The sequence below is a fragment of the Halioglobus sp. D3-4 genome (assembly GCF_055809315.1).
Window position 1 is genome coordinate 3,690,977 of record NZ_CM147907.1, and the last position, 228,012, is coordinate 3,918,988.

At 56.8% G+C, this 228,012-nt stretch carries 226 protein-coding genes and 1 other RNA gene (2 of these 227 only partly in view); 113 read left to right on the forward strand and 114 right to left on the reverse strand.

From position 1 onward, the window contains the following. The 3 genes from pyk to cspE form a co-directional block, all read left to right on the forward strand. A protein-coding gene (gene pyk, locus AC0L6S_RS16090) for a pyruvate kinase (protein WP_473425126.1) crosses the window boundary here: on the forward strand, positions 1–191 show its end. The gene continues 1,258 nt to the left of window position 1, outside the view; only the last 191 of its 1,449 coding nucleotides appear in the window; its start codon lies off the left edge, out of view; it ends in the stop codon at positions 189–191. A 9-nt stretch (positions 192–200) separates the two neighbouring features. Beyond that, complete coding sequence (locus AC0L6S_RS16095; RefSeq protein WP_473425127.1) at positions 201–1,166, forward strand: glucokinase; 966 nt, start codon at positions 201–203, stop codon at positions 1,164–1,166. Between the two features lie 253 nt (positions 1,167–1,419). Continuing rightward, complete coding sequence (cspE, locus tag AC0L6S_RS16100; protein WP_159170421.1) at positions 1,420–1,626, forward strand: transcription antiterminator/RNA stability regulator CspE; 207 nt, start codon at positions 1,420–1,422, stop codon at positions 1,624–1,626. A gap of 90 nt (positions 1,627–1,716) precedes the next feature. Here the strand turns inward: cspE and AC0L6S_RS16105 are convergent, their stop codons facing one another. The 10 genes from AC0L6S_RS16105 to lgt all read right to left on the reverse strand — a co-directional run bounded on the left by AC0L6S_RS16105 (position 1,717) and on the right by lgt (position 9,852). Then, positions 1,717–3,258 (reverse strand): tetratricopeptide repeat protein, encoded by a 1,542-nt coding sequence (locus AC0L6S_RS16105; protein ID WP_473425128.1) that lies wholly within the window; start codon positions 3,256–3,258, stop codon positions 1,717–1,719. Between the two features lie 14 nt (positions 3,259–3,272). Further along, positions 3,273–3,878, reverse strand: coding sequence for an energy transducer TonB (locus tag AC0L6S_RS16110; protein ID WP_473425129.1), 606 nt, complete (start codon positions 3,876–3,878; stop codon positions 3,273–3,275). A gap of 5 nt (positions 3,879–3,883) precedes the next feature. Beyond that, positions 3,884–4,297 carry an ExbD/TolR family protein gene (locus AC0L6S_RS16115; RefSeq protein WP_473425130.1) on the reverse strand — a complete coding sequence of 138 codons (414 nt, stop codon included), beginning with the start codon at positions 4,295–4,297 and terminating at the stop codon, positions 3,884–3,886. A gap of 14 nt (positions 4,298–4,311) precedes the next feature. After that, positions 4,312–4,722, reverse strand: a complete 411-nt coding sequence (locus AC0L6S_RS16120; protein WP_473425131.1) for an ExbD/TolR family protein — start codon at positions 4,720–4,722, stop codon at positions 4,312–4,314. Between the two features lie 13 nt (positions 4,723–4,735). After that, a complete protein-coding gene (locus AC0L6S_RS16125) occupies positions 4,736–5,254 on the reverse strand; it encodes a MotA/TolQ/ExbB proton channel family protein (protein WP_473425132.1) in 519 nt (172 codons plus the stop codon). Between the two features lies 1 nt (position 5,255). Next, the gene (locus AC0L6S_RS16130) at positions 5,256–6,641 is read right to left on the reverse strand and encodes a MotA/TolQ/ExbB proton channel family protein (RefSeq protein ID WP_473425133.1); all 1,386 of its coding nucleotides are present in this window, start codon (positions 6,639–6,641) and stop codon (positions 5,256–5,258) included. Further along, positions 6,641–7,426, reverse strand: coding sequence for a DUF3450 domain-containing protein (locus AC0L6S_RS16135; protein WP_473425134.1), 786 nt, complete (start codon positions 7,424–7,426; stop codon positions 6,641–6,643). The genes AC0L6S_RS16130 and AC0L6S_RS16135 overlap by 1 nt, the downstream gene beginning before the upstream one ends. A gap of 248 nt (positions 7,427–7,674) precedes the next feature. After that, the gene (locus AC0L6S_RS16140) at positions 7,675–8,187 is read right to left on the reverse strand and encodes a dihydrofolate reductase (protein WP_473425135.1); all 513 of its coding nucleotides are present in this window, start codon (positions 8,185–8,187) and stop codon (positions 7,675–7,677) included. A gap of 16 nt (positions 8,188–8,203) precedes the next feature. Then, complete coding sequence (locus AC0L6S_RS16145) at positions 8,204–9,037, reverse strand: thymidylate synthase (protein WP_473425136.1); 834 nt, start codon at positions 9,035–9,037, stop codon at positions 8,204–8,206. Next, positions 9,034–9,852 (reverse strand): prolipoprotein diacylglyceryl transferase, encoded by an 819-nt coding sequence (gene lgt / locus AC0L6S_RS16150; protein WP_473425137.1) that lies wholly within the window; start codon positions 9,850–9,852, stop codon positions 9,034–9,036. The genes AC0L6S_RS16145 and lgt overlap by 4 nt, the downstream gene beginning before the upstream one ends. Before the next feature lie 133 nt (positions 9,853–9,985). Here lgt and AC0L6S_RS16155 point away from each other — a divergent pair, with 133 nt between their 5' ends. Then, complete coding sequence (locus tag AC0L6S_RS16155) at positions 9,986–10,759, forward strand: NRDE family protein (RefSeq protein ID WP_473425138.1); 774 nt, start codon at positions 9,986–9,988, stop codon at positions 10,757–10,759. An 11-nt stretch (positions 10,760–10,770) separates the two neighbouring features. Here the strand turns inward: AC0L6S_RS16155 and ptsP are convergent, their stop codons facing one another. Both ptsP and AC0L6S_RS16165 read right to left on the reverse strand, forming a co-directional pair. After that, positions 10,771–13,035, reverse strand: a complete 2,265-nt coding sequence (ptsP, locus tag AC0L6S_RS16160; RefSeq protein WP_473425139.1) for a phosphoenolpyruvate--protein phosphotransferase — start codon at positions 13,033–13,035, stop codon at positions 10,771–10,773. 6 nt (positions 13,036–13,041) lie between these two features. Further along, a complete protein-coding gene (locus AC0L6S_RS16165; protein ID WP_473428624.1) occupies positions 13,042–13,542 on the reverse strand; it encodes an RNA pyrophosphohydrolase in 501 nt (166 codons plus the stop codon). 118 nt (positions 13,543–13,660) lie between these two features. Between AC0L6S_RS16165 and AC0L6S_RS16170 the strand changes: the two genes are divergently transcribed. After that, positions 13,661–14,314, forward strand: a complete 654-nt coding sequence (locus tag AC0L6S_RS16170) for a histidinol-phosphatase (RefSeq protein WP_473425140.1) — start codon at positions 13,661–13,663, stop codon at positions 14,312–14,314. Between the two features lie 559 nt (positions 14,315–14,873). Here AC0L6S_RS16170 and AC0L6S_RS16175 read toward each other — a convergent pair. From AC0L6S_RS16175 to AC0L6S_RS16200, 6 genes are all read right to left on the reverse strand, one after another. Next, a complete protein-coding gene (locus AC0L6S_RS16175) occupies positions 14,874–16,055 on the reverse strand; it encodes a class I SAM-dependent rRNA methyltransferase (protein WP_473425141.1) in 1,182 nt (393 codons plus the stop codon). Between the two features lie 25 nt (positions 16,056–16,080). Further along, the gene (gene gcvH, locus AC0L6S_RS16180) at positions 16,081–16,470 is read right to left on the reverse strand and encodes a glycine cleavage system protein GcvH (RefSeq protein WP_473425142.1); all 390 of its coding nucleotides are present in this window, start codon (positions 16,468–16,470) and stop codon (positions 16,081–16,083) included. A gap of 135 nt (positions 16,471–16,605) precedes the next feature. Continuing rightward, entirely contained in the window at positions 16,606–17,823 is a 1,218-nt protein-coding gene (locus AC0L6S_RS16185) for a UbiH/UbiF/VisC/COQ6 family ubiquinone biosynthesis hydroxylase (RefSeq protein WP_473425143.1), read from the reverse strand. Further along, complete coding sequence (gene ubiH, locus AC0L6S_RS16190) at positions 17,816–19,063, reverse strand: 2-octaprenyl-6-methoxyphenyl hydroxylase (protein ID WP_473425144.1); 1,248 nt, start codon at positions 19,061–19,063, stop codon at positions 17,816–17,818. The genes AC0L6S_RS16185 and ubiH overlap by 8 nt, the downstream gene beginning before the upstream one ends. A 3-nt stretch (positions 19,064–19,066) precedes the next feature. Then, entirely contained in the window at positions 19,067–20,380 is a 1,314-nt protein-coding gene (pepP, locus tag AC0L6S_RS16195; RefSeq protein WP_473425145.1) for a Xaa-Pro aminopeptidase, read from the reverse strand. Between the two features lie 84 nt (positions 20,381–20,464). After that, entirely contained in the window at positions 20,465–21,070 is a 606-nt protein-coding gene (locus tag AC0L6S_RS16200) for a UPF0149 family protein (protein ID WP_473425146.1), read from the reverse strand. 141 nt (positions 21,071–21,211) lie between these two features. On the opposite strand from AC0L6S_RS16200, the gene AC0L6S_RS16205 reads away from it, so the two are divergent. The 4 genes from AC0L6S_RS16205 to AC0L6S_RS16220 all read left to right on the forward strand — a co-directional run bounded on the left by AC0L6S_RS16205 (position 21,212) and on the right by AC0L6S_RS16220 (position 22,582). Then, the gene (locus tag AC0L6S_RS16205) at positions 21,212–21,412 is read left to right on the forward strand and encodes a TIGR02449 family protein (RefSeq protein ID WP_473425147.1); all 201 of its coding nucleotides are present in this window, start codon (positions 21,212–21,214) and stop codon (positions 21,410–21,412) included. 5 nt (positions 21,413–21,417) lie between these two features. Then, the gene (locus AC0L6S_RS16210) at positions 21,418–21,732 is read left to right on the forward strand and encodes a cell division protein ZapA (RefSeq protein ID WP_473425148.1); all 315 of its coding nucleotides are present in this window, start codon (positions 21,418–21,420) and stop codon (positions 21,730–21,732) included. Between the two features lie 83 nt (positions 21,733–21,815). Continuing rightward, positions 21,816–21,994, forward strand: a non-coding RNA gene (gene ssrS, locus AC0L6S_RS16215) — 6S RNA. 9 nt (positions 21,995–22,003) lie between these two features. Then, positions 22,004–22,582 (forward strand): 5-formyltetrahydrofolate cyclo-ligase, encoded by a 579-nt coding sequence (locus AC0L6S_RS16220; RefSeq protein ID WP_473425149.1) that lies wholly within the window; start codon positions 22,004–22,006, stop codon positions 22,580–22,582. Here AC0L6S_RS16220 and AC0L6S_RS16225 read toward each other — a convergent pair. Beyond that, positions 22,579–22,728: a hypothetical protein gene (locus AC0L6S_RS16225; RefSeq protein ID WP_473425150.1), complete on the reverse strand. Its 150-nt coding sequence runs from the start codon at positions 22,726–22,728 to the stop codon at positions 22,579–22,581. The genes AC0L6S_RS16220 and AC0L6S_RS16225 overlap by 4 nt on opposite strands. 157 nt (positions 22,729–22,885) lie before the next feature. Continuing rightward, on the reverse strand, positions 22,886–24,421 hold the full coding sequence (gene ilvA / locus AC0L6S_RS16230) for a threonine ammonia-lyase, biosynthetic (protein ID WP_473425151.1): 1,536 nt from the start codon (positions 24,419–24,421) through the stop codon (positions 22,886–22,888). 164 nt (positions 24,422–24,585) lie between these two features. Here ilvA and rpiA point away from each other — a divergent pair, with 164 nt between their 5' ends. Together rpiA and AC0L6S_RS16240 are read left to right on the forward strand one after the other, a co-directional pair. Further along, on the forward strand, positions 24,586–25,260 hold the full coding sequence (gene rpiA / locus AC0L6S_RS16235) for a ribose-5-phosphate isomerase RpiA (RefSeq protein ID WP_473425152.1): 675 nt from the start codon (positions 24,586–24,588) through the stop codon (positions 25,258–25,260). Between the two features lie 51 nt (positions 25,261–25,311). Next, the gene (locus AC0L6S_RS16240) at positions 25,312–25,578 is read left to right on the forward strand and encodes a DUF167 domain-containing protein (RefSeq protein ID WP_473425153.1); all 267 of its coding nucleotides are present in this window, start codon (positions 25,312–25,314) and stop codon (positions 25,576–25,578) included. Between the two features lie 34 nt (positions 25,579–25,612). Here AC0L6S_RS16240 and AC0L6S_RS16245 read toward each other — a convergent pair whose 3' ends face one another. After that, complete coding sequence (locus AC0L6S_RS16245) at positions 25,613–27,010, reverse strand: FAD-binding oxidoreductase (protein WP_473425154.1); 1,398 nt, start codon at positions 27,008–27,010, stop codon at positions 25,613–25,615. 128 nt (positions 27,011–27,138) lie between these two features. On the opposite strand from AC0L6S_RS16245, the gene serA reads away from it, so the two are divergent. From serA to AC0L6S_RS16260, 3 genes are all read left to right on the forward strand, one after another. Further along, positions 27,139–28,368, forward strand: a complete 1,230-nt coding sequence (gene serA / locus AC0L6S_RS16250; RefSeq protein ID WP_473425155.1) for a phosphoglycerate dehydrogenase — start codon at positions 27,139–27,141, stop codon at positions 28,366–28,368. A gap of 276 nt (positions 28,369–28,644) precedes the next feature. Continuing rightward, a complete protein-coding gene (locus AC0L6S_RS16255) occupies positions 28,645–30,954 on the forward strand; it encodes a TonB-dependent receptor (protein WP_473425156.1) in 2,310 nt (769 codons plus the stop codon). A 121-nt stretch (positions 30,955–31,075) separates the two neighbouring features. Then, positions 31,076–32,698, forward strand: coding sequence for a tetratricopeptide repeat-containing sulfotransferase family protein (locus AC0L6S_RS16260; RefSeq protein ID WP_473425157.1), 1,623 nt, complete (start codon positions 31,076–31,078; stop codon positions 32,696–32,698). Here the strand turns inward: AC0L6S_RS16260 and AC0L6S_RS16265 are convergent. From AC0L6S_RS16265 to tkt, 5 genes are read right to left on the reverse strand one after another with little or no spacing between them, the layout of a single operon-like run. Next, entirely contained in the window at positions 32,689–33,651 is a 963-nt protein-coding gene (locus AC0L6S_RS16265) for an alpha/beta hydrolase (RefSeq protein ID WP_473425158.1), read from the reverse strand. The genes AC0L6S_RS16260 and AC0L6S_RS16265 overlap by 10 nt on opposite strands. Positions 33,652–33,659: 8 nt before the next feature. After that, positions 33,660–34,724 carry a class II fructose-bisphosphate aldolase gene (fba, locus tag AC0L6S_RS16270; protein WP_473425159.1) on the reverse strand — a complete coding sequence of 355 codons (1,065 nt, stop codon included), beginning with the start codon at positions 34,722–34,724 and terminating at the stop codon, positions 33,660–33,662. Positions 34,725–34,779: 55 nt separating this feature from the next. Next, positions 34,780–35,952: a phosphoglycerate kinase gene (locus tag AC0L6S_RS16275; RefSeq protein WP_473425160.1), complete on the reverse strand. Its 1,173-nt coding sequence runs from the start codon at positions 35,950–35,952 to the stop codon at positions 34,780–34,782. A gap of 36 nt (positions 35,953–35,988) precedes the next feature. Next, entirely contained in the window at positions 35,989–37,005 is a 1,017-nt protein-coding gene (locus AC0L6S_RS16280) for a glyceraldehyde 3-phosphate dehydrogenase NAD-binding domain-containing protein (protein ID WP_473425161.1), read from the reverse strand. A gap of 11 nt (positions 37,006–37,016) precedes the next feature. Next, positions 37,017–39,017, reverse strand: a complete 2,001-nt coding sequence (tkt, locus tag AC0L6S_RS16285; protein ID WP_473425162.1) for a transketolase — start codon at positions 39,015–39,017, stop codon at positions 37,017–37,019. A gap of 189 nt (positions 39,018–39,206) precedes the next feature. On the opposite strand from tkt, the gene AC0L6S_RS16290 reads away from it, so the two are divergent. The 5 genes from AC0L6S_RS16290 to AC0L6S_RS16310 all read left to right on the forward strand — a co-directional run bounded on the left by AC0L6S_RS16290 (position 39,207) and on the right by AC0L6S_RS16310 (position 44,534). After that, positions 39,207–40,217 (forward strand): ArsR/SmtB family transcription factor, encoded by a 1,011-nt coding sequence (locus AC0L6S_RS16290; protein WP_473425163.1) that lies wholly within the window; start codon positions 39,207–39,209, stop codon positions 40,215–40,217. Positions 40,218–40,246: 29 nt separating this feature from the next. After that, the gene (gene metK / locus AC0L6S_RS16295; protein WP_473425164.1) at positions 40,247–41,404 is read left to right on the forward strand and encodes a methionine adenosyltransferase; all 1,158 of its coding nucleotides are present in this window, start codon (positions 40,247–40,249) and stop codon (positions 41,402–41,404) included. Positions 41,405–41,525: 121 nt separating this feature from the next. After that, positions 41,526–42,917 (forward strand): adenosylhomocysteinase, encoded by a 1,392-nt coding sequence (gene ahcY / locus AC0L6S_RS16300; protein WP_473425165.1) that lies wholly within the window; start codon positions 41,526–41,528, stop codon positions 42,915–42,917. 12 nt (positions 42,918–42,929) lie between these two features. Then, positions 42,930–43,769, forward strand: a complete 840-nt coding sequence (metF, locus tag AC0L6S_RS16305) for a methylenetetrahydrofolate reductase [NAD(P)H] (protein ID WP_473425166.1) — start codon at positions 42,930–42,932, stop codon at positions 43,767–43,769. Positions 43,770–43,799: 30 nt separating this feature from the next. After that, positions 43,800–44,534, forward strand: a complete 735-nt coding sequence (locus AC0L6S_RS16310; protein WP_473425167.1) for a 16S rRNA (uracil(1498)-N(3))-methyltransferase — start codon at positions 43,800–43,802, stop codon at positions 44,532–44,534. A gap of 6 nt (positions 44,535–44,540) precedes the next feature. Here the strand turns inward: AC0L6S_RS16310 and AC0L6S_RS16315 are convergent, their stop codons facing one another. Continuing rightward, positions 44,541–45,788, reverse strand: coding sequence for an alpha/beta hydrolase fold domain-containing protein (locus AC0L6S_RS16315; protein ID WP_473425168.1), 1,248 nt, complete (start codon positions 45,786–45,788; stop codon positions 44,541–44,543). A gap of 175 nt (positions 45,789–45,963) precedes the next feature. On the opposite strand from AC0L6S_RS16315, the gene AC0L6S_RS16320 reads away from it, so the two are divergent. Together AC0L6S_RS16320 and AC0L6S_RS16325 are read left to right on the forward strand one after the other, a co-directional pair. Continuing rightward, the gene (locus AC0L6S_RS16320; RefSeq protein WP_473425169.1) at positions 45,964–46,290 is read left to right on the forward strand and encodes a YMGG-like glycine zipper-containing protein; all 327 of its coding nucleotides are present in this window, start codon (positions 45,964–45,966) and stop codon (positions 46,288–46,290) included. 63 nt (positions 46,291–46,353) lie between these two features. Then, complete coding sequence (locus AC0L6S_RS16325) at positions 46,354–46,752, forward strand: Rap1a/Tai family immunity protein (RefSeq protein ID WP_473425170.1); 399 nt, start codon at positions 46,354–46,356, stop codon at positions 46,750–46,752. Here AC0L6S_RS16325 and AC0L6S_RS16330 read toward each other — a convergent pair. From AC0L6S_RS16330 to AC0L6S_RS16345, 4 genes are all read right to left on the reverse strand, one after another. Further along, the gene (locus AC0L6S_RS16330; RefSeq protein WP_473425171.1) at positions 46,749–47,501 is read right to left on the reverse strand and encodes a Coq4 family protein; all 753 of its coding nucleotides are present in this window, start codon (positions 47,499–47,501) and stop codon (positions 46,749–46,751) included. The two genes, AC0L6S_RS16325 and AC0L6S_RS16330, sit on opposite strands and share 4 nt — an antisense overlap. Positions 47,502–47,737: 236 nt before the next feature. Then, complete coding sequence (locus AC0L6S_RS16335; protein ID WP_473425172.1) at positions 47,738–47,992, reverse strand: hypothetical protein; 255 nt, start codon at positions 47,990–47,992, stop codon at positions 47,738–47,740. Next, positions 47,968–48,297: a hypothetical protein gene (locus tag AC0L6S_RS16340; RefSeq protein WP_473425173.1), complete on the reverse strand. Its 330-nt coding sequence runs from the start codon at positions 48,295–48,297 to the stop codon at positions 47,968–47,970. The genes AC0L6S_RS16335 and AC0L6S_RS16340 overlap by 25 nt, the downstream gene beginning before the upstream one ends. A gap of 82 nt (positions 48,298–48,379) precedes the next feature. Continuing rightward, positions 48,380–49,459 carry a GGDEF domain-containing protein gene (locus AC0L6S_RS16345; protein WP_473425174.1) on the reverse strand — a complete coding sequence of 360 codons (1,080 nt, stop codon included), beginning with the start codon at positions 49,457–49,459 and terminating at the stop codon, positions 48,380–48,382. 434 nt (positions 49,460–49,893) lie between these two features. Between AC0L6S_RS16345 and gshB the strand changes: the two genes are divergently transcribed. The 5 genes from gshB to AC0L6S_RS16370 all read left to right on the forward strand — a co-directional run bounded on the left by gshB (position 49,894) and on the right by AC0L6S_RS16370 (position 54,027). Further along, positions 49,894–50,850: a glutathione synthase gene (gene gshB / locus AC0L6S_RS16350; RefSeq protein ID WP_473425175.1), complete on the forward strand. Its 957-nt coding sequence runs from the start codon at positions 49,894–49,896 to the stop codon at positions 50,848–50,850. A gap of 9 nt (positions 50,851–50,859) precedes the next feature. After that, a complete protein-coding gene (locus AC0L6S_RS16355) occupies positions 50,860–51,726 on the forward strand; it encodes an energy transducer TonB (protein ID WP_473425176.1) in 867 nt (288 codons plus the stop codon). A 53-nt stretch (positions 51,727–51,779) separates the two neighbouring features. Next, positions 51,780–52,370, forward strand: a complete 591-nt coding sequence (locus AC0L6S_RS16360) for a YqgE/AlgH family protein (RefSeq protein WP_473425177.1) — start codon at positions 51,780–51,782, stop codon at positions 52,368–52,370. Further along, entirely contained in the window at positions 52,371–52,793 is a 423-nt protein-coding gene (ruvX, locus tag AC0L6S_RS16365; RefSeq protein WP_473425178.1) for a Holliday junction resolvase RuvX, read from the forward strand. A gap of 202 nt (positions 52,794–52,995) precedes the next feature. Then, on the forward strand, positions 52,996–54,027 hold the full coding sequence (locus AC0L6S_RS16370; protein ID WP_473425179.1) for a phytanoyl-CoA dioxygenase family protein: 1,032 nt from the start codon (positions 52,996–52,998) through the stop codon (positions 54,025–54,027). 61 nt (positions 54,028–54,088) lie between these two features. Here the strand turns inward: AC0L6S_RS16370 and AC0L6S_RS16375 are convergent, their stop codons facing one another. Both AC0L6S_RS16375 and AC0L6S_RS16380 read right to left on the reverse strand, forming a co-directional pair. Then, positions 54,089–55,228 (reverse strand): PilT/PilU family type 4a pilus ATPase, encoded by a 1,140-nt coding sequence (locus tag AC0L6S_RS16375; protein ID WP_473425180.1) that lies wholly within the window; start codon positions 55,226–55,228, stop codon positions 54,089–54,091. Positions 55,229–55,269: 41 nt separating this feature from the next. Continuing rightward, on the reverse strand, positions 55,270–56,304 hold the full coding sequence (locus AC0L6S_RS16380) for a type IV pilus twitching motility protein PilT (RefSeq protein WP_473425181.1): 1,035 nt from the start codon (positions 56,302–56,304) through the stop codon (positions 55,270–55,272). A 132-nt stretch (positions 56,305–56,436) separates the two neighbouring features. Here AC0L6S_RS16380 and AC0L6S_RS16385 point away from each other — a divergent pair, with 132 nt between their 5' ends. The 9 genes from AC0L6S_RS16385 (at position 56,437) to AC0L6S_RS16425 (ending at position 64,438) form a co-directional block, all read left to right on the forward strand. Beyond that, positions 56,437–57,129: a YggS family pyridoxal phosphate-dependent enzyme gene (locus AC0L6S_RS16385; RefSeq protein ID WP_473425182.1), complete on the forward strand. Its 693-nt coding sequence runs from the start codon at positions 56,437–56,439 to the stop codon at positions 57,127–57,129. 54 nt (positions 57,130–57,183) lie between these two features. Further along, complete coding sequence (gene proC / locus AC0L6S_RS16390; RefSeq protein ID WP_473425183.1) at positions 57,184–58,020, forward strand: pyrroline-5-carboxylate reductase; 837 nt, start codon at positions 57,184–57,186, stop codon at positions 58,018–58,020. A gap of 5 nt (positions 58,021–58,025) precedes the next feature. Continuing rightward, positions 58,026–58,613, forward strand: a complete 588-nt coding sequence (locus AC0L6S_RS16395; protein ID WP_473425184.1) for a YggT family protein — start codon at positions 58,026–58,028, stop codon at positions 58,611–58,613. Positions 58,614–58,630: 17 nt separating this feature from the next. Beyond that, entirely contained in the window at positions 58,631–59,770 is a 1,140-nt protein-coding gene (metX, locus tag AC0L6S_RS16400) for a homoserine O-succinyltransferase MetX (RefSeq protein WP_473425185.1), read from the forward strand. Next, positions 59,770–60,360, forward strand: a complete 591-nt coding sequence (gene metW / locus AC0L6S_RS16405) for a methionine biosynthesis protein MetW (protein WP_473425186.1) — start codon at positions 59,770–59,772, stop codon at positions 60,358–60,360. Before metX ends, metW begins: the two co-directional genes overlap by 1 nt. Position 60,361: 1 nt before the next feature. Further along, the gene (locus AC0L6S_RS16410; RefSeq protein ID WP_473425187.1) at positions 60,362–60,802 is read left to right on the forward strand and encodes a DUF4426 domain-containing protein; all 441 of its coding nucleotides are present in this window, start codon (positions 60,362–60,364) and stop codon (positions 60,800–60,802) included. Continuing rightward, positions 60,802–61,407: an RdgB/HAM1 family non-canonical purine NTP pyrophosphatase gene (gene rdgB, locus AC0L6S_RS16415; protein WP_473425188.1), complete on the forward strand. Its 606-nt coding sequence runs from the start codon at positions 60,802–60,804 to the stop codon at positions 61,405–61,407. Before AC0L6S_RS16410 ends, rdgB begins: the two co-directional genes overlap by 1 nt. Continuing rightward, positions 61,407–62,552, forward strand: a complete 1,146-nt coding sequence (gene hemW / locus AC0L6S_RS16420) for a radical SAM family heme chaperone HemW (protein WP_473425189.1) — start codon at positions 61,407–61,409, stop codon at positions 62,550–62,552. Before rdgB ends, hemW begins: the two co-directional genes overlap by 1 nt. Before the next feature lie 368 nt (positions 62,553–62,920). Beyond that, positions 62,921–64,438, forward strand: a complete 1,518-nt coding sequence (locus AC0L6S_RS16425) for a sulfatase family protein (protein WP_473425190.1) — start codon at positions 62,921–62,923, stop codon at positions 64,436–64,438. A 13-nt stretch (positions 64,439–64,451) separates the two neighbouring features. On the opposite strand, the gene trmB is transcribed toward AC0L6S_RS16425, so the two are convergent. The 6 genes from trmB to ftsY all read right to left on the reverse strand — a co-directional run bounded on the left by trmB (position 64,452) and on the right by ftsY (position 69,341). After that, the gene (gene trmB, locus AC0L6S_RS16430; protein WP_473425191.1) at positions 64,452–65,138 is read right to left on the reverse strand and encodes a tRNA (guanosine(46)-N7)-methyltransferase TrmB; all 687 of its coding nucleotides are present in this window, start codon (positions 65,136–65,138) and stop codon (positions 64,452–64,454) included. Positions 65,139–65,153: 15 nt separating this feature from the next. Beyond that, positions 65,154–65,531, reverse strand: coding sequence for a DUF423 domain-containing protein (locus AC0L6S_RS16435; RefSeq protein ID WP_473425192.1), 378 nt, complete (start codon positions 65,529–65,531; stop codon positions 65,154–65,156). A 49-nt stretch (positions 65,532–65,580) separates the two neighbouring features. Further along, the gene (rpoH, locus tag AC0L6S_RS16440; protein WP_473425193.1) at positions 65,581–66,435 is read right to left on the reverse strand and encodes an RNA polymerase sigma factor RpoH; all 855 of its coding nucleotides are present in this window, start codon (positions 66,433–66,435) and stop codon (positions 65,581–65,583) included. A gap of 148 nt (positions 66,436–66,583) precedes the next feature. Further along, entirely contained in the window at positions 66,584–67,567 is a 984-nt protein-coding gene (gene ftsX, locus AC0L6S_RS16445) for a permease-like cell division protein FtsX (RefSeq protein WP_473425194.1), read from the reverse strand. Further along, the gene (gene ftsE, locus AC0L6S_RS16450; RefSeq protein WP_473425195.1) at positions 67,564–68,229 is read right to left on the reverse strand and encodes a cell division ATP-binding protein FtsE; all 666 of its coding nucleotides are present in this window, start codon (positions 68,227–68,229) and stop codon (positions 67,564–67,566) included. The genes ftsX and ftsE overlap by 4 nt, the downstream gene beginning before the upstream one ends. Beyond that, positions 68,226–69,341, reverse strand: coding sequence for a signal recognition particle-docking protein FtsY (gene ftsY, locus AC0L6S_RS16455; RefSeq protein ID WP_473428626.1), 1,116 nt, complete (start codon positions 69,339–69,341; stop codon positions 68,226–68,228). Before ftsY ends, ftsE begins: the two co-directional genes overlap by 4 nt. A 534-nt stretch (positions 69,342–69,875) precedes the next feature. On the opposite strand from ftsY, the gene rsmD reads away from it, so the two are divergent. Continuing rightward, positions 69,876–70,475: a 16S rRNA (guanine(966)-N(2))-methyltransferase RsmD gene (gene rsmD / locus AC0L6S_RS16460; protein WP_473425196.1), complete on the forward strand. Its 600-nt coding sequence runs from the start codon at positions 69,876–69,878 to the stop codon at positions 70,473–70,475. Positions 70,476–70,562: 87 nt separating this feature from the next. After that, on the forward strand, positions 70,563–71,051 hold the full coding sequence (gene coaD, locus AC0L6S_RS16465; RefSeq protein ID WP_473425197.1) for a pantetheine-phosphate adenylyltransferase: 489 nt from the start codon (positions 70,563–70,565) through the stop codon (positions 71,049–71,051). A 28-nt stretch (positions 71,052–71,079) separates the two neighbouring features. Here the strand turns inward: coaD and AC0L6S_RS16470 are convergent, their stop codons facing one another. From AC0L6S_RS16470 to radC, 5 genes are all read right to left on the reverse strand, one after another. Then, positions 71,080–71,451, reverse strand: a complete 372-nt coding sequence (locus AC0L6S_RS16470) for a hypothetical protein (protein ID WP_473425198.1) — start codon at positions 71,449–71,451, stop codon at positions 71,080–71,082. Positions 71,452–71,502: 51 nt separating this feature from the next. Further along, complete coding sequence (mutM, locus tag AC0L6S_RS16475; RefSeq protein ID WP_473425199.1) at positions 71,503–72,315, reverse strand: bifunctional DNA-formamidopyrimidine glycosylase/DNA-(apurinic or apyrimidinic site) lyase; 813 nt, start codon at positions 72,313–72,315, stop codon at positions 71,503–71,505. 106 nt (positions 72,316–72,421) lie between these two features. Further along, positions 72,422–72,577, reverse strand: a complete 156-nt coding sequence (gene rpmG, locus AC0L6S_RS16480) for a 50S ribosomal protein L33 (protein ID WP_040481754.1) — start codon at positions 72,575–72,577, stop codon at positions 72,422–72,424. A gap of 12 nt (positions 72,578–72,589) precedes the next feature. Continuing rightward, on the reverse strand, positions 72,590–72,826 hold the full coding sequence (rpmB, locus tag AC0L6S_RS16485) for a 50S ribosomal protein L28 (protein ID WP_473425200.1): 237 nt from the start codon (positions 72,824–72,826) through the stop codon (positions 72,590–72,592). A gap of 305 nt (positions 72,827–73,131) precedes the next feature. After that, positions 73,132–73,806, reverse strand: coding sequence for a RadC family protein (radC, locus tag AC0L6S_RS16490; protein WP_473425201.1), 675 nt, complete (start codon positions 73,804–73,806; stop codon positions 73,132–73,134). Positions 73,807–73,898: 92 nt separating this feature from the next. On the opposite strand from radC, the gene coaBC reads away from it, so the two are divergent. The 4 genes from coaBC (at position 73,899) to slmA (ending at position 79,547) form a co-directional block, all read left to right on the forward strand. Next, positions 73,899–75,089: a bifunctional phosphopantothenoylcysteine decarboxylase/phosphopantothenate--cysteine ligase CoaBC gene (gene coaBC / locus AC0L6S_RS16495; RefSeq protein WP_473425202.1), complete on the forward strand. Its 1,191-nt coding sequence runs from the start codon at positions 73,899–73,901 to the stop codon at positions 75,087–75,089. 153 nt (positions 75,090–75,242) lie between these two features. Further along, positions 75,243–77,861 carry a phosphomannomutase/phosphoglucomutase gene (locus tag AC0L6S_RS16500; RefSeq protein WP_473425203.1) on the forward strand — a complete coding sequence of 873 codons (2,619 nt, stop codon included), beginning with the start codon at positions 75,243–75,245 and terminating at the stop codon, positions 77,859–77,861. Between the two features lie 46 nt (positions 77,862–77,907). Beyond that, on the forward strand, positions 77,908–78,810 hold the full coding sequence (argB, locus tag AC0L6S_RS16505; protein WP_473425204.1) for an acetylglutamate kinase: 903 nt from the start codon (positions 77,908–77,910) through the stop codon (positions 78,808–78,810). Between the two features lie 101 nt (positions 78,811–78,911). Further along, positions 78,912–79,547 (forward strand): nucleoid occlusion factor SlmA, encoded by a 636-nt coding sequence (slmA, locus tag AC0L6S_RS16510; protein ID WP_473425205.1) that lies wholly within the window; start codon positions 78,912–78,914, stop codon positions 79,545–79,547. A 75-nt stretch (positions 79,548–79,622) separates the two neighbouring features. Here slmA and AC0L6S_RS16515 read toward each other — a convergent pair whose 3' ends face one another. Continuing rightward, complete coding sequence (locus tag AC0L6S_RS16515) at positions 79,623–80,282, reverse strand: hypothetical protein (RefSeq protein ID WP_473425206.1); 660 nt, start codon at positions 80,280–80,282, stop codon at positions 79,623–79,625. Positions 80,283–80,318: 36 nt separating this feature from the next. After that, the gene (gene pyrE / locus AC0L6S_RS16520; RefSeq protein ID WP_473425207.1) at positions 80,319–80,954 is read right to left on the reverse strand and encodes an orotate phosphoribosyltransferase; all 636 of its coding nucleotides are present in this window, start codon (positions 80,952–80,954) and stop codon (positions 80,319–80,321) included. 262 nt (positions 80,955–81,216) lie between these two features. On the opposite strand from pyrE, the gene AC0L6S_RS16525 reads away from it, so the two are divergent. Then, positions 81,217–81,981: an exodeoxyribonuclease III gene (locus tag AC0L6S_RS16525; protein ID WP_473425208.1), complete on the forward strand. Its 765-nt coding sequence runs from the start codon at positions 81,217–81,219 to the stop codon at positions 81,979–81,981. Between the two features lie 19 nt (positions 81,982–82,000). Here the strand turns inward: AC0L6S_RS16525 and rph are convergent, their stop codons facing one another. Next, positions 82,001–82,720 (reverse strand): ribonuclease PH, encoded by a 720-nt coding sequence (rph, locus tag AC0L6S_RS16530; RefSeq protein ID WP_473425209.1) that lies wholly within the window; start codon positions 82,718–82,720, stop codon positions 82,001–82,003. Between the two features lie 218 nt (positions 82,721–82,938). On the opposite strand from rph, the gene AC0L6S_RS16535 reads away from it, so the two are divergent. The 6 genes from AC0L6S_RS16535 (at position 82,939) to AC0L6S_RS16560 (ending at position 88,627) form a co-directional block, all read left to right on the forward strand. Then, positions 82,939–83,793, forward strand: coding sequence for a YicC/YloC family endoribonuclease (locus AC0L6S_RS16535; protein WP_473425210.1), 855 nt, complete (start codon positions 82,939–82,941; stop codon positions 83,791–83,793). 12 nt (positions 83,794–83,805) lie between these two features. Further along, positions 83,806–84,423: a guanylate kinase gene (gmk, locus tag AC0L6S_RS16540; RefSeq protein WP_473425211.1), complete on the forward strand. Its 618-nt coding sequence runs from the start codon at positions 83,806–83,808 to the stop codon at positions 84,421–84,423. A 211-nt stretch (positions 84,424–84,634) separates the two neighbouring features. Further along, entirely contained in the window at positions 84,635–84,895 is a 261-nt protein-coding gene (gene rpoZ, locus AC0L6S_RS16545) for a DNA-directed RNA polymerase subunit omega (RefSeq protein WP_473425212.1), read from the forward strand. A 53-nt stretch (positions 84,896–84,948) separates the two neighbouring features. Beyond that, entirely contained in the window at positions 84,949–87,066 is a 2,118-nt protein-coding gene (locus AC0L6S_RS16550; RefSeq protein ID WP_473425213.1) for a RelA/SpoT family protein, read from the forward strand. Positions 87,067–87,082: 16 nt separating this feature from the next. After that, the gene (locus tag AC0L6S_RS16555; protein WP_473425214.1) at positions 87,083–87,466 is read left to right on the forward strand and encodes a RidA family protein; all 384 of its coding nucleotides are present in this window, start codon (positions 87,083–87,085) and stop codon (positions 87,464–87,466) included. Between the two features lie 21 nt (positions 87,467–87,487). Continuing rightward, entirely contained in the window at positions 87,488–88,627 is a 1,140-nt protein-coding gene (locus AC0L6S_RS16560) for a class I SAM-dependent methyltransferase (RefSeq protein ID WP_473425215.1), read from the forward strand. 23 nt (positions 88,628–88,650) lie between these two features. Here AC0L6S_RS16560 and AC0L6S_RS16565 read toward each other — a convergent pair whose 3' ends face one another. Continuing rightward, a complete protein-coding gene (locus tag AC0L6S_RS16565; protein ID WP_473425216.1) occupies positions 88,651–89,517 on the reverse strand; it encodes an NAD-dependent epimerase/dehydratase family protein in 867 nt (288 codons plus the stop codon). A 55-nt stretch (positions 89,518–89,572) separates the two neighbouring features. On the opposite strand from AC0L6S_RS16565, the gene AC0L6S_RS16570 reads away from it, so the two are divergent. Then, positions 89,573–90,475, forward strand: coding sequence for a LysR substrate-binding domain-containing protein (locus AC0L6S_RS16570; protein ID WP_473425217.1), 903 nt, complete (start codon positions 89,573–89,575; stop codon positions 90,473–90,475). Between the two features lie 5 nt (positions 90,476–90,480). Beyond that, the gene (gene recG, locus AC0L6S_RS16575) at positions 90,481–92,547 is read left to right on the forward strand and encodes an ATP-dependent DNA helicase RecG (RefSeq protein WP_473425218.1); all 2,067 of its coding nucleotides are present in this window, start codon (positions 90,481–90,483) and stop codon (positions 92,545–92,547) included. Between the two features lie 130 nt (positions 92,548–92,677). Here the strand turns inward: recG and AC0L6S_RS16580 are convergent, their stop codons facing one another. Together AC0L6S_RS16580 and AC0L6S_RS16585 are read right to left on the reverse strand one after the other, a co-directional pair. Then, positions 92,678–93,226, reverse strand: coding sequence for a DUF1415 domain-containing protein (locus AC0L6S_RS16580; protein WP_473425219.1), 549 nt, complete (start codon positions 93,224–93,226; stop codon positions 92,678–92,680). A 28-nt stretch (positions 93,227–93,254) separates the two neighbouring features. Further along, a complete protein-coding gene (locus AC0L6S_RS16585; RefSeq protein WP_473425220.1) occupies positions 93,255–94,625 on the reverse strand; it encodes an FAD-dependent oxidoreductase in 1,371 nt (456 codons plus the stop codon). Positions 94,626–94,840: 215 nt separating this feature from the next. Between AC0L6S_RS16585 and AC0L6S_RS16590 the strand changes: the two genes are divergently transcribed. The 3 genes from AC0L6S_RS16590 to AC0L6S_RS16600 are packed head-to-tail and all read left to right on the forward strand — an operon-like array spanning position 94,841 to position 97,562. After that, positions 94,841–95,494: a chorismate--pyruvate lyase family protein gene (locus tag AC0L6S_RS16590; RefSeq protein WP_473425221.1), complete on the forward strand. Its 654-nt coding sequence runs from the start codon at positions 94,841–94,843 to the stop codon at positions 95,492–95,494. A gap of 33 nt (positions 95,495–95,527) precedes the next feature. Further along, positions 95,528–96,397 carry a 4-hydroxybenzoate octaprenyltransferase gene (gene ubiA, locus AC0L6S_RS16595; protein ID WP_473425222.1) on the forward strand — a complete coding sequence of 290 codons (870 nt, stop codon included), beginning with the start codon at positions 95,528–95,530 and terminating at the stop codon, positions 96,395–96,397. Positions 96,398–96,404: 7 nt separating this feature from the next. Next, a complete protein-coding gene (locus AC0L6S_RS16600; protein ID WP_473425223.1) occupies positions 96,405–97,562 on the forward strand; it encodes a GNAT family N-acetyltransferase in 1,158 nt (385 codons plus the stop codon). Positions 97,563–97,584: 22 nt separating this feature from the next. On the opposite strand, the gene yaaA is transcribed toward AC0L6S_RS16600, so the two are convergent. Beyond that, positions 97,585–98,364 carry a peroxide stress protein YaaA gene (yaaA, locus tag AC0L6S_RS16605; RefSeq protein WP_473425224.1) on the reverse strand — a complete coding sequence of 260 codons (780 nt, stop codon included), beginning with the start codon at positions 98,362–98,364 and terminating at the stop codon, positions 97,585–97,587. A 101-nt stretch (positions 98,365–98,465) separates the two neighbouring features. On the opposite strand from yaaA, the gene AC0L6S_RS16610 reads away from it, so the two are divergent. From AC0L6S_RS16610 to AC0L6S_RS16620, 3 genes are read left to right on the forward strand one after another with little or no spacing between them, the layout of a single operon-like run. Next, on the forward strand, positions 98,466–98,981 hold the full coding sequence (locus tag AC0L6S_RS16610) for a TRAP transporter small permease subunit (protein WP_473425225.1): 516 nt from the start codon (positions 98,466–98,468) through the stop codon (positions 98,979–98,981). Between the two features lie 47 nt (positions 98,982–99,028). Then, complete coding sequence (locus AC0L6S_RS16615) at positions 99,029–100,339, forward strand: TRAP transporter large permease (protein ID WP_473428628.1); 1,311 nt, start codon at positions 99,029–99,031, stop codon at positions 100,337–100,339. Positions 100,340–100,395: 56 nt separating this feature from the next. After that, entirely contained in the window at positions 100,396–100,788 is a 393-nt protein-coding gene (locus tag AC0L6S_RS16620) for an acyl-CoA thioesterase (protein ID WP_473425226.1), read from the forward strand. A 75-nt stretch (positions 100,789–100,863) separates the two neighbouring features. Here AC0L6S_RS16620 and AC0L6S_RS16625 read toward each other — a convergent pair whose 3' ends face one another. Continuing rightward, a complete protein-coding gene (locus tag AC0L6S_RS16625) occupies positions 100,864–102,024 on the reverse strand; it encodes a TRAP transporter substrate-binding protein (protein ID WP_473425227.1) in 1,161 nt (386 codons plus the stop codon). Positions 102,025–102,051: 27 nt separating this feature from the next. Next, positions 102,052–104,202, reverse strand: coding sequence for a DNA helicase II (gene uvrD, locus AC0L6S_RS16630; RefSeq protein WP_473425228.1), 2,151 nt, complete (start codon positions 104,200–104,202; stop codon positions 102,052–102,054). A 143-nt stretch (positions 104,203–104,345) separates the two neighbouring features. Here uvrD and AC0L6S_RS16635 point away from each other — a divergent pair, with 143 nt between their 5' ends. Further along, positions 104,346–105,443: an SPOR domain-containing protein gene (locus AC0L6S_RS16635; protein WP_473425229.1), complete on the forward strand. Its 1,098-nt coding sequence runs from the start codon at positions 104,346–104,348 to the stop codon at positions 105,441–105,443. A gap of 84 nt (positions 105,444–105,527) precedes the next feature. Then, entirely contained in the window at positions 105,528–105,896 is a 369-nt protein-coding gene (locus tag AC0L6S_RS16640) for a hypothetical protein (RefSeq protein WP_473425230.1), read from the forward strand. A 42-nt stretch (positions 105,897–105,938) separates the two neighbouring features. On the opposite strand, the gene AC0L6S_RS16645 is transcribed toward AC0L6S_RS16640, so the two are convergent. Continuing rightward, positions 105,939–106,346, reverse strand: a complete 408-nt coding sequence (locus AC0L6S_RS16645) for a SirB2 family protein (RefSeq protein WP_473425231.1) — start codon at positions 106,344–106,346, stop codon at positions 105,939–105,941. 69 nt (positions 106,347–106,415) lie between these two features. After that, entirely contained in the window at positions 106,416–106,868 is a 453-nt protein-coding gene (locus AC0L6S_RS16650; RefSeq protein WP_473425232.1) for a winged helix-turn-helix transcriptional regulator, read from the reverse strand. Positions 106,869–106,986: 118 nt separating this feature from the next. Between AC0L6S_RS16650 and AC0L6S_RS16655 the strand changes: the two genes are divergently transcribed. Both AC0L6S_RS16655 and AC0L6S_RS16660 read left to right on the forward strand, forming a co-directional pair. Next, complete coding sequence (locus tag AC0L6S_RS16655; protein WP_473425233.1) at positions 106,987–107,751, forward strand: SDR family NAD(P)-dependent oxidoreductase; 765 nt, start codon at positions 106,987–106,989, stop codon at positions 107,749–107,751. A gap of 36 nt (positions 107,752–107,787) precedes the next feature. After that, positions 107,788–108,393 (forward strand): DsbA family protein, encoded by a 606-nt coding sequence (locus AC0L6S_RS16660; protein ID WP_473425234.1) that lies wholly within the window; start codon positions 107,788–107,790, stop codon positions 108,391–108,393. 9 nt (positions 108,394–108,402) lie between these two features. Here AC0L6S_RS16660 and glmS read toward each other — a convergent pair whose 3' ends face one another. From glmS to AC0L6S_RS16740, 16 genes are all read right to left on the reverse strand, one after another. Further along, a complete protein-coding gene (gene glmS / locus AC0L6S_RS16665; RefSeq protein ID WP_473425235.1) occupies positions 108,403–110,232 on the reverse strand; it encodes a glutamine--fructose-6-phosphate transaminase (isomerizing) in 1,830 nt (609 codons plus the stop codon). Positions 110,233–110,234: 2 nt separating this feature from the next. Continuing rightward, a complete protein-coding gene (glmU, locus tag AC0L6S_RS16670; RefSeq protein ID WP_473425236.1) occupies positions 110,235–111,605 on the reverse strand; it encodes a bifunctional UDP-N-acetylglucosamine diphosphorylase/glucosamine-1-phosphate N-acetyltransferase GlmU in 1,371 nt (456 codons plus the stop codon). Positions 111,606–111,790: 185 nt separating this feature from the next. Then, on the reverse strand, positions 111,791–112,219 hold the full coding sequence (locus AC0L6S_RS16675; RefSeq protein ID WP_473425237.1) for a F0F1 ATP synthase subunit epsilon: 429 nt from the start codon (positions 112,217–112,219) through the stop codon (positions 111,791–111,793). 43 nt (positions 112,220–112,262) lie between these two features. After that, positions 112,263–113,660 (reverse strand): F0F1 ATP synthase subunit beta, encoded by a 1,398-nt coding sequence (atpD, locus tag AC0L6S_RS16680; RefSeq protein ID WP_473428630.1) that lies wholly within the window; start codon positions 113,658–113,660, stop codon positions 112,263–112,265. A 107-nt stretch (positions 113,661–113,767) separates the two neighbouring features. Beyond that, the gene (gene atpG, locus AC0L6S_RS16685) at positions 113,768–114,631 is read right to left on the reverse strand and encodes a F0F1 ATP synthase subunit gamma (protein WP_473425238.1); all 864 of its coding nucleotides are present in this window, start codon (positions 114,629–114,631) and stop codon (positions 113,768–113,770) included. A gap of 15 nt (positions 114,632–114,646) precedes the next feature. Continuing rightward, positions 114,647–116,191: a F0F1 ATP synthase subunit alpha gene (gene atpA / locus AC0L6S_RS16690; protein WP_473425239.1), complete on the reverse strand. Its 1,545-nt coding sequence runs from the start codon at positions 116,189–116,191 to the stop codon at positions 114,647–114,649. 30 nt (positions 116,192–116,221) lie between these two features. Beyond that, positions 116,222–116,758 (reverse strand): F0F1 ATP synthase subunit delta, encoded by a 537-nt coding sequence (locus tag AC0L6S_RS16695; protein ID WP_473425240.1) that lies wholly within the window; start codon positions 116,756–116,758, stop codon positions 116,222–116,224. Between the two features lie 12 nt (positions 116,759–116,770). After that, complete coding sequence (locus AC0L6S_RS16700) at positions 116,771–117,241, reverse strand: F0F1 ATP synthase subunit B (RefSeq protein WP_473425241.1); 471 nt, start codon at positions 117,239–117,241, stop codon at positions 116,771–116,773. A 65-nt stretch (positions 117,242–117,306) separates the two neighbouring features. Beyond that, positions 117,307–117,537 carry a F0F1 ATP synthase subunit C gene (gene atpE / locus AC0L6S_RS16705; protein ID WP_159170314.1) on the reverse strand — a complete coding sequence of 77 codons (231 nt, stop codon included), beginning with the start codon at positions 117,535–117,537 and terminating at the stop codon, positions 117,307–117,309. Positions 117,538–117,585: 48 nt separating this feature from the next. Then, positions 117,586–118,467 (reverse strand): F0F1 ATP synthase subunit A, encoded by an 882-nt coding sequence (gene atpB, locus AC0L6S_RS16710; RefSeq protein WP_473425242.1) that lies wholly within the window; start codon positions 118,465–118,467, stop codon positions 117,586–117,588. 22 nt (positions 118,468–118,489) lie between these two features. Continuing rightward, positions 118,490–118,879, reverse strand: a complete 390-nt coding sequence (locus tag AC0L6S_RS16715; RefSeq protein WP_473425243.1) for an ATP synthase subunit I — start codon at positions 118,877–118,879, stop codon at positions 118,490–118,492. Between the two features lie 310 nt (positions 118,880–119,189). Beyond that, a complete protein-coding gene (locus AC0L6S_RS16720; RefSeq protein WP_473425244.1) occupies positions 119,190–120,089 on the reverse strand; it encodes a ParB/RepB/Spo0J family partition protein in 900 nt (299 codons plus the stop codon). A 32-nt stretch (positions 120,090–120,121) separates the two neighbouring features. Then, positions 120,122–120,925: a ParA family protein gene (locus AC0L6S_RS16725; RefSeq protein ID WP_473428632.1), complete on the reverse strand. Its 804-nt coding sequence runs from the start codon at positions 120,923–120,925 to the stop codon at positions 120,122–120,124. Between the two features lie 43 nt (positions 120,926–120,968). After that, positions 120,969–121,640: a 16S rRNA (guanine(527)-N(7))-methyltransferase RsmG gene (gene rsmG / locus AC0L6S_RS16730; protein ID WP_473425245.1), complete on the reverse strand. Its 672-nt coding sequence runs from the start codon at positions 121,638–121,640 to the stop codon at positions 120,969–120,971. Beyond that, entirely contained in the window at positions 121,597–123,528 is a 1,932-nt protein-coding gene (gene mnmG, locus AC0L6S_RS16735; RefSeq protein WP_473425246.1) for a tRNA uridine-5-carboxymethylaminomethyl(34) synthesis enzyme MnmG, read from the reverse strand. Before mnmG ends, rsmG begins: the two co-directional genes overlap by 44 nt. A gap of 118 nt (positions 123,529–123,646) precedes the next feature. Then, positions 123,647–124,489, reverse strand: coding sequence for a lysophospholipase (locus AC0L6S_RS16740; RefSeq protein ID WP_473425247.1), 843 nt, complete (start codon positions 124,487–124,489; stop codon positions 123,647–123,649). Positions 124,490–124,589: 100 nt separating this feature from the next. Here AC0L6S_RS16740 and AC0L6S_RS16745 point away from each other — a divergent pair, with 100 nt between their 5' ends. Further along, the gene (locus AC0L6S_RS16745; protein WP_473425248.1) at positions 124,590–126,578 is read left to right on the forward strand and encodes a sodium-translocating pyrophosphatase; all 1,989 of its coding nucleotides are present in this window, start codon (positions 124,590–124,592) and stop codon (positions 126,576–126,578) included. A 68-nt stretch (positions 126,579–126,646) separates the two neighbouring features. Continuing rightward, on the forward strand, positions 126,647–127,108 hold the full coding sequence (locus tag AC0L6S_RS16750) for a nuclear transport factor 2 family protein (protein ID WP_473425249.1): 462 nt from the start codon (positions 126,647–126,649) through the stop codon (positions 127,106–127,108). Between the two features lie 842 nt (positions 127,109–127,950). On the opposite strand, the gene mnmE is transcribed toward AC0L6S_RS16750, so the two are convergent. The 5 genes from mnmE to rpmH form a co-directional block, all read right to left on the reverse strand. Further along, positions 127,951–129,315, reverse strand: coding sequence for a tRNA uridine-5-carboxymethylaminomethyl(34) synthesis GTPase MnmE (mnmE, locus tag AC0L6S_RS16755; RefSeq protein ID WP_473425250.1), 1,365 nt, complete (start codon positions 129,313–129,315; stop codon positions 127,951–127,953). A 66-nt stretch (positions 129,316–129,381) separates the two neighbouring features. Continuing rightward, positions 129,382–131,085, reverse strand: a complete 1,704-nt coding sequence (gene yidC / locus AC0L6S_RS16760) for a membrane protein insertase YidC (protein ID WP_473425251.1) — start codon at positions 131,083–131,085, stop codon at positions 129,382–129,384. A gap of 19 nt (positions 131,086–131,104) precedes the next feature. Continuing rightward, positions 131,105–131,332: a membrane protein insertion efficiency factor YidD gene (gene yidD / locus AC0L6S_RS16765; protein ID WP_473425252.1), complete on the reverse strand. Its 228-nt coding sequence runs from the start codon at positions 131,330–131,332 to the stop codon at positions 131,105–131,107. After that, positions 131,332–131,730 (reverse strand): ribonuclease P protein component, encoded by a 399-nt coding sequence (rnpA, locus tag AC0L6S_RS16770; protein WP_473425253.1) that lies wholly within the window; start codon positions 131,728–131,730, stop codon positions 131,332–131,334. The genes yidD and rnpA overlap by 1 nt, the downstream gene beginning before the upstream one ends. A 9-nt stretch (positions 131,731–131,739) precedes the next feature. Beyond that, on the reverse strand, positions 131,740–131,874 hold the full coding sequence (rpmH, locus tag AC0L6S_RS16775) for a 50S ribosomal protein L34 (RefSeq protein ID WP_473425254.1): 135 nt from the start codon (positions 131,872–131,874) through the stop codon (positions 131,740–131,742). A 533-nt stretch (positions 131,875–132,407) separates the two neighbouring features. On the opposite strand from rpmH, the gene dnaA reads away from it, so the two are divergent. The 4 genes from dnaA to gyrB all read left to right on the forward strand — a co-directional run bounded on the left by dnaA (position 132,408) and on the right by gyrB (position 138,707). Beyond that, complete coding sequence (gene dnaA, locus AC0L6S_RS16780) at positions 132,408–133,868, forward strand: chromosomal replication initiator protein DnaA (protein WP_473425255.1); 1,461 nt, start codon at positions 132,408–132,410, stop codon at positions 133,866–133,868. Positions 133,869–133,919: 51 nt separating this feature from the next. Continuing rightward, entirely contained in the window at positions 133,920–135,032 is a 1,113-nt protein-coding gene (gene dnaN / locus AC0L6S_RS16785; protein ID WP_473425256.1) for a DNA polymerase III subunit beta, read from the forward strand. Positions 135,033–135,129: 97 nt separating this feature from the next. Next, the gene (gene recF / locus AC0L6S_RS16790) at positions 135,130–136,254 is read left to right on the forward strand and encodes a DNA replication/repair protein RecF (protein WP_473428634.1); all 1,125 of its coding nucleotides are present in this window, start codon (positions 135,130–135,132) and stop codon (positions 136,252–136,254) included. A 44-nt stretch (positions 136,255–136,298) separates the two neighbouring features. Beyond that, a complete protein-coding gene (gene gyrB / locus AC0L6S_RS16795; protein WP_473425257.1) occupies positions 136,299–138,707 on the forward strand; it encodes a DNA topoisomerase (ATP-hydrolyzing) subunit B in 2,409 nt (802 codons plus the stop codon). A 74-nt stretch (positions 138,708–138,781) separates the two neighbouring features. Here the strand turns inward: gyrB and AC0L6S_RS16800 are convergent, their stop codons facing one another. From AC0L6S_RS16800 to glyQ, 4 genes are all read right to left on the reverse strand, one after another. Beyond that, positions 138,782–139,909: an acyltransferase family protein gene (locus tag AC0L6S_RS16800; RefSeq protein WP_473425258.1), complete on the reverse strand. Its 1,128-nt coding sequence runs from the start codon at positions 139,907–139,909 to the stop codon at positions 138,782–138,784. Positions 139,910–139,919: 10 nt separating this feature from the next. Next, the gene (locus AC0L6S_RS16805) at positions 139,920–141,425 is read right to left on the reverse strand and encodes a DNA recombination protein RmuC (RefSeq protein WP_473425259.1); all 1,506 of its coding nucleotides are present in this window, start codon (positions 141,423–141,425) and stop codon (positions 139,920–139,922) included. 130 nt (positions 141,426–141,555) lie between these two features. Beyond that, on the reverse strand, positions 141,556–143,634 hold the full coding sequence (glyS, locus tag AC0L6S_RS16810) for a glycine--tRNA ligase subunit beta (RefSeq protein ID WP_473425260.1): 2,079 nt from the start codon (positions 143,632–143,634) through the stop codon (positions 141,556–141,558). A 7-nt stretch (positions 143,635–143,641) separates the two neighbouring features. Next, entirely contained in the window at positions 143,642–144,589 is a 948-nt protein-coding gene (gene glyQ / locus AC0L6S_RS16815) for a glycine--tRNA ligase subunit alpha (protein WP_473425261.1), read from the reverse strand. 188 nt (positions 144,590–144,777) lie between these two features. On the opposite strand from glyQ, the gene djlA reads away from it, so the two are divergent. Then, positions 144,778–145,581, forward strand: a complete 804-nt coding sequence (djlA, locus tag AC0L6S_RS16820) for a co-chaperone DjlA (protein WP_473425262.1) — start codon at positions 144,778–144,780, stop codon at positions 145,579–145,581. Between the two features lie 28 nt (positions 145,582–145,609). Here djlA and AC0L6S_RS16825 read toward each other — a convergent pair whose 3' ends face one another. From AC0L6S_RS16825 to def, 5 genes are all read right to left on the reverse strand, one after another. Then, positions 145,610–147,058: a TrkH family potassium uptake protein gene (locus AC0L6S_RS16825; RefSeq protein ID WP_473425263.1), complete on the reverse strand. Its 1,449-nt coding sequence runs from the start codon at positions 147,056–147,058 to the stop codon at positions 145,610–145,612. Positions 147,059–147,061: 3 nt separating this feature from the next. Further along, positions 147,062–148,438 (reverse strand): Trk system potassium transporter TrkA, encoded by a 1,377-nt coding sequence (gene trkA, locus AC0L6S_RS16830; protein WP_473425264.1) that lies wholly within the window; start codon positions 148,436–148,438, stop codon positions 147,062–147,064. A gap of 102 nt (positions 148,439–148,540) precedes the next feature. Beyond that, entirely contained in the window at positions 148,541–149,839 is a 1,299-nt protein-coding gene (gene rsmB / locus AC0L6S_RS16835; RefSeq protein WP_473425265.1) for a 16S rRNA (cytosine(967)-C(5))-methyltransferase RsmB, read from the reverse strand. Continuing rightward, complete coding sequence (gene fmt / locus AC0L6S_RS16840; RefSeq protein ID WP_473425266.1) at positions 149,839–150,813, reverse strand: methionyl-tRNA formyltransferase; 975 nt, start codon at positions 150,811–150,813, stop codon at positions 149,839–149,841. The genes rsmB and fmt overlap by 1 nt, the downstream gene beginning before the upstream one ends. A gap of 5 nt (positions 150,814–150,818) precedes the next feature. Continuing rightward, positions 150,819–151,325 carry a peptide deformylase gene (gene def / locus AC0L6S_RS16845; RefSeq protein WP_473425267.1) on the reverse strand — a complete coding sequence of 169 codons (507 nt, stop codon included), beginning with the start codon at positions 151,323–151,325 and terminating at the stop codon, positions 150,819–150,821. Between the two features lie 310 nt (positions 151,326–151,635). Here def and AC0L6S_RS16850 point away from each other — a divergent pair, with 310 nt between their 5' ends. The 6 genes from AC0L6S_RS16850 to aroE all read left to right on the forward strand — a co-directional run bounded on the left by AC0L6S_RS16850 (position 151,636) and on the right by aroE (position 156,680). Next, positions 151,636–152,667 carry a LysM peptidoglycan-binding domain-containing protein gene (locus AC0L6S_RS16850; protein WP_473425268.1) on the forward strand — a complete coding sequence of 344 codons (1,032 nt, stop codon included), beginning with the start codon at positions 151,636–151,638 and terminating at the stop codon, positions 152,665–152,667. A 42-nt stretch (positions 152,668–152,709) separates the two neighbouring features. After that, a complete protein-coding gene (gene dprA, locus AC0L6S_RS16855) occupies positions 152,710–153,633 on the forward strand; it encodes a DNA-processing protein DprA (RefSeq protein WP_473425269.1) in 924 nt (307 codons plus the stop codon). A gap of 152 nt (positions 153,634–153,785) precedes the next feature. After that, positions 153,786–154,289, forward strand: a complete 504-nt coding sequence (gene purE, locus AC0L6S_RS16860) for a 5-(carboxyamino)imidazole ribonucleotide mutase (protein ID WP_473425270.1) — start codon at positions 153,786–153,788, stop codon at positions 154,287–154,289. Positions 154,290–154,291: 2 nt separating this feature from the next. After that, entirely contained in the window at positions 154,292–154,858 is a 567-nt protein-coding gene (gene tsaC, locus AC0L6S_RS16865) for an L-threonylcarbamoyladenylate synthase type 1 TsaC (protein ID WP_473425271.1), read from the forward strand. Between the two features lie 62 nt (positions 154,859–154,920). After that, positions 154,921–155,847: an oxygen-dependent coproporphyrinogen oxidase gene (hemF, locus tag AC0L6S_RS16870; protein WP_473425272.1), complete on the forward strand. Its 927-nt coding sequence runs from the start codon at positions 154,921–154,923 to the stop codon at positions 155,845–155,847. Further along, positions 155,844–156,680, forward strand: coding sequence for a shikimate dehydrogenase (gene aroE / locus AC0L6S_RS16875; protein ID WP_473425273.1), 837 nt, complete (start codon positions 155,844–155,846; stop codon positions 156,678–156,680). Before hemF ends, aroE begins: the two co-directional genes overlap by 4 nt. Here aroE and AC0L6S_RS16880 read toward each other — a convergent pair whose 3' ends face one another. Further along, a complete protein-coding gene (locus tag AC0L6S_RS16880; RefSeq protein WP_473425274.1) occupies positions 156,681–157,247 on the reverse strand; it encodes a gamma carbonic anhydrase family protein in 567 nt (188 codons plus the stop codon). It lies immediately after the preceding gene. A gap of 88 nt (positions 157,248–157,335) precedes the next feature. Here AC0L6S_RS16880 and AC0L6S_RS16885 point away from each other — a divergent pair, with 88 nt between their 5' ends. Next, a complete protein-coding gene (locus AC0L6S_RS16885; RefSeq protein WP_473425275.1) occupies positions 157,336–157,626 on the forward strand; it encodes a YheV family putative zinc ribbon protein in 291 nt (96 codons plus the stop codon). 89 nt (positions 157,627–157,715) lie between these two features. Here AC0L6S_RS16885 and AC0L6S_RS16890 read toward each other — a convergent pair whose 3' ends face one another. Further along, on the reverse strand, positions 157,716–158,201 hold the full coding sequence (locus AC0L6S_RS16890) for a hypothetical protein (RefSeq protein ID WP_473425276.1): 486 nt from the start codon (positions 158,199–158,201) through the stop codon (positions 157,716–157,718). A gap of 524 nt (positions 158,202–158,725) precedes the next feature. Here AC0L6S_RS16890 and coxB point away from each other — a divergent pair. Genes coxB through AC0L6S_RS16910 form a run of 4 tightly spaced genes read left to right on the forward strand, consistent with a single transcriptional unit; the run spans position 158,726 to position 163,058 of the window. Continuing rightward, the gene (gene coxB, locus AC0L6S_RS16895; RefSeq protein WP_473425277.1) at positions 158,726–159,871 is read left to right on the forward strand and encodes a cytochrome c oxidase subunit II; all 1,146 of its coding nucleotides are present in this window, start codon (positions 158,726–158,728) and stop codon (positions 159,869–159,871) included. Between the two features lie 15 nt (positions 159,872–159,886). Next, positions 159,887–161,467 carry a cytochrome c oxidase subunit I gene (ctaD, locus tag AC0L6S_RS16900; RefSeq protein WP_473425278.1) on the forward strand — a complete coding sequence of 527 codons (1,581 nt, stop codon included), beginning with the start codon at positions 159,887–159,889 and terminating at the stop codon, positions 161,465–161,467. A gap of 14 nt (positions 161,468–161,481) precedes the next feature. After that, complete coding sequence (locus tag AC0L6S_RS16905) at positions 161,482–162,042, forward strand: cytochrome c oxidase assembly protein (RefSeq protein ID WP_473425279.1); 561 nt, start codon at positions 161,482–161,484, stop codon at positions 162,040–162,042. A gap of 41 nt (positions 162,043–162,083) precedes the next feature. Further along, positions 162,084–163,058: a cytochrome c oxidase subunit 3 gene (locus tag AC0L6S_RS16910; protein ID WP_473425280.1), complete on the forward strand. Its 975-nt coding sequence runs from the start codon at positions 162,084–162,086 to the stop codon at positions 163,056–163,058. Here AC0L6S_RS16910 and AC0L6S_RS16915 read toward each other — a convergent pair. After that, positions 163,055–163,315 carry a DUF2909 domain-containing protein gene (locus AC0L6S_RS16915; protein WP_473425281.1) on the reverse strand — a complete coding sequence of 87 codons (261 nt, stop codon included), beginning with the start codon at positions 163,313–163,315 and terminating at the stop codon, positions 163,055–163,057. The two genes, AC0L6S_RS16910 and AC0L6S_RS16915, sit on opposite strands and share 4 nt — an antisense overlap. A 66-nt stretch (positions 163,316–163,381) precedes the next feature. Here AC0L6S_RS16915 and AC0L6S_RS16920 point away from each other — a divergent pair, with 66 nt between their 5' ends. From AC0L6S_RS16920 to polA, 5 genes are all read left to right on the forward strand, one after another. Next, a complete protein-coding gene (locus tag AC0L6S_RS16920) occupies positions 163,382–164,149 on the forward strand; it encodes an SURF1 family protein (RefSeq protein ID WP_473425282.1) in 768 nt (255 codons plus the stop codon). Then, positions 164,150–164,809 (forward strand): hypothetical protein, encoded by a 660-nt coding sequence (locus AC0L6S_RS16925; protein ID WP_473425283.1) that lies wholly within the window; start codon positions 164,150–164,152, stop codon positions 164,807–164,809. It begins immediately after the preceding gene. Positions 164,810–164,815: 6 nt separating this feature from the next. After that, positions 164,816–165,715: a heme o synthase gene (gene cyoE / locus AC0L6S_RS16930; RefSeq protein WP_473425284.1), complete on the forward strand. Its 900-nt coding sequence runs from the start codon at positions 164,816–164,818 to the stop codon at positions 165,713–165,715. After that, on the forward strand, positions 165,712–166,356 hold the full coding sequence (locus AC0L6S_RS16935; protein WP_473425285.1) for an SCO family protein: 645 nt from the start codon (positions 165,712–165,714) through the stop codon (positions 166,354–166,356). Before cyoE ends, AC0L6S_RS16935 begins: the two co-directional genes overlap by 4 nt. Positions 166,357–166,450: 94 nt before the next feature. Then, on the forward strand, positions 166,451–169,171 hold the full coding sequence (gene polA, locus AC0L6S_RS16940) for a DNA polymerase I (RefSeq protein WP_473425286.1): 2,721 nt from the start codon (positions 166,451–166,453) through the stop codon (positions 169,169–169,171). Between the two features lie 310 nt (positions 169,172–169,481). Here the strand turns inward: polA and yihA are convergent, their stop codons facing one another. Then, positions 169,482–170,132 (reverse strand): ribosome biogenesis GTP-binding protein YihA/YsxC, encoded by a 651-nt coding sequence (gene yihA, locus AC0L6S_RS16945; RefSeq protein ID WP_473425287.1) that lies wholly within the window; start codon positions 170,130–170,132, stop codon positions 169,482–169,484. A 115-nt stretch (positions 170,133–170,247) separates the two neighbouring features. Here yihA and AC0L6S_RS16950 point away from each other — a divergent pair, with 115 nt between their 5' ends. The 3 genes from AC0L6S_RS16950 to AC0L6S_RS16960 all read left to right on the forward strand — a co-directional run bounded on the left by AC0L6S_RS16950 (position 170,248) and on the right by AC0L6S_RS16960 (position 171,963). Next, complete coding sequence (locus AC0L6S_RS16950; protein WP_473425288.1) at positions 170,248–170,547, forward strand: c-type cytochrome; 300 nt, start codon at positions 170,248–170,250, stop codon at positions 170,545–170,547. 32 nt (positions 170,548–170,579) lie between these two features. Continuing rightward, a complete protein-coding gene (locus AC0L6S_RS16955) occupies positions 170,580–171,212 on the forward strand; it encodes a c-type cytochrome (protein ID WP_473425289.1) in 633 nt (210 codons plus the stop codon). Between the two features lie 109 nt (positions 171,213–171,321). Further along, on the forward strand, positions 171,322–171,963 hold the full coding sequence (locus tag AC0L6S_RS16960; protein ID WP_473425290.1) for a thiol:disulfide interchange protein DsbA/DsbL: 642 nt from the start codon (positions 171,322–171,324) through the stop codon (positions 171,961–171,963). A gap of 20 nt (positions 171,964–171,983) precedes the next feature. Here the strand turns inward: AC0L6S_RS16960 and AC0L6S_RS16965 are convergent, their stop codons facing one another. The 3 genes from AC0L6S_RS16965 to AC0L6S_RS16975 form a co-directional block, all read right to left on the reverse strand. Next, entirely contained in the window at positions 171,984–172,991 is a 1,008-nt protein-coding gene (locus tag AC0L6S_RS16965) for a cysteine synthase A (protein ID WP_473425291.1), read from the reverse strand. 54 nt (positions 172,992–173,045) lie between these two features. Beyond that, positions 173,046–174,248: a multidrug effflux MFS transporter gene (locus AC0L6S_RS16970; protein WP_473425292.1), complete on the reverse strand. Its 1,203-nt coding sequence runs from the start codon at positions 174,246–174,248 to the stop codon at positions 173,046–173,048. Between the two features lie 109 nt (positions 174,249–174,357). Continuing rightward, entirely contained in the window at positions 174,358–175,095 is a 738-nt protein-coding gene (locus AC0L6S_RS16975; RefSeq protein WP_473425293.1) for a class I SAM-dependent methyltransferase, read from the reverse strand. A gap of 138 nt (positions 175,096–175,233) precedes the next feature. Here AC0L6S_RS16975 and AC0L6S_RS16980 point away from each other — a divergent pair, with 138 nt between their 5' ends. Next, positions 175,234–175,749, forward strand: a complete 516-nt coding sequence (locus tag AC0L6S_RS16980) for a nuclear transport factor 2 family protein (protein WP_473425294.1) — start codon at positions 175,234–175,236, stop codon at positions 175,747–175,749. Between the two features lie 58 nt (positions 175,750–175,807). Here AC0L6S_RS16980 and AC0L6S_RS16985 read toward each other — a convergent pair whose 3' ends face one another. Then, positions 175,808–176,587 carry an SDR family NAD(P)-dependent oxidoreductase gene (locus AC0L6S_RS16985; RefSeq protein ID WP_473425295.1) on the reverse strand — a complete coding sequence of 260 codons (780 nt, stop codon included), beginning with the start codon at positions 176,585–176,587 and terminating at the stop codon, positions 175,808–175,810. Between the two features lie 227 nt (positions 176,588–176,814). Beyond that, entirely contained in the window at positions 176,815–177,303 is a 489-nt protein-coding gene (locus AC0L6S_RS16990) for an Lrp/AsnC family transcriptional regulator (RefSeq protein ID WP_473425296.1), read from the reverse strand. A 287-nt stretch (positions 177,304–177,590) separates the two neighbouring features. Here AC0L6S_RS16990 and leuA point away from each other — a divergent pair, with 287 nt between their 5' ends. The 3 genes from leuA (at position 177,591) to AC0L6S_RS17005 (ending at position 181,550) form a co-directional block, all read left to right on the forward strand. Beyond that, complete coding sequence (leuA, locus tag AC0L6S_RS16995) at positions 177,591–179,264, forward strand: 2-isopropylmalate synthase (protein WP_473425297.1); 1,674 nt, start codon at positions 177,591–177,593, stop codon at positions 179,262–179,264. 171 nt (positions 179,265–179,435) lie between these two features. Continuing rightward, positions 179,436–180,614, forward strand: a complete 1,179-nt coding sequence (locus AC0L6S_RS17000; RefSeq protein WP_473425298.1) for a GGDEF domain-containing protein — start codon at positions 179,436–179,438, stop codon at positions 180,612–180,614. A gap of 3 nt (positions 180,615–180,617) precedes the next feature. Beyond that, positions 180,618–181,550 carry a DUF6279 family lipoprotein gene (locus tag AC0L6S_RS17005; protein WP_473425299.1) on the forward strand — a complete coding sequence of 311 codons (933 nt, stop codon included), beginning with the start codon at positions 180,618–180,620 and terminating at the stop codon, positions 181,548–181,550. Here the strand turns inward: AC0L6S_RS17005 and ilvD are convergent. From ilvD to AC0L6S_RS17040, 7 genes are all read right to left on the reverse strand, one after another. After that, a complete protein-coding gene (gene ilvD, locus AC0L6S_RS17010; RefSeq protein WP_473425300.1) occupies positions 181,539–183,383 on the reverse strand; it encodes a dihydroxy-acid dehydratase in 1,845 nt (614 codons plus the stop codon). The genes AC0L6S_RS17005 and ilvD overlap by 12 nt on opposite strands. A 200-nt stretch (positions 183,384–183,583) precedes the next feature. Beyond that, positions 183,584–183,820, reverse strand: a complete 237-nt coding sequence (locus AC0L6S_RS17015) for a hypothetical protein (RefSeq protein WP_473425301.1) — start codon at positions 183,818–183,820, stop codon at positions 183,584–183,586. Positions 183,821–183,880: 60 nt separating this feature from the next. Then, on the reverse strand, positions 183,881–184,201 hold the full coding sequence (locus tag AC0L6S_RS17020) for a hypothetical protein (protein WP_473425302.1): 321 nt from the start codon (positions 184,199–184,201) through the stop codon (positions 183,881–183,883). A 375-nt stretch (positions 184,202–184,576) separates the two neighbouring features. Then, positions 184,577–185,881 (reverse strand): amino-acid N-acetyltransferase, encoded by a 1,305-nt coding sequence (gene argA, locus AC0L6S_RS17025; protein ID WP_473425303.1) that lies wholly within the window; start codon positions 185,879–185,881, stop codon positions 184,577–184,579. 86 nt (positions 185,882–185,967) lie between these two features. After that, positions 185,968–187,119, reverse strand: coding sequence for an acetylornithine deacetylase (gene argE / locus AC0L6S_RS17030; RefSeq protein WP_473425304.1), 1,152 nt, complete (start codon positions 187,117–187,119; stop codon positions 185,968–185,970). A 94-nt stretch (positions 187,120–187,213) separates the two neighbouring features. Then, a complete protein-coding gene (locus tag AC0L6S_RS17035) occupies positions 187,214–188,494 on the reverse strand; it encodes an inorganic phosphate transporter (RefSeq protein ID WP_473425305.1) in 1,281 nt (426 codons plus the stop codon). Between the two features lie 20 nt (positions 188,495–188,514). Next, on the reverse strand, positions 188,515–189,198 hold the full coding sequence (locus AC0L6S_RS17040) for a TIGR00153 family protein (protein WP_473425306.1): 684 nt from the start codon (positions 189,196–189,198) through the stop codon (positions 188,515–188,517). A 186-nt stretch (positions 189,199–189,384) separates the two neighbouring features. On the opposite strand from AC0L6S_RS17040, the gene tfpB reads away from it, so the two are divergent. From tfpB to AC0L6S_RS17060, 4 genes are all read left to right on the forward strand, one after another. Beyond that, complete coding sequence (gene tfpB, locus AC0L6S_RS17045; protein WP_473425307.1) at positions 189,385–191,160, forward strand: type IV pilus assembly ATPase TfpB; 1,776 nt, start codon at positions 189,385–189,387, stop codon at positions 191,158–191,160. 27 nt (positions 191,161–191,187) lie between these two features. Continuing rightward, on the forward strand, positions 191,188–194,085 hold the full coding sequence (glnE, locus tag AC0L6S_RS17050) for a bifunctional [glutamate--ammonia ligase]-adenylyl-L-tyrosine phosphorylase/[glutamate--ammonia-ligase] adenylyltransferase (protein WP_473425308.1): 2,898 nt from the start codon (positions 191,188–191,190) through the stop codon (positions 194,083–194,085). A gap of 14 nt (positions 194,086–194,099) precedes the next feature. Next, a complete protein-coding gene (locus tag AC0L6S_RS17055) occupies positions 194,100–195,026 on the forward strand; it encodes a branched-chain amino acid transaminase (RefSeq protein ID WP_473425309.1) in 927 nt (308 codons plus the stop codon). 83 nt (positions 195,027–195,109) lie between these two features. Further along, positions 195,110–195,874 (forward strand): lipopolysaccharide kinase InaA family protein, encoded by a 765-nt coding sequence (locus tag AC0L6S_RS17060; RefSeq protein WP_473425310.1) that lies wholly within the window; start codon positions 195,110–195,112, stop codon positions 195,872–195,874. 16 nt (positions 195,875–195,890) lie between these two features. Here AC0L6S_RS17060 and AC0L6S_RS17065 read toward each other — a convergent pair whose 3' ends face one another. After that, the gene (locus AC0L6S_RS17065) at positions 195,891–196,679 is read right to left on the reverse strand and encodes a lipopolysaccharide kinase InaA family protein (protein WP_473425311.1); all 789 of its coding nucleotides are present in this window, start codon (positions 196,677–196,679) and stop codon (positions 195,891–195,893) included. A gap of 175 nt (positions 196,680–196,854) precedes the next feature. Between AC0L6S_RS17065 and rfbD the strand changes: the two genes are divergently transcribed. Next, positions 196,855–197,742 (forward strand): dTDP-4-dehydrorhamnose reductase, encoded by an 888-nt coding sequence (gene rfbD, locus AC0L6S_RS17070; RefSeq protein ID WP_473425312.1) that lies wholly within the window; start codon positions 196,855–196,857, stop codon positions 197,740–197,742. Continuing rightward, complete coding sequence (gene rfbB, locus AC0L6S_RS17075; RefSeq protein ID WP_473425313.1) at positions 197,735–198,802, forward strand: dTDP-glucose 4,6-dehydratase; 1,068 nt, start codon at positions 197,735–197,737, stop codon at positions 198,800–198,802. The genes rfbD and rfbB overlap by 8 nt, the downstream gene beginning before the upstream one ends. 12 nt (positions 198,803–198,814) lie before the next feature. Here the strand turns inward: rfbB and AC0L6S_RS17080 are convergent, their stop codons facing one another. Further along, a complete protein-coding gene (locus AC0L6S_RS17080; protein ID WP_473425314.1) occupies positions 198,815–199,258 on the reverse strand; it encodes a MarR family winged helix-turn-helix transcriptional regulator in 444 nt (147 codons plus the stop codon). Between the two features lie 131 nt (positions 199,259–199,389). On the opposite strand from AC0L6S_RS17080, the gene AC0L6S_RS17085 reads away from it, so the two are divergent. Next, complete coding sequence (locus tag AC0L6S_RS17085) at positions 199,390–200,517, forward strand: Rieske 2Fe-2S domain-containing protein (RefSeq protein ID WP_473425315.1); 1,128 nt, start codon at positions 199,390–199,392, stop codon at positions 200,515–200,517. 75 nt (positions 200,518–200,592) lie between these two features. Here AC0L6S_RS17085 and rfbC read toward each other — a convergent pair whose 3' ends face one another. Further along, positions 200,593–201,141, reverse strand: coding sequence for a dTDP-4-dehydrorhamnose 3,5-epimerase (rfbC, locus tag AC0L6S_RS17090; protein ID WP_473425316.1), 549 nt, complete (start codon positions 201,139–201,141; stop codon positions 200,593–200,595). Beyond that, positions 201,138–202,037, reverse strand: coding sequence for a glucose-1-phosphate thymidylyltransferase RfbA (gene rfbA, locus AC0L6S_RS17095; RefSeq protein WP_473425317.1), 900 nt, complete (start codon positions 202,035–202,037; stop codon positions 201,138–201,140). Before rfbA ends, rfbC begins: the two co-directional genes overlap by 4 nt. A gap of 326 nt (positions 202,038–202,363) precedes the next feature. Between rfbA and AC0L6S_RS17100 the strand changes: the two genes are divergently transcribed. Genes AC0L6S_RS17100 through AC0L6S_RS17110 form a run of 3 tightly spaced genes read left to right on the forward strand, consistent with a single transcriptional unit; the run spans position 202,364 to position 205,432 of the window. Continuing rightward, positions 202,364–203,656: a glycosyltransferase family 4 protein gene (locus AC0L6S_RS17100; protein ID WP_473425318.1), complete on the forward strand. Its 1,293-nt coding sequence runs from the start codon at positions 202,364–202,366 to the stop codon at positions 203,654–203,656. Beyond that, positions 203,643–204,359 (forward strand): class I SAM-dependent methyltransferase, encoded by a 717-nt coding sequence (locus AC0L6S_RS17105; protein ID WP_473425319.1) that lies wholly within the window; start codon positions 203,643–203,645, stop codon positions 204,357–204,359. The genes AC0L6S_RS17100 and AC0L6S_RS17105 overlap by 14 nt, the downstream gene beginning before the upstream one ends. After that, positions 204,356–205,432 carry a prenyltransferase/squalene oxidase repeat-containing protein gene (locus tag AC0L6S_RS17110; RefSeq protein WP_473425320.1) on the forward strand — a complete coding sequence of 359 codons (1,077 nt, stop codon included), beginning with the start codon at positions 204,356–204,358 and terminating at the stop codon, positions 205,430–205,432. The genes AC0L6S_RS17105 and AC0L6S_RS17110 overlap by 4 nt, the downstream gene beginning before the upstream one ends. Before the next feature lie 17 nt (positions 205,433–205,449). Here AC0L6S_RS17110 and AC0L6S_RS17115 read toward each other — a convergent pair whose 3' ends face one another. Together AC0L6S_RS17115 and AC0L6S_RS17120 are read right to left on the reverse strand one after the other, a co-directional pair. Then, complete coding sequence (locus tag AC0L6S_RS17115) at positions 205,450–206,067, reverse strand: class I SAM-dependent methyltransferase (protein ID WP_473425321.1); 618 nt, start codon at positions 206,065–206,067, stop codon at positions 205,450–205,452. 20 nt (positions 206,068–206,087) lie between these two features. Beyond that, entirely contained in the window at positions 206,088–207,512 is a 1,425-nt protein-coding gene (locus AC0L6S_RS17120) for a TolC family outer membrane protein (RefSeq protein ID WP_473425322.1), read from the reverse strand. Between the two features lie 215 nt (positions 207,513–207,727). Between AC0L6S_RS17120 and AC0L6S_RS17125 the strand changes: the two genes are divergently transcribed. The 6 genes from AC0L6S_RS17125 (at position 207,728) to AC0L6S_RS17150 (ending at position 212,353) form a co-directional block, all read left to right on the forward strand. Further along, positions 207,728–208,189: a DUF1249 domain-containing protein gene (locus tag AC0L6S_RS17125; RefSeq protein ID WP_473425323.1), complete on the forward strand. Its 462-nt coding sequence runs from the start codon at positions 207,728–207,730 to the stop codon at positions 208,187–208,189. A gap of 16 nt (positions 208,190–208,205) precedes the next feature. Continuing rightward, a complete protein-coding gene (gene cpdA, locus AC0L6S_RS17130; protein ID WP_473425324.1) occupies positions 208,206–209,045 on the forward strand; it encodes a 3',5'-cyclic-AMP phosphodiesterase in 840 nt (279 codons plus the stop codon). Positions 209,046–209,117: 72 nt separating this feature from the next. Next, positions 209,118–211,007, forward strand: a complete 1,890-nt coding sequence (gene parE / locus AC0L6S_RS17135; RefSeq protein WP_473425325.1) for a DNA topoisomerase IV subunit B — start codon at positions 209,118–209,120, stop codon at positions 211,005–211,007. A gap of 22 nt (positions 211,008–211,029) precedes the next feature. Then, positions 211,030–211,488, forward strand: a complete 459-nt coding sequence (locus tag AC0L6S_RS17140) for an EVE domain-containing protein (RefSeq protein ID WP_473425326.1) — start codon at positions 211,030–211,032, stop codon at positions 211,486–211,488. Between the two features lie 95 nt (positions 211,489–211,583). Then, entirely contained in the window at positions 211,584–212,057 is a 474-nt protein-coding gene (locus AC0L6S_RS17145; RefSeq protein ID WP_473425327.1) for a hypothetical protein, read from the forward strand. Between the two features lie 17 nt (positions 212,058–212,074). Continuing rightward, positions 212,075–212,353, forward strand: coding sequence for a hypothetical protein (locus AC0L6S_RS17150; RefSeq protein ID WP_473425328.1), 279 nt, complete (start codon positions 212,075–212,077; stop codon positions 212,351–212,353). On the opposite strand, the gene AC0L6S_RS17155 is transcribed toward AC0L6S_RS17150, so the two are convergent. Then, positions 212,350–213,513, reverse strand: a complete 1,164-nt coding sequence (locus AC0L6S_RS17155) for a phosphatidylinositol-specific phospholipase C1-like protein (protein WP_473425329.1) — start codon at positions 213,511–213,513, stop codon at positions 212,350–212,352. The two genes, AC0L6S_RS17150 and AC0L6S_RS17155, sit on opposite strands and share 4 nt — an antisense overlap. A 216-nt stretch (positions 213,514–213,729) precedes the next feature. Between AC0L6S_RS17155 and AC0L6S_RS17160 the strand changes: the two genes are divergently transcribed. Next, the gene (locus AC0L6S_RS17160; protein WP_473425330.1) at positions 213,730–214,326 is read left to right on the forward strand and encodes a YceI family protein; all 597 of its coding nucleotides are present in this window, start codon (positions 213,730–213,732) and stop codon (positions 214,324–214,326) included. A gap of 8 nt (positions 214,327–214,334) precedes the next feature. Here the strand turns inward: AC0L6S_RS17160 and AC0L6S_RS17165 are convergent, their stop codons facing one another. Further along, positions 214,335–216,581 (reverse strand): HEAT repeat domain-containing protein, encoded by a 2,247-nt coding sequence (locus AC0L6S_RS17165; RefSeq protein ID WP_473425331.1) that lies wholly within the window; start codon positions 216,579–216,581, stop codon positions 214,335–214,337. 144 nt (positions 216,582–216,725) lie between these two features. Between AC0L6S_RS17165 and AC0L6S_RS17170 the strand changes: the two genes are divergently transcribed. After that, positions 216,726–217,463, forward strand: coding sequence for a glutamine amidotransferase-related protein (locus AC0L6S_RS17170; RefSeq protein WP_473425332.1), 738 nt, complete (start codon positions 216,726–216,728; stop codon positions 217,461–217,463). Between the two features lie 34 nt (positions 217,464–217,497). Here AC0L6S_RS17170 and AC0L6S_RS17175 read toward each other — a convergent pair whose 3' ends face one another. Then, positions 217,498–217,938 (reverse strand): VOC family protein, encoded by a 441-nt coding sequence (locus tag AC0L6S_RS17175; RefSeq protein WP_473425333.1) that lies wholly within the window; start codon positions 217,936–217,938, stop codon positions 217,498–217,500. Beyond that, entirely contained in the window at positions 217,935–219,428 is a 1,494-nt protein-coding gene (locus AC0L6S_RS17180) for an FAD-dependent oxidoreductase (protein WP_473425334.1), read from the reverse strand. The genes AC0L6S_RS17175 and AC0L6S_RS17180 overlap by 4 nt, the downstream gene beginning before the upstream one ends. 219 nt (positions 219,429–219,647) lie before the next feature. On the opposite strand from AC0L6S_RS17180, the gene rdgC reads away from it, so the two are divergent. Genes rdgC through selD form a run of 3 tightly spaced genes read left to right on the forward strand, consistent with a single transcriptional unit; the run spans position 219,648 to position 223,875 of the window. Next, positions 219,648–220,553, forward strand: a complete 906-nt coding sequence (gene rdgC, locus AC0L6S_RS17185) for a recombination-associated protein RdgC (protein WP_473425335.1) — start codon at positions 219,648–219,650, stop codon at positions 220,551–220,553. 9 nt (positions 220,554–220,562) lie between these two features. Next, on the forward strand, positions 220,563–221,657 hold the full coding sequence (gene mnmH / locus AC0L6S_RS17190; protein WP_473425336.1) for a tRNA 2-selenouridine(34) synthase MnmH: 1,095 nt from the start codon (positions 220,563–220,565) through the stop codon (positions 221,655–221,657). Position 221,658: 1 nt separating this feature from the next. Continuing rightward, the gene (selD, locus tag AC0L6S_RS17195; protein ID WP_473425337.1) at positions 221,659–223,875 is read left to right on the forward strand and encodes a selenide, water dikinase SelD; all 2,217 of its coding nucleotides are present in this window, start codon (positions 221,659–221,661) and stop codon (positions 223,873–223,875) included. Positions 223,876–223,923: 48 nt separating this feature from the next. Here selD and AC0L6S_RS17200 read toward each other — a convergent pair whose 3' ends face one another. From AC0L6S_RS17200 to AC0L6S_RS17210, 3 genes are all read right to left on the reverse strand, one after another. Beyond that, entirely contained in the window at positions 223,924–225,360 is a 1,437-nt protein-coding gene (locus tag AC0L6S_RS17200) for a sulfatase (RefSeq protein ID WP_473425338.1), read from the reverse strand. Positions 225,361–225,447: 87 nt separating this feature from the next. Then, positions 225,448–225,870 carry a hypothetical protein gene (locus AC0L6S_RS17205; RefSeq protein ID WP_473425339.1) on the reverse strand — a complete coding sequence of 141 codons (423 nt, stop codon included), beginning with the start codon at positions 225,868–225,870 and terminating at the stop codon, positions 225,448–225,450. Between the two features lie 4 nt (positions 225,871–225,874). After that, a complete protein-coding gene (locus AC0L6S_RS17210) occupies positions 225,875–226,300 on the reverse strand; it encodes an ion channel (protein WP_473425340.1) in 426 nt (141 codons plus the stop codon). A 97-nt stretch (positions 226,301–226,397) separates the two neighbouring features. Here AC0L6S_RS17210 and AC0L6S_RS17215 point away from each other — a divergent pair, with 97 nt between their 5' ends. Further along, positions 226,398–227,369 carry an SDR family NAD(P)-dependent oxidoreductase gene (locus tag AC0L6S_RS17215; RefSeq protein ID WP_473425341.1) on the forward strand — a complete coding sequence of 324 codons (972 nt, stop codon included), beginning with the start codon at positions 226,398–226,400 and terminating at the stop codon, positions 227,367–227,369. Between the two features lie 129 nt (positions 227,370–227,498). Next, positions 227,499–228,012: the 5' portion of a DUF2242 domain-containing protein gene (locus tag AC0L6S_RS17220; protein ID WP_473425342.1), read on the forward strand. Its footprint extends 506 nt past the window's final position; 514 of the gene's 1,020 nt are visible here — the first part of the coding sequence; it begins with the start codon at positions 227,499–227,501; its stop codon lies beyond the right edge, outside the window.

Here is a 228,012-nt window from a genome sequence, read left to right on the forward strand (position 1 = left end):
TGTGCCGCGGTGTGGTACCGCTGTTCTTTGACGCCACGGCATTCGACGAGGACTGCATCGATGCCCGGGCTATCGAGTTTTTGATGGATGGTGGTTATTTGCATAAAGGCGACTCCATCATTCTCACCAAGGGTGAGCGAATCGGCACCGCTGGCTCGACCAATATCATGAAAATCCTGCCAGTTGATTAGGGGGTAGTTTTGTCAGAACCCTCAAACACCCGACTGGTAGCGGATATCGGTGGCACCAACAGCCGGCTGGCCCTCTACGACCCCCAAACCGAGGAACTGCGCTCGCTGTGCAACTATCGCAATCGCGAGTATGGCCGGTTCGAGGACGTCATCGACGCCTGGTTGGGCGCACTGAGTGAACCCCGCCCCCCCGAATGCTGCCTGGCAGTGGCGGCGCCCCCATTCGACGACCGTGTCACCATGCTCAATATCGACTGGTCGTTTTCGTTGCCGGAACTCGCCAACCGCTTTCAGTTTGACAAGTTGTGCGCCATCAACGACTTTGAGGCAAATGCCCATGCATTGCCCCACCTCGCCAGGGACGACCTCAGCGTGCTTGCGCATGGCCAGGCCGGTAAATGTGCCAAGCTGGCTACAGTCGGGCCGGGCACCGGTCTCGGCGGTGCGACGCTGAGCTGGGCCAGTGGTGTCCCCACAGCCAGTGCCAGTGAACCCGGCCATATGGGGCTGACACCGGCCACCGAGTTGGAGTTGGAGCTGTTTCGCTACCTGCTACCGCGCGGTGGCGAGGTCTATGCCGAGCTGCTGGTGTCCGGGCCCGGACTGCAACGCCTGTATCAGGCGCTGAGTGCGATCACTGGTCACGCGCCTGTTGCGCTGTCATCGGAGGAGATTTCCACCAAAGCACAGCGCGGAGAATGCGAGCTCTGTGAACTGACACTCAGTACCTTCTGCGCGTTGCTCGGTTCGATATGTGGCGACTATGCGCTCGCCAACGGCGCCTACGGGGGGCTCTACCTGGCCGGCGGCTTCCTGTCGGGGATGATCGAGTTCCTCGCGCAGAGCGACTTCAGCAAGCGCTTTGTGGAAAAAGGAAAAATGCGCACCCACCTTGAACAGGTTCCGCTGTTCGTAATCACCGGCAAAACCACAGGCCTATTGGGTGCCGCCCACGCGCCAACTGCTGCCATTTGAACCGGGACAGCAGGGCCTCCCGGTCTCTATAGCGGGCACGCAAATGGGCAAAATTGCTCAAAAAATAGTTTGCCAGCGTTCCTGTAAAACGCCAATTATGGTGCTACACTCATAGTGCTGAGTGGATTCAGCAGTATTTATGCTCACGGTCGAAGTCGATGTTTCATCAAGATAATCGGTACGTAAACCATAAATAACACTATAAATGAAAAGGCGCCTGGACATGGCGCCGCTAGCTATACAGGTAAGCATTATGTCTAAAACAACTGGTACTGTTAAATGGTTTAACGAAACCAAAGGATTCGGCTTTATCGAGCGTGAAGATGGTCCCGACGTGTTCGTTCATTTCAGCTCTATCCAGGGCGATGGCTTCAAAACGCTGGCCGACGGTCAGAAGGTTGAATTCAACGTCACGGATGGTCAGAAAGGTCCACAGGCAGAGAACGTAGTTCCTCTGTAAGTTCAAACAAAAAGGGAGCTGTACCAGCTCCCTTTTCAATTCAGTATCCAGGCTGTTACGCACCCATCGGGTGTAGCCCTCAGTTCGCTGTTATCCGGCGGGTTGTTGTTTAACCTCGCCTTCAGCTTCTATATCGACTTCCATACCCGCTTCCATATCGATCTCCATATCGACTTCGGCCTCGGCTTCCACTTCAGCCTCAAGTTCGGCTTCCGCTTCATTAGCGCCATCTTCTCCGGAGTCCATTTGCCCACCGGGTAGACCCTCTACTTCCTCCGCTTCAAGCGCCTCGCCTTCGTCCTGCAGAGCTTTCTGGCGCGCTAGCTCTGAATCCATGTAATTGATCCATTGCTCCGCATAACTTTTTGAGCGCTCATCGCGACCGGCGGCCGTAAAAGCTTCACGAGCCTTGTCATACTGCTCAGTGTTGAAATATGCCATACCCAGCACCAGACGTGCGGTATCCGGACGTTTAACGCCACCGCGGGACAGGCCCTTGTTGATCGAGGATATCGCCTTGGTAAAGTTGTCGCTATCCAGATAAATATTGCCCAGACGTGCATAGAGCTCACCGGTACTGGATTTGGACGCCGCCTCTTCCATCGCCGGAATGGCCTTCTCCAGCTCCTGAGCTTGCCGCCATGCGTTGCCGGTCAACTCCCAGTTCTTTGACTTACCGTCAATAGAGTCATTGTTAAGACCCTTGTCCATAACCTTCGCGGCTTTATAGGGCACATCGGCGTTCAGGTAGAGATAGGCCATGGTGACCTGCTCGGTACCTTTATCCAGCATATCCTGCACGTAAGCCGTTTCCATCGCCGCTAATTGCTGGCTTGTCTTCTTTTGCTCGCCGTACATATGTGAAATCTGGACCCAGTAATCCTTTTTCGGGTAGTACTTCAGCAGCTCTTCCAGCATGGCGACAGTATTGTTGACGTCATTCTTTTCAAAATAGAGGAAACGCGCCAAGTTGTACCACTGCTCCTTGGGTATCTTGCCTGCAGCTTCCTGCATTTCGATTGCTTTGTTGACGTTGACCAGCGCCTTGTCGTAATCCTTGACCTGATAGTAACCCTGCGCGAGCAGGATGTACGCATTGGCATTGGGCGTTTCTGTCATCGAGAACCACTTGAGCAACGCATCGATACCCTTTTGCCACTGCTCCTGCACAAAATACAGCTGGGCTATGGTGAAGCGTGTATTGATCTCCATCGCCAGCGGGATATCAGGCTGTGAGACGACTTTCTCGTAGGATCGCAGCGCGCCCGCATAATCTTCTTTAGAGTACTGAATAAACGCGTAGAGATTGTAGACATTAGCCAGCTCATAGCTGTTCAACGCCTTGCTGCCACTGGTCGCAATCAGCTCATCGAGTATGGCTTTTGCGGTGCCAAGGTCCTTATCCTCGGCGGCCACCTGCGCTTCTGACAACTTTTCATATATTGCATTTCGCAGGGCTGGGGTACGACGCGTTTCCCGCTCCGGCTTCTTCTCGCCCTGCTGTGCAAAGGCGGCAGAAAACGGACGCAGTTCGGTGCTGACTTGCAGTTGCGTTACTGCCACCTGCATGGCGAGTACCGGTGCAGCCAGCAAGGTAGCGCGTATCCAGATTGTGGGGCTAAACCTATTCATAACGCGGCAACCATCTAATCTTCCAACTCATAGGTGAACTTGTTCTGTACGCCCGGAACTTCAATGGCCTCACCGTCGATGATACGTGGCTTGTACTTGAATTTGAGGGCTGCCTTGACCGAGGCGGAATCAAACACGCCGCTGGGTTGGCAGTCTACCGGTTGCGGGTCGCGGATCGCCCCGGAGGTCGTAACCGTGTATTCCACAATACAGTAGCCTGAGATACCACGGCTCGCAGCGCGTCGGGGATATATGGGGGCAACCTTTACAATAGGCAGATACTCCCCATCGCCAGTGGCCATAGTGCCGCTGTCAATGTTTATTTCGACCTTGGTCTGCGGTGCAATGTTGTCGACGTCCATATCCACATCAACGTCGAGTTCCACCATCTCCATTTCTGGTGGCGGCTCTTCGGGATCGTCAACTTTATCCGGCTTTGGCGTGGTCGTCTGGATTTCTATCTCTTCATCCGGTTGCACCAGATCCGCGATCTGACGCTCCTCCACACCGGGGTCGACATAGTCAGCATCGATAAGACTGTGCATAACCAGGAACAGACCTAGCACCACTGCAACAGACAGCACTATTGAGATAACCGTTCTCACGGGACCGCTCTCCATCTCGCCTACCCCTTCTCGTCAGTGGAGACGCACACGGGCACGTCCATAAGGGGTTTCATTGTGGTTATCAACTCACTGAGCACCGATGTGGGTGCATCTTCATCGGCCTGTACCACGAAATTTGCCTTGGGTGATTCTTTCTTGGCCGCTTCTGCGAGGCGATAGGCACGCTCCAGAGGCACCTCCTGCTTGTCGTAGTGGACTTTACCCATTTCATCGACTGCAAATATGATAGTGCCGCGCACACACGGGCCCTGCGTCACCGCATCCGGCTTTTCAATCTTCGCACCGGGCTCCTTCACGAAGGATGAGGTTACAATGAAAAAGATAAGCATGATGAAAACGACGTCGAGCATTGGCGTCAGGTCGATTTCGCCCTCGCCCGCTCCATCCTGTGCGACTGCGCCGCCCTTTGACATTCTGCTACGCCGGCTCACTGCTTCTTCTCCGCTGGCCAATTCACCTGTTTAACACCGGCCTCGCGGGCGGCATCAGCAATTCTGACAACAGTGCCGGCAGTTGCACCAGCATTTGTAACCACCGTGAAAGACTGCTCTGGATCCGATGCCAGCAACCGGGCGATATTCGCCCTTACCGATCGAATATCTATGAGGCGATTTTCCATCCAAATCTGATCATCACCGGTTACGGTGACAAGGATACTGGTGGCATCCGTCTCCGGGGGGTTCTGGTTGCTGTCAGGCCTGTTCATCTCGACGCCCGCCTCTTTTAGAAAGGAGGCTACGACAATGAAGAAGATCAGCATGATAAACACCACGTCCAACATTGGCGTCAGGTCGATCTCTGCCTCTTCGGCATCTAAATTTTGGCTTCGTTTGCGCATCAGTGTAGCTCTATCAGTGATCGGTAGTCAGGTTGTCACGCAAGAGCTCGCCCTCGCGCCGCGCAATCCTGGTGACGTAAGTGTTGGCGAACACACCGGACAGAGCCGCCACCATGCCTGCCATCGTGGGGATGGTGGCCCGCTGTACACCGCCAGCCATGGACTTGGCATCGCCGCCACCGGTTACCGCCATAATATTGAATACCTCAATCATGCCCCACACTGTTCCCAGCAGTCCGAGCAACGGGCACAGGGCCACCAGCGTTTTGATCATGGGCAGGGACTGGTTGATTCGCAGGCGGGCCTGCGAAATCAACATATCGCGAATCTGTTTCGCTTCCCAGGACTTCCTCTCCGGACGCCCCTCCCACTTGGAGATAATCAGGCCCGCGTCTTTCTTCCATGCAAACTTCAGGTACCACACGCGCTCGAAGATCAGCGTCCACATCACGAATAGCAGGGCAGCAATCAGCCACAAGACCTCGCCACCCTTTTCCATGAAGGCGAGCAGTACTTCAGTCACGCCGTCCATATCAAGACCCCAATTTAGCTTCGGTATGCTCCGCTACCATACCCGTGGTCTGCTCATCCAGGATGTGTATGATCCGTTGGGCGCGCCCGTTCACAATGGTGTGCATCAGTACTGTCGGAATCGCGACCAACAGGCCTAGCACGGTAGTGATCAGCGCGCTGGAGATACCGCCGGCCATGGCTTTGGGATCACCTGCACCAAATATAGTGATCGCCTGGAAGGTCAGAATCATACCCGTCACCGTACCCAACAGCCCCATGAGCGGTGCAATGGCTGCAATGATCTTGAGTAGGGTAAGGCCGCTCTCCAGCTTGGGAGTCTCTTTAAGCACACCCTCGGAAAGCTTCAACTCCAAAGTCTCGGTATCCATGTTGGGGTTGTCTTCGTGTATCTTCAACACGCGACCCAGCGGGTTGTTATCGTTGGCCTTGTCGGATTTAAGCTGCGAACGCACCTTGCCACCTACCACGGTCAGGACGATGAGGCGGTATATAGCCAGAAGGAAGGCAAATACACCCAGGCCGGTAATAGCGTAGCCGACATAGCCACCCTGGTGCCAGCGCTCTGTGATTGTCGGCGTATCGATAATGGCCGCCAGATAGGAACCGCCAGAAGGGCCTGTGGGGTCTACACCGAACGGATACAGGCCGCCACCTGTCGCATTGGCCAGGTCTGCCGCCCAACCGGTATAGGGCCCACTTGGCTGACGGGGCAGCTCACTGAGGTGGTCATTCTGGTAGTTCAGGTAATTGCCATCAGTATCGACCACATTGAACGAGCCGACACGCAACACTTGTCGCTCAACCAGCTCTCCCGCAGGAGAAGAAACACCCGCAGAGAATGTGGTAACCACGCCGGTCTCGCGTATTTCGCGCAACAGCTCGAACCACACGCGCTCAATCTCTTCGATACTGGGAAGGTCGTCGGAATTGCTCATCTTCTCCACGAGTTCACGCAGGAAGACTTCCCGGCCGGGATACTGGGCCGAAGCCAGTGACACTTCGAAATTGGACGCCAAATCGCCAGCAGCGGAGGTCAGGTGGCCAAACAGCTCGGTCAACGTGCCGAGCTTTTCCTTTAACACTTCACGCTTGGCTGCAATCAGCAGCTCATTTTCCTCGAACGTGTTTTCGAGTTCAGTGGAGAGCGCTTCCTGTCGTGCTCGCTCTTCCTCTGCACGCTTCAGTTCGGCGGCCTGGTTGGCCTTGTTGCTCGCAAAACGCTGTTCCCGCTGACGGTTCTCCGCAGCTTCAGTCGCCTGGCCCTGCTTGACAAAACCCAGCAACTGGTCGAGAGACTTGGCCTCCTGTGCGAGGGCTGACCCCGCCGACAACGACAACGCACCGCAAAGTGCCAGAGCTATACCTTTTACAAATTTGACGCTCATTACTTAGCCTCCGGTGCAGCAATCGGCATTTCCAGTAACTCCATTGATGCTTGCTTCTTCGAAATGCGTATGCCTTTGCGAATTGCAGCATTGTATTGACCCGCAGGAAGCTCAACCCAGCTCCTGCTTGTACTATCCCACGCACCGGAACGAGTGCCATCGGTCGTCTGGTAGGCAAGCGCAACACGGCCCATGCGCAGGAAGTCGACTTCTCGGTCAGTGCCGTCTATGTCTATGGTGCCTCTGTAGGTGTCCATGCCACGGCCGTACTGGAGCTCAATATTGTATGCCTCTAGGACCGCGCGAAACTTCTCCGCCACACTCACGTCGGCGCGGTCGATACTGCTACGCAGACCCGCCACTCGCTTCAGACGCTCTTCTTCTTCGAAAGGCACATCCAACTCGATGAACTTTTCAAGACCGTCGAGCATACGCACAACCAGCGGTGTCATCTGCCGGGCGATGATCGTGGAGTTATCGATATTTTCATCGATAGCCGCGATCCGCCTCTTTTGATCGTCGATCTGGCGCTGCAGGCGCTCGTTGTAAACCTTCAGGCCATCGACCTGCTTCATTACTGTCTTGTAGTCAGACAGCAGATCGCGGGTTTCGTCCGCCAGCTTGTCTATTTTCGCCTGGGAGCTGCGTGCGGCGTCATTCTTGGACTTGCCCACTGCGAGAATGGAGTCCAACGTACTGGCATGCACGGCTGCCACAGTACCCCCGAGGGTGCCTGAAACAACCAGTGCAGCGATCAATACTTTTTTCAATCGATGCGTAGTCATGGGAATAGCGCTTCCTATAGTCCAACAGAGTAATACAAGGCTACAAATAGAACAGATACAGGCCTATCTATAGATACAAATCTGGCGTTGGTAAACCGAGGAAGCAAATTTAAACCATCTGCAGGTGAGTTTTCAATCAATGCCGACAGACAATTGTGCATAGGGATGGCGTTGAGTATTTTGGTTACACTTTTTATGAATTTATTATTTCACAGTAACACTTTGGTAGGCGGACGGGCTGCCAACCTTCATTTCTGCACCCGTTCGTAACAGACAAAACTGTAGTCATAAGGGTTGGGAGGCTCTGCGATGTGCTTCTCTCGCGTGGTTTCCCGCCAGCAACTCCAGTCGATATCGCACAGTACCGCGTCACCCTCGACGCTGGCGTGAACCTCGGTAATGTACAACCTGTCGGCGACCGGGATCGCCGCAGCGTAGATCTCGGCACCGCCCATCACCATGATTTCCTCCGCCGCTTCCCGCGCGGCGACTTCGCCAGCCAGTGCCAGCGCCTCCGCCAGCGAACGCGCCACGGCAACGCCTTCGGCCGCAAAGCCCGGATTGCGCGAAATAACGATATTGGTGCGGCCCGGAAGCGGCCTGCCTATCGATTCATAGGTCTTGCGCCCCATCACTACGGGCTTGCCCATGGTGGTGCGCTTGAAATGCTGCATATCCTCGGAAAGCTTCCACGGCAGCGCATTGTCGCTACCGATCACGCCGTTATCCGCCACGGCAACAATAATCGCTACGCCTGTCACTGCCGTCAGCCTCTGCTCATATCGCTACCGGAGCGGCAATATGTGAGTGCGGGTGGTAATCCAGCAACTCGAAATCCTCGAAGTGGTAATCGTAGATGGTATCCGGGCGACGCAGGATATTAAGGCGTGGAAGCGGGCGTGGCTCCCGGCCCAACTGCTCGCTCACCTGCTCGAGGTGATTGCTGTAAATATGGGAATCACCGGTGCAAATGATGATTTCTCCCGACTCCAGATCGCACTGCTGCGCCAGCATCATTGTCAACAGCGCCAGACTGGCCGTGTTATAGGGCAAACCGAGAAAAGAATCGCTGGAGCGAATCATCAACTGCGCAGAGAGCCGCCCCTCGGCAACGTAAAACTGATACAGCAAATGGCAGGGCGGCAAAGCCATGCGACCGGCCCTGACATTGTCCTGCGGGCTCATGCGCTCATCGGGCAGGTACTCCACATTCCAGGCGTGAAACAGGATGCGACGGCTGTCGGGGTTGTTGCGCAGGCAGTCGATCACATAATCAATCTGGTTGATCGCTCCGCCATCGCGGGTGGGCCAGGCCGTCCACTGGGCGCCGTATATCGGCCCCAGCTCACCGTCTTCTGTCGCCCATTCATCCCATATAGAGACGCCATTCTCCTTGAGCCATCGGGTATTAGTATCCCCGCGCAGAAACCACAGGAGTTCGTTCACGATACTTTTCAGATGCAATTTTTTAGTGGTTAGCAGAGGAAAGCCGTCGGCCAGGTTGTGCCGGTACTGACGCCCGAAAACGGAGAGGGTACCGGTGCCGGTGCGATCGCCCTTGCGCACACCGTTGTCGAGAATATCCTGCAGCAGATCGAGATACTGTTTCATTTAGCGCCCTTCCCCACTTGCGAACCAGCACCACCGGCTTTGCGGTATGCCGAGACGATCAAATAGATTCCCAGTGCAATCATCGGCAGCGACAGCAGCTGCCCCCGAGTGACCCAACCGAGCGCCTGGAAACCGATGCCCTGGTCCGGCTCGCGAAAAAACTCGGCGATGAAACGCAGGCAACCATAGCCGAGCGCAAAGACACCGGAAATGGACCAGATAGGTCGCTCCCGGGACGAAAACCACATCATGATCACGAAGAGCAGGACGCCTTCCAACGCAAACTGGTACAACTGCGAGGGGTGCCGCGCAAGTTGCAGCGGGTCATTCGGAAACACCATCGCCCAGGGCACATCGGAGGCGCGGCCCCACAGCTCCTGGCCGATAAAATTGCCCAGCCGGCCCAGCGCCAGACCGAGGGGCACCAGGGGCGCGACAAAATCCATCAGCGCGCCGAATACGATCTTGTGACGACGCGCAAACAGCCACATCGCCGCCATCACGCCGAGGAAGCCACCGTGGAAGGACATGCCGCCCTCCCAGACACGAAACAGCCAGAACGGATCCTGCACCAGTTTGTCCCAGCCATAAAAGAATGCATAACCCACCCTACCACCGACAACGACGCCCAGTGCGGCGTAGAAAATCAGGTCATCGACCTGTTCCCGCTTGACCACAGACCAGGGTCGCCGCGTTCGGCGGGCGGCCAGCCACCAGGCGAACGCGAGGCCAGTGAGGTATGTCAGACCATACCAGTGCACTTTCAGCGGGCCCAGAGAAAGGGCGACAGGGTCTATTTCGGGGTAGGGAAGCATGCGTGCAAATCAACCAATCCAATGGGAAGGTTGGCCGGGATCGGCCAACAAGGGTTACAGAGCTGTAAAACCGGTATTATCATCCAGCGGGTGATGATTCACAATTCTTTCCCCTGAGCCCCGGTGCAATTTTATGTGTCTGCTAGTTTTCGCCCACCAGGCCTGCCCTGGACACCCACTGCTTATCGCGGCCAATCGCGACGAATTTCACGGTCGCCCCACTGCTGCGTCGGCTTTCTGGGACGAGCACCCGGATGTGCTGGCGGGCAGAGACCTCGAACAGGGCGGCACCTGGATGGGCGTTACACGCAGCGGCCGTTTTGCGGCCGTGACCAACTACCGAGACCCTGCGCGTACCGCAGCAGCACCGCGCTCTCGCGGAGAGTTGCCGCTGGATTTTTTGACCGGCACACAGGAGCCACACGCCTACCTGGGCGCACTCGCTGGACGCGCTCAGGAATATGCCGGCTTTAACCTGCTGGTAGGCGATAACCACAGCCTGTGGTATCTCACTAACAGCGATGGGTTGGAGCCACAGTGCCTGACTCCGGGGCTCTACGGCCTGAGCAATGCCCGACTGGACACACCCTGGCCGAAAGTCACGCGAGGCAAAGCACGACTGCAGGCGCTGGTCGAGTCGGGCGCGATTTCGCACGATACACTGGCCGCCGTCGTAAACGACCGGCAGCGGGCAGACCAGCGAGAATTGCAGGCGTTACAGTTGGTTGGCTCGATGGATCCGGTGCTCTCAGCCCAGTTCATTGTCACCGACACCTATGGCACCCGCTCCACCACCACATTGCGCATTGATGCCGATAGCAATACATACTGGCGGGAACAGAGCTTTGACAGTCGGGGAGAGTTGCGCCGAGAGCAGCTGTTCGAGTTTCAACAAAAACCTGTCTGAGGGTATGCCGCCTACGCAACCGGGCTGTGAATGAATTTTTCCATGCCGTGCTCCGCCAGGAAAGTCTCCAGACGGGTGTTGACTTCGTAAGCGCAGTCCAGCGCCATGACTTCCTTGAGCAGGGTGCGGGCCTCTTTACGCCGCAGGTTGAGCAGGGCCTTCTTCACCTTGAGCAGGCTGGTAGAGTTCATAGACAGCACGTCATACCCCATCGCCAGAAGTAGCACCGCACCGCCGGGGTCACCCGCCAACTCGCCACAGATACTGATGGGGACACCCTCGGCCTGGCTCGCCGTGGCGACATAGGCAAGTGCCTGTAACACGGCGGGGTGAAGTGAGTGGTACAGGTGGGCCACACGGGAATTATTGCGATCCACCGCCAGCAGGTATTGCGTCAGATCGTTGCTGCCCACTGACAGAAAGTCGACCCGTCTGGCCAGGGTTCTGGCCTGGTAGACCGCCGCAGGCACCTCGATCATCACCCCGATGGGCGGCAATTCTCCCTCCAGTCCATCCTGGCAAAGTTCGCGGTGGCTGCGATGGATCAATTTCAGCGCCTCGTCTACCTCGGAGGTATTGCAGACCATCGGCAACATAATACGCAGGTTACCCAGCCCTTCATTGGCCTTGAGCATGGCCCGTATCTGCGCCAGGAATATTTCCGGGTGATCCAGTGTCACGCGAATACCGCGCCAGCCGAGAAAAGGGTTTTCCTCCTCGATCGGGAAATACGGCAGCGATTTATCCCCACCGATATCCAGCGTGCGCATCGTCACGAACTTGGGCGCAAAGGCCTCCAATTGCTCGCGGTAAATTTGTCGCTGCTCCTCCTCACTCGGGAAGCGATCCCTGAGCAGAAAGGGCACTTCTGTGCGGTACAGGCCAACGCCCTCTGCACCCTGGTCCAGTGAGCGAGTGACATCCACCATCAACCCTGTGTTCACCCACAGCGGCATGCGATATCCGTCGAGCGTGACACAGGGTTTATCGCGCAGCGATTCCAGATCCTGCGTCAGCGCCTTGTCTTCATCCAGCACCTGCTGGAAGCGCTGTTTGATCTCCGGCAGCGGGTTGATATGCACCGTACCGTTATAGCCATCGATGATGACTTCCCGGTCCTGCAATTTGGCGTAGGACAGATCGACCGCTCCCATCACGGTAGGCACGCCCATGGCACGGGCGAGAATAGCCACGTGAGAGTTGCCGGAGCCACGCACGGAGATGAGGCCGGCCAACTTCTCACGCGGTATTTCGCCGAGAGACGTCGCTGTCAACTCCTCGCCGACGAGAATCGCGTTATCCGGATAGACGCGCGGCTCCTGATTGGCCGCCTGCAGGTAGGCCAACACGCGTGTACCGAGATCGCGCACGTCGACAGCGCGCTCCTTCAGGTAGCTGTGCTCCATCCTTTCAAAGTGACGGATGTGCTCGATCATTACCTGACTCAGCGCGCCCTGAGCCCATTGGCCAGCCTTTATCAACCCGACAACTTCTGCGCCAATTGTCGAGTCGTCAAGAATACTGACATAGACATCAAACAGCGCATGGTCCTCCGGGCTCAGTTCCGCACCCAGATTTGCTGCCACTATACGAATATCTTCCTGCACGCTCTGTAGCGCCTCGCGAAACGCGCGAACCTCCTTGCGCTTGTCCGTCGCCTCGCGCTGCGGCACGGCGTAGAGGTCCGCTCCCGGAGAGACCACCACCGCCGTCCCGATGGCCACCCCCGGAGAGCCCGGCACACCGATAATTTTGGCCGGCGCAGCGCCGACCAAGGACTGTTTCACCAGCGTACCCGTCACCTGTGCATGGGCGATCACACCGGCAAGCTGGGCAGACAGCGTCACCAGAAACGCTTCATCGCTCTCATCAAAGCGCCGCGCTTGCGCCTGCTGCACTACCAACACACCGAGCACGCCGCGCTGATGAATGATGGGCACTCCCAGAAACGCGTGGAACGGCTCCTCGCCAATACCGGGCAGCAGGCGAAACCTGGGGTGGTTTTCCGCATCTTCCAGATTGACCGGCTCTCCACGTTCGGCAACCAGACCGACCAGACCGTCGCTGGCGGCAAGACTCGCCACACCCACCATCTCGGGATTGAGGCCCTGGGTCGCCTGAAAAACATACCGCTCAGTACCGGGGTCCCGCAGAAAAACACTGCACACCTGCGTATTCAGCGCAGCCCGCACGCGACTCACGATAATCTGCAAAGCCTCATCGAGGCCGCCCGCAGCGTTAACCTCCTGAACGATGTGGCGCAGGGTTTCCAGCATGGCGGCTTACCTGGCCCCGTGTTTATCGGTGTAGCGCCCGAGCGGGAGGGCAAGCTCTTTCATCGCACGGCGATATACCTCCCGCTTGAAAGAAATCACCTGGTTCAGGGGATACCAGTAGCTGACCCATTGCCAGTGGTCAAATTCCGGCTTGTCATTAAGATCCAGTTGCACCGCAGTATCTGCCTCCAGCAGCCGCAGCAGAAACCATTTTTGCTTCTGCCCAATACACAGTGGCTTCTGGCCTTCTCGCACGTAGCGTGCCGGCAGCCGGTAGCGCAGCCAGCCCTTGGTAGACCCCAGCATCTCCACAGCGGAAGCTGGAAGGCCGACCTCCTCGTACAGCTCGCGATACAGCGCCTCTGTCGGGGATTCACCCACACTGATGCCGCCTTGAGGGAACTGCCAGGCATCGCGGCCGCCAACCCGGCGCGCCCACAGCAGCTGGCCGCGCTCATTGGTCAACATAATCCCCACGTTCGGCCGAAAGCCGTCAGAATCTATCACTTTGCTCATTTCACCGGTTATTATCGCTGTTCATTGTTCCACAAATTGCGGGTTCAGAGAAATTTACTATAACTGACTTCGCCGCTATGCTGGCCACCGACTTTTTGAGGTACAGCATGTGACACTGGCAATTTTTGATCTGGACAATACACTCATCGGTGACGACAGCGACCACCTATGGGGTCAATTCGTCTGCGAACAGAAGCTCGTTGACACCGCAGACTTCGCCCAGCGCAGCGATCAGTTCTACGCCGACTACCAGTCGGGAGACCTGGACATCGACGCCTACCTGCGCTTCGTACTGAGCTCCCTGAAGGGCCATCCACCCGAGCAACTGGACGCCTGGCACCGCACTTTCATGGACGACAAGATCAGTCCCATCATGCTGCCAAAGGCGGCCGAGCTGCTAGCGGACCATCGACGACAGGGGCACCAGCTGCTCATTATCACTGCTACGAACCGTTTTATCACTGCCCCAATTGCGGCGGCACTTGGCGTAGACAACCTGATTGCCTGTGAAGCTGAGATTGTGGACGGTCTCTACACGGGTGCACCCAGCGGCGTTCCCTCATTTAAGGAGGGCAAGGTAGCCCGTTTGTACGAGTGGCTGGGGACCCACGACTGCGACCTGGCTGGCGCATGGTTTTACAGCGACTCGCACAACGATTTGCCGCTGCTGGAACTGGTGGACAACCCGGTGGCGGTTGATCCGGATGATACTTTGCGCGCTAGGGCCGTTGAGCTTGGCTGGCCGGTGATTTCGCTGCGGTGACCTCTGATTGTCCGGTATGGAAACTCAGAATCGGTTTCATCGTATAGCTTTTTTTAGATTCTTTCATCTTCTAGTCCGCTTTAGAAAGCGGGTTCATATCTTCGGGACGTCGCAGTACGAGTTGGGCTTTGCTGCCACAGGAAGCGCAAAAGCGCCATGCCCATACAGAGGGGCAGACTCTCCATGGCAGCTCGAGCTCGGCCATCCTTGGCCTCGCACGTTCCTGTGGCAGCAAAGCCCAACCCGCACCGCTATCACTTTCCCAGACGCGAACACCACGGAGCCTCGACCCTACTATTCAAACCGGGTTGTTTTAGCATTTCTGGGAACCAAAGCGCGATGATAGAGATGTGGTATCTGGGTGTACCTGCCTGGGGCGTGTGAGGCCATGGGGAGCCTGCCCGCGTTTACGGGCATGGCCGACCGCGAGCTGCCGTGGAGATTCTGCCTCTCTGTATGGGCATGGCGCTTTTGCGCCCTCCGACCGGGTACACCGGGCTTTCGCTCCTCGGCGATTCAGAGAAAACCAAAAGAAAAACCGGCGACGAAGTAGCAAAATCTAGAGCTTGCGGAAAAACACCGCTTTCAGATATTCCGTCTCCGGAATCGCCGGGTGAATCGGGTGGTCGGCGCCTTGTGCGCCTTGCTCGACCACGCGCACCTGGCAAGCTGAGCGCACGGCGGCCTGCTGTACCGCGGCCATCAAATCCGCACGCGACAGGTGCATGGAACAGGAGCCAGAGACGAGCAGGCCACCCGGTTGCAGCAACTGCAAACCCAGCTCGTTGATGCGCCGGTAGGCTGCGATGCCCTTTTTCAGGTCCTTCTTGCGCTGAATAAACGCCGGGGGGTCGAGGATGACCACGTCGTACAGATTGCCCTGCGCCTGCATGGCTGCCATCAGGTCCGGGGCCGAGCCGCGGCGTGTTGTGACGCGATCCTGCAATTGGTTTAGCTGCGCATTTTGCTCTACGCCCTGCAGCGCCTGCGCCGAGCTGTCTATACAGCATACGGACGTGGCGCCGAACGCGGCGGCCTGCACGCCCCAGCCGCCGATGTAACTGTAGACATCCAGCACGCTTTTTCCTTTCACCCAGGGGGCGAGGCGCGCGCGGGACATGCGGTGATCGTAGAACCAGCCGGTCTTCTGGCCCTCGTGGACCGGCGCGAGGAACTGTACGCCGTTTTCTTGTAGGGCCACCTGCTGCGGCACTTCGCCGTAAACCACTTCGCTGTCAGTCGGCAGGCCTTGCTCGCGGCGGCTGCGGCTGTCCGCGCGCAGTAAAATACCGCTGGGCGCCAAGCCTGCAACCAGTGCTTCGATCAGGGCGTCGCGATAGCGTTCTAGGCCGCTGTTATTAAGCTGTAGTACGAGAATATCGCCGAAGCGGTCGACCACCACCCCTGGCAGGGTATCGCTGTCACCATAGACGAGACGATAGAAGGGTTTATCGAATACCGCTTCCCGAGTGGCCAGTGCAGTGCGCAGCCGGCCAGTGAAGAAATCCACGTCCAGCGCGCACTGCTCACCCGGCGCGTATACCCTGGCGCAAATCAGGACGTTGGGCTCCATATAGGCGCTGCCCAACACTCTGTCATTAGCGTTCCTGACGGTGACGAGATCGCCTGCGGTAAAGCCACTGAGTGCTGAGCGCGCGGTGTCGACCTCATTGGAGTACACCCACAGGTGTCCTCCGCGCAGCCGGTGATCTGCGCCTTTGCGCAGGAACAGGTTTTTCATGGCGTGGTGCTATTGGGCGCCGGACCTACTCGTCGTCACAGTGCTGCTGATAGGCATCGGCAGACAGCAGTGCATCCAATTCGGCTGGGTCAGAAGGTTGCAGCTTGTAGAACCAGCCTTCACCATAGGGATCTGAGTTCACTGTCTCCGGGTCATCTTCCAGCAACATATTAATAGCCAGTACTTCGCCGGTCAGCGGCGAGTAAATATCAGATGCCGCCTTGACCGACTCAACCACACCGGCCTCATTGCCCGCGGCCAGCACCACGCCCACTTCAGGTGTTTCCACAAACACCACATCGCCCAGTGCAGCCTGCGCATGATCCGTAATACCGACCGTCACCGTGCCATCCTCTTCCAGCCGCGCCCACTCGTGGCTGCTGGCGTATTTGAGTTCGTTCGGGGTGTGGCTCATAGCTATTCCTCTTGGGCGGGCAGCGCAGTGTTGCCCTCCTGGCAACAGATGCACCTGCAACAGTAATTGAGCGGCCATTTTAACGGTACGCGGTTTAAAAACAATGACCTGCTCACGAGATGACGTGATCAGCGGTTAACGCAGACCCATCGCGTGACGCATAAGCTGCCTCTTTACCGGCACCAGGGTGTCGATACGTCGCATACCGACATTGCGCAACCAGCGCAGGGGCAGCGACTGCTGTTCGAACAGGCGCTTAAAACCATCCATCGCCGACATCATCATCAGGTTTTCACCCTTGCGCCGGCGCTGGTAGCGACGCAACAGCGCCAGCTGTCCGGGGGAAATACCGCAGTGATGCCCCGCTTCGATCTCCTGGGCCAACACAGCCACATCCTGCAGGCCCAGATTGATTCCCTGGCCCGCGAGAGGATGAATGGTGTGCGCGGCATCGGCCACCAGCGCAACGCCTGGTTGCACATAGTCCACGGCATGGCGTTGACGCAGTGGATGGGCGAACCGTCTGGAACTGTCCAGCACTGCGCCCAGGCACGCCTCACTGACGCGCTCCAACTCGGCGCAGAAGGCCTCGTCGTCCAGCGCCAGGATTGCATCAACCTTATCTTCCTGCAGGGACCACACGATAGAGCAGAAGTGGTGCTCCTCGCTGCCGGGCAAGGGCAATAATGCAAGCGGGCCGCTGGGCAGAAATCGCTGCCAGGCGGTTGCTTCGTGCGAGCGCTCCACCTCAACCGTGGCAACGATCGCGCGGTGGCCGTAATCCCACTCGCGACAGCTAAAGCCCATCATCTCGCGCACGCGGGACAGTGCGCCATCGGCCGCAACCAGCAAATTCGCCTGCAGGCAAACACCGTCGGCCAACTCCAGCGACATCTGTGATGACGGCAGACGTGTACAGGATTGCAGTGCCGCAGGGCTCATCACGTTGATATCGCTCGCGGCGGACACCTGCGTAAGCAGCGCGTGGACAATCGCTCGATTCTCCACGATATGACCGAGCTCCGCCGCACCGACTTCAGCGCGGTCGAACTCGATCTGTCCGGTGCCCTCGGCATCCCATACCGTCATATGTTGGTAGGCACAGTATCGATAGGCAGCTATCGCATCCCAGGCACCCAGTTGTTGCAGAAACTCGCTGGAGCGCGGCGTCAACGCACTGACACGCGGATCAAAATCGGCCACACCAGTCCCCTGCGGCAATGCCGCAGTATCCAGATCCCGGGCCTCGACCAGCGCGATACTCAGCCCCTTCCCACTGAGTGCTACCGCCAGCGAAGCGCCTGCTATTCCGGCGCCTATAATCACTACATCGAAGTGTCGCGCTTCAGCCATTTGCCTGTTCACCTGTAGCGGAAACCCCGGCCGCGTGACGCACGAACTCACGCTTCAGGCCGGGTAGAAAATCCAGGCCGGCCAGCGCGAGATCGCGGCCCATGCCCAGCAGCGGATCACTGTGCATAAATAGTGCCGGCACCTGATCGCTGAATGTTATCGTTCGTTGCTGGTCTGCGTGTTGTCGTCGCTGATAGCACTGCAGCAGCGCCAGATCACCCGGGGACAGGCCCTCGGCAATGCCCTGAGCGAGAACGCGACCCAGTTCAGCGACATCCCGCAATGCCAGGTTAAAGCCCTGTCCGGCGACCGGGTGTAGTGCGTGTGCGGCATTGCCCATTACCACAACACCCTGGCGCACCTGCTCACTCGATTGCACCAGTGACAGCGGATATTCATGCCGCTCACCGACCTGTAACAGCCGGCCCAATCGGTAGCCAAAGCGTCCCTGCAGGGTTTCCCGAAACTCGTCCTCGGTGCAATCGCGCAGATAAGCCGCGCGCTCGGGCGACAGCGTCCACACCAGAGAGCCTCGCTGCTCTCCCTCACGGGAGGGCAATAACGGCAGTATCGCCAGCGGTCCCTCATCGGTAAAACGCTCAAACGCGCAGCCGTGGTGCGGTTCGGCAAATGCAATATTTGCCACCAGCGCGTGCTGCTGATACGGTTTTTCAGTCACCGCAACGCCAAGGAAATCGCGCAGCGCAGAGTTCGCACCATCGGCAACCAGTAACAGACCAGCGGCAATCTCCGACGATTCACCCTCCAACTGCAGGCGCACACCAGAACTACCGCAGGTGGCGCCCACGACCTTGGCGGGGCTGCGCACCTCTATTCGCCCGCTGCGGTGTAACTGTTGGATCAGGGTATTACCCAGCCAGCCATTTTCCACAACATAACCCAGCGCCGCCCAGTTGTGATCACTGGCCCGCAGCAGGGTACTGCCGAAACGACCGCGGCTGGAGACATGAATACTCTCGATCGGGCACAACCACTGACTTAGGTCTTCCCACACTTGCATCCGCTCATAGATCAGCCGCGAGCTATAGCTGAGCGCCGTGGAACGCGCATCAAATGCGGGATGGTACTCCGGTGCTTTACCCGGTGTGGGCGCCGGAATTGGAAAGCCCTCCAGCAGCAGTATTGAGGATTTCGGCGGCAGTACTGCTGCCAGTTGCAGCGCCAGGCTAACGCCGACCATGCCACCACCGGCAATCACAATGTCGTAGGTATTAGACATAAGTCACGTGGCCATCAGCGCTTCTATTTGTCCAACAGTTTTCGGCACACCGGAAGTGATCACTTCACAACCCTCATCTGTTACCACCACGTCGTCCTCAATACGTATGCCGATACCGCGCCACTTCTTCGCTACTTTTGTATTGCCTGCCGCGACATAGAGACCGGGCTCAACCGTCATGACCATGCCAGGTTCCAGTACGCGCCACTCGTCCTCCACGCGATAGTCGCCGACATCGTGCACATCCAGGCCCAGCCAGTGGCCCACACGGTGCATGTAAAACTCACGGTAGGCTTCACGCTCGATCAGGGTGGCAACACTACCACGGAGCAAACCGAGCTCCACCAGGCCCTCGGTAAACACACTGACGCTGGCATCGTGCGGCTGATTCCAATGGTTACCCGGTTTGATCTCGGCGATGGCCGCCAGCTGCGCCTTCAGAACCAGTTCATACAGTGCCCGTTGTTCGGCGCTGAAACGGCCATTCACAGGAAAGGTGCGGGTGACATCGGAGGCGTAATACTCGAGTTCACAACCGGCATCAATCAGCACCAAATCGCCATCGCGAAGCTTGTCACTGTTATCGATATAGTGCATCACACAGGCATTGGAGCCGCCGCCAACAATGCTTGTGTAGGCGGGAAAACGTGCTCCGGAGCGTGCAAACTCGTACTGAATTTCGGCCTCAAGTTGGTACTCGTACAAACCTGGCCTGCAGTGCTGCATCGCCCGGCAGTGCGCGCGCGCGGTGATCTCGGCGGCGCGACGCATCACGCGCAACTCAGCGGCGCTTTTGAAGAGACGCAATTCGTGCAGCATGTAGTTGAGGTCGGTGAATTCACCGGGGGGTGAGGCGCCCGTGGCCTCTTTGCCACGGATACTGTTTACCCAGTCCATGATCTGGCGATCGAACTCTCTGCTGCGCCCCATGGAGTAATAGACCCGCTCGCGGCCCTCGAGTAAGCCCGGCAGAATGTCGTCAATATCACCAATGGGAAAGGCATCATCCGCCGCATACCGCTCACAGACTCCCTCCGGACCGGCCCGGTGGCCGTGCCACAGCTCCATTCCGGGATCGCGCTCCCGACAAAAGATAACGAACTGCCCGTGCCGGCGGCCCGGCAATAAAATCAACACCGCATCCGGCTCCGCAAAGCCGGACAGGTAATAAAAATCGCTGTCCTGGCGAAACGGGTACTCGGTATCCCGGCTCCTGACCTGCTCGCGCGCCGACGGGATGATCGCAATGCTATTGGGGTCCATCAACGCCATGAGGTTTTTCCGACGGCGCGCAAACTCGGTCTTGCTAATACTCATGGTGTTTTGCCTGTATCGACACGGCCTCTTCTCGCCTGCTGGTGGAGTTCTCAAACAGCCTGAGATTATCACATGGCGGGAACACTAGTGCAGACGCGGTGCTGTTTCAGATGAAAAACTCCCCTCTGAGGCGGCCGCGCTGTTATCCATAAAAATATTGACCACGGCCACGCGTAGGTACTCGACCAACTCGCTGTAGTCGTCTTCTGCATCGTCCTCTGCTTCGTCATGCCCCACTTCAGCCTGCGCCATCGCGGCAATATCCCTGAGCACCTCGCCGGCATCCTCGGACAGCGACCCACCGGCAACGTTTTCACCGGCCAGACTGTAGGCAAACCCGGTCAGAAACCCTTCGCACCAAATGGCAAGTGCCTCGGCTCGCAACCCTATTTCCTCGTCGTCATCGGGCAGCAGTGGGTGAAAGGAAAACTCGGCATCTTGCAGGGCAACTGCCGTCACCTCGTAGAGCTGCATAATCCGGCTGGCCAGCTCCCCATAGAGGTCGAGGTTCAGCGCCTGGGTCAAGGCGTCCAGGCCGTACTCCGGCTCCCGGGGCGCACCGGCACTTAGCAGGCCGCTAAGACACCCGTGCAACTGCGAGGGCGAGGATTCTGTGCCTTGGTCCAGCAGATAATCGGAAAATTCATCGAAGCCAAAAACCCCGACTTCAGCAGATAATTCGTCATGCATATTGTGTCCTCCCATTGCCGCCGTGCAGGCACCTGAAAAGTACCGGGCAGGCCGTTGATATCTATGACTTTTGCCGCGTTGACCTTGCTGTCACGCGCTACTATAGTGTTGCTTCGAGAATAACTACCCCAGTATACCCGCATGGCTGACAACCCACTCAAAGACTTGGAAAATAAGATCGACGAACTTATTGCGCTCTGCGAGGAGCTGAATCGCGAGAATACCGGCCTGAAGGCAGAATTAGCCGGGTGGCGTGATGAACGCAAGGATTTACTGGACAAGAATGAATTGGCGCGCTCCAAAGTCGAAGCCATGATTGATCGTCTGCGGACAATGGAGTAACCAACGTGAGCCCCGCCAATACAGTAACCGTGAAGATTCTCGACAAGGAATACCAGGTCGCCTGCCCCGAAGAGCAGGAGGCTGAACTTGTCGTTTCGGCAAAATACCTCGACAAGCAGATGCGCGGTATACGCGATTCGGGAAAAGTCATCGGGCTGGAGCGCATTGCAGTAATGGCCGCCCTCAACATCAGTTACGAGTTACTGCAAGCATCGTCTCACGGTGATGCCGAACAGCCCGGGGGCGGCGACGCCGTCAAACGCCTCAATAGCAAACTCGATGACGCCCTGCACGATTTACGACAATTGGAAATCGGCTAGCACATCACAGTTTGGCGAGGCAATTGCGCAAGATTGTCGCAATCTACGAGCGGTAAGGCAGGTATCTGGGCTATACTGGCGACGGGTTCCTGGTGTATTCGCCAGACTTTCAGTCCTCGAGCCGATATTTTTTATCCGGGGGCTTCTCGCTTCTGTTGGTGTGCAAGTCCGGTTTTACCGGAAAGCCTTATACAGATCAGGAGTCTCCACCTTGAACCATCGGGTTCAAGGGCCGTCCTGTCAGCGGTATTCCGGGAACCCCTTCTTCACTATGCCTGATAGCCGTTCCAGCAAATCTGCACTGCGCAGCGCCCTGCGACAGCAGCGACGCTCACTGCCGAGGGCAGCCCAACGGGCCGCCGCAGAAGCCGTTTGCCGATCAGTGCTCGAGCTGCCCGCATGGTCTGGCGCTCAACGAATCGCTCTCTACCTCGCCCGAGATGGTGAAATTGACACCTCAGTGCTGGCCGCGGTGGCCAGGCGTGAGAACAAACACTTGTTTCTGCCGATGCTCAGTGATAACGCGCTGGTCTTCGCACACTGGGACGCCACCGACACGCAAGTACTCAATCGATACAACATACCCGAGCCTCCTCCGGGAGCAGCCCGGTGCCCGGCTTCCGAGCTAGATATAGTTTTTCTTCCCCTGGTGGGATGGGACAGGTGCGGGGGCAGATTGGGAATGGGCGGGGGCTACTACGACCGAACGCTAGCCAACAGCGGGCAGCCCGTACTGGTCGGACTGGCCCACGAATTGCAGTTGGTAGAACGCGTGCCGCAGGAAAGCTGGGATATTGTGCTGAACTATGTTGCTACAGAGAAGGCCCTGTACGATTGCCGGGGTGGCTAGTACTGCGTGACTGGCACGCCCGCATGAAGTTCCGAAACCGGATCAGCAACCGAATGGTTTGAGGCCAACGGCAGAAGCACTGTCACCAGCACGCCCAAAACAAAGGCCGCCGCGAGTATCAGCACGATATCAGGTTTACGCTTCACTGGTTTCTCTCACTACATTTATTAAGGCGGCACGCATCGAGGCCAACACCCTGTTCAATTACTGTTGTTGTTATTCTTCGACTGCGGTCAATTTGGGGCGATGGTAGCCCAACCCCGAGTAAAAGAAAAGCCCTGAGAGCCGCGCGGGGACTGGTTTTCACGCTTTTTTAGAAGCGCCGCCGAGGTACAGTTGATACGCTCGATTGTCGGTTTCCTCCGAATAGGGGAAATTGATGCTGTCGAGTACCCTTTCAAACGACTTGCGCTCGCTGGCGGGCGCCTGAATACCCACCAGAATCCGCCCGTATGCGGCGCCGTGATTGCGGTAATGAAACATCGAGATATTCCAGCGCTGCCCCAGCCCGGCCAGGAATTTCAGCAACGCACCCGGGCGCTCGGGAAATTCCACGCGATACACCAGTTCCTGCTCCAGATCAGGCGGGGAGTGCCCGCCAACCATATAGCGGATGTGCAGCTTGGCGACCTCGTTATCAGTCATATCCTCAGTGGTATAACCGCGCTCGCGCAAATCGGCGAGCAGTTCCGCCAGGTCTTCCCCTCCCGGAGTCACCGAAAGGCCTACGAAAACCTGAGCTGAATCGGCATCGGCATAGCGGTAGTTGAACTCGGTGATATTGCGCCGCCCCAGGGCGCTACAGAACTGCTTGAAGGCACCAGGACGCTCCGGCACGGTCACGCTGATGACCGCCTCGCGGTGCTCACCGATTTCCGTACGCTCGGAGATATAGCGCAGACGATCAAAATTGGTATTGGCGCCACTGACAATGGCCAGCAGATCCTGCCCCTGCACGCCAGTGCCACTCACATACTTTTTCAGGCCGGCCAGCGCCAGCGCACCGGCGGGCTCGGCTATGCTGCGGGTATCCTCAAATATATCCTTGATGGCGGCGCACAGTTCATCGGAGGTGACGGTGATCACTTCCGACACTGTCTCGCGGATTATGCGAAAGGGCTCCTTGCCAATCTGCGCCACGGCACAGCCATCGGCAAATAAGCCGACTTCGCTCAGCGTATCCCGGCGACCACGCGACAGCGCCAGCTGCAGGCAAGCGGCATCCTCGGGCTCCACACCGACGATGCGGGTTTCCGGCCACACATATTTGACATACGCCGACACGCCCGCGATCAATCCACCCCCACCGACCGGCACGAACAACACATCCAGCGGTCGCTGATGCTGGCGCACAATCTCCATACCCACTGTGCCCTGACCGGCAATCACGTCGGGGTCGTCGAAGGGGTGCACATACGTGAGGCCCTTGGCCTGCAACAGTTCCTGCGCGTGCAGAGAGGCCTCGTCGTAGGAGTCACCATGCAACACAACCTTTGCGCCCAACCTGCGCACCGCCTCCACTTTAATCGCCGGTGTCGTGCGCGGCATGACAATGATGGCCTTCACATCAAGCTTGCGGGCCGCCATCGCCACGCCCTGCGCGTGGTTTCCGGCAGAAGCGGCAATCACTCCGCGCTTGCGCTGCTCCTCGCTCAGGCGGCTCATCTTGCAGTACGCGCCGCGCAGTTTGAACGAGAACACCGGCTGTAGATCCTCGCGCTTCAGCCAGACACGATTGTCTAAGCGGCGGGACATCAGACTGGCTTCCTGAATAGGCGTCTCGCGGGCCACGTCGTAGACGCGCGCGTCGAGAATCCGTTTTATGTAGGACTGCGGCATAGGGGTTTGGCTTCCTCGGGTATGATAAAGCCCGCACATCTTAATGGAGCGCGAGGTGGATTGCAGCATACAGAGTAACAGCGATCAGATGGTTTTGGGTGATCACAGTCGCAGCCTCCCCTATACTATCGTCCTTTAAACAGCCCAGATGCGGAGCACCGACAATGACTCAGGACGAACTCAAGCAGGCCGTAGCCGACGCCGCACTGGCGTATATCCAGCCGCGGCTGGAGGATGACACCGTCCTGGGTATCGGCACCGGTTCCACCGCCAACCTTTTCATCGACGCGCTGGGCCGGATCAAGGGACAGATCAACGCCACGGTGGCCAGCTCCGAGGCTTCCGCTCAGCGCCTGAAAAGCCACGGCATCCCGGTGTATGAGCTCAATACGGTCGATCGTGTCGATTTTTACATTGATGGCGCCGACGAAAGTAACCGTTCACTACAACTGATAAAGGGAGGAGGCGCGGCACTGACACGGGAAAAGATCGTGACCGCCGTGGCAGAAGAGTTCATCTGTATCGCGGATGAGAGCAAGTTGGTACACACACTAGGGCAGTTCCCACTGCCTGTAGAGGTGATTCCGATGGCGCGCAGTTACGTCGCCCGTGAGCTTGTTAAGCTCGGCGGCGACCCCATCTACCGCGAGGGCGTGGTCACGGACAACGGTAATGTTATTCTCGATGTATTCAACTTCTCTATCCCCCAGCCCCTGGCGATGGAGGCGAAAATCAATAACATTACCGGCGTTGTAAGCAATGGCCTGTTTGCGCTGAAGCCCGCCGATGTGCTGCTACTGGGCACAGCAGAAGGCGTGAAAACGCTGCGTGCCGAGTAGTCTGCTGGCAATACCGGTCGCGTGGCCGCCCACGCCATGAACAGCTCAGTTATGTTGAAAGTCAGAGTCATTCCCGGTGCGTCCAGGTCTAACGTGGCCGGATGGCTGGGAAATATGCTCAAGGTTCGAGTTTCGGCTCCCCCGGAACGGGGCAAAGCCAATATTGCCGTAATCAAGTTACTCGCCAGGGAACTCCAACTTCAAAAAAGTGCTCTTTCCATTGCTTCGGGCAGCACCTCACAGAATAAGGTTGTTGAGATCCAGGGTATTACAATGAAGGGTATCGAGGACGTTTTCGGTGCCAACAATGCGCAGTGAGCGATTATGACGGCTGAGCAGGCCCTGGCCGCTATCAATCAAATATCTTACCGGGGTTCATAATCCCCGCCGGATCAAAGGCCTTTTTGATCTGCCGCATGATCGACACCTCTGCTGCTGAGCGGGAGTAATGAAGATAATCTTTCTTCAGCAGGCCAACACCGTGCTCGGCGGAAATACTACCGCCATAGCGCTGAACGATATCGAACACCCATTTGCTCACCTCGCCACAGCGCAGCTGAAACTCTTCCATCGACAATTCGTCAGGCTTGAGAATATTGAGGTGCACATTGCCATCACCGATATGCCCAAACCAGACAATCTCAAACTCGGGATAGCTTTTGGTCACCACTGCTTCCACTTCTTTGAGAAATTCCGGCACCCGGGAAGTGACGGTGGAAATATCATTCTTGTATGGCGTCCAGCGCGAAATGGTTTCCGAAATATCCTCGCGCAGCCGCCACAGTGACTCGGCCTGCGCGATGCTCTGGCTCACCACGCCATCCACCGCCCAGCCCTGTTCAACACATTGCTCGAACAGGCTCATAGCCAGCTCCAGTGTTTTTTCGTCGCGTTGTTCAAATTCCAACAGCGCATAAAACTCTGCCGGTGTATCGAATGGGCGCTGTAGTCCCTGATGTGCGATGACTTTCTGCAGCGCCAGTTCCGAGAAAAACTCAAAGGCACTGAGCTCTATCTCACTCTGGTAGGCACACAGAACCTTCATGATAGCTGCCATGTCCGGCGCGCCTAGCACCAGCACAGTGAGTTCCTGTGGTGGGCGTGTCAGCCGCATCGTGGCTTCAACCACCACCCCCAGTGTGCCCTCGGCGCCGATGACCAACTGCCGCAAGTCATAGCCAGTGTTGTTTTTCACCAGCCCGCGATTGAGGTCTAGCAGTTCGCCGCTGCCGCAAACCAGCTTCAATCCCGCCACCCAGTCGCGGGTCATGCCGTGACGAATCACCTTGATACCACCAGCATTGGTGGAGATATTTCCACCGATCTGACTGGAACCGCTGGAGGCAAAATCAACCGGGTAGAATAGGCCCTGCTCCGCGGCATAGTTCTGCAACTGTTCAGTCACAACGCCCGCCCCGCAGCGCACAGTGCGGTCGACGGGGTTGAAATCCTCTATTGTATTAAGCCTATCCAACGCGAGCACCAGTTCGCCCCGACAAGCTACGGCACCGGCGCTGAGTCCGGAGCGGCCTCCGGAGGGCACGATAGCGATCCCTTTGGCGGCGGCGAGTCGCACAATATCCTGCACCTGCGAAATACTTGCCGGCAGCACCACAGCGGCGGGGTCTGGCGTGTGAACCCTGGTCCAGTCACGGCCATAGCGCTGCAGGGAATCGGTGTCGGTCAGCACGCGGCCGACCCCCACAATCCCCTCCAACGTATCCAGGACGTCGTCGTCGATTACGGCCAAGATGCATTCCTCCGGTAATTTTCACAGGGCGCTGGTTCGAGCGGCGCGTATGGTACCATACGCGCCGTTTTTTGCCGCAACGGCACATGCCGGACTGCCGGCTCCCACCTGTAGAGGACCAGAACATCATGGCGCAGCAATCGCTGGAGAAAAGCAAAATCAAATTTCTGCTGCTGGAGGGTGTTCACCCCTCGGCGGTGGAGACATTGCAGAAATCCGGTTACAGCAATATCGAGCAACACAAGAAAGCGCTGCCCACTGCGGAACTGAAAGATGCGATTGCCAGCGCCCATTTTGTCGGCATACGCTCCGCCACACAGCTCACAGAGGAAGTATTTGAGGCTGCCGGCAAGCTGGTGGCAGTCGGCTGTTTTTGTATCGGCACCAACCAGGTCGATCTCGAAGCCGCCACGCGGCGCGGCATACCCGTATTCAATGCGCCATTCTCCAACACCCGCAGCGTCGCTGAACTGGTGCTGGCCGAAGCAATACTGCTACTGCGTGGCGTAGCGGCGAAAAATGCCGCCGCACACCGCGGGGAGTGGCAGAAAAGCGCGGCCAACTCCTTTGAGATTCGCGGTAAAAAACTCGGCATCATCGGCTACGGCAATATCGGCATGCAGTTGGGTGTTATCGCCGAAGGGTTGGGCATGCAGGTACAATTTTATGACACTACCAACAAACTGCCGCTGGGCAACGCCCGCCAGGTACCCAGCCTTAACCACCTTCTGGGCAGCTCAGATGTCGTCAGCCTGCATGTACCTCAAACCGACATTACCAAAAACATGATCGGCGCTGAGCAGCTGCGCCAGATGCAGCCAGGCAGTATCCTGATCAATGCTTCGCGCGGCACGGTGGTGGATATCGACGCGCTGGCGAATGCGCTGGACAGCGGTGCCCTCGGTGGTGCCGGAATTGATGTGTTTCCGGTCGAACCGCGCTCCAATGAGGATGAATTCGTATCCCCCCTGCGCCGCTTCGACAATACCTTCCTCACCCCGCACATCGGGGGCAGCACTATTGAGGCACAGGAAAATATCGGCATGGAGGTAGCGGAAAAGCTGGCTCGATACAGTGACAATGGCACAACCACCTCGTCCATCAACCTCCCCGCAGTTGCGCTGCCGGAGCACACTGACAAACACAGACTCCTGCACATACACCGCAACATCCCCGGCGTCATGAGCGCCATCAACAATATATTCTCTGACAACCGGATCAATGTATCAGCGCAATTTCTGCAAACCAATGAGAGCGTGGGCTACGTGGTAATCGACATCGATGCCGAGTACAGCGAGATCGCACTGAAAAAACTGGCGGAGGTTGAAGGCACCATTCGCAGCCGCGTGTTGTTTTGATCTGACGGCCCAAAACACAATCTACGGTCATAAATCCCTGCAGATAACCGACATAAGACACTGACTACAAACGGTATTTTTCCGCCTTATCGGCCATTTTAAGGCGGTTGCCTGTGATGGTACCTTAGTTAAAGGATAAATAAATACCGAGCTGTCGTACCGATATTCGGGCGAGTTACGGCTTGAATAAGGAAAAGCTACCGGGCGACAGGGACGGGCCCTATGTTCCAATGACATATGTAAAGTCAGACACTTATAACGCAAGTAGGGGCAAACATGCGGAATAACAGGGCATTTCAGGTCACGGCGCTATCAGCGGCAATCGCATCCGCCTTGATCTCCAGTAACAGTATTGCTCAGGAACCCCGGTTGGAAGAGACTATCGTGACCGCCACCCGTCGTGCGCAGTCCATCCAAAACATCCCAATCAATATCACTTCACTGGATGCAGCGTTGATCGACCGGGAGCGCATCGAAAACCTCGCTGATATCGCCCGCAGAGTTCCCGGACTTACGGTTATCGACCAGGGCCCCCGCAGTGGTAATACGCTTAGCGTGCGCGGCTTGACAGTGGATTCAGTCAATGCACCTGATCTCAACAACGACGGCAGCGGCGCTGTCGCGACCTATGTCGGTGATGTACCTATCTATATTGATCTGAAACTCAATGACATCGAGAGGGTCGAGGTACTGTTGGGTCCTCAGGGCACACTGTATGGCGCGGGAACACTGGCGGGCGCAATACGGTATATCCCGAACAAGCCACAAACGGATACCTTGAGCTACCAGCTGCGCGGAGACCTCTACGGGCTGAGCCACTCTGACGGTGCCGGTTATGAGGGCGGTGGCACCATCAATGTCCCCATTATCGACGACCGACTGGCGTTGCGGGCCTCGCTGGACTACCTCGACGATCCCGGTTTCATTGACTACGACTATCTTGTCCGCAACCCGGGCGTATCGAACCCCCAGCCCACACCCGCCCTGAGTGACGAGAACATCAGACAAAAGAAAGATGCCAATACAGAGCAAACATGGTCCGGCCGGTTAGCCCTGCGCTATACCGATGACTGGCTCGACGGCACCCTCACCTATTTCTATCAGGATGCCGATATAGGCGGTCGCCAGGCCAACTACAGAGACTCATTTGGTACCGGCAAATATGAATCCGCCGCCCGCTTTAAAGAACCCAACAAACGCAAGAATGAGTTACTCTCTCTTGAAGTGGTGGCAGACCTGGGGTTTGCCGACCTCACCTCTGCGACTGGATATAACGAATACACCGAAAACGGCCAGCGCGATCAGACCGATTTCCTGCTCAGGGCCGGATACGGTTATGAGTTCTTTCCCAGCTTCGTCGCCTATAGCCGGGAGGATTCTGACGAGGATACCTTCACCCAGGAACTGCGGTTGGTCTCCAATGAAGATGGACCTTTGAACTGGATAGTCGGTGGGTTTTACAGCCGCTTCAAGATTGATGCCGAGAGCCAGGAGTACTATCCGGGGATTCCCGAGTTCTGGGGGCTGGATCAGTCTCCACTCGGCTTTGTCAGCAGGTTAAATGAGAAAATAACCGAAACAGCAGCCTTTGGTGAGATTGGCTATGAGTTCACTGATGCCTGGCAAGTCACTCTGGGGATGCGCTGGTTCAAGTTTGAACTCGATTCAGCCACCGGAACACTGCTGCCACTGCTGGAACCACCCTCCGCTGAACTGATGATGGAGAATTTTGACGTCGACGACGATGACGTCATCTACAAGGCCAATACCTCGTATACCTTTACTGATGACATCATGGCCTACTTCACTGTCAGTCAAGGCTACAGGCTCGGGGGCCTGAACCCACGGCCACTGTGTGATAACCCTCCACAGGGCGAATGCCTTTCTGCAGAAGAACAACTGATCAAGCCCGATACGACGACAAACTATGAGCTGGGTGTTCACTCTCAGCTCTTTAACAATACGCTTCTGCTCAATGGCTCCATTTACTATATCGATTGGGATGATGTCCGAATTATCACTGAGGCTGAAAACGCCAGTATCGACATATTTACCAACGGCAGCTCGGCCAGAAGTACCGGTATCGAACTGCAAAGTCAGTGGCTTGTCACACCCAGGCTCTCTCTAAACGCCGCCTACTCATACAACAAGGCCGAGCTAACGGACGATGCGCCCGGACTCGTCGACGGTGTGGATGCCCAGGACGGTGACCGCCTGCCAGGGACTCCTGAGAATCAACTGCTTTTGGGCACAAATTACACCCTGCCACTAAACGATGGCTCCTATGTCGACTTTGACTGGTCAATGACCTACCAGAGCAATATCATCACTAAAGTGGGTAAGCGAGACAATGGCGAAAGCCTCTCGGGTTTTGCGTTGCATAACATCTCCGCAACATGGTTCAAGAATGGCTGGACGGTGGCCGTGTATGCGGACAATGTGTTTGACGAATACGGGGAAACAGGGGTGCGTGGCGACTTCAACGACATCGAGAATGTTGAAGGTTTTGATTCGAGATACTACTTTCACGATATCGTAAGGCCACGACAGTTTGGTATGCGCTTCCGTTACGATTTTGAAGGATAGGGAAAACCGCGATTGCAACAGGGCGCTCGTGAGCGCCCTTTTTTGTGCCTCCGATGAAAAACAAGTAAAGCGAGCTTTGACCCACCCTGCAAGTGACGCTTACGTTTAAAGTGGTATCGGAATGAATCCCAGCGAGCGACAAATTGCCAGGCATCACGCTGCTGCACAGAAGGCCCTGCAGCAGGGGTTGTTGCGAGAAGTACATCAACACTGTCTGGCCATACTTAAGATCGATTCGTCCTTCGCAGATGCCTGGTTTCTTTGCGGTGTCATAGCCGCGCACAATGGGCAGACCGAAAAAGCAGTAGACATACTTGATCAAGCCATTGAGCTTGACCCCCAGAACCCCGAATATCGAACGGAGTTGGGCAAACAATTAATTGCTCTAGATTTACCTGAAAAGGCGCTACACCAAGCGGAACTCACTCTGGCTTTAAACCCTGCTGCGCCGACAACCCTGCACACTCTGGGCACAGTGTTCAGTCATACCGGTGAGCATCAAAAAGCGCTAGCGTGCTACGAACGGGCTGCGCGAACCCTGCGGGACCGACCTCGAGTAAAGGATGGCTTCTCAGCACAGTGGCTAGCCAATTTCCATTTCAACCATGGAGCCTCACTGCAATTTGCAGGGCGTTTAGGCGCCGCCGAAGAAGCCTACGAGCACGCCATACAACTGCAACCACATATGTTCAAGGCTCACTCAGCCCTGTCCTCGCTGCGGCGCCAGACGCCCGCCAGCAATCACCTGGATCGACTGCAAGCCCTGCGTGCCAATGCGATAAGCGCACGCGATCAGCTGCACCTCGGACACGCTATCGCCAAGGAACATGAAGACCTTGAGCAATATCAGGAGGCGTTTGCCAACCTCGAATGGGCCAAGCAGCAGCGGGCTGCGGAAGTGAGCTTCAATATCCACTCACAGTCGCAGTATTTCTCCAGCATTGAGCAACTTTTCAACGGCGATGTATTCAAGGCAACGCGCGCCTGTTGCGACAGTTCCGAGCCCATTTTTATCGTCGGCATGCCGCGCTCTGGCACCACTCTGGTGGAGCAGATTCTCGCTAGTCACTCACAGGTATACAGTGCCGGTGAGTTGCAGAATTTTCCGCTTCAGGTAAGGCGCGCCACCGATGCTGAGCCCAACGAGTTTCTCGACATCACCGCACTGAGTAAGTCTCTTGAACTGGACTTGGGAAAACTGGGGGCTGATTATATTGCAAGCACCCGGCCAAGAACGGGTCATACGCCGCATTTTATTGACAAGCTACCCCTCAATTTTCTCTTGTTGGGACTCATACATCTGGCGCTGCCCAAAGCCAAACTGATTTGTCTGCGTCGCGACCCTATGGATACCTGCCTCAGCAATTTCCGGCAGTTGTTTGCCGTGGATTTCAAGCCTTACCAGTACAATTACAATCTACTGGACTGTGGCCGCTATTACCTATTGTTTGATCACCTGATACGCCACTGGCAAGCCGTGATGCCCGGGACCGTACATGAAGTCTGCTACGAAGCGCTGGTGGCTGACCCTAAGCATGCTTCCAGAGAATTGCTGCAGTACTGCGGTTTGCGCTGGGAGGAACAATGCCTGGACTTTCATCAACGCAATAACAGTGTGGCAACACCCAGCGCTGTACAAGTAAAACAGCAGATCTATACCCACTCCGTGAACCGCTGGCAGCGCTATGGCGATGCCCTGCAACCGCTGTACGAGTTATTTAAATCAGCCGGTTTCTACCCGTGAGAGGTTTGCAGCGTCAGGCCACATTGCGCCAGCCATGCCTGCACATGCTGCGTATAGCCCGCGCGAATTGCAGCGGACTCATTGGCTAGCTGGTGACCCGCGCCGGGTAAATATTCAATCCGGCTGCCGGGAAACAACTGCGCGATGACAGGCATATTGTAGCGCCAGTCCACCGTCCCATCTGCATCACCCTGGATGACAAGCGCGGGGCCCACACCCAGATCACGCGGCGGCAGATCACTTAACCAACGGCGCAGCGCCCCCAACCAGCGCAGTGAAACACGGTGACACTGCAGCGGGTCGCGCTTGATAAAGGCAAGGAACGCCCGGTCGGAGGAGTTTACGGCAAACGAACGCCTTAAACTGTCTGTAAATACATTCAGAATGCGTTGCGCCGGATTCATCCAAAGCCAGCCTGCTGGTCGTACCAGCGGCGCCAGCAATACTGCTGCAGCAAACGGCCACTGGTATTTCCGAGCGTAATCCACCAGAGCGGCGCAGCCTGTGCTCTGCGCCATCACCCACAGTGGCAAGTCCGGCAAGCTCGCCGCGCGCAGTACATCATCAATCGCTCGGCTGTAATCACCAAAATCATCGATTACCGCAGGCTGTCCACTGGACAACCCGTGGCCGGGCAGATCAAACATCAACACATTGCACTGATGCGCCAGACCCCACTCGATCAGGTTGCTGAACAGCCCTGTGTGATCGAAATACCCGTGCAGCACCAGCAGATTGGCGCGTGCGGCGGGCGCGCACCACTGGTGCACAACGAGTGTGTAGTCCCCGGACGAGACGAGCCCGGCTTCATGCGAGACAGCGGGGTCGCGTGTCGTGAAATCAATGCCATAATAGCGACAGAATGCGGCCAGCTGCGACGGTGCGGCCTGCCCGGCACCGAGCGCTGGCAGCTGCTCGCGAAGCGCCTGCAGTAGCTCCGGTGTCAACGTCACGCCAGCCGTCAATTGACAGCGGGTGTCAGCTCCCCCGAGTCGTAGGCGCGCTGCATCTGATCGAGTGAACGAACTTTGATCTTGTCGGCGTTGCCGGCGGTGCCGAACGATTCGTAGCGCGCAATACAGATATCTTTCATCGCGGTAATGGTGTGCGCCAGGTATTTGCGCGGATCAAACTCTGCCGGGTTTTGCGCGAGGAATCGACGTATCGCACCGGTTGATGCCAACCGCAGGTCGGTATCAATATTCACCTTGCGCACGCCGTGACGGATTCCTTCCTGTACCTGCTCTACCGGCACGCCGTAGGTCTCAGGAATTTCTCCGCCGAACTCGTTGATGATGGCCAACCAGTCCTGCGGCACCGCAGAGGAGCCGTGCATCACCAGATGGGTATTGGGGATGCGTGAATGAATATCCTTGATACGGTCGATGGCGAGAATATCTCCCGTAGGGGGGCGCGTGAATTTGTAAGCGCCGTGGCTGGTTCCGCAGGCAATGGCCAGGGCATCCACGCCGGTGGCTTTTACAAAGCTGGCGGCCTCCTCGGGGTCTGTCAGCATCTGGTCGTGGGTCAATTTACCCTCCGCACCGATTCCGTCCTCCTCGCCCGCCTCACCGGTCTCCAGCGAACCCAAACAGCCCAGTTCGCCCTCTACCGAAACGCCACAGGCATGTGCCAGGTCTACCACTGTGCGCGTCACCGCCACGTTGTAGTCGTAGTCCATCGGCGTCTTGCCGTCTTCGCCCAGCGAGCCATCCATCATCACCGAACTGAAGCCCAACTGGATGGAGCGCTGGCAGACACCGGCCGACACGCCGTGATCCTGATGCACTACCACCGGAATATGGGGAAATTCGTTCATGGCGGCTTCCATCATCGCCCGCAGGAACGGCGCGCCAGCGTATTTACGCGCACCGGCACTGGCCTGCATGATGACAGGAGAGTTGGTGGCATCAGCCGCCTCCATAATGGCGCGGGTCTGCTCCAGGTTGTTGACATTGAAAGCGGGTACGCCGTAATTGTGTTCGGCGGCGTGGTCCAGCAACTGACGCAAACTGATTAATGCCATGATTGTTGTCCTTTAACTCGTAAAATTTCAATGGAGCCCAGCGGTAAGTCTACTCTTACTTGCCACTGGCGCGCTGTTCAAGCATCGCGACTGCGGGCAGCGTTTTCCCTTCGACGTACTCCAGAAACGCACCACCGCCGGTGGAGATATACGAAACTCTGTCTGCAATTTCAAATTTGTCTATGGCCGCCAGTGTGTCTCCCCCGCCGGCCAGCGAGAATGCCGGGCTGTCCGCGATCGCAAGCGCCAGCGTTTTAGTGCCCTCGGCAAACTGATCAAACTCGAACACGCCGACAGGGCCATTCCACAGAATGGTGCCAGCATTTTTCAGAATCTCTGCAATTTGCTGCGCCGCCTGCGGCCCGATGTCAAAAATCATATCATCGTCGGTGACGTCACCCGCGGCCTTCAGGCTCGCCGGTGTATCCTCGGAGAATGCCTTACCTGTGACGACATCAACGGGAAGCGGTATCTCGGTTTTTTCCATCAATGCCTGAGCGGTCGGGATCAGATCGTGTTCGCACAGGGATTTGCCCACCGGGCTGCCACTGGCCGCGAGAAACGTATTGGCGATACCGCCGCCGACGACCAGTTGATCCACCTTGTCAGACAAGGCCTCCAGCACCTCGAGCTTGGTTGAGACTTTGGAGCCGCCCACAATCGCAACCAACGGACGCGCAGGGTTGGACAAGGCCTTCGTCAGGGCGGTCAACTCTCCCGCCAGCAGCGGCCCGGCACAGGCCACCGGCGCAAACTTCGCCACCCCATGAGTGGATGCCTGCGCCCGGTGCGCTGTGCCGAATGCATCCATAACAAAGATATCGCACAGTGCTGCATAGGCGCGAGACAGGACCTCATCGTCCTTTTTCTCTCCCGGATTGAAGCGCACATTTTCCAGCAGTGCCACCTCCCCGTCTGCCAGTTCCACACCCTTTTGCCAATCCGACACCAGAGCCACAGGCTTGCCGAGCAAACCAGACAAATGCTCCGCGACCGGTGCCAGCGAAAAGGCCTGATCGAACTCACCCTCCACCGGGCGGCCCAGATGTGACATAAGAATCACTTTGGCGCCAGCTATCAGCGCAGCCTCAATAGTCGGTAGAGCCGCCCGAATACGGGCATCACTGGTAACCACGCCCTCTTTGAGCGGCACATTCAAGTCTTCACGAATCAATACGCGTTGGCCGCGCAATTCCAAATCCTGCATCAGATGAACGTTGAGCGTCATACGTCTGGTTTCCCTGCTAACTGTTGTTTATGTCCGCTAATGTACAGCTGCGTGCCAGCATTTCGCCACATCCAGCATGCGATTGGCGTAGCCCCATTCGTTGTCAAACCAGGTGAGCACCTTCACCAAACGCTTGCCGCTGACGCGAGTCTGGCTGGCATCGACAATACTGGAGCGCGGATCGTGATTAAAATCACAGGATGCCAGAAGCTCCTCGGTATAGCCAAGTACGCCGTCGAATTTAGAGTGTGACGCCTCTCGCAGAATTCGATTGATAGTGGCGACATCAGTGTCCTGCTGGGTCTGCACGGTTAAATCCAGCGCTGAGACGTTGAGTGTCGGCACCCGCAACGCCTGCGCCGTAAAGCGTCCGGCCATAGTCGGCAAAATGCGCTCAATGCCCCTCGCCAATGCCGTATCCACCGGAATAATGGATTGCGATGCTGCCCGCGTTTTGCGCAAATCCGTATGGTGGTACGCATCCAGTACCGGCTGGTCGTTCATCGCGGAGTGAATGGTGGTGATGGTACCCGTCTCAATCCCGAGCGCATCATCGAGCGCCTTGATAACCGGCAGAATGCCGTTGGTGGTGCAGGAGGCGCTGGAGGCGATACGGTGCGCGCCGCTGAGTTCTAGGTGGTTCACACCGTACACCACAGTCTGGTCCACGTCGGGCTGGGCCGGTTGGGAAAACAGCACCCTCGCAGCGCCCTGCTGTAAATGCTGCTCTGCCGTCGCGCGATCGGAGAACGCCCCGGTGCACTCCAGCACGATATCCACACCCAGCACTTTCCACGGCAGCGCATCGATCCGCTCGTGGTTCAGCAGCGCGATGGCATCGCCATCCACAATCAGCTGTTTACTGTCACCGGCCAACGGCAGCGTAAACCGCCCGTGAGTGGAGTCATAGCGGGTGAGGTGCAACACCGTACCGGCATCGGCCAGCTCGTTGATGGCAACAATCGCCATTTCCTCGCGCCGCTGACTTTCGTACAGCGCGCGCAGAATGCTGCGACCGATACGACCATAGCCATTGATAGCCAGACGCAGCATGCGGATACGCTCTACAGCAAGACGTCTTCGACGGTCGCGACAACATTCTCTGTCGTGAAGCCAAAGTGCTGCATCAGGTCACCGGCCGGCGCGGACTCACCGAAGCTAGTCATACCGACCACTCGCCCGTCCAGCCCCACGTACTTGTACCAGTAATCCGCGTGCAGTGCCTCTACCGCAACGCGTGCGAGAACGTCGCTGGGCAATACCGCCTCACGGTACTGGGCATCCTGTTGCTCGAACAACTCGGCACAGGGCATGGACACCACGCGCACCTTGCGGCCTTTACCCGCCAGTTCCTCGGCGGCGGCCATCGCCAGCTGCAGCTCGGAGCCGGTGGCTATCAGGATGGCTTCGGGCGCCCCTTCGCAGTCCTTGAGGATATACGCTCCGCGCGCGATATCGGCCAGCTGCTGTTCACTGCGCGCCTGATGCGGCAGACTCTGGCGGGAGAAGATCAACGATGTTGGCCCGTCACGGCGCTCTATGGCGGATTTCCAGGCCACTGCCGACTCCACCGCATCACAGGGCCGCCACGTTCGCATATTTGGCGTGGTACGCAAAGCCGTCAATTGCTCGACCGGCTGGTGCGTCGGGCCATCTTCGCCCAAACCGATAGAGTCGTGGGTAAACACAAAGATAGACTGCTGCTTCATCAGCGCCGCCATGCGCACGGCATTGCGAGCGTACTCCATAAATATCAGGAAAGTGGCACCATAATTGATGAAGCCGCCGTGCAGCGCGATGCCATTCATGATCGCCGCCATCGCGAACTCGCGCACACCGTAGTACACGTAGTTGCCGCTGGCGTCGTCGGCGCTCACGCCTTTCGACCCGCTCCAGAGCGTCAGGTTGGAGCCGGCCAGGTCAGCAGAGCCACCGAGCAATTCCGGCAGCAATGGCCCGTAGCTGTTCAGGCAGTTCTCTGATGCCTTGCGCGAGGCAATGCTCGCACCTTCGTTCTGGCAGCGGGCGATATACTCATCGGCCTGTGCAGAGAAGCCGGTGGGCAACTCGCCGGCCAGACGGCGGCGCAGTTCCGCTGCGAGATCCGGATGCGCGGTGGCATAGGCCGCCATGGCGTCATCCCACGCCTGCTCCAGTTCGCCGCCGCGAGTCTGTGCATTCCACCCGGCATAAATGTCATCGGGTATATCAAAGGGGGCGTGCTGCCAACCGAGCGCTTCGCGGGTGGCGACGACTTCGTCCTCACCAAGGGCGGCGCCGTGCACCGACTCCGTGCCCTGTTTGTTGGGTGACCCCTTACCGATAATCGTCTTGCAGCAAATCAGCGTCGGTTTCGCGCTGTCACCACGGGCTTCCTCAATCGCTGCCTTGATGGCGTCGGCATCATGACCGTCCACATCGTTGAGTACCTGCCAGCCGTAGGCACGAAAACGCGCCGGCGTGTCGTCGGTGAACCAGCCTTCAACTTCCCCGTCGATGGAAATACCGTTGTCGTCGTAGAACGCCACCAGCTTGCCCAGGCCCAACGTACCGGCCAGCGAGCTGGCCTCGTGGGAAATCCCCTCCATCAGACAGCCATCTCCGAGAAACACGTAAGTATTGTGATCTACCACATCATGGCCGGGTCGGTTGAACTGGGCCGCCAGTACTTTCTCAGCCAGCGCCATGCCCACCGCATTGGCCAGACCCTGACCCAGCGGTCCGGTCGTGGTTTCCACACCAGGCGTATAGCCGAACTCAGGGTGGCCAGGTGTTTTGCTATGCAACTGGCGGAAATTCTGGATCTCAGACATAGGCAGGTCGTAGCCGGTCAGGTGCAGCAGCGAATAGATGAGCATCGAGCCGTGCCCATTGGACAACACAAATCGGTCGCGGCCCGCCCAGGAGGGGTTCTTCGGGTTGTGCCTGAGGTAGTCATTCCAGAGCACCTCGGCGATATCCGCCATTCCCATAGGGGCACCTGGGTGGCCGCTTTTGGCCTTCTGGACAGCATCCATACTGAGGACGCGAATAGCATTGGCAAGTCTGGTACGGGGGGACGACATCGGGATCTCCGTGGCGGTAATCAAGGGTGGGACCAAAATGGGCCGCCATTTTCGCGTAAGCGGCCACGAACGGCAAACAAATAGGGAATAATTTACTCTTCCACCCGAAATAGTTTGTTGTGACAGGGGTCGCAGTACTATATCAAAATATTTTGATATAGATGTGCCGGCCTGCTAGACTCTCGCGCCATGCCTTCGATAACTGCCGCAAAACTGGTGGCTCCGATACCGGAGCAGTCGCCGTCAGACCAACATCTGACCGCGCTCACCAACCTGTGCAAAGCCAGCGCGGATACCCTTCGCCTGCTGGTGCTGCGCGTATTGCGCAAGGATTCTTTCGGCGTATCTGAGTTGTGCGCCATCTTCAATATTCGCCAACCGGCGCTCAGCCATCACCTGAAAGTGCTGGCCAATGCCGGGCTGGTGGCCGCCCGGCGCGAAGCCAACTCCATTTTCTATCGCCGCAGTGAGCTGGGTCAGCACCCCGATCTCGAGGCACTGCAACACAGCATTTTTGAAACTGCGGACACCATCGAACTGCCGGAGGATATCCAGAGCCGACTGGCGTCCCTGTACCGGCAACGCGAGGAAAATTCCAGCAACTTTTTCCGCCTCAACGCTAGCAAATTTCATCAACAGCAGGATTTAATTGCCAGCTATGAGCAGTACGCCGATGTGGTGGCCCAAATACTCACCGGAGCGCCATTGCAGCGTCGCAACACGGTTCTGGAGGTGGGGCCGGGTGATGGCTCCTTCCTGCTGGAGCTGGCATCGCAGTTTGAGCGGGTAGTGGCACTGGACAATGCGCCCGGCATGTTGGCACAGGCACGCGACAAGGTTGCTGCGGCAGAGCTGCAGAACGTCGACTTCATTCTCGACGATACCCGCAGCCCACAGTTACAGGGGCTGGAGGCGGACTGTGTCGTGATCAATATGGTATTGCACCATACGCCTGCACCCGGCGATGTGCTGCGGGACGTGGCTGCATGCCTGGCGCCGGGCGGGGTAGTACTGTTAACGGATTTGTGCAACCACGATCAGGGCTGGGCCAGGGAAAATTGCGGTGACCTGTGGCTGGGTTTCGATCCGCAGCAACTGGCGCAATGGGCTGAGAACGCAGGGCTGACTGAAATGGCCAGTGAATATCTGGCACAGCGTAATGGTTTTCAAGTACAGGTACGGCTGTTTGGCCGGGCCTGAAAAAATTTTTTACCGATAAGGATAAATCTATGAGCGAGTACACTATTTTCACTTCCGAGTCCGTGTCCGAGGGGCACCCCGATAAAATGGCTGACCAGATCTCCGATGCGATTCTGGACTACATTCTAAAAAGGGATAAAAACGCGCGTGTTGCCGTTGAGACCATGGTCAAAACGGGCATGGCCATCGTCGCTGGTGAGGTTTCTACCTCAGCGAATATGGATCTGGAAGACACCATCCGACAAACCATTCTCGATATTGGATACAACAGCTCCGATGTCGGCTTTGACGGGGCCTCCTGTGCCGTGCTGAACGCCATCGGCAACCAGTCACCGGATATCGCTATGGGGGTGGATGAGAGCAAAAACCACGAACAGGGCGCTGGCGACCAGGGCCTGATGTTTGGTTATGCCACCAACGAAACCGATGTGCTGATGCCAGCGCCCATCTACTACTCACACCGCCTGGTGGAGCGTCAGGCCGAGTTGCGTAAAAACGGCAAACTGCCGTGGCTGCGTCCGGACGCCAAAAGCCAGGTAACCCTGCGTTACGAAAACGGCAAGCCTGTGGCCATCGATGCCGTGGTGTTGTCCACACAGCACGATGAAGGGGTTAGCCAGCGCGAGATTCGCAAGCAGGTTTTGGAGCACGTGATCAAGGATGTCCTGCCCGAGGAGTGGCTCCATCGGCGCACCAAGTACCACATCAACCCCACCGGCCAGTTCATTATCGGCGGTCCCGTGGGCGACTGTGGCCTGACCGGCCGCAAGATCATTGTCGACACCTATGGCGGCATGGCGCGTCACGGTGGGGGCGCGTTTTCCGGCAAGGACCCCTCCAAGGTTGACCGTTCAGCAGCCTATGCGGGGCGCTATGTCGCCAAGAATATCGTCGCCGCCGGCCTCGCAGACCGCTGTGAGATTCAGGTGTCCTATGCCATTGGTGTCGCCGAGCCGACCTCCATCTCCATCGATACCTTCGGCACCGGTAAAATCTCCGACAACGCCATTGCAGACCTGGTGCGCGAGCACTTCGACCTGCGTCCCAAGGGCCTGATTGCGATGCTCAACCTGAAACGTCCCATCTACCGCAAGACTGCAGCTTACGGGCACTTTGGGCGTGAAGACAAGGACTTCACCTGGGAGAAGAAAAACAAGGCTGCAGCGCTTCGAAAAGCTGCCAAGTAATTGGCGGTGCTTCAGGTCGGTGCTGTGCGGCTCACGCTTCGCAGTGCCGGTCTGGTGTGAGTGAAGCACACAAAAGAATTCACAGTAGGCAAAAATGGCCCAGCGGCCAGAGGAAACAAACATGAGCAAAGCAGAAAACATCGAACAGAAAGAAGACTACAAAGTCGCCGATATTTCGCTGGCCCAGTGGGGTCGTCGCGAGCTGGATATCGCTGAAAGTGAAATGCCTGCACTGATGGCGATGCGCGAGAAATACTCGGCAAGCCAGCCTCTCAAAGGCGCTAAAATTCTCGGCTGTATCCACATGACCATCCAGACTGGCGTGCTGATCGAAACACTGATTCAGCTGGGCGCGGAAGTGCGCTGGTCTTCGTGCAACATTTTCTCCACTCAGGATCACGCCGCTGCGGCCATCGCCGCTGCTGGTATACCCGTGTATGCGTGGAAAGGTGAAACCGAGGAAGAGTACGACTGGTGTCTGGAGCAGACCATTCTCAAGGACGGCGAGCCCTGGGATGCGAACATGGTCCTCGACGACGGCGGCGACCTGACCGCGATGTTGCACGACAAGTACCCCGCCATGCTGGACAAGATCCACGGTATTACCGAAGAGACCACCACCGGCGTGCACCGCCTGCAGGAGATGTTGGAGCACGGCACCCTGAAAGTGCCCGCCATCAACGTCAATGATTCGGTCACCAAGTCCAAGAACGACAACAAGTACGGCTGTCGCCACAGCCTGAACGACGCAATCAAGCGCGGTACCGACCACTTAATGTCCGGCAAGAAAGCGCTGGTCATCGGCTACGGCGATGTGGGCAAAGGTTCCTCGCAGTCACTGCGCCAGGAAGGCATGATCGTCAAAATCTCCGAGATTGACCCGATCTGCGCGATGCAGGCCTGCATGGACGGCTTTGAAGTTGTGTCGCCGTTTATTGACGGCATCAATGACGGTACCGAGGCCAGCATCAATCGCGATCTGCTCTCTACTATCGATCTGGTAGTGACCACAACTGGCAACTACAAGGTCTGTGATTCGAACATGCTCAAAGCACTGAAATCGAATGCAGTAGTGTGCAACATCGGCCATTTCGACAATGAAATCGACACCGCGTTTATGCGTCGCAACTGGGAGTGGGAAGAGGTCAAACCGCAGGTGCACAAGATCTACCGCGATAAAGAGGCCAACGACTACCTGATCCTGCTGTCCGAGGGCCGCCTGGTCAACCTGGGCAACGCGACGGGTCACCCATCGCGTATCATGGACGGCTCGTTCTCGAACCAGGTACTGGCACAAATTTACCTGTTCGAGCGCAAGTTCGCTGATCTTGAGTCAAACATGAAGCCGGCCGCACTGGCGGTAGAAGTTCTGCCGAAGAAGCTGGACGAAGAAGTTGCGGCCCACATGATAGGTGGTTTCGGCGCCGTGCTGACGCGGCTGAGCCCGGAACAGGCCGACTACATCAAGGTCAGCCCGGATGGCCCCTTTAAGCCAGACAGCTACAAGTACTAGGGGCTAGCTTCGATGGCAGCGCAGAAGCAGCGTATAAGCTGCGAGTTTTTCCCGCCCAAAACCGAGGCTGGCATACAGAAATTGCTGACCGAGGTGGCACCCGCCCTGAATGATCTGGGTCCCGAGTTTTTCTCGGTGACCTACGGTGCCGGCGGTAGCACTCGCGACTCTACACTGGGCGTCGTGTCGGCACTGAATAAAGCCGGGATAGATGTGGCGCCGCACCTCAGCTTTGGTGGTGATGATGAAAATGCGGTGGCGACACTGCTGGAAACCTATCAGGGCAGAGGCATCAAGCGGCTGGTCGCTCTGCGTGGCGATGTCCCCTCGGGGACGGGCGGTGCAGCGCAGCTGGTGTACGCCAATGAGCTGGTGGAGTTCGTACGAAAGCACTGCGGCGATCACTTCGAGATCGAGGTCGCGGCCTACCCGGAGACACACCCGGAAGCCAAGAGCTACGACAGTGATATCCGCTTCCTGAAAGCCAAGCTCGACGCCGGCGCCAACAGCGCTATTACCCAGTACTTCTACAATGTGGAAGCCTACTTCTACTTTCTGGACCAGTGCGCGGCGATCGGTATCGACAAGCCCATTTACGCGGGCATTATGCCAATCACCAATTTCGCCAATCTGCAGCGTTTTTCGCGCAACAGCGGTGCGGAAATTCCACGCTGGATATGTCAGCGTATTGAGGCGTTCGGCGATGATCAGGACAGCATCAGGGCATTTGGTGTCGAGGTTGTCACACAACTGTGCCAGACACTGCTGGACAGTGGTGCTCCCGGCATTCATTTCTATACGATGAACCAGATAGAGCCGACGCGAGAAATCTATAATAACCTGGGCCTCTAGCCCAGGCCCTATCCACCGGGCTGCAACGCCATGCGTATAACCCGTATCTACAGTACCCAGACACTCGCCAGCCATACCACGGTAGCGCTGGAGCCCGGCCCCAGCCGCCATTTGGCGCGCGTGCTGCGTCTGGCTGTGGGTGACCCACTGACGCTGTTTGACGGACAGGGGGGTGAGTATCCGGGCGAAATTACCGCTATCGACAAGAAAGCGGTTGAGGTCCGTACCGGCGAGCACCGGGATACTGAAAGCGAATCGCCGCTGGCGATCCACCTCGGCATCGGCGTGTCCCGTGGTGAGAGGATGGACTGGGTGATACAGAAATCCACAGAGCTGGGCGTTACCGCCGTGACGCCACTGCTCACCGAACACACAGGAGTGAAACTCTCCGGCGAGCGTGCAACGAAGAAAAACCAGCACTGGCAACAGATAGCGATCAGCGCCTGCGAACAGTGCGGACGCAACCAGCCGCCGATCATCCACCCACTGCAAAGCGCGGAAAACTGGCTGAACATCACCGATGCGGAGCAGAAATTTGTCCTGCACCACCGCGCAAATACAATCGACATCTCGGGCAGCAGCCCGGGCAGCATCGCATTGCTGGTGGGCCCCGAAGGCGGGCTCAGCGACAGTGAAATTGAAGCCGCAGAACGCATCGGCTACACCGCATTGAGATTGGGCCCACGGGTATTGCGCACGGAAACAGCACCTCTGGCCGCAATCGCTATACTGCAGGCCTACTGGGGAGATATGACGCCGGGATGATGCGGCCTAATCGCGCAGCCACCGGGCGTGAGTCCACTCCAGAAAATCCCCGATGGCATTTACGGTATGGTTAGTGCGCACCGAATGGAAGATTTCAAACGCATGCTGCGCACCGGGTAATTCGGCGTAGACCACCGGTTGCTGCGAGACACCCCGCAGGGCATCGACAAAAACCCGCGCCTCCTCCACCCACACCAGAGAATCATGCGTGCCCTGAATCGCAAACATCGGGGGCGCATCCGCCGTGACATGTGACAGCGGCGACCCTGCATCCCACAGTGCCGGATTCTCAGCCTGTGAGCACTGGATAACCTTGTCAGCAATCATATCGCTCATGGACATCTCACCGCGAATACCGTGTCGATCGCGAAAATCGAAAACGCCATAGATCGGCACCGCAGCCTGCACCTGCGTATCGACATCCTCAAAGCCTGGTTGCCATTCGGCGCAGTTCGGGGTCAACGCAGCCAGTGAGCTCAGGTGGCCACCTGCCGAACCGCCGGTAATTGCTATGAAATCGGGGTTGCCGCCGTATTCGTGGATATGCTCCTTTATCCACGCGATGGCTTTCTTCACATCAATAATATGCGCCGGAAAGGCCGCCCTTGGGCTCAGTCGGTAATTGATCGCCACGCACACCCAGCCGCGCTGAGCCATGTGATACATCAGCGGCTTGGCCTGCTGTTCCTTCTCCCCGATAATCCAGGCGCCACCGTGGACCTGCAACAACACGGGGAAACCGCCCTCGCGCTCCCCATCCGGCTGGTATATATCGAGCAGGTTGCGTTTACCGGCATCACCGTAGGCGATATCCCGGTGCTGTTGCACGCCGTCGCGCTTGAAGTGAAATGGCCTCAGCCAATCATATGAGCGGATATCATCACGCAGAAGCTGGCGACGCTGGGGCGGAATATCGGACCGATAATCGTCCCCCAGCGTGCGCTGCAGCGCGAGCCGCAGATGACGGGGAGTATCCATTGACTGGCAGTGCAAATAGATCAATCCCAACCAGGACAATGCAAAAAAACCGAGCCCGAGCTGTGCCAACGGCTCAGACAACGCGCCGAAGAATGCCAATAAGCCCGTCAGGGATATCTGCCAGATCAAATGCACCAGCGCCAGCTCGCCACAAAGCCAGGCGAGGAGGAAATACACCGGCACCATCCAGTACAGGCGCCGCGCCTTGATACAGGCGGCAGCGACACTAATGACGCTCAGCAGCGCCAAAAACAAATAGATTCCGGCAATACTCAACTTAGTCTCCAGGATTGATAGCGGCAGTTCAGTTCAACCATTCTAAGTCACCTTGTGCAGATGTGTCTCCTAACTCATCGCCATCGATTGGGGTGCACTCAACTGCGGCACTTTGCTAGACTGAGTTTTCAAGTGGCAAACTGCATGACCGCAGCTATCGAAGGAGATCACGATAATGCATACCAAAGAAACCGTAACAGCACCCCCATCAACAGGAGCGGCCACTCGCCGGGTTGCAACAGTCTCTGTCCTGCTCGCCGCACTAGCCAGCGGCTGCACCATGAACCAGACACAAGAACGCACCGGCGCTGGCGCCGCAATTGGCGCGCTGGGCGGCGCGATACTCGGTACCAGCCGTGAAAGCGCCGCAATCGGTGCCGCCGTGGGTGCAGCGGGAGGTTATATCTACGACCAGTACAATAAGCGCGAGGACGCGGAAGCGGAAAATGCCCGGCTGCGGCAGGAAAACGAACAGCTGAGGCAGGAATCGGCTGACTATTGATCGATCGGCTCGCACCAACATTTCACGCACACACGAGCCCAACAGGCATAAAGGAGAGAAACAATGACAGCACGGCGATGGATTGGCATATTGAGCATAGTAGTCGGAGGCACGGTCGGACTGGCATCGGCCCAGGTATCTGCCAAAGCCAAAGATATCACGCTCGGCTCTGCCGGTGCGCTGATAGAGGTATGCACCGTAGCGCCCACCAACGCGGATAGCGCGGCAGAACTTGGTTTTTGCTACGGCTTTTTTGAGGGTGCGATCCGTTATCATCAGGCGCTTGCAGGCGCAGACATCAATAGGGATCTGGTATGCGCACCTACAGGGACAACTCGGCAGCAGGCCGTCGAGGTGTTCGTCAGCTTCATGCAGGAAAACCCCGAGTACAATTCAGAGGCACCCATCGATACCGTCATCCGTTCTCTGATGGCGCGCTGGCCCTGCGATAAGGCAGGCTAGGCCGCGCTGATCGCCGGTTCCATATCGGCGAAGCTGCGAATCGCATTCCGGTAAAGCGTGGGTTTCAATATACCCAGTTCATTGCGCAGTTGGTCGAGCGGCTCAGCGAGGCGCTCTTCCCAGTTTACGGTGGCAAACCACGTGGCAGCCTCGCCGATACGGCGCCCTTCGTCGATGCAGTCGTCTACGGAAAACAGCTGGGTCGCCTGACGCGCCTTGCGTCTGGCCATAAAGATAATAAAGGCGATACCACGGTTGGGCGTCTGTGTGACCATGAATGACAGCAGGCACAGTTCGCCCAACTGGTCGCGACCGTAGCCGCACATCACATGCTGCAGATCGTGGATGTCGCGCAAGCGGTTGCCCAGCCAAAGTTCGTCCGCATTCAGGCCGCGTCCACGCGGCGCCTCTTCACTGGCCGCCACCAGGCCATCGGCACTGAGGGACTGACTCTCCACAAACTTGAGATATGCGCGCCCGACACTGCCCTCAGGCATAGATCGCAATGCGTCGCGGTCGTTCAGTGCCGGCAGAATATCGGGTTTTCTCTGCAGCAACTCGCGCCCTTCTGGCGTGGATTTCAGCCGCGTCAGCGCACGCGCCAGACTGCCGCCTTTGAGGGCTTCAATAATCTTGAACACCTCGCCGGTACTGTCCGGGTCGGCTATCAATGCACGCACCGAACGCAGCGCCTGAAGTGGCTTCACGCCTTTAAAATCGTCTATAACGTTAGCAATCGAGGCCATCATGTTATGCACCTGTATTGATCAATTGGCTTTCGGGGCAACAGCAAACTCCACATTGCCTCACTCACAGTTCCCAATGGTACCCCACCAGCTCCCGATTCTGCAGGGTATACCTTGAGCGGTCAATTAGAGCAGCCTGGTGGTTGGAGCCTGATTTCAGAATCTGCTGCTATCACCTAGCACGAATCCCAGACAGTGCCTCTACCATCACACCAGCGCGCACCGGTGAATGCGGCGCTCTATCGCTTCAGGAATCCAGACAATAGCTGCAGCACAGCCACCAACCTGCTGCGCAATGCGAGCCACAACGTGACCGGCTTATCGACCGTGACATACACCAGCGCCGGTTGACTGTGATTTCCAGCAACATCGATAACCACCAGCCGGAATTGATACTCCCCGGGAGCCAGCAGTCCACGCAGATGAATCGACGACTCGACAGTGCTGAACGACTTGTTCAGGCGCAGTACTACGGGGTTTTTATCAGCGTCCATACAAATTTGCTGAGCTTGCCACCAACGTCGATGGAGCGTTCACCACTGAGCGTAAAGTCAGTAGCAAAACTTACCCTGCCCGGAGCATCGATCACAGCGGTAGGAACTTTATCATCGGCTACGACAACCCTGACGGTGGCTGGTTGCGAGTTGTTCCCGGAATCGTCAGTGACCACCAATTGGAACTCGTAGACACCGACCGGCAATGGGTTCTGGTCATCCACACTAATGCTGAGTTTTGCATCCGGCGATGATGCAGCTATTTCTTGATTCACAACAAGGTTTGATGAGCTGATAGTAGGCATCGCAGGATCCTCTGTATCGTGAGCCCCAGTTCAGGTTAGTCGAAGAATCCAACCTCTGCCAAATGCAGCGTTGCGGGGGCCTCTACATTGAATGGGACACCAGCACGGGCATTGCATTCGGGTTGCCGGCAGGGCGCACCGTGGCGAGCCGTGTGACCTTCGGTGTGCCAGGAGAATCCGCCGCGATGACCTGATTGCGCCCGCGCCCTTTGGCGCGATACAGCGCGGCATCTGCTCGGCTCAACCAACCCTCCCGGCCTTCCTCAGGCAACAGTTCAGCAACGCCAATGGACACCGTTACCAGTGAGCCCGCGAGAAATATTTCCTGCTCAATCACTCTGCGCACCTTCTCTGCCAGTCCCACCGCGGCTTTGAGTGATGTCTGCTCGGCCACCAGCACAAATTCTTCGCCGCCGTATCGGTACAGGCTTTCTGTCGCTCGCGTGTTGCGCCTTACCAGTTCGGTGATCGCAACTAACACCTGGTCCCCAACGATATGTCCGTAGTTATCGTTGATATGCTTGAAATAATCGATATCGATAAGCAGCAGGCTGGCGGGGCTGTGGTTGCGACGGAAAATTGATACGACAGCATCAAGCTTTAGGTCCTGAGCGCGTCGATTGCCTGCGCCAGTCAATGGATCCAGCTGCATTGTGCGGCGAAGATGTTCCATCTGCCTGCGATTGGTCAAAGAGAATGCGTTCGCCAACAATACGGTTACCACCAGCGCCAACCAGATTTTTATGATCTCTGTGGCCGACAGATCATCCCAGACAATAGCGAGAAAACAGCCGGCAAATCCACCAGTGAGTATCGTCGCCTGCCGTGCATCCAGCATAAAGTACGCGACCATTAACGCCGGGAATGCCCAAAATACCTCACTGTCACCCAATAGCAGAACAGAGATCAGTGCCGCCGCGATAAACCCCAGTGCAATCAGGATACTCGCAGCACGGGTTTTACGCCCGACAAAGACGAAAAGAAACAGCAGTACCATGATGGCGACAAACCCCATATCAACCAGGGCCAGTGACCAGTTGCTGTCGAGCAGCCGCCTATAGGCCAACAACGTAACAGAAACAGCAAGAATGCCGCTGAGCAGCAGCAGTAGCGTTTCCTTGACCGTGCGCCTGTACGATGAATTCAACCCTTCTTCAATCACGCCATCCACCTCCTTGAATGCTCGATCACCCTAAGACAGGTGAGAGAAAATCGTGCCGGCACGCTAGGGCATGCGCAGCTGGGGTGTCAGATTTCTAACTGGTTGGGGGAAGCCTGCGGTTGGCTGAGAAATGCAGCCTGACCAGTGACGAACTGATACCGCAATATCCACCGGCCTCTTCTTTAATACAGTAGGCCTGGATAGCGTGATCTTAGTCACACTTTTAGAAAGAGTCCAACATCTAACACGAAATATCTTTATAAATCTTAAGTTTTTTGCTAGCAGTTGATACCCTTTACGCAGTCTCTGGCCCGCGCTGGGCGTCACACCCAGATTGACCTCTGGGCCACTACAGGCCCCACAACGTCCTTTGCTTGCACCCATCAGCACCTTTGCGTAAGTTAGCAGGCCCGCGGGGCAGGAGAGCGAGCACAATGACCATCAAACTCGGTGTGGTGATGGATCCCATCGCCAGCATCAACTACAAGAAAGACACCACCATGGCTATGCTCTGGGCAGCGCAGGACAGGGGCTGGCAGCTGTTCTACATGGAACAGGGCGATCTGTACCTCGAGCAGGGGACCGCCCGCGCGCGTATGGCAAAACTCACGGTAAAACGTGATGCACAGAGCTGGTTCTCCCTCAGCGCAGCTGAAGACGCAGACCTCGATCAACTGGATGTGATCCTGATGCGCAAGGATCCACCGTTTGATAATGAATACATTTACAGCACCTATATTCTCGAGGCGGCGGAGCGCAAGGGCACGTTGATTGTCAATCGTTGCCAAAGCCTGCGCGACTGCAACGAAAAGGTTTTTGCCACACAATTTCCGCAGTGCTGCCCGCCGGTGTTGGTCAGCGGCGATATGGCGCGGCTCAAAGCGTTTCACCAGCACCACGGCGATGCGATCTTCAAACCACTGGACGGCATGGGCGGCAGCGCCATCTTCAGAGTGAAGCAGGGCGACCCCAATGTGAGCGTCATTCTTGAGACCCTGACAAACCACGGCAACCAGACCATCATGGCGCAGCAGTTTATTCCGCAGATTGAAAAAGGTGACAAGCGTATATTGATGATTAACGGGGAGCCCGTACCCTACTGCCTTGCACGCATACCGCTGGCGGGAGAAACTCGCGGCAACCTCGCCGCCGGCGGCACCGGAAAAGCGCAGCCCCTGACCGAACGGGATCAGTGGATCGCCGCACAGGTAGGGCCAAGTCTGCGCGAGAAAGGCCTATTGTTTGTCGGTCTTGACGTGATTGGGGACTACCTCACCGAGATCAATGTCACCAGCCCAACCTGCATTCGTGAAATTGACGCTGCCTATGATCTGGACATTGGCGGGCAGCTGATGGATTGTATCTCCGGAGAACTCAACAGCAGGCACTAGTACTTCCCGATGTATTACCTGGAAACAGGCAACGACAGCGAGAGACGATTTCGAAACGCGGTGCTGCTGGCCATTGCGGCACACGCCGCCCTGATTCTTGCCGTCTCGTTCAAGGCCAACCTGTCGATGCCCTACACAAGCCCACAGATCGAAGTCACGCTGGCCACGCGGCCGAGTGAAGTCGCGCCTGATGATGCCCGCAATATTGCACAGGCCAACCAGGGGGGGAGTGGCAACGAGGCACAGAAAAACCATCTCAGCTCCAACAACCCGATCCAGTCCGACAGCCTCTCACAACAACAGGCGAGGCTGCCAATGCCCCAAGAGCAGGCGGCGATACAGCACGATACCCTGACGACGACCGGCCTCGCATCACGCAGGGTCACTGCCGAGCCGAACGACGCCACCACACAACAATCCCGGCTTGACGGCATCACTCCTGAGATCGAACGAATCAACCGGGAAATTGCCAGCTTGCAGGCAGAGCTGGATGTGAAGACCCGCACGGATGCCGATCAACCCCGGGTAAGACGCCTGACCGCCGCATCGGCGAAACAATCCGTGGATGCCGCCTACCTGCTAGACTGGCGTAAACGCTTGGAGGCGGTCGGAAACCAATACTACCCGGAGGCTTCTATCCGCTACGGCCTCTACGGCGAGCTGCGAATGCTGGTGATAATCCGCAGTGATGGCAGCCTGGAAGACATACAGATTATGTCCTCTTCAGGCTATGCAGTGCTGGATGAGGCCGCAATCAAGATCGTGCGTATGGCAGCGCCGTACTCGCCCTTCCCGCCCGAATTGAAGGCTACGACGGACAAACTGGAGATTGTCCGCACGTGGCATTTTCAGGAAAACCAGCTAAGCTCACCTTAGGGGTCGGCAATCATTCCACTCTGTATTTTTACACTCAAGAGACCTGTGCGGACATGCCCGGAAAACACTCCGTGAATACCACCAAAAGCGGCGATTCCCTGCGTGATCATTTTCTGCTGGCAATGCCCTGCCTGACCGAGGGAATATTTTCGCAAAGCATCACGTATATTTGCGAACACGGTGAAAGCGGTGCCATGGGGATCGTCATCAATCGTCCGCTTGACCTGTCGGTGACTGAGATATTTGAACACCTGCAGATCAGTACCGGCGAAGACTTCTCCTCCGAGCCCGTCATGGCCGGCGGCCCGGTACAGATGGATCACGGGTTTGTGCTGCATCGCTATTGCACAAAAAACTGGGAAGCCAGTCTGCAGGTTACGCCGGAGATCACACTGACAACCTCCCGGGATATCCTGCGCGCCATCGCGATTGGCGAGGGCCCTAGCGATCACCTGATTGCGCTGGGCTACGCCGGTTGGGCTGCGGGACAACTGGAACAGGAGCTGGTAGACAACAGCTGGCTCACCCTGCCGGGCAACGGCGATATTATATTCTCCACACCGTCTGACCAACGTCTGGGTGCGGCTGCCGCACAACTGGGCATAGATATGAATCTGATCTCAGGCCAGGCGGGACACGCCTGAGTGCAGGGAAAGCGTACAGTAATCGCGTTCGATTTCGGCCTGTCCCAGATCGGCGTGGCAACGGGCAACTGCCTGCTCGGCACCACGGCACCGCTACCCATCCTCAAGGCCAAAGAGGGCTCACCCGACTGGCACCTGGTGGAACGCCTGGTCGCCGAATGGCGCCCCGACCTGCTGGTCGTGGGCGACCCGTTGAACATGGATGGCAGCGCCAGTGAACTGAGTGCGCGGGCCGCCAAGTTCGCGCGCCGACTGCACGGCCGGCTCGGGCTGGAAGTGGTGATGGTCGATGAACGACTGAGCAGCTTTGAAGCGAAGCACGAAAGCCGCGCGCGCGGACACCGCGGCGATTTCAAGCGCAAACCAATAGACAGCCTCGCCGCCGAGCTGATTCTGCGGACATGGTTATCAGAAAATTCCTGAGACCTGTTTACAAGATCGGGGTGCCAAAAAGCGCACACCCATGCAGAGGCTCTGCCAACAGACGCCCCGGAGAGGTCCAACTCCCGGGACTCCTTGCCCAGCGCTCCGAATCCTAAACGTAGGGATTACCGCCGGCTGCGGACTGTAGTTGCGCCTCACGGAATTGGCTATACTCAAATATAAAAGAATTTGGAGAAGTTCAATGCAGACCAGCAATACTATGCCGGATGTCACTGGTGCATTGCAGCAATCAGATGAACTGATCGCGGCGGGGTCCTGGGACGACGCGATTCGCGTACTGACTGAGTCGAATCGACGCCAGGAAAACCCAGAGGTAGAGAAGCGGCTGCTGCAGTTACGCCACCGGGCTTTTGCCAGCCTGGACGGCGGCACTGCCGCACCCGACTGGCCAAAGTCATTCCCAGACTATTTCCCCGACGAAACCGGTATTCCAGAGATTCCTGCGTCCGAGCTCTGTGCGGAGATTGTCACTTCCGCGATCGCGCACCACGGTTCGCTGATGGTGCGGGGTATGATAGACAAGAAAGTCGCCGCGGGTATTCGCGAAGCTATTGATCACTCTTTCAACAGTGCCGCTGAGGTGCCGACGCCCCGCACGGCACTGCCGCCGTGGTACCTGCCTTTTCGCACGCATAGCGATCAATACAGTTTTGGCGGTCCTGAGCGCTCATACGCCAGACAGGGCGGGGGCCTGCATGGTGTGGATGCACCGCGCGCGCTGTTTCGTCATCTGGATGCGCTGTCAGCCGTGGGTTTCGACCGCATGCTGGAGGATTACTTCGGCGAGCGCGTGGCCATATCGGCCAAGAAGACGACCCTGAGGCGCACCGAACCGGGCGCTCTGGCGGGCTGGCATCAGGACGGCGCGTTCCTGGGTACAGAAACACGATCCCTGAATATCTGGACAGCACTGAGCCCCTGCGGAGAGGAGGCACCCAGTCTCGATATTATCCCCCAACGCTTCAATAATCTGGTCGAAATGGGTGGGCCGGAGATTTTCGATTGGGCTGTCAGCAATGACACAGCCAAACGCTATGGCGGTGACTCTGCCGTACGCCCGGTATTTGACACCGGGGATGCGCTGCTGTTTGACCAACTGACCCTGCATCGCACCGGCGTCGACAGCAGCATGACCAAGACGCGCTATGCGATAGAGATGTGGTGCTTCGCCGCCTCAACTTATCCACACGAACAGGTGCCGCTGTGTATTTGATATTCACACAGGAGAGCACAAAGTGGGAACCAGGCTGCCACAAACGAGAACCCGGTTCTCTCTAACGCCGGTGGAAGCGTCCCCCCTGATCGGGGTCTGAGGTCGCCAGGGCCAGGCTGTCACCTTGACCCAACTCTTTCCTGTCCATCATTTTGATCTGCAGACGCACATCATTGGCAGAGTCTGCGAAGCGTATCGCGTCGTCTTTGGATATCTTGCCTTCCCCGTACGCTTTCAACAGCGATTGATCAAGCGTCTGCATACCCAGTTCAGTCGACTTGGACATCAAGTCCTTGATCAGGTGTACCTCGCCCTTGCGAATATACTCGGCAACCAGAGGGGAGTTCAGCAGCACTTCCACAACCGGTGTACGCCCGCTTTTATCCTTGCGCGGCAGCAACTGTTGAGCGACCATTGATCGCAGGTTCAGCGACAGATCCATCCAGACCTGGCTGTGTAGCTCGGCAGGGAAGAAGCTCTGTATACGGTCCAACGCCTGGTTAGCATTATTGGCGTGCAGGGTACACAGGCAGAGGTGGCCAGTTTCAGCGAAGGTCAGGGCCTGCTGCATAGTTTCCGCCGTGCGCACCTCACCGATCAGTATCACATCAGGCGCCTGGCGCAGTGTGTTTTTGAGCGCCACATCAAACGACTCGGTGTCCATTCCGACCTCACGCTGAGTAACAATACAACCAGCGTGCTCATGGATGAATTCAATTGGGTCTTCAATACTGATGATATGACCGCGACTGTTGCGATTGCGGTAATCCACCATGGACGCCAGTGATGTCGACTTACCAGTACCCGTGGCCCCGACGAAGATCACCAGGCCGCGCTTGGTCATCGCAAGATCCTTGATGATCTGCGGCAGGCCGAGCTCGTCTATTGAGGGGATCACTGTCTGGATCCGGCGCACAACCAGACCGCATTGGCCGCGCTGCACAAACGCGCTGGCACGGAAGCGGCCGAGATCCTTTGTACTCAGTGCATAATTGCATTCATGGTTTTTGCGGAAGTCGATCTGCTGATCCTCTCGCATGGTGGACAGAACCATTTCGCGCGCTTCCTCCTCCGTCACCGGCCGCTCGGTAATCGGGTATATCTGGCCGTCAACCTTGATACAAGGTGGCGCATGTGCCGTTATGAAGCCGTCGGAGGCACCCTCCTTCACCATTCGTTGCAACAAATTCTCGATGTTCATATTGGTGATCCTTGCCAAATGGCAGCCCGGCGGTAAAAGCGCTAGAAGTTTTCCGGCATTCTGGCTTTTTCGCGCGCCACTTCTTTCGTGATAATCCGTTTGCCAACCAAATCCTCAAGGCACTGATCCATAGTCTGCATGCCCAGTGCATGGCCGGTCTGAATGGCAGAGTACATTTGCGCGACTTTATCTTCACGGATAAGGTTCCGTATCGCCGATGTGCCACGCATGATTTCGTGTGCAGCGACCCGACCACCGGTGGCGCGCTTGAGCAGGGTTTGTGATACCACCGCCTGCAACGATTCCGACAACATTGAGCGCACCATCGCTTTTTCGGCTGCCGGGAAAACGTCAATAACGCGGTCTATCGTCTTGGCGGCAGACGTGGTGTGCAGAGTGCCAAATACGAGGTGCCCGGTTTCGGCCGCTGTCAAAGCCAGTCGTATAGTTTCCAGGTCGCGCAACTCACCCACCAGAATAATGTCCGGATCTTCCCGCAAGGCCGAACGCAGCGCCTCGGAAAAGCCGAGTGTATCGCGGTGTACTTCGCGCTGGTTAACAAGGCATTTCTTACTCTCGTGTACAAATTCGATGGGATCCTCAATGGTAAGAATGTGCTCATACTTGTTGTCGTTGATAAAGTCGACCATCGCCGCCAGTGTGGTCGATTTACCGGACCCGGTGGGCCCGGTAACCAATACCAGCCCACGCGGCATCATCGAAATATCGCGAAAGACCTGTCCCATACCGAGGTCTTCCATGGTCAGTACCTTGGAGGGAATGGTACGAAAGACGCCACCAGCACCACGGTTCTGGTTAAACGCATTGACACGAAAACGCGCTACACCGGGCACTTCAAAGGAAAAGTCGGTTTCAAGAAACTCTTCATAGTCCTTGCGTTGCTTATCGTTCATGATGTCGTAGATAAGCTCGTGAACCTGCTTGTGCTCCATGGGCGGCAGGTTGATACGCCGAATATCGCCATCGACGCGGATCATCGGAGGCAGACCCGCCGATAAGTGCAGGTCAGACGCACCCTGCTTGGCACTGAATGCCAATAACTCCGTTATATCCATTGTTTGTATTCTCCCCTGTCGACACTGTGCGCCGACTACTCCCCGGTCAGGATAAGTTCCGTGGCTGCGACCTTCCAGCACGTTATATTATTGTGATGTCACCCCGACGCCAAATCCGCTAACATCCGCGCCATGAACCAACAACAGCTCTCCAAGAATATAGCAAAGCTGCAGGATAGGGTAAGTCGCGTCGCGCAAAAAAGCCAGAATAGCAATAGCGCCGTGCAGATCATCGCCGTCAGCAAGACCCGCACCGCGCAGGAGATACGCGCAGCCCACGCCTGCGGCCTGACACACTTTGGCGAGAGTTATCTGCAGGAAGCGCTGCAAAAGGTTAGCGAGCTGGAGGACCTGCCCCTCACCTGGCACTTCATCGGCCCGATCCAATCGAACAAAACAGCCGGTATTGCACCCCACTTTGACTGGGTGCACAGCATTGATCGCGCCAAGATCGCACAACGGCTCAGTCGGCAACGGCCGCCCGAACTAACACCGCTACAGGTCTGCCTACAGGTGAACATCTCGGGAGAGGATAGTAAATCCGGTGTGCGGCTGGAGGATTTACCACAGTTGGCGCTCTCTGTCTGCGAGCTTCCCAACCTCAGGTTGCGCGGTTTGATGGGTATCCCCTCAGCAGGTGCCGACACCCATCAACAGCACCGGGACTTCGGCCAATTGCGCACGGCATTGGCAAAACTCCAGACTCTCGGCCCCAATATCGACACACTTTCCATGGGTATGTCTGCCGACATAGAGCCGGCTATACTGGAAGGCGCCACAATGATTCGGGTGGGCACAGCCATTTTCGGCCCCCGCAACAGGTGATATTGACGTATAGCGCCGTGTATACTGCACGACTATTTTATCTTCGGTAAACATATGGCAGACGCACACTCGAATCTACCGCGCATCGCTTTTATCGGCGCAGGCAATATGGCCAGCAGCATCATCGGCGGCCTGATCGAAAGCGGGCACCCCGCGGACCACATCAGCGCAGCGGATCCATTCCCCGACAGCCTTGAGCGCCTGCGCACCGTCGCGCCCGTCGCAGTCTTCAGCGACAACGCCGCCGCCGTGGAGGGTGCAGACATCGTTATACTGGCCATCAAACCCCAGGTTATGGCCGAAGCCGCTGGCAGCATAGCTACGGCCGTGCAGAAGAACCGCTCACTGGTCATCTCGATCGCCGCGGGGATTACTATAGACAGCATGCAAGCCCGACTGGGGCCCGACGCCGCGATAGTGCGCTGTATGCCGAATACCCCCGCCCTGGTGGGCTGCGGTGCCAGCGGGTTGTTTGCAAATGACAGAACATCGGAGAAGCAGCGCCAGTTTGCACAGCTGGTTCTGTCTGCGGTGGGCATCACGTGCTGGGTGGACTCGGAACCGCAGCTGGATGCGATTACCGCCCTGTCAGGTAGTGGGCCGGCCTATTTTTTCCTGTTAACTGAAGCGATTGTCGACGCGGGAGTGGCACTTGGCCTGAACCGTGATACGGCCAGCCTGCTGGCGAAACAGACCGCTCTGGGTGCAGCACGTATGGCGCTTGAAAGCGATGTCGATCTGGTGGAATTGCGGCGCCGGGTAACCAGCCCGGGTGGCACGACCGAGCGTGCTGTGCAGAGCTTTGAACAGGATGACCTGCGGGCGACAGTGGCCAAAGCAATGCGCGCCGCCGCCGACCGGGCCATCGAAATGTCTACAGAAATGGGTTAGTCACAATGAGCGCGTTGTATGCAATATCAATCTACCTGATTCAAACCTTGCTCAGCCTTTACCTGGTGGCAATGTTACTGCGCTTTATTCTGCAACTGGTGCGCGCGGATTTTTACAATCCGATCTCACAGTTCATCGTCAAGGTGACCAACCCGCTGGTGATCCCCGTGCGCAAAGTTATCCCCGGCTATGGCGGTATTGATCTCGCCTCCCTCCTGCTGGCCATCACCCTGCAGATCGCGGGAATCGCGGTGGTTTTCCTGATTCAGTTTGGCGCGGTTCCACCACCGATACAACTTCTGCTTGGCGGAGTACTGGGCGTGCTGGCGCTATTGGTGCAGATGTATTTTTTTGCATTGCTGGCGATGATCATTCTGAGCTGGGTCGCGCAGGGCAGCCGCCATCCAGCCATCTTCCTGCTGTACCAGATCACTGAACCGTTGATGGCACCGGTGCGCAAATTGCTACCGCCAATGGGCGGCCTCGATTTCTCACCGATTCTCGCCTTCATCCTGATCAACGTGATCCAGATAGCACTGAGCCACATGGCGGCGGCAGTTGGTGTGCTGGGCTTCGCACCCTGGTTGCGCTAGAAGGCCGAGCCAGAGCAATGAATCCCCAGAATTCTGTAGGAATTGTCACACCACAGGTCGCGCACTTTGACGAGCCACTTGAATTGGCCTGCGGTCGCGAACTGGCCGACTACGATCTGGTGTACGAAACCTATGGTGAACTGAACGCGCAACACAGCAATGCCGTGCTGATCTGTCACGCGCTCAGCGGCAATCATCACGCGGCTGGCTACCACAGTACGGAAGATAGAAAGCCGGGCTGGTGGAACGAGTGCATCGGCCCTGGAAAACCGATAGATACGACACATTTTTTCGTCGTATGCCTGAACAATCTCGGTGGATGTCACGGCTCCACCGGCCCCAGTTCCATGAATCCCGCCACAGGAAAACCCTGGGGTTCGGATTTTCCACCACTGCGCACGCGAGACTGGGTACACAGCCAGGCACGCCTGGCAGACCGCCTCGGGATCGAATGCTGGGCTGCAGTCATTGGCGGCAGCCTAGGCGGTATGCAGGCGATGCGCTGGTCGCTGGAGTTCCCAAACCGTATCAGGCACTGTGTCGTTATCGCCGCTGCACTGAAGCTCAGCGCCCAGAATATCGCCTTCAATGAAGTTGCCCGCCAGGCGATAGAATCAGATCCGGACTTTCGCGAAGGGCACTACCAGCAGCACGGTACCGTACCGGCGCGCGGTCTGGCACTGGCTCGCATGATCGGCCACATCACCTATCTGTCAGACGACGCAATGGCCAATAAGTTCGGGCGCGATCTACGCTCAGGTAGCCTGGACAAAGGCGACGTTTCCAATGCAGAATTTCAGGTGCAGAGCTATCTGCGTCACCAGGGCAGCCAGTTTTCTGGCAGCTTCGACGCCAATACCTATATTCTGATGACACGCGCACTGGATTATTTCGATCTGGCACTGGAGTACGACAATGATCCCGTGGCGGCATTCAAGCATGCCCAATGCAGTTTTCTGGTGATGTCATTTTCTACCGACTGGCGCTTTTCGCCTGAACGATCGCGCGAAATCGTCAATGCGCTAATCGCAGCGGATCGGCCGGTGACCTATGCAGAAATCGAGGCCAAAGAAGGGCACGATGCATTCCTACTCCCCATATCGCGCTACATCTCGGTGTTTCGCGCGTATATGTTGCGCGTGAGGGATGAAAGCTGATGCGCCTGGATCTCTCCCATATTCAGCGCTGGATCGCCCCCGAATCACGGGTATTGGACCTCGGTTGCGGCGATGGCGTCTTCCTCGAATTCCTGCGCGATCAGCGCCAGGTACGAGGCACTGGCCTGGAGATCGACCAGAACTATATTACCGCAGCCATCTCCCGCGGTATCAACGTCATTGAGCAGGATATGGACGAGGGCCTCTCCAACTTCCCCGACCAGAGTTTCGATACGGTAGTACTTGCGCTGGCACTGCAGGCGGTGAAATATCCGGAGCGGGTGCTGGATGAGATGCTGCGCATCGGCCGCGAGGGAATTGTTACCTTCCCCAACTTCGGTCACTGGCGCTGTCGGCTAATGCTGGGCCTGCAGGGACATATGCCAGTATCCAGTTTCATGCCATATACTTGGTATAACACGCCGAATATTCACTTCTGCACCGTGAAAGATTTTGAAGACCTGTGCCTGGCCAAAGATATCCGCATCGTCTCTAGAGAAGTCGTCGGTGAAACCCGGGACCAACCGATGCTGTCCAATAAGTGGCCCAACCTCTTCGCCACCACGGCGATATACCGGATTACTCGATAATATGTGCCAACGTACCCAAGCCCTTGTTTTAATACTGTTACTTCCTCTTCTGGCCGTAACCGCGCAGGCACAACAGTCGGAGGCCTTTGGCCCATACGAACTCTATTACAGCGTGGTCAATACCACGTTTCTGGACCCGAAAATTGCCGAGACCTACGGCATTACCCGCGGAGAGAAGCGCGCCATTCTCAATCTGGCAGTCCGGGAAAACCTCGCCGATGGCAGTGAAGCCCGCGCGATGGTGTTACAGGGCCGCACCTCAGACCTGATTCAAAAGCAGACCCTGGAGTTTAAGGAAATTCGCGAAGGTGAGGCTATCTATTACATCGCAGAATTCGGATTTATCAATGAAGAGTGGCGCTTTTTCGAAATCGATTTCCGGCCGTCAGGGGCAGAGCAAACCTACTCCTTCAAGTTCAAGCACCAGCTCTATACCGACTAATGGCTGATTCCTCACTCACACAGACCGTGGTGCTGGCCAGTGGTAATGCCGGCAAACTGCGGGAACTCGGGGAGGTACTCGCGCCGCTAGGTGTTGCACTCGCTCCGCAATCCGAATTCAACGTGCCCGAGGTCGAAGAAACCGGCCTGAGCTTTGTCGAGAACGCGATCATCAAGGCGCGGGCAGCGGCGGAGCACAGCGACTTGCCTGCAATAGCCGACGATTCCGGTCTGGAGGTGGATTATCTTAACGGAGCTCCCGGCATCTACTCCGCGCGCTATTCAGGCGCCGGTGATGAAGGCAATAACGCGCGCCTGCTGGAGGAATTGCATGACATACCCGATGCACAGCGCAGCGCCAGATTCCAGTGTGTACTGGTTTACATGCGCCATGCACTCGACCCCACACCGCTTGTCTGCCAGGCCAGTTGGGAGGGGTTTATCCTGCATGCGCCCAGAGGCGACCAGGGCTTCGGTTACGATCCACTCTTTTGCGTGCCGGAGCATCAGTGTAGCTCCGCAGAGCTGCCACGTGAGTTGAAAAACCGCATCAGTCACCGGGCGAAAGCCAGCGCGCTGCTGTTCGAAGCCCTGCGTAACCGCTGATGCAGCTGCCTCCACTGGGGCTGTATATACACCTACCCTGGTGTGAGCGAAAATGCCCCTACTGCGATTTCAATTCGCATGAGACCCACCGGATCCCTGAAGAGCAGTACATTCACGCATTGCTGCAGGACCTTCAGGATGATCTGCACTTGGTGCAGGGCCGGACTATAGACACCCTGTTTATTGGCGGCGGCACGCCCAGCCTCTTTTCGGGTAGCGCGATCAAGCGGCTGCTACATGGAATTGCTGACAGAGTCCCTCTCGCAGCAACGCTGGAAGCAACAATGGAGGCAAACCCCGGGAGTGCAGAAGCTGAAAAGTTTGCAGCCTTCAAAGATGCCGGGATCAATCGCTTATCGCTGGGCATACAGAGCTTTAACGACACCCACCTGCAGGCACTGGGCCGTGTACATACAAGTGATCAAGCCCATGCGGCAATCGCGTATGCGCACGATGCGGGCTTCACCCGCCTCAATCTGGACCTGATGCACGGGCTGCCCGGTCAAACCCTTGAGGCTGCAGAGAAAGATTTACTGACAGCGATTGCCTGCCAACCGGCACACCTCTCCTGGTATCAACTGACCATTGAACCCAACACGGTATTCCACAAACGCCCGCCGCTGCTACCGATTGAGGACGAACTGGCGGATATCCAGTTACACGGCGAACAACAGCTGGCCGAAAGCGGCTATGCGCAGTACGAGGTATCCGCCTACAGCAAGCCCGGCTTCAACTGCCTTCACAACAAAAACTACTGGTCGTTTGGGGACTACCTGGGTATCGGCGCTGGCGCGCACGCCAAGATCACCTTTACCGACGGACGTATCCAGCGATTCGCCAAGCGCCGACAACCGCAGGAGTATATGGCGACGGAGCCCGGCCACTATGTAGGCAGTCATCGCACGCTGGAGCAGAAGGAGTGTGTCGGCGAGTTCATGATGAACGCCCTGCGCCTGAATACCGGGTTTACCGTGCCGCAGTTCGTCTCTCGCACAGGATGTAGAACCGAGACGTTGACCCCACAGCTGGAATTTCTGCAACAACAGGGCCTGCTAGTGTGCGATAGCGATGTTGTCAAAACCACAGACCTCGGCCGGCGGTTTCTGGATACCGTGGTGGCGGCGTTTTTCCCGGACTCACCCTAACTCGCGCGTGTACCCAAAAAGCCCCATCCGGGACAGATGGCCTTGCTGACGGTTGGCGGGGCACAATCCTGCCTTACCTGTCTACAATGCGAATGCGAGTAACCTGAGCTCGGCCACCAAAAAGGCTTCGATCTCGCGCCATTAATTGCTCTGGCAATCGTAGTGGCTATCTCAACGCACCTCTTGGCATGACTGGCTAAACAGCAGTATGCTGGGAACGGCCCCTCGTGTCGCTTGCGGCAGCAGCATGCAATCGCGCAAAAATGAGAGCGGGTGTAGGCAGCTGGCTGCATATGCCTCGAATAATCATGTCATGCCAGCGTATCCATATCGTTTTGCATGAAAAATACTACAGGTGGATGACGTAATTGAAATGGTCATTGGCATTACTGTTGCTGCTTGTTCCTGTTGTCTGGCATACCATTGGCTCTTTCGACAGTACTGAGGTCGATCGCCCCAATATTGTTCTGATTATTGCCGATGACCTGGGGCCGCAGCTGGGTATCTACGGCGATCCCAACGCGCGGACACCCAACATCGATCAACTTGCACAGGAGGGCACGAGGTTCAATGCGGGCTACGTCACAGCTGCCTCCTGCAGCCCTTCCCGTGGCAGTATTTTTACCGGGCTGTACCCACATCAACACGGAATGATGGGCTTATCGCAGTTCGGCACTCAACGGATGCATGACAATGTACCCAAATTACCCAACGCGCTGAAAGAGTTGGGCTACCGAACTGCGATCATCGGTAAAACACACTACGAACCCAGCAACCACTTTACATGGGATACGGAAGAAACCAATGCGCAAAAGGTGGTTTTCGAGCGGGACGTATTGTGGATGAATCAACGCGCGATGGCGTTCGTCGATGACGGGGCAGAGCCTTTCTTCCTGGTAATGAGTTACACCGACCCCCACCGTGTTGGTGCTAGAGGGGGCAGCCGGTATGGGCCAAAACGTAATCTAAAATTCCCGCACACCAGGCTTGGGCTTCCACAGCAAAGCACGCCCCCCTCCAAAATCAAGCCATTTCCATTTCTCGGCCTGGATTCACGGCAGATTCGTGAGGAACTCGCTGATTACTATAGTGCGGTCGACAGGCTGGATATCGGTGTCGGAGATCTGAGAAACCAGCTTGTCAGCCGTGGGTTGTGGGAAGATGCACTGGTTATTTTCATTGGCGACCATGGCCCCGATGTCACGCGCGGTAAGATGGCTGTGTATGAGTCCGCAGTGCGAATTCCATTTCTGCTTAAAGCGCCAGGTGCGGACAAGGGAGTCGTGCGAGAGGAACTCGTCTCTACAGTGGACATTTTCCCAACCCTGCTGGAGGCGGCGAAGTCCGCAGAGGCGCCTTCCACTGAAGCACATTCCCTACTGCCTTTGACAGCGGCCAGGGCTTCACCGGACTGGCGGCGCTACCTATTCACCGAGTACATCACGCATGGCCCGACGCAGTTCTTCCCGCGTTATGCTGTTAGGGACGAGCGTTATAAACTGATTTTCAATGTGCAGGGTGACGAGCTGGAAAACCCTCTGAACCCCGGCAACTACTGCAATGCATGGTGGGAGTCTCGAAAGCCCAAGTATCGAAATTTACCCATCAAAGCGGTGTACGACCGAGTAGAGACCCCCCCGAAAATAGAGCTCTACGACCTTCAGGAAGATCCGTATGAGTGGCGCAATCTTGCAGAGAGTGCCGATCTGACGGCAGTGAAAGAACGCCTTTTACAGGCAGTACAGAAGTGGCGACAGTCGACCGGGGACCCGCTGCTTGATCCCACTGCGTTCAGACAGGAGCAGAATAAGCGGGCTCAAAAAGATAAACCTACCTCGCGCGTCACTAGCTGGTTAAAGCAAGGACTGGCCAGATTCATAGAGTGAGAGCACAGATAACTCAAATCCGGGAAAAAACAAGGTCCCAGACGCCGTGGCCAAGCCGCTCGCCACGCAACTCGAACTTTGTCAGTGGCCGTTGCGCTGGCCGCTCCGCGAACTCGCCTTCGCTGCAGGTATTCGAGAAGTCCTCAGCGCCGCTGAGCACGGCCATCATCTGGCTCGCATAATCTTCCCAGTCGGTGGCTAGGTGCAATGTCCCACCGGACTTCAGCTTTTGGGCCAGCAGTGCCACGAACGCCGGCTGTATCAGACGGCGCTTGTTGTGCCGTTTTTTATGCCAGGGGTCGGGAAAGAAGATCTGGATCGTATCCAGGGCCGCATCGGGAATGCTGTCCTGCAAAACCTCAACCGCGTCGTGGCAGTACACCCGAATATTGTCTATACCGAGTTCGTCGATACTGTGTAATAACCGACCGACACCCGGGCGGTGCACCTCAATCCCAATATAATTTGCATCCCGATTGGACTTTGCCATTTCCGCCAGGGATTGACCCATGCCAAAGCCGATCTCCAGTACGCGGGCGCCGGGCCGGCCAAAGGCGGCGTCGATGTCCAGTTCATCGGGGGTGTACTGAAGGCCCCAGCGCTGCCAGCCTTCATCGTATGCGCGGCGCTGCCCCGGTGTCATACGACCCGTACGCAGCACATAACTGCGTATGCGCTGCCGCTTGTCGAGTTCTGTCATGGCCGCGCGTCCGAATTAGTCCAGCAGTTTCCAGCCTGTAGCAGCCAGGCAAGCCCACCCGGCGATGAAGGCCAGTCCTCCCAGCGGAGTGATCGCGCCGAGCCAGCGCACGCCGGTCACACTTAACAGATAGAGGCTGCCAGAAAAAATTAAAATACCAACAATGAATAACCAGCCACTGCTTTTAAGCAGCGCGGTGTGCGGTTGACTGAGGGCGATAATGCCGACGGCCAGCAGCGCGAGGCTGTGATTGAAATGATACTGCACTGCTGTATCAAAGACGCCCAGCGCGTATTCATCCAGTTTGCCCTTCAGTGCGTGCGCGCCGAAAGCACCAAAGATCACAGCCAGCATGCCGCTGAGTGAAGCCAGAGTGATAAACAATTTTGCCATGGAGGGATTGTAGCAGGGAGGCGGTTAACCCGCCTCCCCTGTGGACGTTCTATACTGCGATAGCCGTTCGCAACTTCGCCATCGCACTTTGCTCGAGCTGGCGGATGCGCTCGGCCGAAACACCGTACTGAGCGGCCAGTTCGTGCAGGGTGGCTTTCTTCTCGGCCAGCCAGCGCTGCGACAGAATATCGCGGCTGCGCTCATCGAGATCGGACAACGCGCTGTGCAGTTGTGTCTCGCTATTGTCCTGCCAATCGCTGGACTCAAGAATCTGCGCCGGGTCTGCGCTGTGATCTTCCAGATAATACTGGGGTGCCTGCCATGTTTCATCGTCATCGGAACCGGTGGGCAGGTCGTAGCCGAGGTCGCGGCTGCTGAGCCGACCCTCCATACGCTGCACTTCCTGAACATCCACACCCAGATCTTCAGCGATGGCCTGTGCCTCGTCCTCACTCAACCAGGACAGCGACTTTTTGGCGCTGCGCAGGTTGAAGAACAACTTGCGCTGCGCTTTGGTTGTCGCCACTTTCACGATGCGCCAGTTGCGCAGAATGAACTCGTGCATTTCCGCCTTGATCCAATGCACCGCAAACGACACCAGACGCACACCCTTCTCGGGATTGAAGCGCTTGACGGCCTTCATCAAGCCGACATTGCCTTCCTGTACCAGATCCGCCTCAGCCAGGCCATAGCCGGAATAGCTGCGCGCGATGTGCACAACGAAGCGCAGGTGCGACATTACCAGTTCTCGTGCTGCCGCCAGGTTCTGATTGTAATAAAGATCTTCTGCCAACTCGCGTTCACGTTCAGCGCTCAGTATCGGAATGCTGCTCACCGCCTGCACATAGGCGGGTAGATTGGCTCCCGGCACCATCTGATCGATAGGCATCAAGCTCTTTGTCATTGTTTGGGTCCTCTTAATAATCGGTGCTGATTTTAGCACTCAATACATTAGAGTGCTAATTTTACAAAAGTTCAGCCCATAGAGAAAAGTTAAATTTTATTTTTATTTATCAGGTACTTAGCTAATTCCAAGTGCTCAAGCCCAGAGACTACTGCGGCTCGATGTGGACCAGATGGCGCGAGACTGCCAGCCAGGCTCCCGCCAGGCCGAGCAGACCGCCGAGAATGACCAGATTCAGTGCCCCCATCACGCCCAGCCCGCTCAGGTAAAACGCACTTTCGTAAAGCAACGCGAGGTTCGCAATCGGCTCTTCGAGAAACCACAGCGCCGCCGACACCAGAATGCCCGCCAGCACCCCTCCGCCAACGCCATACCACAAGCCCGTATACAAAAAAGGACGTCGCACAAAACCATTGCTGCCACCGACCAGCTTGACGATGACAATTTCGTCGCGCCGGCTCTCAATAGCCAAGCGAATGGTGTTGCCCAGAATCAACAGCACCCCTATCACCAGCATGCCGCCCACAGCCAGAACGATACGCCGACTGAGCTCCATCAGCGTATTGAGGCGCTGCAACCACTCCATATCCAGCACCGCCTCGGCGATATCACTGTGTCCCTCCAGTTCTGTGCGCAACGCGAGCACCGCAGGCTCATCCAGCGTGGCAACGGGCGTCACCAGAATCAGGTTCGGCAGTGGGTTTTCATCCAAATTGGCCAGCACATCCGCGAACCCGGAAAGTTCACGAAACTCTTCCAGTGCCTCTTCGCGCGAGATAAACCGCGACGCGGTCACATCCTGTCGCGCTGCCAATTCCGCCTCGAGCTCGCCTACTGCTGTATCGTCTGCGCCCTCCTGTAAAAATAATGAGATTTGCGCGGGGCTATCCCAACCATTGCTCACCTGGCTAACGTTATCCAATGCCACATTCAGGCCGACGGGCAGGGCCAGCGCGATACCGATAACCAGCCATGTCAGCAAACTGGCTCCCGGGCTTTCGATGACACGCACCAAGCTGTCCGCCGCGGAAAGCCGGTGATGCTGCAACCAGCCAGCGAGTTGGTTCAGCAGCCCCGTTTGACTGGGGCGGGCGCTCGCCTTGCGCCTTGGCGTTTGACGTCGACGTATCACTGCCCAGCCCCGCTGACGAGACTGCCCTGTTGCAGGGTAATAATGCGGTGGTGTAGACGCGAGATCAGAGCCAGGTCGTGACTGGCTATCAACACTGTTACCCCTACTTGATTAAACTGTTCAAACAGATTCATGATCTCCGCAGATAGCCCCGGGTCGAGGTTTCCCGTCGGCTCATCGGCCAGCAGTATTCGCGGCTTGCCTACCACCGCTCTAGCGATACCCACACGTTGCTGTTCACCCCCGGACAGCGCCCTGGGCATGGCCCACTCGCGGTGGAGCAAACCCACTTTGTCCAGTGCCGCGCGCACGCGGCGCCCAATCTCGCGGTGTTCATAACCGGCTATCACCAGGGGCAGTGCAACATTGTCAAAGACGGTACGGTCAAATAGCAGCCGGTGGTTCTGGAACACGACGCCAATATTGCGCCGCAGCCTGGGTATGCCGCGGGAGCGCACGGTAGCCAGGTCCTGCCCGTTGACAATAACCTGCCCGCGAGTGGGCCTGTCCATCAGCATAATCAACCGCAACAGCGTGCTCTTGCCGGCGCCGGAATGACCCGTGAGGAACACGAAGTCTTCGCTATTTATATGGAGACTGATTTCGCGCAGGGCATCGTGCCCTTCCGGATAGCGCTTACTGACCCTGTCGAAGGTGATCATGCAGAGGCATTGTCCACATCGAAAAGAGCTTCTATGAACTGCTCAGCCTGAAACGGGCGCAGGTCTTCCACCGCTTCGCCAACCCCTATGAAACGGATTGGGAGCTGCAATTTTTTCGCTATCGCAAAAATAATTCCGCCCTTGGCAGTGCCGTCCAGTTTTGTCAGGGAAATACCGGTCACGCCCACCCACTGCTGAAAATTCTCCGCCTGGGCGAGCGCATTCTGCCCGGTACCGGCGTCCAGCACCAACATCACCTCATGGGGCGCGGACGGGTCGATCTTGCCCATCACTCGAACCACTTTCTTAAGTTCTTCCATTAGGTTGTCTTTGTTGTGCAAGCGACCGGCGGTATCGGCGATCAGGACGTCCACCTTGCGCGCGCGCGCCGCCTGGAGTGCATCAAACAGGACGGACGCGCTGTCCGCACCGGTATGCTGTGCCACTACCGGCACATCATTGCGCTCACCCCACACCTGCAATTGTTCCACAGCCGCCGCACGAAAAGTGTCACCCGCAGCCAGCATCACCGAGCGACCGCTTTCCATATAGTGCTTGGCCAACTTGCCGATAGTCGTTGTCTTACCGACACCGTTAACCCCCACCATCAGGATGACGTAGGGCTGATGGCCGCTGACATCCAGTGGCTGCTCACAGGGCTGCAGCAGCGCCAGCAATTCTTCGCGCAGCGCAGCGTGCAGTGACTCCGGTCGTGTCAGTTCCTTGCGCGACACACGCTTTGTCAGGCGCTGAATAATATCCAGCGTCGCCTCAATGCCCACATCAGCCATCAACAGGCGAGACTCCAGTTCCTCGAACAGCTCGTCGTCAATTTCCTTGCGACCCAGAAACAGATTGCCCAGACCCTGCACGAGATTGTCGCTGGTGCGGCCGAGCCCGCGCCGCAGGCGCGAGAAGAACCCTGTCTTCTCCTGTGTCTTCTCCTCTGCGACCGCTTTCTCATTCTCCGGTGGGGCTTCCTCCTGCGATGACGCTTCAGAAGAATGCACTTCAGGCGGCGCAACCGGCAGTGGGCTTTCAGGTGAGGACGTGTCGACCTGTGGTGCTTCAGCCGGCTCCGGTGCCGCGGTCGCTTCGGCAGTGTCTGCTATCGCCAGTTGCTCTGTCACCTGCGCATTGGGACTTGCTTCTGCGGTGACACCCTGCGATGTAGCTTCAGCAACCGGGCTTCCAGGCGCTGAAGCGTCGGTCAGCGCTTCGGGCTGTTCTCCCTCTGGGGCCTGCTCGGCAGAAGAATCACCGCTCTCAACCGGCTTCTTGCGTCTCAGGCCCAATCGTGACAGGAAGCCGGGCTTTTCCTCCTCGACAGCAACCTCGGCATCGACCACCTGCTCGGCATTAACCGACTCATTGGTGGGAGCATCTGTCTGCGTAGCCTCCGCTACCGGCGCTTCTGCCGGTTGTGCAGGCGGGGCTTCTTCGCGCTGCTCGATGGCAGCCGGCTGCGCAGATTCATCACCCGCGTCACCGCCCTTCTCACAGTCAGTGATTACTTCAGGGGAAGCCTCATTGGCCTCCGCCTGTTTTTTACGTTTGAAAAATTTCATAGTTGTCGTGCTAAAGTGTGTGCATTACGCATGCCTGAAGAAGGCGCCTATCGTAACACCCTTGGATAAAGCGAAGAAATGTCACGAACCGGGAGTCGTCGGGGAAAGCCTGGACAAGTAAGGATCATCGGCGGCCGCTGGCGCGGACGCAAGCTCTCTTTTCCCGCCGCAGAGGGCCTGAGACCGACCGGCGATCGTATCCGGGAGACCCTGTTCAACTGGCTCGCACCACATATTCAGGACGCACGGTGCGCCGATTTGTTCGCCGGCAGTGGTGCGCTGGGTCTGGAGGCACTTTCCCGCGGCGCCGCTCACTGCGATTTTGTCGATTCCGCTCCGGCTGCGCTGTCCGGGATAAGGCAGCATCTGCATACACTCGATGCTCAGGATGTGGGCAGATGCCACGCAATCACTGCACAGCAGTTCCTGCAGCAGGCACAAGAGCCCTACGATATCGTATTTGTAGACCCGCCGTTCAAGCTGCCGCTGGTGGAACCGGTGTGCGAAACTCTGGCGTGTTCAAGTTTATTGGCCGAAGCAGCTTTCGTTTACATTGAAATGGCATCGACAGAACCGCCACCGTCAGTGCCCCTAAAATGGACACTGCACCGCGAAAAGGTTTCCAGCGGTGTCGCCTATCGATTGTTCAGCACCACAGAAACCAGCACAGCAGCCTGAAACACCCGTAGCAGAAAGCGGCCGCATTGTCGCTGCCGGACAAATTGTTTACCATCCGCGCTTCTGCCTTCGCAACCGGCCACTGCTATGAGTACCGAAACTGTCATCTATCCCGGCACCTTTGACCCCATTACCAATGGCCATGTGGATCTCGCCGAACGCGCCGCGCGCCTGTTTGACCGCGTGGTTGTGGCGATCGCCCACAGTGAAAAGAAAACGCCGCTGTTTTCTCTTGAAGAAAGGGTTGCCCTCTGCGAGGCGTCACTGGCCCATCTGGATAACGTCGAGGTCGTGGGTTTCAGCAATCTGTTGACAGACTTTGCCAAAAGTCAGAATGCCCGCTGCGTGCTGCGCGGCCTAAGGGCGGTAGCGGATTTCGAGTATGAGTTTCAGCTGGCCAATATGAACAGGGCCATCTTCCCCGAGTTTGAGAGTATCTTCCTCACGCCCTCAGAACACCTGTCCTATATTTCATCTTCCCTTGTGCGGGAAATCGCCGCACTGGATGGCGAAATCGGACCCTTTGTGCCGGAGCAGGTCGCCACTGCACTGAAGCGCCGATTTACCGGGAACTGACCGGAGCCGCGTCGGCACGGGTAGTGCCTCAGGAATCGCTGTCTTCCGCGTTTCTTTCGTTCATGCGTTTTATCGCCTCGGCATCCTTACCGGTATAGCCCGTGTTACGGCAGCCGAGGCAGCGCATAAAGGTCGCTTCTGCCGGCCCACCAATCAAGGTCCCCGCCGCTTCACTGGCACTACCGGCCAACAACGTGAACGGCAGACTGACCAGCCATACCGCGGTACCTCCCACTGTCAGCACCGCGCCAATGGGCCGCGCAACCAGCAGGTCTCCGACCATGGCCCATTCATTGGGGCTCTCGTCAATGGCCTCTTGAGCCAGCAACATCTGCGGCAGCAGTAGACAACTTACCATCAGGGCAACTGTCGCCCGACGTACCCGAACTCTTATTTTCATGATCACGCTCCCGGGTTTATACCCGTCCCCTTTGCACTAAGTGTAGCCTGTTCAGCGCTGGCAGGTCACGCAGTAGACACTGCTGCGCTGACCCAGTCGCAGCTCTCGCAACTCGCCCCCGCAAGCCCCGCAAGGCTGCCCCGAGCGGCCGTATACATGCAGTTGCTGGGCGAAGTAACCGGGTTTGCCGTCACCGCCCACGAAGTCTCTAAGAGTAGTGCCGCCCTGATCTATAGCCGAAGTAAGTACTCGCTTTATGTTATCTGAGAGCCGCAGGTAACGCGCCAGCGAGATGCGCCCGGCAGCCCGGGCAGGATGAATACCCGAAAGGAACAGTGCTTCGTTAGCGTAAATATTACCAACACCGACGACCACCTTACCGTCCATGATGAAGTTCTTGACCGGCCCCTTGCGACCCCGCGACAATCGGTGCAAAAGCTGGCCGTCAAAGCTCTCTGAGAGGGGTTCGGGACCCAGATGGCTGAGCAGCGAGTGCACCTCACCGGGCGGTTGCCACAGAAAACAGCCGAAGCGCCGCGGGTCGTGGTAGCGCAGGCAGGCGCCGCCATCCAGCAGAAGATCGATGTGATCATGCCGACCGGGTGTTTCAACGGGGGCAACCACCCGCAATGACCCGGACATACCCAGGTGCACCAACAGGCTACCGACGGAGGTGCGGAATAGTAAGTACTTACCTCTGCGATCTACCGCAGTAATCGTCTGACCGCGAAGCACTGCCGGCAGTGTATCCGGGACCGGCCAGCGCAACCGGGCATCACGCACGTTGACCTGTTCAACCGTGCGATTGAGGCAGTGTGGTTCGACTCCCCGGCGGGTCGTCTCTACTTCGGGCAACTCGGGCATAGCGCTGTATTTTTGATTCTGCTGGGTTGAGAAAGCCTGGACCCACAAGCAAAAACCCCGGCTATAGCCGGGGTTTTATGTATTGTGCATCACGTCGGTAGGGCAATTACTTGATTTTGCCTTCCTTATACATGACGTGCTTACGCGCGACCGGATCGTACTTTTTCATTTCGAGCTTGTCGGGCGTAGTTCGCTTGTTTTTGTCCGTGGTATAAAAATGGCCTGTACCAGCGGAAGAGTTCATTCTGATCTTCTCTCTCATCGCAGTTCTCCTTTAAACTTTTTCGCCACGGGCGCGAATGTTTTCCAACACCTGCTCAATACCCAGTTTATCGATGACACGCATACCCTTGCTCGAGACACGCAGGGTGACAAAGCGCTTCTCGTCCTGCAGCCAGAAACGGTGCTGATGCAGATTAGGCAAAAAACGACGACGGGTGCGGTTCTTTGCGTGTGACACGTTATTTCCTGTTATCGGACGTTTGCCGGTAACCTGACAGACTCTAGCCATGATAGTTTGCTCTCCCAAAAAGCACGCGGGATTTTCAGTAAATTTGATGTTGCCTGACGGTCAGAACGAGACCCAGGCCGCGCAGAGCGCGACTTTATACCAGAACAACCGGCGCATAGCAAGCGATGTAAACTTGGGATAGGGGCTCAGTTTGAAAATCGCAGAGACTGCCGAGAAGCCCGGGTGATTAGGCCCTGGCGGGGCCTGATCACCCGGATTCCGTGAAGGTGGCTCAATCCAGCAGAACCACTAACACGGGCAGACGCTTCCTTGTTTCTGCCCAAGGTGCATAATTGCCGATGCGCTTATAAAAGCCCTTGCTCGGCAAACGAGTACTCTCGGCCACTGCCGACAATAATATGATCCAGCACCCTGATATCCAGCAGTGCGAGCGCGGAGCACAAGCGCTCGGTGATACGCCGGTCGGCACTGCTTGGCTCGGCCACGCCGGAGGGGTGGTTGTGTGCGAATATCACCGCGGCAGCGCCATACTGCAGCGCTCTGACAGCGACCTCACGCGGGTAGACAGCGGCGCCGTCGAGAGTACCGAAGAACAGATCCTCGCAGCGCTGCACACGGTGCTGGCTGTCCAGAAACAGACAGGTGAAGACCTCTCTGTTACGACTGCCGAGGTGGTACTGCAGGAAGCGGCGGGTATCGCTCGGGCTGCTCAGGACATCACCTTTGCGTGCGGTCTGTAAAGCCTGCCTGCAAGCCAGCTCCATCGCGGCACGTAGACGAGCATATTTTGCCGGCCCGACTCCCGAACAGTCCAACAGCTTGCCTTGTGGCGCGCGCATCAATCCACCTATGCCGCTGAACTCCGTCAGCAGGGAACGCGCCATATCCAGCGCGCTGCAATCACGGTAACCGGTGTGTAGCAGGACGGCGAGCAACTCTGCATCCGACAGGGCATCGGCACCGCGCTCCATGAGTTTATCCCGTGGGCCTTCCCCCGGAATCCAGCGGGCAATACTCATACGGCTCCTCCCTGAGCTCCAGCTGTGCGGTGTCAAATCCTGCGTCACAGTGGTATCTTCCACCCGGTTATCCTCCCAGATAGAGCGCGTAAATGGCACATCTTTTCAATCGCAATGTTCTGCTTGGTGTCAGCGGCGGTATCGCCGCCTACAAATCTGCAGAACTGGTCAGGGCGTTGCAGGAACGCGGCGCCAAAGTGCGCGTGATAATGACTCACGGGGCACAGGAATTTATTACGCCGTTAACCCTGCAGGCGCTCTCCGGAAATCCTGTACACACCGAATTGCTGGACGAGCGCGCCGAACTCGGTATGGGGCATATTGAACTGGCGCGCTGGGCAGACGTGCTGTTGATTGCACCGGCCACGGCCGACCTGATAGCGCGCCTCAGTGCCGGTCGGGCCGATGACCTCCTCACGACAGTGGCACTTGCCACCTCTGCACCGATGATGCTGGCACCTGCGATGAACCAACAGATGTGGAAGGATGCGGCGACGGCGGCCAACATCAATACCCTATTGGAAAGAGGTGTACAGTTGGTGGGCCCGGAAGCCGGCCTGCAGGCCTGTGGCGATATCGGTCCCGGTCGCATGGAGGCGCCAGAGGTGATTGCCGATGCCGCAGGCGGCTTATTTGCCACCGGTGAGTTGGCGGGCAAACGTATCGTCATCACCGCCGGCCCGACACGCGAGGCACTGGACCCGGTGCGCTATATCTCCAACAACAGCTCGGGGAAGATGGGCTACGCGTTGGCTCAGGCGGCCGTCGATGCCGGTGCAATCACGACGCTGGTCAGTGGCCCTGTGAACGTGGCCGCGCCGGAACACACCAGGGTTGTAGACGTCCAGAGCGCCGAAGAGATGCTGGAGCAGAGCCTGCTGCTACTGCCAGACTGCGATATTTTCATTGCCTGTGCTGCGGTAGCGGACTACCGCCCCGTCGCAGTTCAAAGCCAAAAAATAAAGAAAGGGCCACAGGAAATGACCCTGCAGATGGTACGTACGCCGGATATAGTTGCTACCGTGGCATCACATGAGCACAAGCCCTACACCGTTGGCTTTGCGGCAGAAACCAATGACGTGCTGGCCTATGCCAGGGACAAAATGCAGCGCAAGGGCCTGGATATGATCGTCGCCAACGATGTGGCAGATACGTCAATCGGCTTTAATAGCGATGAAAACGCCGTGACAGTATTGTGGTCCGATGGCGAACAAACGATAGAGCGCGCAACGAAACATACGATAGCGCGGCAGATAGTACAATTGATTGCCCGGCATTCCTGAATAGGGGACCCGCTGTTTAGTGGCTACCCCCTCGCTTGCGCCCCGCCCCGGCCAATGCCGGCACGGACAACTGAACTAAAGGGAATATGCCCGTTTGAGCGACCACTACTATGTAATATCATCCTACACTGGACGTGTAGACTGGCCCGGTGAATGCTGAAGTTTAAAAAATTTAAAAAATCCCCCAAGGACGACGGCCCTAAGAAGGCGGTTACTAATAGCCCCCAAGGCATCAACGCCAAAGGGAATGCGTTGCAAAAGATCGGGGGCATTGCACTGGCGGCCATTCTGGTTCCTTTGGTAATGGCTTTCGCCTACCTGATCTTTGCGCGTCAGCCCTACCTTCAGGAACAACAGGTTGACAGGGTGTCCTCATCTTTCGCACTGGAACAGGCGACAATCATCCACCGCCTCTTTTCCCAGCTTCAGGAACGTATTCAAAGCGCCGCGCTGTCACCACTCGCGCTTTCCGCGATAGCCAGCAAATCCGAGGATGATCTACCTCTGGTTGAACAAGCCATGTTGGATTACTTTCCGGAAGTGACCAGTTTAAGAATCATCCCTATCGGCGATATGGGCACCGCTGACTTTGCCGAGGGTAATCAGGGGTTGCGGAATCATATCGAAGTCGATCTTGTCAGGCGCACCAGCGAGGGTGAGGACACACAACCTGAGGCATATAAGTTTGAAGACCGTTGGCTAACCTCCGTGGCGGCACGCGTGACGCACCCCCGTATCGAGGATCGCTGGGCGGTCATCCTCGCCACACTGGACAACGAGGAAATCGCAAAACAACTGAAGCCTCTGGGGAATTCCCATGGCCGCTACGCGCTGGAGCAATTATTCACCACACCGGGTGGACAGGACCGCGTGGACGTTATCGCTGAAAATGGCAGCGCAAGCGTCGGCCCCGGCACCCGTTATGCCGAGATTCCTGATACTTCGTGGCGCATCTCGTTCAGCCCTTCCGACGAGCTGTTAAGCACACTGAGTATCGACCCGATTCCGCTGTATACGCTGCTGGCCCTGCTGGTGCTGGCGGCATTCGCGTCACTGTCCATCGTACTCATTGTATTTCCACGGAAATTGAATACGGAAATCGAGTTAGTTGTTGCGGCGGCGGACCAGAAGAGCCCGCTAAATCTGGCAGTACCGGAGCTGGTGCCACTGGCCAAGCAATTGCGCCGCGCAACCCTGCGCGCCCTGCGACAGAGCACCTCCACCAGCCCAACGCCCCAACCTACTCAGGAGGAGGCGCCACCACCTGCCACTCAGAGTTCCGAGTTCACCAACCCACTTTTCCAATCCAAGAATATGCTCGATGATGACGAGGTTCTGGACCTGGACCTGGATATTGCCAGCGGCGATGTCACCTCAGCAACCGCTCCACCCCCCGAAGCGGGAGTACCAGAGCACGTGTTCCGCGCCTACGATATTCGCGGTAATGCCGAGACCGAACTGACAGACGAGCTGATAAACAACATCGCCCGCGCCATTGGCAGCATTGCCGGTGAAATGGGTGAGCAATCACTGATCGTAGGCTGTGACGGACGCACATCCAGCCCGCGCATCAAGTCTGTGGTAGTACGCGCACTGATGGAAACAGGCAGGGATGTCATAGACATCGGCCTCGTACCGACTCCACTACTGTATTTTGCCACGCGGCACCTGAACTGCCGATCCGGCATCATGATAACCGGCAGCCACAACCCCGCCGACCACAATGGGCTCAAAATTGTGCTGAATCAGCAAACTATTGCGGCGGGCGGTATCAGACAGATTCGAGAACGAGTGCGCGCTGGTACGTTCAGCTCCGGCAGCGGGCGAATGGTGCGTGAAGATATCGTGCCTGCCTACAAAGAGGAGGTACTGCACGACATCGCTATCGCTGTGCCACTGAGAATTGTAATTGATGCGAGCAATGGTGCCACTGGTGAACTGGCCCCGAGGCTGTTCGAAGAACTCGGCTGTGAAGTGGAGCGCCTGAACTGCCATATTGACGGGCGATTCCCCGGCCATCCCCCGGATACCAGCAATGAGGATAACCTCGCTGAACTGTGCCGAGTGGTTGTCGATGTGCAGGCGGATTTTGGTGTGGCATTTGATGGTGATGGCGACCGGCTTGCCGTAGTGACACCCAGCGGACGCATTATCCGCTCCGATGTCCTGCTGATGCTCTATGCCCAGGATGTGGTGTCACGCAACCCGGGCGCCGATGTCGTGTTCGACGTGAAGTGCACCCGCCACCTCTCCGAGCTCATCACACGTAACGGTGGCCGGCCTGTCCTGTGGAAAACCGGACACGCATTTATGAAAGAAAAGATGCAGGAGACCGGTGCACTGCTGGGCGGCGAATTCTCCGGCCACATGTTTTTCGGGGAACGCTGGTACGGGTTTGACGACGGTATGTATGCGGCAGGGCGCTTGGCCGAAATACTAAGCACGCATGGCGAGAGCCTGGACCAGTCCATCGATCAGTTTCCGGCCACCATCAACACGCCGGAGATCATTATTCCAGTGAGTGATGACTACAAGTTCGCGCTAGTGAAGAAAATCATTGAAGATGCCGATTTCTCCAACGGCAAAGTCAATACCATGGATGGCATCCGGGTGGACTTCAGCTACGGCTGGGGCCTATTGCGCGCCTCCAACACTGGGCCGGCCCTTACCGCGCGTTTTGAGGCGGACACCCAGGAAAACCTCGAGATTATTCAGGATGAATTCAGAGAGCATATCGCCCTGATAGACCCCGACATCGAACTTAACTTTTAAACTTTCCCAGCCCACTACAGGGCCCGGATTAATCGCAGGTCACGCTATGTCACTAGATCGCACTGAAGCGCTCAACATTGCACAGGTACTCACAGAGGCGCTGCCCTATATCCAGCGCTTCACAGGAAAAACCATTGTCGTCAAATTTGGTGGCAATGCGATGGTGGACCCACTACTGCACGAGAGCTTCGCCAGAGATGTGGTACTGATGAAGCTGGTTGGGATGAATCCGGTGGTTGTGCATGGCGGCGGGCCCCAGATTGGTGCGCTGCTAGAGAAGCTCAATATCCATACCGAATTTGTAGACGGCATGCGAGTCACCGATGCCCAGACAATGGACGTAGTGGAAATGGTGCTGGGAGGCAGTGTCAATAAGGAGATCGTCTCATCGATCAATCGCAACGGGGGCAAGGCCATTGGTGTCACCGGGAAAGACGGGCAGATGATTCGCGCACACAAACTCAAGGTCAGCCGGAATACGCCGGGGCTGGATGCGCCAGAGATCATAGATATCGGCCATGTCGGAGAAGTCGACCAGATTGATACCGAAGTGCTCAAAGTTATCCTGGAGAGCAACTTCATTCCTGTCATCGCGCCAATAGGCGTGGGCGAGGACGGCAGCACATACAATATCAACGCCGATCTGGTAGCCGGAAAACTGGCCGAAGTCATGCGCGCGGAAAAGCTTATGCTGCTAACCAATGTCGCCGGGCTGCTGGATAAGAATGGAGAAATCCTCACCGGCCTGACGACGCAGCAGGTCGACGAGCTGATCGCCGACGGCACTATCAGCGGAGGTATGCTGCCGAAAATACGCTGTGCTCTGGACGCGGTTAAAACCGGTGTTAACAGTGCCCATATTGTCGATGGCCGAGTGCCCCACGCAGTGCTGCTTGAAACATTCACGGACGAGGGCATGGGCACGCTCATCACCAATAAACGCAACTAAGAAAAAAAGAGGCAGAAATCCGGCCCCATAGTGGCCGGGCTTATTGCAGGCGCGGCGGGTAATCGCTAGCATGGAAGAAACGCTATTCGAGTTGGAACGCCATGCCTCCGAGAAAATCCCAAAGGCGCCAGCAGATATTGGAAGCTCTGGCCCAAATGCTGGAATCCAACCCCGGCAATCGCATAACCACTGCCGGTTTGGCTAAACAGGTCGGTGTTTCTGAAGCCGCTCTGTATCGGCACTTTCCCAGCAAGTCCAAAATGTTTGAAGGTCTTATCGAGTTTATCGAGGACACGTTGTTCACCCGTGTCAGCATTATTCTGGGAGAGGAATCCACTGCCGCGAAACGCTGCGAAAAAATGCTTATGCTGTTGCTGGTATTCACCGAGCGTAACCCCGGCCTTACCCGAATCCTGACAGGTGATGCCCTGTCGGGAGAAACCGAGCGCCTGCACCAGCGTGTCGCGCAGTTGTTTGACCGTTTCGAAACACAGCTCAAACAGGTAATTCGGGAAGCGGAGTTGCGTGAAGGGTTGCGCCCGGTACTGTCACTGGCCGCTGCCGCCAACCTGCTGATGGCCGCCGCCGAGGGTCGCATATCCCAGTATGTTCGCAGCGGCTTCAGCCGACCGCCCACCTCGGAGTGGAACAAACAGTGGGAGTTGCTGATCGGTGGGTTCTTCCGCGATGCTGTCACCCAGCCACTTTCCGGCCAGGCCCACGGTTTCGTTAGCTAGGAAAAACTCTCTCTAGGTTGTGACCGAGCGCCACTTCGCCGCCCCTGTTTACAAGGCCGGCCGCGAACACCACACCTACTGTCTGGTGCGCAGCGTCTGCCGCAGTTCAACAACGTCTCGCAACATTCTGAAGCGCTCGATATCCGCATCGTAGGCCGCTTCGAGCTCAAGTATTTCGCGCTCCCGATCACTGATGTCGCGCTCTGTACTCGCGATTTCACTTTGCAGGGTTTCAATGGCTCGCAGCCGCTCCACATCCACTGCTATGCCAGAGCGCTCCATATTGGCTGCCTGGGCCTGATAGTTTTCGACCTTCTGTTTAAGCGCGCGGCGATTGCCCTTGAGGATACTCATCCTGATCTGCAATTCACCGAGGGCTCGACGCCGTGCATCCTCTATATCTTCTACGGTGCTGTAGCGAAGCATTAGCGACTCATCCCACTTCCGCAGGCGCTCCTGCTCCGCTCTCGCCTCTCTCTCGCGCTCATTTTCAGCATTTTCTATCGCTCTTTCCTCCGGGGTCAGTGTCCGCGGCACAACCTTGATCACCATGCCTTCGTTGTTGAGCACTTCATAGCCGCCGCTGATTGACTCCGCCGGGACCTGGTAATCCACGACGACATTGCCTTCGGCATTGCGATAGCGATAGAGCGGCTTGGCCTCGACCAGTGGCGTGAGAAACAGCAGTAACGCGCATGCCACCATCCCACGAAAGAGCGATGTTCGTGTATTCATGTGCCCAATATAGAACCTGTACCCGGTTGGTACAAGCTACACCCCGTAGCGTTTGCGATAAGTGCGCATAGCCTCCAGAGGGCCTTGATCCTCCGATTCCAGATAGGCAATGATGTGGCTCATATTGATGATGCTCATAACCGGCACACGGTGGCTATTCTCGACTTCCTGCACGGCTGACCTGTCTCCAGCCCCGCGCTCCTGCCGGTCCAGTCCAATCACCACGCCGGCCAGTTCTGCGCCAGCCGCCTGAATCATGCCAATCACCTCGCGCACTGCAGTACCGGCAGTGATAACGTCGTCGATAACCAGAACCCGGCCACGCAGCGGCGCACCCACCATGGTGCCACCCTCTCCATGCGCCTTGGCTTCCTTGCGGTTATAGGCAAAGGCCACATCCCTGCCATGCTGATCGGCCAGCGCCACGGCGGTGGCCGCAGCCAGCGGTATGCCTTTATAGGCGGGCCCCAGCAAGATGTCGAACTGCACCCCGGAATCCACGATGCACTGCGCATAACAGCGGCCCAGTAAAGCCAATGCCCCACCGGAGGCAAACGCACCGGCATTGAAGAAATAGGGGCTGACCCGACCAGACTTCAGTGTAAATTCACCGAACTTCAATACGTCGCTGCGCCGCGCCAGCTCAATAAATTCTGTTTGATAGCCTTGCATATCGATATATGATCCTTAAGGAAGCATTGTAATCCCCTGATTACGCTATAGAATACGCAAAACCGGGTTTAACCACTAACTAATAATCTGGTCCGAGCTGTGCAATCGCTGCAGGCGATATCGCAATCACTGCTGGCGAAACGGCGGTTAATCAACTAAAAAGATTAGATGTACGAGCGTTATCTCGGGAGTTCTACGCACTTTTTAAATCGGCGCGGAGTTCGCGCATCATGATACACGCTCTATTACCAAGGGGCCAAGAATGAGGATCATCAGCTTCAGCGCTGACGGCATACAGAACGCCGCAAAAAACGGGCTTTACGATTGGCTGAATGAGCAGGACGCCGACTTTATCTGCATTCAGGATCTGCAGTGCTCGGAATACGATTTAAAAGACAATGTCTTTTTCCCTTCCGACTACAACGCCTACTTCTTTGACGATGTCGACGGCAAGGCCAACGGCGTGGCCATCTACTGCCGGGAAATGCCCAAGGCCATCATGACGGGTCTCGGGTTCAGCGACTTCGATATGGAAGGACGTTATATTCAAGCCGACTATGAGAACCTCAGCGTCGCGTGTCTACTGGCGCCCTCGGTACAGGACAATGACGGCGAGCAGCAGGCTCGCAAGAACGAATTCTACGAACTGCTGGGTTCCCACCTGCAGAAGATCCGCAACAAGCGCCGAGAATTCATCATCTGCGGAAACTGGCATATCGCCCATAGCGCAGCGGATGTACAGGACACTGAGAAAAACAGCACCAACAGCGGCTTTCTGGCCGAGGAGCGGCAGTGGATGGACGAACTGCTCGCGTCAGGCTATGTCGATGCATTCCGCGAAATCAATTCGGATCAGGATGAGTTCAGTTGGTGGCCCGATGGCAAGCGCGGTGAAAACGGCTTGCGCACAGACTTCCAAATTATCTCACAGGGCCTGAAGTACGCCGTGGACTACGGTGCGATCTACAAGATAAAGGAGTTTTCCACACACGCCCCCATCATCATGGACTACGACATCGAAGTGTAGCCCAGGGTTCGCTGGCGTCTCAGGACGCCAGCGCTGCCTTTTGCAGTTCGTTCAGCTGCTTTATTCCCCCGCTAGCCAAATCCAACAAGCTGTCCAGCTCGGCGCGTGCGAAGGGCGCCTGCTCCGCTGTGCCCTGCACCTCGATAAAGCCGCCGGCTGCATCCATGATCACGTTCATGTCGGTATCGGCGGCGGAATCCTCGACATAGTCAAGATCCAGCACTGGGACACCCTGATAAATACCCACCGAGACGGAGGCGATCATCTGCCGCAGCGGGTCTTCCGTCAGCAGCTTTTCACGCTGCAGATAGTTGATCGCATCGACCAGAGCGACACAGGCACCGGTAATGGCGGCGGTACGCGTACCGCCGTCGGCCTGAATCACATCGCAATCGATGGTGATCGTATTCTCGCCAAGCTTCGAGAGGTCGAGGGCTGCACGCAGTGAGCGGCCGATCAAACGCTGTATCTCCACCGTGCGTCCGCCCTGTTTCCCACGGGCTGCTTCCCGGCCCATGCGAGTGCCGGTGGAGCGCGGCAACATGCCGTATTCAGCGGTCACCCAGCCCCGCCCTTCGCCCCGCATAAAGCTGGGCACGCCTTTTTCAGCCGAGGCCGTGCATATCACCTTGGTATTGCCGAAGCAGACCAGCACTGAGCCCTCAGCATGGTGAGTGAAATTGCGTGTGATGGATATCTCCCGCAGTTGTTCAGCCGTGCGGCCGCTGGGTCGTTGCATGTTTATACTCCGTTTGTGATTCAGGCGCGCCAGTATACGCGAGGCGTTAGGGTGATGCTGCACTGCGGGCGACTTAAATGGTATGGGGTGGGAGTTGGCGGCGCGGCCCGACCTGCGCGGCCCGACCTGCGCGGCCCGACCTGTATGCGCCAGAAACAAGCTGCTACACTCGCTGGCCTGCTGTACAACAAAGGCCTGCGACACAGATGATCCAAAGCATGACCGCTTTTGCGCGTGAGAGCGCCGCGACAAGAAACGGCGTCCTGACGGTAGAGTTGCGCTCGGTAAACCACCGCTATCTCGACTGCAGCTTCAAACTGCCCGATGAACTGCGCTCGCTGGAGCCCCGCTTGCGCGATGGAGCTGGCGCAGCCCTGTCCAGGGGCAAGCTCGACTGTATGATACGCCTGCAGTCACACCCGACACAGGCCGGCGCACTGGAGGTCGACAGCGAGAGACTGGAGGCGCTGATAGCAGCAGCGCGAAATATTGAGGCCAGGCTGGACAATCCTGCGCCCATCGACCCGCTTCAGGTATTGCAGTTCCCCGGTATCTGCAGCGGCCCGGAAGAGCCCGAAGAGCAGCTGCGCGAACAGGCACTTGCACTGTTTAACACGGCATTAAACAGTATGCAGCAAAACCGCGAGCGCGAGGGTGCCAAGCTGGCGGCGCTGGTGAAGGACCGCCTGTCACAGGTCGCTACAGCTGTCGAGGCCACCCGAGAAATACTGCCGGCGCTGATGCAGCATCAGCGCGACCGCATCACTGCCCGCATTGCAGACCTTAAGGTGGAGGTCGATCAGGGCCGCCTCGAGCAGGAACTTGTCTATCTGGCGCAGAAAGCGGATGTCGACGAAGAGCTGGACAGGCTGGTCGCACACATCGGAGAGGTGCAACGCACGCTGGAAAAAGGCGGGCCCTGCGGCCGCCGGCTGGACTTTCTGATGCAGGAGTTAAACCGGGAGGCCAATACACTGTCCTCCAAATCTCAGTCCGCCAGCACCACCCAGAACGCTGTCGAACTGAAAGTACTGATCGAGCAAATGCGCGAACAGATCCAGAACATCGAGTAACAGGAACAGATAATGACCCAAACCGGCACACTGTACACCGTGTCCGCGCCTTCGGGAGCGGGCAAAACGAGCCTGGTCAACGCGCTGGTCGAGCGGTGCCAGGAATTACAGGTTTCAGTCTCCCACACCACGCGACCTATTCGGCCCGGCGAGCAGGACGGCGTCAACTATCACTTTGTCGCGGAGAGCGATTTCCTCGCCATGCTTGAGCGCAATGAGTTTCTCGAGCACGCGCACGTTTTTGGCAATCTGTACGGCACCTCCGGTGTATGGGTAGAGAGCCAGCTCAAGCTGGGCAACGACATTATTCTGGAAATTGACTGGCAGGGGGCACAGCAGGTGAAACGGCTACTGCCGCGGACGCAGGCCATTTTCATTCTGCCCCCCGACCGCGAATCGTTGCTGCAGCGACTCAGGAACCGCGGGCAGGATGACCCGGCAATTATCGAAAACCGTATGAATGTGGCGGTAGAGGAGATGTCACATTATGTGGAGAGCGACTATCTGGTGGTAAACCAGGACTTTGACCGGGCATTGGACGAGTTACACGCCATTGTCATCAGCCAGCGGCTGCGCACTGCGCGACAGCAGACGGTGCTGGAGGGCATGCTGCAGGACCTGCTCAACTAGCCCCGCACATCACCCGGACTGTGTAGAATCGGCATTATTTGGCTGGACGCGCACGGGGTATCTCGCGTTATAATTGACGGTTCCTCCGGCGCAGCTGTGCGTCAGGCAAAGTGCGGGGCTCCCGGTTTTCACTGGTAGGCCCCAGCTTATCGAAACATGTGTCGCAGGGAGCAGCACCCCTGAGATGCACGCAAATGGGAAGTAATAGAGAATGGCACGCGTAACTGTTGAAGATTGTCTGGAAAATGTCGCTAACCGCTTTGAACTGGTAATGGTGGCCAGCAAGCGCGCCCGGCAGCTGGCTACCGGCGGCAGAGACCCCATGGTTCAGGAAGAGTCGGACAAACCCACCGTCATCGCACTGCGTGAAATTGCCGAAGGCCTCGTATCCAACGAGATCCTGAAGCGAGAAAGCGAAATGGAAGCTGAGGACGAACTGGCAGACGTTATGGAGGCTTCTGAAACCCTCTAACAGAGTTTCCTCATTTGCCGGGCATCCTCTGTAACGGGTCTTGAATTAACGACATGCAAACCCTGGATGCCCTCAATACCACGCTGCGCAGCTACCTCAACCCCGAGCAGACCAACCACGTCAATCGCGCCTACTTTTTTGCCGAGCAGGCCCACTACGGTCAGCGGCGACGCAGCGGTGAACCCTATGTAACCCATCCCCTCGCAGTGGCCGGTATCCTGGCCGATATGCACATGGATCATCAAAGCCTCGTGGCCGCGATGTTGCACGATGTCATTGAGGACACCGGCATTGAGAAAGTGGTTATCGGCGAGCAGTTTGGCGACACGGTTGCAGAACTCGTCGATGGCGTGAGCAAGCTGACACAGATGGAGTTTGAGTCGCTGGAGGAAAAGCAGGCCGAGAACTTCCAGAAAATGGCGTTGGCGATGGCCCAGGATATCCGCGTTATTCTGGTTAAACTGGCCGACCGCCTGCACAACATGCGCACCCTCGGCGTGCTCAAATCCGCCAAAGCACGGCGCATAGCCCGCGAAACACTCGAAATTTATTCTCCGATTGCCATGCGCCTGGGCATGAATTCCGTGCGCATGGAATTCGAGGATCTAGGCTTCAAAGCACTCTACCCGATGCGCGCCTCGCGTATTGATGCCGCGCTGCGCCAGGCGGGGGGACATCGCAAGGAACTGGTGGAGAAGGTCCGGCACCAGATAGAGGCCACCCTGCAACAGGAAGGGCACGATGTCGCCGTGATCGGGCGCGAAAAACATGTCTACAGCATCTACAAAAAGATGAAGTCCAAGCGCAAATCTTTCTCCGAGATTATGGATATCTACGCGTTTCGCATCATTGTCGATTCTGTCGACACCTGCTACCGCGTACTGGGCTGTATTCACAGCCTCTACAAGCCGGTACCGGGAGAGTTCAAGGATTACATCGCCATTCCTAAGGCCAACGGCTATCAGTCCCTGCACACAGTACTGATGGGCATGCACGGCGTCCCGATCGAAGTCCAGATCCGCACCCAGGAGATGGAGGACATGGCCAATAACGGCATCGCTGCACACTGGCTCTACAAAAGTGAAGACTCCTCCGCCAAGGGCAGCCATGCACGCGCACGCGAATGGGTGCAGGGCCTGCTCGAAATGCAGCAGCGCGCTGGCAATTCGCTGGAGTTTATCGAGAGCGTCAAAATTGATCTGTTCCCCGACGAGATCTACGTATTCACCCCCAAGGGTCGTATTCTGGAGCTGCCACGGCGTGCCACCGCGGTGGACTTCGCCTATGCCGTGCACACCGATGTCGGAAACAGTTGCGTGGCCTGTCGCATCAACCGCCGCCTCGCGCCCCTGTCGGAGCCACTGCAGAGCGGTCAGACCGTCGAAATTCTGACATCCTCTGGCGCGCGCCCCAACCCGTCCTGGCTCGATTACGCCGTCACCGCCAAAGCCCGCTCCAATATCCACCACTTCCTGAAATACCAGACCAGGGATGACTCCGTGGCACTGGGGCGCACGCTGTTGGACAAGGGACTCGCCGGCTTTGGCAGCAGCCTGCAAGACCTGCCGGCAAAACAGCTCGAGGAGTTCCTCACGCAGCAGCATTACAATGCCCTGGATGATTTACTGGTCGATATTGCCCGCGGCAGCCGCCTGCCCACCTTCACCGCACAACAATTGCTCAGCGGCCCGGAAGAAGACCAACTGCAACCAAACAGCGAGTCGGCACAGCCGGTTGCCATTCGTGGCACCGAGGGCTTTATGGTCAGTTATGCGCGCTGTTGCCACCCCATTCCTGGCGACCCGATAGAGGGCTATCTGAGCCAGGAAAAAGGTGTGGTAGTGCACCGCGTACGCTGCAAGAACCTGGTGGACATCCGCGACCACAACGAGCGCCGCATCGCGTTGCGATGGGATGACAGTGTAGAGGGTGAATACCGCGCCGAATTGCGGGTTGAGGTCGAGAACCGCCGCGGCATGATTGCTGTGATCGCAACACGCATCAACAGCATGGGCGTCAATATCGAAAAAATCACCACGGATGACAAAGACTACCAGTTCACCTATGTTACTCTGGAGATGATGGTGAACGGCCGCGTCCATCTCGCGCGCATCATGAAGCGCCTGCGTACCATCAACCATGTGCGCAAGGTTACCCGTATCACTAACTGACTATTGGAGAACCCTTTTGAGTAATCGCGCCGTCATCTCAACTCCTGACGCCCCCGACGCTATCGGGCCGTATTCGCAAGCGATCAAAGTGGGTAATACCGTGTGGCTGTCCGGCCAGATTCCACTGGTGCCCGGCACAGCGGAACTGGTTGCCGGAGACATTACAGCGCAGACCACACAGGTGTTTGAAAACCTGGCCGCCGTGGCCAAAGCCGCTGGCGGCAGCCTGCAGAACGCTGTCAAAATCAATATTTCCGTGACAGACCTGCAACACTTCAGCGCAGTAAACGAGGTGATGGCACAGTTTTTAGAACCGCCTTTTCCCGCACGCGCCTGCGTGCAGGTGGCCGCCCTGCCAAAGGGCGCGCAAATTGAAATAGAGGCCGTGTTGGCGCTTTAGCACGTATCGGAAAATTCAATCATGACGCAAGGAAGCTCAATGATTCTCAATCTCTTCAAGATTGCGCGCTTTTTCATTATCGATGTTGCACGCTATATCAAACGGGGGCTGCGACACTACAGCACCGCGATAATCCGTCGTCTGGTGCCTGGTGTCGCCACTGCGCGGACTGTGAGTGACACCGACTTCCTCGACCTTTGTTATCAGGGAATTCTCGGGCGCCCTCCCAGTGAGATAGACAAGGCCGCTTTTATTCGGCAGTTCGAAGCTGGCGCAATGACGCGAGATGAGTTCGTCTGTGAGATATTGCAATGCCCGGAATTCGATTCACACTCCGCCAGCCGCGAGGCCTATCCGGCAGGGCACTTTTTCTCTGCGCTACCTTCTGCGCAGGAGCGTGCGCAATACGTCAGGGACACCGCTTGCGAGTCTGTCGCCGGTATAGATCTCCGCCTGACCGCACAAACGGATCTTGCAAAGGAGTTCGCAAACTATTTTCTTGAATGCCCGCTGGCGCGATTCAAGGATGAGTCCAAGCGCTACTACGCAGAGAATGTTTCATTCCCTTTTTCTGACGCGTTTATCTTCTACAGTTTCATACGCCACTATAACCCGCGTCGCATAATCGAAATCGGTTCTGGTTTCTCTTCAGCGGCAGCCCTCGACTCGCTGGATTCATTGGGCAAAAGCGATACCCAGTGCTGGTTTATAGAACCTTACCCGCGGCTACTTCGATCTCTGCTGCGCAAGGAGGATACACGGCATGGGATATTGTCATCAGCGGTACAGGAGGTGGACCTCACCTTTTTTGACGCCCTTGCGGCTGGCGATATTCTTTTTATCGATTCGACGCACGTATCAAAAATCAATAGCGATGTGAACTATGAGATCTTCGATATACTGCCGAGGCTCAAATCCGGCGTGCTAATCCACATTCACGACATCTACTGGCCGTTCGACTATCCCGATGAGTGGATCCATGAGGGCAGGGCATGGACAGAGTCATACCTCGTCCGCGCCTTCCTCCAATTCAATAACGATTTCCGGATTCTGTACTTCAATTCCTACCTCCATCCCAAAGTGAGGGATTCCGTGTTTACGCCGCTTGGCGTTGATCTCGGTGAGAACGACGGTGGCAGCCTCTGGCTAGAACGTGTTTGATTATTCGCCCAGGCCCACCGGGATCAGCAAAGCAAATCGGCGTACCCTTTCCTGAAATCGGGAAAAATTAGCTGGTAGCCACTGCGGCGCAAGGCAATGTTGCGACAGCGCTTGTGTCCCGCCGAGTTGTGACGGGTCGGATCAGGGCGGAGCTCGGGATAGGTATCTGCATCAAATTCCAGACCCATTTGCGTGGCCAGCCAAGTTTCCACTTCATAGCGCGGTGCCGGTAGGTCGTCCACGCCGATATAGACGGGCTCAAGTTCAATGCTGGCACTGGCCAGTTCCAGCAGGTGCAGTAGAAAACCCGCGCAATCTGCCCGGTGGATGCGGTTGGTGTAACTGACCGGTTCTGGCGGACACAGTTCGCCGCGGCGGATACGCGCCAACAGCCGCCCACCCGGAATACCATATACGCCGGCCAGGCGCACCACGGATGCAGCTTGAGGGGAATTCAGCAGCAGTTGCTCTGCCGCGATGATCTGCAGTGCCCACGGGTCGGTCGTAGTCAGGGCGCTGCTCTCATCGACCCAGCCGCCTTGTGCCTCGGCAAAAACACGAGTACTGCTGGTCATCAAAATACGGCGGGGCCGATGCTCGCCGAGCCCGGACAGCAGATTGCCCATTGCCGACAGAAAACCGGCTCTGTATCCCGCTTCCGATCTATCCGCGGGATTGAAGATTGCCAGCACATAATCCGGCCTGAGCTGTGCGGCAAAATCCAGACTGCCCGGCTGTGTATAGTTTGCCGCATGAGCCGTAAAATGAGCTGGCAATTTCGCAGTGTCGCGCCTGACACCGGTGACTGCACACGCTTGCTCAGCCAGCATTGTGCCCACACGGATACCCAGGTCGCCACAACCCACAATTAGGACAGAACTGTTCTTCATAAACTGATCACTCACTGGTTACACTAGAGACTGACGACGTCAGGACAGAGACGCTATGACACTAACAGAACTCCGCTATCTCGTGGCCCTGTCAGAAACAGGTCACTTTCGCAAAGCGGCCGAGCAGTGCAATGTCAGCCAGCCGACGCTCAGCATCGCAATAAAGAAGCTGGAGGACGAACTGGGTGTCAGCCTGTTTGAACGCGCCCACCACAAAGTGGCCAGCACCCCCACCGGGATACGTATTGTGGAGCAGGCTCGCACCGTACTGCAAGAAGCGCAGAATCTGCGTCAGCTGGCCGAGCAGGGAAAGGACCCTCTGGGCAGCATGCTCTGCGTCGGTGCAATCTATACCGTCGGGCCGTATCTGTTTCCCCGTCTGATCAGTCACCTGCAACAACTGGCGCCGGAAATGCCGCTGTTTATCGAGGAAAACTACACCGCCAACCTGCGCGGTAAATTGAGTAGCGGCGAACTGGATGCGATCTTCGTCGCCCTGCCGTTTACCGAAACTGAAGTGGTCACACGAGCGCTGTTTGATGAACCGTTTGTAGTGCTGCTGCCGGAAGATCACGCGCTGGCATCCGAATCGCATATCGAGGCCAGCGCACTGGCCGAGCAGCGCGTACTGCTAATGGGCGAGGGTCACTGCTTCCGCGATCAGGTGCTGGAAGCCTGCCCAGGTTTACAGCAGGCTATACGCGAAAAATCAGCTCAGGGTGATGCTGTGATTGAAGGCAGCTCGCTGGAAACACTCAAGCACATGGTGGCAAGCGGTCTCGGTATCACCGTACTGCCAGAGTCGGCTGCCAGGGAGGCGACCTACGGCGAGCGCACCCTCGCAGTGCGCCCCTTTGCCGACCCCGTACCCAAGCGCTCTATCGCAATCGCCTGGCGCGTGAGTTATCCGCGCACCGAGGCCATCGACATCCTCATCGACGCGCTGCGGCCTGACTGAGTCCCATGCCCGGCATTGCCAGTCTTTCAGTGCGCGAGCTGCATGGGGTGGGCCCCAGGCTGGCAGCCAAACTCGCTGATTACGGCGTGCACTGTGTAGAGGATTTACTGTTCCATCTACCACTTCGCTATCAGGACCGCACCCGGGTAACGCCGATTGCCGCAGCCACAGAGGGCGCCGATGTAGTGATTGAAGGTGAGGTGCGCGCAGCCGATGTGGTCTTTGCGCGGCGGCGCAGCCTTGTCGCGCGTATCCAGGATGGCAGCGGCACACTGACACTGCGCTTCTTCCATTTTTCCGCCGCCCAGAAGAACAACTTACAGCCCGGAACACGCCTGCGCTGTTTCGGGCAGGTAAGGCGCGGCGGCAGCGGCCTTGAGATGTACCACCCTGAATACCAGCAGGTACGCGGCGACAACACCCCGGTGGCAGAGGCGCTGACCCCGATCTACCCAACAACCGCCGGGATAGGTCAAAACCAATGGCGCAAACTGTGCGAACAGGCCCTGCTGCAGCTGCAACGGGAGCCAGTACAAGAGCTGCTACCACCCACCGGCGAGTCGCCCTACGCGCTGGCCCGGGCGCTGGAGTTCCTGCATGCACCCCCGCCGGATGCCTCGCTAGGATTGCTGCGCGAAGGGCGGCACCCGGCACAACTGCGACTAGCACTGGAGGAACTGGTGGCGCACAACCTGTCGCTGCACCGCCTGCGCGAACACCAACAATCCGAAGGCGCACCACCACTGCTGCCAGACGAGGGATTGCTCAGTACCTTCCTCGACAGCCTGCCATTCTCACCGACGCGGGCCCAGTCGAGTGTACTGGCTGAAATCGCGGCTGACCTGGCCAGACCCTATCCCATGCTGCGACTGGTTCAGGGCGATGTGGGCTCCGGCAAGACACTGGTAGCCGCGGGCGCAGCCCTGCAGGCCATCGGCAATGGCTATCAGGTCGCCATCATGGCACCGACAGAAATCCTCGCCGAGCAACACTGGCGTACATTCTGCCAGTGGTTTGAGCCACTGGGCATAACCATGGAATGGCTGAGTGGCCGCTCCAAGGGGAATAAGCGGGCCAGCGCGCTGGCGCGCATGGCCAGCGGAGAAGCCAGTCTCATCATCGGTACGCATGCACTGTTCCAGGACGAGGTGGCCTTTGCGCGCCTCGGACTGGTGGTGGTGGATGAGCAGCACCGCTTTGGTGTCCACCAGCGCCTCAACCTGACACGCAAAACCGCACCGGAACTCGGCCGGGCGCATCAGCTGGTGATGACGGCAACACCCATCCCGCGCACGCTGTCCATGGTCGCCTACGCCGACCTGGACTGCTCCGTGATCGACGAGCTGCCACCAGGAAGAACGGCGGTAACCACCGTGCTGATTGACAACAGCCGCCGGCAGGAGGTAGTTGCCAGGGTCGCGGCCGCCTGCAGCGAAGGGCGCCAGGCCTACTGGGTCTGCACCCTGATCGAGGAGAGCGACGCCCTGCAAGCACAGGCCGCCGAGGCCACCGCTGAAGAACTGCGCCTGGCGCTGCCGGAACTGGCGATAGGGCTGATCCACGGGCGGCTGAAGCCGGCGGAGAAGGAGTCGGTGATGGCCGCATTCAAGCGCGGAGAGCTGGCCTTACTGGTGGCCACCACCGTCATTGAAGTGGGCGTGGATGTTCCCAATGCCAGCCTGATGATAGTCGAGAACCCGGAGCGTCTAGGCCTGGCGCAGCTGCATCAGCTGCGCGGCAGGGTCGGCCGCGGCGCGCAGGCCAGCCACTGTGTGCTGCTCTACCAGACACCGCTGTCAGCCAACGGCAGGCAGCGACTGTCGGTGCTGCGGGAAAGCTCAGACGGCTTTTATATCGCGCAGAAGGACCTGGAACTGCGCGGGCCGGGTGAAGTCCTCGGTACACGCCAGACCGGGTTGATGGAGTTTCGTATTGCCGAGTTGCCCGCGCACGAACATTTGCTGGATGAGGTTGAAGTGATCTCAGAGACCATTCGGGCATCCCACCCGGAGCTGGCCGAGCCGTTGATTCAACGCTGGACCGGCACCGGACAGCAGTTTGCCAAGGTTTGATTCCGGTTTAGTGTAGCAGCGGCACGGTGTATCGCGCTCCCTTAAGCTGATAGCTGACACTAATCAACACACCCCACGATGCGTCAGCCTCTGTGGCAACCGTCCGCGCGGTAACAAGCCCGGCGTGGCGCTAGGGAAGGAACAGTGCCTGCCAGCGTCGCGCCAGTTCTTCGCTACCAATCGCATTCAGGGTTTCAATATTCCTATCCGGTATCTGCTGGGGATCGGCAAAATCTGCCAGCGCACGGGTCAGCATGTCTTCACGCAGCAGATGGATGATCGGGTAGGGCGCCCGGTTGCTATAATGGCTGGCCGCATCCGGAGACTCTCCGGCAAAGCGATAGTGGGGATGAAAGCTTGCCAATTGCACCAGATATTCAAGGCCGGCATCGTGCAGCAGGCCCTGCGCATCCTCCAGAAAATCCAGATAGTCCTCAAAGTCCTGCAACGCATTGGGAAAGGCCAGCAGGGTGGTGGCGACATCCTGTTCCGAGCTGCACTGCAGCAAATCCAGCTCAAGCAAAAAGGCGCGGCGTAGCGCAGCGATATCGCTGCCTTCACACAGGGCGATACGCAGATTGGGCGCACCCAACAGTGGGCGCGCGAAAGGGCACAGGTTCAAGCCGACGACAAAATCGTCTAGCCAGCGCCGAATATGGGGAACAACCTGCCCGGTCACCAGAGAACCTGCTAACCGGGCGCGCACGTCAGGCCATGATAGCCGGCAGTTCTTTCTGCAGTGCGAGCTTCTCTTTGGTCGCCTCACCCGTCAGGGCAAAGCCCAATAGCGCGCCGCTGCTGTCGCGGAACTGTGCCTTGACATTACTGCCGTCGACATCAATCGTCCACTCACCGTCTGTACCCGGCGCCACAGGCGCCACGACCACGGGGCAAGCGGGGGTCTTGATGGTGACCGGCATGGCCGGGTAAACAACTTCTGTGGGCTCACCTGCCAGCGTTTTCCCGAGGGCTTTGGCCGCGGCCATCAGCGGCGCCACATACACCAGCACGTGTCCGTTCACTTCGGCACAATCTCCCATCGCATACACGTTGGGGATATTGGTCTCGAGCAAGCGGTTGGTGACAATGCCACGATTGGTCTCAATGCCGCTGGCTTTCGCCAGCTCGGTGCGGGGACGCACACCCACCGCGGAAATCACGATGTCTGCGCTGATTGTCTCGCCGTTGTTCAGGCTCACAGTGACGCCTTTGTCCGCTTTATCGACAGCGGTTACCAGTGGTCCGAAATGGAATTTCGCACCCTTCGCTTCCAGCGCCGCCTGCACCGCTTTACCGGCAGGCTCCGGCAGCAGCGTCGGCAGGCAGTAGCCCAATGGATCCACAACCTCGATCTCAAAACCGCCGTTGATCAAATCATTGGTGTACTCGCAGCCGATAAGCCCGCCGCCGATGATGCAGACTTTTTTCACGTCGTTCTTGGCAACTGCCGTACGGAAATCGCTGTAATCCATCAGATCATTCACTGAGTACACCAGCTCATGGCCATTCCCGCCTATAGGAGGACGGATCACCTCAGCCCCCAGCGCCAACACCAGCTTTCCGTAATGGATAGCAGTATCAGTATCTCCAACCTTGATTAACTGCTTGTCAGTATCAATTTCGTTTACCTTGGTCATCGTCCAGACACTGGCTTTGAGTTGCTTGGCCATATTGCCCGCATCTGACTGCGCCAGATCATCCGCCCCCTGACCCCGGGTGTATCCGGTGGACAGCATGGGCTTGGAATACGAGCGCCCGTCATCCGATGTAATCAGGATCAGTGGTGTGTCCTCATCGTGCTTGCGGAACTCCTTGGCCAGACCGTAGCCGGCAAGGCCAGTCCCAAGGATCACAACCGGAGGATGCTCGGTATCAGCCACCGCATCTTCATGGTGGGGTGCATCGTCAACCGGCGCCTCTTCAAGCAGTTCGAAATCTTCCTTGCCCACACCGCAATCGGGGCAGAGCCAGTCTTCCGGCACATCTTCCCACTTGGTACCCGGTGCAATCCCATCGTCTGGCCAACCTTCTTTTTCGTCATAGACCAGGCCACAGACAATACATTCCCACTTACTCATGTTCCGACTCACTTTTTTCTAAAGGGTGACATACCAGCCAGACACATCTGGCTGGCAATAGATAAATAGACAAATTTTGAGACGAAACACTATAGAGTTGTACGATAATTGTGCAAGGGTTTTCTCCCCTTAAGCGGGCTGTCATTTTAGCCCGCCTGCTTGCATGCGCTCGCCTGATCAAGCATTCTCGCCTTCCGAATCAAGGATACCAGCGTTTGGAACCATCATCTTTCAATCTGACGCCGCGCCTGCAGGGTCGACGGCGTATCGCCGACGAACCCCGCTGGCGACCGGTGGGACATTTCACCAGTACAACACTGCCGTCGGGACTGCGCAGCTGGTTGACCGACGACGGCTCACTGACCGCCAGGCTGACCAATTCCGGCCGTGGTGAGTTCAGTGTCCGGCGGCTGTACCAGGGCTGGGACGTACCACTGCCCTCCGAAAGAGCCCTGCTGGAGCTGCCTGCGCGCCAGCTCGCGCTGGTGCGCGAGGTTGCCCTGATACTGGGCAGCGATGCAGTGGTGTTTGCGCGCAGTGTCTTTCCGATTTCAAGCCTGTCGGGCAGCCTGGCCCATTTGCGACGACTGCAGAACAAATCACTGGGGGCCATTCTGTTCAAACACCCTGACATGCGCCGCCATCCCTTTGAACTGGCGCTGATGGCAGGCGACGATGCCTATCTCCCGGCGAACCTGAAGCAAACCGGGCCCGCCTGGGGGCGCCGTTCCCGATTTGAGATCGCCGGCAAACGGCTGATGGTCAGCGAAGTTTTCCTGCAAGCCTTCACCCCGTGGCAGGAATCCCTGCACGTCCACAGAACGCAGCGTGGTAAAGTGAGCGCTGCATTTAGATCGTCAACCCAGTAAGCTGGGCCACTCGCACTGCCGTCTCGGGGTTCCATGGCACTCTCCTCCAAAACCAGCGCACTGTTACAACTGATCCGCTTCGACAAGCCTATCGGCACCCTGCTGCTGCTGTGGCCGACACTGTGCGCTCTGTGGCTGGCTGCAAAAGGTGTACCTGATCTGCACCTGCTGGTGATTTTTGTGCTCGGTACATTCCTGATGCGCTCAGCCGGCTGCATAGTGAATGATTTTGCCGACAGAAACCTCGATGGCGGGGTATCGCGTACCAATGCGCGGCCCTTGGTCACCGGGGAGGTGACAGTGCGCGAAGCGTTGCTACTGTTCACAGTACTAATGGTGCTCGCGTTTATTCTGGTGCTGTTCACCAATACCTTTACCGTACAGTTGTCGTTTATCGCTGTGGCACTGGCATCCACCTACCCGTTTATGAAGCGCTATACGCACATGCCCCAGCTGGCTCTGGGCGCGGCGTTCTCATGGGGAATACCCATGGCCTTCGCAGCCCAGACCAACGCACTGCCACCTGCACTGTGGTTCCTGTTTCTGGGTAACCTGCTGTGGACGATCGCCTTCGACACCGCTTACGCGATGGTAGATCGCGAAGATGATCTCAAGGTGGGCATCAAGTCCAGCGCCATCCTGTTTGGACGCTACGACCGCGCGGCTATCGGAATACTGCAGGCGGCCTGCCTTATCGCCTTCTATTTGGCGGGCAGGGGTTTCGGGCTGGGCGGTGTATTCAACGGCGCCTTGCTGGTGGCCGCTGCGCTGTTTGTCTATCAACAGTGGCTGCTCCGAGACCGCAGGCCCGATGCCTGTTTCAAGGCGTTTTTACACAACAACTGGGTCGGCATGGTCGTTTTTCTAGGCGTGGCTATGGACTACCTGATAGGGAATGCCTGAACCAGCAATGGCTAACACAACACAGCCCGCGCCCCTGAGCGCTGAATTTCTTACCAGCCTCGACCAGATACCGGCTGCGCAGTGGGACAGCGTCGCCAACACAGACTACCCGTTTCTACGTCACGCCTTTCTGTTCGGTCTGGAAACAACGGATTGCACCACGGCAGAGACTGGATGGCAGCCCTGTCATCTACTGTTGCGCAAGGGTGATGCGCTGGCGGCGGTGATGCCGCTCTACCTGAAATCGCACTCCTACGGCGAGTATGTCTTCGACTGGTCATGGGCCGATGCGTGGCGACAGAGTGGTCTGGAGTACTACCCCAAACTGCTCACCGCCATCCCGTTCACTCCGGCAACAGGGCCACGGCTGTGCGCCGCCCCTGGCATGGATGAGAACGAGTGCCTGCACGCCGCCATTGCCGCTGTGCGCGAGCTGGCAACGCGCCGGGATATCTCCTCCTGGCACCTGCTGTTCCCGACCGAGGCGATCAGCGAAACGCTGTTGAATGCTAACCTGCACCGCCGCGCGGCCACACAGTTTCACTGGTTTAATGACGGCTTTCAGAGCTTCGACGACTTTCTGGCAACCTTCAACAGCCGTAAACGCAAATCGCTGAAAAAGGAGCGCCGGCGGGTGGTGGAGCAGGGGTTAACCCTGAAAACGTTGACCGGCGAGGAGATCGGTGCACAACAGTGGGAGCAGTTTTATCACTTTTACCAGCTCACCTATGCCAAGCGCAGCGGTCACGGCGGCTACCTGAGCCGCGAATTTTTTCTAAACACCGCCGCCGCCATGGGCGATCAGGTGATTATGGTCCTGGCGTATCTCAATGAACGCGCCGTTGCTGGCGCGCTGTACTTTCGCAGCAGCGATACCCTGTACGGGCGCTATTGGGGCTGCGAACAGGAGTACGACTGCCTGCATTTCGAAGCCTGCTATTACCAGGGCATTGAATACTGTATTGCCAATGAGCTGCAGCGTTTCGACCCGGGCGCACAGGGAGAACACAAAATTCAGCGAGGGTTTCGACCCATCACCACTTGGTCAAATCACTGGATTGCAGATCCGCAACTTTCCGCAGCTGTCGGTGATTTCACGCGCCGTGAGGCACAGCACAACGAGCAATACCAGCAGTCCGCGTCGGCCTTGCTGCCCTTCAAATAATCGAACGCCTCGCGCGTTTGGTTTACTCGGGAGGTTTATCGCGGGTAAATACCAATTCCCTTGCGCTGGATTCTTTCTTGTTATAGCGATAGCCACCCGTTTTGAACTGCTTCAGATCATCGGGCTCCTGCAGTTCGTTCGCAATGATAAAACGCGCCATCTGCCCGCGTGCTTTTTTGGCATAAAAGCTGATGACTTTATAGCGCTCGCCCTTAAGATCCCTGAATACCGGGGTGATCACATCCGCATTCAGGGATGTTGCCTGCACTGCGCGGAAATACTCCTGCGACGCGAGGTTCACCAGCACGTTGGTGCCGGATTTACGGATCGCTTTGTTGAGGGCGTCCGTTATCGCTGTGCCCCAGAATTCATAGAGATTTTTACCACCTCGGTTGGCGAAGGGCAGTCCCATCTCCAGGCGATAGGGCTGCATCAGATCCAGCGGTCGCAGTAGGCCGTAAAGGCCCGAGAGAATCCGCAGGTGCTGCTGGGCAAAGCTCAGCTGATTATCGTCCAGTGTTTCGGCCTCAAGGCCGACATAGACATCGCCCTTGAAGGCCAGCAGGGAGTGTCTGGCGTTGCTCTTGTTAAAGGGCTGGCTCCAGTTCATAAACCGGCGGTGGTTCAGTTCCGCAATATTTTCGCTGACACCCATCAAATTGCGAATATCGTCCGGGGCCAGCGCGCGTGCGTCCTCAACCAGCTCGGCGGCACGCGCCAGAAACTGCGGCTGGGTCGCTCTGCGCGCAGGTGCTGCGGTGTCAAAATCCAGTGTCTTGGCCGGCGAAATTACGGTCAACATCAAGTCTCATCCTGGTTAAGGGGTTGTCGGAGAATATCTTTTCACGTCGGGGAGTGCGCTATGATACCCTTCGTCCGAATAATCAAAAAGACCTATCAGCCATGCATTTTTTGCACGCCTTTGTGCATTTTATCGATAGCTTCACAGATCGTAGCGGCCGCCTGCTGGCGTGGCTTCTCCTGTTTATGGCCCTACTGACCACCCTGGTGGTCGTCATGCGCTATGGCTTTGGCATAGGCTCGATCCCGACACAGGAAGCAGTCACCTACATGCACGGCAGCGTGTTCCTGCTGGGCGCGGCCTACGCACTAAAAACCGGTGCGCATGTCCGGGTCGACATTTTCTACCGGAAATTCGGCACCCGCGCCCGCGCCTGGACGAACAGCCTCGGCGGAATCCTGTTTTTGCTGCCACTGTGCGCCTTTATCGTCGCCAGCAGCTGGGGCTATGTCAGTGAGTCCTGGGGCATGCGCGAGGCCTCTGCTGAGCCCGGCGGTATACCCGCTGTTTTTTTGCTGAAGACCCTGATCCCGCTGATGGCGATCAATCTGGCGCTGCAGGGGCTGGCTGAAATTCTGCGCAACGCACTGATTCTGGTAGAGGACACAGCCAGCTAGTGGAATACCTCTCACTCTATCTGTTTCTGGCGGTCTGCCTGCTATTGATGTTCGGCTACCCCGTGGCGTTCACCCTCGCGGGCACCGCACTGGCGTTCGCCGCTGGCGGCGTACTGGCCGGTGTTTTCGATGCCGGCTTCCTGTCGGCGCTACCCGGGCGAATATTCGGTACGATCAACAACACCACGCTGATCGCCGTGCCCCTGTTTATCCTGATGGGGAATATCCTGGAGAAATCCCGTATCGCCGAGGAATTGCTGGACAGTATGGCCCGTTTGTTCGGCGGCCTGCGCGGCGGGCTGGGTATCTCGGTGGTGGTGGTGGGCATGTTTCTGGCCGCCAGCACCGGTATTGTCGGGGCCACGGTGGTAACGATGGGCTTGCTGTCACTGCCGAGTATGCTGCGCAGCGGCTACAGCCCCTCACTGGCTACGGGTACCATCTGTGCAACCGGTACGCTCGGACAAATTGTACCGCCCTCCATCGTACTGGTGATGCTGGGCGATATCCTCTCCAACGCCTATCAGCGGGCGCAGCTCAATATGCACGTGCTCAACCCCAAAACCGTCTCAGTTGGCGACCTGTTTGTCGGGGCACTGATACCGGGCATGGTCTTGATCGGACTCTACATCCTCTATCTGCTGGTTCAGGCCCACCTACGGCCGGAGACTGCACCGCCCGGCAAGGTTGAACCCATCTCCGCCGGACAAGTACTGCGTGGCCTGCTGCCACCGCTGCTGTTGATCGGCGTAGTGCTCGGCTCCATCATGCTGGGTGCCGCTACACCCACAGAGGCCGCCGGTATTGGCGCAGTCGGCGCCTTCCTGCTGGCGCTGTTGAAAAGGCAGATGAACCTTGCGCGCCTGCGGGAAACGCTGCAACAGACGCTGGAAGTGACCTGCATGGTGTTTATGATCCTGATCGGTGCCGCTGTGTTTTCGCTGGTGTTCAGGGGCTTCGGGGGTGAGGAACTGATCCACGGGTTTTTCAACGCGCTGCCTGGCGGCGTTATGTCCGCCACACTGGTGGTGATGCTGCTGATCTTCCTGCTCGGCTTTATTCTCGATTTTATCGAGATTACTTTTGTGGTGGTGCCCATTGTCGGGCCCATATTGTTAACCATGGGGGTCGATCCCATCTGGCTCGGCATTATGATAGCGCTCAACCTGCAGACATCTTTCCTGACCCCCCCGTTCGGCTTTGCCCTCTTTTACCTGCGCGGCGTGGCCCCTTCATCCGTATCGACCGGTGCTATCTACCGGGGTGTAGTTCCCTTTATACTCCTACAGTTGATATTGCTGGTAGCGCTGTGGTTCTGGCCGCAGATGGCAACATGGCTGCCCGCAACCCTTAAATAGGCGGCGCGGCAAGGCGCCGCCCGAAAACGACTTGTACATTACAACAGGCAACTGCGATGAACGATATTGATACTGCGCCGATCCCCCAGGGAGACCTGGCACTGCAAACAGTAGCGATGCCCAAGGACACCAACGCCAACGGCGATATCTTCGGCGGCTGGCTATTGTCGCAAATGGATATAGCGGGAATGATCACCGCTATTGAAGTTGCCGGCGGCAGGGTCGCCACCGTTGCTATCGACGGCATGGCATTCCTGACGCCAGTGCATGTGGGCGCAGTGGTGTCATGTTACTGCGATGTACTGGAGGTGGGGCGCAGCTCTATCCGCATTATTGTGGAAGTGTGGATCAACTCCAAGCACGACCGTGAGCCCATCAAGGTGACGGAAGGCGAGTTCGTATTCGTTGCCATTGACGAGAAAGGCCGTACGCGCACCATCAAGAGCTAGGGCACCTCTGGTCTGGTTGATGCGGTGACGCAAAGCCAGAAGAATCACCGCATTCATCAAAGGTTTTCTGGGTTTCTACAGCTCATCGTCTCCGATGACTACATCCCTGGCATTGATATAGGCCTGCTCTGAGATGTGGTGGTAGTTGCGCACACCCTGGTAAAACTTGCGGTATGACTCATAGACTTTCGCGGCCATCGGATCCTCTGCCACCAGCTTCTCCATCGCCACCTGCGTACCCTTCCACAGGGCCAGCAGTACGTCATCGGGCAGACGCCGCAACTGCACACCGTGTTCATCAATCAGGCGCTGCAGGGCGGCATTGTTGCGCGCCGTGTATTCGTCCAGCATGTCCTGGTTGGCGGCCCGCGAGGCGGTGACGACTATGGCCCGCAAATCCTCGGGCAGGGCCTCCAGAGAATCCTTGTTGACAACAAACTCCAGAATCGAGCCCGGCTCATGCCACCCGGGGTAATAGTAGTAGCGGGCCACCTCCTGAAAACCAAACGCCAGATCGTTGTAGGGCCCCACCCACTCCAGCGCGTCGATCACACCGGTCTGCATGGAAGTATAAAGCTCGCCTCCGGGGATGGTGACAGCCGTTCCACCGGCGTTGGCAAACACCTCTCCGGCGAGGCCCGGGATGCGCATCTTCAGGCCCTTTAGGTCGTCGATCGAATTGATCTCCCTGTTGAACCAGCCCGCCATCTGCACACCGGTACTGCCGCCGGCCATCGGCACCAGATTGTAGGGCGCATAGGCCTCCTGCCACAGTTCAAGACCGCCGCCGTAATGCAGCCAGCCGTTCATCTCCTGTGCGTTCAGGCCGAAGGGAATGGAGGTAAAAAAGACAGAGGAGGGGACTTTACCTTTCCAGTAATAGGCCGCGCCATGGCCTGCATCAACCACGCCCTGCGACACAGCATCGAACACCTCCATCGCCGGCACCAGCTCACCGGCACCGTAAACATGCACGGTGAGGCGGCCATCACTCATTTCCTCTACCAGCTTGGAAAAATTCTCGGCGGCCATACCCAGACCGGGGAAGTTCTTTGGCCAGGTGGTCACCATCTTCCACTGATACTTCTCGCCGCCCGCCGCTTCGACATACTGGCTATCACCGCGTTTTGCGCCTGCGCGCTCAGTCGCCCAGAGACCGATTGTCGCCACCAGTGCGGCCACCAGCAGCAGGATAATCAGTGGTGTATAACGTCGTTCGAAAGAAGTGTTGCCCATGCTCAGTTCGCCCCGCGATAGATGGTGCTACATCAACTGCAAATTTGCGTATTGCAGCACCAGCCATTTGCCGCCTTCGGTATCAAAATTGACCTCAACGCGGGCACTGGCGCCGCGCCCTTCGAAGTTTAACACGACGCCTTCACCGAACACCTGATGGTATACACGTTGACCCAATGACAGCCCGGTATCCGGCACTTCGGCCTGGGTGATAGCACTCACGGGCTGCGTGACTGTGCCGTGCAGGCGCACTTCCTGCAATAGTTCTGCCGGTATTTCCCGCACAAAGCGGGAGGGCGTGTTATACGATTCACTGCCGTGTAAGCGACGGCATTCCGCGTAGGTGATTACCAGTTTTTCCATCGCCCGAGTAATGCCCACATAGCAGAGCCTGCGTTCCTCTTCGAGGCGACCGGGCTCTTCCATGGACATGCGGTGGGGAAAGAGGTTCTCCTCCATACCGGCTAAAAACACCAGCGGAAACTCCAGCCCTTTGGCGGAGTGCAGCGTCATTAATTGCACACTGTCCTCGTGTTCATCAGCCTGGGCATCACCGGCATCCAGTGCAGCGCGGTCGAGGAACTGTTGCTGCGCAGACAGCTCACCATCCTCCGGGACAAACTGCTTGGCAGCGCTAACCAGTTCCTCGAGGTTCTCGACGCGCGCCTGGCCTTTCTCACCCTTTTCATTCTTGTGGTATTCCAGCAGGCCGGAATCCCGTATCGCCAGATCGACCAGCCCTTCCAGCGGTAATTCATCCGCACCGCTGTCCAGCGTATCCAGTAGATCAACAAAGCCCTGCAGCGCGGTCAGCGCCCGAGCGGGCAGCAACTTCTCCTGCAGCACTGCAGCGATGGCCAGCCACAGCGTCACCCCCCTGTCGCGTGCGCACTCACGCACGGTATCGAGTGTCTTACTACCGATACCACGCGGCGGGGTGTTGATAACACGCTCTACCGCTGCATCGTCTCCGCGGTTGAGCATAAGGCGCAGATAGGCCAGTGCATTGCGAATTTCCATGCGCTCATAGAAGCGCTGTCCGCCATAAATACGGTATGGGGTACCGCTGCGGATAAGCGCTTCTTCCAGCACCCGCGATTGCGCGTTGGAGCGATACAAAATCGCAACAGAAGAACGCGCGTTGCCATTCAGCAGCCACTGCTCCGCCTGCTCCACAATGTAACGGGCCTCATCGTGTTCGTTATAACCCGCGTACAGGCTGATCGGTTCGCCCGCTTCACCCGCTGTCCACAGCTCCTTGCCCAGCCGGCCGAAGTTGTGCGCGATGATGCCGTTCGCTGCCTTCAGAATGGTCTGCGTCGAGCGGTAGTTCTGCTCCAGTCGGATTGTCCGGGTCGATTCGAAATCGTCGGTAAAGCGCTGGATGTTTTCAATCTTGGCGCCGCGCCAACCGTAGATGGACTGGTCGTCATCCCCCACCGCCACCACGGGAATAGTCGAGCTCGCCAGAACCCTAAGCCAGGCATACTGCACGGTATTGGTGTCCTGGAATTCATCCACCAGAATCTGTCTGAAGCGGCCCTGGTAGTGCTGCAACACCTCCGGGCTCTTCAGCCACAACTCGTGCGCACGTAGCAGCAATTCCGCAAAATCCACCATACCAGCGCGCTCGCAGGCGACCTCGTAGGCGCGATAGACCTGCAGCATCGTCTGCGCGAATAAATCGCCGGGCGGCGCATCGACATGTGCGGCACGCAGGCCCTCGTCCTTCTGCCCGTTAATAAACCACATCGCCTGCTTGGGTGGCCACCGTGATTCGTCCAGCTGCAGTTCCCGGCATACCCGCTTCACCAGGCGCAGCTGATCATCGCTATCCAGTATCTGGAAGTTCTGGGGCAGTCCCGCCTCTTTCCAGTGCGCCTTTAGCAGGCGGTGGGCCAGACCGTGAAATGTGCCGACCCACATGCCGTGCGCGGGAATGTGCAACATCTCCTCGATGCGACCACGCATTTCCCGCGCAGCCTTATTGGTAAACGTGACGGCTAGTATTGACCAAGGCGAAAAGTCCTCCGCTTTGATCAGCCACGCTATACGGTGCACCAATACGCGGGTCTTGCCGCTGCCAGCTCCGGCAAGCACCAGCATGTTCTGGTTTTCCGCACCAACGGCGTCGCGCTGTGCTTCATTAAGGGGGGAGAGAATTTCTGATACGTCCATTGATCTATTCTAACCAGTGTTGGGGTGAAAACTACCCGCATGACAACAATCTTTGGCCGTGAGGCGATTTTTGTAGCAAGGAAATTACCCCGAGGGTCTGTTATGATCGCCCGAAATATCAGCACGCACAGGGCGCTTCCACGATGGCAAAAGATAACGACGATCGCTCGGATAAAGACAACGAACGCTCGAATGGCCATTTGCGTCAGGAGCCCACCTTCAGCCGCTACAATGATGACGACTATGAGGAATCCGATCGCGACGCTGATTATGCCTCGGGATACCATGTCGATGATGACATCCCGGAGGACGAGTTTGACGACGACTATAACGAGGGCGATGAGCCCGACTTATTCAGCGATGATCGGGCAGACGGCGACTACGACTATGATTCGCCGGATGAGGATACCGATGAGGACGACGCCGAGGACTGGCCCGAGGAAGAGCGATTTTTGGACGGGGAACGGGACCAACCGCAGACTTGGCCGCTGGGTCTGATCGCCGTTGCTGTCATCGCACTGATACTGCTGGCCGCCGGCGGTTATGGCGTGATGCAACAACGCACTGCTACAGAGAATGAACTGCGCGAACTGCGTGCAGCGCTGGCCACTACCGGCAACCCCAAGGACGCAAGTGCCAGTCGCGATGCACTGGAAGCAAAGCAGAAGGCCTTTGAAAAACTGGCTAATGAGACAGAAGCGCTGCGACTGGAAAACCGAGCGCTCAGCGATACCGTCGCCGGCCTACAGGCACAACTGCGCGAGTTGCGCATCGCACTGTCACCTGATTCCGCTGCAGCACCTGGCGGCAGCAGCCGACAGGCGAATAGCGCCGCGCAGGTCGCGCCAGAGCCGAAAGCGGCTGCACCAGCCAAACCGAAAAGCAAACCCAAACCTGAATCCAAACCTAAGCCCAAGCCGAAGCCGAAGCCGAAACCCAAACCCAAGCCGGCACCCAAGCCTGCAGCCAAACCACAACAGTCAGACCCTGTAGTAGCAGACGCAACCGGCCCGTGGTTTGTGAACTTCGGCTCATATGCAATGCGTGAGATGGCGCAGTCGTGGGCGAGCCGGTTGCGGCCGACCGCCGGGGAAGTCGTGATTATTCCGATTAGCAGCGACGGTAGAACGCTGTACCGACTCAGGGTGATAGGCCTCGCTGACAGGGAAACCGCTCAGCGGGTAGCCCGCAAACTGGAAAAGGATCTGCAGGTTTCGAAACTCTGGGTCGGTGAAGAATAGCCGGAGACGTGCACACTGACTTGGCAGAAGCCCGGTCTCCTGTTACTGTTTTCCTTTAAATAACTCTACGCAGGTGAGGACATAATGAACAACACTATCAAGCTGGCACTATTCGGATTGGTATTCTCAAGTGCGGCAAGCTTTGCCCAGGATTGCACGGCGCCGGCCACACCTACACTGCCGGACGGCGAGACTGCCAGCCTGGAGGAGATGCTGGCGGGACAGAAGGCTGTGAAAGATTTTCAGGCAGAGAACACCGCCTACCGCACATGTCTGGAGCCGCACATAGCTGCTGCTGAAACAGCTGCCGCTGGCGATTCTCCGGGGCCGGAGCTGGTCGAGGCGCTCAAAGTGCTGACCGATGATTACAATGCGTCAGTGTCGAAAGAGGAAGAGCTTGCGACAAATTTCAACACGGAATTGCGCGAGTACAAGGAAGCCAATCCCAGCTAATTAGATCGCCGCCCCGACATCTCCCGTCACGGGCGGCACCCTTCACCCCGGTATCCACAGCAGAAACCCCAGCGGACTTTTGCTGTAAGCCACCGACACGATATACCCCGCCGTCACCAACGCCAGCAGCCACGCGCCAATGCGCACACCTCTGGATCGCCCAAACCGCAGCGCTACCATACCCAACCCGATATACAGCAGCAGCGCAATCAGCTTGGCCGCCACCCACGGTGTCTCTAGCGGTGATAAACGCAACACAACCAGCAGCATGATCGCCGAGAGCAATAGAAACGTATCCACGATATGCGGCAGGCGCCTGGCCACCGCGCTGCGCAGCAGGGGATGTCCGGTCGCCATCCAGAAGCCCCGCAGCGCGAACCCCGCGATGGATATGAAGGCGCAACCCATATGCACTGAGTGGAGGACAAAATACCATTGTTCAGTAGGCATACTTATACCTGTCAGTGATTATGCACACCGACCTGCGATACCAGCGCGCCGGTTGTAGCGCGATGTAAGCTATTCATCCAGCGCCGGCCCGGCGACCGCCCGGACCTCGCGGGGTCGCAGGGGACGACCGTCCTCACTGGTCGCCCCCATACGACGAATAGGTTTGCCGCTTTCCCGCTCCACAAACACCAGGCGGTCGCCTCTGGCGTGGGGCCGGTGTTTATCGCCCCAGTGTGTCATCGACAACAGTACAGGTTGCAGATCCAAACCCTGCTCCGTCAACACGTACTCGGCGTGAGCACCGCCAGCTGATTGCCGCCGCTCCATAATGCCCTCGTCGACCAGCAAATTGAGCCTGGCGCTGAGAATGTTCTTGGCGATTCCCAGGCTGCGCTCAAACTGCCCGAAGCGTTTTGCACCAAAAAAGGCGTCCCTGAGAATCAGCAACGTCCAGCGCTCGCCGATGATATTCAGCGTCTGAGCCAGCGAGCAATTCATATGGTCAAAGCTCTTGTATTTCACTGTCTCTTTCTCGGGGGACGTGTCAGAGCAGAATTTTATGGTTGCATCTCAAAACTATCAAGTATTATGATGCAACCACTTGCTTACAAGCCACCGTTTAACGAGAGAGGGATGGGGTATGAAACCAGTCTGCTTGGTCATCGGCGCCGGTGCCGGTATTGGCGGGAATGTCGGCAAGCGCTTTGCCGCCGGCGGATATCACGCAGTGCTTTGCAGGCGCAGTGACGAGGCGGGCTTGCACAAGCTGGTAGCCGAGATAGAAGCCGCCGGTGGCACGGCCAGCGGTTACCTGCTAAACGCGGTTGAAGAGGGCAGTATCGAGGCGCGCGTTGCCGCGATAGAAGAAGAGCTTGGACCGATTGAGGTCGTCGTCTACAACCTCGGCGCCCAGATTGGTGATCGGTCGCTGGAGGACACCAGTTACAAAGCCTTCGAAATGGGCTGGCAACTCGCCACCTTCGGTTTATTTCGCACCGCCAGTGCGGTGTGCCCAAAGATGGAAGCGCGCGGCAAGGGCGTCATTCTGGTGACCTCGGCCACCGCGGCGATGCGCGGCAACGCCGGGCAGCACTCCCACGCCGCCGCAATGGGTGGCCGGCGCATGCTGTGCCAGACATTGAATGCACAGTTTGCCGCCAAGGGAATTCATGTCGCGCATATTCTTATCGATGGCGCAGTGGACGCGCCCGATACCCTGGGCAAAATGCTCGGCGCTGAATTGTTCCAACAGCTGCGCGATGAACGCGGTGGCGAACAGGACGGCCTGATGCTGCCACAGGAAATGGCCGAAACCTACTTCCATGTCGCGCAACAACATCGCTCCGCGTGGACACACGAACTGGATCTGCGAGCCTATACCGACCTCGCCTGGTGGAACCACTAACAACCAACTCACCACATACGCTCACGGAGAAACACAATGGCCAGACTGGAATTTATGTTTGATTTCGCCAGCCCCAATGCCTACCTCGCCTACAAGGTGCTGCCTGAAATTTTGCAGCGCACCGGCGCTGAGTTAGTCGTTCACCCGGTGCTGCTCGGCGGCCTGTTCAAAATCACCGGAAACCAACCACCTATGGTGGCCTTCGGTGGTGTGAAGGGAAAACTGGACTATGAAATGCTGGAGAGTAAGCGGTTCATCGAGAAGCATAAACTCAACGATTTCACGTTCAATGCCAACTTTCCGATCAACACCATCAGCCTCATGCGCGGCTTGTTGGCCGCACAGGAAACAGGCTGCGAAAAACACTATATCGACACTATGCTGTCTGCGATGTGGGAGCGGGACCTGAAAATGGACGAGCTCGACGTAATGACGGCAGTCCTCAACGAGGCGGGGCTCGATGCTGAAAAGCTTATCGCGCTAACCCAGACTGACGCGATCAAGGATAAGTTAAAAGCCAATACTCAGGCAGCCGCCGATCGCGGCGCGTTTGGCATCCCCACGTTTTTTGTCGGCGATGAGATGTTTTTCGGCAAGGACAGGCTGGGCCTTGTCGAGGAAGAACTGATGAAACAGGCCTAACGGCCTGCCTCACTCGACCGTAACAGACTTCGCCAAATTGCGCGGCTTGTCGACGTCGGTGCCTTTTTGCAGGGCCACATGGTAGGACAGTAGTTGCAGGGCCACCGTGTAGACGATCGGTTTGATCACCTCGGGGCAGTGCGGCATGGGCTGCACCTGCACCCGGTCTTCATTGGCGAAGCCCGCCTCGCGATCGGCAAACACGAACAGCTCGCCACCGCGTGAGCGCACTTCTTCCAGATTGGATTTCAACTTTTCCAGCAACTCATCATTGGGTGCCACCGCCACAACCGGCATATCATCGTCTACCAGCGCCAGCGGCCCGTGCTTGAGCTCACCGGCCGGATAGGCCTCGGCATGAATATAGGAAATTTCCTTGAGCTTGAGTGCGCCCTCCATCGCGATCGGGTACTGGATACCGCGGCCCAAAAACAATGCATGTCGCTTGGGTATAAACGCCTCGGAAAGCTTCTGGATCGCGCCGTTTAACTCCAGCGTTTGCCGCACATAATGCGGCAGGTTTTGCAGCGCGTCGATAATCTCTAGTTGACGTTCGTCGGACATGCCACGGCGGCGGCCTAACGCCAAAGTCAGCATCAGCATCGCTACCAGTTGTGTGGTGAAAGCCTTGGTTGATGCCACACCGATTTCAGCACCGGCCCGGGTCAGGAAGACCAGATCACATTCGCGTACCAGAGAACTGTTGTCGACGTTGGCCACCACCAGACTGCCGATAAACTCACCCTCTGTGGCATTGCGCAGCGCCGCTAGCGTGTCAGCCGTTTCACCCGACTGCGAGATCGCGACCAACAGCGTGCCCTCGTGCTGGACACGTTTGCGATAGCGAAACTCGGAGGCCACTTCAACTTCACAACTGATACCGGCGCGCTCCTCTAGCCAATAGCGCGCGACCATACCCGCGTGATAGCTGGTACCGCAAGCTACGATCTGTACATTGGTGACGCGATCAAAGATCGCCGAGGCGCCGTGACCAAAACACTCCTCCACCTGCTGCACATTCTCCGCACCGGCTAACGTTGCTTCGAGCGCGACGGGCTGCTCGAAGATTTCCTTGATCATGTAGTGATCAAAGTCGCCCATGTCGCTGGTTTCCAGCGCCTCCTTGATTCTCGTTGTTGGCCGCTCTATAGCCTCACCGTCGATTGTGCATATCTGGATATTGCCGGGCGTGATCTCTACCAGGTCACCTTCGTCCAGATAGATGAAGCTGTCCGTGACCTGACGCAGGGCCATCTGGTCTGAGGCCAGGAAACTTTCGCCGATGCCGACCCCGACCACCAGCGGGCTGCCCTTACGCGCACCGACCACTGTATGCGGGCTCTCGATATCGATTGCGGCCAGCGCGTAGGCACCCTCCAGTCTGGCGATTGTTTTCTGCATTGCCGCCATCAGCGATGCACCCTGTTGCAGGTGGCTATGCAACAGATGCGCGATCACCTCGGTGTCCGTGGCAGATGCCATTTCATAGCCGTTGGTAATGAGCTCCTCGCGCAGTTCGCCGTGGTTTTCTATGATGCCATTGTGTACTACCGCAACACGGCCGCCCGATGCGTGGGGGTGTGAGTTTTCAGTTGAGGGTTTACCGTGTGTCGCCCAACGTGTGTGGGCAATACCTGTATTGCCGTAATAGGGATGCTGCGCTTGCGCCGCCTCCAATTCTTTGACCTTGCCGTTGCGCTTGTGAATCTGCAGCGCCTGCTCGCCGTTGATGAGGGCCATCCCGGCCGAATCATAACCCCTGTACTCCAGCCTCCTGAGCCCTTCGAGTAGTATTTCTGAAACCTCTCGCCGCGCAGCGGCGGCAACAATGCCACACATAATTAGTCCTTGCTGACCCGTTTGTCAGGGCGCTTCCAGCCCTTGATATTACGCTGACGTGAGCGGCTGACCGCCAGTTCGTCTTTGCCCACTGTCGTCGTCACGGTCGAGCCAGCGGCAACAAAACCCTCGTCTTCAATGCATAGGGGCGCGACGAGTGTGCTGTTCGAACCGACGAAAACTCCATTGCCAATATCGGTCTTGTGTTTGTTAACGCCGTCGTAGTTGCAGGTGATAGTGCCTGCTCCAACATTGACCTGCTCGCCCATATCACAATCGCCGATATAGCTGAGATGATTCACTTTACTACCCGCGCCGATATTCGCTTTCTTGGTTTCGACAAAGTTGCCGATACGCGCGCCGTCCGCCAGTACCGTGCCGGGGCGAAGCCGCGCGAATGGTCCCACACTGCAGGATTTACCCAGTGTTGTTTCCTGCAGATGACTCATTGGGTGTATCACCGTTCCGTCAGCTACCGTAACGTCAGACAGCACACAGTTAGCCCCAACGGATACACCGTTCCCCAGCGTCACGTCGCCTTCGAACACGGCGTTGATATCGATAAAAACCTCTTCCCCGCAAGTCAGGCTGCCGCGAATATCGAGGCGCGTGGCATCGGCGATGCTGACACCCTGCCGCATCAAGTCCTCAGCCAGGCGACGCTGGTACTCCCGCTCCACCTGATTGAGTTGCACGCGGTCATTGACCCCGAGAATCTCCAGCTCGGATTCCGCTGCACAGGACGCTACGCGGTTGCCGTTCTCAACGGCCAGGCGAATGATGTCGGGCAGGTAGTACTCACCCTGCTGATTGTTGTTGTCTACCTTCGGCAGGAAAGACTGAAAATCCCGTGCCGGGGCGGCCAGCAGGCCGGTATTGATCTCGCAAATCTGTCGCTGCTCATCGCTGGCGTCCTTGTCTTCCACCACCCCGATCATCTCGCCGTTGGCATCGCGCAATATTCTGCCGTAGCCGGCGGGGTTCTGCAGGGTAGCGGTAAGCAGCGCAGGGCCATTATCAGCCTGCGCAACCAGGCTTTCCAGCGTCGTTGATCGGGTCAGCGGCACATCGCCGTAGAGCACCAGTACGATGCTATCGTCACCGACTGACGGCAGCGCCTGCATCACGGCATGGCCGGTGCCGAGGCGCTCGGACTGTAACACCCAGTTGATATCATAACCAGCCAGCGCTTGCTGTACCTGCTCGCTGCCATGGCCCGCGACGACATGGAGGGCTTTTGGGGAGAGAGCCTGCGCCGTGTTGATGACGTGCTCTAGCAGCGGCTTGCCGCCTACAGGATGCAATACCTTTGGCAGGCGGGACTTCATACGTGTTCCCTGGCCAGCAGCGAGAATCACGACTTCGAGGTTCATAGCTATAGCATTTCCTTGCGGTTCTGGATGCGTTCTCACGCAACAGGCGACTGGGTAGTTGGAGCGATCATTATGCGCCGCACTGCCGCTGTCGCCAACTGCCCCAGTGTGAAGCACTTATCAACTGGCAAAAAAAACCCCGGAAGTACCGGGGTTTCTTGCGATGCTTGTGCTGGAGTTCCAGCCTAGCCGCGGCCCGAGCGGTTGCGCATTTTGCGCAGGGTAGCCAGCTGCGCAGCGGCCTCGGCCAACTGCGAGGAAGCCCGCCCGTAATCGAAGTCACCCGTCTGATTGGCCAGCGCCTGCTCGGCTTCCTTGCGCGCTTCTTCAGCGGCAGCCTCATCAACATCGTCGGCACGCAGCGCGGTATCGGCAAGAATGGATACAACACCCGGCTGCACTTCCAGAAACCCACCGGAGACGTAAAAAATATGCTCTTTACTGTCCTGGGTAACAATCCGTACAGGGCCCGGTACCAGCGCAGTAAGCAGGGGGGCGTGACCGTAGCTTACGCCCAGCTCACCGAGTTCACCCGTAGCCACCAACACTTCCACCAGACCGGAGTAAATTTCTTCCTCTGCGCTGACGATGTCGCAATGAATAGTCATTGCCATAGTTTTGCCTCTCTAGTCCCGTTGTCGACCTACCGTTGTCGGCTTACAGGTTTTTCGCTTTCTCGACGGCTTCGTCGATGCTGCCAACCATGTAGAAGGCCTGCTCAGGCAAGTGATCGTACTGGCCGGCGAGAATACCCTGGAAGCCCGCGATCGTTTCCTTGAGGGAGACGTATTTACCCGGCGAGCCGGTGAAGATCTCCGCCACATGGAAAGGCTGGGACAGGAAACGTTCGATCTTACGCGCACGTGCCACAGTCTGCTTGTCTTCTTCAGACAGTTCATCCATACCCAGGATGGCGATAATGTCTTTCAACTCCTTGAAGCGCTGCAGTACGGTTTGCACACCGCGAGCGGTTTCATAGTGCTCAACGCCGATCAGCAGCGGGTCCAGCTGGCGCGAGGTGGAGTCGAGTGGGTCAACCGCAGGATAAATACCTTTAGCGGCGATATCACGACTCAATACCACGGTGGAGTCAAGGTGAGCGAAGGTCGTTGCAGGGGAGGGGTCAGTCAAGTCATCCGCCGGTACATAAACGGCCTGAATCGAGGTAATCGAGCCAACCTTGGTAGAAGTAATACGCTCCTGCAGTACACCCATCTCTTCAGCCAGTGTCGGCTGGTAACCCACCGCTGAAGGCATACGACCCAACAGTGCAGATACTTCCGTACCCGCGAGTGTGTAGCGGTAAATGTTATCGACGAACAACAGTACGTCACGGCCTTCATCACGGAATTTTTCAGCCATGGTCAGGCCGGTAAGCGCTACACGCAAACGGTTACCAGGCGGCTCATTCATCTGGCCGTATACCATCGCCACCTTGGAGTTGCTGAAGTTCTCTACGTCAACAACCTTGGATTCCTGCATCTCGAAGTAAAAGTCGTTACCTTCACGAGTCCGCTCACCAACACCAGCGAATACAGACAAACCGGAGTGCTCGGTAGCGATGTTGTTAATCAACTCCATCATGTTCACGGTTTTACCAACACCGGCACCACCGAACAGGCCCACTTTACCACCCTTGGCAAACGGGCAGACCAGGTCGATTACCTTGATGCCTGTTTCCAACAGTTCGTCAGAAGCCGACAGTTCTTCGTAGGTCGGTGCCGCTCGGTGGATAGAGGCGCGCTCTTTTTCACCGATAGGTCCGCACTCGTCAATAGGATTACCCAGTACGTCCATGATGCGGCCAAGTGTTTCTGTACCAACGGGCACGGCAATCGGAGCGCCGGTATTTTCTACCGACAGACCCCGGCTCACACCTTCAGAAGAACCCATGGCGATGGTGCGAACCACACCGTCTCCCAACTGCTGCTGCACCTCAAGGGTCAGGTCCTTCTCGGGTACCTTCAATGCATCGTATACCTTGGGTACAACATCGCGTGGAAATTCCACGTCGATGACGGCGCCAATAATTTGTACGATTCGTCCGCTGCTCATGTCCGGATCCTCTATCTCAAAGTTCAATTCTGTTTGGCTCGGTGCGCCCTGTTGTTGGCGGTTACCGGATACCTTGTCTGTTGTCATACCTGGCTCGTTACGACGCGCTAACCAATAGCTGCCGCACCACTTACGATCTCAGACAGTTCTTGTGTAATAGCGGCTTGTCGGGCCTTGTTGTAAATCAGCTGCAAGTCGTCCATTAACTCGCCGGCATTTTCGGTAGCGTTTTTCATCGCCAACATCCGCGCTGCCTGTTCACACGCGCCGTTTTCCACTACAGCCTGATACACCTGTGATTCGATGTAGCGGGTCAGCAGGCCTTCCAACAACTCTTTGGCGTCGGGCTCGTAGATGTAATCCCAGTGATGCTGCATTTCCTGGCTATCGTCCGCTTCCAGCGGCAGTAATTGTTCTACCGTTGGATTCTGCGTCATCGTATTGACGAACTGGTTACTCACCAGGAACAGGCGATCGATACGCCCTTCTTCGTAGGCATCCAGCATCGCTTTTACACCGCCGATTAAATCCGCCAGTGCAGGCTTCTCACCCAGATCGCGAATCGCTGCAGTCACATTGCCACCGTAGCTGTTGAAAAATGCGGCTGCTTTTGCACCGATCAACGACAGTTCGATTTCGATATCCTGATCGGCCCACTCTTTCATGGCTTTCACAGTGCGCTTGAACAGGTTGATGTTCAAACCACCACAGAGGCCGCGATCAGTGGACACTACGAGGAAACCGACTCGCTTGACCTCGCGCTGCTCCATATACATGTGCCGGTATTCCGGCGCAGCGTTGGCGATATGCCCGACCACTGCTCGCATACGACGCGCATACGGCTTACCCAGTCGCATACGCTCCTGGGCCTTGCGCATTTTGCTCGCCGCGACCATTTCCATCGCGCTAGTGATCTTCTGCGTGCTACGAATGCTCGAGATCTTGGTGCGTATTTCTTTTCCGGCTGCCATTTACTGGTCCTCGGCCTACCAGGTCTGCGTGGCTTTGAAGTTTTCGAGAGCCGCTTTAAAAGTGGCTTCGATCTCATCGTTGTAGTCACCTGTCTCGATAATGCGGTTCATCAGATCACCGTGTTCGGCGCGCATAAAGGACAACAGCGCATGCTCGAAATCACCGATCTTGCTGACGTCGACATCGTTGAGATAGCCTTCGTTTGCGGCGTACAGCATCACGCCCATGTCTGCTGTGCTCTGTGGCGAGTACTGTTTCTGCTTCATCAGTTCGGTAACGCGTTCACCGTGATCGAGCTGGGCTCGCGTCGCGTCATCGAGATCCGATGCGAACTGTGAAAACGCCGCCAATTCACGATACTGCGCCAGTGCGGTTCGAATACCACCGGACAGCTTCTTCATGATCTTGGTCTGGGCAGCACCACCAACCCGTGAAACCGAGATACCGGCGTTCATCGCCGGGCGTACGCCAGCGTTGAACATATCCGCTTCCAGGAAGATCTGGCCGTCGGTAATGGAGATCACGTTGGTCGGTACGAATGCCGATACGTCACCCGCCTGGGTTTCGATCACCGGCAGTGCCGTCAACGAGCCGGTTTTACCCTTTACTTCACCGTTGGTGAAGTTCTCAACATATGTCGCGTTGACGCGAGCCGCACGCTCCAGCAAGCGAGAGTGCAGGTAGAATACGTCACCGGGATACGCTTCACGGCCCGGTGGGCGGCGCAGCAGCAGGGAGATCTGGCGGTATGCCCAGGCCTGCTTGGTGAGGTCATCGTAAATAATCAGGGCATCTTCACCGCGATCACGGTAGTACTCACCCATGGTGCAACCGGCAAACGGTGCAAGATACTGCATCGCCGCGGGATCAGAGGCTGTCGCGGCAACGACGATGGTGTGCTCCATAGCACCATGTTCTTCCAGTTTGCGCACTACGGCAGCAACAGAAGACGCTTTCTGGCCAATCGCGACGTAGACACATTTAATGCCCGAGCCTTTCTGGTTGATGATGGCATCCACCGCGATCGCCGTTTTACCGATCTGACGGTCACCGATGATAAGCTCACGCTGTCCACGACCGATGGGTACCATCGCATCAACTGCTTTGAGGCCGATCTGTACCGGCTGATCAACAGATTGACGCGCGATAACACCGGGCGCCACTTTTTCGAGTGCGTCGGTAAGCGCTGCATTGATCGGGCCCTTGCCATCAATTGGTGTACCCAGTGCATCGACCACACGTCCCTGCAGCTCGGGGCCAACCGGCACCTCCAGGATACGACCTGTGCAGCGACAGGACTGTCCTTCTGCCAAACCTTTGTAGTCACCCAGAATAACTGCACCGACAGAGTCGCGCTCCAGGTTCAGCGCCATACCGTATATGCCGCCGTCAAATTCAATCATCTCACCGTACATCACGTCAGCGAGGCCGTGAATACGGATGATGCCGTCAGTCACCGATACAACGGTACCGACGTTACGCGCTTCCGAACTGACATCGAGCTGGTCGATGCGGCGCTTGATGATTTCGCTAATCTCTGATGGATTCAGTTGCTGCATGCTCTAATCCTCAATCCTAAGTCTGTATGTCTAGGAATTCATTGCTGCAGACAGCTTGTTCAGCCGCCCACGTATGGAGCCATCGATCACCAGATCACCGGCCCTGATTAATACACCACCCAGCAGATTCCTATCAGTGGAGGTGCGAACTTCTACTTCGCGTTCCAGTTTTTTACCCAGTACCGCTGCCAGTTTGTCCCGTACATCACCTGCCAGATCGAAGGCAGAAACCACTTCGACATCGACAGTTTTTTCCTGATTGGCTTTGTACTGTGCGAACAGGGTATAAATTTGCGGCAATAACGCCAGGCGCTTGTTGGCAGCGAGAACCGCTATAAAATTACGCGCTTGGGCGTCCAGTGCGTCACCGCACACATCGCTAAGCATTTTGGCCTGTTGCTCGGCCGTCAATGAAGGATCATTGAGCGCCGCCTCCAACGCCTTGTCCGACGCAACCGCTGCAGCGGTTGCCAACTGCTCGGCCCATTGCGACAACTGCTTGCTGTCACGGGCATACTCGAAAGCAGCTTTGGCGTAGGGTCTTGCTAGTGTGCTTAATTCAGCCATAGCTTCCTCGCCCTAGAGCTCTGCAGCCAGTTTGTCGACCAGTTCAGTGTGTGCTGCCTGATCGATTTCCGCACCCAGAACTTTTTCCGCCCCAGCCAGTGCCAACGCTGCAACCTGACCTCGAAGCTGTTCCTTGGCACGATTGGATTCCTGCTCTATTTCCGCCTGCGCTGCCGCCTTGACGCGGTCTGCTTCAACCACAGCAGCCTGCTTGGCTTCTTCTACAAGCTGAGTACCGCGTTTGTTAGCCGCATCGACAATGCTTGCCGCTTCATGCTTGGCTTCTTTCAGGCGTTCTACCGCCTTCTCCTGGGCCAGCTCAAGATCGTGACTGGCTCGGTCAGCCGCAGCCAGACCATCAGCTATCTTCTTTTCCCGCTCTGCCATGGCAGCCAACAGCGGCGGCCACACGTACTTCATGCAGAACATGACAAAGCAGACAAAGGCGATCATCTGCCCGATAAGCGTAAGATTAATATTCACGCCGTGCTCCTCACAGATTATGAAGGGCCGTACTCATGACGGCCCCATTCCTGTCGGCGGTTGAATTAACCCGCGACAACGAAAATCAAGTACATAGCGATACCAACACCGATAATGGGGATCGCGTCTACCAGGCCAGCGCCCAGGAAGAAGGTCACCTGCAGTTTAGGAGCCAGTTCAGGCTGGCGGGCAGAACCCTCGATGAGCTTGCCACCCAACAGACCAACACCTATCGCGGCACCCAGACCACCCAATCCCATCATGAGGGCGGCAGCAATGTAGATTAATTCAGGCATTTTTTTCTCCTAGCGTTAAATTAAGCAAAGCTTAAAAGTTAAAGTAAATCAGTGGTCTTCATGGGCCATGCTGAGATAGACGATCGTCAGCACCATAAAGATAAAGGCTTGCAGAGGGATTACCAGCAAGTGGAATATGCCCCAAGCAACTTGCAACAATCCCGCTGGTACCATCCACAGCGCTCCGGCGCTGAACAGGGCTGCAATCAGGATAAAGATCATCTCACCAGCATAGAGGTTGCCGAATAGCCGCAGACCCAGTGAGAATGGCTTGGCCAGCAAGCCTACGATTTCCATAAAGAGGTTCACCGGAATAAATGCCCAGTGATTGAAGGGGGTCATGCTCAGTTCCTTGACGAAACCAAAGCCTTTTACCTTTATCGAATAGTACAGCATCAGGATAAAGACGCCCACGGCCATACCCAGCGTGATGTTTGGGTCTGTGGAGGGCACAATTTTCTGGAAATGCACACCGAAGACCACTTCGAGGAACTTTGGAACCAAATCTATTGGCACCAGATCCATCAGGTTCATCAACAGAACCCAGACAAAAACCGTCAGCGCTAGCGGCGCTATCAGCTTGTTTTGCCCGTGGAAGGTATCGCGCACGGTGTTGTCTACAAACTCAACAACCATTTCAACGCCGTTTACCAGACCGCTTGGAACACCGGATTCCGCTCTTTTTGCGACACTGCGGAATATCCAGCAAAACACAATACCCAGGCCTATCGACCACATCATGGAGTCGACATGAATGGCGTAAAAGCCCATTGCTGCCGCTTCGGCGCCGCCGTCGGCGAAAACCCACGCCCCATCGGGACCAATCAGGGTACCGTCTGCGCGCTCGAAACCGCCGGGCAACTTACCAAATGTCAGGTTAGTCAGGTGGTGAGTAATGTATTCAGAAACAGTTGGGGTTGAGCCTGCCATCTATCAAAACACTCGCGTCTATCTATTTCCGTTGGTTGCGTGTCAGCAACATCCAACTACCTGTAATTTGAGTCACCAGCATCGTCAGGTAACCCGCGAACACTGCTGGGCCGTGTATCGGCCGTACTAATGCAAACACCAGTGCAAAACCGGCTATGCTCAGCAGGAACTTGCCCAGCACTCCGGCGTAGCTGGATCGGGCAATTTCTTTTGCTGATTGCGCTCCTCGCCACCTGAAGGCGAGCATCGCGAAATAAGCCTGAGGCACAATGGCGATCAAACCACCACAAAGCACCGAGTACGCCACAACCTCATTAACCGCGAGCATTCCAAGGCTGAGCAAGCCAAGTAGCGCCAGTTGTGCCAGGGTAATACGGTGAACCGGAGGGCGTGCTATTTCAGCACCAGTCATCAGCGCCTCACAATTCGTCCCCTCATCACGAACATCTTCGGGGTTCTTACTCGATTCGGGCGCGCATTATAGGGGGATTACAGGGCCGGTTCAACCAGCAGTTGCCTGCAATCTCAATAAATATTGGCGCAGTTCGCGACATTTTCACCACTAAATTTTGCCCGCTCAGAACGACTTGCGAGCGCCATACTGCATGTTGTATCTACGGGAAATCGGACTACTAGATCATGTGGTCAGGAGGGCTTTCCGGTCATCTCGCCCGGATGGCGATCGGGGTCATCGCGGGCTACAAAAAACTCAAAAGCGCGAGTTATTTGATATGACGCAGTATGCCGTCGAGCTCATCCAGGCTGTTATAGGACAACACCAGCTTTCCGCGGCCTTTGGGGCTGTGCACAATGGTGACTGCGGCGCCGAGGCGCTGCGACAAATCATCCTGTAAATGCCGGATATTGGGATCGAGCTGCTTACTCTGCGCTGGTTGTGGCTTTTCGGCCAACAGATTGCGCACCAGCGCTTCTGTCTGGCGCACTGTCATCCCCTTGCCGACCACCGTGCGAGCCGCTTGGGACTGCTTGACCCCTTCCAGTCCGAGCAGCGCGCGCGCATGGCCCATCTCCAAATCCCCGTGCTCAACCAGCCTGCGCACATCTTCCTGCAGTGTCATCAAACGCAGCAAATTTGCGACGGTAGAACGGGATTTGCCCACAGCTGTGGCCACTTCCTGTTGCGTCAGTTCAAATTCCTGTTGCAGGCGCGCCAGTGAAGCGGCCTCCTCAATGGGGTTGAGGTCTTCGCGCTGGATATTCTCGATCAGCGCCATCGCGATGGCTGCCTGATCCGACACATCTCGCACAACTGCGGGTATCACATCCAGCCCGGCCAGTTGCGTTGCGCGCCAGCGGCGCTCGCCGGCAATGATTTCATATTTCTTGTCGGATATGGGTCGCACTACAATCGGCTGCATCACACCCTGAGCGATGATGCTGTCGGCCAGTTCGCGCAGGGATTCGGGCTCCATGTCGCGTCGCGGCTGGTATTTGCCACGCTGTATCAGATCAACGGGCAGCTCACGCAAGCGTTCGCCTGCGGCAGCAGCTGTGACCCCGCCTTCGGGCACAGGTAGTTCGGCAGCGGTCGGCTGTGCGGCCTTGCCCGCACCCAGCAACGCATCCAGGCCGCGACCCAAACCCCGTTTTTTAGCAGACATCGACGTTCTCCGGTTTCTCAGGCTTTAACATATCAGCTCACAGTGGCGTGGCCAGGCTGCTGTGCAACCTGCTGCTCCCAACGCCGGATAATCTCTCCGGCCAGTGCCATATATGCCTTGGAGCCACGGGAATACTTATCGTAATACATGGCCGGCACACCATGGCTGGGCGCCTCCGCCAGGCGCACATTGCGCGGCACAACCGTGCGATACACCTTTTCACCGAAATGCGCGCGCAACTGGGAAGATACATCTGTGGTGAGACTATTCCGCGGATCGTACATGGTGCGCAGTATGCCCTCTATCTGCAGTTTGCCATTGATGGTCTCGGCCACACCCTCAATAGTGCGCACCAGTGCTGCCAGACCCTCCAGTGCAAAATACTCGCACTGCATTGCGATAATAACGCCATCGGCCGCCGCCAGTGCATTGATTGTCAGCATATTTAGCGAAGGGGGGCAGTCGATCAGTACATAGTCGTACTGCCCGGCAACACCGGACAGCGCCGAGCGCAGCCTGCGCTCGTTGTGTTCGATGGACAACATTTCCACTTCTGCAGCCGTCAGGTCGCCATTGGCGGGCAGCACGTCGAAGCCGCTTTCGCCTGCGGGGAGAGTGGCCTGCTGAACCGGCAGCTGATGCACCAGCACATCGTAAATACTTTGTTGAATATCGTACTTGTCGATACCACTGGCCATGGTGGCGTTACCCTGCGGGTCGAGGTCGATCAGCAACACCCGCTGTTTCATCGCAGCCAGTGATGCGGCCAGGTTGACGCAGGTTGTGGTCTTGCCCACACCGCCTTTCTGGTTCGCTATCGCGAGTATTCTGGTCAATGTAATGCCTCTGGCAAAGTTGTCACTGTGGACGTATGCACTGCTATCGTGCGAGCACCACCAGGTGTCGCTGTTCATCCAGCCCCGGTACGCGCAGCGGGTAGATCGCATGTTCCGGATATTCCGTTATCACCGGTGCCAACTCCTCAGTGGGAAGCTGTCCTTTCATGGCCAGAAAGCAACCATCGGGGGTCAACAGGTGGCGGCAACCTTGCACCATATCCTGCAAAGATGCAAAAGCGCGCGACAGCACCGCATCGAATAGCTCTGCAGCGCGAAACGCTTCTACGCGTGCGTGGTGCACAGTCATATTATCCAAGCCAAGCGCTGTTTTCACCTGAAAAAGAAACCGTGTCTTCTTGCCGTTGCTGTCCAGCAAATGGAACTCGCGCTGCGGGAACAGTATCGCCAGAGGCACTCCCGGCAAACCAGCGCCAGTGCCGACATCGATCAGCCGCTGCACATTGATAAACGGTGCGATAGCCAGGCTGTCCAGCAGGTGGCGCGTCACCATCTGCGATTCATCGCGCACGGCTGTTAGATTGTAGGCTTGATTCCACTTGGCCAGCAGTGCCAGATAATCGAGTAACTGCTGTCGCTTGGTAGGATCGACAGCCAATTCAAGATCATCGCAACCCTGCTGCAACAGCGAAGTGAGCTGTGACTCCAACTCAGGCCAGCTTGCGTCGGTTGTCGGGATCGTGCTGATCGCCATCCTGCTGAGATTCAGCAGGGAAGGCGCCGCGCTTTTTGAGGTAGATAAGCAGCAGGGAGATTGCCGCGGCTGTTACACCCGGCACGCGGCCGGCACGCGCAAGCGTGTCTGGACGCGCCGCAGCCAACTTCTGTTTCACCTCATTGGACAGGCCGTCTACCGCGTTGTAATCCAGATCGGGGGGCAGCAGTGTGTTTTCATTGCGCCGCAGACGCGCAATATCTTCCTGCTGTCGATCGATATAGCCGGCATACTTGGCCTGTATTTCCACCTGCTCGGTAGCCTGAGGATCGGACACCGGCTCCCCGACCAGACCGGCGAGATCGGCGTATTGCAGTTCCGGGCGTTTCAACAACTCTGCCAGCGAGTACTCCCTGGCTATCGGGTTCTTCAATTTTCCTGCCAATGCCTCGGCCTGCGGAGTATTGGGGTGAATCCAGCTGGTGGCCAGACGGGTAGTTTCCTGCGCAATAGCCTCGCGCTTCTGTTCAAACCGGAACCAGCGCTCATCATCCACCAAGCCCAATGTCCGACCTTTTTCCGTCAGGCGTAAATCAGCGTTATCCTCGCGCAGCAACAAGCGGTATTCGGCACGGGACGTGAACATCCGGTACGGCTCCTGTGTACCCATGGTAATCAGGTCATCCACCAACACACCGATATAGGCTTCATCACGGCGCGGACACCAGGGGTCGTCGCCGCGCGCTGCCAGCGCCGCATTCAAGCCCGCCAACAATCCCTGCGCAGCGGCTTCTTCATAACCAGTGGTGCCGTTGATCTGCCCGGCAAAATACAGCCCCGGCAAAGCTTTGGTTTCCAGCGAAGCACTGAGATCACGCGGGTCAAAAAAATCGTATTCGATAGCGTAACCGGGCCGCGTGATATGGGCATTTTCAAAGCCCTTGATAGAGTGCACCAGATTCACCTGCACATCAAAAGGCAGGCTGGTGGAAATACCGTTGGGGTACAACTCGCTCGTCGTCAGGCCTTCGGGCTCGATAAACACCTGATGGGAGTTTTTATCGGCAAAGCGGTGAATCTTGTCCTCGATACTGGGGCAGTACCGCGGACCCACGCCCTCTATCACTCCTGAGTACATTGGCGAGCGATCAAGGCCACCGCGAATGATGTCATGTGTCTGCTCATTGGTATACGTCACCCAGCAACAGCGCTGCTCCGGATGTTCTGCAGTGCTGCCCAGATAGGACATTACCGGTTCCGGCGTATCACCCCACTGCTCCTCGAGATCGCTGAAATCGACACTGCATGCATCGATTCTTGGCGGGGTACCGGTTTTCAGGCGCTCAACACGGAAGGGCAGCTCGCGAAGACGCTGCGCTAACGCAATGGACGGCGGATCTCCCGCTCGGCCCCCGGCACTGTTCTCCAGGCCGATGTGGATTTTGCCGCCGAGAAAAGTCCCGGTGGTAAGCACCACGCGCGGTGCACGGAACACTAGACCCATCTGGGTGATAACACCCGCGATACGCCCGTTTTCAATCAGCAGATCATCAACCGGTTGTTGAAAGATCGATAGATTGGGCTGTGATTCCAGAATCTGGCGAATCGCATTGCGGTAGAGCACCCGATCCGCCTGGGCCCGTGTGGCACGCACGGCCGGCCCTTTGCGCCGATTCAGCACCCGAAACTGTATTCCCGCCCGATCAGTGGCTCGCGCCATGGCACCACCAAGGGCATCTATTTCCTTTACCAGATGGCTTTTGCCGATACCGCCGATAGCTGGATTACACGACATCTGCCCCAGCGTATCCACGCTGTGCGTCAGCAGCAGTGTTCGACAACCGATACGCGCGGCAGCAAGGCTCGCCTCGGTACCGGCGTGGCCGCCTCCGATCACGATGACTTCAAATTGCTGTTCGTATTCCACTTGCGGCCTCACTTGCCAAACGGACACTGTTTTGCGGGGCGGCGATTATACGCAGGCAATGGCTTTTGTTCAAAATTTGTTCGATAGCCATCAATGCCTGTTCTGGCAGTGGGCTGCATCACTTCGCAGCCAGTCGCGCCTCGCACCAGCTTAAAACGTCATTCAAGACTTGTACCCGCTCCGGTTCGTTAAAAATCTCGTGGTACAGCTGCGGGTAAATTTTTAGGGTCTTGTCGCTGGAACTGATATGTTCCTGCAAAAAGCGTGAGCCCTGTGGCGAGGTCATTGCATCCTCGCCACCGTGCAGAATGAGCATAGGTAAGGTTATGGCGGATGCCCCCGCCTGCACCCCGTGCATTCCCGCAAAAAGTTCGCGCAACATGCGCGCCGACATCTTGCCGTGATACACCAGCGGGTCGGCTATGTAGTCTTTGACAACAGCGGGGTCGCGGCTCACGCCTGCAGCATCAAGTTTAAGCATGCCGAGGCGCGGCAGCAGCAGCGCCAGCAGACGTAGCACCGTCATTTGTATGAACCCGGGTTCCAGCTCTGTCTTGATGGCAGCGCCGGACAGTACCGCGCCGGCAAACTCTGCCTGATGGCTCATCAGATAGTTGCAGGCTATCAGCCCGCCCATACTGTGTCCCAGGAGTATTATTGGGACACCGGCAAACTGTGCGGAAATCTGCCGGTGAAATACTCTCAGGTCATCCAGATAATCCGCAAATGCATCGACGTGTCCTGGAACACCTTCAGAATAGCCGTGCCCGTTATGATCCAACGCCGCCACCACGAAGTTATGCCCGGTGAAAAATTGCGCCACCGCTCTATAGCGTGCGCTGTGTTCTCCTGCGCCATGGGCTAACAGCAGAACAGCCTTCGGCGCCACTTCCGGAGCCCAACACTGAAAGTAGATTGAACGCCCACCCGAACCGGTAAACCTGCCATCACTGTGCTTCATTTTTACGCCATTTCCCGACTTTACTTTCGCTTGTCACTGTCGCCTCTATTTAGGTAGCATGAGGTGCGTAGTATAAAAATTAAAGTAAGGGAGTCAGAATATGTCCGAATTCTTTGCTCTTCCCCCTACGATTGGCCTTGTCGGCCTCATCATCGCCTTCATCATCTATCACATTATGGTACGCCACAATCACGGCGATGGTCTTGTAAAAGACATCGGCGATCAGATCCATCTTGGCGCAATGGTATTTATGCGTCGCGAATATTCCATGCTGTCGTTGTTTGCACTGGTCATTCTGGTGGCTATTTTTGTGTCTCCACTGGGAATCAACACCGCCATTGCCTTTCTCGCTGGAGCATTATCCTCCGCTACTGCGGGTTATCTGGGTATGTTTGCTGCAACTAAAGCCAATGTCCGCACGGCGGTCGCCGCACACACACACGGTCAGGGAATGGCGCTGTCAATCGCCTTTTACGGTGGTTCGATTATGGGCTTGTGCGTCGCTGCGCTGGGTCTGGTCGGGCTCGGTGGCGTATACTGGTACTTCAGCGGCGATGCGGACACCATGCATGCCATTCACGGTTTTGGTATGGGGGCATCGGTGGTAGCGCTGTTCTCTCGGGTCGGCGGTGGTATTTTCACCAAGAGTGCCGATGTCGGTGCTGATCTGGTCGGTAAAATTGAAGCCGGCATTCCCGAGGATGACCCGCGCAACCCCGGTGTCATCGCCGACAATGTCGGCGACAACGTAGGCGATATCGCCGGCATGGGGTCAGATATTTTCGAGTCCTATTGCGGCTCGATGATTGCCTGTATTGCGATCGCTGCAACTTCTGCTCTCGACACCCGTGCTGCGATGATGTTCCTGCCGCTATCGCTGGCCAGTATCGGCTTGCTCGCATCGGTCTGTGGTATCGCTATTGTGCGCGCCAGATCTGGTTCCGAACCTGAAGTCGCACTGCGTACTGGCACCATGCTCGCGCCAGTCATTTTCGCGATCGCGGCCTGGTTCCTGATCGCCGCAATGGATCTGGATAGCAATATCTGGTGGTCCGTTATCAGCGGCGCCGTGGGCGGTGTTGCAATAGGCTTGATCACAGAATACTACACTGGGGGAGCACCCGTTCGAAAAATAGCCAAATCCGGAGAGACCGGCGCGGCTACCGTAATGATCACCGGTCTCGCGGTAGGTATGCAGTCTGTTGTATTACCGATTCTGTGTATCGCGGCTATCATTTTCATCTCGACAGGACTGTCGGGTTTATACGGCGTGGGAATTGCCGCTGTCGGCATGCTGGCTACCGTGGGTATCACCATGGCAATTGATGCTTACGGGCCCGTCGCTGACAACGCGGGCGGTATCGCTGAAATGGCCGGCATGGGTGAGGACACCCGCAAGATTACCGATGGCCTCGACGAGGTAGGCAACACCACAGCGGCCATTGGCAAAGGGTTTGCGATCGGCGCTGCTGCGTTGGCAGCGCTGGCAATCATCGCAGCGTTTGTCGAGACTGTGGAGTCGCATAATCAGGGCTTCCATCTGGAACTTACAGATCCCATGGTTCTGGTGGGTATGTTTATCGGCGGCACCATCCCGTTTCTGATCGCGGCCATTACCATGACAGCGGTAGGTGAGGCAGCATTCGATATGATCAATGAGATCCGCCGCCAGTTCCGGGAAATCCCCGGATTGCTTCAAGGTACCGCAAAACCCGACACAGCGAAGTGTGTCGATATTGCAACTACTGCGGCACTGCGCAAAATGATATTGCCCGGAGTGATCGCTGTCGCTGCTCCGGTTGTCGTGGGTTTTGGGCTCGGTGCTACGTCTCTGGGTGGTATGCTCGGCGGCGCCCTGCTTGCCTGTGTACTAATGGCATTGATGATGGCCAACGCCGGTGGTGCCTGGGACAACGCGAAAAAATATGTCGAAAAAGGAAACCTCGGCGGCAAGGGCTCTGATACACACGCGGCCGTCGTCGTCGGGGATACTGTGGGTGATCCCTTCAAAGACACATCCGGTCCATCCATGAATATCCTGATCAACGTAATGGCGATCGTCAGTCTGGTGATAGCACCGTTGCTATAGCTGGATTTCACTGATATCTCACTGGGTTTTCGGACTCACACAACAATAATCAGAACAGGACACAAACGATGGCTCGTTGGAAGCGCAAGGAACTGGAGAAGGCATTCGACAAATATCAGGCGGCGGCACTCACCGGTGCTAGGACCAGGAACTGGTCGGATTGGGCAAACTGTTTCACCGAAGACGCCAGCTATTTTGAACACCACTATGGCCGCTTCTGGGGGCGTGAAACCATTCTGAACTGGATCACCAAAACCATGAATGAATGGCCCGCCAGCGAGATGACTGCGTTTCCGATTACCTGGTATTCCATTGATGAGGAGAAGGGTTGGATAATCTGCGAGGTGATGAACCGCATGGCAGACCTGGGTGACGGCAAGATCTACCAGGAACCCAATATCACCATTTTGCACTACGCGGGAAATGGCCTGTTCAAGTACGAAGAGGATGCTTACAACCCACACAATATGGGTGTCACTATCGGTGCCTGGATCGAGGCCAGGAAAAAGCTGGAGGCAGCGAAAGACTAATCGGCAAAGCGTTCATCGCTTTTCTATGGGATGTGCACCACAGTGCGCGGAATCCACCCGACGTGAATATGCGAACCTATTGTCTTAAGCATCGATGAATTCAAGTGTAAAGGCAAGTGGAGGGTGCTGACCTCGTAACAAGCCGTTCAAACCGTCGAGGAGAAGGGCTCACTGCATTTGGTATCGGTAGCAGGGGAGTTGTCCTGAAGTCTGCCAAACGTTCTCTGCGGCTGTTTGAGAGCCGTGTGAGACCTGATCTCTAAACAACTCCCGCGGACGGCCCATCAATATTTATTCAGTCTAATGTTTCACAGCTCACATTGATCTCTTCGCCCGGCAAATGGAACAGTAATACTGCGATTGAATAATTTGTTGTCTCGCTTTTGGGAGAGCAGTGGTGGTGGTCGCCCCGAACCTCTCTTATCAAATATATATTTAGTTATTTATATATAGATATATCTTAGGTTTATTGTAGTAATTATTATTAGGGACGCTGTTTCTTGTGGAGAAGCCGATTTTATTGAATGGAATCAGCAGTTTATTGTGATGAAAAGTCATAGGAAAGAGACTGTAACAGGTGGGTGGAAGCCGTGGTTAAGGCGTGTATCGAATGGCTTTCTGTGTGGATATATTTCTGCCCTTTGAATGCACTGTGAATAACAGATGAATCTATGCGCGCGTCATACAGGTCATGCAAAGGTTTTGTACACAGGGGGGAAATTTAACCGCAGCGAATCGTGTTTAGCTGTGTATATTCTCTGCATATTTTGTCGATGAATAAAAGGTGCTGTATAGCCTGTTGAAAAAGTGTTCGCATCCAGTGACATAACTCTGTGTATAAATCATTTCCCAATACAGAAGCTGGAAAAAATTGCTCCCAATAATTCATCACTACTGACCATGCCTGTAATTTCACCCAGGCTTTGTTGGCAAAGCCGCAAATCCTCTGCGAGTAATTCACCTGCACCGGAATCCAGTAATTGGGATTGGCCGTTCAGCAGGAAGGTTCTGGCCTGGTCGAGAGCATTTAGATGCCTGCGCCTGGCACTAAAGTTTCCGTTTGCGGATTCGTTATAGCCCATGCATGTTTTCAGGTGTTGTTTTAGGAGTTCCAGGCCCGCGCCAGTCTTCGCTGACAGATGAATGATGGACGTGTCATTATGTTGTGTTACGGCGGGTGGTTGCTCGGTAAGATCACATTTGTTGCTCGCGATAGTAACCGGGATATCGCGTGTCGTCTGCCGACTTTCGAGCGGTTGTAATATTGTGGTGCCAAAGACCTCATCGATATTTTCGCTGCTGTCCACGACCAACAATATACGGTCGGCGGATTCTATTTCTGTCCAGGCGCGGCGTATGCCTTCCTGTTCTATCTCGTCATCACTGTCGCGCAGACCTGCGGTGTCAACAATATGCAGTGGCATCCCATCTATTTGTATACGCTCTCTAAGGACATCACGCGTGGTGCCTTCTATTGCGGTAACGATGGCGGTTTCCTGCCCGGAGAGTGCATTGAGTAAACTGGATTTACCGGCATTGGGTTTTCCGGCAATGACCAGTTTCATACCTTCCTGCAATAGACTGCCTTGCCGGGCTTCATCCGCTACGGTGTTAAACTGTTGGATAATCGCATCGAGCTGCGATTGCACCTGACTGTTGTTGAGGAAATCGATTTCTTCTTCGGGAAAATCGATAGCCGCTTCGACGAAGATTCGCAGTTCGGTCACTTGTGTTACCAGTGTATTGATCTTGCTGGAAAACGCGCCCTGCAGTGATCGGCTGGCATTCAGCGCAGCTTTTTCGGTCGAACTGTTGATCAGGTCTGCAATGGCTTCGGCCTGAGCCAGATCAATTTTGTTATTGAGGAAAGCACGCTGTGAGAATTCACCCGGCGCGGCTTGACGGGCGCCAAGCTCACAGGTTTCGCGAACAATGAGGTCAAGCATTACCGGGCCGCCATGAGCCTGTAGTTCTATAATATCTTCACCCGTGAAAGAGTTCGGTGCTGGAAAATACAGCGCAATACCTGTATCCAGTGTGTGACCTGATTTGGCGCAAAAAGAACGGTAATGCGCGTGGCGTGGTTGCAGAGTACTCCCAGTGATTGCCTCAGCGATGGGCAGAGCCCGTTCACCAGATAAGCGGATAATCCCAATACCCCCGGGACCCGGCGCCGTAGCAATCGCAACAATGGTGTCCTGCTCCACAGCGGCCTCTTTACACCAGAATTACCTGGTCTCCTGTATTGTGACTAACGGCTTCGCAGCACCTGACTAGGCTTTGGCACCTGCTTTTTCTATTTGCCGGGTAATGTAATATTGCTGGGCCATGGACAGCAGGTTGTTAACCACCCAGTACAGTACCAATCCCGCCGGGAACCAGAGGAAAAAGAATGTAAACATCACTGGCATCCACTGCATGATTTTCGCCTGCATTGGATCGGGTGGTGGAGGGTTCAGCTTCTGCATAAAGTACATGCTGGCACCCATGATCAGCGGCAGTACGAAATAGGGATCCATTACCGACAGATCCTTGATCCACAGAATGAAGGGCGCCTGTCGCAATTCAACGCTTTCCATCAGCATCCAGTACAAACCGATAAAGACCGGCATTTGCACAAGGATAGGAAGGCAACCACCCATCGGGTTGATCTTCTCTTTTTTGTATAACTCCATCATGGCCTGGGATTGTTTTTGTTTGTCGTCCGCATACTGTTCACGCAGCGCCACCAGCTTCGGTTGAACGCGGCGCATATTTGCCATGGATCGGTAAGAAGCAGCAGATAATTTAAAGAAGGCGGCTTTTATCAGTACTGTCAGCAGAATAATAGCGACACCCCAGTTGCCTACCAGTGCATGAATTTCTGTGAGCAGCCAGAATAACGGTTGTGCTATCCACCACAGGAAGCCGTAATCGACACTGAGGTCAAGGTAGGGTGAAATTTCTTCGAGCCGATATTGGTCTTTTGGTCCGGCGTAGAATTCTGCGCCGATGATGCCGGATTTACCCGGATCGAGTACGAGTGGAGGGCTGGTAAATCCTGCGATATTGAAACCGGACGAGGTTACGCGAGCACTGTAGTTGTAGGTTTGATCAGGATTGGGTATCCATGCACTGAGGAAGTAATGTTGAATCATTGCGATCCAGCCGCCGGGCAACTGGGCTTTAAATGGCTCCTCCGCAAGATCCTCAAACGTGAACTTGGTGAACCTGTCATCCGGTTGTGTAACCGCAACCCCAAGGAAAGGTTGCATGCCCATCATATTGCTGCTTGCTGAGGGTGGCGGACCATTGCCTCGTTTAATCTGGCCGAACAAATTGGCCTGCCATCGCTGGTTGCTGTTATTTTCAACCAGGAAGTCTACTTTGACCAGGTAGTCTCCGCGCGTGAGCGTCAGTCGCTTGGTGACTTTGACATTGTCATCGCCACGCCAGTGCAAATCCACCACCAGTTGTTCCTGGCCATCTTCAAGCGTGTATCTTGGTGCCGATGTACTGTATAGCGCGCGACCGTCGCTATCGATACCGTTGTTGCCGATCAGTCCGCTTTGCGCGACATAGACCAGTTGGCTGTTATCTTCCAGCAGCACATATGGCTTGTTGGGGTTATCGAGTTCAGCGAGATACTTTGGCAGAGACAGTTCAATAATATCTCCACCTTGCAGATCGACTGCCATTTGCAGAACGTCGGTGTATATCTGGATGATAGTATCGTTGTTGTCCTGTGCTGCTGGTGTGGTAACTGCAGTGGTGTTGTCGTCCGGCGCTATCGGAATATCGTCTGCGGTCGTCGCAGATGTACTTTGATTGGAATTGGGTAAATCTGATGTTCCATTCTCTGCAGCCGGATTCAGCCTGGAGGCCTCATGCACAGTAGAGGCGGCTTTTTCGGCATCAGAAAATGCGACCCACTCCGTGAGAAGCATGAAAGAGAGTACGCCTATGGCGCCAATGAGCAGTGTGCGTTGCAAATCCATAATATGTGGGTATCTGTGACTAGTGAGAGTGCGAACAGGGCGGTACTGGATCTTCACCACCCTCGTGCCAGGGGTGGCAGCGGCATATGCGCTTTACTGCCAGGTAGCTGCCTTTAAGTACACCGTGTGTTGCTATCGCTTCCTGAGCATACGTGGAACAACTGGGGTAGAAACGACAATTGTCCCCCATGAAGGGACTGAGGCAGGCTTTGTAGCAGGAGATAGTAAAGATCAACAGACGACGCATTAGGAGTCCTGACTGATATCTTGTGTGGCTTTATTGACGTGGCGAATCAATTTTTGCCACTGCTGCAGCAATATAGAGGATAGCTCGTCATTATCCAACTGCCCCATACCTCGTCTGGCTAACAGCACTACATCCATCGGGGGAGCGCCAGCGGGTAAATTGCGGAAAAACTCCCGGGCAACCCGTTTTATTCGATTGCGCTGTACGGCCAATCGAACATTTTTTTTGGCTATAACCAAACCCAGGCGATGCCTGGGTCCTGTGTTGATTCTTGCCAGTAGCAATAGGTGCTTATGTGAGGCTCGCGCGTCTGGAGCCTCAAAAACTCTGCCGTAGTCGGCGGCGTTGAGTAAGCGCTTTGCTTTGCTGAAGCTGGTGTCAGTGACCTGGCCGCCCAATCTGCAACTCTAGGCAGACAGACGCTTGCGACCTTTGGCCCGACGGCGGTTCAAAACATCACGTCCACCTTTTGTGGCCATTCGTGAACGAAAACCGTGTGTACGCTTGCGTTTTAATACGCTGGGTTGAAATGTTCTTTTCATAGCTGGGTTCCAGGGAATCAGAGTGAGCGGGAGTTAACCAGTGCGCTACTAATACAACGCGGTACATCCCGGCCCGAAAAAAGGTTGGCTATTCTATGTAAATGCGCTGTCTAATTCAACGTCTATCAGAGTCTTTTTCTATGTGCGCTTGGCAGCGGCCCGGAGTCGTTATCGGATAGAAAAACAGTCTCATTTTCTTGCCTTTCACGGTGAGGCATAAATACAGTAAATACGCGACTTTACAGCATCAGCCCACATCTTCTCACAAAGATATTAACAAGTTATCCACAACAATAACTATTCCTGTGAGTTGTTTGTTGTGTTGGTTATAAAATGCTCATATTGAAGTTAAGATACTGAAATAACTAATAAAATAATTTTTCATCCCACAGGTTTTATTTGTGGATAACTGGGGTAAACAGCGGTATGATGCGCATATTCGCCCGGTACATTGGCCGGGCTATAAAAGAAGTATTATCATATATTCGTTTACGAGAAGCCCGGGTTCCCTACCCAGCTTTAAGGGGTTACTTTTGCCTGAAGCCGTGTGGCAGGAATGCGTCAATCGCCTGAGAGATGAGCTGCCCTCGCAGCAGTTCAATACCTGGATTCGTCCACTGCAGGCAAGCGCGAATGATCATTCCCTGACACTTTTCGCGCCAAATCGATTCATCAAGGATTTCGTGGCCGAAAAGTATTCCGAGAGAATTTTCGAACTGATTAGGGAATTTCGCCCCGAAGCGCGCTTGGAAGTCGCGCTGGAGATTGGCGCTGCCAGTCAGGCCCGCGCTGCTGAGCTTGAGATCCCGCAAAACACACAGCCCACACAAACGCCGTCAATACCTGTGATTCAAAGTGTGGTGCAAAAGCCTCCTGCGGCCATTATCGGTGCAACACCTGATGCAGTCGAAAGGCGGGCTGTGTCTTTATCCAATTCTCCTCATAAAGTAGAGGTAGAGGGTTCCTTGCAACACTCTCACCATCTTTTCGAGAATTACACCTTCGGCAGTTTCGTAGAAGGTAAATCCAACCAACTCGCACTGGCTGCGGCGCAGCAAGTTGCAGAGAACCCCGGAAACTCTTACAACCCGTTGTTTTTATATGGTGGTGTCGGGTTAGGGAAAACGCATTTAATGCACGCGGTAGGTAATGCGCTTAAGCAGCAAAACCCCGAAGCGAAGGTGGTTTACCTGCATTCGGAGCGCTTTGTCGCCGATATGGTAAAGGCGCTACAGTTGAACGCAATCACCGATTTCAAACGCTATTATCGGTCGGTAGATGCGCTGTTGATTGACGATATCCAGTTTTTCGCCAAGAAAGACCGGTCACAGGAGGAGTTTTTCCATACGTTCAACGCGCTGCTGGAAGGCGGTCAGCAAATGATTCTGACCTGTGATCGCTATCCGAAGGAGATTGACGGATTGGAGGAGCGGCTTAAATCTCGATTCGGTTGGGGCCTTACAGTCGCTGTTGAGCCTCCAGAACTGGAAACGCGCGTAGCCATCCTAATGAAAAAGGCCTCTGAGGCCAATATCGATCTGCCTCCGGACGCGGCATTTTTCATCGCGCAACGTATTCGTTCGAATGTCAGAGAACTGGAAGGAGCACTCAAAAGAGTTATAGCAAGTGCGCGCTTTGTCGGACGCTCTATTGATATAGACCTTATTAAGGAAAGCCTGAAAGACTTGCTCGCTCTCCAGGCGAGACAAGTCAGCATGGATAATATCCAACGTACCGCTGCAGAGTATTACAAGATTAAAATAGCAGATATGATGTCACGTCGGCGTAGCCGTTCGGTGGCCAGGCCACGTCAGATGGCCATGGCTTTATCAAAGGAACTGACCAACCATAGCCTGCCGGAGATCGGGGATAGTTTTGGAGGCAGAGATCACACGACAGTTCTGCACGCATGTCGTAAAATCAAGGAACTTCGGGAAACAAACTCTGATATTAGGGAAGACTACAAAAACCTGCTCAGAACACTGACTACTTGAAGTCTAAACATTGGTTTACAGCACTAGCGTATGTGAAGGGAAAACACGTCTATGAAGTTCAGTATTTCACGGGATAGCTTGGTTAAATCCTTAAATCTCGTGGCGGGCGTGGTTGAACGCCGCCAAACCTTACCAATTCTCGCAAATGTGCTACTTGTTCTGGAGGATGACGTTCTCTCCCTGACCGGTACGGATTTAGAGGTGGAACTGGTCGGCCGACTGCAACTGGCGGCTGCCGGAGAGTCCGGTGAAATTACCGTCCCGGCGCGCAAGCTGCTGGATATTTGTAAATCACTGCCCGAGGGCAGCGATATCGATATAACAGCAAAAGACAATAAAGTATCAGTGAAATCCGGGCGCAGCCGTTTCACACTCTCTACTCTGCCAGCCAGGGAATTTCCGAATGTTGAGGACAGCATCGGCACCCACCAGTTTACGCTGAAACAGGGGCAGTTGGCTCGACTGATAGATCGAACCGGTTTTGCCATGGCGCAACAGGATGTACGCTATTACCTGAATGGTATGCTGTGGGAGATCGATGACAAACAGCAGTTGCGCGTAGTGGCAACTGACGGGCATCGATTGGCGATGTGTACGCTGCCCGAGATTGTCAAAGTTAACGGTGACGGTCCCACGCAAGTGATACTTCCGCGAAAGGGCGTATTGGAGCTTGGTCGCCTGTTGATGGACGAAGACGAAGAAATTGCCATTGTTATCGGCAGCAACCACATACGAGCGGTGACAGCCAACTTCACATTTACTTCAAAGCTAGTTGACGGCAAGTTCCCCGATTATCAGCGCGTTTTACCGCGGTCTCCTGACAAGATACTGATGGGCTCGCGTCAGGAGCTGCGCCAGGCCTTTACCCGCACCGCGATTCTATCCAATGAAAAGTATCGTGGTGTGCGTTTGAAGCTCACCCGGGACACACTGGATATTGTCGCCAACAACCCGGAACAGGAGGAGGCGGAAGAGACGGTTTCTGTTGATTTTGCGGGAGATCCCCTCGAGATCGGGTTCAATGTAAGCTATTTACTCGACGTTTTAGGTGTGCTCAGTGGCGATCAGGTCAAGCTTTCACTGGCAGATCCCAACAGCAGTGCTCTGCTGGAGGAGTCAGAAGCGGACGACTCTCTCTACGTTGTTATGCCTATGCGCCTGTAAGGCTGAAGGCACCCATTAAACGTAGCCGAGCAGCGGGTATGTATTACAGCCGGCCTGGCGAAGCCCGGCGTTGCGCCATGATCGCCGAGCGCTAGAGGTGCTTACCCAGTTACAAATTAGTCATGTAAGAAATCTGCAGCAGGTCAGATTACAGGGCTTACAGAAGGTAAACGTGTTTTTTGGCGCGAACGGCAGCGGAAAAACCAGCGTGCTGGAGTCAATACATCTGCTGGGTATGGCGCGCTCGTTTCGCGGCGCAAGCGTCAAAAGCCTGATCACACACAGCCTGCCAAGCTGCACAGTCTATGGCATTACCTCCAGGCTGGGCGCTGATGGATTCGTAACGAGCACCGGTCTGCCGATGGGGGTGCAGAGAAATCGCAGTGGAGAAGCGCAAATTAGAATCGGTGGCAAGTCGGTCCGAACGGTCGCTGAGCTTGCTGCGCAACTTCCCTTACAGGTTATGACCGCAGAGAGTTTTGGGCTACTGACCGGTCCGCCAGGAGGTAGGAGACAGTACCTGGATTGGGGAGTGTTCCACGTGGAACAACGCTTTTTCGGTCAGTGGCAACGTTTTCAAAGGTGCTTAAAACAACGAAATAATTTGCTGCGTCGTGGTAAAATCTCCGACCGGGAGTTGGCCGTCTGGACACGCGATCTGTCGCAGACTGGTGAAGCTATCAGCAATTATAGAAAAGACTACTTCGGCATCTTGTCGCCACGCTTTCGGGAAATTATGGCAAGACTGGCTCCTTCTCTGGAAAATCTCGAATTGCGGTACAAACAGGGTTGGGATCGGGATCTGAGCTATTCGGAAGCACTGGAGCAAGGTTATGCCGCGGATACGGAACAAGGGTATACCCACTCTGGCCCGCAGCGAGCAGATATACGGGTAATGTCGGGTGGGCATCTGGCTGCCGACACTCTGTCCCGTGGACAGCAGAAGCTGGTGGTTTGTGGCTTGAAACTGGCTCAGGGTCAGTTGATGGGGCAATTGGGCAAACGTGGCAAGTGTACCTATTTGATCGATGATTTGCCTTCTGAGCTGGATCATCAGCACAGTGTGCTGGTATGTGAGTTTTTGGAGTCCATGGACGTGCAAGTATTTGTCACGTGCATTGACCAGGAGGAGATACGGTCCGTGTGGCCGAAAACAAGTGAAATGACAATGTTCCACGTGGAACATGGCAATGTGTCGCGTCATGCCGCGAGTGACGTGTGAAGAAATTTTGAATTGACAGCAAGCCATATAGAGAGTGAGTGTCTATGAGCAATGAATACGATTCATCCAGCATTAAGGTGCTGAAAGGGCTGGATGCCGTCCGCAAACGCCCCGGGATGTACATTGGGGATACAGATGACGGCTCTGGCCTGCACCACATGGTCTTTGAGCTGGTAGACAACTCTATTGATGAAGCGCTCGCTGGCCACTGTTCCAAGATCAATATTGTCATTCATCCGGATGAATCAGTCTCCGTCAGCGATGATGGCAGGGGTATTCCGACAGAGATGCATGAAGAGGGTGTTTCGGCGGCCCAGGTCATTATGACAGTGCTCCATGCCGGCGGTAAGTTTGATGACAATAGCTACAAAGTATCCGGTGGCCTCCACGGCGTTGGCGTATCGGTGGTGAATGCGTTGTCAGAGCATCTGGTACTGACAATTCGTCGTCAGGGGAGGATGTTTGAACAGACATACCGACACGGCGTGCCCGATGCACCTCTGGCAGAAATCGGCGACACGGAGACGTCTGGTACCACTGTGCGTTTCAAGCCGTCGGTGGAAACGTTCACCAATATTGAGTTTCACTTCGAACAACTCGCCAAGCGATTGCGCGAACTGGCTTTCCTGAACTCGGGTGTGTGTATTAATCTGAAGGATGAGCGCAGCGCAAAAGAGGAAACCTACCAGTATGAAGGCGGACTGAAAGCGTTCGTCGATTATCTGAACCTGAACAAATCCACCATAAACAAGCCATTTCACTTTCAACTCGATACCGCCGATGGCATCGGTGTCGAGGTGGCGCTGCAATGGAACGATACCTTTCAGGAAAACGTGCTCTGCTACACCAACAATATCCCACAGCGCGACGGCGGTACCCATCTGGTGGGCTTCAGAACGGCTCTTACCCGCAGCCTGAACACCTATATAGAAAAGGAGGGCCTGGCGAAAAAAGCAAAGGTCAACACAACCGGTGACGATGCGCGGGAAGGCCTGACGGCGATTATCTCAGTGAAAGTGCCGGATCCGAAGTTTTCATCACAGACAAAGGACAAGCTGGTTTCCTCAGAGGTGAAAACCGCTGTGGAACAGTCAATGAACGCCCAGTTTAACGACTATCTGATGGAGAATCCGACAGAGGCCAAGTCCGTAGTCGGAAAAATGCTGGACGCGGCGCGGGCGAGAGAGGCCGCGCGCAAAGCGCGGGATATGACTCGGCGTAAAGGTGCACTGGATATCGCCGGCCTGCCGGGCAAGCTCGCAGACTGTCAGGAGAAAGACCCGGCCTTGTCAGAGATATATCTGGTGGAGGGTGATTCCGCCGGCGGCTCCGCGAAACAGGGCCGTAACCGTAAGTACCAAGCCATTCTTCCGCTTAAGGGTAAAATTCTCAATGTCGAGAAGGCACGTTTCGACAAAATGCTGGGCTCAGCAGAGGTTGGCACCATTGTGACCGCACTGGGGTGCGGTATCGGCAAGGAAGAGTTCAACCCGGATAAGCTGCGCTACCACAGTATTATCATTATGACTGACGCGGATGTTGATGGGTCCCATATTAGAACTCTATTGCTGACCTTCTTTTTCCGGCAGATGCGGGAGTTGGTTGAGCGCGGACATATCTTCATTGCCCAGCCGCCGCTGTATAAGATTGCCAAGGGTAAGCAACACCAGTATCTGAAAGATGATGATGCACTCGACCAGTACCTGACACAATCGGCGCTGGAGAACGCGTCAGTTTTTGTTAACCCTGATGCACCTGCGATTTCCGGTGGTGCGTTGGAGGATCTGGTTAAGCAATACCGCACAGTGGAAGCGACGATCAGCCGACTGAGCCGCCTGTATGCTGAAAATGTACTGTGGCAGATGGTGTATGGCGCATCCCTGTCGCTGGATGACATGCGGGATGAGCAAAAGGTACTGGCATTCTGTGAACAACTCAGTGAACGTCTTGAGTCCGTTGCTGCAAAAGGCAGTGTGCACACAGTCGTTGCCCGCAAAGACCAGGAACGCCAGTTGTACTTCCCGGTGGTTAAACTGCTGGCGCACGGCGTAGAATCCGAGACGGAGTACCACCACGAGTTTTTCTCCTCCGGTGAATACCGCAGCCTTATTGCGCTGGGGGAAACGCTAAACACGCTGATCGAAGAAGACGGCTACTTCCAGCGCGGCGAAAAAACCCTGCAGACCCGCAGCTTCGCGGAAGGGCTGGACTGGCTGATGACGGAAGCGCGCAAAGGCTACAACATCCAGCGCTACAAGGGTCTCGGTGAAATGAACCCGGAGCAGCTGTGGGAAACCACGATGGACCCGGAAGTGCGTCGTATGCTGAAAGTGACCATCGAGGATGCAATCGCGGCCGACCAGATATTCACCACGCTGATGGGCGATCACGTCGAACCGCGCCGCGAGTTTATCGAAGAGAACGCACTGTCGGTTGCCAACCTCGATGTTTGAGTGAGAGGTCTGGCCCGCGTGTTTTTGGTCGAGCGGGGCTATGACCCCGCGTACGCACTCCAAGTCTGCACGCCTCAGCGCTGACTGACTGGTATGCCCATGGCCTCTCGCTGAAAAGCCTTATAGCGTTTGCTTAGGAAACGCCGCTCTACCAAATAATAAAACGGGTAGGTCAGCACCAGTGTGCTCACTATCGTTACGAGCCCAAGGACAACGCTGTCTGTACTGAATAGCTGGGTGGCAAACATAAAAGGGAGCGAGAGCAGCTTCAGGTGCAGCAGGTAGACCGAATACGACATCGCACCCAGCACCAGCCAGGGCTCCAGCAGAACATACACCAGCCAATGGTTGCGTTGTTTCAGGTGCAGTAACACCCGCTCCAGATCGGAATACAACCAGAGCAATGTTCCAAAAATCAGTGCGAACCCGAGGAATTGTGTTCTTATCTGGATGGGGTGTAAGTACATCGCGTAAGCCAGTGTCACTGCAGTCAGCACAATTAGCACGACGACAGTGCGCAGGGAATTGATGTGTAGTTCAATGCCATTTTTGTGCAGATAGGCAAGCGCTATCCCCACTGAAAACGCTGGCCAGTAATGCAGAAATAAACCGTAATTCAAGGTGTTTGGTGTGAGGATTAGTAATAGTGATGCCAGCGTAACCAGTGCGATGACCACACGGTAATACCTCCCTGTACATAGCGCGATAAACACCACGAGATAAAACTGAAACTCTATCGCCAACGTCCAGTAGACGGAGTTTATCGCGGCAAACTCACTTGCCAGATCATTCGAATGCGCCCAGAACACCTTGGTAAGCAGCAGCACATTCACCCACTCTCCGATGCTATAACGGGCCAGCAAGTTGTCCGGAAAAGAATAGTGGCCAGACTTCAGGCTGCTCAGCAGTTCCAGCCCGTAGGGTAGCAGCAGTACAACCAGCAGCGAGGCCCAGTAAGTGAGATAGATTCGCCTGAATCGGTTTTTCAAAAAAATCAGCGGTGCCTTCCCGACCGAGCGGCTGGACTCTGCGGCAAAGGTGATGACATACCCCGAGATCACGAAAAACATCGGGACACCAAGATGACCGAAAGAGGCGATACTGGTAATCGCCGGAGACGATTCCTCAAACAGACTCTGTACGTGGAAAAAGAATACCCACAGACAGGCCAGTCCGCGCGCCAGATCCAGTAGCAGTATCACTGGTCAGCCTCTAAACACTCGTGTTGGCATCGTGTGATTCGCTATCGATGGGTATCGCCGCGCCCTCTTCCAGCCGCGCCAACTCGGGATCCTGCTCTACTGAACTGCCCACGGAATCAAGACGGTCGCTGTCAACATCATCGTGGATGGGTTCCAGCGCAGTCATCGACTTATTGGCCTTGGCTGATAAACGCGCAAACCGCTCGACCTTACCGTGCAGACCCTGCTTGCCCGCGAGCGCTGTCACGGTTTCATTGTAATGATTGTTGGCGGCGCGCAGTGTGTTGCCCAGTTTTGCGAGGCGCTCCGCAATCAGGCACACCTGGTTGTAAATATCCCCTGCCCTGCTACTGATCTCCCGCGCCTCACGGTTGCCCTGTTCAATCATCCACAGATTGGCAACGGTGCGCAGTATGGGCATCAGGGTCGTGTGAGACACCATGATGACACCCTTGGAATAGCCGTAATTGAACAGCTCCTTGTTGTGTTTCATCGCCTCGATATAGGCCGGCTCAACAGGCATAAACATCAACACAAAGTCAGGGCTGCCCAACTCGGGTAGATTGGCATAGTCCTTTGAAGCGAGATCGTCGATATGATTGCGCACCGCGCGTGCGTGCGCATTGAGTGCTTCAGTACAGGCTTCATCCGTTTGTGCGGCGATGGCCCTGTCGTAATCGACCAGCGACACCTTGCTGTCGATAACGATGTGCTTACTGTCCGGCAGCTTCACAATGAAGTCTGGCAGCTTGCGTTTTCCAGCGTCGTCCCGGAACGCGGCCTGCGGCTCATAGTGATCGCCTGACTGCAGCCCGGCCAGCTCCAGTGTCCGCTGTAACTGCGCCTCGCCCCAATTGCCGGCGGTTTTTTTGTCGCCCTTGAGGGCCACACTCAGATTACTGGCCTGGCTATTCATCTCCAGGCCGACTTCCAGTACTTTTTGTATTTCCTTTTCCAGCGCGGTATTGCCGCGCAGGGATTCGGAGTGGACTTCATTAATTCGCGTTTGAAAGCCGGTGATTTGTTCCCGAAACGGTTTCAGCATGGCTTCCAGTGATGCCTGGCTGGTGGAGGTAAAACGCTTCCCCTTGTCTTCGAAGATACGGTTCGCCAGGTTCTCGAATTCCTTCTTGAGGTTGTCGCGGGTCTCGTTCAACAGCCGGACCTGTTCCTGATGCCTGTCTTCTCGTTCGCGATGCTGTGTCTGCAGCCGGGCGTGTTCCTGCAGTGCGCTGGTCAGTTTCTGCTGAGCAGATGCCAGCTCGGATTTCAGGTTTGCCAGCTCGCGCTCATTGGCCTGCAATTGCTGCTGACCCTGATCGAGTGCCACAGACAGGCCGCGGTGTTCCGCGAGCGCTTCCGATAAGGCCAGCTCCCTCGCGCGCAATTCGTCGCGTGTCGTGGCCAGCGCACGGCGGCTGTTCAGGCCTGCCCAGAGACTCAGTGCCAGGGCGGTCACCAGCGTTGCTGCCAGTGCGGCGGCGATTATGATCAGATGGTCGTCGGTTAGCGTCATCGGGCATCCCTTCTCACTGGCCACCAGTATAAATCAATACCGGTCTGCAAAAGCGACGTGGCTGATACAGGGTCAGCCACCTGTCGCTATTTGAGGCCGGTTATGGTCGAAAGGACGCGCGGCGGGAAGGTTATTTCGCGACTGCCAACAACGAGATATCGGCAACGCCGAGAAACAGCTCGCGCAACTGCTTCAGCAGGTTGAGCCGATTGTTGCGCAGCGCCTCGTCTTCTGCGTTGACCATGACGCCGTCAAAAAACGCGTCGACCGGTGCTCTCAGGCTGGCCAGAGAGTTCAGCGCCTGCGAGTATTCATCGTGTTCCAGATACTGCTGGCAGCTTGCAGACAACGCCTGAATGCTTTCTGAAAGTGCCTTTTCCTGTGGCTCTTGAAGTAAGTTAGCGCTTACATCACCAAAGGAGTGGTCACTGTCCAGTTTGTCGAGGATATTCGAAACCCGCTTATTGGCGGCCGCGAGCGCCTGTGCCTCTGGCAGCTGGGTGAAGGCGTGCACAGCCTGTACCCTGCGATGGATATCCAGTGGGCGCGAGAGCTTACGGGCACTGACAGACTTGAACACTTCAGCGGGAATATTGTCTTCTTCGTACCAGGCGCGGAAGCGTTCGATCATATAGTCAAGCACCTGCGTTGCCGTACCCTGCTGCAAAGTTCCTTCAGGATACTGGGCGACGGCGAGCTCCAGACACTCACGCAAGTCGATAGTCAGGTTTTTATCGACGATGATACGCAATACCGACAACGATGCCCTGCGCAGCGCAAACGGATCCTTGGAGCCGGTGGGTGGCTGTCCGATACCGAAGATACCGACCAATGTATCCATACGATCAGCGATAGCGAGTGTGCAGGCGGTTGGATTTTCCGGCAGCTTGTCGCCGGCAAATTTTGGCCAGTACTGTTGTGCCAGAGCGGAGGCGACTTCGGCGTGTTCCCCGTCGTGCAGTGCATAGTAGGAACCGGCAATGCCCTGCATATCGGAAAACTCCAGGACCATATCGGTCACCAGGTCGGTCTTGCTCAACTGCGCGGCACGTTGCGCCCGGGCCACATCTGCACCGACGTGTGGTGCCAGAGCGGCCGACAGTCTGGTGACGCGCTCGGTCTTGTCCAGTAGCGTCCCTAGCTTCTGCTGAAAGACAATTTTCTCGAGCGCGGGCAGGCGGTCTGCAAGAGGCACTTTTTTGTCTGTCTCGAAGAAAAAAGCGGCGTCCGACAACCGTGGACGAATAACGCGTTCATTGCCAGCGATGATCTGCTGTGGATCTTTGCTTACGATGTTTGACACTGTGATGAAATGCGGCGCAAGTGTGCTATCTGCATCAACCACATGAAAATACTTCTGGTGTTCCTTCATCGAGGAAACCAGGGCCTCTGCCGGCACCTGCAAAAAGCGCGCTTCAAACGAGCCGGTGAGTGCAACAGGCCACTCAACCAGACCTGTGACTTCATCCAACAGGTCATCATCGATGACAGCGGTGGCACCCAGCGCGCTGGCTTGTGCGGTGACCTGTTCGCGAATCATCTCGCGGCGCTGTTCAAACCCTGCCACCACGTGGGCGCCAAACAGCGCATCGGTATACTCCTCAGCCCTGTGCAGTGTGATCGGGCCGCTGCTCATAAAGCGGTGACCCCGGGTTGTGTTGCCGCTAGTTACGCCGAGAATTTCACCGTGCTCGAACTGCTCGCCCAGCATGGCTACTACCCAGTGGACAGGGCGTACAAATTCTTCGCGACTGGCACCCCAGCGCATTCGTCTGGGAATGGGCAGTTTTTGAATACTGCCCTGAATAATGGCATTTAGCTCGTTGGAGGTGTTGTATCCGGCGACAGTTGTGCGCAATCCCAGACGCTGGCCCTTGGGGGTATCAATAGCCTGTAACTGCTCGGGTTCTACACCCTGCTTTTTGGCGAAGCCTGTGGCGGCGGGCGACCAATTGCCCTGGTCATCGCGCGCGCGCTCCAGTGGCGGGCCGAGTACCTCAACGGCCTTCTCCGCGCCTTGCAACACCAGCGCATCAACGATCACGGCCAGACGGCGCGGTGTCGCAAACCACTGCACCTCACCGTGATGCAGCTCGCGCTGCCGCAGCCCATCGACAATACCATCGCGAAATGCCAGGCCCAGGGACTTCAACGCCTTGGGTGGCAGCTCCTCGGTGCCCAGTTCAACCAACAGGGTTTCGGTGTTCATACGGCTACTACTCTCCTGCCTTGATCCGGTTGAGAACTTCGGTGCGCAGGCTCTGCTCTGCCAATGGAAATTCCAGTGCTGCCCTGGCATCGAAATACGCCTGGGCGACAGCCCGGGCCAGAGTGCGTACCCGCAGGATGAACCGCTGGCGTTCGGTGACGGAAATCGCGTGGCGGGCATCCAGCAAGTTAAAGGCATGCGATGCCTTCATTACCATTTCGTAAGCTGGCAGTGGCAGGTTCTTCTCTACCAGTCGCAGCGCCTCGCCCTCGCAGAAATCGAAATCGGCAAACAGCTTGGTGACATCTGCTTCTTCAAAGTTGTAGTGCGACATCTCCACTTCGTTCTGGTGAAACACATCGCCATAGGTGACCTTACCGGCCGGCCCCTCGGACCACAGCAGGTCATAGATGCTGTCCACACCTTGCAGATACATCGCTATGCGCTCGATGCCATAGGTGATTTCCCCGGTGACGGGATAGCACTCCAGCCCGCCGGCCTGCTGAAAATAGGTGAACTGCGTAACTTCCATACCGTTCAGCCAGACTTCCCAGCCCAGACCCCAGGCCCCCAGTGTGGGTGATTCCCAGTTGTCTTCCACGAAGCGTATATCGTGTACTGTCGAGTCGATGCCCAGCGCCGCCAGTGATTCCAGATACAGCTGCTGGAAGTGCTCCGGCGATGGCTTCATGACAACCTGAAACTGATAGTAATGCTGCAGGCGATTGGGGTTCTCACCGTAACGCCCGTCTGTGGGGCGACGACAAGGCTGCACATAGGCGGCATTCCAGCTTTCCGGACCTACCGCGCGCAAGAACGTGGCAGGGTGAAAGGTCCCTGCACCCACTTCCATATCCAGAGGTTGTAACACCACGCAGCCCTGTTCTGCCCAAAACTGCTGCAGTTTTAGAATTAGCGCCTGAAACGTCAGGGTTTCATTTTTGGATTGTGCCACCGGCGGCCCGCCTGTCTGATCGCTGCAAAAAGCCGGGTATTATACAGGCTCTTTTGGCGGCATAATACGTGCTTTCCCCGAAAGTGAAACTCTTCCAGTAGAGCCGTCGGAGCAGAAACGCCCGGGATTGCTTAGCGATAGTTAGTGTTTGTCGGGTTCAATTTGCCTGTCTGAGAAGATTACCGAATATGAAGTATCCGTTCTTTGGAAAAATAGTCGCCGGTTTTATTGGCCTCGTCTCGGGCGGTATTCCCGGGTTGATATTGGGTCTGCTGGTGGGCCATTTGTTCGACCGCGCACTGCAAAAGGCGCTGTTGTTCGGTTCACCGGAAAATGTCGAACGTATCCGCAATAGTTTTTTCGAGACCACTTTCCTGCTCTCCGGTCACCTGGCAAAGGCCGATGGCCGTATTTCCAAGTCTGAGATAGACCACACCGAGCAGATAATTGCGCAGATGGCGCTGGATGCGCAGCAGCGCAAGCGGGCGATTGAGCTGTTCCATCGCGGTGCTGCCAGCGATTTCCAGATGGAGCAGGCGGTCGCGGACTTTGTGCAGGTGTGTGGGCCGCAGCGCCAGCTGCAGCAGACGCTCTTGTTGTTCCTGATTTCGCTGGCCCAGGCCGAGGGCGGTATAGAGGCCTCTGAGCATGCCGCACTGGTGCGGATTGCCAGCGTGATGGGGCTCGGCGCCGGCCAACTCGAACAATTGCTGCGTATGGCCAGGGCGCAGGAGCATTTTCACCGGCAGAGGCCTCAGGCGCCTTCAAATGAAACCACGCTGGCCGATGCGTATACCGCACTCGGTGTCGACAGCAATGCCAGCGACAAAGACGTCAAGCGTGCCTATCGCAAGCGTATGAGTGAAAACCACCCGGACAAACTGATCGCCAAAGGTGTTCCGCAGGAGATGATTGAACTGGCCACTGCGCGCTCCCAGGAGATTCAGAGCGCGTATGAAATGATCAAGAAAACGCGCCCGGCTATGCGATAAGCGGCGCATGACATCTGGCGTATTCTACCTAGATACGCCAGAAAGCCGGCGTGAACAGCACCAGCAGTGTAAAGATTTCCAGGCGCCCCAGCAGCATCGCGAAACAGAGAATCGCTTTCCCCCACTCGGACACCTCGCCGAAGCCATTGGCCACACCGGAGATACCCATACCCAGATTATTGAGCGTTGCGGCGACCGATGAAAAGGCGGTGGTAAAATCCATGCCGATCAACATCAGAAGTAACAACAGCACGATGAACGCGATGGAGTAGACAGCAAAGAAACTCCACACCGCGCTGACGATGGTTGCCTCGACCCGGCGTCCGCCGACCTTCAATGGAATGACCGCCTGCGGGTGCACCAGCTGCTTGAGTTCGCGCATCCCCTGCTTGGTGACAAGCATGACGCGCATGGCTTTTATCCCACCCGTGGTCGAGCCTACACAGCCGCCCATGCAGGAAAAGAAAATGGCCATGATAGGCAGTGCAACCGGCCAGGCCGCGAGATTTTCGGTTGAAAACCCGGTGGTTGTGATAATCGACAGTACTTGGAATACGCCGTGCAGCAGGCTTTCGGAGTGCCCGTGGATGTCCCAGATAATCAGGCAGAACACCGTGATACTCATGCAGATCAACACGGCATAGGTGTAGAAACGTGTCTCGGAATCCCGGCGGTAGACCCCTAAGGATTTGCGGTGCCAGGCAATAAAATGCAGCCCGAAATTGATACTCGATGCGAACATGAAAACAGTGGCGACCACAAGCACTGCATCGCTGTTGAAATAGCCGAGGCTGGCATCGTGGGTGGAGAACCCTCCGAGTGCAACGGTTGAAAAGGAGTGTGCGATGGCGTCAAACACCGACATGCCGACAGCCCAGTAGGCCACGGCGCAGCACACGGTGATGATGAGATAAACCACAAACATCGCCTTTGCAGTCTGGGTAATGCGCGGGGTGAGTTTGTTGTCCTTGGACGGCCCGGGCATCTCCGCCTTGTACAACTGCATACCCCCGATGCCCAGCATCGGCAGGATAGCAACAGCGACAACGATAATCCCGATTCCACCCAGCCATTGCAGCAGTTGGCGGTAGAGAAGAATGGATTTAGGCAGTGAATCGAGGCCGACAATCACCGTGCCGCCGGATGAGGTGAGACCGGAGATGGATTCGAAGACGGCCCCCATCGGTGATATTTCCAGCGCCTCTGTCAGGGAAAAAGGCAGGGCACCGAACAGGCCGAGTACAGTCCAGAACAGCGAGGTAATCAGAAAGCCGTCGCGAATGCGCAGCTCGTGGCTTGCATTGCGCACCGGATACCACATCAGCAGACCCGAGAAAAAAATAATACCCATCGCTGAGAGAAAGCCGGGAACAGTTGGTTCAGGCTCCAGCATTGCCATAAACAATGGCACCAGCAACACCGTGCTGAATAGCATCAACAGGATGCCGAGAATGCGAAAAGAGACAGAAAAGTGCATGGCTTAGGAGAAAAAACCCAGTCCGACTGCAAAGAGTTTCTCAACGGCCCGAATCTGTCCGCGGTCCAGCAGGAAGAGAATCACGTGGTCATCGGTCTCCACCACGATATGCCCGTGTGCGATCAGCACCTGTTCACCGCGTACGATGGCGCCGATGGTTACGCCTTCCGGCAGCTTTATTTCATCGAGCTGTCGGCCGACCACTTTGGAGGAGCGGGAATCACCGTGGGCGGTGACTTCAATGGCTTCCGCCGCCCCCCGGCGCAGCGAGTGCACATTGCTGATATCGCCTTTTCGCACGTGGGTGAGGAGGCTGCCGATCGTAATCTGTTGCGGAGAAATCGCGATATCGATTTCATCGCCCACCAACTCCGCATAGGCCGAGTTGGTAATCAAAGTGATCACCTTTTTCGCGCCCATACGCTTGGCCAACATCGACATCATGATGTTGGCTTCATCGCTGTTGGTTAAGGCGCAAAAAACATCTGTAGCCTCGATGTTTTCGCTGGCCAACAGCTGTGGTTCAGAGGCGCTGCCGTTGAGCACGATGGTGTGTTTGAGGCGCTCGGCTAGCACCCGGCAGAGTTCATACGTTTTCTCTATCAGCTTCACCTGATATTGGTTTTCCAGTGTTTGCGCCAGCGTCGCACCGATGTTGCCGCCGCCGGCAATCATCACGCGCTTATAGGGTTTGTCGACCTTGCGCAGCTCCGACATAACCGCCCGGATATTGTCTTTAGCGGCGATGAAGAAAACCTCGTCATCCGCCTGCACCACTGTATTGCCCTCGGGAATAATTGCGTGATCCTGACGGAAAATTGCGGCCACCCGTGTGTCCACTTTCGGCATGTGGCGGCGAATTTCCTGTAGCTCATGTCCGACGATCGGCCCGCCGTGATACGCCCGCACAGCGACCAACTGCACCCTGCCCTCGGCAAAATCGAGAACCTGGAGAGCACCGGGATTGGATATCAGCCTTTCTATACTCTGTGTAACGAGCTGTTCCGGACCGATAATGACATCGACCGGTACGTGGTCTCGGGTGAACAGTTGCTCCTGGTGCGCCAGATAGTTGGGTGAGCGCACGCGGCAAATCTTGGTGGGTGTTTTAAAAAGCGTATAGGCAACCTGACACGCCATCATATTGATCTCATCACTGTTGGTGACAGCGACGAGCATGTCGGCATCTTCGGCCCCGGCCTTGAACAGTGTGTTAGGGTGAGAGGCGCCGCCGACGATCGTGCCGATATCCAGGCGATCCTGGAGGGCGCGCAGTTTATCGCCGTCAGTGTCGACGACGATAATGTCGTTCTGCTCGATGGCCAGGTGTTCGGCGAGCGTGCCGCCGACCTGGCCTGCCCCGAGGATGATGATCTTCATGGCCTGCTGAGCTCTGGTTTGTGAAGAGTCCCTAAGTTTGCGAGCACGATAAAGAAATCACCCGGTGATTGTAAGGGCTGGGGGGGCGTAATTTTACACATGTCATTCGCTCGCTTTGCGCAGCGCGGCGTAAAACAGGCCATCCGAGCCTCCTGTGGTGGGGAGCAGTTGTCGCCCGGCAGAGGCCGGGTGGCCCCATGAACTATCCGCTTCAATCAGGGAAGCATCGCTATTTGCGTCGAGAAAGCGCTGGATGACCTGACTGTTCTCCTCGTCAAATATCGAGCAGGTGGCGTACAGCAGGGTGCCTCCTGCCTTTAGCAGCGGCCAAAGTCCGCGCAGTATTCCCTGCTGTTGTTTACCCAGCTGACCGATATCGCTGTTGCGGCGCAGCAGTTTGACATCCGGGTGGCGCCGAATCACGCCGCTGGCTGAGCATGGCGCGTCTACCAGAATGCGATCGAAGCTCTGTGGGGCGAGCTGTGCTGGGGGGTGTGCTGCATCTGCGGCGAGGAGGGTGGCCTTGAGGCCAAGCCGCGTCAGGTTTTCCTCGACCCGCTGCAGCCGAGAATCGTCGATGTCCATGGCCACCAGTTCACAAAGCGCGGGTTGAGTTTCAAGGATATGACAGGTCTTGCCGCCGGGTGCGGCGCAGGCATCCAGCACCCGCTCCCCCTCGCCAGCAGAGAGGAGGATAGCGGCCATTTGTGCCGCTTCGTCCTGGACGCTTAATTGCCCGTCGGTAAATCCGGGAATATCCCACACGTCCATCGGTTGGGCCAGTTGTATCGCCCGCGCGCTCAGCTCGCCAGCAGTGCAGTCGATGCCACTATTTTGCAGGGTCTCAAGGCAGGTGTCCCGGGTATTCCGCAGACTGTTGATGCGCATTGTCATCGGCGGTTGGCAGTTGTTGGCGGCGATGATGTCGGCGGCCTGCTCTGGCCACTGTGCAATAATTTTCTCGTACAACCAGCGCGGATGGCTGGCGGTTGCTGCCGAGTCCATTGACTGTGCCAGTTGCTCATGTTCTCGCAGGAAGCGTCGCAGAATGGCATTGACCATCCCTTTGGCCCAGTGTTTCTTCAGCACTCTGGTGGCGCCCACAGTTGCTGAAACCGCCGCATGATCGGGCACCCGGGTGCTGTCGAGCTGGTAGAGACCACACAGCAGCAGGCCCTGAATATCCCTGTCCTTTGCGCGCAGAGGCTTGTCCAGCAGCTGCGCCAGAAACGCTTGCAGCCGTGGCCCCTGGCGCAGGGTGCCGTAGCACAATTGTTGTAGCAGGGGGCGGTCCCGCGCGCTGACTTTCTCGAGTTGTGTCGGTAGTGTCTGGTTCAGGGAGAGTCCGCCGAGAACGTCGCCGATCACAGAGGCGGCGGCGGCCCGAACGTCCAGTGCCATCAGTCCGTGCTCGCTGCTGGCAGGTCGAAGCGCTTGCCGGTGGCGAACTTCGCCCGGTGTGCGCTCAACAATTTCCTGGCCGCCAGCGCTTTTCCACCTTCCAGTTGTAGTACCTCTATGCGCAGTGAGTGCTCGCCACAGGACACTGTAATGCCGTCATCAGTGGTTGCGATTATGGTGCCGGGGGGGGCGGTTGCCGGTTCCCCTGTTTGTGCGCGCGCCTGCCAGATCCGGATTCGCTCTCCCTCCAGTAGGCTGAAGCAGATTGGAAACGGGTTGAAGGCTCTTACGCGGCGGTCCAGAACCTGTGCGCTGCAGCGCCAGTCCATATGCGCTTCGGGCTTGAGAATCTTGTGCGCGTAGTTGGCCTGCGAGTCATCCTGCGCACGACTATTTTTCTGGTACCCCGGCAGATCGCCCAGCACGTCCAGCAACAGGGGTGGGCCCAGCACCGCGAGTTCATCGTGCAGTTCCGCCGCGCTGGTGTGAGCGCCGATCGGGCAACTGGCCGTGGCCAGCATCGCGCCGGTATCCAGGCCGGCATCCATCTGCATTATGGTGATGCCTGTAGTTGCATCGCCGGCCTCTATGGCGCGTTGTATCGGCGCCGCGCCGCGCCACCTCGGCAGCAGTGAGGCGTGTACATTGAGGCAGCCGAACAGCGGCGTATCCAGTACGGCCTGTGGCAGGATCAGGCCGTATGCCACCACAATCATCACGTCGGCACCCAGCGCGGCCAGCTGCTCCTGTGCGTACGGGTCTTTCAGTGAGGGCGGTTGGAATACGGGAAGATCCGCTTGCAGGGCCAGCTGCTTGACCGGGCTGGCCTGCAGCTTCCGTCCCCGCCCCGAGGGGCGGTCGGGCTGTGTATACACCCCAATAAGTGAATGCTTACTATCAATAAGGTGCTTCAAATGCAGCGATGCAAAGTCAGGCGTGCCCGCAAATAGAATACGCAATGGCGCTTCTCCCATCTGTGTCAGGCGCGCTGACGCTGGTCTTTTTCCAGCTTCTTGCGAATACGCTGCCGCTTCAGTGTCGACAGGTAATCCACAAATAGTTTGCCGTTCAGATGATCGACTTCATGCTGCAGGCAGATGGCTGCCAAACCATCCAACTGGCAGGTGAACGCTTCGCCGTTGCGATCCAGCGCGGTGACCTCGACCTTGCGCGGACGACTGACCGTCTCGTAGAACCCGGGTACAGAAAGACAGCCTTCATCGTACTCACCCTGTTCGTGATCGAGGATGGTTATCTCGGGGTTGATGAACACCTGAGGTGCGCTCTTGTCATCTGAAATATCCATCACCAGCAATCGCTGGTGGACGTTTACCTGGGTCGCCGCAAGGCCGATTCCCGGTGCGGCGTACATAGTCTCCAACATGTCGTCGATCAGCGTACGCGTGTCGTCAGTGACTGCCGTGATGGGTTTGGCTTCAGTGCGCAGACGCGAATCGGGGAACTCAAGTATTTCCAGTACTGCCATGATAATGATTGCCTACCAGCGCCATAAGTGGCTGAAATTGGCTGCGTGAATTAATAACATTTGGGCTTGCCAGCAATATATTGCAGCAGCAAACTGTCGCTAGTATACAGGGTGTGATTACAGGGTGCCTAGCTTTGGGTGCCGCACTTCCAAACCTGCAGGCACGGGTGCAACATCTTACAGCGTGCTTGAAAAACGCATAGGGGCAGCGATGCAGTGACATCGCGCGTGGTCGGGGGCGGCCGCAATCACTGAGCCGATTCATCTGAATGGGCGGATAATAAACAGGCGATACAGGGACACAACAACAATGGACAAAAGGTCACTATCGGTTTGCTTGCTGTTTTTGTCGCTATTTTTTAGTGCCTGGACGCTGGCCGCGGTGGAGCTCAACGAGAATGTACCCGAGACGTATATCGTGAAGAAAGGCGATACGCTCTGGGGGATTTCGGGGATGTACCTGAAGGAGCCCTGGTTGTGGCCAGAATTATGGGATGCCAACCCGCAGATCGATAACCCCCACCTTATTTACCCGGGTGATGAGCTCTACCTGGTGTGGATTGATGGTCGCCCCCATTTGCGTATGCGGCGCGGCAGAGATGTCAAACTGTCTCCCAATATGCGGGTGACGCCACTCGATCTCGCTATCCCGGCGATACCGCTGGATCAGATCGGCCCCTGGCTGATCAAGAATCGCGTGATGGATGCAGACGAGATCAACAACTCCGCTTATATAGTGGCCGGCGACGAAAGGCGCCTGATCAGCGGCCCCGGTGACACGATTTATGGACTTGGCCCTTTCCCCGATGGCGAGCGGACCTACGGCATTTACCGCATCGGCCAGAACTTTATAGATCCGGTGACGAAGGAGTACCTCGGATACGAGGTCAGGGACATCGGCAACGCCAAGCTGCAGAGCAGCAATCGCGATAAAGTTACCCAGTTGGAAGTCACCCGCATCGCTGAAGAGGTGATGAATGGCGATCGCCTGTTGCCGCTTGAAGAACGTGTTCTGGATGCTACGTTTCACCCCCGGGCACCGGATAAGGAGATTGAAGGCGGTATCATGATCGCCGTAGAAGGCGGTCTTACGCAGATCGGCGACATGAGCATCGTGGTGATTAACAAGGGTAAGCGCGACGGCCTCCAGATCGGTAACGTGCTCGCGGTCTATCAGGCCGGCAGGCACGTCTATGACAAGATATCGCAGTCGAATGTGGTTCTGCCGGATACTCGCGCCGGACTTGCGATGGTGTTTGAGGCTTACGAAAAAGTCAGTTTCGCAATTATCCTCAAGACCAGTCGACCTCTTCAGGTATTCGATGTGGTGAAGAATCCCTGAGTTCAACTGATTTCACAACAGGCATAACGTCAAGGATGATGTATGAATGTTGCACAAGCCAAAGCCGCGGCCCTGGCCGCGGATGCCATTGCGTTGTCGGTGGATGACGAACAATACCCCTCACTTTTACGCGAAATCCCCGACCCCCCGTCCGTATTGTATGTTCGCGGAGATCCCGGCTTACTAAATGATGCGCAGTTGGCCGTCGTCGGCAGCCGTCGCGCCAGCCCGGCAGCCCTGCGCGTTGCGCAGATGCTCGGCGGTCAGCTGACGCAGGCCGGGCTGGTCGTCTGCTCAGGGCTCGCCCTGGGCATCGATGGCGCGGCGCACCGCGGAGCGCTGGATGCCGGTGGTAAAAGCATCGCTGTTGTCGCTACCGGAATAGACCGGGTGTATCCGCATCGTCACCGCTCACTGGCCACACAGCTCACGCAGGTCGGTTGTGTTGTGACGGAGTTCCCGCCTGGCACGCCGCCACGTAAACAGAACTTTCCGCAGCGCAACCGTATTATCAGCGGGCTGTCGCTGGGAGTGCTGGTGGTTGAGGCGGCCCTGCCCAGCGGCTCCCTGATAACTGCGGGTACCGCGCTGGCGCAGGGCCGGGAAGTTTTTGCCCTGCCCTGGTCGATACTTCACGAGGGCGGCCGTGGCTGCCTGCAACTGATCCGCGACGGGGCCAAAATGGTGTTGAGCGTGGACGATATCCTGGAGGAACTGGGCCCGCTGTATACCCTGCAGCAGGATTGTATGCAATCTGCCAGCACCGCAGAGGCTGCCACGGACACACCTGCGCCGCTGCGCGGCGGTGAACTTTGGCTGCTTGATCTGGTAGGCTTTGAGGTGTCTACCCTGGATGAACTGGTGCAGCGCAGTGCGAGGCCGGTGTCACAAGTGTTGTCTGCGCTGTCCGCGCTGGAACTGGCCGGGCATATAGCGCGATCGGCGGGCGGTTATATCCGCTGCTGATACCGGCTGCATTGAACCCCGCTGCCGCGCCATTGTTTTGTCGCTTGCCAAGTAAGCGCCATTTCGTTAGATTTCGCCCCTTTTTACCCGTGGCGCAATTCGGGTTTCTGTTCCACTGTAAATGAACAATGAGCAACTACTGGAGATATTCGATGAGCAAGCCATTTGTAGCGATTGTGATGGGGTCAGACTCAGATCTGCCTGTAATGGAGGCCAGCTTTGCCGTGTTGCGGTCATTCGGCGTGCCATTTGAAGCGCGAATAACCTCGGCCCATCGCACCCCAGAAGCGACAAAAACGTATGTGCAGGATGCCGAGCAGCGCGGTTGCGCAGTGTTTATCGCCGCAGCGGGAATGGCGGCCCACCTCGCGGGTGCGGTGGCCGCAGCGACAGTGAAACCTGTGATCGGCGTGCCGATGAACGCCTCGCTGGATGGGCTGGATGCATTGCTATCTACAGTGCAAATGCCCGCGGGAATTCCCGTGGCGACGGTTGCGATTGGCAAGGCGGGCGCAAAAAATGCGGCCTATCTGGCGGTTCAGATGTTGTCGCTGGCGGATGAGCAGCTCGCACAGGCGTTGAGTGATGAGCGCAACGCAAACGCGCAGGATATCTACGCCAAGAATGACGTTCTGCAAGAAAGCCTGAAAGGCTGACATTGCCCCCGCTCCCCAGCGCCCACCACCTGCGCGCGGCAGTCAATGCGCTGCGTCAGGGGGGTGTTATCGCCTGCCCCACGGAGGCGGTGTGGGGGTTGAGTTGCGATCCGGCCAACGAAGACGCCGTCGCGCGTTTGTTGTCGCTCAAGGCGAGGCCTGTAGATAAAGGGCTGATTTTGGTCGCAGCGGATCAGGCGCAGGTCGAGTTTTTGTTGTCCGGCCTGTCTGTCGAACAGCGTCGGCCTCTCTCCGATAGCTGGCCCGGCCCCACCACCTGGTTGCTGCCGCACCGGGATCTGGTGCCGGAGTGGGTAACCGGTGCGCACTCTACGGTCGCGGTTCGAGTGAGTAGCCACCCGGCTGTCAGTCAACTGTGTGCGGCATGGGGCGGACCATTGGTGTCTACCTCGGCCAACCCGGCTGGCGCGAGGCCAGCCCGGGAGGCCTATCAGGTGCGCCGCTATTTCGGCGATAGCCTTGACTACCTGCTGCCAGGGCGGGTGGGCGCCGCAGCGCGGCCGACAGCCATTCGCGATCTTTTCAGCGGTCAAATAATCCGCGACTAGTACAGTTACTGCCATCGCGTGCGTATAATGCGCCCCGACGAGTTTCCCAAGGGAATGTGGGTATGCGGATCGAGCAGGTCAAAGACTACCTCTTACTGTTACAGGACAGCATTTGTGCGTCACTGGCGCAAGAGGATGGCAGCGCCACTTTTATAGAGGAAGAGTGGCAGCGCGAAGAGGGAGGCGGTGGCCGTAGCCGGGTACTGACGGACGGCGCCGTCTTCGAAAAGGCCGGCGTCAATTTTTCGCATGTGCGCGGTGCCGAACTGCCCGCCTCTGCCAGCGCTTCGCGGCCTGAGCTGGCCGGACGCAGCTATGAAGCAATGGGCGTCTCATTGGTGATTCATCCGCACAACCCCTACGTGCCGACATCTCACGCCAACGTCCGATTTTTTGTCGCGAGCAAACCCGGTGAAGAGCCCATCTGGTGGTTTGGCGGCGGTTACGATCTCACGCCCTACTATGCTAATCGCGAAGACTGTATTAGTTGGCACCGCACGGCGGCAGAGGCTTGTGCGCCATTTGGCGAGGATGTCTACCCACGCTTCAAAGCCTGGTGTGACGAGTATTTCCACCTCAAGCATCGTAGTGAGCCTCGCGGCATCGGTGGTTTGTTTTTCGATGACCTCAACGAATGGGATTTTGAAACCAGTTTCGCTTTTATGCGGGCAGTGGGAGATTCCTATCTGCAGGCCTATCGCCCCATCGTGCAAAGGAACAAGCGCAAGCCCTATGGCGAGCGCGAGCGTGAGTTCCAACTCTATCGGCGTGGGCGCTACGTGGAATTTAATCTGGTATTCGATCGCGGCACGTTGTTCGGCCTGCAATCGGGTGGTCGGACCGAGGCAATCCTCATGTCGCTGCCACCACTGGTACGTTGGGAGTATAACTACAGCCCGCCTCGGGATACGCCGGAGGAAGAGCTTACGGCGTACTATCTTCAGGATCGGGACTGGCTGGGCGAAGAAGACGGGGTAAGCGCCACATGAGCGGTAAAGACAAGTACGCGGTTTTCGGTAACCCGATCAAACACAGTAAGTCACCAACGATTCACAGTATGTTCGCAGAGCAGTGCGCACAGCCCATGGTGTACCGGGCAGTGAAAGTTGAGCTGGATGGGTTTGTGCGCGCCGCGTCGCAGTTCTTTGACGGGGGTGGCGCCGGTTTGAATGTGACTGTGCCGTTCAAACAGGCGGCATACGAGTTCGCCCAGCGCGTCAGCGCTCGCGCGCAGCGCGCCGGAGCAGTCAATACACTTTCCCGCGCGGCAGATGGCTCTATCGAGGGCGATAATACGGATGGCATAGGCCTGATCCGCGATCTCATTGCGAATCTTGGCTGGACCGTGCAGGGCTTGCGCGTGCTTTTGCTCGGCGCCGGGGGTGCCGCCCGCGGTGTGCTGGAACCGCTGATGCGCGAGCGACCCAAGGAGTTGTTGGTCGTCAACCGCACAGGCGAGCGCGCCGCGCAGCTGGCCCATGAGTTTGGTGATATCGGGCCAGTGCAGGGCGGCGGTTTCGATGTGATAGGCGAGCGGAAATTTGATCTTGTTATCAATGCCACCAGTGCCGGCCTGTCGGGTGAAGTACCGCCACTGCCGGGTGATCTATTGACCGAGAGGAGCTGTTGCTACGATATGGTGTACGGTTCTGAACCGACACCTTTTATGCGGTGGTCAGCCCACCATGCGGCATGGGCGGTGGCCGATGGGCTGGGTATGCTGGTGGAACAGGCTGCGGAATCTTTTTATATCTGGCGCAATGCGCGGCCTGCTACAGGCCCGGTCATCAACCACCTGCGGGAGAAGATGGCCGCGAGTTGATTACTGTGCGCCGCCTTCCAACTCGGCGATGTGCTGGTCTTTCAGCTTTACATAATTGTTGCTGCTGTAGACGAAATACTGCAGCTCCCTGTCGCTCAGGGGTCGAACCTCGCGCGCCGGGCTGCCGGCGTACAAGTGACCGCTGCGCAGCACCTTGCCGGGTGTAACCAGCGCACCTGCGGCGATCACAACCTCGTCCTCGACCACTGCGCCGTCCATCACAACCGCAGCCATCCCCACCAGTACACGGCTCCCTACCGTGCACCCGTGCAGCACCGCTCCATGTCCAATGGTGACATCACTGCCTATTTCCAGCGGCCAGCCATCGGGGTTGAAAGGCCCCGCATGGGTAATATGCAGTACGCAGCCATCCTGTACGCTGGTTCGGGCACCGATCCGGATGTGGTGCATATCACCGCGGATGGCGACCTGTGGCCATATGGAGACATCGTCACCCAGTGATACCTGACCCAGTACGACGGCGCTGGGGTCTATCAGTACGCGTTGACCGATGTGGGGGGTGTGGCCACCGAAACTGCGGAGATTGTCTGCACTGTAGTGTTGCATGCTTATGAACTCGTAGCTGCTGAGGCTGTTACAATAGCCAGCCTGGTGCACCGTGGCCAGACCCCGGTCGCTGTTTGGAGGAAGATTAATGCACGATACCCCTCGCCGAAGGCGCTTCATTGCCGGCGCCGTGTGCCCGCGTTGCGCGCTGATGGACAAAATCATTGTGGATATGGACACGGATCAGCGGGTTTGCGTAAGTTGCGGTTTCAGCGAAGCCCGCCCGGCCGCGCCTGTCGAACCGCCCGTGTCGCCGACAACGCACACGCCAGCGGAAATCCCTACGCGAGTGAGCCGGGCAGCGGCGCGGCGCGTAGAGACCCCCTCTGAAGTGATCAAGCTTGTCGATCCCCAGCAGCGGGGCAAGCCAAAGGGCTAGCACCAGACTGTCAATACATCTGGCCGCCGGGCGAGCACCTCAAGCGAAAGCACAACCCGCCAGATATGGGCGGTCTGCCTGACCGGCGTTCAGGAGGCGAGTCGTAGCCGGATGTTTACCGCGGGTTTTCTCAGGTCGTCAGTAGAGAACAGCGGCCTTGCTGCCTCGGAGCGCCCCGGCAAATTGCGTACCTGCCCCCACATATGCTCCCGGTGAAGCAGGCGCTGCGCCGTATATTGCACCAGTTGCTCCATCCGGGTGGCAAATTCATCTCCCAGCAAGTGGTGAACAATAATATTGGCTTCGGTCATGTCCACTGGCAGCAGTGGCCGCCCCAGATGCCGAATATGGTGGTCATTGACCTCTTCAAGCAGGCGCAGTGCGAGAAAGGCCTCGTCCAATAACGCTTCCAGACCGCCATCGTGGGGTAGATCGTCGGGCGGCTGGAAAAAGTAATCTTCCGCGAGATGGAGAAAAGGGGCGGCGTAGTCGAAAAAGCCCAGGCGTTTGCTCACGGCCGTTACCAATCGCAGGCAGCTGGGCACGCTTTTGACATATTCGGTAATAAAAGTCATCAGTGCGGACGCCGGCTCATGTTCCGGGAGCAGGAGCTTATTATGTAATTGCGGCAGTTGGCGCTCCAGGCGCGTGCGCAACCGGTGGGTTTTCTCTTCTGAGCGTATTGCGGCGCGAATTATTTCACGGATTTCACGTGAGACCATAATCAACCTGACACCGAGATACTCGGGGTTGAAAGCGTCTCTAAAGGCTAGTACAGATCCTGTATATAGCCAGCACCGAGCTCGTACGGCTGTCTCATTCGCCAAACAGAAAAATTACGGCGTCAGGATGTCTCAGTCTGAGTAGGATTTACGCGCCATATCCGATATAATCCGCGCGTTTTTTGTGGGTGCGGCAATTTGCCGCAGCCAACTAACGCACATTAATCGGTAAGATTCCGCAGAGGGTGTGCCAGGAATGGCTGCTTTCCAGCAGTTTTTTGTTCCAGGAACATCGCAATTGACGCCAAACATGCGGCTGCGAGCGCACAGGAATACCGGTTAGAGAATTACAGTTTTTATTCATGGAGACACGGGAAATGGTTTTTAAAGCGAAGCGGCTGAGTCAGCTCGCGCTTGGTCCTGTGCTGTTGCTGATGAGCGTGTTCGCCTTGGCAGCCGGCGGCGAGATCAGCGATATCAATATGTCACCTGGGGTCACCGAGGTGGGTCGGAAAATTTACGATCTGCACATGATCATCCTCGGCATATCTACAGTCATCGGGATTCTCGTGTTTGGGGTGATGTTTTACTCCATCTATTATCACCGCAAATCACGCGGCGTCACCCCCGCCACTTTTCATGAGAGCACCAAGGTCGAGATCGCCTGGACGATCGTGCCCTTCTTCATTCTGCTGGCCATGGCTGTTCCCGCCACCACAACACTGCTGGAAATCTATGATAACGATGACGCCGAACTGGATGTGGTCGTGACTGGATATCAGTGGAAGTGGAAATATGAATACCTCAATGAAGACGGCGAGAATGTCAGCTTTTTCAGCAACCTGCGCACACCCCAGGCCGAGATAGACAACACTGAAGCCAAGGGTGAGCACTACCTGCTTGAAGTGGATGAGCCGCTGGTGTTGCCGGTCAACACAAAGGTTCGCTTTCTGGTCACCGCCAACGATGTGATCCATTCCTGGTGGGTGCCGCAGCTCGCCGTGAAGCGTGATGCAATACCAGGGTTTATCAACGAAGTCTGGACCAATGCGACCAAAGAGGGTGTATACCGCGGCCAATGTGCCGAGCTGTGTGGCAGAAACCACGGCTTTATGCCCATTGTGGTCAATGTGGTAAGCAAGGAAGAATACAGCGAGTGGCTTTCGGTCAAACAGCAGGAAGCGGCTGAGATCAAAGAATTGATGGCGCAAACCTTCACGCTCGACGAGTTGATGACGCGCGGTAAGGCGGTGTATGACACCAACTGCCTCGCTTGTCATGGCGCTCAGGGTGAGGGTGGCGTGGGTGTCGCCATTGCCGGAAGTGCAGTGGCCACCGGCGATGTCGGGCATCACCTGGATATTGGTATAAACGGTGTGCCTGGCACAGCGATGCAGGCCTTTGGTGGTCAGCTGAACGACGTTGATATGGCGGCGGTTATCACTTATCAGCGCAACGCTTTCGGCAACAACATGGGTGACACTATTCAACCCATTGATGTTTACAACCACAAAAAAGGCTAATTGGAGGAGTTAACGATGGGCGATCATCATCACGGTCCTGCCAAGGGCCTCAGCCGCTGGCTGTTTACCACGAACCACAAAGACATCGGCACGATGTACCTGTGGTTTTCATTCTGTATGTTCATTCTGGGCGGCACCTTTGCCATGATCATTCGTGCCGAGCTGTTCCAGCCCGGCATGCAACTGGTTGACCCTGAGTTCTTCAACCAGATGACAACGCTTCACGGTCTGGTGATGGTCTTCGGCGCCATCATGCCCTCTTTTGTGGGGCTGGCGAACTGGATGATTCCGATGATGATCGGAGCGCCGGATATGGCGCTGCCGCGCATGAACAACTGGAGCTTCTGGATTCTGCCGCCGACGTTCCTGTTGCTGGCCTCCACACTGTTTATGGAAGGCGGTGCGCCGCAAGCGGGCTGGACGTTCTACGCGCCGCTGTCGACCACCTATGCCGGTCCGTCAGTGACCTATTTCATCTTCTGTATCCACGTGTTGGGTCTGTCCTCGATCATGGGTTCGATCAATATCATCGCCACGGTGATGAATATGCGGGCTCCAGGCATGACTTACATGAAGATGCCGCTGTTCGTCTGGACCTGGCTGATTACTGCGTTCCTGCTGGTGGCGGTGATGCCGGTGCTTGCCGGTGCGGTGACCATGATGCTGATGGACGTGCATTTTGGCACCAGTTTCTTCTCCGCTGCTGGTGGCGGTGACCCGGTATTGTTCCAGCACGTGTTCTGGTTCTTCGGACACCCCGAGGTATATATCATCATCCTGCCGGCGTTCGGTGTGGTTTCGCAAATTATCCCGGCGTTTTCGCGCAAGCCGCTGTTTGGCTATGATTCCATGGTCTATGCAACAGCGTCCATCGCATTCCTCTCGTTCATCGTGTGGGCTCACCACATGTATACGGTTGGTATGCCGGTATCCGGTGAGCTGTTCTTTATGTATGCCACCATGTTGATTGCGGTCCCCACGGGTGTGAAAGTATTTAACTGGGTCTCCACCATGTGGCGCGGCGCACTCACTTTTGAAACACCGATGCTGTTCTCCATCGGCTTCCTGGTATTGTTCACCATCGGTGGGTTTACCGGCCTGATGCTGTCCATTGCGCCTTCGGATTTCCAGTACCACGATTCCTACTTTGTAGTTGCTCACTTCCACTATGTCATGGTGGCGGGTGCGGTATTCAGTATGACGGCGGCCGTGTACTACTGGTTGCCGAAATGGTGTGGCCGTATGTACAACGAGACAATGGGTAAAACGCACTTCTGGATCTCATTTATCGGCTTCAACCTGACGTTCTTCCCGCAGCACTTCGTGGGTCTGGCGGGTATGCCACGCCGTATCCCTGATTACGCACTGCAGTTTGCGGATTTCAATATGATGTCCAGTATCGGTGCGTTCATTTACGGTGCATCGCAGATACTGTGGTTGTACAACATCATTGCAACTATTGTTGCAGGTGAGAAAATCACCGATGAGAAAGTCTGGGACGGTGCGGAAGGCCTGGAGTGGACTGTACCCACACCTGCGCCATACCACACATTTGAGACGCCACCGAAAATTGACGCGGCGCACGCGCACTCCTAGAGGGGCGGGGACCAATGCTTCGAATCAGTGACAATCCCAACATCAATACCGTGGCCAATCTGGTCGCGGTAGCGGTGCTGATGTTTGCGTTCGTATTTGTAGTGATGGTGCCACTTTACAATGTGCTGTGTGATGCCCTGGGTATCAATGGCAAGCCCAGCGGCCAGAGCTATACCGCGGTGCAGGCAAAGGTCGATGAGAGCCGCACAGTGACAGTGCAGTTCATCGCCAGCAACAACGAGGGTATGCCCTGGGAGTTTGCGCCCAGTACTTCGATGATGAAAGTGCACCCCGGGGCGGTGAATGGTACGGTCTTTCAGGCGCGAAATCCGATGCCCAATGCGATGGTGGGCCAGGCGATTCCGAGTATCTCTCCCGCCAGGGCCGCACCGTATTTCCACAAGACAGAGTGTTTTTGTTTTAACCAGCAGCCTCTGGATGGCGAGACCGCGGCGGAATTGCCGCTGCAGTTTATCGTCGATCAGGACCTGCCGCGTGACATTGGAACTATAACCCTGTCGTACACTATATTTGATGTAACAGATACAGCGGGTGCAGCGGTCGCTACTCGCTAGGCGTGGGTCGCGAACCGGCGCCCTATATACGGAGAACTAAGATGACAAGTCAAACGTCCACAGAATACGAAAAGTATTACGTGCCAGAGAAGAGCAAGTTGGCCGTTTGTGCCACGATCGGGTTGCTCCTGAGTATCTATGGTGCCGCTAGCATCATGAACGATATGACGTTCGGTGACCCCAGTGAAACGACCAGCTCCTGGACAGTATTTCTGGTTGGCCTGTTTTTCTTCATGGCCACCCTGTTTGCGTGGTTCCGAATCGCAATTCGCGAGAATATCGCTGGCTTGAACAGCGCCCAGCTGAAGAAGTCGTATGTGCTCGGTATGTTCTGGTTCATCTTTTCAGAGGTTATGTTTTTCTTCGCTTTCTTCGGCGCACTGTTTTATGTGCGCAACCTGGTCGGCCCGTGGCTGGCCGGTGAAGGCGAAGGCGGCCGGATGAACGAACTGCTATGGCCAGGATTTGAGTATATCTGGCCGATGATGGAAACACCGCAGGAGGCCGTGGGTGGTGCCGCCGCGCAACTTATGGCAAACAACGGGTCTTTCACCAGCCCCAATACCAGCCTGTCCTTTGCCGATGCCCACGTCTGGTGGCACTGGTTGCCTATGTGGAACACGCTGGTGCTGCTGACATCCAGCCTTACCTGCCATATCGCGCACATGGGCATCCTCGCCGGTGACCGCAAGAAGTTCAATTTGTGGCTGGGTATCACCGTAGCACTGGGGATTATCTTCCTGTGTCTGCAATATATGGAATACCATGAAGCCTATGTCGAGTTCGGCCTGACCCTGAATGCAGGCATATACGGCTCCACGTTCTTTATGCTGACCGGTTTTCACGGCTTCCACGTATTCATGGGTATGACGATGCTGCTGATCCAGCTGCTGCGCTCGGTGATCGGCAAGCAATTTACCGCCACCGATCACTTTGGCTTTGAGGCGTCCAGCTGGTACTGGCACTTTGTGGACGTGGTGTGGGTATTCCTGTTCCTGTTTGTCTATATACTCTAGGGGCTCACAGGCGCTGATTCCTGGGTTGCCTGTGGCGCAGGCCCGGCATCCCAGGGATTTTGATGGCCTATTTGTCCGGTAGCCACACCATATGCAATCAATACCATCAGCACGAAGGCGAAAGCCAGTCTGATGCCCAGCGACTGAAATGTACGCCGTTTCTTCCCGTCGCCCTGATCAATCATCAGATAGTAAAATCCGCTTCCCAGGCTGGCGAGCAATGCCAGCATCAATACGATAATTGCAGCTTTTAACAATGGGTGTCTCCTTCAATAGTCCCGAGCAGTATAAACCAGCCGCAGAATTTGCGCCGGAGCGTGATCGTGGTTGAGTCGAAAACAGGTTTTTATTTTGATTTCGAATGGCGTATTGCCCTGTTTACTGCGATTTTGGTTCCGCTGATGATTAGCCTGGGCTTTTGGCAGTTACAGCGGGCAGAGGAAAAAGAAGCGATGGCGGCGGCATTTGATACCCGACAGCAGCAACTCCCCGCCCCCCTTGAATCACTGTCGGAGCAGCCGGCGCAATTGTTAGCCTACGTACCGGTTCGCTTGCGCGGCCGCTTTCTGCCGGATGCGTATTTTCTATTGGACAACCAGATGCGCGAGGGACAGGTTGGCTATGAAGTGCTGGGCGTAATGCAATTGCAGTCCGGTGGCAGCGCCCTGGTAAACAGGGGTTGGGTTGCAGGTACCGCAGACCGGCAGACCCTGCCGCCGGTGCCGCAGCTTGAGGGCCCAGTGGAGTTAACCGGACATGTGTATGTGGCGCCCGGCACACCGTTTCTTTTGGCTGAGCAACAGCTTGAAGAGGGCTGGCCGAAACGGATACAGGCGGTGGAAATGGAAAAACTCACCCCGCTGATAAGCGCGCTGCAAGCAGGTAAAGTGTTCCCCTACCCGGTGCGCATCGATGCCGATGAGCGCGGCGCATTGGTCACAGACTGGCAGATAGTGAATATGAGCCCAGCCAAGCACAGCGCTTACGCAGTGCAGTGGTTTGCTATGGCGGGGGTTCTTTTCGTGTATTACCTTGCACGCAGCTTTAATCTGGGGCAAAGACTGAAGGGATCAGGAAAAACAGGCGACTAAATGACAGACTCCAAACCCAACAACAGCAACCGCATGGTGCTGCTTTTAATCGGCGGTATTCCGTTGACCGTCATTCTGGCCGCCAGTTGGCTGTGGTTCTTTGTCGTGAACGGAGACATTGACCTGGTCGGCGCACTTGGAACGGCAAACAGGGGTACTCTGGTGCAGCCGCCGCGGCAACTCGATGACCAGTTGTTGCTGGATGAATCTGGCGACAGTGTGAAAGTGGCTGAGATGGAGCCGCGTTGGACCATGATCATCCCGGCAGCTGGTGGGCGCTGTGACGAGTCCTGTGAGAAAACGCTTTACCTGACACGACAAATTCATGTGGCTATGGGCAAGGAGTTCAACCGCATTCGCCGTCTCTATATTAGCGACCACGCTGTCCGCGATACACAGTTGACGGCGACGCAGCTCAGTGATGGCGATGCCGCCCCGGCGGACTTTGTGCAATACCTGTCGATGCAACACAAAGGTCTGGAGACGCTGATAGTGTCTCCCGCGGCTTACGCAGAGCTGTTTGCGGAACATGGCGGCGCCGCGGACACCTGGTACCTCATGGACCCTGCGGGTTGGATAATGATGTCATACAATGACGAGGTATCGTATAAAGACGTAATTGCGGATCTCAAGTTCCTGCTCAAGAATTCCGGTGGCTGAAGGCTAATGACAAATCTACAGCAGACAGGCGCGGCCAGTTGGCGCGACTACAAGGAATTGACCAAGCCCAATGTGGTCTTGCTGATGATTCTCACCTCGGCGATTGGCATGTTCATGGCTGTGCCGGGGATGGTACCGCTGCATGTTCTGATTCTGGGCAACCTCGGCATAGCGCTGTGTGCAGGCTCTGCGGCGGCAGTGAACCATCTGGTGGATCAGCACGTGGATGAGAAAATGGCGCGCACGCACAGCCGCCCCATCGCCCAGGGTCGCGTGTCCAACTCGCAAGCGGCGCTATTTGCGCTGGTAATGGGCGGGCTGGGCATGGCTATCCTGTTCATCTGGATTAACGCCCTCACAGCCTGGCTGACACTGGCCTCCCTGGTGGGCTACGCGTTTGTCTATACCATGTTTCTGAAACGGGCCACGCCGCAGAACATCGTAATTGGTGGCCTGGCGGGCGCCGCTCCTCCGCTGCTGGGCTGGACGGCTGTCACCGGGGATATTAATGGCCACGCGCTGCTGTTAGTGCTGATTATCTTCGCGTGGACGCCGCCGCATTTCTGGGCGCTGGCGATTCACCGCCGCGAGGAATATGCCGCTGTGGAAATTCCGATGCTGCCTGTGACTCACGGCGTTGCATTCACCAAGCTGCACATTCTGCTGTATACCATCCTGATGTTCCTCATCACCCTGCTGCCCTACGCAACACGTATGAGTGGGCCGCTCTACCTGCTGGGAGCGGTGGTGCTCGGCGGTGGTTTTCTGTATTGGGCGATAGAATTGATGCGCGGCAAAAACCCGAATGCACCCATGGAGACATTTAAATACTCGATAATCTACCTGATGTCGCTATTTGTGGTTATGTTGGTTGATCATTACATTTTTCCGGTGAGTACCTTATGAGCCAGTCACGCAATATCAAGTTCACTGTCGCAGGACTGCTGCTGATTATCGCCGTCATTGTGGGTGGGTTCGTGCACCGGGTCACGCAGCCCCGGGTGATGACCGAATCGGAAATGCGCATCAATGGTCTGTATGTCTTCGAAACACCGCGTGATTTGGGGGAGTTTGCCCTTGTGGACCACCATGGAGACGCTTTCGATCCTGCGCGACTGGAGGGCCAGTGGAGCCTCGTGTTTTTTGGTTTCACGCACTGCCCGGATATCTGCCCCACCACCATGAGCTTTCTCAATCAATTTGTGGGCAGTATTGAGGGTACTGAGGCCGAGGATACACAGGTGATAATGGTGTCCGTGGATCCAGCGCGGGATACCGTGGAGCAATTGGCGACCTACGTGCCCTTCTTCAATCCCGAGTTTATTGGCGTCACTGGTGATTTCCTGGATATACATCGCTTTGCCACTGCGCTGAACACGCCGTTTCGCAAAGTGCCCGGCGAGGGCGACGACTATCAGGTGGAGCATAGTGCCAATGTGGCACTCATAAACCCGAGAGGAGACTATCACGGTTTCTTCAAATCGCCGTTGGACCTGGCAAAAATGAAGGTGACTTATCGCTCGGCCAGGTACCTCTGGAATCAATGAGAGTGCATTACCCCAACATAAAGTAAGCGCTTACTGACGCGTTGCGGGTCGGTCGGCCGCTTCCGGCAAGGTAAACAGCAAAGTGAGTTCTATTATGGCTTCTGACACCCCGCCCCTTGTTCTCGTTGACGGCTCCTCCTATGTGTACAGGGCGTATCATGCCCTCCCGATGTTGACGACCTCCAGCGGCCAGAACACCGGAGCTGTGCGCGGTGTGATCAGTATGCTGAGGCGCCTTGTTCTCGATTATCCGGACAGTCCGATAGCCGTGGTGTTTGATGCCAAGGGCAAGACCTTCCGTGATGAGATTTTCAAAGAGTACAAAGCCCAGCGCCCACCGATGCCGGATGAACTGCGAGAGCAGATTGAGCCGATTCACGCCATCGTCAAGGCCATGGGCTTGCCCTTCATCTGTGAGCCCGGCGTAGAAGCTGACGATGTGATCGGTACGCTGGCCCGGCAGGCCAGTGAACAGGGCCGGTACGTGGTGATTTCCACCGGTGACAAGGACATGGCGCAGTTGGTCAACGAACATACGACGCTGGTCAATACCATGACTGAAACCGTGCTGGATGAGGCCGGCGTGAGCGAAAAGTTTGGAGTGCCGCCAACACTGATTATCGACTTCCTCGCGCTGATGGGTGACAAGGTAGACAATATCCCCGGCGTGCCCGGTGTCGGCGAAAAGACAGCGCTGGGTCTGCTGCAGGGGCTCGGCGGCCTGGATGACATCTATGCCAATCTCGACAAAGTGGCGGATCTGTCTTTCCGCGGTGCCAAGACCATGGCCGCGAAACTGGAGCGCGAGAAGGACAGCGCCTACCTCTCGTATCTGCTGGCTACGATCAAGACAGATGTGCCGCTGGACTTGCGCCCCGAGCAGCTGGAAAACGCAGCCCCGGACCGCGAAGCACTGGTGGACTGGTTTACGCGGATGGAATTTCGTTCCTGGCTGGATGAGCAACTCGAGGGTGCTGATCCCGCAGAAACCGCCGCTGACAAACCTGCGGCAGAGTACGACATCGTCACTGAGCAACCCGCTTTTGATGCCTGGCTGGAAACCCTGCAGGCTGCGCCGCTGTTCTCGTTCGACACCGAGACCACCAGCCTCGATTACATGGACGCGCGTATCGTCGGTGTCTCTTTTGCTGTGGAGCCGGGGAAGGCGGCCTATGTGCCGCTGGCACACGATTATCTGGGCGCGCCACCGCAATTGTCGCGCGATGCGGTACTGGCGGCGCTGAAACCCCTGCTTGAAGATGGGAACAGAGCAAAGGTGGGGCAGAACCTCAAGTATGATGCCAGCGTACTGGCCAATCACGACATTACCTTGCGGGGTATCCGCTTCGATACCATGCTCGAATCCTATGTGCTGGACTCAACCGCAACGCGCCACGATATGGACAGCCTCGCCCTGAAGTACCTCGGCCAGAAAACCATCCATTTTGAGGATGTCGCCGGCAAGGGTGCGAAGCAACTGACCTTCAACCAAATCAAGCTGGAGGATGCGGGACCTTATGCCGCTGAGGATGCGGATATTACCCTGCGCCTGCACCAGACCCTCTGGCCCAGGCTGGAGGAACACGAGGGCCTGCGCGATGTCCTGAGCAATATTGAAGTTCCGCTGATCCCGGTGTTGTCGCGTATAGAGCGGCGCGGTGCATTGATCTCGCGGGAGTTGCTGGTGCAGCAAAGCGGCGAGCTGGGCAAACGGCTCGCGGAGCTCGAGGCCGAGGCGCATGAGCTGGCCGGCCAGCCCTTCAACCTCGGCTCGCCCAAGCAGTTGGGCGAAATCCTGTTTGAAAAACTGGAGCTGCCCGTCATCAAGAAAACCCCGAAAGGGGCGCCTTCCACCGCAGAAGAAGTACTGGCGGAGCTGGCGCTGGACTACCCCCTGCCCAAGCTGTTACTGGAATACCGCAGCCTGAGCAAGCTCAAGTCTACCTATACCGACAAGCTGCCGGAGATGATCAATGCAGCCACCGGACGCGTGCACACCTCCTACCATCAGGCCGTGGCAGCCACCGGTCGTCTGTCGTCCACGGACCCCAACTTGCAGAATATCCCCATCCGCACACAGGAGGGTCGCCGCATTCGCCAGGCGTTTATCGCGCCCGACGGTTACAAGATTGTTGCGGCTGACTACTCGCAAATCGAACTGCGCATCATGGCCCATTTATCGGGTGATGCCGGCCTGCTCAGTGCCTTCACCGAGGGCAAGGATGTACATTCCGCCACGGCGTCTGAAGTATTTGAAGTCCCGCTGGATGCCGTTTCGGGCGAGCAGCGGCGCAAGGCCAAAGCGATTAACTTCGGCCTGATCTACGGTATGTCGGCATTCGGGCTGGCCAAGCAGCTGCATCTCGGCCGCCAGGAAGCCCAGCAATATATCGATCGCTATTTTGAGCGCTATCCGGGCGTCGCGGAGTATATGGATCGCACCCGCGCGCTGGCCAAAGAACAGGGCTATGTGGAGACGCTGTTCGGCCGCCGCCTCTATCTCCCCAACATCAACGCGCGCAACAAAATGCACGTGCAGGCAGCGGAGCGCACCGCCATCAATGCGCCGATGCAGGGTACGGCGGCCGACATCATCAAACGTGCGATGCTGACGGTGGATGCCTGGTTGCAGCAGGGTGATGCCGACACCCGCATGATTATGCAGGTGCACGATGAACTGGTGTTTGAAGTGGCGACGGATGAAGTTGACCCTGTACGCGAGCGGATCTGCCAGTTGATGTCAGAGGCAGCGGAGTTGTCGGTGCCTCTGCTGGTGGAGGCCGGTGTTGGCAATAACTGGGATGAGGCGCATTAGATCTAGTCCCAGAGTGAGATCGTCCCGCGCGTTTCGGCGCACACAGTCCGGGCGATAGGGCACGCTTAGCCTTGCTGTGCCCGTGCCCGGACTGTGTGCGCCGGAACGTGCGGGACTCGCCCGCGAACAAATTTAAAAGCACTTGAACTTTTGCTCTGTCACCCAGTCTTATTACCTGTAGCGCAAGCTACATCCCTAAGTGGCTTTTATCCTGAGCCAAGTGAGCAAGCCTCTTTCCCCAAGAGGCCCTAGTTTCCCCGGTTGCCCGCGAAACAGGCAACCGGGGTTTGTTATTTTCAGCCTTTCGATGTCAGGGTGTGAGGGCGTCTGCACCGATATCGGTTAGCCAGTGATCCAGCACCGCGATCAGTTCCTTGTGGCCATCGTGTTTGAGGGCGGAGAAGAGCTGTACGCTGACCAGGTCGGCGCTGTCTTTCAAGCTGGCGCGTACCTGCAGCAGTGCCGTGCTGGCCGCGCCGCGTTTGAGCTTATCGGCCTTCGTCAGCAGGATGTGTACGGGCATGCGCGCTTGCAGGGCCCAGTCGAGCATTTGCCGGTCGAACGGTTGCAGGGGGTGGCGGATATCCATCAGGAGAATAAGCCCGCGCAGGCACTGGCGGTTCTGTAGGTAATTTTCCAGTTGTTTGGTCCATTCGCGCTTCACCGCCAGCGGGACTTTGGCGAAACCGTAGCCGGGCAGGTCTACCAAACGCTGCTGCTCGGACAGCTCGAAAAAGTTGATGAGCTGAGTTCTTCCAGGTGTTTTGGATGTCTTGGCAAGCTTCTTGTTGTTCGTTAAGCTATTGATTGCGCTAGACTTTCCTGCATTGGATCTGCCCGCAAACGCCACCTCCCAGCCGCCGTCGGGGGGGCACTGGGATACTTTGGCGGCGCTGGTGAGAAACTGCGCGCGCCGATAATCGGGGGTTGCAGGCGCGGTGCTGTGTTCGGGATCGTCCATTGCGAGGGATTGCCTTTTTTGGTCGGGGTATCTCGTATATAATGCCACAGCTTTTTCGTCTGTTATCAAATGCTTGTGTGGTTAATTGGCTTGCTGCATCTATAGGGGTTGCGCTATGAAAAAATTATTGGCTGTTGTTTTGATGAGCTCCGCCGCAGGAGCCTGGGCTGCAGAGCCGCCGGCAAACTACCAAAGTAGCTGTTTTGCATGCCATTTCTCGGGGGCCGCAGGTGCTCCCAAGACACACGATGTGGCCGCTTGGGAGCCGCGTATGGCCAAAGGCATGCCGGCCTTGATTGAGTCGGTGAAAAACGGCCTGAACGGTATGCCACCCACCGGGTTGTGCGCTACCTGTACCGACGAAGAATACACCGCTCTGATCGAATTTATGGCGGCTCCTGCGCCCTCGAACTGAGCGTACTCTCACACTCGTTATCTGGAATTATCATGAAGACACTAGCAGTTTTGTTTAGCCTGACGCTTGGCTGGACATCGATCAGTTTTGCCGCGACAGTCATGCCCGAGGGCGATGCAGCCGCAGGCAAGAGTCAGAGTGCCGCTTGTGGTGCCTGTCACGGCGCGGATGGTAACGGTGCTTCACCTTTTCCCAAGCTGGCGGGTCAGGGTGAAAAATACCTGTACAAGCAGTTGCAGGATATTCGCGATGGCCTGCGCGAGGTGCCGACCATGGTCGGCCAGCTGGACAAGAAAACCAATCAGGAACTCGCCGATATTGCCGCCTACTTTTCCTCGCAGAAACGCTCGGGTGGGCAGACCAACCCCGAGATGCTGGAACTGGGCGCAAAAATTTATCGCGCGGGTGTTCCTGATCGTAAAGTGGCAGCGTGCATAGCCTGTCACTCTCCGACAGGGAAAGGTAACGATCCCGCCGGCTTCCCATCGCTGGCCGGCCAGCATGCGCAGTATGTCGCAGACCAGTTACGCGCCTATCGCAAAGGGTATGAAGATCCCGCTGGCCGCACTAATGATGGCGAGGCGAAGATTATGCGAACCACGGCATTTGGCCTCAGCGATAAGGAAATTGAAGCTGTGTCGAGCTATGTTGCGGGTCTGAAGTAGCCCGACACGTCAACCAGGGGTGGCCAGTGGCCACCCATTTTTTTGAGTGGGTGAACGACTGACGTTCGCTGTTGTCTCATCAAGCAACGAACTTTTTGTGGAGAGCTTTATGATAAAACGAGCATTACTCACAGCGTCCCTGCTGCTTTTCGGACTTGCCAGTGTCGCACAGGAAGCAGAGACAACATATGTCGCCGGTACCGACTATGATCTGATCTCGCCCCCGGTGCGAACACTTTCCCCGGATGAAATCGAAGTCGCAGAATTTTTCTGGTATGGCTGCATCCACTGTTACAACTTCGAGGTGTTGTTGGAGCCGTGGAAAAAAACATTGCCTGATGGGGTAAGTTTCCGCGCGATCCCTGCGGTCTGGGCAGAGCAGATGTCGCTGCACGCCAGGGCGTTTTACACAGCTGAGGCGCTGGGTGTGCTGGACACCATGCATCCGATCATCTTTCAGGCCATGAATGTCGATGGTAAAAAATTGTTGTCGCAGGCGGAGATTGCCGCGCTGTTCACTGCTAATGGTGTGTCAGAAGAAGACTTTAATAAGGCGTTTAATTCCTTCGGCGTGAACAGCCAGGTGAATCAGGCTATAGCCACGGCTAAAGCGGCGAAACTCTCGGGAACGCCAGCGATGATGGTGAACGGCAAGTACTACATTAACCAGCAGAAAGCGGGCTCACAGGCGAATATGCTGAAAGTCGTCGATTTCCTGGTTGAAAAAGAGCGCGCTGCGGCCGCCAAATAATCGCGCTCCTTTCCTCTCGCCTAGATCACTAGCCACTCGGGAACAGGTAAGCTCCTGTTCTCGAGGAAAACAGGGTTGAACAGTTTGCTCTGGTAGCGGTTTCCATAATCGCACAGGATGGTGACGATTGTGTGCCCCGGCCCCAGGTGCTCTGCCAGTCGAACGGCGCCAGCAATGTTAATGCCCGATGATCCGCCGAGGCACAAACCTTCGTGCTTTAGCAGGTCAAAGATATAGGGCAAGGCCTCTTCGTCGCTGATCATAAACGACACGTCCACTTTCGCCTGCGCCATGTTATCGGTCAGGTGATTGATACCGATACCCTCGACGATCGACCCCCCATCACTGGCTTGTAGTGTGCCACTCTGGAAGTATTCATACAGTGACGCGCCAGAGGGGTCGGCCAGGCCTATGGTAACGTCAGCATTGTGCTCCTTCAGCGCGGTAGAGATCCCCGCGATCGTGCCACCGGTGCCAGCGGCGCATACGAAGCCATCTACTTTGCCATCTGTCTGCTCCCAGATTTCCTCGCCGGTAGTGCGCCTGTGTATTTCCATATTGGCAAGATTGTCGAACTGGCGTGCCCACACCGCGCCGTTCGCCTCGCGTTTGTTGAACTTTTCCGCCATGCGTTGTGCCGTATGGGTGTAGTGGTTCGGATCGCTATAGGAGGTGGCAGCCACCAGGTGCAGATCAGCGCCCAGTAACTCCAGCGTATCGATTTTTTCCTTACTCTGGGTGACGGGCATGACGACAGTGCTCTGGTAGCCCATCGCATTGGCCAACAGCGTCAGACCGATGCCGGTATTACCGGCGGTGCCCTCGACGATGCGGCCACCCGGTTTCAGCTCGCCACTGGCCTGCGCCGCCTGTAGGATGCCCAGCGCGGTGCGGTCTTTCACCGAGCCGCCGGGGTTGAGAAACTCCGCCTTACCTAGAATGGTACAGCCGGTTTTCTCCGATACCTGCTTCAGGTGGAGCAAGGGGGTGTTGCCGATGAGCTGGGTAACGTCAGACGCCGTGCGCACGTAATAATCTCCGCAAGAATTGCCCGCAGAGTATGCCACAGCGCGGGCGTGTGGTCAGGGGTTTGTCACGGTGTGCCGTCGATACAGCAACACACTGAGCACCAGGGCAGATAGTGTAATAAGCACCATGAAGTTCAACATGGGTGCCGGGGTATCGACCAGAAACATGCCTACCAGCGCCGTTACGGAGGCTGATAAACCCATTTGGATAAAGCCCATGAGGGCAGACGCAGTGCCTGCAATATGCGGGAAGGCACTCAGTGCCACCGCCATTGCATTGGGTAGCACCAGCCCCATGCCTGTGGCGTACAGCATCATAGGCAGCATCAATACGAGCACGCTTTGTGGCAGCAGGTAAGCGCCCAGCCACATGACGGTAGCCGATATGGCTACCAGCGCAGCGCCAAACAACACCGTTTTTTCGGAGTCCTGGCTGCGGCTCAACCTGGCGCTGAGCGCGCTGCCAAACATGTAACCGACAACCGATGTCAGAAACACCAGCCCAAAGTATTGCACCGGTACGCCGAGCATGTCGATATAGACAAAACTGGACGATGACAGGTAGGCCAGCAGGCCCGCATAGACAAAGCTGCTGGCCAAGGTGGCTACGACAAAAGTCGGGCTGCGCACCAGTTCTGCGTAGTTGCGCGCGATCGAGAGCGGGTGGAGACTCTGCCGCTGTGGCAACGACTCCGCCAGGAATATCTGGATGAGTACCACCATGGCGATACCGTAGATCGCCAGAAAAATAAAAATACTCGGCCAGGGCAGCCACAGCATCAGGATACTGCCCAAGGAGGGCGCCACGGCGGGGGCCAGTGCCATCAGCATCGCAATAAGGGATAACGCGCGGGCTGCGCGTGTCGGGCCGAATACATCGCGCGCCACGGCGCGCGCCAGGGTGGGGCCCACGCAGGCGCCTACGCCCTGCATGAAGCGGAAGAACAGCAGTTGCTCAACGGTGGTGGACAGGCTGCAGCCTACACATGCCAGTACAAACAGGATGGTACCGCCGATGAGTATCGGTTTGCGACCAAAGCGGTCGGCCAGCGGGCCACAGGCCAGATGAAATAGCGCAAACCCAGTGAGGTAGGTACTGAGGGTGAGGTGCATATGCCGGATGTCTGTGCCCAGCGACGTCATCATCGATGGCATGGCCGGGAGGTAGACATCCACGCTCAGCGGGCCGAGTGCGACCAGTGCCGCCAGCAATGCCAGCAGCCAGCGGGAGTCGGGGTGCAACTGTCGTTGGGTCATGGGGCGGCGATGCTAATCTATGCGCTCCGCTAAAGCAAAGCACCGCGACTGCTCAATGGCGGCCACGCAGAGCGGCACAGCGTATGGATTTCTTCCGCTATCGTTTTTTTCAGGCTTTTTTGAAGTAAATAATCGCACCGAGCACGCCGTGATCAGTGAGCTCCACATGGCAATTGCTCACCCCCAGTGACCACAGCTTGCGCATGATGAGGCCGAGGTCGTACTCGTTCATCTGCATGTGGGGAGCGTTCAAGGGCTTTCCCTGGATGAGGTTTCGCAGCTGCTTGTTGAAAGGAATTCTGCGGATGAGCTTCCAGTACCAGAACCGAGAATTGCTGAAGGTGAAATGCAATACGCCTACTCCTCCGCTACGAAGACTGGCGAGTAGTTTATCGAGTATCGCGTAACCTCGGTCTTCGGGTATGTGCTGAAAAACGATATAGGAATGGATCAGGCAAAACCTGTTGACGCCCAGTTCCGAACAGTCGTTGGTCTCTATAAAGGATACGTTATCAATGGCTTTCTTCGCGGCTTCACGTTTCGCTTCTGCCAGCATTGAAGGTGACACATCGACGCCGGTTGCGTGCTCGCACCGGCCACTGATGGCAAACAGTAAACGTCCCACACCGCACCCGAAATCCAGCGCCTGCGCCGGCTGAAAATTGGGGTCAATGTGCTCTTTGATCTTCTGGAAAACAACGTCGATATCGCTTTGGCCCGATTGCCAGAACTCGGCTATGGAATCGTCACTGAGATTTTCGGTGAGGAACTTTTCATTTGATATTACGCCATAGTAGGGGTTTTCTGCGCCATAGGCTTCCCAGTCGCTATCCGAGTTTTCAAACATTCTTACTTTCCGTCGACGGGTGAATTGTTGTTACTTTGTCGACCAGTGTAACTAATGCGCTTATCATTTCCAGTTGAATAGTCTTTTCAGGCATAGTGGTAGGCCGTAATTCGAGTCGCTTTGAGGGGGACGTGTTATATGAAAACAGTATCCAGGGCCGGGGCAGCGCTTCTGTGCCTTCTACTTAGCTGCCAGGCAATTGCTGAAACGTCGCCGCAGGCGACGCTGGACACCCTGCATCAGGCTGGTGCTGATGCCGATCCGGTAGCATTTACCGCGGTGCTGTCACCCGATGCGGTTTTTCTCGGTGTGGCAGATACCGCTCGGCTGCAAGGCGAGGCGCTGAGGGATTTCATCGACGACAGCTTCAGCACTGACAATGCCTGGGATTACCGCATCAATGCAAGAGATGTTCAGTTCTCGGCCGATGGTTCCGTCGCCTGGTTTGACGAGTCGCTGGAGAGTGATCAATTGGGTCGTGCTTATGGGTCAGGTGTGCTGACACAAAGCGGCGGTGTCTGGCGAGTGGTTCAGTACAGCCTCGTTGCATCGTCAGAGGGGCAGAACGTCGCTGTACCGGTAGCGCCTCAGGAGCCGCAAAAACCTGAGTGCAGGAAACTTCGGCACAAAACCAATAAAAAAGCCACTTGCTAGAAGAAGGCCATTTGCCCGGCAGTGAGGTGCTGGGCAAATGGCGGGTGTTTCGATCCGCTTATTTCTCGAAGTTCATCACGGCTTTCCACCACAGTTTTGGTAGCAGCGCGCGCCACAGATATAGCATGCGGGCTTCTTTTGGGTAGATGATGTCCTTGTCTTTTTGCACGCCTTTTTCTATCGCATCGATCATGTGCTCCGGGTCGCTGAGGCGCCCGCTCTTCTTCGCTTCAATGAAGCTGCCCGGCGTCTCGGTGGCCATGGTCTGATCGACTAGTGGCGTGTTAACCGCCGGGGGACAAACCAAGTGTACGCGCACCCCTGTGTGACGGATCTCATTCTGCAGTACTTCGATGTAGGCATTCACCGCCGCTTTGGTGGCACAATAGGCGCCCATTTTGGGCACCAGTGCGATGCCTGCAATAGAACCGAATGCGATGATGCGTCCGCGTCCCCGATCTATCATTGCCGGCAGTACAGCCTTTACGATGTAGGTGGTGCCGAAATAGTTGATGCGGAACAGCTTCTCCATATCCTCATGTGTGTTGTTGACCAAAGAGTGCGCAGGCATTAACGCCGCAGCGTGAACCAACAGTTCGATGGGCCCGAGGTCCGAGGCTACGTTTGCTACCTTGGCCTCCACATCCTGCAGGCTGGAAATATCGCAACGATACGCGGTAATGTTGTCAGACTCCGCTGCGGTGTCCTGCAACCCTTTGTCGTTCACATCGAAAATCGCGACCTTGGCTCCCTGTCTTGCCAGGCGCCTGGCCGTAATCTGACCCATCCCGCTGGCGCCGCCGGTTACGATGGCAACTTTGCCCGCCATATTTATCATAGAGACTCCACATTGTTATTGAATTAACTATCGGCGAGTAGTCTGCTGCAATCCCGCGTAGGCAGCAAGCGCGTAAGTGCTCTCTATGACTGACAAATTCAATCATTTTTAAACATTGTCACAGCATGCTGCCCGGGTACTTCAGGCGTGACAATGTCGGGGCTGCTGTGGCATGGCAATACGATGGATGCTGGGCAGTGGATGGGTTGATTCGGCGGGAGAGATGTTCACAGTACGGTTGCATCGGAGATATGCTCCAGCGGCAACACGGTTCGTTGAATGACGCGGCGCAGTTCAAAACTGGAATGCACGCCGGTCACACCCTCAATACGTGTCAGTTTGCCGAGCAGGAAGCGCTCGTAGTATTCCATATCCGGCACCACAGCCTTGAGCAGATAATCCGAAGCCTGGCCCGTGACTACGGAGCACTCCATCACCTCGGGGTAGCTTGCGACCTCGGCTTCAAATGCCTCGAAACGGTCCGGCGTATGGCGGTCCATGCTAATACCGATATAGGCGGTGAGTTTCAGCCCGAGCATGGATTGGTTCAGTAGAGTGACGTGGGCGCGGATCAGGCCGGATTCTTCCAGGCGTTTTACACGGCGGGAACAGGGAGTGGGCGAGAGGCCGACTGCGTCAGCGAGTTCGAGATTACTGATGCGGGCATTGTGTTGCATGGCCTGCAATATCCTGCGGTCGGTGCGATCCAGTTTCATGCGGGGTTTCCTCCTGACGCTACAAGCATTCTAAGTACAATAGAACTATATCACTCAAAAAAAGTTCCATATTAGTGAATTATTGCTAATTACCATGATAAGCGCGCTATATTGGCGATCTCTCTCTCATGGGAGAGTCCTATACTATGCATCCGGCTGATCAATCACCCGGTGCGGCTGGTGCTGGTGGGGTTATCCCTCCACCAGCGCTGCGTACATCGCCTCACGAGGGCTCGTACAGACAGGCGCACGGGTGATCGGCCACCAAACACGACAGGTAGAGCATCATGAGCAATTTCGATCATCGCAAGTATCAGGCCTTTCCCCCTATCGCCATGCCGAACCGGCGCTGGCCCGACCGGGTTATAGAGCAGGCGCCGAGCTGGTGCAGTGTCGATCTGCGCGATGGCAACCAGGCGCTGATTGAGCCCATGACGGCGCGCCAGAAATCACTGCTTTGGGATCAATTGATCAAGATCGGTTTCAAGGAGATCGAGGTGGGCTTTCCCTCGGCCTCCAGTCACGATTTCGATTTCGTGCGGGAGTTGATAGACAATAACCGTATTCCAGAGGACGTGACGATTCAGGTGCTCACGCAGGCGCGTCCCGATTTGATCGAGAAGACTTTCAAGGCGCTCGAAGGCGCGCGACGTGTGATCGTGCATGTGTACAATTCCACCTCGACGGTTCAGCGCGAGCAGGTTTTTGGTCTCGATCGTCAGGGTATTGTCGATATTGCTGTGAAAGGTGCTGAGTTGGTGCGCGAATGCGCTGCCCGGTACCCGCAGACGGAGTGGGTATTTGAGTATTCACCCGAGAGCTTTACTGGTACCGAGCTGGATTTCGCGGTGGAAATCTGCGATGCGGTAAACGCGGTATGGCAGCCCACGCCGGAGCGCCCGGTGATCATTAATCTGCCGGCGACGGTTGAGGTGAGCACGCCGAATGTCTACGCGGATCAGATCGAGTGGTTCTGCGACCACGTCGCCAACCGGGACAGCTTGTTGATTTCACTGCACACGCATAACGATCGCGGCTGTGCGGTGGCAGCTGCAGAGTTGGGTGTACTGGCCGGTGCCGATCGCGTGGAGGGCACCCTGATGGGCAATGGCGAGCGCACGGGCAATATGGACATCATAACCATGGCCATGAACCTTTACAGCCAGGGTGTAGATCCGAAATTGCAGTTGGGTCATATGGATGAAATCCTCCAGACCACCCGCGAGTGTACGCAGTTGCCGGTACATCCGCGTCACCCGTATGCGGGTGAGCTGGTGTTCACGGCCTTCTCCGGAAGCCATCAGGATGCGATCAAAAAGTGTCTGGTCAAACGCGATAGCAACGCTCCCTGGGATGTCGCCTACCTTCCGATAGACCCGCAGGATATCGGGCGCTCCTATCAGGAAGTGATACGCATCAACAGCCAGTCTGGCAAAGGTGGTATCGCCTACGTGTTGGAACGCGACTATGGTCTTGAATTACCGCGCTGGCTGCAGATCGATTTCAGTACCTCGGTGCAGGCATACGCTGAGGAGCGCGAGACTGAAGTCGGCTCGGATGAGATACACCAACTGTTCCTGGATACCTACCTTGCGGGAAATGGCCGCTGGACACTGGGTAACTACCAGGTGAGCCGTGAGGAAGGTGTGGATCGGTTGCAGGTGGCATTGCAGGAGGGCTCATCGGTGCACCATCTGTCTGCGAGCGGTAACGGTGTCGTGGCCTCATTTGTCGATGCGATGCAGGAGTTTACCGGCAAGCAGATCGTATTGGTGGAGTATAACGAGCATGCCCTGAGCCAAAGTGCCGATGCCGAGGCAGTCTGCTATATACAGCTCAACATTGACGGCGACCGTTTCTGCGGCGTTGGTCGTAGCCAGGATATTATTCAGGCCTCTCTGGACGGTATTTTGGGGGCAATCAACAAGGCTGCTGCACAGGAGCATCACGCCGCCGCTTAAGCTACCCCGGGGAACCCCTGCCCAGCCCATTACTGCACCGCGCATCATCAGGGGTTCCCCGCACTTTTTCCGCCAAAAGTGTGAACTTGTGCCCTGTGCACAATAGCCGCGTGCAGCATTCCAGTGCTAGCCTGAGTCATCGGATAGGTTTATAGGGCGGTATTGTGGGTCATGGAAAAGATCCCGATATCCGATATGGGCACTACACTGAATAATTCCAAAAATGCACCGTGGTCGCGGTTGAAGCGCCATTTCACTGAGACGTTTACCGGGGGTTTGCTGTCACGCAAACGTGCCCAGAACGACGATCATTTCGACGACGAGCGCATCAGGCGTCGACGCAGTGCCTACAGATATATCTTCTTACTACTGGCAGTGGTTTTGCTGCCTCTCGTCGTTAATAACTTCTATATGGGTCAATACCTGCTCGCGATCGGTGCATTGCTGCTGCTGGGAACGCTTGTGGTAGATATAATTTTATCCAGTCTGCACCGCGAGACGATACTGTCTCCCGCCGTCGTAGTGGGAGTATGTATGGGCCTGGCTGTAGTGTCTTTGTACTACGGCCAGCTGTATAGTTTGTACCTGATGTTTCCGCTGCTGGTGGCTCTTCCTGTCTTGTTCAGGACGCGCTGGGCGATTATTCTGGGGGTGCTCAGTGCCTGCGCCGCGATACCGGTGGTGATGTCAGAGTTCGACCTGACGACGGCATTTGTGATGCTCGTCAGTGCGATACTCACCTGGGTGGTCAGTACCTGGCAGGTCTATGCGATGACGGAGCAGTCGCGGCGCCTCAAGGATTTGGCGATAACTGATTCGCTGACGGGCGCGTTCAACCGTCGCTATCTGGAATTGCAGGCGTCCAGAGCACTGCAGGACTGGGAGCGGAGCCGGCGCAGCGTTTCATTGTTGTTGTTGGATATTGATCACTTCAAGAAGATCAATGACGAGTTCGGGCATCATGTGGGAGACGAGGCGCTGAAGAGCCTCGTCAGTTTGATCAAAGAGCGGATCCGTGGTGTGGATACCCTGTGCCGTTACGGTGGCGAGGAGTTTGTATTGTTACTGAGTGACACCAGAGCAGCTCAAGCGAAAATTGTCGCCAACCAGTTGCGCCGTGCTGTCGAGCAGGAACAACTGTTGCCGCAGGGCCCCATGACGGTGAGTGTGGGAGTGTGCGATTTGATAGCGGTGTCGGATCTCGAGAATTGGCTGCGCCACGCCGATGCAGCCTTATACAGCGCCAAGGATTTGGGGCGCAATCGGGTTGAGCTGGCTGACCCCCCGTCCAGCCCGATGCCAGATACGCCAACCGTCGCACCCAAAACCGTCTCTCTGGGACGCCACTAGATAGTGGCGCAGGCCAGCGCAGGGTTGTTCCGGACGTGCCTGCTGGCAGTCGTCCTGTTCTTTCTCGGAGCGTGCAGCAGCACCACGTTTTTTTACAACCGGCTGGACTTTCTGGTGCCCTGGTATGTCGATGATTACGTCGATCTCGATTCGCGGCAGAAACAACACCTGGATGTCCTGCTCGAACCCTTCCTCGCCTGGCACCGATACCGGGAGCTCCCGGATTACCTGGAGATACTCGAATCATTCGAGAGCAGCCTTGATCAGCCGCAGACACCCCAGATGATTGCCCACGTGTTCAACGAATTTGAGTTGGCCTGGTTGCGCCTCGAGGGCGAATCATTGGATTGGCTGCTGAATCTGGGTGGGCAATTGACCGACGAGCAGATCGAGGAGTTAATGGAGGAGTTGTGGGAACGCCAGCGAGAGTATGAAGAGGAGTATCTGGAGCGCACCGATGAGGAGTTCTACGAAGATAGCTACGACAGCGCGCTGGAGAATGCCCGGGAGTATCTGGGCTCCTTATCGGATGTGCAGCGGCAGATTCTGTTCGAGTTCAGTCGTAGCCTGTTGCGCTCTGATAGTGCCTGGTTAGCGGCGCGCGCGCAGTGGTTGGAAGAGCTCGGTGTGTTGCTTGAGCGCAAGCCGCAGTGGCAGCAGCGTGTCAGGGAGGCGGTAGCCATGCAACGGGAAAACCCCTCTCCTGAATATTCACGGATCTACCAGCACAACCTGACACAGATATATGACGTTATTGCACGCATACTCGATGGGCGCAGTGAACGACAGGACAGGCATTTGCGCGACAGCCTGTCGTCGTTGCAGGAAGACCTTGAGAAACTGATCGCCGAGGGCAAGAGCCCCGATGCCCCTATCGTTGAAATCAGCGAGCCGAACGATGCACCCGCTAATGATTCCGGCGGGCTAATCGAGTAGAGACAAGTCCCTTACCGCGCCTTTATCAGCGCTGGTCACCATCTTGGCATAGACTTTCAGCGCGGGCGTGACCTTGCGCGGGCGCACTTCGGTGGGTTGCCAGGCCTTATCGCCGCGCGCCTCCATTGCTGCGCGCCGTCGCGCCAACTCCTCGTCAGACAGCGCGACATTGATGCTGCGGTTGGGGATATCGATCTCGATGATATCGCCATTTTCCACTAGGCCGATTGTGCCTCCGGCAGCTGCTTCCGGAGAGGCGTGGCCTATCGACAGGCCGGAGGTGCCACCGGAAAACCGGCCGTCTGTGAGCAGGGCACAGGCTTTGCCCAGGCCCTTGGATTTAATATAGCTGGTGGGGTACAGCATCTCCTGCATGCCGGGGCCGCCGCGCGGCCCCTCGTAGCGCACGATGACGACATCGCCCGCTTTTACACGGTCATTGAGGATATCGTCGACCGCAGTGTCCTGGCTCTCGCAGACGTGGGCCGGGCCGGAGAACGTCAGAATTGAATCGTCCACACCGGCTGTTTTTACCACGCAACCGTCAAGTGCGATGTTGCCGGTCAATATGGCCAGACCGCCTTCCAGTGAAAAGGCGTTGTCCAGCGAACGGATACAGCCGTCTGCCCTGTCGGTGTCAAGGCTGGGCCAGCGCGTACTTTGGCTAAATGCAGTCTGCGTCGGGATGCCGGCGGGGCCAGCACTGTAGAATTTGTGTACCACAGCGTCCTCGGTGCGCATGATGTCCCACTTCTCCAGTGCATCTGCGATCGTGTTGCTATGTACGGTGCTACACTCGCTGTGCAGCAGGCCGGCACGATCGAGTTCTCCTAGTATGCCCATGATGCCGCCCGCGCGGTGCACGTCTTCCATGTGATACTTCGGTGTGCTCGGTGCAACCTTGCACAGTTGAGGTACTTTACGCGACAGCCTGTCGATATCCGCCAAGGTGAAATCCAGCTCCGCCTCCTGTGCCGCCGCCAGCAAATGCAAAATGGTATTGGTAGAGCCGCCCATTGCGATATCCAGGCTCATGGCGTTTTCAAAGGCTTTGAAGTTACCGATATTACGCGGCAACACCGATTCGTCGTTCTCCTGATAATAGCGCTTGCACAGATCGACTATGACGCGACCCGCGCGCAGGAACAACTGCTCGCGATCGGAGTGCGTGGCCAGTGTCGAGCCATTGCCTGGCAGTGACAGGCCCAGAGCCTCGGTCAGGCAATTCATCGAGTTGGCGGTAAACATGCCCGAACAGGAGCCGCAGGTGGGGCAGGCAGAACGCTCGTACTCGGCGACTTTCTCATCAGAGGCGTCGTCGTCCCCCGCAATCACCATGGCGTCGATGAGATCCAGTTTGTTTTCCGACAGCTTGGTTTTGCCTGCCTCCATCGGCCCGCCAGATACGAACACCACGGGGATGTTTAATCGCATCGCGGCGTTAAGCATGCCGGGGGTGATCTTGTCGCAGTTGGAGATGCACACCATCGCATCGGCGCAGTGAGCATTGACCATGTACTCCACAGAATCGGAGATGATATCGCGCGAGGGCAGGCTGTAGAGCATGCCGTCGTGGCCCATGGCGATACCGTCATCCACCGCGATGGTGTTGAACTCTTTCGCGACGCCGCCGGCTGCTTCAATCTCGCGTGCGACAAGCTGGCCCAGGTCCTTCAGGTGCACGTGCCCGGGGACAAACTGGGTGAATGAGTTCACCACGGCGATAATCGGCTTGCCGAAATCTCCGTCTTTCATGCCAGTGGCGCGCCACAGGGCGCGGGCGCCAGCCATATTGCGGCCGGCAGTGGAGGTTTTGGAGCGATAGTCAGGCATCTTCAGAGTCCGTAGCAGTCCGGCCGCAGCCGGATTACATAGTGAAATTCGGGCGTGAAGGATAGCAAATTTTGCGCCTGAGTTCCCCTTTAACGTGAGCGGCGGAAGAGCCTCGGGGTTATATCAACCGCGCCTGCGCTTCACGCCCGTCACTGACGGCGGGCTCCGGGTGCCCTGGCTGTCTGCCGTGAGGTGGGCTGTTATCGCCCGGTAGTCTGGCTGTGGCCGGTGAAAGTGATGTCCGTATGACAGCTGCCGTGCAGGTGTGGCAACAGTTTCTTCAGTTGCCTGAATCCTTTCTTAACTTCCGGGTAGGTGCCTGCTTCCAGCGAGAGCGCGAACAGAATCACCGCCGATAGCAGGAAAAATCCCGCCACAAAAGGCGCTTCCGGAACCAGTAACCAGTCGAGGATGTGGGAAGTAAAGAGCGATTGCATGATGGTACTCCCGCATCAGAAGGCGCCGCCGGGGCGCCCTGACGCTATGTAAGTTTGTGTTCAGTTGCTGGCGAGACTGCCATTGCTCTCTCGAAAGCGAGCCAGTTGGGCGTTAAACGCCCCGGCTGCCTGTGTGGCGTTGTTAAGCACCTCTTGGTAGTGCGAAGGGCTCAGCATCGATCCGCGGCAGTCGAGAAAGTCTTCGCTGGTGCTCACATATACCTGCACCTCTGCCATTGCGTCCTGCATACGGGCAGTGCTCGCAGAGGCTCCGTCGGGTATCGACGGCATAGTGTCGGGCGCTGTAAACGGACAGCGGGCAGACGCTTTGAGCGCAAAAGTGGTCGCGAGAACGGCGATAATGGTGATTAGATATTTCATGGTTTGGATCCTCTAGCTTGGTGAAGCATTAAAAGTGTTACGCCAACTGTTACTAATATACACACTTCTGATTGAAAATATAGCTCATGCTGTGTGAATTTTTCGTGACGTAAATCGCTGATATTAAAAATATTACTGGATTATTCCACAGGGGGCTGTAGCACTGGCAGTGTTCACTGCGGTAGCAAAGGTAACATTTGGTGCGCGGGTCGGGTGGAGTGTTTCGAACCGGTGCGGTTACAGCGCTGATGTAGCCTTGCAGAGTACAAACTGGTGCGCAGAAGCGCACGGCCAGCCCCATTTTGGCATGTTGGTGTGGTGTCCGAGTGGCGGATACGGGCTGCTATAGCGGGGGCTGGCCCCCGCCGGTGCAGATCAGAGGGTTTTGAAGAATACTTTCGAATTTCGTTGCAGGTTATAGAGCGATTTTTTCTGCGAGGGCAGTTCATCGCGCGTAGTTTCGATGAAGCCCTGCTCGATAAACCAGTGCGCAGTCTGGGTGGTGAGAACAAATACGCGTTCCAGCTTTTGGCGACGCGCCTCCTGCTCCAGCGTTGTCAGCAATCGCTGTCCACGTTTGCCTCCGCGGTACTCGGGGTGCGATACGATACAGGCGATTTCGCCACAGCCGTCGTCGGGGAAGGGATAGAGAGCGGCGCAGGCAATGATGCGCCCGTCGCGCTCCAGCAGTCGGAACTGGCCGATTTCTGTCTCTAGCAGTTCGCGCGAACGCTTCAGCAATATGCCCTGTTGTTCCAACGGTTCGATCAACTCCAGAATACCACCGACGTCGTCGATATTGGCCTGGCGCAACAGCTCATATTCGTCGTTGCCTACCAAAGTGCCGCAGCCATCGTGGGTAAAAAGCTCCTGCAACAGCGCACAATCGTCTTCATCGCTGATGATATGGCAGCGTGATACTCCCGCCATACATGCGTTCTTGGCGGTTTGCAGCAGCGAGTGTTGCTCAGGGTCAGTGATAGTGAGCTCGCTAATCTCACTGACAGCGCACTGCCGGATCAATTCTCCGCTCTCACTGACTATGCCCGCCGCTGTACCGAACAACACCAGTTTGTCTGCGCCGATTGCCGCCGCGCAGTGCACGGCGATATCTTCCAGCGCGAGATTGAAAATCTCTCCGGTGGGCGAATAGCCCAGTGGTGAAAGTAATACAATGGAGCCACTGGCCAGTTGCTGGTGAATCCCGCTGGCATCGATGCGCCTGACCCTGCCGGTGTGGTGAAAGTCCACGCCACCAACCACACCTATAGGGCGTGCGGTAACAAAGTTGCCCGAACACACACGCATACGTGAACCCTGCATCGGTGAGTTGGGTAAACCCATGGACAACAGCGCTTCAATCTGCGCGCGCAGCGAGCCAGCGGCATCCTTGACGTGTTCCAGCGCGTCGTTGTCGGTAACGCGCATTCCGTCGTGAAATCTGCTGTCCAGCCCGGCGCGTTCAAGGCGTTGGTCGATCTGGCTGCGTGAACCGTGTATCAGTACCAGGCGCACCCCGAGGCTGTTGAGCAGGGCTATATCGTGGATAAGATGAGAAAAGTTTTCGTGCTCCGCAATGGCGCCCCCCAACATCAGCACAAAGGTCTTGCCCCGGTGTGCGTTGATGTAGGGTGCGGTATTTCTCAACCAGCGAATATGGGATCGCCCAGACGTTGTCACGTTGCCTTCCAAGCTATTGATAAATAGAAAGTTATTAAGGGTACAGAAAGCACTGCAGATTACCTAATGGCAATATTGCACAGTGTTCACAGGCAGTAGTGGCGGATGCATTGCTGCAGCAGTGTGATACACGGCTGAATCTGCTCCAGTTCCAGATACTCATCGGGCTGGTGCGCACGGTCAATGGAGCCTGGCCCCATCACAATGGTTTCCATACCCAGTTGCTGCAAAAAAGCGGCCTCTGTTGCAAACGCCACCGCTTCAGCGGTGTGGCCTGTCAGTTTTTCCGCGAGTTGCACCAGTTCGCTGTGCGCGCTTTGCTCAAACGGTTCAACCCTGTTGATCAGTGAACGCAACTCGATATCCAGCCCGCGTTGCGCCGCGAGGGTTTGCATGCGTTGTTCCAGCTCCGCGCGCACCGTGGCATTGTCGCCGCCGGGTGTCAGGCGCAAGTCGAAATGCAGTTCGGCACTGCCGCAGATTCGATTGGGGCTGTCACCGCCGTGAATACACCCCAGGTTGAGCGTGGGTGCGGCCACCTGGAAAAACGCATGGCTGTAGCGCGCGGCCAGTTCCTGGCGGTAGGCGATCAAATCGCCCATCACCGTGTGCATCCCCTCCAGTGCGCTGTTTCCGAGATCCGGGTTCGATGAGTGGCCGGCGCGACCGGTGACGCGCACAGCTTCCATCATAATGCCCTTGTGCATGCGTACCGGTACCATTGACGTCGGCTCGCCGATGATGGCGGCCCGGGCTTTCGGCCGTCCGGCGGCCGCCAGCTGTCGCGCGCCATTCATGGAGCTCTCTTCATCCGCTGTGGCCAGCAGTATCAGGGGTTGCTCAAGCCGCTCGGCGGTAAAGGCGCTTGCGGCAGCGATGGCGAGCGGGAAAAACCCCTTCATATCGGTGCTGCCCAAACCGTACAGGCGGTTGTCGCGCTCTGTCAGTGCCAGTGGGTCGCTTTGCCAGCGGCCCTCGTCGAAGGGCACGGTGTCGGTATGACCGGCCAGCACCAGGCCGCCTGGACCGCTGCCCAGTGTGGCGATGAGGTTGGCTTTGTGGCCGTCTGCACTGACGTTCTGGATCTCAACGCCAAAGCCCATGTCGGAGAGCCAGCTGGCCAACAGGTCTATTACCGCGCGATTGCCTTGATCCCATCCGGGGTCGGTTGAGCTTACAGATGGCGTGCTCACCAGTTGCCGAAGTTGTCCGAGAACCTGTTTTGCGTACTGTGACATGAGGGCTCCAGCAGTCAGATCTGCCCGAGTGGGCACAGGGAAAGGTGATTCAGTCTAGACAAGGACCCTGGCAGAGCCAAGCGCCGTGCCGGCGCTAGGTTCCAAAAATGGCCTTAAAGATGAAGAAAAAGATAATCGCCAGTGTCGCACCAGCAGGCAGGGTAATGATCCACGACATGAAAATGCTGCCGATCACCCCCAGGTTAAGTGCGCCGATGCCCCGCGCGAAGCCCACACCGAGTACCGCGCCGACCAGCGTATGGGTGGTCGAAATCGGCAGGCCGGTACCGGAGGCGATGACTACCGTGGCGGATGCGCCCAGTGTGGCCGCAAACGCGCGGCTGGGGGTCAGTTCGGTGATTTTACTGCCCACGGTCATGATCACTCGCCAGCCATAGGTGATCAGCCCGACTACGATACCTAACCCGCCCACCAGCAATATCCACCAGGGAACGGCGGACTTGGCGGCAATCTCCCCGCCGGACTCGACAGTGCTGACGATAGCCGCCAGCGGCCCTACCGCGTTGGCAACATCATTGGAGCCGTGGGCGAAGGCCATGGAGCAGGCAGTAAACACCATCAGGACGCCGAACACCTGCTCCACCGAACGAAAGCGGTGCATCTCATCGGGTATATCCTTGATAGAGCGCAACATCAATGTGCCGAGGCCGGCAACAGCCAAGCCGACCAGCGCGGAGACGAGAGCCGAATCGGCAAATTTGCTGCCCAGCCCGAGATCCAGGTTCAGCCCTACATGGCTCAGCCCCTTTAGCAGGGTAACCATGGAAATCATGAAACCAACCATCCACATGTAGATGGGAATGTTCTTCTTGGCCTGGTGAAACGGGTCGTCCGTGTCGAGGATAAATACCTTAACACTCATAAAAAGTCCGTAGGACAGCGCGCCCGCCAGTAAAGGCGATACCAGCCAGCTGGCGGCGATGGAGCCGACATTCGACCAGTATATGGCATCGACTGAGATGCCAACAGCCGCGAAACCCACGATGGCACCGACGATGGAGTGGGTGGTGGAAACCGGCCAGCCCCTCATACTGGCAATCAATAACCAGGTGCCCGCCGCCAGCAGCGCGGACAGCATGCCGTAGATCATCAGCTCGGGATTGTCATTCATGACCTGGGCATCGATGATGCCCTTGCGGATGGTTGATGTGACTTCGCCACCGGCAAAATAGGCGCCGAGAAACTCAAAAATCATGGCGATGATAATCGCCTGTTTGAGCGTTAATGCCTTGGACCCCACCGAGGTACCCATGGCGTTTGCGACGTCATTGGCACCAATGCCCCATGCCATAAAGAAGCCGAAAACGCAGGCCATGATCAGGAAAATACTGCCGTATTGGGCAATGATTTCCATAGTGACTCCTTATTCTGTTCTTATTTTGCCATCAATATTTGTAGGCGGTCGCCGACACTCTCGGCATCGTCCGCGACGGTGCCCAGCAACGTGATGATCTGGTAGAGAAACATCACGTCAACCGGTGGCAGGTCGCTTTCCAATTCAAACAAGCCGGTTCTCAGGTCGACTGCGATAACGTCTGAACGGCGTTCCAGGTCATCCACTGTTTTGAGCATGGATTCAACACGGCGGATCTCCCCTCCCCCGGTAAATCCGACCTCCAGCAGCTCGTCCAGCTCCTGGATTGCCTTCAGGGCCTGGTGCGATGTCGCCGCCGATGCTTCGGCTAGTTTGACCGCGGCGTCCTGTAATGGTGTCGGAAAACGGATTTTGCGACCGATGATCAGGCCGGCAATATCTTTGGCCGTATTGGCGATGTGATCCTGCACTGCGACCAGCGTTAACAGGTCGGAGCGCGGTACAGGGAGGAACAGGCGTTTGGGTAAATGTTGGCGCACCGAACGTTTCAGTTTGTCGGCAGTGGCCTCTGCCTCAGCAATATCCCGGTGCAGTGCAGCAGCAGCTTCCCAGTCGTCGGAGGCTGATGCGCGTAGCAGCTGCGGCACCAGCTGTGCCGCCCTGTCTGCCATTGCCATGTGTTCCTGAATTGGCCCAATGGGGGAGCGGCCGAACAGGCTACCCAGCGGACTTAAAATTGGCATTATTCAACCTCCCTGAGACTGCGTGGCGCTAGTGTAGGGTCTAATCACGAAACTGTCACAATAAATGGCCGTGTATCGGCGTTTTTCTGCTCTCGGGCGGAGAGGGATATTGCCGTCGGCAGGAGGCGCTGTGTGTTAGCATACCTGACCTGAAATCACAGATCGTGAATCTAGACCGAAGAGCACATGACGAGCAAGTTTAGCGAACAGTTGTTGGAACACCGCCTCAGTTTGTCCACGGTAGCGCAGGATTTGAATGCGGATGGTCTGCTGACCGACCAGGATCTCATTCGGATCGGGCTGGCGACCAAGCTGAAGGTCCACCCGCTTGTATTCCTGGCAGAGCAGCAGCTGGACGACGCTTCCATGCCGGGTAAACTGCTGACCATGGAGCGCTTGCTGGCCTGGTTGGGGAACCGGGTTGGTCAGGAGGTGTTTCGGATAGACCCGCTAAAAATCAACGTCACCGCTGTGGCCGAGGTGATGTCCAGGGCTTTCGCCGAGCGCCATCGCATACTGGCTGTCGAGGTGCACGATAAAGAGGTCGTGATTGCCACGGCCGAGCCCTATGTGCGCGCCTGGGAGAGTAATCTGGAGCATGTGTTGCGCAAGCCGATCCGGCGTGTGTTAACCGATCCAAGAGAGATTGCCCGACACACGGGCGAGTTCTACAGCATGGCCAGCTCGGTGCGGGGGGCGGGTGTCAATGAGCGCCCCAATGCCCCCGCCGGTGTCGGCAACCTGGAGCAGATGCTGGAACTGGGCACGATGAACGAACTCGATGCCAATGACCAGCACATCGTCAAAATTGTCGACTGGTTGTTGCAGTATGCGTTTGAGCAGCGCGCCAGTGATATTCATATTGAGCCCCGTCGCGATGTGGGCAGCGTGCGCTTTCGCATCGACGGAGTGCTGCACACCGTCTACGAGTTGCCCGCGCATGTCTGTGCTGCGGTCAGTAGCCGGGTGAAAATTCTCGGCCGTATGGATGTCGCTGAAAAGCGCAGGCCGCAGGATGGGCGCCTGAAAACCCGCACCCCCAACGGTAATGAAGTGGAACTGCGGTTGGCCACGTTGCCCACGGCGTTCGGTGAAAAGCTGGTGATGCGAATCTTCGACCCGGACGTCCTGCAGCGCAGCTTTGAACAGCTGGGGCTGGCCGATGCCGACTTGCAGCACTGGCACGACATGACGTCCAGCGGCCATGGCATCGTATTGGTAACCGGCCCTACCGGATCCGGAAAAACGACGACGCTTTATTCCACGCTGCGCCAGCTGGCGACGCCCGAGGTGAACGTCTGCACGATCGAAGACCCGATCGAGATGGTCGAGGGCGCGTTTAACCAGATGCAGGTGAACAACGCGATTGATCTGAATTTCTCCACTGGTGTGCGCGCCCTGATGAGACAGGACCCGGACATCATCATGGTGGGCGAGATTCGGGATCTGGAAACAGCCAATATGGCGATTCAGGCGGCATTGACGGGCCACCTGGTCCTGTCGACCCTGCACACCAACGATTCGCCCAGCTCTATCTCGCGGTTGATGGAACTGGGCGCACCGCCCTATCTCATCCGGGCTACCGTGCGTGGGATTATGTCACAGCGCCTGGTGCGGATACTGTGCTCGCACTGCAAGGAATATGGTCAGCTAGATCTCGACGCCTGGCAGCAGCTCACCCAGCCCTGGGACATGGAGCCGCCGACACAGATAGCGCGCCCGGTGGGTTGTATCCACTGCCGGGAAACCGGCTATACCGGCCGTCAGGGTATCTACGAGGTGTTGGTCAACAGCCGCGAAGTGCAGGCTCAGATACGCGGCCAGCTCAACACCAACAAGATTCGTGAAATCGCGATGGGTCAAGGTATGCAGACGTTACGGCTCAGCGGTGCAGCGCGCGTAGCGCGCGGCGAGACAACCATCGAGGAAGTCATGCGCGTGGCTCCCTTGATTGATGCTTGACCGCTTGTTAAATCCCTGCGGCCTTCAATGACACTCAATACTTCGAGATTACCGGCCGCGCTGGCCGCGGAGGCCGAGCGCGCCTGGGAATATCTGCTGGAGCGTGCTGACAAGGCACTGGTGGCGCGACTGGCCGAACTGTCACAACGGGAACCTGAAGCGACGCAGCTCCCCCGGGTACTGGCCTGCAGTCCTTTTGTCGCTGAGTTGCTGCGGCGGCAGCCGCAGCTTTTGCTCGATCTGGCGTCGAGCGGTATGTTGCAACAAAGTCTTGCCGAGGACAGCTATCGCAGCGAATTGCGACAATTGCTGTCTGGCGAAGACGTAGAACTCGCTCCAGTGCTGCGCCATTTTCGCATGCGCCACATGCTGCGCATTGTCTGGCGCGATTTCTGTCGTCTTGCTGATACTCTGGAAACCGTTCGCGACACCTCACTGCTGGCGGAGGCTGCCATCGCCGAGGCACTGGCATACTGTGAGGCGCAACAGCAGGCGCGATTCGGTGTGCCTCGCGGCAAGAACAGCGATGAGCCACAAGAATTGATCGTGCTGGCCATGGGTAAACTGGGCGCACGCGAGCTGAATATCTCTTCCGACATAGACCTGATATTTACCTACCCCGAGGCCGGGGTGACCGATTCAACAGAGCACTCAATCAGCAATGAGGAGTTTTTCACGCGCGTGGGGCGCGCGCTCATCAGTGCGCTCGATCAGCTCACGGTGGACGGGTTTGTCTTCCGGGTGGATATGCGTCTGCGCCCGTATGGCGAGAGTGGCGCGCTGGCTCACAACTTCGCCGCACTGGAGGGCTATTACCAGGAACAGGGTCGCGACTGGGAGCGCTACGCGCTGATCAAGGCGCGACCTGTCACGGGCGATCCCGAGTGTGCGCAAGAGCTGATGGACATGCTGAAGCCGTTTGTTTACCGGCGGTATATTGATTTTGGTGTGATAGATAGCCTGCGCAGCATGAAGCAGATGATCAATACCGAAGTGCGGCGCAAGGGCCTGCAGGGCAATGTAAAACTGGGCCACGGCGGTATTCGCGAGGTGGAGTTTATCGCACAGTGTTTTCAGCTGATTCGCGGCGGCCGTGATCTCGGCCTGCAACAGCGCGAATTACTGTTGATACTGGACGAATGTGTGACGTTGGGGTGTCTGCCGGCGGAGGCCGCGGCAGAGCTGCGTTCGGCCTACCTTTTTTTGCGCGACAGCGAACACGCCATTCAGGGATACCAGGATAAGCAAAGCCAGGAGCTGCCGCAGGCGGAGCTGCCGCAGGCCGCGATGGCCCACGTGATGGGTTATAGCGACTGGGACAGCTACCTGTCTGCACTGGAGGCACAGCGCGATGTGGTCGCAGGCCATTTCAGGGATTTGATCGCCGATCCGGAAGACGCCGACCCGGTGAGTGCCGAGGAAGAGGAGTCGCTGTGGGGAGACGGTTTGTGCGAAGAGTCGCTGCAAGCATTCGGCTTTTTGCGTCCGTTGGAGACACTGGAAGCACTGGAGGCGTTACAGCAGAGTCCGCGTGTATTGGCCCAACAGGCTCAGGGCCGCGAACGGCTGCAGCAGTTCATGCCGCTGTTACTGCGCGCCTGCGCCGATCTCTCCGACCCGGATCTCGCCGTGGAGCGGGTGCTTCCTCTGGTCACAGCTGTTATCCGGCGCAGCGTGTATCTGGTGTTATTGCTGGAAAACCCGCCAGCGCTGGCTGAGCTGGTAGCGCTGTGTGCGGCCAGCCCCTGGATCTCCGATCAGTTGACGCGCAACCCGGTACTGCTGGATGAACTGCTGGATCGCGCCAGCCTCTATACGGCGCCGGATAAGGAATTGCTGCGCGATGAACTGCGCCAGCAGGTGGCGCGCCTGGCGGAGGATGACCTTGAAGCGCAGATGGATGCGCTGCGCTATTTTAAGGCGTCGCAAGTACTGCGGGTGGCGGCGAGTGAACTGGTCGGCCGCCTGCCGGTGATGCAGGTCAGTGACAAACTTACATGGATTGCAGAGGTCATTCTGGAGAAGGTGTTGAGTGTCGCCTGGGCTGATCTCACCAGCAAATACGGGCAGCCAGAGCGGGAGGCCAGTGGTGAGGGCTTTGCCGTATTTGGCTACGGTAAGCTGGGTGGCATTGAGCTCGGTTACGGATCGGACCTGGACCTTGTCTTTATCTATGACGCCAAAAAGGGCGGCGTTACCGACGGCGAGCACAGTATCGACAATGCGGTGTTCTACACCCGGTTGGGCCAGCGGATGATCCACATTCTGGAGACGCGCATGACGATGGGCCAGTTGTACGAGGTCGATATGCGACTACGCCCGTCGGGGCAATCCGGCATGCTGGTGAGCACGGTGTCTGCATTTCGCAGCTATCAGCTGGACTCGGCCTGGACATGGGAGCACCAGGCGCTGGTGCGGGCCCGGTTTGTCGCCGGAGACCCGGCGGTGGCAGACGCGGTGATGGCACTGCGGGAAGAGGTGTTGCGCCAGCCACGCGATGAGGGTGCACTGGCACTCGAGGTGCTTGCGATGCGAGGAAAGATGCGTGAGCACTTACTACCGAACGAGAAGCCGGAAGATGGGGAATTTAACCTAAAACAGGGGTCGGGAGGTATCGTAGATATAGAATTTATGGTGCAATATGCGGTCTTGGCGTGGTCGCACCGTGTGCCCGAGCTGGCGCGTTGGTCCGACAATGTCCGTATTATCGAAGCTCTGGGCCGGGAAGGTTTGTTCGAGCGGCAGGAGTGTGATGCGCTGACACAGGCTTATCTGGACTATCGTTCCGCTGCCCACCAACTATCCCTGCAGCAGCAACCGGGTACTGTACCCCAGGGTCGCTTTGTGGAAGAGCGAACAGCCGTCAGCAACAAGTGGCAGCAGCTTTTTGCGCCGTATTTGCTAAATGACAATATAGAAGAATGAACAGGAGTAATGTGATGAGTCTGGCCGATCGTGATGGTCTAATCTGGATGGATGGAGAGATGGTACCCTGGCGCGAGGCCAAGGTGCATGTGCTGACTCATACATTTCACTACGGTCTGGGTGTGTTCGAGGGCGTGCGGGCCTATAAAACCGCCGACAAGGGCACGTGTATCTTCCGATTGCAGGAACACACCGATCGCCTGTTTCGCTCAGCCCATATTTTGGGTATGTCTATTCCGTTTGATAAAGACACCCTGAACCAGGCGCAGAAAGATGTGGTGCGATTGAATGGCCTGGAGGAAGGCTATCTGCGGCCGATGTGTTTCTACGGCTCAGAGGGTATGGGCCTGCGTGCGGATAACCTGCGCACTCACGTCATGGTGGCGGCCTGGGAATGGCCCTCGTACATGGACCCCGAAGCCCGTGACCGCGGCATCAAGGTTCGCACGTCTTCTTACACCCGCCACCATGTGAACATTTCAATGTGCAAGGCCAAGGCCAACGGCAACTATATCAACTCGCTGCTAGCGCTGCGTGAAGCTGTCGAGAGCGGTGCCGAGGAAGCTCTGCTGCTGGATAACGAAGGCTATGTTGCAGAGGGCAGTGGCGAAAACGTTTTTATTGTTCGCGACGACAAAATTTATACGCCTGAGCTGACATCGTGCCTCGAGGGGATCACACGCGATGCGATTTTTGTGCTGGCAGAAGAGCTGGGTTACCAGATCCGGGAAAAGCGCATCACACGCGATGAAGTCTATGTGGCAGATGAAGCGTTCTTTACTGGCACTGCTGCGGAGGTGGTGCCCATTCGTATGCTGGATGGTCGCACTATAGGAACTGGCAGTCGCGGGCCGCTGACAGAAAAACTGCAGACGATGTACTTTGATTCCGTGCGCGGCAACCGACAGCAAAATAGTGAGTGGCTGGAGCCCGTGGCCTGACAGGTTTTGTATCCGGCGAGGACACGGTATATTAACCAGCATGATGGCATCCCTCCCAATTTGCGAAAACGGAAGATTCAATCATGGCGGGTAAAGTAACGATCAAGCGCGGTGATGTGTGGGCTGAGCGTTTGCAGGAGCACTTGACGGAGTACCCGGAGGGAGCTGCCGAATGGATGGAGGAAAACACCCGGATTCTCAACAGCACGGTCGACAGCCTGTCCGGGTTGTTGCGAGTGGAAGGTGAACTGGCTTATCTCAAGCTTTACCGCTTTAGTTCGTTTAAACGTAAATTACTGTATTACCTGGGTAGATCGCAGTCAGTAAAAAACTACCGCAGGGCAACAGCTTTGCGGCAAAAAGGCCTTGCCCTACCGGATCAACTGGCATACCTGACGGTGGCCCAAGGTACCCTTGTGGTGTCCGAGGGTTTCTCTGAAGGAGGCAATCTCGCTGAACTGTGGTTGAGCCGTTCCGACGAAGACGATTTTGGCGCGGTGATGCGCGCTACCGGAGAGTCGCTTGCGGCATTGCACGCCGCGGGCTATGTGTACGGTGATTGCCGCTGGGTCAATCTGTTCTGGAACGGCCAACGCGTCTATCTGACAGATTTCAACGAGACCCGAAAATGTCGCGTAGGAGGGGTTCCGCAGGCGAAAGACCTGGCCCGTTTTACCGCCAATGCCGAGGAACTGGGTATCGGCTTGAAACTGTATGAACAATTTCTGGGTTCCTATCTGGACGGCGTGCCGGGCAGCCGGCGAGAAGTTGTCGAGAGCATGATTCGGCCTCTCTACCGGATCCGCGGCCAGCATATGACGGATGGGTACGGACAGCGGCTGATCTAATCGTCCGCGTGCACTTTCAGTGCGCGTCTCCAGTTTTACCGGGTAGGCGCCGCAGTGCCCGTCGATAAGATTCCACCGCAAGAATTTTGGCCTCCACCAGGGATAACTCGCGCATTTGTCGCCGCCAGGCGCGAAAGAAACGCATGCGGTCCGTGCGGCCGACATTGTCCGGCGACACTGTGTTCAATTGAATCAGGTTACGCAACAATAACCTTCCCGGTGTAGGTACTCTGCGGCTGTTGCGCTCGTTGTTCATCAGGGTGAAGCGGAATTGCTCCTGCAACCGGACAGCCAGTATATTGTCCGGAGTCAGATTGCCATGAATAAAGCCTGTCGCGTGCACCCTGCCAATAAATGTGCCGAGTTCCACTAGCAGCTGCCGCCGCAAGCGCAGCGTGTCCCTATCGTGAGCGGTTGTCGCATCAAGTAACCAGTGAGTAATACTGTCGCCCGGTACCTCCACGGTAAACAGGTATTCCCCGCCAGCGGGAAGCTTGCCCCATAGCACATTGTGCGGTGCATCGATGCCTGCAAGCAGCAGCGCCTCCGCATTGAGGCGGGCGCGCGTGGCCCGGCTCCCCCTGACCTGCGCCTTGAGTTTGAATGCAGGACTGCGCGTAAGGTACTGCTTGTAATAAAGCTGTCTCTTGGGATTGCGCGCGACACGGGTGAATGGGGAGCTTTTTACCCTCTCCCACCCGTCGGGCAAATAGTCGTCTGATAACTGAAGTGCCCACTCGTGTAACTTGTCTGCGTCGGAGCTCTTGCTAATCGCGGTGTACCTCGCAAAATACGGCAGTCTCACTATACTACGTCGAGCCCGGGTTCGGGTGCGCTTTTACTGCGTCACTTCGCCCGACGCAGTGGTCACGGGCGGAGCGTGAGGTTATCATGGCAGACAAAGAAAAATGGCGGCCGGTACGGCACTACTTCCCGGGGCAGTAATACGGGCACGATGCCAAAGGCGCGGACACAGAGGGATGGGTTTGAAGCAAAAAGTATTGGTGCTGGGTGCCGGTGGGCAGCTCGGGCGCGAGCTACAGCGTACCGTGCCAGCCGATGTGGAATGCGTGGCGATGACGCGCGCGCAGCTGGATATAGCGGACGCGGACGCCGTCGCCGCGTGTCTTGCAGAGCTTGCACCGCAATTGGTTGTTAATGCGGCCGCCTATACCGCGGTAGATAAAGCGGAGTCGGAAGCGGCCGCCGCTCACCGCGGTAATGCCGAAGCCCCCGCAGTCGTGGCCGCCGCCTGTGCCCAGCACGAGCTGCGTTTTATTCATGTTTCGACCGATTTTGTATTTGACGGCAGCGCCTCCACGCCCTATTTGCCAGAGTCGGCGACCGCTCCGCTGGGAGAATACGGTCGCAGCAAGCTCGAGGGTGAGCTGGCGGTAAAGCGCGCGCTGCCGGAGGCGCTCATCCTGCGAACGGGTTGGGTGTACTCAAGTTTTGGCGGCAATTTCGTGAAGACGATGTTGCGCCTGATGAGCGAGCGCGATGAGCTGGGTGTTGTCAGCGATCAGGTGGGAACACCGACCTGGGCCCACGGTTTGGCCGAAGCAGTTTGGGCCGCAGCAGCGCGACCTCAGCTGCAGGGCATATACCACTGGAGCGACGCCGGGGTATGCAGTTGGTATGACTTTGCCGTTGCCATTCACGAAGAGGCTGTGGCGCTCGGCTTGCTGACAAATCCGGTGAAGATACGACCGATCGCTGCAGCAGAGTATCCCACGCCGGCGCAACGTCCGGCCTATAGCGTGTTGGACAAGACAAGCAGTTGGCATGATTTCGCGGTGGAGGGCGTCCACTGGCGCCAGCAATTGCGTGCCATGCTCGCGGATTATAAGGAGCAGGCGGATGCCTAAATCTCTCTTGGTAACCGGTGCCGCCGGTTTTATCGGTGCCAACTTTGTGCACTACTGGATGCAACACCATCCCGAGGACAAGGTAGTGGCGTACGACGCGCTAACCTATGCGGGCAACCGCGCCAACCTCGATCCGTTGCGCGACAATGCGAACTTCAGCTTTGTGCACGCTGACATCTGTGATTACGACAGTGTGCTGAAGACACTGCGTGAGCACAGTGTTGATACGGTGGTGCACTTTGCGGCCGAGAGCCATGTGGATCGCTCGATTACAGGCCCGGATGCATTTATCGAAACCAATATCGTCGGCACGCACACCTTGCTCAAAGCGGCGCGGGAAGTCTGGATGTCAGGCGCTGAGGCAGTGCCGCACCGCTTTCACCATGTCTCTACCGACGAGGTATACGGCTCGCTGAGCATTGATGCACCGGGGTTTCACGAGCAGCAGAAATACGAACCCAACTCGCCGTATTCCGCCAGTAAGGCCGCTTCAGATCACCTGGTGAGAGCCTACCACCATACCTATGGTATGCAGGTGAGCACCAGCAATTGCTCCAATAACTACGGCCCCTACCACTTTCCGGAAAAACTGGTTCCACTGTGCCTCACCAACATCCTCCGCGGCAGAGCGCTGCCGGTCTATGGCGATGGCAGTAATATCCGCGACTGGTTGTACGTCGAGGATCACTGCCGTGGCATCGAACTGGTACTGGAGAAGGGCGAGGTGGGAGAAACCTACAATATCGGCGGCAACAATGAGTGGAATAATCTCGATATTGTGCATCTATTGTGTGACCAGCTTGACGCACGTTTTGCCGATGATGCGTCGCTGGCTGAACGCTTTCCCGATGCGCCAGGCAGCTCCGGTCGCAGCGCCCGCGATCTAATCAAGTTTGTCGAGGATCGCGCCGGACACGATTGGCGCTATGCGATTGATGCCACCCGGATCATGGATGAGCTGGGATACCTACCTCACGAGAGCTTTGAAACAGGCCTGCAGCGTACCCTCGATTGGTATCTGGCTAATGAGGAATGGTGGCGGCCGCTGTTGCCGGAGTGACGGTGGAGCGCCTCACTTCTCGCTCAGCTCTTCTAAAGCCGCTTCTCGAATACGTGATAGAATTTCCAATAGGCTGGTTGAGCTCCCGCCTATACTGCCGACAAAATCCACATCCAATTGTCTGATACCAGTACTTTCAAATTTTGCTTCCAATGCTTTTCCTTTTGGGGTGAGTTTCACCTCTATGTTTCTACGATCAGTAGATACTTGCTTGCGCTTCACGTACCCCTTTGTTACAAGGCCATCAATCTGTCTCGTTAGAGTCGAGGGCTCTTTTACTGACCATTGAGCCAATTCCGAGAGGCCTTGTTCATCTCGATCCCACAACTGGTTCAGGAGCACAGATTCCTCCGGTGTGATGTCGAGTCCTGCATCCCGAATTTTCTTGGCCGTTAACCGGCGCAGTATGTTGCCCGTTTTCGTGACGTGGTAAGTGATTGACTTGGAAACATCCATTGGCGACTCGATTCGATCCGATTTTATGAGCTGAGTATAACTTAGAAGACCTAACCATATATTTGTATATACCAATATTTGTATTATACAAGTATATTTTGAGCATACACAATTTGCTTGAGGGTTCTGAAATGTCAGAGAGAATAAAGGCTGTTGCCGCCGACTACGGGCTTGGGCCGTTCACGTTTCCACGCGGTTGGTTTGTGGTTGCTGAGAGTAGCGACCTTCAAAGTGCTCCTATAGCGGTTACTTTTTTTGGTCGCGACTACGTACTTTATCGTGGCGAATCGAATCGGGTGGTGATGCTTGACGCCTACTGTCTGCATATGAAGGCGCATCTAGCCAAGAGTACCTCGGCGCATATCGTCAAGACCGGTGCAAACGTTGAAGGAGATTCTATTCGATGCCCCTACCACGGATGGAAGTATGGGGCTGATGGCGGCGTGGAAGAGATACCGTATGAAAAGGATTTTGCTCTGGAGCGACTTTCAATCGCTTCTTATCCGGTCCGCGAGATAATGGGGTGCGTCCTAATGTGGCACGATCCCGAGGGACTAGCTCCAGAATTTGAACCTCCATACCTTCCTGCCTGGGATGCTCCCGAGGCGATTCATTGGCAGTTGGACCACCTCGGAGAAATAGCGATTCATCAAATCGAAATTCTTGACAATATGGCTGATGTTCATCATTTAGGGCCTACCCATGGGGCTCCCTGTGAATATCTGGAGAATGAATTTATAGGCTCTCAGGTTGTTCAGCGACAAGGGGGGTTCATCGACTTCTACAAAGCCCATTTAAAAACGGTGACTTGGTACACCGGGACTGGAATTCTACTGTCAAAACAACAGTATCAAGACACGGTTCGTTACGAGTTCATAGCAAATACGCCAGTGCAAGATGGCATAAGCAAAGCGTGGCACGCGGTGCTTACACTCGCCGGTTCGAGCGCCCCGACTGAATCAGAGATAGCGACTGCTCGTGAAGAGCAAGCGGGCGGTTTGGAGACGTTTCGCGCTGATTTTGAAGTATGGAAGAATAAAGAGCCCGCCATAAAGGTCATTCAAACACCCCATGACGGGCGTTTCAGAACACTTCGAAAGTGGGTCAATCAGTTTTATATGCCTCGCGAAGATGCCGCCATTGTACAAAAACAGCTAGATGGCATCGCACCTGTTCCGGGTTTTCCTGATGCGAGTCAGCATAAGGGAGGAGACTTTGAGGACGATTGCTTCCAATATGCCCCACTCACCTCGCAATGAGTACATGAGACCGGTCATGTTAATAAGAGCCTTCTTCACCAAGTGAGTTGGCTCTGGCCAGCCGGCCCACAGTACTCAATCAAAGCGCGGGCAGTCTTCCCAATTGTGGCCTTCTCCATCCTTGGCGGACAATAGTGGGCTCTCTCCCTCGGGAATTGGCCACTCAATCCCCACCGTCGGGTCGTCCCATGCCAGTGTCTGTTCGCTGGCGGGATGGTATTTGCCCGTGCACTTGTAGAGGAAATCCGCGTACTCTGAGGTCACGTAGAAACCGTGCGCAAACCCCGGTGGAACCCACAGCATACGGTGGTTTTCTGCGCTGAGGCTCAGGCCAAACCATTTCCCCAGCGTCGGTGAACTCTTGCGCAGATCGACGGCTACATCGAAGACTTCCCCGGACGTGACCCTCACGAGTTTGCCCTGGGTGTGCTCTGTCTGAAAATGCAGGCCTCTCAGGATGCCCCGAGCGGAGCGGCTGTGGTTGTCCTGCACAAAATCGAGATCAAAACCGGCTTCGCGAAACTTTTCGCGGTTCCAGGTCTCCTGGAAAAAGCCGCGCTCATCACCAAAAACGGCGGGCTCCAGAATATGGACATCCTTTAGCGGTGTTTCTATAAACTTCATGCGAACACTACCCCTTCTTCCCTCAGCAGGTTCTTCAGGTAGAGGCCATAGCCGCTTTTCTCTAGCGGCGCCGCCAGTGCCAGCAACTGTTCGGCATCAATGTAACCCTTGCGGTAGGCAACTTCCTCAGGGCAGGCAATTTTCAGGCCCTGGCGCTCCTCCACAACGCGGATAAAGTTGGCGGCATCCAGCAGGGAGTTGTGGGTGCCGGTATCCAGCCAGGCGGTGCCTCGGCTCATGACCTCTACGCGCAGATCACCGCGCTCGAGATAGGCTTTGTTGATATCGGTGATTTCCAGCTCGCCGCGGTGTGAGGGCTGCACAGCTTTGGCGATATCGACGACGTCATTATCGTAGAAGTACAGGCCGGTGACCGCGTAGTGAGAGCGCGGATTGGCCGGTTTCTCTTCAATATTCTCGGCGACACCGTTTTTGTCAAAGCTCACCACGCCGTAGCGCTCCGGGTCGTGTACGTAGTAAGCGAAGACGGAAGCACCGGTATCGCGGCTGGCGGCGCTCGTCAGTTTCTGCGAAAAGCCCCCGCCGTAGAAGATATTGTCACCCAGCACCAGGCTGGCCGGGGAATTGCCGATGAACTCCTCGCCCAGAATGAATGCCTGGGCCAGTCCGTCCGGGCTGGGCTGGACGGTATACTGAATGTTAATTCCCCAATTGGAGCCATCGCCCAGCAATTCACTGAACGCGACCTGATCGCGTGGCGTGGTAATGATCAGGATATCGCGGATGCCGGCCAGCATCAGGGTGGCCAGCGGATAGTAGATCATCGGCTTGTCGTAAACCGGCATCAATTGTTTGCTGACAGTGCTGGTCAGGGGGTGCAGGCGGGTGCCTGACCCGCCCGCAAGAATCAGGCCCTTGTAGGGTTTGGGTGTCATTTGGTGTTATCCTGGCTACAAAATCACCAAGATTATAGCGGCATCACTGTGCGAATGGCGAACCATAGGCGCCCAGTCTGTGGCCGGATTCTCAATCCTCGCAATTGGTGCTAACTATCGCTCTGGTTCAGATTGGTATTCCGGTGAAAAGTCGCGGGGGTGGATTTTTAACCAGTAGCTGATTAGAATCTAGCCCCTTCTGATACTGGATTTCGAGTAAGTCAGTGCTATTCATGGCAGGCTGGCGTCCCGAATCTGCGTAATAATCCCACGTATTCATTCCTTATCTGACAGTTGAGGACGCCGTTATTTGGCATTCTGGTAAAGTGCAGGACAAGTTGAGCCCCATCACCGGGACGTCAGGCGTTCCTGTGCAGGTGGCCGAACGCCCATTGCGTATAGCCCTGCTGGGCTATCGCAGCCAGCCGCATGGCGGTGGCCAGGGTGTCTACCTGCGCTACCTCAGCAAGGCGTTGGTGGATGCCGGTCACACTGTCGATGTGATCTCCGGGCCGCCCTATCCGCACCTGGACCCGAGGGTGCGCCTGATCCAGCTGCCGAGCCTGGATTTGTTTGAGAATGGGCTGCGGTCACTGCGCACGCACCACCTGAAGTCTTTTACCAATATCATAGAGTGGTGCAGCCAGCTCACGGGCGGCTTTGCCGAGCCCATGACATTCGGTCGGCGCGCGGTGAAGTACCTGCGCCAGCACGGTCACAACTATGACCTGATTCATGACAACCAGAGCCTCAGCTACGGTATGCTGGAAATCCAGAAGATGGGCCTGCCGCTGGTGACAACTATTCACCACCCCATCACCAGTGATTTGCGCATCGCACTGGGTGCTGCCCGCACCTGGCGGGAGCGTTTGTTGATACGGCGCTGGCACTCATTTTTGAATATGCAGAAAAAAGTCGTCAAGCAGCTGCGCAATATTGTCACGGTTTCCGATTGTTCGAGGCAGGACATCGCCCGCGATTTCGGCCTGCAGCCCGCTGGCATTAGCCTGGCCCACAATGGTATTGATATCGAGGCGTTCAAACCGATACCGAGTGTGAAGCGCAACCCGATGCGGTTGATGGCGACCTGTTCGGCCGATGCGCCGCTGAAGGGTTTGCGATATCTGTTGCACGCCTATGCGCGGTTGCTGGAGCGATATCCCGATTTGGAGTTGCTGTTGGTCAGCAAGCCCAACCCGGGCGGTAAGACGGAACAACTTGTGCAACGTTTGGGCCTGGTCGACAAGGTGCAGTTCGTCAAAGGCATTACCACCGAACAGATGGTGCAGTATTATGCGGAGGCCGCGATCGCGGTTGTGCCTTCTGTCTATGAGGGATTCGGGCTGCCGGCAGGTGAGGCGATGGCCTGTGGCGTACCGGTGGTGTCGACCGACGGTGGCGCACTGCCTGAGGTGGTCGGCGATGCCGGCGTGATTGTACCGGCGAAAAATGTCGATGCCATGGTAGGGGCCGTTGACGCACTCCTGCAGGATCCACAGCGACGCGCTGAGCTGGGTGCACGCGGCAAACAGCGTATCGAAGAGAATTTCTGCTGGCAGGTTTGTGCCGCACAGATGACCGAGTACTACCGACAGGTGTTGGCATATGAAAACAGTTGATTTCCAGCGTCTGCCACTGGAGGCGGGTGATACAGTTCTGGATTTGGGGTGTGGCGAAGGGCGCCATGTTATCAGCGCCTACGCGGAGGGAAATATTCACGCTGTCGGAGTGGATCTATCGCTCGACGACCTGAAAATTACCCGTGATCGCTTTGAAGGTTTCGCTGAGCCGGACAACGAAGCGAAATCTTTTGGCTTGTCTACGGCCAGTGCGCTGGCGCTGCCTTTTGCCGACAATACCTTCGACAAGGTTATTTGCAGTGAGGTGCTTGAGCATATCCCCGACTACCACGGTGCGCTGCGCGAAATAGAGCGAGTGCTCAAGCCCGGCGGTCTGTTCTGTGCCAGTGTCCCGCGCCGTTGGCCGGAAAAAATATGCTGGGCGTTGAGCGATGCTTACTACAACGTACCCGGCGGCCACCTGCGCATATTCCGCAGTGATGAGTTGCGCGGCGAAATTGAATTTCTGGGCTTTACCCATTATTCACGCCACTGGGCACATGCCCTGCACGTTCCTTTCTGGTGGCTGAAATGCCTTTTCTGGCAGACTCAGGACAGCAATTGGCTGGTGAAGCAGTATCACCGCCTACTGGTATGGGACATGATGAAAAGTCCCGCGCTGACAAGGATATTGGAGAAAAGCATGAACCCCATCATGGGCAAGAGCGTGGTGATGTACTTTCGTAAGGAGGCCGCGTCATGAGTGGTTTATACCTCAGTCCGGGGCTGTTTCCAGAAGAGTTTCTGCGACCTACCGTGGATTTTATACTGGATTGTCAGCGCGAGAGCGGTGAAATCCCGTGGTTTGAGGGCGGCTACACCGACCCCTGGGATCATGTGGAATCTGCGATGGGTCTATCCATTGGCGGGGAATTGGACGCAGCGCGCAAGGCTTACGAATGGCTGGCGGACAAGCAGCTTGAGGACGGCAGCTGGTGGGCCTCCTATCGTGGTGATGCTATCGATAATGCCAACCGGCGCGAATCAAATTTCGTCGCCTATATTGCCACCGGTGTGTGGCACCACTATTTAATCAGTGGCGACAGCGATTTTTTGCAGGCCATGTGGCCCGTTGTCGACAAAGCCATAGGCTTCGTATTGGCGCTGCAGTCACGCCACGGTGAAATCGACTGGGCAGTAGATGGCGCTGGGCAACCCAAAGGCGATGCGCTGGTCACTGGTTGTAGCTCCATCTACAAGAGCCTGGAGTGTGGGCACAATATTGCAGTCACCCTGGGAGAGGATCGCGCTCATTGGTTGAGTGCCCGCACCCGGTTAGGCAACGCCCTGAGAAACAAACCAGAGCGGTTTGACCGCACCTGGGAAAGTAAATCGCGCTATTCAATGGACTGGTTCTATCCGGTGCTGGCGGGCGTGTTCACCGGTGCTGAAGCGCGTGCACGCCTGGCGGCGCGATGGGATGAATTTGTCGAGGACGGCCTCGGTTGCCGCTGTGAAAAGCAGGAGCCGTGGGTGACCATCGCGGAGAGCTGTGAGCTGGTGATGTCGTTATTGGCTGCCGGTGATCATGCGCGCGCGGTGGAGGTTTATAGCTGGCTGCAGCAGTGGCGCACCAGCGACGGTTCCTACTGGACCGGCTATCAACTGGTGGAAGATCTGTTGTGGCCGGATGAGAGGCCCACCTGGACTGCAGGAGCTATTTTGCTGGCGGCAGATGCCCTCACCAAACACACTGCAGCATCTGGGCTTTTTTGCAGTGTGCGGCTGCTCGATGAACGCGAAGAAGAGCGTGCACGACGCATACAGGTCGACTAGGGTTGTTGAACTGCGCGTTATAAACGGCGTAGCAAGCCCAGACTGTTGACCTGCCCGAGATCCTCAAACAAACCCGACGCACGCGCCATGCGGTAGACCGCGTAGGGTGCCTGACCGCCCTCGTGCGCATCGTCGAACAGATCGTGAATCGCCAGCACGCCGCCACGCATTATATGGGTCGACCAGCAGCGGTAATCTGTAAGCGCAGCGTCCATGCTGTGACCGCCGTCGATAAACACCATCGACAGCGGTGTTTGCCAGTGACGTGCGGCGGCCTCTGATCCCGCTACCACGGGTACCACTACCTCATCGAGCCCGGCGCGGCGAATATTACTGCGAAACTCGCGGAAGCTGTCCATCACGCCCTCTCCCGCATCGTACAGAGCGGGGTCGTGGAAAAACTCACCGAGCTGGTGTTCCTCGGACCCACGGTGATGATCCAGCGCGAACACTGTGCTGTTGTGCCTGCGGCAGGCCAGCCCCAGATAGATGGTGGATTTGCCGCAGTAGCTGCCAATTTCCAGCACCGGGCCATAAGGGCTGAGTTGCAGTGCGTAATCGTACAGCGCCTGCGCCTCGTCTTCAGCGAGAAAGCCCTTTATCTTGTCGATGTCATCGGGCAGGTCGGGGATCATGAGATGTGGCTTTGTCCCCGTTATTTGGGCGCGGTTACCGAGGTTGCGGTAGGGGCGGTGGGCGGTACCAGAAATGAATCCAGCTTGATGATGTCCTGCGGGCTAAGCAGGCCGGCCTGCTCCTTAAGGCGCATCATGTTCAGAATATAATCATAGCGGCTGTTGGCGTAATCCCTCTCTGCCTGGAACAGGGTGTTCTGTGCGTTCAGCACATCGACCACGTTGCGTGTGCCCACTTCGTAGCCGGCTTGCGTGGCGTCAAGAGAGCTTCTTGACGATACGATGCTCTGTCTGCGCGCGGCGATACGCGTTACGTCGCTTAACACGGTCATATGCAGAGAGCGGGTGTTGGTTACCGTATTGCGCTGCAGGTTTATCAACTGCTCTTTCGCGCCATTGTACTCCTGCGCCGCCTTGCGCCGGTTGGCGCTGATGGCACCGCCACTATATAGCGGCAGGGTGACACTGATCTGCCAGGCGTTTTCGTTGGAACTGCTGTCCGGTTGTGTTTCGAACACACTCGTCGGGTTGCTGTTGACGCTGCCGCTAACATCGTAGTCATTATACTCGTAGGTGCCACTGACCACTGGCGCATGTTCCATCTGGAAGGCCTTGGCATTCTGCCTCGACGCCTCCTGCCTGTAGCGGGCCGCCTGCAACTCGAAGTTGTTCGCAAGGGAAAAATCCACCCAGGCCGCTCGGTCTACTGGGTCCGGAGGCAGGATTTTAAAATCATCGACCAGTACGTTGAGGTTGGATTGGGGCTGGCCGGTCAACACCTGCAGCCGCTCCAGTGCCACAGACACGTTATTCTCATCGACAATGCGGTTGACCTGGGCCAAGTCGCGAGCGGCCTGTGCCTCGTACACATCAGTAATCGCAATAAGGCCGACTTCGAAGCGCTGCTGGGTCTGTTCCAGCTGGCGCTCGAACGCGCGCTCTGTGGCCTGGGAGGCCGCCAGGTTGTCCTGCGCCCGCAGCACCAGCAGATATGCCTCGACTACCCTGACGATGAGATTCTGTTGGTTGGCGGCGAAGGTGGCCTCGGCTTCCTTGGTGACTTCCTTGCCCGACTGGAAGCTGAACCACGCGGACAAATCGAATAGGGCCTGATTGAGGGAAATGGTGTAGCCATCGGTATCCGTTTTACGGGTAGAAGAGCTCTTGCCCACTATGATGTTGTCGTCGTTGTCAGACAGGATGGTCTGTGAATCCGTATCGAGGTCCACATCCCTGTAGGAATACGCAGTGGAAATCTGTGGCAACAGCGCCGATCGTGCCAGATTCTCTGTTTCACGTCTGGCCAGATAGGTTGCTTCCTCCGCTTTCAACTGGGCATCGTTTTCCAGTGCCAACTCGTAGATATCTCTGAGTGAATCAGCCTGCAAACTGACGCAACAAAGCGAGAATGTCAGCGACGAAAGCGCGACAAGCAGATTTTTCATGCAATAGTCCCCGAAGATACGTAACTTTCCTGGTGAGCCGCAGTTTAACAGCCTCCGGTGTGTGATGCATACAGCGAAACAGCAATGAAAAGGTGCAGTTCCCCGTGGTTTGTGCGATCTTAGATTATCGGTTTGACGTGGAGTGCCGGCGCTTTCTGCCCGTGCCCCGGCAATAGTTAAAGGCATAGAAAGGGACGAAGCCCCCGGGAACGCTAGTGCAGAGACTGAAGAAAAAGCCATTCAAGCTTGATTTAACAGAGCTGCATGCCATTTGTGATGCCAACTATGTTCGTCTTTTGCGACTTTTTCCCGATTATGAAAACTGCAATTCACACGATCTTTTGGTGGGTTCAGCGAAAGTCCGACTGACGGTCACCGAGCGCTGCCGCTATACCACGATCTTTCATTTGCACCAGCAGCGCGCCGATTCGCGCTGGTTGGGTCAGTTGCGCGTGGAGGTACGCGCCTATCACGATATGCGCATGTTGGAAGTCATGGTGTTTCAGTCGTCCCGCAAGGTCGCGGCACGCTATCAGTACCCCAACCAACAGATGTTTGCGCAGGATGAAAAGTACCAGCAGAATCGCTTTCTGGCAGATTGGCTAGAGCACTGCCTGCAAACCGGACGCGCCGCACTCGATCTCGGTGTGTCCCCGGCGGATTCCAGATCCGGTTAGTTTCGGCAGTACTCCGATGTCTTTGTTCCAGCACAATATTCAGTATATCGATACCACCGATACCCCGGTACAGGTGGTGCAGTTGACCGATACCCATTTGTGCCAGATGCACGGCGGGACGCTGCTTGGCATGGATACCGATCACTCCCTGCAGGCTGTCATTGATCTGGTCAAGCAAGAGCGACCGCCCTTACACTTGCTGCTGGGCACCGGGGATTTGTCTGATGGTGGCGCACGCCCTGCGTATGACCGGTTGCAGGGCTATTTCGATCAGCTCAGTAGTGACAACTACTGGTTGCCGGGCAATCACGACAACCGCGAAGCCATGCAGGCGGCCGCCAGCCGCCCCGACCGCCTCTGTAAGGAAATCCGCGTGGCCCGCTGGCAGATACTGTTGCTGGACTCCCAGGTGCCTGGTCAGGTCGGGGGTCAACTGGGCGAAGGCGAACTGGCGCTGCTGGATAGTGCTCTTGCGGCGGCTCAGGCGCAGCAGCTGCACACCATGGTATGTCTGCACCACCAGCCGGTGACCATCGGTTGCGGTTGGCTGGACGAGCAAATGGTGTCGGATGCTGATGCCTTTTTCTCGGTACTGGATCGTTTTCCGGGCGTCCGCGCTGTGGTGTGGGGCCATGTTCACCAGGAGATTGACCGCCAGCGCAACGGCGTGCGACTGCTGGCGTCACCGTCCACCTGTGTGCAGTTTGCCGCCGGTTGTGAGAACTTCAAGGCCGACGACCAGCCACCCGGCTACCGCTGGCTGGAATTACACGACGATGGCCGTGTTGAGTCAGCCGTATCCAGGGTGCGCAATGTACATTTCGAGGTAGAACTCGATTCGGGTGGCTACTTATAGCTCGCCTTGCGCAGCGCTCGTTGTACAATGGGCCCGCCGCAATCCTTCTGTAAACCATGAAAAGTTAGAGTAATGAGCCAATATACCGCCCAAGACATCGAAGTCCTCACGGGACTGGAGCCGGTGCGCAAACGCCCCGGTATGTACACCGATACCACCCGCCCGAACCACCTGGCGCAGGAGGTCATCGACAACAGTGTCGATGAGGCCCTGGCCGGTCACGCCAGCGAAATCAGTGTCAGCCTGAACAAGGATGGTTCTGTGACGGTGTCGGACAATGGTCGCGGCATGCCGGTGGATATTCACCCGGGACAGGGCAGGCCCGGCGTGGAGGTGATACTCAGCACGCTGCACGCGGGCGGCAAATTCTCCGACAAGAACTACCAGTTCAGCGGCGGCCTGCACGGTGTGGGGGTGTCGGTGGTTAACGCACTGTCCAGCGCGCTCACGGTGCAGATCCGTCGCGACGGCAATGTCTACAGCATGACATTCGCCGGCGGCGAGAAGCAGACTGAACTGGAAGTCATCGACACCTGCGGCAAGCGCAACACTGGCACCACGGTGACGTTTACGCCCGACCCAAAATATTTTGATTCCGTGGTGTTCTCCCTCTCCCGCCTGCGCCATGTGCTGCGCGCCAAGGCCGTGCTGTGCCCGGGGCTGCGGGTCAAGTTCAAGGATGAGAAGAAAGGCGAGTCGGAGGAGTGGTACTACGAGGCAGGGCTCACCGATTACCTCGCAAGTGCGACCAGCGAGTATCCGGCGGTACCTGAGGAGCCATTTGTAGGCAGCTTCAGCAGCAGTAATTCTGCCGTCGACTGGGCGGTGCAATGGCTGCCCGAGGGCGGCGAAGTGGTGGCGGAATCTTACGTGAACCTGATTCCCACGATACAGGGCGGCACGCATGTCAACGGTATGCGCACGGGCCTGCTCGATGCGATGCGCGAATTTTGTGAACTGCGTAACCTGCTGCCGCGTGGTATCAAGCTCGCACCGGACGATATATGGGATCGCTGCTGCTACGTCCTGTCATCGAAGTTGGGCGACCCGCAATTCTCCGGCCAGACCAAAGAGCGCCTCTCCTCGCGTGAAGCGGCGGCATTTGTCTCCGGGGTGGTTAAGGATGCATTCAGCCTGTGGCTGAACCAGCATACCGAGGAGGCGGAGAAACTGGCGGAACTGTGCATCAGCAATGCCCAGGGGCGCCTGCGCCTGGCCAAGCAGGTGACGCGCAAGAAGGTGACAGCCGGGCCCGCATTGCCGGGCAAGCTGGCGGATTGTTCCGGTGGTGATGCCTCCCGCGGAGAACTGTTTTTGGTCGAGGGTGATTCCGCCGGAGGGTCGGCGAAGCAGGCGCGCAATCGCGAGTTCCAGGCCATCCTGCCGCTGCGCGGCAAAATCCTCAACACTTGGGAAGTGGATTCCCAGCAGATTCTTGCGTCGCAGGAGGTGCACAATATTTCCATCGCGCTGGGCATCGATCCGGCCAGCGACGATCTCTCGGGCCTGCGTTATCACAAGGTCTGCATTCTGGCCGATGCGGATTCCGACGGGTTGCACATTGCCACCCTGATTTGCGCGCTGTTTGTGCAGCACTTCCGGCCGCTGGTGGCTGCCGGGCATGTGTATGTCGCAATGCCCCCGCTGTATCGCGTCGACGTCGGCAAGGAAGTGTTCTACGCGCTGGATGAAGCGGAGAAAGACGGCGTGCTAGATCGCATTGAAGCAGAAAAGAAAAAGGGCAAGGTCAACGTGCAGCGCTTCAAGGGGCTGGGCGAAATGAATCCGCTGCAATTGCGTGAAACGACGATGGACCCGGATACCCGGCGCCTCGTCCGCCTGAAACTGGATGCCGGTGACGGCACCAATATGATGCTGGACATGCTGCTGGCCAAGAAACGCGCCGCGGATCGCAAAGCGTGGCTGGAAGAGAAGGGAGATCTGGCAGAAGTCGCATTGTAGAGAGCGGCAGGGAGGGGATGCATTGAACTATTGGCTATTCAAATCCGAGCCCGATGAATTCGGCATAGACCACCTGGCGGCATCCCCGCGCCAGACAACCCGCTGGGATGGCATTCGCAACTACCAGGCGCGCAACAACCTGCGCGACAACGTCCGCAAGGGCGATAAAGTGCTGTTCTACCACTCGAGCTGTAAGCAGATCGGTGTGGCCGGCACCATGGAAGTGGTGAAAGCGGCCTACCCCGATCCGGCGCAGTTCGACCCCGACAGCAAATACTACGATGCCAAGGCCACCGCCGATGAGCCGCGCTGGTACTGTGTGGATGTGCGCCTGTTGGAAAAGTTTCCCGAGGTCATACCCACCAAAGTCCTTAAGGCACACCCGGCCACTGCCGACCTGAGTATATTCAAACAGGGCCGGCTCTCTATCGCTCCTGTGACTGTCAGGCAGTGGAAGGCGGTGCACGCGTTGGTTCGCTGAGTCCTAATATCATTACGCAAATAAGAATCATTTGCATTTAAGAATAGGCCGCTGTACTCTCTGAAAATCCACTAGGAAACCCGGAGCGTATCGCTATGAAGCTTAGATTTTTATGTGCCAACCACCGAGAGTGGCTGCAAACCCAGCCACATCAGGCTTTTCACGCTTGCGCGAATGGCTATGAGACCGGCTGGAACTTATACCAGAGAGGGCAATTCAAGGATGCGCTTGCGCACATGGGATGCGCGTTCGAGACCGCTGAGATTCTGCTGACCACCCGCGCGATAGAGCCGGCCGATGCCGCGCGTTGGTTTATCAGGACGCTGGACGGTTTGCTATCGACGCTGGAGCATTTGCAACTCACGCAGAGCTGCATAGAGCTGTATCAAATTGCGATTGATCGCTTGCGCAAAGAGGTCAGCTACAGCATTTCACCGGAGCTCGAAGTCACTCTCTATCATGAAATCACCCGGCTCAACCGTGCTCGCAGGCACATCGGTGAAAACACCAGGCCGGTTCTTCATGCGGTTGTGCCCCCAGTTAGGCGGGGCTCGATGGTGTTGCACTAGCAGCTGTGGAGGTGACGATGCGGCTGCCACCAGACGAACCGCTGGAGCCAACGGGGCATACCGTTGGCACAGGCCGCTACGGGATTACCGCGCAGACCTGCCCGCGCTCCGCGGCGACACAACCGGGATCTGAGGGTTACATCCGCCTCGAGATACGCAGCGACAGGCTTTACAGCCTGCTGGATGACAAGGCACTGGTGGTGGAGGATCTGCGCGGTCTGGATCGCAAGACGACACAGTGGATCAGGCAATGCCTGCTGCAGACCCTCAAGTTACGCAAACAGAAACGCCGCTAAAGGACATCGGGGTCGCAGTCACCCGGGTTGATCGGGTTGCAGCGCGCTACGCCACCGCCGGGCAGGGTTACCTGGTACTCGCTGAATTCCGGATTCGGTACCGGATAGTCGGTGCTGATATAGTGGGCGCCGCTGGCCAGCGCTGCATCGCGCTGCGTTGTATCATTGGTCCGCGCCTGCTCTGTCTCGGCATCGGCCCGGGTTCTCACCAGATAACCCTGCTCCACCAGTGACTCGATTTCACCGGGATTGGACAATGGGTTATTGCGCTTCATAAATGCTGCCTCTGGCGTGCCCGGAGGTGAATTGGTAAACAGCACGCGACCCTCCAGCGAGGCGTGTCCAGCTATGTAGTTCTCCAGCGGGCTGCCTGAGTTGTCCAGCGCAAACAGGACTTTGCCGCGCGCCTGTGACAACGGCGGCCAGCCGCGACTCAGCACAGCCTGTTCCAGCGTGACGTCGTCGCCGCGTACATCGTCGGGTAACAGCAACTGCTCGCGCGGAAATACGCTGTGTATCTCGGCATCGACGCGATTCAGTGCGTCTATGCCAAATGGCAGGGGGGTGACAAAGCCGAGGTTGAGCGGATCCGGGATGGCTTCATCCTTGACCTCCACTAGCACCATGATGGGCAGGTGCCGTGGATTGGCGTCCGACCAGTTCTTGATTTCCGTGAGGCAGCTGACAAACGTATAGCAGGTTGTCTCGTAGTCGATCTCCTGCACGTGCAGGACTTTCAGGCCGGGCTCGTCGAGCTCAGCGATTCCAGAAGCGGCGCTTTCCCCGAACACGGTCCTGACCAGGTGGTTGGCATACAGCCCGCCGTCCGGGTCGTCGAACACATCGAGCTCAATCTGGCGTATCCCCTGCGTGTCAAACTGCTCCTGCAACGGCACATGCGAGTAATCCAGCGTGGGCGCCAGATCGGGGAGAAAGCCCAACAATACATCAAACAAATCCTGCCTGGCGCGCACGTGGTAACTGTTGTGGGTGCCCAGATACTGCAGTTGGTTCATCAGGGTGTTGTCGCTGGCGGCGGTGTCATCGTTGTTGGAGTTGGAGGTATCACTGCAGGCTAGCAGCGGCAACAGCACTACACCCAGCAGTGCACTGTAAACAAATCGTAAAGGTGTTCCGGTAAACTGAAGGGGAAATGCCATATGTTCTCCTTTGATGCTTGTTGCCGGGCAGTGTGTATTTAGTCATTTTTCAGGGCAAAATGATAGCGTTCGCTAAGGTGGCCTGCCCGTGAGGCCATAGGACCTGTGATGGCGATGATGGCGGCAGCGGTTGTCGCTCGCGCTTTGACAGGTTTGCGATACAATCATTGGGCATCCAGATGCCATCTTCAACCAAGCGATCACAGGAGTAGTACGGTGAAACTATTGCGGACATTTCAACACCTCGTAGTCGGGGCACTTTTCGTCGCCGCCAGTGCAATGGCACAGGCTGACTGGGAACTCGACAGCGCGAACTCGAGCATCAACTTTGTTTCTATCAAGAACAACGGTGTTGCCGAGGTTCACAGCTTCTCGTCATTGCAGGGTTATGTCGGCGCCGCCGGGAATGCACAGGTGACGATTGAACTGGAAAGTGTGCAGACGATGATAGACATTCGCAATGAGCGCATGCGTGAAATGTTATTTGAGACCGTGAAGTTCCCGCTGGCAACGGTCAGTGCTGAGGTTGAGCCGGGCATGCTCGCGATGGCCGCGGAAGGCGGTGTTGTAACCGCAGAGCTCCCCGTTACCGTGTCGCTGCATGGGCAGGAAAAGGTGCTCAATGCCGCGCTGGTGATTATCGGTGAAAGCGAAAACCGATTGCGCGTCATCAGCGCAACGCCGGTGCTGGTTAACGCCGCAGATTTCGACCTCACCGCAGGCGTGGCGGCCCTGCAAAAAGTGGCGGGGCTACAAGCGATCAGCACCGCCGTTCCGGTGACATTGCAACTGCAGTTTGTGAAGGTGCCCTGACGCGCCTGTCACGGGCTATTGCCTGACAGGCTCTGGTACAACTGCTGGTAGTTACGATTGCGCGGCGCTAATTCCGTCAGCTTTTTGGCGTAGCGCAGCGCGTTTTCACGCTGGCCCAGTTCAGCGCTGTAGTTTGTCAATGCCAGCAGCACTTCCTCGCTCTGCGGCACGCTGCGCAACAATGCCTGCAGTTGCACGATAGCTTTTTCGGGCTGTCCGAGGTCGTGCAGTGCGATGCCATAGACGAAGCGATGGCGCGTTCCCTGCGTTTCCAGTTCTGCCGCCTGCTGCAGATACTTCAGTGCCGCCTCCGGTTGTCCGCTGCGCGTTTCCAGTAGGCCCAGCGCGTGCAGTGTATTGCCGTTCTCAGGGGCCACTTCCAGCGCCTGCAGCAGCAGTTCGCGGGCCGCGTCATCCTTGCCCTGGGCGCGCAGTAAATCAGCGAGATTCAGGTAGGCCGGCACCATCTGCCGGTTGAGGTAAAGCGCTTCGCGGTACGCGGCTTCCGCAGCTTGCAGATCGCCGCGGGTGACAAAGAAAATACCCAGCTGCAACTGCACCCCGGGCATATCGGCGTCCTGGCTCAGCACACTGACGTACTCGTCGAACAGGGCGCGAAGTTTTGCCGCCTGCTCGGGCGGTACCTGTTCCAGCGGAACTCCTGCCAATGAGGACGCCACTTCCATGCGCACTGCAGTGACCGGATCATCCATTAAGTGGTCCAGCAACTGAATGCGCTGTTGCAGTGGCAGGAAGGCCAGCGCGCGCACGGTGCTGGCGCGCAGCATGGGGTCATCGTCGTAGAGAATCTGCGTCGCTGCCTGCAGTGCCTGTCCTCCCCCGACTTCGCCGAGAGCCTCCATTGCGGTCGCCCGCCAGATCGGGGCCATGCTCGAATCGGCGGCTATCTGGGCGAGTTGCGGCACCACCCGGGTGTCGCCCTGCGCGATGCGTTGAAAGGCGCGCGCTGGGTGCGTGCCGGTATCGCGGAACTTGACGCCCCACTGTCGCAGCGCCTCCAGAGCCCAGGGGGCATCCTCCTCCACATGACACTGGTTGCAGGCATTGGGCGTGCCCATCACCATACTCAGGCCGGGGCGCGGTACGCGCATACTGTGGTCGCGGCGTGGATCGACACCCATATAGGTGGTTTCCGGCATGTGGCAGTTGGTGCATTCGGCGCCTGCAGAGCCCTCCTGGTGATGATGGTGCTGCACACTGTCATACTGGGCCGGCACGTGGCATTGGGCACACACAGCATTGCCCGGCGCGCGCAGTTGCAGACTGTGGGGCTCGTGGCAATTGCTGCAAACAACGCCGGCCTGGTGCATTTTGCTCTGCACGAACGAGCCGTACACGTAAACCTCGTCGAGAATCTGCCCGTCCGGGTAGTACAGCGGCCACTGCGGCATGGACAGACGGTGTGTATCCAGCAAATCGGCGCCGTAGTGGTAGTCCCCCAACGTGCCGCGGCGCGAGTGGCAGCGGCCACAACTGTCGATTTGTGCATCCGACTCAAGCGCGCTGGTACGCCGGGCAATATGCGTGTTCTCTGCCAATGACCAAGTGCCGCGCTGTGCCAGCGCAGTGGGAAAGCCGCCATTTTCGGCGTCCTGCAGTTTGTCTTCCCGCGCCAGCGCCTCGTGTTTTTCACCGGGACCGTGGCAGGCCTCGCAACCGACATTCAACTCTTCGAATTGTGTGTCAAAGGAGCGCGTGGCGGCGGTGTAGTTCTTTTTCAGATCGGTGCTGTGACACTCGGCGCAACTGGTATTCCAGTTCTGGTAGGTGCCCGTCCAGTGCAGTGGATCTTTATAGTCGATAGCTTCCTCGGGGTAGAGGTGGTACCAGCGCTGTCCACCCTCGGCTGCGGGCCGCGAATCCCAGGCAATACTCAGCGCCTGCAGTCGACCGCGCGACAGTGGCAGCAAATATTGTTGCAGCGGCTCTACGCCGAACACATAGGCGACTTCAAAGTCCTGCAACTCGCCGTCTTCGCCATCGGTGTTGACGATAAACTTGTCGCCTCTGCGAAAGAACCGGGTGGTGATGCCGTTGTAAGTGAAACTGGCATCGTCGAAATCGCCCAACACCGTGTTCTCAGTGGGCAGTTGCATCGCCAGATCATGGTGGGAGCCCTGCCAGGCGGTATATTCATCTGCGTGACAAGCCCGGCAGGATTCCGAGCCTGTGAATGCATTGACCGCGCTGCTGCACAGCAACAGCAACATCAGGGAAATACGGGGGAGCAGCACGTTGAGATTACCTGTAGTGATCGAAGCGCACACATTACCAGCCCGCTCTCATTATGGACAGTATGAGGGCCGCTGCTTATGATTGCGCATTCGCCGCGCAAATGTTGCGGGCGTGACACCTACCAACGAGTGCATAGACGAACGATGAAACTGGGCATATTGAAAACAGACGCGGTGCGACCTGAGTGGGTGCCTGAATTCGGCGAATATCCGGATATGTTTATCGCCCTGTTGAGTCAGGTTGATCCCGATCTGGAATTTGCCGTATACGATGTCGAGCTGGGCCAGTACCCCGCTGATATCGACGAAGTCGACGGCTATTTAATCACCGGCAGCAAGTCCAGTGCGTACGATGATAAGCCTTGGATCACCACACTGATGGAGTTTGTTCGCGAACTGCACCGCCGGCGCAAGAAACTGGTCGGTATCTGTTTTGGTCACCAGTTAATTGCCCTGGCGCTGGGGGGCAAGGTGGCGAAGTCACCCAAGGGCTGGGGTGTCGGTCTGCACAAACACACTTTTACGGCTACGCCGACATGGCACGATCAGGGCGACGCACAGCTCAATGTGCTGGTCAGCCACCAGGATCAGGTGATGGAGGTACCCAGTGACGCGCGGGTGCTCGCGGGCAGTGAGTTCTGTGAGAATGCGGTAACCCAGATCGGCGATCATATCCTGACGTTTCAGGGTCACCCGGAGTTTGTACCGGAGTACTCCCGCAGCATCATGACTTTCAGGAGAGAGGTCATCGGCGAGGAGGCATACAGCGACGGCATGGCCTCACTGGAGGGCACGCATGAAGGCCAGCGCATCGCGCGCTGGATCCGAAAGTTCTTTGAACGCCAGGAGTGGAATCTGAGTGCGGGTTTTAGCTCAAAGTAGTGCAGGACGACATAACGGCTGCCCCACCAACGAATTACCAGCTGCCGATATTTTCCATGGAAGCCCAGGGCTCCTGGGGTGGCAACGCATCGCCCGCCTGCAATAACTCGATAGAGATACCGTCCGGTGAGCGGATGAATGCCATGTGTCCGTCGCGCGGTGGGCGATTGATCACCACGCCGTTATCCATCAGGCGTTGGCAAAGCTCGTATATATTATCGACGCTATACGCCAGGTGCCCGAAGTTGCGCCCGCCATCGTATTCCTCCGGGTCCCAGTTCCAGGTGATTTCGACCGCAGGGCTCTGGTTCTGTTCGGCGTGCTCGACATCACCGGGGGCCGCGAGAAACACCAGTGTAAACCGCCCTGCTTCGCTGTCGAAACGGCGGAACTCAACCAGCCCCAGCTTGTTGCAATAGAAGTCGAGTGTTTCATCCAGGTCGCGTGCGCGCACCATGGTATGCAGGTATCTCATCGTCGTTTCCTTTGTGCTACTTGTTTGCCCGCCATGCGGCCAGAGAATGTCGCATCACCGACCGACATGCCACTGCTGTAACCCTCGGCGCGCCGCACCACCCCGCAGGCCGTGCGACCGGCTGCGTAGAGCCCGGGAACCACCTCTCGCTGCGGGTTGACCACCTCGCCCGTGGGTAGCGTGTCCAGCCCCCCGAGAGTGAAGTAAGGCAAAAACGTCCCTCTTCCGGGCGTGATATCCAGTGCCACCAGTGGCGGCTTAAGCGGTTCCAGCCATTCGGCGGCCTTGTGGCACTGTGTATCTTCGCCCTTGGCACAGTCCTCGTTGTAGACCTTGAGCGTCTGCTGCAACGTGCCCTCGCGCAAGCCCAGCTCCTGCTCCAGCTCTTCTACAGACTCGCCGGTGCCGGCGACATCGGCGCCCATGTAACTGACGCGTTCGTAGTCTCCGTACTGGTCAACCGTGAGGATGAAATAAAAGCGCTCAGACTGTTGCTGCAGTATAAAGGCGCCGAGGCGTCCATGGTAGACGTCTTCATTGATGAAACGCTGTCCCTGGTCATTGATCACAATGCCGCAGGTCATGCTGGCCGGGGGGTAGTAGGGAACAGTGATAAACCCCTCGTGCATGTTTATCGCCGCCGCGCCGACAGCCATACCCATCAATATGCCGGTGCCGGTATCACCGGGGTTGCCAATCGGCGTATTGCCGCGGGTGAGCATGGGTGCATATTTGCGGATCATCTCCTCGTTCATCACAAACCCCCCGGCGCAGAGAATGACACCCTGGCGGGCGCGCACGTTCAGTTCCTGCTGGTCCTTGCGCACCACCAGACCGACCACCTCGTCCTCTTCATCCAGGATCAGCGTCAGCGCACGGGTTTCGTACTCGACCGAGATCGCATCGCGCTTCTCGACGTTCTCCGTCACGATCTTCATAAACAGCGGGCCGCCGTTGTCGCCCTCCACATACAGGTTGTGACCGCGCGGACAGGGCTTGGCGTGCTGTGCGAATGGATAGGCCTTCTCGCTGCCGGTGTAGAGCAGGCCGTCATCGGTCAGGCACATGATGGCGCGCTCTTTGTGGAAGCTGTCCTTGAACGGTACGCCGATGTCGACCAGCCACTGGAAGTGATCGCGGCTGTTCTCGCAGTAGTTGCGGATTTTTGCCTCGTCCGCCTGCGGTCCTGCGGCCATCATCATGTAGGTGACCATGTCCTCGGTGGTATCCTCAAAGCCGCAGGCCTGCTGGACCCGTGTGCCGCCGTTGCCGCCCATGTAGATTTCCGCGCTGGACATCGCGGTGGAGCCGCCGCTGGCACTGGCTACCTCGAAGATGGTGACGCTGGAGCCCGCATCCGCCGCTTCAATGGCTGCGCAGCCGCCTGCGCCCCCGAAGCCGACGATGGCAATATCGGTTTCCATGTCCCAGTGCTTAACGTCGCGGATCTTGCGCGGTCGGGAGGGGCTGGTTTTGGTGTTATCGGACATTACTGGCTTCCTTGGTACGGGGCGCGTGCGGTGTAATCGAGTTTGGGATAGGCGATTAAAGCGGTTTCACGCCGGCCTTACAACGGCGATGGAGGCCGCACGGGTTAACAATTTGTACGGGCCATGGCTTTCTTGCCGCGACGGCGCGGCCCGAACGCGCTGGTATTGGCCCGTCGCTGGGGTACAATCCACCGCTTTTCCCCGAGGAAATGATTGCCCATGTGGTTCAAGAATATTCGCGCATACCGACTAACCAAGCCCTTTGACCTCTCGCCGGAAGCGTTGGGGGAAAAGCTTGCCCCGCGCAGTTTTGTACCCTGTGCCAAATCACAGGCGCTGGCGTTCGGCTGGGTGCCGCCGCTGGGCGAGGAGTCCGAGGAACTGGTGCACGCCGCCGCCGGCCGCATCCTCCTTAAGTTGAAGCGCGAGGAAAAACTGCTGCCTTCCACCGTCGTGCGCGAACAGCTGGAGGAAAAAGTGGCGGATATTGAGTCCGCTCAGGGGCGCAAGGTGTATCGCAAGGAGCGGCTGACGCTGAAAGACGAAATCGTGCAGGACTGCCTGCCCCGCGCGTTCAGTCGCTCCACCAATGTGTACGCCTATATCGATGTGAAAGCCAACTGGATTTTTGTGGACGCCGCCAGTGCCAGCCGTGCCGAGGAATTGCTGAACCTGCTGCGTGAATGTATCGGCAGCTTCCCAGCGTTGTTGCCACAGGTGAACAATGCGCCCTCGGCAGTGATGACCGCCTGGTTGATGCACCGCAATCTGCCCGATGATTTTGAACTGGGCCAGGAATGCGAGCTACGCGACCCCGGCGAAGAGGGCGGTGTGGTGCGCTGTCGCGGCGTTGATTTGCTCAGCGAAGAAGTGGAGACTCATCTCAATGCCGGCAAGCAGGTCGCCCGTCTGGCACTGAACTGGGATGAGCGGCTGTCATTGCTGCTGGCCGAAGACCTGTGCCTGCGTCGCCTCAAATTCGCGGACGAATTGATGAAAGAGAACGAAGACATTCCCGAAGCCGATCAAGCAGCGCGCCTGGATGCTGATTTCGCACTGATGGCGGATGCGATTACCAGCCTGCAGGAACGTGTGCTCGCGCTGTTTGGCGGCGAGGCCGAATAAGCACCGGCCATGCCAGAGCGTTCTGACACCGACGACTACCGCGCGTTGTTCTTGCGGCCAACGCCGATGATGGATATGCGCGCACCGGCAGAGTTTGCACGGGGCGCATTTCCCTCGGCGCTCAGTCTACCGCTGATGAGCGACGATGAACGCGCCCAGGTCGGAACCTGTTACAAGCAGCAGGGTCAGGAGGCGGCGATTGAACTGGGACATCGGCTGGTTGCCGGTGAAACCAAAGCACAGCGCCTGCAGCGGTGGTTAAGTTTTGCACGGCAACATCCGGATGGTTACCTTTACTGTTTTCGCGGCGGCCTGCGCTCGCAAACAGTACAGCAGTGGCTGCGCGATAAAGGTGTTGACTACCCACTGGTTATCGGTGGCTACAAGGCGATGCGTCGCTTTTTGCTGGAGGAACTGGAGCGCTCACTGGAACAGGCATCCATTGTTCTGGTGAGCGGTAAAACGGGCACCGGCAAGACACGCGTGATTTCGCGGCTGGCACGCGCGGTCGATTTGGAAGGCCTCGCCAATCACAGAGGTTCCAGCTTCGGTCATATGCTGTCGCCGCAGCCGAGCCAGATAGATTTTGAGAATGGCCTGAGCATCGCGTTGATGCGGTTGTTGGCCAGAGGACAGCAGGCCATATTTTTGGAAGATGAGGGGCGGCTTATCGGGTCGCTGGCGCTGCCGGAGTCGCTGCGCGAGAAAATGCGACTCGCGCCGATGGTGGTAGTAGAGCAGAGCCTGGAAGAGCGGGTGGACGTTGTTATTGAGGATTATATTGTGGATCTGGGCAGGCGTTATGCGCTGATGTATGCAGAGGCGGGTGCGCAATTGCACTGTGAAAAACTGCAGCAGGGCCTCGACAGGATCAGCAAACGGCTCGGGGGGCTGCGCTGTCAGCAGATCAACGAAATGATGAACCTGGCGTTTGAGCGACAGTGGCAGACGGGAGATTCATACTGGCACCGGCACTGGATCGCCCTGCTGTTAGAGAAATACTACGATCCTATGTACGAATACCAGTTGTCGAAACGCGCGGGCGAGTTGTTGTTCAGCGGTGGCCGCGAGGCTGTTCTGGACTGGGCGCAGCAGGGCGCATAACGTGGAGCCTGCAACACAGCTGAGTCGCGATCTGGTGCTGGTGGGCGGTGGTCACAGCCATGTGCTGGCGCTGCGCATGATGGCCATGGCGCCTGTAGCGGGCCTGCGCATTACGCTGATCTCACCGGCCAGCCACAGCCCCTATTCAGGGATGCTGCCCGGGTTGATCGCGGGGCACTACAGCTTCGAGCAATCGCACATCGATCTGGCGCGCCTGTGCCAGTGGGCGGGTGCCCGCTTCATAACCGCCGAAGTTATCGGTCTCGATCCCGGCGAAAAGTGTTTGAAACTGGCCGGGCGCCCGGCAATTTCCTACGATGTGGTCAGCATCGATATCGGCTCCCAACCGGAGCTCGATACTGTGCCCGGTGCACGCGAACACGCCACGCCGGTCAAGCCCGTGGCTCAGCTGTGGCAGCGCTGGCAGAATCTTTGCTGGCGCCTCGGCGAGCGCACATCGGGTGAAACTGTGCAACTCTCGGTGGTCGGCGGCGGTGCCGGTAGCGTGGAGCTGGTGTTGGCAATGGCCCACAGACTTCAGGCCGAGCCGGTGTGCTTTGATCTGTGGTGTGCGTCTCCCGAAATTTTGCCGGGTTATAGTGCCCGTGCCAGGCTTTCGGTGATGGCGCAATTACATGCCTGCGGGATCGGAGTGCACTGCAACGCGCGTATCGCCGCAGTGGACCACCAGCAGGTCACATTGACCGACGGTACGCAGGCTAACTACGATGAACTCTTCTGGTGTACCGGCGCTGCTCCGGCGCCCTGGGTTGTCGCCAGCGGTCTAGCGACCGATGAACAGGGCTTTCTGGCGGTGCGCGATACCTTGCAGTCAACGTACGATGACTGTGTGTTCGGTGCCGGAGATATCGCAACTCAGGTCAATCATCCGCGCCCTAAAGCCGGAGTATTTGCGGTGCGACAGGGCCCCGTTCTGGCAGATAACCTGCGCGCTCTTGTACTGCAGAACACGCTGCGGGAACACCGGCCCCAGCAGCGATTCCTCTCCCTGCTCTCGCTGGGCAAAAGAATTGCGACAGCCGACAAGGGCATCTTCACCGCGACGGGCCACTGGGTATGGCGCTGGAAGGACTGGATAGACAGGAAGTTTATGGCCCGCTTCGTGGATCTACCGCGCAGCATGGCGCGCGGTACGCGGGACGCATTGCCGGAGGTGCAGCAGGCCTCTCAGCAGGCTGTCTGCGGTGGCTGTGGCGCCAAGGTCGGCGCTGATGCGCTCAGATTAGCACTGGCACAGCTCGAGCGCGATTTCCCGCGCCACTGCACAGGGACTGGTGATGACGTCGCGGTTCTGCCCACCACCGAGGGCGTGTCTGTGGTGCAGAGTCTGGATGTGCTGCGCGAGATCGTTTCAGATCCTTGGCAGATGGGGCGCATTGCTGCACAGCATGCGCTCAGTGATCTCTATGCCTGCGCGGCGCGGCCCGTCTCTGCGCTGGCGGCGATAACACTGCCCTATGCAAGTGGTGCTATGTTGCAGCGCGATCTGGGGCAGTTGCTGGCTGGTGCCCTGCACGAATTTGCCGCCGCAGATTGTCGCCTGCTGGGCGGGCACAGTATGCAGGGGACAGAGCTGGGCATCGGATTCGTTGTTAACGGAGTGCCAATGGCGCGCGCTGGAGAATTGTTGCCCAAGGTTGGCGCCCAACCCGGCGACCGCCTGGTGCTGACCAAGGCGCTGGGCACCGGAACGCTGTTTGCGGCCCATATGCAGCTTGTGGCCGACGGACGCGATGTGAACACTGCAACCGCAGCGATGCTCAGGGGCAACCGGGAAGCAGTGCAACTGGCGCTGGCACGCGGTGCCAGAGCCTGCACCGACATTACCGGCTTTGGGCTGCTTGGGCACCTGACGGAAATGCTGGCGGGTGAGTACGGTGCGCGTCTTGTGTTGTCGCGGTTGCCCGTGCTCGATGGCGCGCTGGATCACCTTCGTGCTGGCAGGGTAAGCACCATGCACGCCGCCAATGTGCAAAGTGGCGGGAGTATCCTGCAGCATGCCCCGCCCGTGGACGAGGCTCGGTTGCAGATGTTGTTTGATCCGCAGACCAGTGGCGGGTTATTGATCGCCCAGCCCGCGGAGAGTGCACAGGCGCTGTGCGATGCGCTGCGCAGAAGCGGATACGGGCAGGCAACTATTATTGGAGAAGTGACTGCGCCGACAGCGGGTGCCCCGCCGAATGTGGTGCTGGAGTAACGGCCGGGCGCGGGCGGCGCTGTTTGGAGGTGCGCTTAAGCCGCGAGCCTAGATGAGTGTGTCCAGACCACCTTGGTGTTTCCCTGTCTTCCCCAACAGGTTGTTGTACTCCTGGGGGTCAGTGGAGAGATCGTATAGCTCTTCTCCGCCATCGGGATAGCGCGTCCAGCGCCACTTTCCAATACGCGTCGAAAGCGCATCGCCCCAGCGCATTTCTGCGGGGCGTTGTGCCGCGATCTCAGGTGTAATGCCCAGCAGGCTGGAACCCTCAAACTGCTCGGGCTGGGGAATACCGGCAAGATCGGTCAGCGTCGGAGCCAGATCAAGCAGGCTCACCGGTAGATCGAAACTTCCGCCGGCCTCAAGTATACCGGGGGCGCGAATGAGCAGGGGCACACGATTTGCACGCTCCCACAGGGCCATTTTGCGCCAGTGTAACTTCTCGCCCAGGTGATAGCCGTTATCTGACCACAGGACAACCGCGGTGTTGTTCGCGTAGGGGCTATTATCCAGCGCATCCAGTATTTGTCCGACCATGGCATCGGTGTGGCTGCACGCTGCGAGATAGGCCTGCACGTGTTGGGGCCATAATCCGGATTTCATCACGAGTTCGTTCTGGGTTTTCTCGATGCCATTGATATTGGCAACGGGGCTGCGTGCAAGCTCCACCGCGTCATCAGGAAGATCGTCGAGGTCATCCTCACGCACTTCGGGTAGTACGACATTGTCGATCGGGTGCAGATCAAAGGCCCACTGTGGCAGCCGCCAGGGAAGATGTGGTTGGTAGAGGCCGATGGCCATGAACCAGGGTTGGGCTCTCTCTGCTTTCAAATGTTCGATCGCGAAATTCGCTGAGATTTGGTCGGTGTGGACTTCTCCGGGTTGCATCACGCCGTAGTCAAAGAGTGTGCCGTGCTCTCCAAAGGTCGCGCCCGCTTCCTTGTAGGGCTGGTAAACATCCCAGAAACGCTTGGTACCCATCCCCCAGTGAAACACTTTTCCGGTGGACAGCGTCTCGTAACCCGCCTCGGAAAAAAACTGCGGTAGCGCGCGCACCTCGCGGGACTGTAACAATTGTGTGTAGGCGGCGTTATCCTCGCTGTCATTCACCCGTGTGGATTCAGGACTCAAGCCCCACATCACAGATGCGCGGCTGGCAATGCACACTGGCACAGAACAGTAGGCGCGATTGAATGAGTACGACTGGGCCCGCAGGCGATCAATATTGGGCGTGTAGACGCCGGGGTGTCCATCGAGATAACCCACCCAATCGTTCAAATCGTCGATACACAACATCAGGATATTGGGTCTGTCGCCCAACACGGGTTTACCGGGTGTGTCGTTATCTCCGTTGTGGTTCGGTTTGATACCGGTGCCTGTGTCCACAGTTCCGGCTTTGCCGGAACCGGAGTCGGAGCAGCCTACGAGGGCTGCTGCGGCAGCGGCAGCGGCTGCGGCCAGCAGTTGTCTTCGGTGAATATCCATAGCAGCTTAGATGTTAAATATTGGGGAAAGTTGCAGGTGCATAATTTTCAGGCAGCATAGCATGGATAAAAATCCTGCTGTAGAACGCTAGAGGTGCTCATTTCCATTGTTGCTGGCGCGACCTCTAAATCGGCGATAGATCTCATGCAGTACCGTCAGCACCGCTGCTGCGAAGATCAGATAGAGGGTGATGCTGGCCACCGGGCGTTCGAGGCCAGCGTCTGTGGACTCGGTAAAAAAACTGTATAGCAGCGGTGCGGGAGCTATCAGGAAAATGGTACTCACGATACGTTGCAGGACGTTGATGGCTGCGCCTGCCGGTAGGCTGTAGCCGATGCCGATATTCGCTGCGCTAACCAGCAAAAAATAAATATGCGCCGAGCGATACATCATCCGCGATGCGTCAGGCAGGAGTTCAACACCGAGTACCCGCGCCATGTACTGGCCCTGAAGTGCGAACAGGATCAGTCCCAGCCCACCCACGATCAAATGACAGTTCCTGACGTTCACGTTGCTATTTCCCATCCCAGTAACGGGTCATTTCGAGGTAGAGAAAGGATGCGGTCCACGTAACCAGCACCAGACCGGTCAGGGATTCAAGCCCGGCGAGGAAGCGCAGGTCGCCAACAGGGACGATATCGCCGACACCCAGCGTGGAGTAGCAGGTGAAGGAAAAATACACGCTGTCCAGCAGGCTGCCGTCGGTTTGTCCTGTCAGGGAACCCCACTCCTGATCTTTGTTCATCAGATAGTAGGCGATTCCGAATATCCAGATTTCCGCCGTGTGTGCTATAAGCGCCAGAAATACGCCCAACACGATGCGAAAGCGATGCCTTATCGTCATTTTCGGCATCAACAGGGTGATCCGGTGCAGAAACTCGTAGTGAATCATCACTGCGATGCCAATAATGGCCATGTTGACAGCAAAGACAACAATCATCGATCCGCATCTCCCTGCGGCTAATTATTGGCACATACTGTACCCTGATTTACAGTCCGGCACGAAGTGCTGCAATTAGTTTGTGGAAGCTGTAGCTATGACCCTGCGAGAATTACTCCGAAAACCCTTTGTGTCGACACCTGTCGCACAGCGCCATGACCTCACCGGTAAACATATTATTGTCACTGGATGCAGTGCTGGTTCCCTGGGGTATGCAAGCGCACTGCAGCTTGCCCGGTGGGGTGCAACCGTGATCGTGACCACACGGCGCACTGTTGAGCATGTCGTGTCCGCACTGAATGCCGAACTGGCCCAGGGAGCAACAGCGGGTAGAGTCGACGGCCATCTGCTGGACCTGTCCAGTGCCGATTCGGTCAATGCGTTCAGCGAATGGTATGAGTGCAGCTACGGCCAGCGCCTGGATGTGCTGGTGAACAATGCTGGTATACACCTCGATCTGCTGTCCCGTTGGAAGGAGCCGAGGCTGTGCGCTGATGGCATAGAGATCCAATGGCGGACCAATTATCTGGGCACGGTGCACTTGACCCACAAGTTGCTACCGTTGCTGCTGCAAACGGGTCGCGGTGTTGGTGAAGCCAGAGTGGTTAATGTGGTATCGCAACTGCATACCCGCGGTTCGAACGAGCTGATGTTTGATGCCGACCGGACATATGAATCCTGGCAGGCTTACGGTCTGTCCAAGCTGGGGTTGATTCATTTCACCAATGAACTGCACCGGCGCTTTCACGCCAGCGATAATCTGGTGACTTGCAGCCTGCATCCCGGTGGTCGCAGCGGTAGCTATACCAACGTTGCGAGCAAGGGGCTGCAGGGGCACGCCCTGATCGAGCTGTTCCGCAAGGTTGCCGCCCCGCTGGAGCGCCTGATGATGGCGAGCGCTGCAGAGGGTGCTCAAACACAGATTCACTGTGCCAGCTCACCGGCGGCCGATAGCGGCGGTTACTATGTCAATTGCGAAATCACCCCCTCCAGTGCAGACAGTCTGGACGCGGATGCCGCCTCCCGGCTGTGGCGGCAGACACAAGACTGGCTTGTTAGTGTCAGCTGAGCCCGCAGTTCTCCCGCAAATTTGTGACAATATTGCATGTATAAATGTACTGCAAAAGGGATGTAATTTCCGCCAGACAGCCCTTATAGTCTGCAGCTTGAAACTCCCTGTACACAACCAAGCAGCGTTATGACTTACAGATCGAAAATACTGTTTCTCCTCTTCAGTGCCCTGTTGCTGGTCGCCTGCAGCAAAAAGGCCGTCTATGTCGATGAGAGCTTTTCCAACGATAGTCCGTTCAAGCTTAGAGTGACGGAGGATGTCACTCTGTCGTGTGAAAGCGCCCGCCGCTCGCTGCTCGGCCAGGGCTACCTGATTGAGCTAGCCAATAGCGACGAGGTCAAGGCGCGCAAGGCTACCAGGGGTGAGAACACCTTCATCGAGATGAATGTGGTGTGTGTGCCCGAAAGCAACGGCAGTACCGTTTTTGCCACTGGTGTGCTGAGTACATATGACATGAAAAAGAACACCAGCTCCGCCAGTGTTGGCCTGAGTGCGCTGGGTTCTATCTCGCTTCCCATTGGGCAGAGTATCGATTCGCTGGTGAAAGTGTCTGAGGAAACCATAGACGACAAGGATTTCTACAAACGCTTTTTTACCGCCGTGGAAACTCAGCTGACCGAAATGAATGCCGGCAAGGATA

What these genes read in the sequence shown, in the direction of transcription:
- cspE (WP_159170421.1), top strand. Translation starts at nt 1,420, where the DNA reads ATGTCTAAAACAACTGGTACTGTTAAATGGTTTAACGAAACCAAAGGA.
- AC0L6S_RS16105 (WP_473425128.1), bottom strand. Translation starts at nt 3,258, where the DNA reads ATGAATAGGTTTAGCCCCACAATCTGGATACGCGCTACCTTGCTGGCT.
- AC0L6S_RS16110 (WP_473425129.1), bottom strand. Translation starts at nt 3,878, where the DNA reads ATGGAGAGCGGTCCCGTGAGAACGGTTATCTCAATAGTGCTGTCTGTT.
- AC0L6S_RS16115 (WP_473425130.1), bottom strand. Translation starts at nt 4,297, where the DNA reads ATGTCAAAGGGCGGCGCAGTCGCACAGGATGGAGCGGGCGAGGGCGAA.
- AC0L6S_RS16120 (WP_473425131.1), bottom strand. Translation starts at nt 4,722, where the DNA reads ATGCGCAAACGAAGCCAAAATTTAGATGCCGAAGAGGCAGAGATCGAC.
- AC0L6S_RS16125 (WP_473425132.1), bottom strand. Translation starts at nt 5,254, where the DNA reads ATGGACGGCGTGACTGAAGTACTGCTCGCCTTCATGGAAAAGGGTGGC.
- AC0L6S_RS16130 (WP_473425133.1), bottom strand. Translation starts at nt 6,641, where the DNA reads ATGAGCGTCAAATTTGTAAAAGGTATAGCTCTGGCACTTTGCGGTGCG.
- AC0L6S_RS16135 (WP_473425134.1), bottom strand. Translation starts at nt 7,426, where the DNA reads ATGACTACGCATCGATTGAAAAAAGTATTGATCGCTGCACTGGTTGTT.
- AC0L6S_RS16145 (WP_473425136.1), bottom strand. Translation starts at nt 9,037, where the DNA reads ATGAAACAGTATCTCGATCTGCTGCAGGATATTCTCGACAACGGTGTG.
- lgt (WP_473425137.1), bottom strand. Translation starts at nt 9,852, where the DNA reads ATGCTTCCCTACCCCGAAATAGACCCTGTCGCCCTTTCTCTGGGCCCG.
- AC0L6S_RS16155 (WP_473425138.1), top strand. Translation starts at nt 9,986, where the DNA reads ATGTGTCTGCTAGTTTTCGCCCACCAGGCCTGCCCTGGACACCCACTG.
- ptsP (WP_473425139.1), bottom strand. Translation starts at nt 13,035, where the DNA reads ATGCTGGAAACCCTGCGCCACATCGTTCAGGAGGTTAACGCTGCGGGC.
- AC0L6S_RS16175 (WP_473425141.1), bottom strand. Translation starts at nt 16,055, where the DNA reads ATGAAAAACCTGTTCCTGCGCAAAGGCGCAGATCACCGGCTGCGCGGA.
- gcvH (WP_473425142.1), bottom strand. Translation starts at nt 16,470, where the DNA reads ATGAGCCACACCCCGAACGAACTCAAATACGCCAGCAGCCACGAGTGG.
- AC0L6S_RS16185 (WP_473425143.1), bottom strand. Translation starts at nt 17,823, where the DNA reads ATGGCTGAAGCGCGACACTTCGATGTAGTGATTATAGGCGCCGGAATA.
- ubiH (WP_473425144.1), bottom strand. Translation starts at nt 19,063, where the DNA reads ATGTCTAATACCTACGACATTGTGATTGCCGGTGGTGGCATGGTCGGC.
- pepP (WP_473425145.1), bottom strand. Translation starts at nt 20,380, where the DNA reads ATGAGTATTAGCAAGACCGAGTTTGCGCGCCGTCGGAAAAACCTCATG.
- AC0L6S_RS16200 (WP_473425146.1), bottom strand. Translation starts at nt 21,070, where the DNA reads ATGCATGACGAATTATCTGCTGAAGTCGGGGTTTTTGGCTTCGATGAA.
- AC0L6S_RS16205 (WP_473425147.1), top strand. Translation starts at nt 21,212, where the DNA reads ATGGCTGACAACCCACTCAAAGACTTGGAAAATAAGATCGACGAACTT.
- AC0L6S_RS16220 (WP_473425149.1), top strand. Translation starts at nt 22,004, where the DNA reads ATGCCTGATAGCCGTTCCAGCAAATCTGCACTGCGCAGCGCCCTGCGA.
- ilvA (WP_473425151.1), bottom strand. Translation starts at nt 24,421, where the DNA reads ATGCCGCAGTCCTACATAAAACGGATTCTCGACGCGCGCGTCTACGAC.
- rpiA (WP_473425152.1), top strand. Translation starts at nt 24,586, where the DNA reads ATGACTCAGGACGAACTCAAGCAGGCCGTAGCCGACGCCGCACTGGCG.
- AC0L6S_RS16240 (WP_473425153.1), top strand. Translation starts at nt 25,312, where the DNA reads ATGTTGAAAGTCAGAGTCATTCCCGGTGCGTCCAGGTCTAACGTGGCC.
- serA (WP_473425155.1), top strand. Translation starts at nt 27,139, where the DNA reads ATGGCGCAGCAATCGCTGGAGAAAAGCAAAATCAAATTTCTGCTGCTG.
- AC0L6S_RS16255 (WP_473425156.1), top strand. Translation starts at nt 28,645, where the DNA reads ATGCGGAATAACAGGGCATTTCAGGTCACGGCGCTATCAGCGGCAATC.
- AC0L6S_RS16260 (WP_473425157.1), top strand. Translation starts at nt 31,076, where the DNA reads ATGAATCCCAGCGAGCGACAAATTGCCAGGCATCACGCTGCTGCACAG.
- fba (WP_473425159.1), bottom strand. Translation starts at nt 34,724, where the DNA reads ATGGCATTAATCAGTTTGCGTCAGTTGCTGGACCACGCCGCCGAACAC.
- AC0L6S_RS16275 (WP_473425160.1), bottom strand. Translation starts at nt 35,952, where the DNA reads ATGACGCTCAACGTTCATCTGATGCAGGATTTGGAATTGCGCGGCCAA.
- AC0L6S_RS16280 (WP_473425161.1), bottom strand. Translation starts at nt 37,005, where the DNA reads ATGCTGCGTCTGGCTATCAATGGCTATGGTCGTATCGGTCGCAGCATT.
- tkt (WP_473425162.1), bottom strand. Translation starts at nt 39,017, where the DNA reads ATGTCGTCCCCCCGTACCAGACTTGCCAATGCTATTCGCGTCCTCAGT.
- AC0L6S_RS16290 (WP_473425163.1), top strand. Translation starts at nt 39,207, where the DNA reads ATGCCTTCGATAACTGCCGCAAAACTGGTGGCTCCGATACCGGAGCAG.
- metK (WP_473425164.1), top strand. Translation starts at nt 40,247, where the DNA reads ATGAGCGAGTACACTATTTTCACTTCCGAGTCCGTGTCCGAGGGGCAC.
- ahcY (WP_473425165.1), top strand. Translation starts at nt 41,526, where the DNA reads ATGAGCAAAGCAGAAAACATCGAACAGAAAGAAGACTACAAAGTCGCC.
- metF (WP_473425166.1), top strand. Translation starts at nt 42,930, where the DNA reads ATGGCAGCGCAGAAGCAGCGTATAAGCTGCGAGTTTTTCCCGCCCAAA.
- AC0L6S_RS16310 (WP_473425167.1), top strand. Translation starts at nt 43,800, where the DNA reads ATGCGTATAACCCGTATCTACAGTACCCAGACACTCGCCAGCCATACC.
- AC0L6S_RS16320 (WP_473425169.1), top strand. Translation starts at nt 45,964, where the DNA reads ATGCATACCAAAGAAACCGTAACAGCACCCCCATCAACAGGAGCGGCC.
- AC0L6S_RS16325 (WP_473425170.1), top strand. Translation starts at nt 46,354, where the DNA reads ATGACAGCACGGCGATGGATTGGCATATTGAGCATAGTAGTCGGAGGC.
- AC0L6S_RS16330 (WP_473425171.1), bottom strand. Translation starts at nt 47,501, where the DNA reads ATGATGGCCTCGATTGCTAACGTTATAGACGATTTTAAAGGCGTGAAG.
- AC0L6S_RS16335 (WP_473425172.1), bottom strand. Translation starts at nt 47,992, where the DNA reads ATGGACGCTGATAAAAACCCCGTAGTACTGCGCCTGAACAAGTCGTTC.
- AC0L6S_RS16340 (WP_473425173.1), bottom strand. Translation starts at nt 48,297, where the DNA reads ATGCCTACTATCAGCTCATCAAACCTTGTTGTGAATCAAGAAATAGCT.
- gshB (WP_473425175.1), top strand. Translation starts at nt 49,894, where the DNA reads ATGACCATCAAACTCGGTGTGGTGATGGATCCCATCGCCAGCATCAAC.
- AC0L6S_RS16355 (WP_473425176.1), top strand. Translation starts at nt 50,860, where the DNA reads ATGTATTACCTGGAAACAGGCAACGACAGCGAGAGACGATTTCGAAAC.
- AC0L6S_RS16360 (WP_473425177.1), top strand. Translation starts at nt 51,780, where the DNA reads ATGCCCGGAAAACACTCCGTGAATACCACCAAAAGCGGCGATTCCCTG.
- AC0L6S_RS16370 (WP_473425179.1), top strand. Translation starts at nt 52,996, where the DNA reads ATGCAGACCAGCAATACTATGCCGGATGTCACTGGTGCATTGCAGCAA.
- AC0L6S_RS16375 (WP_473425180.1), bottom strand. Translation starts at nt 55,228, where the DNA reads ATGAACATCGAGAATTTGTTGCAACGAATGGTGAAGGAGGGTGCCTCC.
- AC0L6S_RS16380 (WP_473425181.1), bottom strand. Translation starts at nt 56,304, where the DNA reads ATGGATATAACGGAGTTATTGGCATTCAGTGCCAAGCAGGGTGCGTCT.
- AC0L6S_RS16385 (WP_473425182.1), top strand. Translation starts at nt 56,437, where the DNA reads ATGAACCAACAACAGCTCTCCAAGAATATAGCAAAGCTGCAGGATAGG.
- proC (WP_473425183.1), top strand. Translation starts at nt 57,184, where the DNA reads ATGGCAGACGCACACTCGAATCTACCGCGCATCGCTTTTATCGGCGCA.
- AC0L6S_RS16395 (WP_473425184.1), top strand. Translation starts at nt 58,026, where the DNA reads ATGAGCGCGTTGTATGCAATATCAATCTACCTGATTCAAACCTTGCTC.
- metX (WP_473425185.1), top strand. Translation starts at nt 58,631, where the DNA reads ATGAATCCCCAGAATTCTGTAGGAATTGTCACACCACAGGTCGCGCAC.
- metW (WP_473425186.1), top strand. Translation starts at nt 59,770, where the DNA reads ATGCGCCTGGATCTCTCCCATATTCAGCGCTGGATCGCCCCCGAATCA.
- AC0L6S_RS16410 (WP_473425187.1), top strand. Translation starts at nt 60,362, where the DNA reads ATGTGCCAACGTACCCAAGCCCTTGTTTTAATACTGTTACTTCCTCTT.
- rdgB (WP_473425188.1), top strand. Translation starts at nt 60,802, where the DNA reads ATGGCTGATTCCTCACTCACACAGACCGTGGTGCTGGCCAGTGGTAAT.
- hemW (WP_473425189.1), top strand. Translation starts at nt 61,407, where the DNA reads ATGCAGCTGCCTCCACTGGGGCTGTATATACACCTACCCTGGTGTGAG.
- trmB (WP_473425191.1), bottom strand. Translation starts at nt 65,138, where the DNA reads ATGACAGAACTCGACAAGCGGCAGCGCATACGCAGTTATGTGCTGCGT.
- AC0L6S_RS16435 (WP_473425192.1), bottom strand. Translation starts at nt 65,531, where the DNA reads ATGGCAAAATTGTTTATCACTCTGGCTTCACTCAGCGGCATGCTGGCT.
- rpoH (WP_473425193.1), bottom strand. Translation starts at nt 66,435, where the DNA reads ATGACAAAGAGCTTGATGCCTATCGATCAGATGGTGCCGGGAGCCAAT.
- ftsE (WP_473425195.1), bottom strand. Translation starts at nt 68,229, where the DNA reads ATGATCACCTTCGACAGGGTCAGTAAGCGCTATCCGGAAGGGCACGAT.
- rsmD (WP_473425196.1), top strand. Translation starts at nt 69,876, where the DNA reads ATGTCACGAACCGGGAGTCGTCGGGGAAAGCCTGGACAAGTAAGGATC.
- coaD (WP_473425197.1), top strand. Translation starts at nt 70,563, where the DNA reads ATGAGTACCGAAACTGTCATCTATCCCGGCACCTTTGACCCCATTACC.
- AC0L6S_RS16470 (WP_473425198.1), bottom strand. Translation starts at nt 71,451, where the DNA reads ATGAAAATAAGAGTTCGGGTACGTCGGGCGACAGTTGCCCTGATGGTA.
- mutM (WP_473425199.1), bottom strand. Translation starts at nt 72,315, where the DNA reads ATGCCCGAGTTGCCCGAAGTAGAGACGACCCGCCGGGGAGTCGAACCA.
- rpmG (WP_040481754.1), bottom strand. Translation starts at nt 72,577, where the DNA reads ATGAGAGAGAAGATCAGAATGAACTCTTCCGCTGGTACAGGCCATTTT.
- rpmB (WP_473425200.1), bottom strand. Translation starts at nt 72,826, where the DNA reads ATGGCTAGAGTCTGTCAGGTTACCGGCAAACGTCCGATAACAGGAAAT.
- radC (WP_473425201.1), bottom strand. Translation starts at nt 73,806, where the DNA reads ATGAGTATTGCCCGCTGGATTCCGGGGGAAGGCCCACGGGATAAACTC.
- coaBC (WP_473425202.1), top strand. Translation starts at nt 73,899, where the DNA reads ATGGCACATCTTTTCAATCGCAATGTTCTGCTTGGTGTCAGCGGCGGT.
- AC0L6S_RS16500 (WP_473425203.1), top strand. Translation starts at nt 75,243, where the DNA reads ATGCTGAAGTTTAAAAAATTTAAAAAATCCCCCAAGGACGACGGCCCT.
- argB (WP_473425204.1), top strand. Translation starts at nt 77,908, where the DNA reads ATGTCACTAGATCGCACTGAAGCGCTCAACATTGCACAGGTACTCACA.
- slmA (WP_473425205.1), top strand. Translation starts at nt 78,912, where the DNA reads ATGCCTCCGAGAAAATCCCAAAGGCGCCAGCAGATATTGGAAGCTCTG.
- AC0L6S_RS16515 (WP_473425206.1), bottom strand. Translation starts at nt 80,282, where the DNA reads ATGAATACACGAACATCGCTCTTTCGTGGGATGGTGGCATGCGCGTTA.
- pyrE (WP_473425207.1), bottom strand. Translation starts at nt 80,954, where the DNA reads ATGCAAGGCTATCAAACAGAATTTATTGAGCTGGCGCGGCGCAGCGAC.
- AC0L6S_RS16525 (WP_473425208.1), top strand. Translation starts at nt 81,217, where the DNA reads ATGAGGATCATCAGCTTCAGCGCTGACGGCATACAGAACGCCGCAAAA.
- rph (WP_473425209.1), bottom strand. Translation starts at nt 82,720, where the DNA reads ATGCAACGACCCAGCGGCCGCACGGCTGAACAACTGCGGGAGATATCC.
- AC0L6S_RS16535 (WP_473425210.1), top strand. Translation starts at nt 82,939, where the DNA reads ATGACCGCTTTTGCGCGTGAGAGCGCCGCGACAAGAAACGGCGTCCTG.
- gmk (WP_473425211.1), top strand. Translation starts at nt 83,806, where the DNA reads ATGACCCAAACCGGCACACTGTACACCGTGTCCGCGCCTTCGGGAGCG.
- rpoZ (WP_473425212.1), top strand. Translation starts at nt 84,635, where the DNA reads ATGGCACGCGTAACTGTTGAAGATTGTCTGGAAAATGTCGCTAACCGC.
- AC0L6S_RS16550 (WP_473425213.1), top strand. Translation starts at nt 84,949, where the DNA reads ATGCAAACCCTGGATGCCCTCAATACCACGCTGCGCAGCTACCTCAAC.
- AC0L6S_RS16560 (WP_473425215.1), top strand. Translation starts at nt 87,488, where the DNA reads ATGACGCAAGGAAGCTCAATGATTCTCAATCTCTTCAAGATTGCGCGC.
- AC0L6S_RS16565 (WP_473425216.1), bottom strand. Translation starts at nt 89,517, where the DNA reads ATGAAGAACAGTTCTGTCCTAATTGTGGGTTGTGGCGACCTGGGTATC.
- AC0L6S_RS16570 (WP_473425217.1), top strand. Translation starts at nt 89,573, where the DNA reads ATGACACTAACAGAACTCCGCTATCTCGTGGCCCTGTCAGAAACAGGT.
- recG (WP_473425218.1), top strand. Translation starts at nt 90,481, where the DNA reads ATGCCCGGCATTGCCAGTCTTTCAGTGCGCGAGCTGCATGGGGTGGGC.
- AC0L6S_RS16585 (WP_473425220.1), bottom strand. Translation starts at nt 94,625, where the DNA reads ATGAGTAAGTGGGAATGTATTGTCTGTGGCCTGGTCTATGACGAAAAA.
- ubiA (WP_473425222.1), top strand. Translation starts at nt 95,528, where the DNA reads ATGGCACTCTCCTCCAAAACCAGCGCACTGTTACAACTGATCCGCTTC.
- AC0L6S_RS16600 (WP_473425223.1), top strand. Translation starts at nt 96,405, where the DNA reads ATGGCTAACACAACACAGCCCGCGCCCCTGAGCGCTGAATTTCTTACC.
- yaaA (WP_473425224.1), bottom strand. Translation starts at nt 98,364, where the DNA reads ATGTTGACCGTAATTTCGCCGGCCAAGACACTGGATTTTGACACCGCA.
- AC0L6S_RS16610 (WP_473425225.1), top strand. Translation starts at nt 98,466, where the DNA reads ATGCATTTTTTGCACGCCTTTGTGCATTTTATCGATAGCTTCACAGAT.
- AC0L6S_RS16615 (WP_473428628.1), top strand. Translation starts at nt 99,029, where the DNA reads ATGTTCGGCTACCCCGTGGCGTTCACCCTCGCGGGCACCGCACTGGCG.
- AC0L6S_RS16620 (WP_473425226.1), top strand. Translation starts at nt 100,396, where the DNA reads ATGAACGATATTGATACTGCGCCGATCCCCCAGGGAGACCTGGCACTG.
- AC0L6S_RS16625 (WP_473425227.1), bottom strand. Translation starts at nt 102,024, where the DNA reads ATGGGCAACACTTCTTTCGAACGACGTTATACACCACTGATTATCCTG.
- uvrD (WP_473425228.1), bottom strand. Translation starts at nt 104,202, where the DNA reads ATGGACGTATCAGAAATTCTCTCCCCCCTTAATGAAGCACAGCGCGAC.
- AC0L6S_RS16635 (WP_473425229.1), top strand. Translation starts at nt 104,346, where the DNA reads ATGGCAAAAGATAACGACGATCGCTCGGATAAAGACAACGAACGCTCG.
- AC0L6S_RS16640 (WP_473425230.1), top strand. Translation starts at nt 105,528, where the DNA reads ATGAACAACACTATCAAGCTGGCACTATTCGGATTGGTATTCTCAAGT.
- AC0L6S_RS16645 (WP_473425231.1), bottom strand. Translation starts at nt 106,346, where the DNA reads ATGCCTACTGAACAATGGTATTTTGTCCTCCACTCAGTGCATATGGGT.
- AC0L6S_RS16655 (WP_473425233.1), top strand. Translation starts at nt 106,987, where the DNA reads ATGAAACCAGTCTGCTTGGTCATCGGCGCCGGTGCCGGTATTGGCGGG.
- AC0L6S_RS16660 (WP_473425234.1), top strand. Translation starts at nt 107,788, where the DNA reads ATGGCCAGACTGGAATTTATGTTTGATTTCGCCAGCCCCAATGCCTAC.
- glmS (WP_473425235.1), bottom strand. Translation starts at nt 110,232, where the DNA reads ATGTGTGGCATTGTTGCCGCCGCTGCGCGGCGAGAGGTTTCAGAAATA.
- glmU (WP_473425236.1), bottom strand. Translation starts at nt 111,605, where the DNA reads ATGAACCTCGAAGTCGTGATTCTCGCTGCTGGCCAGGGAACACGTATG.
- AC0L6S_RS16675 (WP_473425237.1), bottom strand. Translation starts at nt 112,219, where the DNA reads ATGGCAATGACTATTCATTGCGACATCGTCAGCGCAGAGGAAGAAATT.
- atpD (WP_473428630.1), bottom strand. Translation starts at nt 113,660, where the DNA reads ATGAGCAGCGGACGAATCGTACAAATTATTGGCGCCGTCATCGACGTG.
- atpG (WP_473425238.1), bottom strand. Translation starts at nt 114,631, where the DNA reads ATGGCAGCCGGAAAAGAAATACGCACCAAGATCTCGAGCATTCGTAGC.
- atpA (WP_473425239.1), bottom strand. Translation starts at nt 116,191, where the DNA reads ATGCAGCAACTGAATCCATCAGAGATTAGCGAAATCATCAAGCGCCGC.
- AC0L6S_RS16695 (WP_473425240.1), bottom strand. Translation starts at nt 116,758, where the DNA reads ATGGCTGAATTAAGCACACTAGCAAGACCCTACGCCAAAGCTGCTTTC.
- atpE (WP_159170314.1), bottom strand. Translation starts at nt 117,537, where the DNA reads ATGCCTGAATTAATCTACATTGCTGCCGCCCTCATGATGGGATTGGGT.
- atpB (WP_473425242.1), bottom strand. Translation starts at nt 118,467, where the DNA reads ATGGCAGGCTCAACCCCAACTGTTTCTGAATACATTACTCACCACCTG.
- AC0L6S_RS16715 (WP_473425243.1), bottom strand. Translation starts at nt 118,879, where the DNA reads ATGACTGGTGCTGAAATAGCACGCCCTCCGGTTCACCGTATTACCCTG.
- AC0L6S_RS16720 (WP_473425244.1), bottom strand. Translation starts at nt 120,089, where the DNA reads ATGTCTGCTAAAAAACGGGGTTTGGGTCGCGGCCTGGATGCGTTGCTG.
- rsmG (WP_473425245.1), bottom strand. Translation starts at nt 121,640, where the DNA reads ATGGCGATCAGCACGATCCCGACAACCGACGCAAGCTGGCCTGAGTTG.
- AC0L6S_RS16740 (WP_473425247.1), bottom strand. Translation starts at nt 124,489, where the DNA reads ATGAAGCACAGTGATGGCAGGTTTACCGGTTCGGGTGGGCGTTCAATC.
- AC0L6S_RS16745 (WP_473425248.1), top strand. Translation starts at nt 124,590, where the DNA reads ATGTCCGAATTCTTTGCTCTTCCCCCTACGATTGGCCTTGTCGGCCTC.
- AC0L6S_RS16750 (WP_473425249.1), top strand. Translation starts at nt 126,647, where the DNA reads ATGGCTCGTTGGAAGCGCAAGGAACTGGAGAAGGCATTCGACAAATAT.
- yidC (WP_473425251.1), bottom strand. Translation starts at nt 131,085, where the DNA reads ATGGATTTGCAACGCACACTGCTCATTGGCGCCATAGGCGTACTCTCT.
- yidD (WP_473425252.1), bottom strand. Translation starts at nt 131,332, where the DNA reads ATGCGTCGTCTGTTGATCTTTACTATCTCCTGCTACAAAGCCTGCCTC.
- rpmH (WP_473425254.1), bottom strand. Translation starts at nt 131,874, where the DNA reads ATGAAAAGAACATTTCAACCCAGCGTATTAAAACGCAAGCGTACACAC.
- dnaN (WP_473425256.1), top strand. Translation starts at nt 133,920, where the DNA reads ATGAAGTTCAGTATTTCACGGGATAGCTTGGTTAAATCCTTAAATCTC.
- gyrB (WP_473425257.1), top strand. Translation starts at nt 136,299, where the DNA reads ATGAGCAATGAATACGATTCATCCAGCATTAAGGTGCTGAAAGGGCTG.
- AC0L6S_RS16805 (WP_473425259.1), bottom strand. Translation starts at nt 141,425, where the DNA reads ATGACGCTAACCGACGACCATCTGATCATAATCGCCGCCGCACTGGCA.
- glyS (WP_473425260.1), bottom strand. Translation starts at nt 143,634, where the DNA reads ATGAACACCGAAACCCTGTTGGTTGAACTGGGCACCGAGGAGCTGCCA.
- djlA (WP_473425262.1), top strand. Translation starts at nt 144,778, where the DNA reads ATGAAGTATCCGTTCTTTGGAAAAATAGTCGCCGGTTTTATTGGCCTC.
- AC0L6S_RS16825 (WP_473425263.1), bottom strand. Translation starts at nt 147,058, where the DNA reads ATGCACTTTTCTGTCTCTTTTCGCATTCTCGGCATCCTGTTGATGCTA.
- trkA (WP_473425264.1), bottom strand. Translation starts at nt 148,438, where the DNA reads ATGAAGATCATCATCCTCGGGGCAGGCCAGGTCGGCGGCACGCTCGCC.
- rsmB (WP_473425265.1), bottom strand. Translation starts at nt 149,839, where the DNA reads ATGGCACTGGACGTTCGGGCCGCCGCCGCCTCTGTGATCGGCGACGTT.
- fmt (WP_473425266.1), bottom strand. Translation starts at nt 150,813, where the DNA reads ATGGGAGAAGCGCCATTGCGTATTCTATTTGCGGGCACGCCTGACTTT.
- def (WP_473425267.1), bottom strand. Translation starts at nt 151,325, where the DNA reads ATGGCAGTACTGGAAATACTTGAGTTCCCCGATTCGCGTCTGCGCACT.
- AC0L6S_RS16850 (WP_473425268.1), top strand. Translation starts at nt 151,636, where the DNA reads ATGGACAAAAGGTCACTATCGGTTTGCTTGCTGTTTTTGTCGCTATTT.
- dprA (WP_473425269.1), top strand. Translation starts at nt 152,710, where the DNA reads ATGAATGTTGCACAAGCCAAAGCCGCGGCCCTGGCCGCGGATGCCATT.
- purE (WP_473425270.1), top strand. Translation starts at nt 153,786, where the DNA reads ATGAGCAAGCCATTTGTAGCGATTGTGATGGGGTCAGACTCAGATCTG.
- hemF (WP_473425272.1), top strand. Translation starts at nt 154,921, where the DNA reads ATGCGGATCGAGCAGGTCAAAGACTACCTCTTACTGTTACAGGACAGC.
- aroE (WP_473425273.1), top strand. Translation starts at nt 155,844, where the DNA reads ATGAGCGGTAAAGACAAGTACGCGGTTTTCGGTAACCCGATCAAACAC.
- AC0L6S_RS16880 (WP_473425274.1), bottom strand. Translation starts at nt 157,247, where the DNA reads ATGCAACACTACAGTGCAGACAATCTCCGCAGTTTCGGTGGCCACACC.
- AC0L6S_RS16885 (WP_473425275.1), top strand. Translation starts at nt 157,336, where the DNA reads ATGCACGATACCCCTCGCCGAAGGCGCTTCATTGCCGGCGCCGTGTGC.
- AC0L6S_RS16890 (WP_473425276.1), bottom strand. Translation starts at nt 158,201, where the DNA reads ATGACTTTTATTACCGAATATGTCAAAAGCGTGCCCAGCTGCCTGCGA.
- coxB (WP_473425277.1), top strand. Translation starts at nt 158,726, where the DNA reads ATGGTTTTTAAAGCGAAGCGGCTGAGTCAGCTCGCGCTTGGTCCTGTG.
- ctaD (WP_473425278.1), top strand. Translation starts at nt 159,887, where the DNA reads ATGGGCGATCATCATCACGGTCCTGCCAAGGGCCTCAGCCGCTGGCTG.
- AC0L6S_RS16905 (WP_473425279.1), top strand. Translation starts at nt 161,482, where the DNA reads ATGCTTCGAATCAGTGACAATCCCAACATCAATACCGTGGCCAATCTG.
- AC0L6S_RS16910 (WP_473425280.1), top strand. Translation starts at nt 162,084, where the DNA reads ATGACAAGTCAAACGTCCACAGAATACGAAAAGTATTACGTGCCAGAG.
- AC0L6S_RS16925 (WP_473425283.1), top strand. Translation starts at nt 164,150, where the DNA reads ATGACAGACTCCAAACCCAACAACAGCAACCGCATGGTGCTGCTTTTA.
- cyoE (WP_473425284.1), top strand. Translation starts at nt 164,816, where the DNA reads ATGACAAATCTACAGCAGACAGGCGCGGCCAGTTGGCGCGACTACAAG.
- AC0L6S_RS16935 (WP_473425285.1), top strand. Translation starts at nt 165,712, where the DNA reads ATGAGCCAGTCACGCAATATCAAGTTCACTGTCGCAGGACTGCTGCTG.
- polA (WP_473425286.1), top strand. Translation starts at nt 166,451, where the DNA reads ATGGCTTCTGACACCCCGCCCCTTGTTCTCGTTGACGGCTCCTCCTAT.
- yihA (WP_473425287.1), bottom strand. Translation starts at nt 170,132, where the DNA reads ATGGACGATCCCGAACACAGCACCGCGCCTGCAACCCCCGATTATCGG.
- AC0L6S_RS16950 (WP_473425288.1), top strand. Translation starts at nt 170,248, where the DNA reads ATGAAAAAATTATTGGCTGTTGTTTTGATGAGCTCCGCCGCAGGAGCC.
- AC0L6S_RS16955 (WP_473425289.1), top strand. Translation starts at nt 170,580, where the DNA reads ATGAAGACACTAGCAGTTTTGTTTAGCCTGACGCTTGGCTGGACATCG.
- AC0L6S_RS16960 (WP_473425290.1), top strand. Translation starts at nt 171,322, where the DNA reads ATGATAAAACGAGCATTACTCACAGCGTCCCTGCTGCTTTTCGGACTT.
- AC0L6S_RS16970 (WP_473425292.1), bottom strand. Translation starts at nt 174,248, where the DNA reads ATGACCCAACGACAGTTGCACCCCGACTCCCGCTGGCTGCTGGCATTG.
- AC0L6S_RS16975 (WP_473425293.1), bottom strand. Translation starts at nt 175,095, where the DNA reads ATGTTTGAAAACTCGGATAGCGACTGGGAAGCCTATGGCGCAGAAAAC.
- AC0L6S_RS16980 (WP_473425294.1), top strand. Translation starts at nt 175,234, where the DNA reads ATGAAAACAGTATCCAGGGCCGGGGCAGCGCTTCTGTGCCTTCTACTT.
- AC0L6S_RS16985 (WP_473425295.1), bottom strand. Translation starts at nt 176,587, where the DNA reads ATGATAAATATGGCGGGCAAAGTTGCCATCGTAACCGGCGGCGCCAGC.
- AC0L6S_RS16990 (WP_473425296.1), bottom strand. Translation starts at nt 177,303, where the DNA reads ATGAAACTGGATCGCACCGACCGCAGGATATTGCAGGCCATGCAACAC.
- leuA (WP_473425297.1), top strand. Translation starts at nt 177,591, where the DNA reads ATGAGCAATTTCGATCATCGCAAGTATCAGGCCTTTCCCCCTATCGCC.
- AC0L6S_RS17000 (WP_473425298.1), top strand. Translation starts at nt 179,436, where the DNA reads ATGGAAAAGATCCCGATATCCGATATGGGCACTACACTGAATAATTCC.
- ilvD (WP_473425300.1), bottom strand. Translation starts at nt 183,383, where the DNA reads ATGCCTGACTATCGCTCCAAAACCTCCACTGCCGGCCGCAATATGGCT.
- AC0L6S_RS17015 (WP_473425301.1), bottom strand. Translation starts at nt 183,820, where the DNA reads ATGCAATCGCTCTTTACTTCCCACATCCTCGACTGGTTACTGGTTCCG.
- AC0L6S_RS17020 (WP_473425302.1), bottom strand. Translation starts at nt 184,201, where the DNA reads ATGAAATATCTAATCACCATTATCGCCGTTCTCGCGACCACTTTTGCG.
- argE (WP_473425304.1), bottom strand. Translation starts at nt 187,119, where the DNA reads ATGTCACAGTACGCAAAACAGGTTCTCGGACAACTTCGGCAACTGGTG.
- AC0L6S_RS17035 (WP_473425305.1), bottom strand. Translation starts at nt 188,494, where the DNA reads ATGGAAATCATTGCCCAATACGGCAGTATTTTCCTGATCATGGCCTGC.
- AC0L6S_RS17040 (WP_473425306.1), bottom strand. Translation starts at nt 189,198, where the DNA reads ATGCCAATTTTAAGTCCGCTGGGTAGCCTGTTCGGCCGCTCCCCCATT.
- tfpB (WP_473425307.1), top strand. Translation starts at nt 189,385, where the DNA reads ATGACGAGCAAGTTTAGCGAACAGTTGTTGGAACACCGCCTCAGTTTG.
- glnE (WP_473425308.1), top strand. Translation starts at nt 191,188, where the DNA reads ATGACACTCAATACTTCGAGATTACCGGCCGCGCTGGCCGCGGAGGCC.
- AC0L6S_RS17055 (WP_473425309.1), top strand. Translation starts at nt 194,100, where the DNA reads ATGAGTCTGGCCGATCGTGATGGTCTAATCTGGATGGATGGAGAGATG.
- AC0L6S_RS17060 (WP_473425310.1), top strand. Translation starts at nt 195,110, where the DNA reads ATGGCGGGTAAAGTAACGATCAAGCGCGGTGATGTGTGGGCTGAGCGT.
- rfbD (WP_473425312.1), top strand. Translation starts at nt 196,855, where the DNA reads ATGGGTTTGAAGCAAAAAGTATTGGTGCTGGGTGCCGGTGGGCAGCTC.
- rfbB (WP_473425313.1), top strand. Translation starts at nt 197,735, where the DNA reads ATGCCTAAATCTCTCTTGGTAACCGGTGCCGCCGGTTTTATCGGTGCC.
- AC0L6S_RS17080 (WP_473425314.1), bottom strand. Translation starts at nt 199,258, where the DNA reads ATGGATGTTTCCAAGTCAATCACTTACCACGTCACGAAAACGGGCAAC.
- AC0L6S_RS17085 (WP_473425315.1), top strand. Translation starts at nt 199,390, where the DNA reads ATGTCAGAGAGAATAAAGGCTGTTGCCGCCGACTACGGGCTTGGGCCG.
- rfbC (WP_473425316.1), bottom strand. Translation starts at nt 201,141, where the DNA reads ATGAAGTTTATAGAAACACCGCTAAAGGATGTCCATATTCTGGAGCCC.
- rfbA (WP_473425317.1), bottom strand. Translation starts at nt 202,037, where the DNA reads ATGACACCCAAACCCTACAAGGGCCTGATTCTTGCGGGCGGGTCAGGC.
- AC0L6S_RS17105 (WP_473425319.1), top strand. Translation starts at nt 203,643, where the DNA reads ATGAAAACAGTTGATTTCCAGCGTCTGCCACTGGAGGCGGGTGATACA.
- AC0L6S_RS17110 (WP_473425320.1), top strand. Translation starts at nt 204,356, where the DNA reads ATGAGTGGTTTATACCTCAGTCCGGGGCTGTTTCCAGAAGAGTTTCTG.
- AC0L6S_RS17115 (WP_473425321.1), bottom strand. Translation starts at nt 206,067, where the DNA reads ATGATCCCCGACCTGCCCGATGACATCGACAAGATAAAGGGCTTTCTC.
- AC0L6S_RS17120 (WP_473425322.1), bottom strand. Translation starts at nt 207,512, where the DNA reads ATGAAAAATCTGCTTGTCGCGCTTTCGTCGCTGACATTCTCGCTTTGT.
- cpdA (WP_473425324.1), top strand. Translation starts at nt 208,206, where the DNA reads ATGTCTTTGTTCCAGCACAATATTCAGTATATCGATACCACCGATACC.
- parE (WP_473425325.1), top strand. Translation starts at nt 209,118, where the DNA reads ATGAGCCAATATACCGCCCAAGACATCGAAGTCCTCACGGGACTGGAG.
- AC0L6S_RS17145 (WP_473425327.1), top strand. Translation starts at nt 211,584, where the DNA reads ATGAAGCTTAGATTTTTATGTGCCAACCACCGAGAGTGGCTGCAAACC.
- AC0L6S_RS17150 (WP_473425328.1), top strand. Translation starts at nt 212,075, where the DNA reads ATGCGGCTGCCACCAGACGAACCGCTGGAGCCAACGGGGCATACCGTT.
- AC0L6S_RS17155 (WP_473425329.1), bottom strand. Translation starts at nt 213,513, where the DNA reads ATGGCATTTCCCCTTCAGTTTACCGGAACACCTTTACGATTTGTTTAC.
- AC0L6S_RS17170 (WP_473425332.1), top strand. Translation starts at nt 216,726, where the DNA reads ATGAAACTGGGCATATTGAAAACAGACGCGGTGCGACCTGAGTGGGTG.
- AC0L6S_RS17175 (WP_473425333.1), bottom strand. Translation starts at nt 217,938, where the DNA reads ATGAGATACCTGCATACCATGGTGCGCGCACGCGACCTGGATGAAACA.
- AC0L6S_RS17180 (WP_473425334.1), bottom strand. Translation starts at nt 219,428, where the DNA reads ATGTCCGATAACACCAAAACCAGCCCCTCCCGACCGCGCAAGATCCGC.
- rdgC (WP_473425335.1), top strand. Translation starts at nt 219,648, where the DNA reads ATGTGGTTCAAGAATATTCGCGCATACCGACTAACCAAGCCCTTTGAC.
- mnmH (WP_473425336.1), top strand. Translation starts at nt 220,563, where the DNA reads ATGCCAGAGCGTTCTGACACCGACGACTACCGCGCGTTGTTCTTGCGG.
- AC0L6S_RS17200 (WP_473425338.1), bottom strand. Translation starts at nt 225,360, where the DNA reads ATGGATATTCACCGAAGACAACTGCTGGCCGCAGCCGCTGCCGCTGCC.
- AC0L6S_RS17210 (WP_473425340.1), bottom strand. Translation starts at nt 226,300, where the DNA reads ATGATTGTTGTCTTTGCTGTCAACATGGCCATTATTGGCATCGCAGTG.
- AC0L6S_RS17215 (WP_473425341.1), top strand. Translation starts at nt 226,398, where the DNA reads ATGACCCTGCGAGAATTACTCCGAAAACCCTTTGTGTCGACACCTGTC.